General features: G+C 49.7%; 198 protein-coding genes and 2 riboswitches (1 of these 200 running past the window's edge). Of the genes, 80 read left to right on the top strand and 118 right to left on the bottom strand.

The features are described 5' to 3' along the window. Positions 1-61: 61 nt before the first annotated feature. Positions 62-967 (bottom strand): MerR family transcriptional regulator, encoded by a 906-nt coding sequence (locus tag EBA_RS07955; RefSeq protein WP_192374151.1) that lies wholly within the window; start codon positions 965-967, stop codon positions 62-64. Positions 968-1,057: 90 nt separating this feature from the next. Here EBA_RS07955 and EBA_RS07950 point away from each other — a divergent pair, with 90 nt between their 5' ends. The 15 genes from EBA_RS07950 to EBA_RS07880 all read left to right on the top strand — a co-directional run bounded on the left by EBA_RS07950 (position 1,058) and on the right by EBA_RS07880 (position 14,958). Beyond that, positions 1,058-2,314, top strand: coding sequence for a sigma-70 family RNA polymerase sigma factor (locus EBA_RS07950; RefSeq protein WP_192374150.1), 1,257 nt, complete (start codon positions 1,058-1,060; stop codon positions 2,312-2,314). 50 nt (positions 2,315-2,364) lie between these two features. Continuing rightward, positions 2,365-3,528, top strand: coding sequence for an FtsH protease activity modulator HflK (hflK, locus tag EBA_RS07945; protein ID WP_192374149.1), 1,164 nt, complete (start codon positions 2,365-2,367; stop codon positions 3,526-3,528). Beyond that, positions 3,525-4,391, top strand: a complete 867-nt coding sequence (hflC, locus tag EBA_RS07940) for a protease modulator HflC (RefSeq protein ID WP_192374148.1) — start codon at positions 3,525-3,527, stop codon at positions 4,389-4,391. The genes hflK and hflC overlap by 4 nt, the downstream gene beginning before the upstream one ends. A gap of 17 nt (positions 4,392-4,408) precedes the next feature. Then, on the top strand, positions 4,409-6,313 hold the full coding sequence (gene ftsH, locus EBA_RS07935; protein ID WP_192374147.1) for an ATP-dependent zinc metalloprotease FtsH: 1,905 nt from the start codon (positions 4,409-4,411) through the stop codon (positions 6,311-6,313). A 66-nt stretch (positions 6,314-6,379) separates the two neighbouring features. Further along, positions 6,380-6,799, top strand: coding sequence for a hypothetical protein (locus EBA_RS07930; RefSeq protein WP_225616019.1), 420 nt, complete (start codon positions 6,380-6,382; stop codon positions 6,797-6,799). Positions 6,800-7,099: 300 nt separating this feature from the next. Further along, positions 7,100-7,585, top strand: coding sequence for an SRPBCC family protein (locus EBA_RS07925; RefSeq protein WP_192374146.1), 486 nt, complete (start codon positions 7,100-7,102; stop codon positions 7,583-7,585). Between the two features lie 42 nt (positions 7,586-7,627). After that, positions 7,628-8,083 carry a PAS domain-containing protein gene (locus tag EBA_RS07920; RefSeq protein WP_192374145.1) on the top strand — a complete coding sequence of 152 codons (456 nt, stop codon included), beginning with the start codon at positions 7,628-7,630 and terminating at the stop codon, positions 8,081-8,083. A gap of 36 nt (positions 8,084-8,119) precedes the next feature. Further along, positions 8,120-8,944, top strand: coding sequence for a sterol desaturase family protein (locus tag EBA_RS07915; protein WP_192374144.1), 825 nt, complete (start codon positions 8,120-8,122; stop codon positions 8,942-8,944). A 35-nt stretch (positions 8,945-8,979) separates the two neighbouring features. Then, positions 8,980-9,936: a protein-methionine-sulfoxide reductase catalytic subunit MsrP gene (msrP, locus tag EBA_RS07910; RefSeq protein WP_192374143.1), complete on the top strand. Its 957-nt coding sequence runs from the start codon at positions 8,980-8,982 to the stop codon at positions 9,934-9,936. A gap of 5 nt (positions 9,937-9,941) precedes the next feature. Beyond that, positions 9,942-10,577 carry a protein-methionine-sulfoxide reductase heme-binding subunit MsrQ gene (locus EBA_RS07905; protein WP_225616017.1) on the top strand — a complete coding sequence of 212 codons (636 nt, stop codon included), beginning with the start codon at positions 9,942-9,944 and terminating at the stop codon, positions 10,575-10,577. A 61-nt stretch (positions 10,578-10,638) separates the two neighbouring features. Next, on the top strand, positions 10,639-11,550 hold the full coding sequence (locus EBA_RS07900) for a TIGR01777 family oxidoreductase (protein ID WP_192374141.1): 912 nt from the start codon (positions 10,639-10,641) through the stop codon (positions 11,548-11,550). 19 nt (positions 11,551-11,569) lie between these two features. Further along, positions 11,570-12,079 (top strand): hypothetical protein, encoded by a 510-nt coding sequence (locus EBA_RS07895; protein ID WP_192374140.1) that lies wholly within the window; start codon positions 11,570-11,572, stop codon positions 12,077-12,079. A 7-nt stretch (positions 12,080-12,086) separates the two neighbouring features. Beyond that, positions 12,087-13,478, top strand: coding sequence for a cryptochrome/photolyase family protein (locus tag EBA_RS07890; protein ID WP_192374139.1), 1,392 nt, complete (start codon positions 12,087-12,089; stop codon positions 13,476-13,478). Positions 13,479-13,481: 3 nt separating this feature from the next. Then, the gene (locus EBA_RS07885) at positions 13,482-14,000 is read left to right on the top strand and encodes a lipocalin family protein (RefSeq protein WP_192374138.1); all 519 of its coding nucleotides are present in this window, start codon (positions 13,482-13,484) and stop codon (positions 13,998-14,000) included. Between the two features lie 13 nt (positions 14,001-14,013). Beyond that, on the top strand, positions 14,014-14,958 hold the full coding sequence (locus EBA_RS07880; protein WP_192374137.1) for a YbgA family protein: 945 nt from the start codon (positions 14,014-14,016) through the stop codon (positions 14,956-14,958). Positions 14,959-14,962: 4 nt separating this feature from the next. Here EBA_RS07880 and EBA_RS07875 read toward each other — a convergent pair whose 3' ends face one another. Both EBA_RS07875 and EBA_RS07870 read right to left on the bottom strand, forming a co-directional pair. Continuing rightward, positions 14,963-15,163, bottom strand: coding sequence for a hypothetical protein (locus tag EBA_RS07875; protein ID WP_192374136.1), 201 nt, complete (start codon positions 15,161-15,163; stop codon positions 14,963-14,965). 247 nt (positions 15,164-15,410) lie between these two features. Then, positions 15,411-15,794, bottom strand: coding sequence for an SLOG family protein (locus EBA_RS07870; RefSeq protein WP_223146654.1), 384 nt, complete (start codon positions 15,792-15,794; stop codon positions 15,411-15,413). A gap of 388 nt (positions 15,795-16,182) precedes the next feature. Between EBA_RS07870 and EBA_RS07865 the strand changes: the two genes are divergently transcribed. Beyond that, the gene (locus tag EBA_RS07865) at positions 16,183-17,412 is read left to right on the top strand and encodes an IS256 family transposase (protein ID WP_192374135.1); all 1,230 of its coding nucleotides are present in this window, start codon (positions 16,183-16,185) and stop codon (positions 17,410-17,412) included. 694 nt (positions 17,413-18,106) lie between these two features. On the opposite strand, the gene EBA_RS07860 is transcribed toward EBA_RS07865, so the two are convergent. Continuing rightward, a complete protein-coding gene (locus tag EBA_RS07860; protein ID WP_192374134.1) occupies positions 18,107-18,697 on the bottom strand; it encodes a hypothetical protein in 591 nt (196 codons plus the stop codon). A gap of 663 nt (positions 18,698-19,360) precedes the next feature. Next, on the bottom strand, positions 19,361-19,891 hold the full coding sequence (locus EBA_RS07855) for an REP-associated tyrosine transposase (RefSeq protein WP_192374133.1): 531 nt from the start codon (positions 19,889-19,891) through the stop codon (positions 19,361-19,363). Positions 19,892-20,289: 398 nt separating this feature from the next. Between EBA_RS07855 and gspE (EBA_RS07850) the strand changes: the two genes are divergently transcribed. The 13 genes from gspE (EBA_RS07850) (at position 20,290) to EBA_RS07790 (ending at position 37,144) form a co-directional block, all read left to right on the top strand. Next, complete coding sequence (gene gspE / locus EBA_RS07850; RefSeq protein WP_192374132.1) at positions 20,290-21,996, top strand: type II secretion system ATPase GspE; 1,707 nt, start codon at positions 20,290-20,292, stop codon at positions 21,994-21,996. 138 nt (positions 21,997-22,134) lie between these two features. Further along, positions 22,135-27,234 carry an autotransporter domain-containing protein gene (locus tag EBA_RS07845; protein ID WP_192374131.1) on the top strand — a complete coding sequence of 1,700 codons (5,100 nt, stop codon included), beginning with the start codon at positions 22,135-22,137 and terminating at the stop codon, positions 27,232-27,234. Positions 27,235-27,478: 244 nt separating this feature from the next. Continuing rightward, positions 27,479-28,696, top strand: a complete 1,218-nt coding sequence (locus EBA_RS07840) for a type II secretion system F family protein (protein ID WP_192374130.1) — start codon at positions 27,479-27,481, stop codon at positions 28,694-28,696. 18 nt (positions 28,697-28,714) lie between these two features. After that, complete coding sequence (gspG, locus tag EBA_RS07835) at positions 28,715-29,140, top strand: type II secretion system major pseudopilin GspG (RefSeq protein ID WP_192374129.1); 426 nt, start codon at positions 28,715-28,717, stop codon at positions 29,138-29,140. Then, positions 29,141-29,653 (top strand): GspH/FimT family protein, encoded by a 513-nt coding sequence (locus EBA_RS07830; protein ID WP_192374128.1) that lies wholly within the window; start codon positions 29,141-29,143, stop codon positions 29,651-29,653. Beyond that, positions 29,640-30,059 carry a type IV pilus modification PilV family protein gene (locus EBA_RS07825; protein ID WP_192374127.1) on the top strand — a complete coding sequence of 140 codons (420 nt, stop codon included), beginning with the start codon at positions 29,640-29,642 and terminating at the stop codon, positions 30,057-30,059. The genes EBA_RS07830 and EBA_RS07825 overlap by 14 nt, the downstream gene beginning before the upstream one ends. Further along, positions 30,059-30,766 (top strand): prepilin-type N-terminal cleavage/methylation domain-containing protein, encoded by a 708-nt coding sequence (locus EBA_RS07820; protein ID WP_192374126.1) that lies wholly within the window; start codon positions 30,059-30,061, stop codon positions 30,764-30,766. Before EBA_RS07825 ends, EBA_RS07820 begins: the two co-directional genes overlap by 1 nt. A 1-nt stretch (position 30,767) precedes the next feature. Beyond that, entirely contained in the window at positions 30,768-31,739 is a 972-nt protein-coding gene (locus EBA_RS07815) for a type II secretion system minor pseudopilin (protein WP_192374125.1), read from the top strand. Then, on the top strand, positions 31,717-32,889 hold the full coding sequence (locus tag EBA_RS07810; protein WP_192374124.1) for a PilN domain-containing protein: 1,173 nt from the start codon (positions 31,717-31,719) through the stop codon (positions 32,887-32,889). Before EBA_RS07815 ends, EBA_RS07810 begins: the two co-directional genes overlap by 23 nt. After that, a complete protein-coding gene (gene gspM, locus EBA_RS07805; protein ID WP_192374123.1) occupies positions 32,886-33,464 on the top strand; it encodes a type II secretion system protein GspM in 579 nt (192 codons plus the stop codon). Before EBA_RS07810 ends, gspM (EBA_RS07805) begins: the two co-directional genes overlap by 4 nt. Beyond that, positions 33,461-34,078 (top strand): hypothetical protein, encoded by a 618-nt coding sequence (locus tag EBA_RS07800; protein ID WP_192374122.1) that lies wholly within the window; start codon positions 33,461-33,463, stop codon positions 34,076-34,078. The genes gspM (EBA_RS07805) and EBA_RS07800 overlap by 4 nt, the downstream gene beginning before the upstream one ends. Beyond that, complete coding sequence (gspD, locus tag EBA_RS07795; protein WP_192374121.1) at positions 34,068-36,371, top strand: type II secretion system secretin GspD; 2,304 nt, start codon at positions 34,068-34,070, stop codon at positions 36,369-36,371. Before EBA_RS07800 ends, gspD (EBA_RS07795) begins: the two co-directional genes overlap by 11 nt. 26 nt (positions 36,372-36,397) lie before the next feature. Next, positions 36,398-37,144, top strand: coding sequence for an MgtC/SapB family protein (locus EBA_RS07790; RefSeq protein ID WP_192374120.1), 747 nt, complete (start codon positions 36,398-36,400; stop codon positions 37,142-37,144). A gap of 90 nt (positions 37,145-37,234) precedes the next feature. Here the strand turns inward: EBA_RS07790 and EBA_RS07785 are convergent, their stop codons facing one another. The 3 genes from EBA_RS07785 to EBA_RS07775 form a co-directional block, all read right to left on the bottom strand. Beyond that, entirely contained in the window at positions 37,235-37,447 is a 213-nt protein-coding gene (locus EBA_RS07785) for a hypothetical protein (RefSeq protein WP_192374119.1), read from the bottom strand. A gap of 322 nt (positions 37,448-37,769) precedes the next feature. Then, complete coding sequence (locus tag EBA_RS07780; RefSeq protein ID WP_192374118.1) at positions 37,770-38,990, bottom strand: M20 aminoacylase family protein; 1,221 nt, start codon at positions 38,988-38,990, stop codon at positions 37,770-37,772. Between the two features lie 35 nt (positions 38,991-39,025). Continuing rightward, on the bottom strand, positions 39,026-40,441 hold the full coding sequence (locus EBA_RS07775; RefSeq protein ID WP_192374117.1) for a sigma-54 dependent transcriptional regulator: 1,416 nt from the start codon (positions 40,439-40,441) through the stop codon (positions 39,026-39,028). A gap of 228 nt (positions 40,442-40,669) precedes the next feature. On the opposite strand from EBA_RS07775, the gene EBA_RS07770 reads away from it, so the two are divergent. Further along, a complete protein-coding gene (locus tag EBA_RS07770; RefSeq protein ID WP_192374116.1) occupies positions 40,670-41,914 on the top strand; it encodes an HlyC/CorC family transporter in 1,245 nt (414 codons plus the stop codon). A 206-nt stretch (positions 41,915-42,120) separates the two neighbouring features. Here EBA_RS07770 and corA read toward each other — a convergent pair whose 3' ends face one another. The 3 genes from corA to xrtA all read right to left on the bottom strand — a co-directional run bounded on the left by corA (position 42,121) and on the right by xrtA (position 46,827). After that, positions 42,121-43,398 carry a magnesium/cobalt transporter CorA gene (gene corA, locus EBA_RS07765; RefSeq protein ID WP_192374115.1) on the bottom strand — a complete coding sequence of 426 codons (1,278 nt, stop codon included), beginning with the start codon at positions 43,396-43,398 and terminating at the stop codon, positions 42,121-42,123. 275 nt (positions 43,399-43,673) lie between these two features. Continuing rightward, positions 43,674-45,074 carry a mannose-1-phosphate guanylyltransferase/mannose-6-phosphate isomerase gene (locus tag EBA_RS07760; RefSeq protein WP_192374114.1) on the bottom strand — a complete coding sequence of 467 codons (1,401 nt, stop codon included), beginning with the start codon at positions 45,072-45,074 and terminating at the stop codon, positions 43,674-43,676. A gap of 229 nt (positions 45,075-45,303) precedes the next feature. Further along, complete coding sequence (xrtA, locus tag EBA_RS07755) at positions 45,304-46,827, bottom strand: exosortase A (protein ID WP_192374113.1); 1,524 nt, start codon at positions 46,825-46,827, stop codon at positions 45,304-45,306. Positions 46,828-47,086: 259 nt separating this feature from the next. Here xrtA and EBA_RS07750 point away from each other — a divergent pair, with 259 nt between their 5' ends. The 12 genes from EBA_RS07750 (at position 47,087) to EBA_RS24715 (ending at position 60,386) form a co-directional block, all read left to right on the top strand. After that, a complete protein-coding gene (locus EBA_RS07750) occupies positions 47,087-48,325 on the top strand; it encodes a hypothetical protein (protein WP_192374112.1) in 1,239 nt (412 codons plus the stop codon). 36 nt (positions 48,326-48,361) lie between these two features. Further along, a complete protein-coding gene (locus tag EBA_RS07745) occupies positions 48,362-49,315 on the top strand; it encodes a glycosyltransferase family 2 protein (protein ID WP_192374111.1) in 954 nt (317 codons plus the stop codon). Between the two features lie 56 nt (positions 49,316-49,371). Next, positions 49,372-50,622, top strand: coding sequence for a glycosyltransferase family 4 protein (locus tag EBA_RS07740; RefSeq protein ID WP_192374110.1), 1,251 nt, complete (start codon positions 49,372-49,374; stop codon positions 50,620-50,622). 13 nt (positions 50,623-50,635) lie between these two features. After that, positions 50,636-51,229 (top strand): tetratricopeptide repeat protein, encoded by a 594-nt coding sequence (locus tag EBA_RS07735; protein ID WP_192374109.1) that lies wholly within the window; start codon positions 50,636-50,638, stop codon positions 51,227-51,229. A gap of 60 nt (positions 51,230-51,289) precedes the next feature. Continuing rightward, positions 51,290-52,108: an ABC transporter permease gene (locus EBA_RS07730; RefSeq protein ID WP_192374108.1), complete on the top strand. Its 819-nt coding sequence runs from the start codon at positions 51,290-51,292 to the stop codon at positions 52,106-52,108. Then, complete coding sequence (locus tag EBA_RS07725; RefSeq protein WP_225616015.1) at positions 52,098-53,423, top strand: ABC transporter ATP-binding protein; 1,326 nt, start codon at positions 52,098-52,100, stop codon at positions 53,421-53,423. The genes EBA_RS07730 and EBA_RS07725 overlap by 11 nt, the downstream gene beginning before the upstream one ends. A gap of 13 nt (positions 53,424-53,436) precedes the next feature. After that, positions 53,437-55,176, top strand: a complete 1,740-nt coding sequence (locus EBA_RS07720; protein ID WP_192374107.1) for a methyltransferase domain-containing protein — start codon at positions 53,437-53,439, stop codon at positions 55,174-55,176. Positions 55,177-55,214: 38 nt separating this feature from the next. After that, positions 55,215-56,546 carry a glycosyltransferase gene (locus EBA_RS07715; protein WP_192374106.1) on the top strand — a complete coding sequence of 444 codons (1,332 nt, stop codon included), beginning with the start codon at positions 55,215-55,217 and terminating at the stop codon, positions 56,544-56,546. A 131-nt stretch (positions 56,547-56,677) separates the two neighbouring features. Beyond that, positions 56,678-57,727: a glycosyltransferase gene (locus EBA_RS07710; protein WP_192374105.1), complete on the top strand. Its 1,050-nt coding sequence runs from the start codon at positions 56,678-56,680 to the stop codon at positions 57,725-57,727. Between the two features lie 6 nt (positions 57,728-57,733). Continuing rightward, on the top strand, positions 57,734-58,834 hold the full coding sequence (locus EBA_RS07705) for a glycosyltransferase WbsX family protein (RefSeq protein WP_192374104.1): 1,101 nt from the start codon (positions 57,734-57,736) through the stop codon (positions 58,832-58,834). Between the two features lie 104 nt (positions 58,835-58,938). Next, positions 58,939-59,898, top strand: coding sequence for a glycosyltransferase family 2 protein (locus EBA_RS07700; protein ID WP_225616012.1), 960 nt, complete (start codon positions 58,939-58,941; stop codon positions 59,896-59,898). 74 nt (positions 59,899-59,972) lie between these two features. Then, a complete protein-coding gene (locus tag EBA_RS24715) occupies positions 59,973-60,386 on the top strand; it encodes a hypothetical protein (protein ID WP_324615344.1) in 414 nt (137 codons plus the stop codon). Positions 60,387-61,145: 759 nt separating this feature from the next. Here the strand turns inward: EBA_RS24715 and EBA_RS07690 are convergent. Then, positions 61,146-62,123 carry a malate dehydrogenase gene (locus EBA_RS07690; protein ID WP_192374103.1) on the bottom strand — a complete coding sequence of 326 codons (978 nt, stop codon included), beginning with the start codon at positions 62,121-62,123 and terminating at the stop codon, positions 61,146-61,148. Positions 62,124-62,331: 208 nt separating this feature from the next. Here EBA_RS07690 and EBA_RS07685 point away from each other — a divergent pair, with 208 nt between their 5' ends. Genes EBA_RS07685 through glyA form a run of 3 tightly spaced genes read left to right on the top strand, consistent with a single transcriptional unit; the run spans position 62,332 to position 65,831 of the window. After that, a complete protein-coding gene (locus EBA_RS07685) occupies positions 62,332-63,189 on the top strand; it encodes an NADP-dependent methylenetetrahydromethanopterin/methylenetetrahydrofolate dehydrogenase (RefSeq protein ID WP_192374102.1) in 858 nt (285 codons plus the stop codon). 17 nt (positions 63,190-63,206) lie between these two features. Beyond that, entirely contained in the window at positions 63,207-64,562 is a 1,356-nt protein-coding gene (locus tag EBA_RS07680) for a glycerate kinase type-2 family protein (RefSeq protein ID WP_192374101.1), read from the top strand. 9 nt (positions 64,563-64,571) lie between these two features. Continuing rightward, positions 64,572-65,831: a serine hydroxymethyltransferase gene (gene glyA / locus EBA_RS07675; protein ID WP_192374100.1), complete on the top strand. Its 1,260-nt coding sequence runs from the start codon at positions 64,572-64,574 to the stop codon at positions 65,829-65,831. 1,370 nt (positions 65,832-67,201) lie between these two features. Here the strand turns inward: glyA and lolD are convergent. From lolD to fur, 3 genes are read right to left on the bottom strand one after another with little or no spacing between them, the layout of a single operon-like run. Next, complete coding sequence (gene lolD / locus EBA_RS07670) at positions 67,202-67,900, bottom strand: lipoprotein-releasing ABC transporter ATP-binding protein LolD (protein ID WP_192374099.1); 699 nt, start codon at positions 67,898-67,900, stop codon at positions 67,202-67,204. After that, positions 67,893-69,140, bottom strand: coding sequence for a lipoprotein-releasing ABC transporter permease subunit (locus EBA_RS07665; protein WP_192374098.1), 1,248 nt, complete (start codon positions 69,138-69,140; stop codon positions 67,893-67,895). Before EBA_RS07665 ends, lolD begins: the two co-directional genes overlap by 8 nt. 10 nt (positions 69,141-69,150) lie before the next feature. Further along, on the bottom strand, positions 69,151-69,567 hold the full coding sequence (gene fur / locus EBA_RS07660; protein WP_192374097.1) for a ferric iron uptake transcriptional regulator: 417 nt from the start codon (positions 69,565-69,567) through the stop codon (positions 69,151-69,153). A gap of 116 nt (positions 69,568-69,683) precedes the next feature. On the opposite strand from fur, the gene EBA_RS07655 reads away from it, so the two are divergent. Beyond that, positions 69,684-70,238 carry an outer membrane protein assembly factor BamE gene (locus EBA_RS07655; protein WP_192374096.1) on the top strand — a complete coding sequence of 185 codons (555 nt, stop codon included), beginning with the start codon at positions 69,684-69,686 and terminating at the stop codon, positions 70,236-70,238. A 19-nt stretch (positions 70,239-70,257) separates the two neighbouring features. On the opposite strand, the gene EBA_RS07650 is transcribed toward EBA_RS07655, so the two are convergent. From EBA_RS07650 to EBA_RS07630, 5 genes are read right to left on the bottom strand one after another with little or no spacing between them, the layout of a single operon-like run. After that, positions 70,258-70,731 (bottom strand): LabA-like NYN domain-containing protein, encoded by a 474-nt coding sequence (locus EBA_RS07650; protein WP_192374095.1) that lies wholly within the window; start codon positions 70,729-70,731, stop codon positions 70,258-70,260. A gap of 7 nt (positions 70,732-70,738) precedes the next feature. Then, complete coding sequence (ppnP, locus tag EBA_RS07645) at positions 70,739-71,053, bottom strand: pyrimidine/purine nucleoside phosphorylase (RefSeq protein ID WP_192374094.1); 315 nt, start codon at positions 71,051-71,053, stop codon at positions 70,739-70,741. Between the two features lie 36 nt (positions 71,054-71,089). Continuing rightward, entirely contained in the window at positions 71,090-71,677 is a 588-nt protein-coding gene (locus tag EBA_RS07640; RefSeq protein ID WP_192374093.1) for a tRNA (mnm(5)s(2)U34)-methyltransferase, read from the bottom strand. Beyond that, complete coding sequence (locus EBA_RS07635; RefSeq protein ID WP_324615343.1) at positions 71,652-72,707, bottom strand: NAD(P)/FAD-dependent oxidoreductase; 1,056 nt, start codon at positions 72,705-72,707, stop codon at positions 71,652-71,654. The genes EBA_RS07640 and EBA_RS07635 overlap by 26 nt, the downstream gene beginning before the upstream one ends. 5 nt (positions 72,708-72,712) lie before the next feature. After that, on the bottom strand, positions 72,713-73,063 hold the full coding sequence (locus tag EBA_RS07630) for a HopJ type III effector protein (protein ID WP_192374092.1): 351 nt from the start codon (positions 73,061-73,063) through the stop codon (positions 72,713-72,715). 231 nt (positions 73,064-73,294) lie between these two features. Between EBA_RS07630 and EBA_RS07625 the strand changes: the two genes are divergently transcribed. Genes EBA_RS07625 through EBA_RS07610 form a run of 4 tightly spaced genes read left to right on the top strand, consistent with a single transcriptional unit; the run spans position 73,295 to position 77,808 of the window. Next, positions 73,295-73,939: a polysaccharide biosynthesis/export family protein gene (locus EBA_RS07625; RefSeq protein WP_225616010.1), complete on the top strand. Its 645-nt coding sequence runs from the start codon at positions 73,295-73,297 to the stop codon at positions 73,937-73,939. A gap of 25 nt (positions 73,940-73,964) precedes the next feature. Beyond that, a complete protein-coding gene (locus EBA_RS07620; RefSeq protein WP_192374091.1) occupies positions 73,965-75,266 on the top strand; it encodes a porin family protein in 1,302 nt (433 codons plus the stop codon). A gap of 1 nt (position 75,267) precedes the next feature. After that, positions 75,268-77,010, top strand: coding sequence for a lipopolysaccharide biosynthesis protein (locus tag EBA_RS07615; protein ID WP_192374090.1), 1,743 nt, complete (start codon positions 75,268-75,270; stop codon positions 77,008-77,010). Between the two features lie 18 nt (positions 77,011-77,028). After that, on the top strand, positions 77,029-77,808 hold the full coding sequence (locus EBA_RS07610) for a CpsD/CapB family tyrosine-protein kinase (protein ID WP_192374089.1): 780 nt from the start codon (positions 77,029-77,031) through the stop codon (positions 77,806-77,808). Between the two features lie 47 nt (positions 77,809-77,855). On the opposite strand, the gene EBA_RS07605 is transcribed toward EBA_RS07610, so the two are convergent. From EBA_RS07605 to EBA_RS07560, 10 genes are all read right to left on the bottom strand, one after another. Next, a complete protein-coding gene (locus tag EBA_RS07605) occupies positions 77,856-80,243 on the bottom strand; it encodes a tetratricopeptide repeat protein (protein WP_192374088.1) in 2,388 nt (795 codons plus the stop codon). Between the two features lie 154 nt (positions 80,244-80,397). Beyond that, positions 80,398-81,063, bottom strand: a complete 666-nt coding sequence (locus EBA_RS07600) for a hypothetical protein (RefSeq protein WP_192374087.1) — start codon at positions 81,061-81,063, stop codon at positions 80,398-80,400. 8 nt (positions 81,064-81,071) lie between these two features. Further along, positions 81,072-82,793 (bottom strand): putative porin, encoded by a 1,722-nt coding sequence (locus EBA_RS07595; protein ID WP_192374086.1) that lies wholly within the window; start codon positions 82,791-82,793, stop codon positions 81,072-81,074. A 17-nt stretch (positions 82,794-82,810) separates the two neighbouring features. Continuing rightward, positions 82,811-83,473 carry a TonB C-terminal domain-containing protein gene (locus tag EBA_RS07590; RefSeq protein WP_192374085.1) on the bottom strand — a complete coding sequence of 221 codons (663 nt, stop codon included), beginning with the start codon at positions 83,471-83,473 and terminating at the stop codon, positions 82,811-82,813. 12 nt (positions 83,474-83,485) lie between these two features. Beyond that, complete coding sequence (locus EBA_RS07585) at positions 83,486-83,890, bottom strand: ExbD/TolR family protein (protein ID WP_192374084.1); 405 nt, start codon at positions 83,888-83,890, stop codon at positions 83,486-83,488. A gap of 26 nt (positions 83,891-83,916) precedes the next feature. Then, complete coding sequence (locus tag EBA_RS07580; protein WP_192374083.1) at positions 83,917-85,704, bottom strand: DUF2341 domain-containing protein; 1,788 nt, start codon at positions 85,702-85,704, stop codon at positions 83,917-83,919. A gap of 220 nt (positions 85,705-85,924) precedes the next feature. Further along, positions 85,925-96,046, bottom strand: a complete 10,122-nt coding sequence (locus tag EBA_RS07575) for a filamentous haemagglutinin family protein (protein ID WP_192374082.1) — start codon at positions 96,044-96,046, stop codon at positions 85,925-85,927. Positions 96,047-96,086: 40 nt separating this feature from the next. Continuing rightward, positions 96,087-96,163: riboswitch (cyclic di-GMP riboswitch) on the bottom strand. A 513-nt stretch (positions 96,164-96,676) separates the two neighbouring features. Further along, positions 96,677-98,317 (bottom strand): ShlB/FhaC/HecB family hemolysin secretion/activation protein, encoded by a 1,641-nt coding sequence (locus EBA_RS07570; protein ID WP_225616007.1) that lies wholly within the window; start codon positions 98,315-98,317, stop codon positions 96,677-96,679. A gap of 250 nt (positions 98,318-98,567) precedes the next feature. Beyond that, the gene (locus EBA_RS07565) at positions 98,568-100,151 is read right to left on the bottom strand and encodes a type 2 periplasmic-binding domain-containing protein (RefSeq protein ID WP_192374081.1); all 1,584 of its coding nucleotides are present in this window, start codon (positions 100,149-100,151) and stop codon (positions 98,568-98,570) included. A 64-nt stretch (positions 100,152-100,215) separates the two neighbouring features. After that, entirely contained in the window at positions 100,216-100,974 is a 759-nt protein-coding gene (locus EBA_RS07560) for a hypothetical protein (RefSeq protein ID WP_192374080.1), read from the bottom strand. A gap of 44 nt (positions 100,975-101,018) precedes the next feature. Beyond that, positions 101,019-101,108: riboswitch (cyclic di-GMP riboswitch) on the bottom strand. A gap of 444 nt (positions 101,109-101,552) precedes the next feature. Between EBA_RS07560 and EBA_RS07555 the strand changes: the two genes are divergently transcribed. Further along, a complete protein-coding gene (locus tag EBA_RS07555) occupies positions 101,553-101,702 on the top strand; it encodes a hypothetical protein (protein WP_192374079.1) in 150 nt (49 codons plus the stop codon). 108 nt (positions 101,703-101,810) lie between these two features. On the opposite strand, the gene gspM (EBA_RS07550) is transcribed toward EBA_RS07555, so the two are convergent. The 12 genes from gspM (EBA_RS07550) to EBA_RS07495 form a co-directional block, all read right to left on the bottom strand. After that, on the bottom strand, positions 101,811-102,248 hold the full coding sequence (gene gspM, locus EBA_RS07550) for a type II secretion system protein GspM (RefSeq protein WP_229427438.1): 438 nt from the start codon (positions 102,246-102,248) through the stop codon (positions 101,811-101,813). After that, entirely contained in the window at positions 102,142-102,753 is a 612-nt protein-coding gene (locus EBA_RS07545; protein WP_225616658.1) for a hypothetical protein, read from the bottom strand. Before EBA_RS07545 ends, gspM (EBA_RS07550) begins: the two co-directional genes overlap by 107 nt. A 65-nt stretch (positions 102,754-102,818) precedes the next feature. Further along, positions 102,819-104,012: a type II secretion system protein GspL gene (gene gspL, locus EBA_RS07540; RefSeq protein ID WP_192374076.1), complete on the bottom strand. Its 1,194-nt coding sequence runs from the start codon at positions 104,010-104,012 to the stop codon at positions 102,819-102,821. Then, on the bottom strand, positions 104,005-104,973 hold the full coding sequence (gene gspK, locus EBA_RS07535) for a type II secretion system minor pseudopilin GspK (RefSeq protein WP_192374075.1): 969 nt from the start codon (positions 104,971-104,973) through the stop codon (positions 104,005-104,007). The genes gspL and gspK overlap by 8 nt, the downstream gene beginning before the upstream one ends. After that, complete coding sequence (gene gspJ, locus EBA_RS07530; protein ID WP_192374074.1) at positions 104,970-105,557, bottom strand: type II secretion system minor pseudopilin GspJ; 588 nt, start codon at positions 105,555-105,557, stop codon at positions 104,970-104,972. The genes gspK and gspJ overlap by 4 nt, the downstream gene beginning before the upstream one ends. Next, positions 105,547-105,936, bottom strand: a complete 390-nt coding sequence (gene gspI, locus EBA_RS07525) for a type II secretion system minor pseudopilin GspI (protein ID WP_229427833.1) — start codon at positions 105,934-105,936, stop codon at positions 105,547-105,549. The genes gspJ and gspI overlap by 11 nt, the downstream gene beginning before the upstream one ends. Further along, positions 105,933-106,475 carry a type II secretion system minor pseudopilin GspH gene (gspH, locus tag EBA_RS07520; protein ID WP_192374073.1) on the bottom strand — a complete coding sequence of 181 codons (543 nt, stop codon included), beginning with the start codon at positions 106,473-106,475 and terminating at the stop codon, positions 105,933-105,935. The genes gspI and gspH overlap by 4 nt, the downstream gene beginning before the upstream one ends. Next, complete coding sequence (gene gspG, locus EBA_RS07515) at positions 106,460-106,891, bottom strand: type II secretion system major pseudopilin GspG (protein ID WP_192374072.1); 432 nt, start codon at positions 106,889-106,891, stop codon at positions 106,460-106,462. The genes gspH and gspG (EBA_RS07515) overlap by 16 nt, the downstream gene beginning before the upstream one ends. Positions 106,892-106,989: 98 nt before the next feature. Further along, a complete protein-coding gene (gene gspF, locus EBA_RS07510; protein ID WP_192374071.1) occupies positions 106,990-108,201 on the bottom strand; it encodes a type II secretion system inner membrane protein GspF in 1,212 nt (403 codons plus the stop codon). Positions 108,202-108,209: 8 nt separating this feature from the next. Then, positions 108,210-109,721 (bottom strand): type II secretion system ATPase GspE, encoded by a 1,512-nt coding sequence (gspE, locus tag EBA_RS07505; RefSeq protein WP_192374070.1) that lies wholly within the window; start codon positions 109,719-109,721, stop codon positions 108,210-108,212. Beyond that, positions 109,708-111,615, bottom strand: coding sequence for a type II secretion system secretin GspD (gene gspD, locus EBA_RS07500; RefSeq protein ID WP_192374069.1), 1,908 nt, complete (start codon positions 111,613-111,615; stop codon positions 109,708-109,710). Before gspD (EBA_RS07500) ends, gspE (EBA_RS07505) begins: the two co-directional genes overlap by 14 nt. A gap of 24 nt (positions 111,616-111,639) precedes the next feature. Then, a complete protein-coding gene (locus EBA_RS07495) occupies positions 111,640-112,182 on the bottom strand; it encodes a type II secretion system protein N (protein ID WP_192374068.1) in 543 nt (180 codons plus the stop codon). A 159-nt stretch (positions 112,183-112,341) separates the two neighbouring features. Here EBA_RS07495 and EBA_RS07490 point away from each other — a divergent pair, with 159 nt between their 5' ends. Continuing rightward, positions 112,342-113,481 (top strand): hypothetical protein, encoded by a 1,140-nt coding sequence (locus EBA_RS07490; RefSeq protein WP_192374067.1) that lies wholly within the window; start codon positions 112,342-112,344, stop codon positions 113,479-113,481. Positions 113,482-113,537: 56 nt separating this feature from the next. After that, positions 113,538-115,784, top strand: coding sequence for a hypothetical protein (locus EBA_RS07485; protein ID WP_192374066.1), 2,247 nt, complete (start codon positions 113,538-113,540; stop codon positions 115,782-115,784). 102 nt (positions 115,785-115,886) lie between these two features. Here the strand turns inward: EBA_RS07485 and EBA_RS07480 are convergent, their stop codons facing one another. The 5 genes from EBA_RS07480 to EBA_RS07460 form a co-directional block, all read right to left on the bottom strand. Next, positions 115,887-116,651, bottom strand: coding sequence for a PEP-CTERM sorting domain-containing protein (locus tag EBA_RS07480; protein WP_192374065.1), 765 nt, complete (start codon positions 116,649-116,651; stop codon positions 115,887-115,889). A gap of 624 nt (positions 116,652-117,275) precedes the next feature. Further along, the gene (locus EBA_RS07475; protein ID WP_192374064.1) at positions 117,276-118,358 is read right to left on the bottom strand and encodes a hypothetical protein; all 1,083 of its coding nucleotides are present in this window, start codon (positions 118,356-118,358) and stop codon (positions 117,276-117,278) included. A 172-nt stretch (positions 118,359-118,530) separates the two neighbouring features. Further along, entirely contained in the window at positions 118,531-119,313 is a 783-nt protein-coding gene (gene ppk2 / locus EBA_RS07470; RefSeq protein WP_192374063.1) for a polyphosphate kinase 2, read from the bottom strand. A 43-nt stretch (positions 119,314-119,356) separates the two neighbouring features. Further along, positions 119,357-120,676, bottom strand: a complete 1,320-nt coding sequence (locus EBA_RS07465; RefSeq protein ID WP_192374062.1) for an HD domain-containing phosphohydrolase — start codon at positions 120,674-120,676, stop codon at positions 119,357-119,359. A gap of 17 nt (positions 120,677-120,693) precedes the next feature. Then, positions 120,694-122,481 (bottom strand): bacteriohemerythrin, encoded by a 1,788-nt coding sequence (locus EBA_RS07460; RefSeq protein ID WP_192374061.1) that lies wholly within the window; start codon positions 122,479-122,481, stop codon positions 120,694-120,696. A gap of 101 nt (positions 122,482-122,582) precedes the next feature. Between EBA_RS07460 and EBA_RS07455 the strand changes: the two genes are divergently transcribed. After that, positions 122,583-122,984 (top strand): oxidoreductase, encoded by a 402-nt coding sequence (locus EBA_RS07455; RefSeq protein WP_192374060.1) that lies wholly within the window; start codon positions 122,583-122,585, stop codon positions 122,982-122,984. Between the two features lie 20 nt (positions 122,985-123,004). On the opposite strand, the gene EBA_RS07450 is transcribed toward EBA_RS07455, so the two are convergent. The 6 genes from EBA_RS07450 to EBA_RS07425 all read right to left on the bottom strand — a co-directional run bounded on the left by EBA_RS07450 (position 123,005) and on the right by EBA_RS07425 (position 131,862). Then, positions 123,005-124,891 (bottom strand): ATP-binding cassette domain-containing protein, encoded by a 1,887-nt coding sequence (locus EBA_RS07450; protein ID WP_192374059.1) that lies wholly within the window; start codon positions 124,889-124,891, stop codon positions 123,005-123,007. After that, a complete protein-coding gene (locus EBA_RS07445) occupies positions 124,882-126,108 on the bottom strand; it encodes a competence/damage-inducible protein A (protein WP_192374058.1) in 1,227 nt (408 codons plus the stop codon). The genes EBA_RS07450 and EBA_RS07445 overlap by 10 nt, the downstream gene beginning before the upstream one ends. Then, positions 126,105-127,019 carry an AEC family transporter gene (locus EBA_RS07440; protein ID WP_192374057.1) on the bottom strand — a complete coding sequence of 305 codons (915 nt, stop codon included), beginning with the start codon at positions 127,017-127,019 and terminating at the stop codon, positions 126,105-126,107. The genes EBA_RS07445 and EBA_RS07440 overlap by 4 nt, the downstream gene beginning before the upstream one ends. Before the next feature lie 173 nt (positions 127,020-127,192). Continuing rightward, positions 127,193-130,375, bottom strand: coding sequence for a bifunctional diguanylate cyclase/phosphodiesterase (locus tag EBA_RS07435; protein ID WP_192374056.1), 3,183 nt, complete (start codon positions 130,373-130,375; stop codon positions 127,193-127,195). A 240-nt stretch (positions 130,376-130,615) separates the two neighbouring features. Continuing rightward, the gene (locus tag EBA_RS07430; protein WP_192374055.1) at positions 130,616-131,302 is read right to left on the bottom strand and encodes a (5-formylfuran-3-yl)methyl phosphate synthase; all 687 of its coding nucleotides are present in this window, start codon (positions 131,300-131,302) and stop codon (positions 130,616-130,618) included. Next, positions 131,299-131,862, bottom strand: a complete 564-nt coding sequence (locus EBA_RS07425; protein ID WP_192374054.1) for a DUF447 domain-containing protein — start codon at positions 131,860-131,862, stop codon at positions 131,299-131,301. The genes EBA_RS07430 and EBA_RS07425 overlap by 4 nt, the downstream gene beginning before the upstream one ends. A 154-nt stretch (positions 131,863-132,016) precedes the next feature. Here EBA_RS07425 and EBA_RS07420 point away from each other — a divergent pair, with 154 nt between their 5' ends. Next, complete coding sequence (locus tag EBA_RS07420; protein WP_192374053.1) at positions 132,017-132,823, top strand: response regulator; 807 nt, start codon at positions 132,017-132,019, stop codon at positions 132,821-132,823. A 32-nt stretch (positions 132,824-132,855) separates the two neighbouring features. Here the strand turns inward: EBA_RS07420 and EBA_RS07415 are convergent, their stop codons facing one another. The 3 genes from EBA_RS07415 to EBA_RS07405 are packed head-to-tail and all read right to left on the bottom strand — an operon-like array spanning position 132,856 to position 136,697. Continuing rightward, positions 132,856-133,881 (bottom strand): alpha/beta hydrolase family protein, encoded by a 1,026-nt coding sequence (locus tag EBA_RS07415; RefSeq protein WP_192374052.1) that lies wholly within the window; start codon positions 133,879-133,881, stop codon positions 132,856-132,858. A 5-nt stretch (positions 133,882-133,886) separates the two neighbouring features. After that, a complete protein-coding gene (locus EBA_RS07410) occupies positions 133,887-135,131 on the bottom strand; it encodes a hypothetical protein (RefSeq protein WP_192374051.1) in 1,245 nt (414 codons plus the stop codon). A gap of 15 nt (positions 135,132-135,146) precedes the next feature. Continuing rightward, positions 135,147-136,697, bottom strand: a complete 1,551-nt coding sequence (locus EBA_RS07405) for an MBOAT family O-acyltransferase (protein ID WP_192374050.1) — start codon at positions 136,695-136,697, stop codon at positions 135,147-135,149. A 350-nt stretch (positions 136,698-137,047) separates the two neighbouring features. Here EBA_RS07405 and lexA point away from each other — a divergent pair, with 350 nt between their 5' ends. From lexA to EBA_RS07385, 4 genes are read left to right on the top strand one after another with little or no spacing between them, the layout of a single operon-like run. Beyond that, the gene (lexA, locus tag EBA_RS07400; RefSeq protein WP_192374049.1) at positions 137,048-137,659 is read left to right on the top strand and encodes a transcriptional repressor LexA; all 612 of its coding nucleotides are present in this window, start codon (positions 137,048-137,050) and stop codon (positions 137,657-137,659) included. Beyond that, complete coding sequence (gene imuA / locus EBA_RS07395; RefSeq protein WP_192374048.1) at positions 137,656-138,270, top strand: translesion DNA synthesis-associated protein ImuA; 615 nt, start codon at positions 137,656-137,658, stop codon at positions 138,268-138,270. Before lexA ends, imuA begins: the two co-directional genes overlap by 4 nt. Positions 138,271-138,276: 6 nt before the next feature. Continuing rightward, complete coding sequence (locus EBA_RS07390) at positions 138,277-139,767, top strand: Y-family DNA polymerase (RefSeq protein WP_192374047.1); 1,491 nt, start codon at positions 138,277-138,279, stop codon at positions 139,765-139,767. Further along, positions 139,751-142,855: an error-prone DNA polymerase gene (locus tag EBA_RS07385; RefSeq protein WP_192374046.1), complete on the top strand. Its 3,105-nt coding sequence runs from the start codon at positions 139,751-139,753 to the stop codon at positions 142,853-142,855. The genes EBA_RS07390 and EBA_RS07385 overlap by 17 nt, the downstream gene beginning before the upstream one ends. A 169-nt stretch (positions 142,856-143,024) precedes the next feature. Here the strand turns inward: EBA_RS07385 and EBA_RS07380 are convergent, their stop codons facing one another. Further along, positions 143,025-144,587 (bottom strand): amidohydrolase family protein, encoded by a 1,563-nt coding sequence (locus EBA_RS07380; protein WP_192374045.1) that lies wholly within the window; start codon positions 144,585-144,587, stop codon positions 143,025-143,027. Positions 144,588-145,255: 668 nt separating this feature from the next. Between EBA_RS07380 and EBA_RS07375 the strand changes: the two genes are divergently transcribed. After that, complete coding sequence (locus EBA_RS07375) at positions 145,256-145,567, top strand: hypothetical protein (protein ID WP_192374044.1); 312 nt, start codon at positions 145,256-145,258, stop codon at positions 145,565-145,567. Between the two features lie 94 nt (positions 145,568-145,661). Here the strand turns inward: EBA_RS07375 and rluB are convergent, their stop codons facing one another. From rluB to EBA_RS07330, 9 genes are all read right to left on the bottom strand, one after another. Continuing rightward, entirely contained in the window at positions 145,662-146,501 is an 840-nt protein-coding gene (gene rluB, locus EBA_RS07370) for a 23S rRNA pseudouridine(2605) synthase RluB (protein ID WP_192377203.1), read from the bottom strand. Continuing rightward, on the bottom strand, positions 146,407-147,204 hold the full coding sequence (scpB, locus tag EBA_RS07365; protein ID WP_324615342.1) for an SMC-Scp complex subunit ScpB: 798 nt from the start codon (positions 147,202-147,204) through the stop codon (positions 146,407-146,409). The genes rluB and scpB overlap by 95 nt, the downstream gene beginning before the upstream one ends. 310 nt (positions 147,205-147,514) lie before the next feature. Beyond that, positions 147,515-148,339: a segregation and condensation protein A gene (locus EBA_RS07360; protein ID WP_192374043.1), complete on the bottom strand. Its 825-nt coding sequence runs from the start codon at positions 148,337-148,339 to the stop codon at positions 147,515-147,517. 2 nt (positions 148,340-148,341) lie between these two features. After that, positions 148,342-148,995, bottom strand: a complete 654-nt coding sequence (locus EBA_RS07355) for a site-2 protease family protein (RefSeq protein ID WP_192374042.1) — start codon at positions 148,993-148,995, stop codon at positions 148,342-148,344. 7 nt (positions 148,996-149,002) lie between these two features. Next, entirely contained in the window at positions 149,003-149,623 is a 621-nt protein-coding gene (locus EBA_RS07350; protein WP_192374041.1) for an L-threonylcarbamoyladenylate synthase, read from the bottom strand. Positions 149,624-149,723: 100 nt separating this feature from the next. Further along, complete coding sequence (gene tsaB, locus EBA_RS07345) at positions 149,724-150,410, bottom strand: tRNA (adenosine(37)-N6)-threonylcarbamoyltransferase complex dimerization subunit type 1 TsaB (protein WP_192374040.1); 687 nt, start codon at positions 150,408-150,410, stop codon at positions 149,724-149,726. After that, on the bottom strand, positions 150,407-152,365 hold the full coding sequence (locus EBA_RS07340) for an ATP-dependent DNA helicase (RefSeq protein WP_267874688.1): 1,959 nt from the start codon (positions 152,363-152,365) through the stop codon (positions 150,407-150,409). The genes tsaB and EBA_RS07340 overlap by 4 nt, the downstream gene beginning before the upstream one ends. Further along, on the bottom strand, positions 152,365-153,087 hold the full coding sequence (locus tag EBA_RS07335) for a tetratricopeptide repeat protein (protein ID WP_192374039.1): 723 nt from the start codon (positions 153,085-153,087) through the stop codon (positions 152,365-152,367). Before EBA_RS07335 ends, EBA_RS07340 begins: the two co-directional genes overlap by 1 nt. 26 nt (positions 153,088-153,113) lie before the next feature. After that, positions 153,114-153,653 carry a hypothetical protein gene (locus EBA_RS07330; RefSeq protein WP_192374038.1) on the bottom strand — a complete coding sequence of 180 codons (540 nt, stop codon included), beginning with the start codon at positions 153,651-153,653 and terminating at the stop codon, positions 153,114-153,116. A 323-nt stretch (positions 153,654-153,976) separates the two neighbouring features. Between EBA_RS07330 and EBA_RS07325 the strand changes: the two genes are divergently transcribed. Beyond that, on the top strand, positions 153,977-155,389 hold the full coding sequence (locus EBA_RS07325; protein WP_192374037.1) for a PhoH family protein: 1,413 nt from the start codon (positions 153,977-153,979) through the stop codon (positions 155,387-155,389). A gap of 5 nt (positions 155,390-155,394) precedes the next feature. On the opposite strand, the gene EBA_RS07320 is transcribed toward EBA_RS07325, so the two are convergent. The 13 genes from EBA_RS07320 to EBA_RS07260 form a co-directional block, all read right to left on the bottom strand. Next, complete coding sequence (locus EBA_RS07320; protein ID WP_192374036.1) at positions 155,395-156,492, bottom strand: AI-2E family transporter; 1,098 nt, start codon at positions 156,490-156,492, stop codon at positions 155,395-155,397. A gap of 74 nt (positions 156,493-156,566) precedes the next feature. Further along, positions 156,567-156,866 (bottom strand): STAS domain-containing protein, encoded by a 300-nt coding sequence (locus EBA_RS07315; protein WP_192374035.1) that lies wholly within the window; start codon positions 156,864-156,866, stop codon positions 156,567-156,569. Positions 156,867-156,909: 43 nt separating this feature from the next. Further along, a complete protein-coding gene (locus EBA_RS07310) occupies positions 156,910-157,887 on the bottom strand; it encodes a methyl-accepting chemotaxis protein (protein WP_225616003.1) in 978 nt (325 codons plus the stop codon). A gap of 229 nt (positions 157,888-158,116) precedes the next feature. Further along, a complete protein-coding gene (locus EBA_RS07305) occupies positions 158,117-159,178 on the bottom strand; it encodes a protein-glutamate methylesterase/protein-glutamine glutaminase (protein WP_192374033.1) in 1,062 nt (353 codons plus the stop codon). 9 nt (positions 159,179-159,187) lie between these two features. After that, a complete protein-coding gene (cheD, locus tag EBA_RS07300; RefSeq protein WP_192374032.1) occupies positions 159,188-159,826 on the bottom strand; it encodes a chemoreceptor glutamine deamidase CheD in 639 nt (212 codons plus the stop codon). Then, positions 159,823-160,659 carry a CheR family methyltransferase gene (locus EBA_RS07295; RefSeq protein WP_192374031.1) on the bottom strand — a complete coding sequence of 279 codons (837 nt, stop codon included), beginning with the start codon at positions 160,657-160,659 and terminating at the stop codon, positions 159,823-159,825. The genes cheD and EBA_RS07295 overlap by 4 nt, the downstream gene beginning before the upstream one ends. A 22-nt stretch (positions 160,660-160,681) precedes the next feature. Further along, positions 160,682-161,191 (bottom strand): STAS domain-containing protein, encoded by a 510-nt coding sequence (locus EBA_RS07290; RefSeq protein ID WP_192374030.1) that lies wholly within the window; start codon positions 161,189-161,191, stop codon positions 160,682-160,684. After that, entirely contained in the window at positions 161,191-161,952 is a 762-nt protein-coding gene (locus EBA_RS07285) for a ParA family protein (RefSeq protein WP_192374029.1), read from the bottom strand. Before EBA_RS07285 ends, EBA_RS07290 begins: the two co-directional genes overlap by 1 nt. After that, a complete protein-coding gene (locus tag EBA_RS07280) occupies positions 161,949-162,455 on the bottom strand; it encodes a chemotaxis protein CheW (protein WP_192374028.1) in 507 nt (168 codons plus the stop codon). Before EBA_RS07280 ends, EBA_RS07285 begins: the two co-directional genes overlap by 4 nt. A 45-nt stretch (positions 162,456-162,500) precedes the next feature. Next, positions 162,501-164,846 carry a methyl-accepting chemotaxis protein gene (locus EBA_RS07275; RefSeq protein ID WP_192374027.1) on the bottom strand — a complete coding sequence of 782 codons (2,346 nt, stop codon included), beginning with the start codon at positions 164,844-164,846 and terminating at the stop codon, positions 162,501-162,503. Between the two features lie 42 nt (positions 164,847-164,888). Then, entirely contained in the window at positions 164,889-165,404 is a 516-nt protein-coding gene (locus EBA_RS07270) for a chemotaxis protein CheW (protein WP_192374026.1), read from the bottom strand. A 19-nt stretch (positions 165,405-165,423) separates the two neighbouring features. Beyond that, complete coding sequence (locus EBA_RS07265) at positions 165,424-167,496, bottom strand: chemotaxis protein CheA (RefSeq protein ID WP_192374025.1); 2,073 nt, start codon at positions 167,494-167,496, stop codon at positions 165,424-165,426. A gap of 40 nt (positions 167,497-167,536) precedes the next feature. Then, on the bottom strand, positions 167,537-167,899 hold the full coding sequence (locus EBA_RS07260) for a response regulator (RefSeq protein ID WP_192377201.1): 363 nt from the start codon (positions 167,897-167,899) through the stop codon (positions 167,537-167,539). Positions 167,900-168,238: 339 nt separating this feature from the next. Between EBA_RS07260 and EBA_RS07250 the strand changes: the two genes are divergently transcribed. From EBA_RS07250 to EBA_RS07220, 6 genes are read left to right on the top strand one after another with little or no spacing between them, the layout of a single operon-like run. Then, a complete protein-coding gene (locus tag EBA_RS07250; protein ID WP_192374024.1) occupies positions 168,239-168,838 on the top strand; it encodes a GspH/FimT family pseudopilin in 600 nt (199 codons plus the stop codon). A 2-nt stretch (positions 168,839-168,840) separates the two neighbouring features. After that, positions 168,841-169,326, top strand: a complete 486-nt coding sequence (pilV, locus tag EBA_RS07245; RefSeq protein WP_225615998.1) for a type IV pilus modification protein PilV — start codon at positions 168,841-168,843, stop codon at positions 169,324-169,326. After that, positions 169,323-170,462: a PilW family protein gene (locus tag EBA_RS07240; protein WP_192377199.1), complete on the top strand. Its 1,140-nt coding sequence runs from the start codon at positions 169,323-169,325 to the stop codon at positions 170,460-170,462. Before pilV ends, EBA_RS07240 begins: the two co-directional genes overlap by 4 nt. Continuing rightward, positions 170,459-171,079, top strand: a complete 621-nt coding sequence (locus EBA_RS07235; protein ID WP_192374023.1) for a pilus assembly PilX family protein — start codon at positions 170,459-170,461, stop codon at positions 171,077-171,079. Before EBA_RS07240 ends, EBA_RS07235 begins: the two co-directional genes overlap by 4 nt. Before the next feature lie 28 nt (positions 171,080-171,107). Further along, positions 171,108-176,090: a pilus assembly protein gene (locus tag EBA_RS07230; RefSeq protein WP_192374022.1), complete on the top strand. Its 4,983-nt coding sequence runs from the start codon at positions 171,108-171,110 to the stop codon at positions 176,088-176,090. 25 nt (positions 176,091-176,115) lie between these two features. Next, the gene (locus EBA_RS07220; RefSeq protein WP_324615341.1) at positions 176,116-176,550 is read left to right on the top strand and encodes a type IV pilin protein; all 435 of its coding nucleotides are present in this window, start codon (positions 176,116-176,118) and stop codon (positions 176,548-176,550) included. Positions 176,551-176,572: 22 nt separating this feature from the next. Here EBA_RS07220 and queA read toward each other — a convergent pair whose 3' ends face one another. The 9 genes from queA to EBA_RS07175 all read right to left on the bottom strand — a co-directional run bounded on the left by queA (position 176,573) and on the right by EBA_RS07175 (position 183,736). Next, on the bottom strand, positions 176,573-177,592 hold the full coding sequence (queA, locus tag EBA_RS07215) for a tRNA preQ1(34) S-adenosylmethionine ribosyltransferase-isomerase QueA (protein ID WP_192374021.1): 1,020 nt from the start codon (positions 177,590-177,592) through the stop codon (positions 176,573-176,575). 91 nt (positions 177,593-177,683) lie between these two features. Further along, entirely contained in the window at positions 177,684-178,433 is a 750-nt protein-coding gene (locus EBA_RS07210; RefSeq protein WP_192374020.1) for an IS5 family transposase, read from the bottom strand. Between the two features lie 186 nt (positions 178,434-178,619). After that, positions 178,620-178,862: an FAD assembly factor SdhE gene (locus EBA_RS07205; protein WP_192374019.1), complete on the bottom strand. Its 243-nt coding sequence runs from the start codon at positions 178,860-178,862 to the stop codon at positions 178,620-178,622. After that, positions 178,859-179,641, bottom strand: a complete 783-nt coding sequence (locus EBA_RS07200; protein WP_225615995.1) for a succinate dehydrogenase iron-sulfur subunit — start codon at positions 179,639-179,641, stop codon at positions 178,859-178,861. Before EBA_RS07200 ends, EBA_RS07205 begins: the two co-directional genes overlap by 4 nt. Continuing rightward, the gene (gene sdhA / locus EBA_RS07195) at positions 179,641-181,425 is read right to left on the bottom strand and encodes a succinate dehydrogenase flavoprotein subunit (RefSeq protein WP_192374018.1); all 1,785 of its coding nucleotides are present in this window, start codon (positions 181,423-181,425) and stop codon (positions 179,641-179,643) included. Before sdhA ends, EBA_RS07200 begins: the two co-directional genes overlap by 1 nt. A gap of 3 nt (positions 181,426-181,428) precedes the next feature. Further along, positions 181,429-181,809, bottom strand: coding sequence for a succinate dehydrogenase, hydrophobic membrane anchor protein (gene sdhD, locus EBA_RS07190; RefSeq protein WP_192374017.1), 381 nt, complete (start codon positions 181,807-181,809; stop codon positions 181,429-181,431). Between the two features lie 13 nt (positions 181,810-181,822). Next, positions 181,823-182,194 carry a succinate dehydrogenase, cytochrome b556 subunit gene (sdhC, locus tag EBA_RS07185; protein ID WP_036277633.1) on the bottom strand — a complete coding sequence of 124 codons (372 nt, stop codon included), beginning with the start codon at positions 182,192-182,194 and terminating at the stop codon, positions 181,823-181,825. A 39-nt stretch (positions 182,195-182,233) separates the two neighbouring features. After that, positions 182,234-182,425, bottom strand: a complete 192-nt coding sequence (locus EBA_RS07180) for a DUF1674 domain-containing protein (protein ID WP_192374016.1) — start codon at positions 182,423-182,425, stop codon at positions 182,234-182,236. A 3-nt stretch (positions 182,426-182,428) separates the two neighbouring features. Then, positions 182,429-183,736 carry a citrate synthase gene (locus EBA_RS07175; RefSeq protein WP_192374015.1) on the bottom strand — a complete coding sequence of 436 codons (1,308 nt, stop codon included), beginning with the start codon at positions 183,734-183,736 and terminating at the stop codon, positions 182,429-182,431. A 465-nt stretch (positions 183,737-184,201) separates the two neighbouring features. Between EBA_RS07175 and EBA_RS07170 the strand changes: the two genes are divergently transcribed. Next, positions 184,202-184,747, top strand: a complete 546-nt coding sequence (locus tag EBA_RS07170) for a flavodoxin (protein ID WP_192374014.1) — start codon at positions 184,202-184,204, stop codon at positions 184,745-184,747. A gap of 241 nt (positions 184,748-184,988) precedes the next feature. Here the strand turns inward: EBA_RS07170 and EBA_RS07165 are convergent, their stop codons facing one another. After that, positions 184,989-186,170: a BaiN/RdsA family NAD(P)/FAD-dependent oxidoreductase gene (locus EBA_RS07165; RefSeq protein WP_192374013.1), complete on the bottom strand. Its 1,182-nt coding sequence runs from the start codon at positions 186,168-186,170 to the stop codon at positions 184,989-184,991. Positions 186,171-186,313: 143 nt separating this feature from the next. On the opposite strand from EBA_RS07165, the gene ppdK reads away from it, so the two are divergent. Further along, positions 186,314-189,052 (top strand): pyruvate, phosphate dikinase, encoded by a 2,739-nt coding sequence (gene ppdK / locus EBA_RS07160; RefSeq protein ID WP_192374012.1) that lies wholly within the window; start codon positions 186,314-186,316, stop codon positions 189,050-189,052. A 41-nt stretch (positions 189,053-189,093) separates the two neighbouring features. Here ppdK and EBA_RS07155 read toward each other — a convergent pair whose 3' ends face one another. Then, a complete protein-coding gene (locus EBA_RS07155; protein WP_225615993.1) occupies positions 189,094-190,329 on the bottom strand; it encodes a diguanylate cyclase domain-containing protein in 1,236 nt (411 codons plus the stop codon). Positions 190,330-190,527: 198 nt separating this feature from the next. On the opposite strand from EBA_RS07155, the gene EBA_RS07150 reads away from it, so the two are divergent. From EBA_RS07150 to EBA_RS07130, 5 genes are all read left to right on the top strand, one after another. Next, positions 190,528-191,040 carry a transcriptional repressor gene (locus EBA_RS07150; RefSeq protein WP_225615991.1) on the top strand — a complete coding sequence of 171 codons (513 nt, stop codon included), beginning with the start codon at positions 190,528-190,530 and terminating at the stop codon, positions 191,038-191,040. A 192-nt stretch (positions 191,041-191,232) separates the two neighbouring features. Further along, a complete protein-coding gene (locus EBA_RS07145; RefSeq protein ID WP_192374010.1) occupies positions 191,233-193,188 on the top strand; it encodes a BRCT domain-containing protein in 1,956 nt (651 codons plus the stop codon). Next, positions 193,185-193,970 (top strand): bifunctional hydroxymethylpyrimidine kinase/phosphomethylpyrimidine kinase, encoded by a 786-nt coding sequence (gene thiD / locus EBA_RS07140; RefSeq protein ID WP_192374009.1) that lies wholly within the window; start codon positions 193,185-193,187, stop codon positions 193,968-193,970. Before EBA_RS07145 ends, thiD begins: the two co-directional genes overlap by 4 nt. Further along, positions 193,967-194,593 (top strand): thiamine phosphate synthase, encoded by a 627-nt coding sequence (thiE, locus tag EBA_RS07135; RefSeq protein WP_192374008.1) that lies wholly within the window; start codon positions 193,967-193,969, stop codon positions 194,591-194,593. The genes thiD and thiE overlap by 4 nt, the downstream gene beginning before the upstream one ends. A gap of 5 nt (positions 194,594-194,598) precedes the next feature. Beyond that, positions 194,599-194,808, top strand: coding sequence for a dodecin (locus EBA_RS07130; RefSeq protein WP_192374007.1), 210 nt, complete (start codon positions 194,599-194,601; stop codon positions 194,806-194,808). 4 nt (positions 194,809-194,812) lie between these two features. On the opposite strand, the gene EBA_RS07125 is transcribed toward EBA_RS07130, so the two are convergent. The 12 genes from EBA_RS07125 to EBA_RS07070 form a co-directional block, all read right to left on the bottom strand. Further along, positions 194,813-195,862 carry a hypothetical protein gene (locus EBA_RS07125; protein ID WP_192374006.1) on the bottom strand — a complete coding sequence of 350 codons (1,050 nt, stop codon included), beginning with the start codon at positions 195,860-195,862 and terminating at the stop codon, positions 194,813-194,815. Between the two features lie 101 nt (positions 195,863-195,963). After that, positions 195,964-196,878, bottom strand: coding sequence for a 1-aminocyclopropane-1-carboxylate deaminase/D-cysteine desulfhydrase (locus EBA_RS07120; RefSeq protein WP_324615339.1), 915 nt, complete (start codon positions 196,876-196,878; stop codon positions 195,964-195,966). Next, positions 196,875-197,693 (bottom strand): dihydropteroate synthase, encoded by an 819-nt coding sequence (gene folP, locus EBA_RS07115; protein ID WP_192374004.1) that lies wholly within the window; start codon positions 197,691-197,693, stop codon positions 196,875-196,877. The genes EBA_RS07120 and folP overlap by 4 nt, the downstream gene beginning before the upstream one ends. Positions 197,694-197,830: 137 nt before the next feature. Next, positions 197,831-198,049, bottom strand: coding sequence for a Nif11-like leader peptide family natural product precursor (locus tag EBA_RS07110; protein ID WP_020482391.1), 219 nt, complete (start codon positions 198,047-198,049; stop codon positions 197,831-197,833). A gap of 217 nt (positions 198,050-198,266) precedes the next feature. Continuing rightward, a complete protein-coding gene (locus EBA_RS07105; protein ID WP_192374003.1) occupies positions 198,267-198,755 on the bottom strand; it encodes a flavin reductase family protein in 489 nt (162 codons plus the stop codon). 55 nt (positions 198,756-198,810) lie between these two features. Continuing rightward, positions 198,811-200,307 carry a lysine--tRNA ligase gene (lysS, locus tag EBA_RS07100; RefSeq protein ID WP_192374002.1) on the bottom strand — a complete coding sequence of 499 codons (1,497 nt, stop codon included), beginning with the start codon at positions 200,305-200,307 and terminating at the stop codon, positions 198,811-198,813. 90 nt (positions 200,308-200,397) lie between these two features. Then, positions 200,398-201,495 carry a peptide chain release factor 2 gene (prfB, locus tag EBA_RS07095; RefSeq protein ID WP_192374001.1) on the bottom strand — a complete coding sequence of 366 codons (1,098 nt, stop codon included), beginning with the start codon at positions 201,493-201,495 and terminating at the stop codon, positions 200,398-200,400. Between the two features lie 89 nt (positions 201,496-201,584). Next, on the bottom strand, positions 201,585-202,373 hold the full coding sequence (gene lgt / locus EBA_RS07090) for a prolipoprotein diacylglyceryl transferase (RefSeq protein WP_192374000.1): 789 nt from the start codon (positions 202,371-202,373) through the stop codon (positions 201,585-201,587). A 95-nt stretch (positions 202,374-202,468) separates the two neighbouring features. Continuing rightward, positions 202,469-202,783, bottom strand: a complete 315-nt coding sequence (locus EBA_RS07085; protein ID WP_192373999.1) for a non-heme iron oxygenase ferredoxin subunit — start codon at positions 202,781-202,783, stop codon at positions 202,469-202,471. A 35-nt stretch (positions 202,784-202,818) separates the two neighbouring features. Beyond that, entirely contained in the window at positions 202,819-203,580 is a 762-nt protein-coding gene (locus tag EBA_RS07080; protein WP_225615989.1) for a class I SAM-dependent methyltransferase, read from the bottom strand. 19 nt (positions 203,581-203,599) lie between these two features. After that, entirely contained in the window at positions 203,600-204,052 is a 453-nt protein-coding gene (gene sufU / locus EBA_RS07075) for a Fe-S cluster assembly sulfur transfer protein SufU (protein ID WP_192373998.1), read from the bottom strand. After that, complete coding sequence (locus tag EBA_RS07070) at positions 204,052-205,275, bottom strand: cysteine desulfurase (protein WP_192373997.1); 1,224 nt, start codon at positions 205,273-205,275, stop codon at positions 204,052-204,054. The genes sufU and EBA_RS07070 overlap by 1 nt, the downstream gene beginning before the upstream one ends. Positions 205,276-205,355: 80 nt before the next feature. Between EBA_RS07070 and EBA_RS07065 the strand changes: the two genes are divergently transcribed. Beyond that, a complete protein-coding gene (locus tag EBA_RS07065) occupies positions 205,356-205,916 on the top strand; it encodes a Uma2 family endonuclease (protein WP_192373996.1) in 561 nt (186 codons plus the stop codon). Here the strand turns inward: EBA_RS07065 and sufD are convergent. The 5 genes from sufD to EBA_RS07040 all read right to left on the bottom strand — a co-directional run bounded on the left by sufD (position 205,911) and on the right by EBA_RS07040 (position 211,519). After that, positions 205,911-207,200, bottom strand: coding sequence for a Fe-S cluster assembly protein SufD (gene sufD, locus EBA_RS07060; protein ID WP_192373995.1), 1,290 nt, complete (start codon positions 207,198-207,200; stop codon positions 205,911-205,913). The genes EBA_RS07065 and sufD overlap by 6 nt on opposite strands. Then, entirely contained in the window at positions 207,197-207,946 is a 750-nt protein-coding gene (sufC, locus tag EBA_RS07055; protein ID WP_192373994.1) for a Fe-S cluster assembly ATPase SufC, read from the bottom strand. Before sufC ends, sufD begins: the two co-directional genes overlap by 4 nt. A 314-nt stretch (positions 207,947-208,260) precedes the next feature. Continuing rightward, entirely contained in the window at positions 208,261-208,839 is a 579-nt protein-coding gene (locus tag EBA_RS07050; RefSeq protein WP_192373993.1) for a hypothetical protein, read from the bottom strand. Between the two features lie 766 nt (positions 208,840-209,605). Further along, positions 209,606-211,054 (bottom strand): Fe-S cluster assembly protein SufB, encoded by a 1,449-nt coding sequence (sufB, locus tag EBA_RS07045; protein ID WP_192373992.1) that lies wholly within the window; start codon positions 211,052-211,054, stop codon positions 209,606-209,608. Between the two features lie 15 nt (positions 211,055-211,069). Next, positions 211,070-211,519, bottom strand: coding sequence for an SUF system Fe-S cluster assembly regulator (locus EBA_RS07040; protein WP_192373991.1), 450 nt, complete (start codon positions 211,517-211,519; stop codon positions 211,070-211,072). Positions 211,520-211,767: 248 nt separating this feature from the next. Here EBA_RS07040 and EBA_RS07035 point away from each other — a divergent pair, with 248 nt between their 5' ends. From EBA_RS07035 to EBA_RS07020, 4 genes are all read left to right on the top strand, one after another. Then, positions 211,768-212,535, top strand: a complete 768-nt coding sequence (locus EBA_RS07035) for a polysaccharide deacetylase family protein (protein WP_192373990.1) — start codon at positions 211,768-211,770, stop codon at positions 212,533-212,535. A gap of 180 nt (positions 212,536-212,715) precedes the next feature. Next, on the top strand, positions 212,716-213,672 hold the full coding sequence (locus tag EBA_RS07030) for a glycosyltransferase (protein ID WP_192373989.1): 957 nt from the start codon (positions 212,716-212,718) through the stop codon (positions 213,670-213,672). A 59-nt stretch (positions 213,673-213,731) separates the two neighbouring features. Next, entirely contained in the window at positions 213,732-214,994 is a 1,263-nt protein-coding gene (locus EBA_RS07025; protein WP_192373988.1) for a putative O-glycosylation ligase, exosortase A system-associated, read from the top strand. Between the two features lie 28 nt (positions 214,995-215,022). Beyond that, on the top strand, positions 215,023-217,122 hold the full coding sequence (locus tag EBA_RS07020) for a sulfatase (protein ID WP_192373987.1): 2,100 nt from the start codon (positions 215,023-215,025) through the stop codon (positions 217,120-217,122). Positions 217,123-217,140: 18 nt separating this feature from the next. Here EBA_RS07020 and EBA_RS07015 read toward each other — a convergent pair whose 3' ends face one another. The 6 genes from EBA_RS07015 to EBA_RS06990 all read right to left on the bottom strand — a co-directional run bounded on the left by EBA_RS07015 (position 217,141) and on the right by EBA_RS06990 (position 223,163). Continuing rightward, on the bottom strand, positions 217,141-218,145 hold the full coding sequence (locus EBA_RS07015; RefSeq protein WP_192373986.1) for an NAD-dependent epimerase: 1,005 nt from the start codon (positions 218,143-218,145) through the stop codon (positions 217,141-217,143). A 2-nt stretch (positions 218,146-218,147) separates the two neighbouring features. Continuing rightward, the gene (gene tviB, locus EBA_RS07010; protein ID WP_192373985.1) at positions 218,148-219,419 is read right to left on the bottom strand and encodes a Vi polysaccharide biosynthesis UDP-N-acetylglucosamine C-6 dehydrogenase TviB; all 1,272 of its coding nucleotides are present in this window, start codon (positions 219,417-219,419) and stop codon (positions 218,148-218,150) included. A 46-nt stretch (positions 219,420-219,465) separates the two neighbouring features. Beyond that, entirely contained in the window at positions 219,466-220,071 is a 606-nt protein-coding gene (locus EBA_RS07005) for a TetR/AcrR family transcriptional regulator (protein ID WP_192373984.1), read from the bottom strand. A 63-nt stretch (positions 220,072-220,134) separates the two neighbouring features. Beyond that, entirely contained in the window at positions 220,135-220,695 is a 561-nt protein-coding gene (pgsA, locus tag EBA_RS07000; protein ID WP_033157381.1) for a CDP-diacylglycerol--glycerol-3-phosphate 3-phosphatidyltransferase, read from the bottom strand. Beyond that, positions 220,685-222,523 carry an excinuclease ABC subunit UvrC gene (gene uvrC, locus EBA_RS06995; protein WP_192373983.1) on the bottom strand — a complete coding sequence of 613 codons (1,839 nt, stop codon included), beginning with the start codon at positions 222,521-222,523 and terminating at the stop codon, positions 220,685-220,687. Before uvrC ends, pgsA begins: the two co-directional genes overlap by 11 nt. Then, positions 222,516-223,163, bottom strand: a complete 648-nt coding sequence (locus EBA_RS06990) for a uracil-DNA glycosylase (protein ID WP_192373982.1) — start codon at positions 223,161-223,163, stop codon at positions 222,516-222,518. Before EBA_RS06990 ends, uvrC begins: the two co-directional genes overlap by 8 nt. Before the next feature lie 571 nt (positions 223,164-223,734). Between EBA_RS06990 and EBA_RS06985 the strand changes: the two genes are divergently transcribed. Further along, the gene (locus tag EBA_RS06985) at positions 223,735-224,802 is read left to right on the top strand and encodes an OmpA family protein (RefSeq protein WP_192373981.1); all 1,068 of its coding nucleotides are present in this window, start codon (positions 223,735-223,737) and stop codon (positions 224,800-224,802) included. A 106-nt stretch (positions 224,803-224,908) separates the two neighbouring features. Here EBA_RS06985 and EBA_RS06980 read toward each other — a convergent pair whose 3' ends face one another. From EBA_RS06980 to truB, 5 genes are all read right to left on the bottom strand, one after another. After that, a complete protein-coding gene (locus EBA_RS06980; RefSeq protein ID WP_192373980.1) occupies positions 224,909-225,868 on the bottom strand; it encodes a GNAT family N-acetyltransferase in 960 nt (319 codons plus the stop codon). 108 nt (positions 225,869-225,976) lie between these two features. Continuing rightward, the gene (locus EBA_RS06975; RefSeq protein ID WP_192373979.1) at positions 225,977-227,632 is read right to left on the bottom strand and encodes an alpha-keto acid decarboxylase family protein; all 1,656 of its coding nucleotides are present in this window, start codon (positions 227,630-227,632) and stop codon (positions 225,977-225,979) included. 208 nt (positions 227,633-227,840) lie between these two features. Then, positions 227,841-229,919: a polyribonucleotide nucleotidyltransferase gene (gene pnp / locus EBA_RS06970; protein ID WP_192373978.1), complete on the bottom strand. Its 2,079-nt coding sequence runs from the start codon at positions 229,917-229,919 to the stop codon at positions 227,841-227,843. A gap of 83 nt (positions 229,920-230,002) precedes the next feature. Further along, positions 230,003-230,272: a 30S ribosomal protein S15 gene (gene rpsO, locus EBA_RS06965; RefSeq protein WP_192373977.1), complete on the bottom strand. Its 270-nt coding sequence runs from the start codon at positions 230,270-230,272 to the stop codon at positions 230,003-230,005. A gap of 109 nt (positions 230,273-230,381) precedes the next feature. Beyond that, positions 230,382-230,686: the final stretch of a tRNA pseudouridine(55) synthase TruB gene (gene truB, locus EBA_RS06960; protein ID WP_192373976.1), read on the bottom strand. It continues 613 nt past the right edge of the window; the window shows 305 of its 918 coding nt (coding positions 614-918); the start codon falls outside the window, past its right edge; it ends in the stop codon at positions 230,382-230,384.

Below are 230,686 nucleotides of genomic sequence, written 5' to 3'. Positions count from 1 at the left end.
ACGCTACCAGCCGGGTAAGCAGCAGCTAGCACTGCGTCGAGTTTAAGGACTTAATACACAATCAGTTGGATAATTGCTGTTGCTGGGCCTTGGCATTGAAATGATCGATATCGGTGATCAATTCGCAATTGCTTATTAAACCCTTTTGTAATTGCTGGTAATAAAAATAGGCCCCGCTGCCGCCCAACCAAACCTTGGTTGCTTCGCCGTTGACCGCGTCGACTATCAGCTGTAATTCGTCGATGGTGACCTGCTCCGGCGGAGTCTTGACCAAACCCATCACAATTACGTCCGGCTTCAAGTGTTGGCAGGCCTCGACTATATCCTTGGCAGGCAGGTCCGCGCCCAGATAGTAACAGTTATAGCCCTGATTGGCGGCAATCAAGCAGCTCACCAAAATCCCAAACTCATGCGGATCGCCACTCGGCGTGGCGAACAACATGCCCGGATTATTTTTAGAATGATGATGCAGGTTGTTGACCATGCTCAACACAATCCGCTTGATACAGCTGGAAAACATGTGTTCCTGAGCGATATTCAATTTGCCGTCATGCCAAAGTTCACCCACTGATTGCAAGGCAGGCAACAAAATGTCTCTGGCGTAGTCCAACGGCTCGGCAGCAATCAGCGCCTTCTTCAACAATTGTTCGCAGCGTTCGATTCGGTAATGCTTTAAAGAATCGATGATCTGCGCCAGCAACGGCGAGGATTCTGTTGCCGGTTGTACAGCGACTTGTTTCTGAAAATCCTGCAGTTGCTGGCTGTCCAAGGCGGCCAGCTTGCCGATGGGATGGCCCTTGCGGGTGAGATTGACCAACAGCGTCAACTTTTCCAAATCCTGTTGTGAATAGAAACGCCGCCCCGTACTGTTTCGCTCCGGCATGATGCAGGCGTAGCGACGTTCCCAGGCTCTTAGTGTTTCCGCTGTTAATCCGGTTAAGGAGGTAATCGCTTTAATTGAGTACATGTTCAACTTTTGTATAGAAAATACTTTGACAAACATTCTACATTCTAGTAAGTTATTTGCCAACAACTTAAATAACCAAGTGAATTGATTATGTCCAACTTAGCCGCATTGCCAATTGATAGCGAGATGGATTCGGTAACAGAATCCCAACCTAACTCACTTGCCGTTCAAGTTGAACAGGCCAGGCAAAGTCTCTTAGCGTTATTGCTGGAGAACAAACAAACTAACGCTTTGATAATTAATAGATTCTTACACGATCTCAATTCGGGTGCGGACTGCTCGGATCTGATCGTCGCCAAGAGCTCCGAAGACTACAAACGACTGCTGCAATTTCTAGTTAATAACCAAGCCGCGGCCAGACAGAATCAGGGCATCTCCGGTGAGAATAACGGACAGGACAAAGTTGTACAAGCTGAGAATGTTGTACAACTTATGGGTTCGGAATTTGCGCAGCAATCCTTAGTCGCTCGCTCGGTCAATCGCTTGTTGTACAGCTTACATTTATTACCGGTATTTTTACTGGACAGCGCGGCACAAGCAGACGGCATATTGACCGCAGACACCGAGGACAGCGCAGACTTCAAAAAACGCCTGGGCAAAGCCAAGCGCGATTTAAAAACCTTGCGTCAGCAAATGATTTCCGCCAACACCGGCTTGGTGGCTTTCGTCGCTCACAAGTACAAAACCAGTAACTTGAGCTTTGAGGATTTGATGCAGGAAGGCTTGGTAGGCTTAATTAAAGCGGTGGATAGATTCGATCCGGATCGCGGCATCTGTTTTTCCACTTATGCCATTTATTGGATCAGACAAGCCATCTCGCGACTGATAGTCAAACAAGAAAAAATTGTGCGTTTACCGGTCGCTCTGGCCGAAAAAGCCGCCACCGTATTCGAGGCCATGCGCAGTTGTTACCTTAAATACGAGCGCTGGCCGAGCTTAGCCGAATTAAAACTGGCCTGCGATTTATCCGAGCAAGAGATTAAAACCATCAGCAGTTACTATCAGGCCACCCATTCCCTGGACGCGGCGATAGGTGACGACGATAACCTGGAATTGATGGCAAAAATGCAGCAGCATCAATTCAGCCTGCCACTCGATGAACTAATTGATCAGGACCTCGCTCAATATGTCGACAAAGCAGTTGCTTCGCTACCTGAAAAACAGGCGGCGATTTTGACCATGCGTTTCGGTTTGCGCGATCACACGGAGATGACGTTGCAGGCAGTAGCGGATCAGCTGCATGTTACTCGGGAGAGAGTTAGGCAAATTCAAAATGAAGCTTTAAAAAAATTGAAACAACAATTCGGCTTTGACCTTATGCTATTTCTCGAACCCAAGGATGGCTAACAATAACAATCATTGACCCAGGTCAGGCTAACACTACAAGAGGAGTGATTATGTCATCAGAAAAACAAAACACCAGCAAGCAAACGCCGCAGCCCGACTGGAAGTTGGAAATGGATAAGCAGTGGAAGCACGTCTCATCTAAAGCAGGCGACTTCTTTAACGATCATAAAAGCATGTTTTCTTTAACCAATATAGCGGCGGCCGTGGGCGGCACCTTGACCGTAGTCTGGCTGGCCAGCGGTGTTTACATCGTGGACCAGGGTAACCGAGGCGTGGTCAGCCGCTTCGGTGCGTATTCGGAAACCACTTTGCCAGGCCCGCATTGGCATATTCCGGCACCTATCGAAAGCGTCGCCAATGTCAACGTCGAGCAACAACGGTTTATCGAAGTCGGTTACACCGACACCAGCCGGGTTAACAAATCGTCAGTTATTCCGCAGGAATCGCTGATGCTGACCGCCGACGAAAACATCATTACCGTGCGTCTGGCCGTGCAGTATCAGATCAATAATGCTCGCGACTATTTGTTTAACGTCAAAAACAATGAAAACACGCTGAAGCAACTGACTGAAAGCGTGGAACGCGCGGTAATCGGCCGCAATAGCATGGATTTCGTGTTAACCGAAGGCCGCAGCCAAATCGTCGCGGAGATAAAAGAGCAAACCCAGGAAGCGATGGACGGCTACAAAGCCGGCATCAGCATTGCCAGTGTCAACTTGCAAGACGCGCAGCCACCGGAAGAAGTACAAGGCGCTTTCGAGGATGCGATTCGGGCTAGAGAAGACAAGCAACGCTTGATCAACGAAGCCGAAGCCTACAGCAACGAAGTCATTCCTAAAGCGCGCGGTGCGGCATCGCGAATTATTCAAGAAGCGGAAGCTTACGAAGCCGAGAAGGTCGCCAAAGCCAAAGGTGAAACCGAGCGTTTCGATCAGCTGCTGGTGGAATACGAAAAAAACCCTGCCATTACCCGTAAACGTTTATACCTGGAAGCCAAGGAAAAACTGTACAGCAGCACTAATAAAATCATGCTGAACGACGATCAGTCCAACCCCATGATGTACATGCCTTTGCCGCAAACCGTTACGCAACATACGCAACCTGCAACCGGCAACTCGGAACCGGAACTTAGTGCCGAGCAACACAGCAGCGACAAAAACGGCGCTCGCAAAACCGCCGGTAATGAATTACGTCCTAGCAGGAGCAAACCATGAGCAGCAAAACCACCCAAGTTTTAATTCCGGCCGGTTTGACTCTGTGCGTACTGGCCTATATGTCGGTTTTTTACGTGAAAGAAAACGAAAAAGCCATTCTGTTTCGTCTCGGAGAGATGGTGACATCCGATTACACTCCCGGACTACATTTCAAGACCCCTATCATCAATAACGTCAGCACATTTGATGCGCGTGTGCTGACCTTGGATGCCAAATCCGAGCGTTTTCTTACCTCCGAGAAGAAGAACGTAATTGTTGACTCATTCGTCAAATGGCGAATCGGTGATGTGGGTCTCTTTTACACCACGGTCGGCGGCGACGAGTTTCAAGCCAATCTACGCCTCGACCAAATCATGAAAGACGCGATGCGTAGCGAATTCGGCGTGCGGACCATCAAACAATTGATCTCCGAAGATCGTAACGAACTGAGACAAACCTTGTTGGCTAAATTGGCGCCCACCGCGGAAAAATTCGGTATAGAGCTAATCGATATTCGCGTGAAACGTATCGACTTGCCGCCGGAAGTAAGCAGCTCGGTTTATCAACGGATGCGCGCCGAACGGGAGCGTGTAGCCCGCGAGTTTCGTTCGCAAGGCGCGGAAAGTGCTGAGCAAATCAGTGCGGAAGCCGACAAGCAAAAACACGTGATAGTGGCCAATGCCCAACGCGACTCAGAGAACATACGCGGTCGCGGCGATGCGCAATCGGCGGAGATTTACGCGAAAAGCTACGGTAAAAATCCGGAGTTCTATGCGTTCTACCGCAGCTTACAGGCATACCAAACGTCATTTGAAAAAACTCAGGATACTTTGGTGTTAAAACCAAACTCCGATTTTTTCAAATACTTCTCCAGCGAAAAGTGAGTTAGGAGATAGCTATCATGAAAAAAATGTTCATTTTTCTCACCATCCTTATCGCGGCAGGCTTAGTGGTGTCGGCGGTGATGAACCGCAACATGCCGGAATACGATCCGCATTATGAGATTTCGTACTCCGACTTTATCGAAGATGTCCGTAATAAAGTGGTTACGGAAGTGGTAATCGACGGCAATAACGTCGACGGCCACCGCCAAAACGGCACCCGATTCGCCACTTACAATCCTAACGACTCGCGGATGATCGACGAGTTGCTGGAATACGGCGTGAAAATCAAAGTCGAGAAGCCACAACAACCGTCCACCCTGATGAATATCCTCATCTCCTGGGCCCCTACTCTGTTACTGATCATGGTACTGGTGTACTTCATGCGGAAGCAGGCTGCAATGGGCGGACGCGATGGCCAAATGGGTTTTGGCAAAAGCCGAGCCAAGTTAATGGCTGAAGACCAAATCAAAGTCCGCTTCACCGACGTAGCCGGCGTAGAGGAAGCTAAGGAAGACGTCGTGGAAATGGTCGACTTCCTCAGAGAACCCAGCAAATACGAAGCCTTAGGTGGCAAAATTCCGCGCGGGGTGCTGATGGTGGGACCTCCCGGTACCGGTAAAACCTTGTTAGCCAGAGCGATTGCCGGCGAAGCGGGCGTGCCCTTCTTCTCCATCTCCGGCTCGGACTTCGTGGAAATGTTCGTCGGTGTCGGTGCCTCCCGGGTTAGAGACATGTTCGAACAAGCCAAAAAACGCGCGCCTTGCATCATATTCATCGACGAGATCGACGCAGTCGGTCGGCAACGTGGCGGCAGCGGTATCGGCGGAGGTAACGACGAACGCGAACAAACGCTCAACCAATTATTGGTGGAAATGGACGGCTTCAGCGGCAACGAAGGCATTATCGTCATCGCCGCCACCAACCGCGCCGACGTGCTGGACAAAGCACTGCTAAGACCAGGCCGTTTCGACCGTCAAGTCCAAGTCGGCTTGCCGGACATCAAAGGCCGCGAGCAAATCCTGAAAGTGCATGGCGCCAAAGTACCGCTGGCGGAAGACGTGAATATCAATGATCTGGCCCGCGGCACACCCGGTTTCTCCGGTGCGGAACTGGCCAACTTGATTAACGAAGGCGCTTTGTTCGCTGCCCGTAATAAAAAGCGCGTAGTGACCATGAACGACTTGGACAAAGCCCGCGACAAGATGATCATGGGCGTGGAAAAACGCACCATGGTGATGACCAGAGAAGACTTGTTGATGACCGCTTATCACGAAGCCGGACACGCCATCGTCGGCCGCAATGTCCCTGAACACGATCCTGTCTACAAAGTCAGCATCATGCCTCGCGGCGGCGCTTTGGGCATCACCATGTTTTTACCGGAGCGTGATCAATACAGCGCATCCAAAGATAAATTGGAAAGCCAAATCGCCAGTTTGTTCGGTGGCCGGGTTGCAGAGGCATTAATCTACGGCAAAAACAAGGTGACGACTGGGGCGTCCAACGACATCATGCGCGCCACTCAGCTCGCTAGAAACATGGTCACCAAATGGGGTTTGTCTGATCGTCTGGGCCCGATGGATTATGGCGATAGCGAAGGCGGCTACATGGGCCCGCAATCCAAACCCATGTCCGAAAAAATGGCACAGACTATCGATGAAGAAATTCGGCTGGTAATAGACGCCAATTACAATCGCGCTGAAACCATACTGAAAGAGCACATCGAAGTGTTACACAACATGGCTCAAGCCTTAATGGATTGGGAAACCATCGACAAATTCCAGATCGATGAACTGTTACAAGGCAAAACGCTTGCTCCGCCGGAACCGGAAGTAGAAGAACCAAAATCGTTTGAAGAGATAGAAGACTCGATAAGCAACGAAACCGGCGATCACCTGGATCAAGGACAAGTACTCGCGTCCTAAAAGTCCTCCTCTATATACCCTCCAAACGCAGTACTCTTGGAGGGTATCTTTTTTAGCGGTAGCAATATGCATACTCAATCGATAACTACAAAAACCCTGAACTTACTGCAATTGTTGTTGCAGATTAATTTGAATGTGGCGGTGATTCTATTATTGATCAGCGGTGCTGCCACTATATTCGGCAATACCCTGTTTTTTGAAGATAATAGCGACTTGTACGGCCCATTAGCAAATAACATGCGTTTAATGATGTTTTATTTATGCTTGATACAAATCGCGGCTTACAGTTTTTATAAATTAAGTAACAGTCCTGAAGCATTGGCCGCATTAGGCATTTTTCTTTTGCTATTAATCGGTTCGTTAGAGTTTTACTGCTCGATCAATCAAATTGAAATCGACGAGAACTATAGCAAGTTATTTATATACTCCGGATTATCACATCTACTATATGGCGGCTGCGCGGCCATGCGGCACCAGGAAAACTAGTGTTTTACAGTTCTTAGACACAAACAGTCTACAATTTGACTGTTAGCTATTTTGTTTTTCCTCAAACGGCCTTGCTTACAGCCCTAATAAAGCAAGTTTATATTCCTTTTGCAAGCCAGTATTCAATAAAATTATCTCTACACCAAAATCGTCGAGGTATACTGAGCAACACATTACAAGGCCTATCTCGGCCGAATAACGATTTGTTTCTGTTAATTTAAATACGGTTTTATACGCTTCACGTATCCAGAAAAATTATAATTACGCTGAGCAGCAAGCTCGGCGAGGGGAAAGGATAAAATGCAAATCAAATTTCCATTCGACTCACACAAACCCATTGCCGGCGAGGCATGCATCGATATTGATAAACGGGTTGACGATGTTTTCCATTATATTGGTGAAAATTTTTTTGAAAACTACCCGAAATGGGCAGTAGAAGTAATCGATTTTGAACCGCTCGACGGCAAAAAAGTTTTTGTCGGCGCCAAAGCCAAGCAAATTCGTAAAGACAATAACGGCGAAATAGAGTCCGTTTTTGAAATTACCGACTATCACCCCCAATCAAAACTTATCTTTCAAGGAGTCACCGCACCTTATAAGCACAGTTATTTTCTTGAAGCCACTCAAGCAGAAAGTCAGCCCACACGCTTGATTTTTCGTTTTGAATTTTTAGAGCTTGAAGTATTTATGCGGCCTTTTGAGAAATTAATTCGTTGCGCCATCGAAGACGGCGCAGAAAACACCGTCGAAAACATCAAGAATTTAGTTCTCGTAGAATGCAACTAGCATATACAAACTCATAATTATTATAAAACCCGGAGTTTAACCATGGCTTTTATTGTTGAAAAAGATAGCGGTCTTATTCCGCAAGTACTTTCCGCTATTTTGGATGAATGCGTAAACGGCGTCACGCTGGCTGACCCTGACCTTGAAGACGCACCTATTATATACGCCAATAAAGCATTCGAACGTTTAACCGGATATGCTCATGACGAGATAATTGGTCATAACTGCCGTTTTTTACAAGGCGAAGATAGAGAACAAGAGGCACGTTTTAAAATTATCGAAGCCATGAAGAAACATGAATCGGTTGAAGTAACATTAAGAAATTATAAAAAAGACGGCACATTGTTTCATAATCGTTTAAAGATAACCCCATTATTAGATAAAAAGAATAGAGTAATTTATTATCTAGGTGTGCAATATGACATTACGGAACAGGTAAATGCCAACAATGAAATTAAGGAGTTAACCAGCCTATTAGATGCGATTCAAGGAAGTTAAATTACGTGCGATAAATACATACCTTAGAGGATATCCATGAATACAACTGCAAACGCCAACGATGGCCTGTTTTTTAACGAAGCCTTATTCGGTCTGGCGATATTAGCTTTCGTGCTGTTGCTAATCATCGAGAAAACTAAACCCTATCGGCAATTTCCGGCCAAGACTTACAAAGAGTCTTTCGTTACCAACACCACCGCATTTTTAGTCAATAACTTAATTTTAACCGTGCTTAGGGCCTCTTCCCTATTTCTGGTTGCCCAGCAATTCGCCAGCTTCGGTTTATTAAGCGGCCTGAATAATGGTCCGCTTAAATGGTTATTGGCTTTCGCTTTTTTCGACTTGGCTATTTTTGTTTGGCATTACGCCAGTCACAAGTCTGAATATTTATGGCGATTCCATAAAGTTCACCACAGCGATAAATGTTTTAACGTTTCCACTGGCTTTCGCTTTCATGTTTTCGATTTACTCCTGGAAATAATTTATAAATGTGTATTCGTAGTAGTCATTGGCGTAAATGCTTATTTAGTGCTTTCCATAGAAATTATCGAGTTATTTTTTATATTTTTCCATCACAGCAATATTCGCATCCCCAACGAAGCCGCTATTTCCCAAGTGATTATTACCCCTTCCCTGCATCGCACCCATCATTCCACTTTGCGTTCGGAACATGACAGTAATTACGGAATTGTCTTAGCTGTTTGGGATCGGATATTTGGTACGCGAAAAGAACTGGTACCCGCTCAGATAGGATTAGATTTGATTGAGGCCGATAATTTTATTCAACTATTTTCTTTGGCATTTATTACCGAGCGTAAGATTCGACAATTATTCGGCTGGATTCCAAAAGGTAAAAAGTGATGAAACTCTTTGCATAAGTTGCCGGTAATTAAGCCATGATTATAAAAACAATAAAAAATATTCCCGGCAGTGAAATTACCGATCCTTTGGTTTTCCAGCAGCGTCGCACCATCATTAAAGCACTGGCCGCCATGATGCTGAACGGGACCAGCATTCGTAACAGTTGGGCCGAACCCGCAAAACCCATTTGGAGCGCCGTGCCCCAAAACCGGTTCTCGGCGAATGCCTTGGACATCACCCCGGCCGACCAAGTAAAAAATTACAATAATTACTACGAATTTGCCTTTAACAAGGAAGACCCAAGCAGCCTGGCTCAAAACCTGCGCATCGATCCCTGGTCTGTCGAGATAGCCGGCGAAGTGGAAAAACCCGGCATTTATCAGCTGGAAGATATTCTGCGCCAGCAAACAATACAGGAATATATCTATCGTTTCCGGTGCGTCGAAGCGTGGTCCATGGTGGTACCCTGGGTGGGCTTCTCGCTAGGCGATTGGCTGAAAACCGCTCAACCTTTGTCGACCGCCAAGTTCGTAAAACTGACTTCTGTTTATCAACCCGACACCATGCCCAAACAAGGCAATAACGCGATGCTGGAATGGCCCTATGTCGAGGGCTTGCGCATCGACGAAGCCATGCATCCTTTGACGATACTGGCGACCGGTATGTACGGCGATATTTTGCCGAAGCAAAACGGCGCTCCTCTGCGTTTGGTGGTGCCCTGGAAATACGGTTTTAAAAGCATCAAAGCCGTGGTCAAAATAGAACTCTTAAAAAGGCCGCCGATTAGCAGTTGGAACAAGTTTGCCCCCAACGAATACGGCTTTTACGCCAACGTCAACCCGAATGTGCCGCATCCGCGTTGGAGCCAAAATAGCGAGCGACAATTGGGCAGCGGCTTTTTCACCCCACGCCGGCAAACCGAATTATTTAACGGTTATGCCGAACAAGTCGCGCACATGTATCGTGATATGGATTTGAGGCATTTTTTCTAATGATTATGCAAATTAATAATTTGCGGTCCTTAACCATCGCGGTTTGTCTTATACCGCTGCTTTGGATATTTTTCGATATTGCCTTCGATAACCTGGGCTCGAATCAAATGCAAGCCTTACATATTCGTTTAGGCGATTGGGCCCTGCGATTTTTATGGCTAACCCTGGCTATCACCCCGGTACAGACCGTTACAAAATGGCGCGGCATGACCGACTATCGACAATTATTCGGCTTATATGCTTTTTTTTACGCCAGCCTGCATGTACTGGCCTATCTTTTGGTTGATCAGGTTTTTGCCTGGCGCATGATAGCCATCGATATTATCGAAAGCTCGTATATCTGGTTTGGACTACTTGCCTTTATTATCATTTTTTCATTAGGTATTACTTCCTCTAAAGCGGCGAAGAAGCGCTTGGGCAAAAGCTGGAAAAAACTGCACCGTTTTATTTATATAGCTGCCGGTTCGGCAATGATTCATTATTTCTGGCAGCTTAAAGGCAATCTGGCAGAACCTTTGTTCTACTTGCTTATCATATTTATGCTATTGGGTTTTCGGGCTGTGATCTGGTTTAAAAATAGGCAGTTACGCCAAATGATGATTCCCAAAGGCCGAGCCGCCATCGATACAGAATCCGATTAACACCCGCCAAGCACTGAATTGATGGTTGGATTTAGCCTTTTAATTCCACGAGCACAATCTCATGAATACAAATTCGATTTTAATTAGCGGTGGCACCGGCTTTCTAGGTAGCGCACTTGCCAAACAATTAATACAAAAAAATTATTCTGTGACGGTGCTGAGCCGTAGCGCCGAAAAAGTAGTTGCTACTTTCGGCAACAGCGTACAAGCGATAAGTTCAGTTGCCGATTTACCCGATGCCGGCACTTTCAAAGCGGTAGTCAATCTGGCTGGCGCAGGCATTTTCGATCAACGCTGGACCGAGGCACGCAAGCAGTTGTTGCGTGATAGCCGGATTAAACTGACCGAACAATTGGTGGCCTGGATAGCCTCCTCCTCGCAGCCAGCCCCCGTCCTGGTAAGCGGCTCGGCTATCGGCGTTTACGGCGATCAAGGCGACAAGTTCCTGACTGAAAATAGCGCGAGCGTTGCCGACTTTTCTCAACAGCTTTGCGCCGATTGGGAATCCGCAGCCTTGCAAGCGGAAAAATTCGGCAGTCGGGTCTGCCTGATACGCACCGGCTTGGTGCTGGGTGATAATGGTGGCATACTGAAACGCATGTTGCTGCCGTTTCGTTTAGGATTGGGCGGACGCTTGGGTAAGGGGTCGCAATGGATGTCCTGGGTACATTTGCACGACTGGCTGGCTATTGTCGAAGCGATGCTAGAACAGCCGGAAATGCGCGGCCCATACAACGCCACAGCACCCAACCCGGCCAGCAACCAACAATTCAGCGCCAGCTTGGCCAGCGTACTAAATAGACCGCTGTTGCTGCCCATGCCGGAAGTGGTTCTTAAATTATTGCTGGGCGAAATGGCGGCGCTGGTCTTGGGTAGCCAACGCGTGCTGCCGGAACGTTTACTGGCACAAGGCTTTGCATTTAAATACTCACTGTTGGATACCGCCTTGCGCGATATTCTGGATAAACCTTAGATAAACAACGGGCACATTTATGTTGATCGACAGTCTTTCCTTACTATTTGCCTTTACTTCGTTTATCACCTGGTACGAAGCGCTGTTGGTCGCCCTTGCCCTGGGCATCCTGATATTTTATTTAACCCCTTCACCGGCCCAGGAATGGGAAGAACGCACACCGGCCACGCTGTATTTTTATCTGCAATGGAGCTGGCTAGGTTATCTGCGCTTAAAAGACGCCTTCTATCCATTTTTTATCCTCTACAACGCGGTATTGTTTTTCATCGACTACCGGATTAACGAAGGTAACTTCACGGTCGCTAGCTGGGTTACCATCCATATCATCATGGCAATGCCGCTGATTTATTGGACCGGCGCCGTGTGGCGCTGTTCGGATAAAGGCGCTAGCAGAATTTGGGCTGCAGTGGCGCGCATGATGACAGTAGCGGCGTATTTCGACTTGCTGTTGCGCTGGGTGATTTATCAGTATTACCCCAACATCCTGTTTAATTGCCAGCAAATGATTATTCATTGGGGCGACTGCTAACTAGCTGATGGCAAAAAAACGCTACAAAACTTCGCTGTTTATTTTCCGCCGTGATTTACGTCTGGAGGACAACAGCGGCCTGAACGCGGCCTTACGTGAATCAACTCAGGTTTTGGCTTGCTTTATTTTCGATCCGCGACAAATACAATCTCATCCTTATCAAAGCACACCCGGCTTGCAATTCATGCTGGAATCACTGGCTGATTTGCAGCAGCAGCTGCAACAACAAGGTGCCCTGCTGTATATTTTCAACGGTCAGTCTGCACATCTTGTCGAGCCACTGAAACAGGATTTCGGTATCGAAGCGGTGTTTGTCAATCGCGATTACAGCCCGTTCAGCCGGCAGCGCGACGCCGAGCTACGAAAACAGTGCGAAACACTGCATCTGGCTTTTCACAGCCAAGCCGATTTACTGCTGACCGAACCGGAACAAGGTTTAAAAAGTAACGGCAAACCTTATCAAGTGTTCACCGCGTTTCATCGGCAAGCCCAACTCCTGCCGGTGCCAGCACCGCAACGGCTGGCGGCCGGTAAACTATTGGCAACAGCCTATGTCGGCCACAAACCCGAGCTGCTACAGCAACTCCAACAGCCGCACCAAAACGCGTTGCCCGGTGGCCGACAAGCAGCCTTGGCGCGATTAGCCATCATTGGCAACTGCAAAAACTACCTCGCGGTCCGCGATTTTCCGGCCATGGCTGCCACCAGCCAACTGTCGGCCTATTTGAAATTTGGCTGCTGCTCGGTACGAGAAGTTTTTCATAGCATCCAAGCTGAACTCGATCCCGACCATCCCTTGCTGCGCCAGTTATATTGGCGAGACTTTTTCACCCATATCGGCTTTCATTTTCCGCATGTGTTCGGTCACGCTTTTGATAGACGTTACGACGGCATGCTCTGGCGCAACGGCCAAACCGATTTCTGGGCCTGGACCAACGGCCAAACCGGCTTCCCGATTGTGGACGCAGCCATGCGCGAATTGAATCAAACCGGCTGGATGCATAATCGTTTACGCATGATCGTTGCCTCGTTTTTGGTCAAGGATTTACATGTGTCCTGGCGCTGGGGCGAACGTTATTTCGCGCAACGTTTGCTGGATTACGACCCTTGCGTCAACAACGGCAACTGGCAATGGGCAGCCTCCACCGGCTGCGACGCGCAACCGTATTTCCGGATCTTCAATCCCTGGCTACAGCAGAAAAAATTCGATCCGCAATGCCTGTATATCAAGACCTGGATTCCGGAGTTGCAACGCTTCCCGGCAGCGGTGATTCATAAATGGGAAAAGTATCCGCAAGCCGGCGACTATCCCGCACCGTGCGTCGACCATGCGGTACAAAGCCAATCGATCAAAGCCCAATTCAAGGCCTTAGGCAATACCGCGGCTACAGCGGAGTAAACCATGCGTTATCTACCGATACTGCTATTAAGCTTGCTATGCGCCTGCACAGGCATCCCGGAAGGTGTAAAAGTGATAGACGGCTTCGAATTGGAACGCTATCTGGGCACCTGGTACGAAATCGCCCACCTGGATCACAGCTTCGAGCGTGGCCTGACCGACATCAGCGCCGAATACAGCCTGCGCGATGACGGCGGCGTTAAGGTATTAAACAGCGGCTACGACGCCGAGCAAGGCCAACGAAAAATCGCCGAAGGCAAAGCTTATTCTATCGACAAACCGGACATCGGCCGCCTGAAAGTCTCTTTCTTCGGGCCGTTTTACGGCGCCTATAACATCATCGCGCTGGATAAAATCGCTTACCGGTATGTGATGATCGCCGGCCCGGATCGCGATTATTTATGGATACTGGCCCGCAGCCCGGAGCTGGCACCGAGCATCCAACAAGATCTGATTCAACAAGCCAAAGCGCTCGGCTTTGCCACCGAAAAACTGATTTTCGACCAACACCCCAAGCAATAACCAAGGATTAAGCATGCAGAAAATTGCGGTCGGCATCAGCGCCTGCCTGTTAGGCCACGAAGTGCGCTACGACGGTGCGCACAAGTATCACAGCTACATTGAGCGCACGCTGGGCCAGTATTTCGACTTTAAACCTTTCTGCCCGGAAGTCGAGGCCGGCTTGGGCGTACCGCGTCCTTGCGTGCAATTGCGGGAAACCGCCGACGGCACCATCCGTTGCGTCGGCGTGAAGGATCACAGCCTGGACGTGACGGAACGATTGGAACAGGCCTCGGCCCGGCAACACGATTGGCTGGGTGGCTTGTGTGGATATATTCTGAAAAAAGACTCACCCAGCTGCGGCATGACCCGCGTCAAAATCTACAAGAACGACATCCCCGCGCGGCAAGGCATCGGTATTTTTGCGGACTATTTACAGCGCACTTTCCCCAGCCTGCCGGTGGAAGAAGAGGGCCGATTGGGCGATCCCGGCCTGCGCGAAAACTTTATCCAGCGCGTGTTTGTGATGCGCCGCTGGCAGGATTTATGCGGACAAGGTTTGACCCCGCATGGTTTGATCAGCTTTCACAGCCGGCATAAATTGATCGCGATGAGTCACGAACAAAACCAGGCGCGTGAGCTGGGGCGGATTATTGCCGGCGTCACCAACGCTGATATTGAAAATACCGGCGCTGCCTATATTGGCGCCTTGATGACTTGTCTGAAAATCGTCGCCACTCGCGGCAACCATGTCAATGTCTTGCAACACATCCAGGGCTATTTAAAGCACAAACTGGACAGCGACGACAAACAGGAACTGGTAGAAACCATCGAAAATTATCGGATCGGTTTGTTGCCGCTGATCGTGCCGCTGACCCTACTCCGCCATCATTTCCGCAGAGAACCTGACGCCTTTATCGACAACTCCTATTACATGCAGCCGCATCCGGCAGAGTTGTCCTTGTTGAACGGCATTTGAACCGCTATTGCATCCGTTCCCGCTCGCGCTGGTACTCGTCGTAACTCTGCCGCCGTTCGCAATCGTTGGCCATGGCTTTTTGGCACTGCAATTGACCGGCGTTCTGCACCGCATGATAGCCAAGGCGTTGCGGCCAGTCAGCGCTGCAAGCGCCGCACATGACCAATACCAAAGACCAACATGTTAAGGCCTTAATTCTTCCCATATTCTCTCCTCTTACATTCAGTACCGGAAAAAGCCCCGGTTTAAAGCTTGCGGAAAAAACGGTAGAGGCCGGTCAGCCTCTGGTTATACCGCGCACCTCTGCCCAACCGACAAATGTTTCATTGGTATCGATTGGGCGGCAAGAGCCGGCAGCAAATCGCTGCCGAGCTTGGGGTTTAAACGCCACGTTGAACAAATATTGAGGCAAACTAGGCCGATCTTGTGGATGGTATTGCTCATAAAAATAGTTAGCATGTGAACACTTTTACCTCCACACCGGATTGCATGGCTAATTCTACCGCGTGGATTGTTCCTCGAGCTTTGCCTTGCACATTATACTCAGCGTGAAATGCAAGTACTAAGTCGATTCCCGAGGCCAGCATTCGCTCGTTTAACCCTTTCCAAGCCTCCTTGGGGTAACGTTCATAATCCTCTTGATTCTTCTTCATTGCTTCAAATTTCAATCCGTCATCCGAGGCAATAGAAATTGCTACCGCATCAACACCGGGAGTGTCGCCTGTGACTATGACAAGCTCCCGGCCCAATTTTCTCAACTCTCTTTTTATTGCATCTTCATCGTTCCAAACTGTAGACCCTGTTACTAAAACTCTTATCATTTTTTGTTCTCTCATTAATGAATGAGGATGTCGGCTGCGAACCCTCGATTCCGTCCGGACTAATTGCTTATTGCTTTGTGGCGAAATTCGCAGCCGACGGCGGAAGACGGCTCGGCAAAATGCCTGAGCCGCTTGGCTGCAAAGCTATCGAGATTAGACTTTTACTGCTCCCGCATACCTTTTATCCTTAACCGCCAAGCATTTCGGCATACCTGCAAGCCGAAATACCATTCGCGCCCAGCCAATCTCTGCCATCGCAAACCTGCATAAGCCAACGCGCAAGCCAAAACGGTGCTCGTCAATGGCAAATCGCTTTAATCACCAGCCAGGATAAGAGGGTGTAAGAATTTTTGTGTAAACGGCCATGAGGTAGGAAACTACTGATCCTGATGAGGATGAAAAAATGACCGTATCACCCAAAGCCATTCCTGATGAATTACTCGATGCCTTAATGTCGAACTATCAAACACCCGAAGACCTGATCGGTGCCAATGGACTGTTAAAGCAGTTGACCAAAGCCATTGTCGAACGCGCCCTGGAAGCGGAAATGACCGCGCATTTGGGCCACGGCAAGCATGAGGCGGTGACCAACGCCAATAGCAATGCCCGTAACGGCAAGAGCCGGAAAACGCTCAAAGGCGACTTCGGCGACTTACCCATCGAGATTCCCCGTGACCGTCATGGCGAATTCGAACCCCAGATTATCGCCAAGCATCAACGGCGCTGGACGGGCTTCGACGACAAGATCATCTCGTTGTACGCCCGCGGCCTGACGGTACGGGAAATCCAGGCCCATCTATTGGAGTTCTATCACACGGAGGTGTCACCCACCTTGATTTCCTCGGTGACCGACGCGGTCCTTGAGGAGGTGAGCGCCTGGCAAACCCGTCCGCTGGATCCGATTTACCCCATCGTCTACCTCGACTGCCTACACACCAAAGTGCGGGACAGTGGCAGTGTGCGGATCAAGGCGGTCTATCTGGCTATTGGTGTCAATCTGGACGGCCACAAAGAGGTGCTGGGGCTGTGGATTGCCCAAAGCGAAGGCGCCAAATTTTGGCTGCAAGTGGTCACCGAGCTCAAGAACCGTGGCGTCAACGACGTTTTTATCGCCTGTGTCGACGGTCTAAAGGGGTTTCCGGAAGCGATCGAAACCGTGTTTCCCAAAGCCACTGTGCAGTTGTGCATCGTGCACTTGGTCCGTAACAGCCTTAACTACGTCAGCTACAAAAGGCGCCAGTCGGTCGCCGACGACCTCAAGCGTATCTATCAAGCCGCTACCGTCAGGGAAGCCGAACAAAAACTGGCCGAATTCGAGGCCAACTGGCACGAAGCCTATCCCACCATTGCCCCGATCTGGCGACGAAACTGGGACCGTATCATCCCGTTTTTCGACTATCCGCCCGAGATTCGCAAGGTGATCTACACCACTAATACCATCGAATCGGTGAACCGAAGCCTGAGAAAAATCATAAAAAATCGCGCGATCTTCCCCAGCGATGACGCATTATCCAAGTTGCTCTATCTGGCATTGAAGAATATCAGCCAAAAGTGGACCATGCCCGTCTATGACTGGAAAGCCGCATTAAACCGGTTTAGTATTCAGTTCGAAGACCGAATCCCTAACCGATAACTTAAACCCGTTTACACAAAATTCGGGATGCCCCCCAGGATAAGCTTGCGCGCAATGTAAAAAGCTATTCACACCAGCCAAATCGCTACAAACGCAAAGCGACACAAGCTTGTGTGCAAGCCAAAACCGTGCTCGCCCACGGCAAATCGCTTTAATCGCCAGCCAGGATAAGCTTGTGCGCAAGGTAAAAAGCTATTCGCGCCAGCCAAATCGCTCAAAACGCAAAGCAACTCAAGCTTGCGCGCAAGCCGACTAGCCTTTCGCGACTGGCAAAATACCTTGCAAGATCCCAATTAGGAACGATCAATACCAAGACTGGGTAGAAAATATTAGCTCGTCGGTTCACGACAGGAACCCCAACACGACAAGCCCCCCGTCTACCCAACAAACTCCGACAGCTAAACATCGATCCAGCAAACAGCTATCGATACTGGGAGGTTGTGCCGGTCGAGATGTTGGGGGGAGGCGCTGCCTCACCCAAACCTATAGGTTCGTTAAAAGAATTATGATTGGTAACTCCCGGCCATTAGCAGCCGGTTGGACAGTCGAATATCAAGCCAATGAAGGACTGGTTTGATCGGAGTTGCTGACATGCAAACGTAGGGTGGGCAAATTTGCCCACCATTTCGATCCGCGTGGGCACAAACAGGGGTGCCCACCCCCACACTAAGGATCAACCAGAATCAGACTCCCATCAGAAGATGAATGGCGTTTTGGAAGCACAATAAACGTGGCGATTGCTTTGGTAGATCACATTGCGGTTAAATCCTCCAAGTAGTTCCATATTGTTAAAACAATAATTTAGCTGAATTTGACGTGGCAGTTTCTTACGTTCAGCCTTAAAGGCACTGAGGATCTCTGGTGGTTTACAAGACGACACAATCTCATCAATATTGGCGAACATGTAACGAATAAATGCCTTCGACGATAAGTTGAAGTCGAAGCCGTCCATCCCAGGTTTTTCAATATTGCTACTGAATGAACGGTCAGACAACAAACATTGAGGAGAAGAATAAAGGCTTACTAACACACCAATTTCAAACCTAGGATCGGTGAAGCCGGTTTTCACAATGCTCTCTAGCATATTCAAGTCACCTTCTCCTGAAGGAATAAACAACATAAATAACATGCGTAGCCATTGTTCATATTCCGTTTCGCTAATACCGAAGTCATGACATAATCGCTTCTGATGGGGCTTGCTTCCATTTAGAATTCGATTAAATGGCGTTTGTTGTTCGGGAGATGTAGGTAAATAATCCGTCAATGCACCAAAAGTGTTGAGCATTTTATGAATCGAAAAAGGATTACGGGCGCAATTGAGTAACTTTGTGGTGAAGAGGTTTACGACCTCATCATTTACGTTTATGTCTATTCGCCTAGAAATGAGTTTCTGAAGTAGGTTTTCTGTGTGTGTCTTGATGTCTTTCTCGTAGCGATAGAAAGCATTCTCGAAGTTGTTTCGAATTTGTTTGTCCTGTTCCAACTCGAAACTGTATAAATCTGAGTATGCGAGAGTCCTGGAAATGTTCTGTCCATTGTGGCTTAACAATCGGAGTTCTGGAGTCTCTCGATTGATGATCTCAAAGTCGTATATCCTTTGATTCTTCGTAGCCGCGTTTGGATTGAGTGCATTAAAGCGCTGCTCTACCTGTGAAACAAAGTGCTGCGATTTTGTATTATTCTCCCACGTCATAGCTGGCTGTCACCCTGCTGTGAGAAAACTCTAGCTACTTTCATTGATGCATTTTCCTGCATTGAATACATGCTGGGCTTATTGTCACTAAATAAGCTGTCTGACGTACGGAAGTGCATCATTGCCTGATACGCGATGTTTTTACTACACTTGGATAAAAAAATGAAATTGCGACAGACAAGATCTCTTACCTTCCGCAGATCATCGAAAATCAGGACCGTAGGCTGGGTTGAACAGCGTGAAACCCAGCATTGCCTATTCCCAGTGGCGTTCGATCACTTTTGGTGGAGCGGCCCAGTCTTCAGGATAAGCGCCTAGATTGATCCAGCGATGGATCGATGAATAAGGCCAATCCGTTGCTTTCTTCACATGTCCATGTTTTACCGGATTGTAATGAATATAATCCATATGTTGTTGAAAATCCGCATCGTCACGAATTTGGTGCTCCCAATACCGGCGTTGCCATACCCCACGTTCGTTTTTCCGTCTTCGACTATCGGAAACGAATTCCTTCTTTTGAATCTGTCTGGAAAAATGTGATTTAAGCAAGCGCCAACGCATCGGATAATCATCGTTGCCTTCAGGTAATCGCCAAATGCAATGTAAATGTTCTGGTAACACTACCATCGCCTCAATGATTAAGGGATGACGTTGTTGGGTATAACGGCATGCACTACGTAATTCATCAATATGCCGAATCAACAAGTCGTTTTGTTTTCTCTGGGCGAGATTTACGGTAAAAAAATATGTGCCGCCTTTGGAATAGCTACGAATATAAGTGCGCATGATCTTTTCCGCTTCATGAGCTGGGTTTCACGTCATTCAACCCAGCCTACCTATCACCCAATGCAATTAAATGGAATCCGGGAAATGACAGCTACCAAATCTCGGATTGCGCCGCGCTTCATCCAGGCTACGCATGTTGACCAATATAGGTCAACTTGCCGTCATTGAAGCAGATGGATCAATCGACTGCAACGGCACGATCTGACAAAAGAGGGAACCCAAGTAAGTCCAAAACCCCGACACTCACTATCCCAAAAATTAAGATCTGTTCGAGCGGCTCGAGATTCCCTCTCAAGCGCGCGGCAGGAGTCACTGCCCTCTAAACAATTACTGCCGGCCTGTGTGGAAAATCGCTACAATGTGATCGAGTTCTAAAAGTTTAGGCTGATAAAGTGAACATGGAAACCGTCGAAAAATCCGAAAAATACGCTGCCTTTCTCAGCTTGTTAAAAAGCAAGGGTAAACTCTCAGACAGCGATTTGGGCAAAGTCCGTCGCATGCAAAAATCGGCATTGGACGACTCCGTGCCGCAACTGTTGATCAAACTGGGCTTGTGTTCGGACAGCGACATCGCCGGCAGCTTCGCCGAAGCCAGCGGTATCGCCCGTGTGACGCCGGAACACTACCCACCGCAAACGCCACTGCCCGATAGCGTTTCCCAGCGTTTTTTAAAGCAATACCACGCGGTGGGACTGGCAGCGGACGACGAGCACATCCAAATTGCGGTGATGGACCCGGAAGACGATTACGTCACCCAAGCCTTGCAACTGGCTACCGGTAAACCCATTAAATTGCAAATAGGCCAACTTTCGGAAATCGACGCCGCGCTGGAATTGCAATACGGTGAAGGCAAGTCGCAAATGGACAAGCTGATGGACAACCTCAATGTCGAGGAAGAAGGCAGCGAAGATCTGGAGCATTTGAAAGACCTGGCTAGCGAAGCACCCATCATCAAAATGGTGAACTTCATCCTGCAAAAAGCCGTGGAAAGCCGTGCCTCCGACGTACATATCGAACCCTTCGAACAAAGCCTGAAAGTGCGTCTGCGTATCGACGGCGTGTTACAGGACATCGATTCGCCGCCAGTAGCCTCGACCGCCGCTGTGCTTTCACGGATCAAAATCATGGCCAAGCTCAACATCGCCGAACGGCGCTTGCCGCAAGACGGCCGTATCAAATTGCAAATGATCGGCAAGGAGCTGGATTTGCGGGTTTCCACCATCCCTACCCTGCACGGCGAAAGCGTGGTGATCCGTTTGCTGGACAAGGAAAACGCGGTGCTGGATTTCGAAACCCTGGGCTTCGTCGGCAAACAGGCCGAGCGCTTCATGGAAGTATTGGCCCAACCACACGGCATTCTGTTGATTACGGGCCCGACCGGTAGCGGTAAATCCACCTCGCTTTACGCGGCGTTAAAAACCCTGAACACCTCGGAACGTAAGATCATCACCGTCGAAGATCCGGTGGAATATCAACTGGAAGGCATCAACCAAATTCAAGCCAAACCGCAAATCGGCCTGACCTTTGCGTCGGCCTTGCGCTCCATCGTCCGCCAAGACCCGGACGTGATCATGATCGGCGAGATGCGCGACCTGGAAACCGCGAAAATCGCCGTGCAATCCGCGCTGACCGGCCACTTGGTACTATCCACGCTACACACCAACGATGCCGCCGCCGGCGTTACCCGCTTGCAAGACATGGGTTTGGAAGAATACCTGCTTAGCTCCACCATCAACGGCATCCTGGCACAACGCTTGGTGCGCCGCCTCTGTCCGCATTGCAAGCTAGCCCATCCGGCCTCAGAGACACTGATCGAGGAAATGAAATTACGGCACTGGCAACCGTCCGGCGAAATCCTGCTGCACAAACCGGTCGGCTGCCCGACCTGCAACGGTATCGGCTACAAAGGTCGGTTTGCGATCATCGAGTTTTTGACCATGACCGACACGATACGTAAACAGATCATGAAACACGAAGAAGCCTTTGTGATCCAGCAAACCGCTATCCAGGAAGGCATGCAAACCATGTACGAAGACGGCGTCGGCAAAGCGTTGCAGGGCGTTACGACATTGGAGGAAGTGTTGCGGGTGACGACAGAGGCTTGAGTTGGCCCTGGACAAATAGGCTTTCCTTGATCTGAATCTAGAAAGGTGCTGAATGCCCAGGCTAAGATCCCTCACTGCGAATCGTAACAAGCGGAATATGACTAACCCCCGCTTTCCAACCAATATCACTGATTAAAGATGTGTCAATCGCCAGCCGAGCCCACAAATAATCCCCTGACAGGCGAACGGCATTCACGCGACGCCGGCACAAGCCTCACTTATGCTTTCTCGGCATTGCTGCTCGGATTTTTTTCAACAGCCGACGCCACCACTTGTAACTGGCTGGTTATAGACTCCACTTGGTCTACTCCCGCTAATTGGTCGTGCGCCGCGAGCCCTGGAGCCGCCGATGACGCGGTTATCGACGTCGGCCAAACTGTGGATCTTGATATTTCGCCCACGGTGACGAAATTCACGTTAGCAAATTCAGCCGCGATATTGAGCGGCACTGAAACATTAACCTCAACCACCGACTTTGATATGCAAGCCGGTACGGTCAATGCCAATTTAGCCGGCAGTGTCGGATTGACCAAAACTACCGCCGGCACCGTCACGCTCAGCGGCACCAATACTTACACCGGCAACACGCAAGTCAGCGCCGGCACCTTAGCCTTGGGCGCCAGCGATGTGCTCGCCAATGCCTCCAGCCTGCTCGTCAACGGCGGCATCTTCGATCTGGGCGTAAACAACGACACGGTAGCCTTGGTGCAATTGTTGTCCGGGTCTATTACCGGCACCGGCACCTTGACCTCGACCAGCACGTTTGATGTGCAATCCGGCACGGTCAGTGCCGCGCTGGGCGGCAGCGTGGGCTTGACCAAAACTACCACCGGCACCGTCACGCTGAGCGGCACCAATACTTACACCGGCAACACGCAAGTCAGCGCCGGCACCTTAGCCTTGGGCGCCAGCGATGTGCTCGCCAATGCCTCCAGCCTGATTGTCAATGGCGGCACTTTCGATCTGGGCAGTAATAACGACACGGTGACCGGCGTGCAATTGTTGTCCGGGTCTATTACCGGCACCGGCACCTTGACCTCGACCAGCACGTTTGATGTGCAATCCGGCACGGTCAGCGCCGCGCTGGGCGGCAGCGTGGGCTTGACCAAAACTACCGCAGGCACCGTCACGCTCAGCGGCACCAACGCTTACACCGGCAATACGCAAGTCAGTGCCGGCACGTTGGCTTTGGGGGCCAGCGATGTGCTCGCCAATGCCTCCAGCCTGATTGTCAATGGCGGCACTTTCGATCTGGGCAGTAATAACGACACGGTGACCGGCGTGCAATTGTTGTCCGGGTCTATTACCGGCACCGGCACCTTGACCTCGACCAGCACGTTTGATGTGCAAGCCGGCACGGTCAGTGCCGCGCTGGGCGGCAGCGTGGGCTTGACCAAAACTACCGCAGGCACCGTCACGCTCAGCGGCATCAACGCTTACACCGGCAACACGCAAGTCAGCGCCGGCACCTTAGCCTTGGGCGCCAGCGATGTGCTCGCCAATGCCTCCAGCCTGATCGTCAACGGCGGCATCTTCGCTCTGGGCGCAAACAGCGACACGGTGGCCGGCGTGCAATTGTTGTCCGGGTCTATTACCGGCACCGGCACCTTGACCTCGACCAGCACGTTTGATGTGCAATCCGGCACGGTCAGTGCCGCGCTAGGCGGCAGCGTGGGCTTGACCAAAACTACCGCAGGCACCGTCACGCTCAGCGGCACCAACGCTTACACCGGCAACACGCAAGTCAGCGCCGGCACCTTAGCCTTGGGCGCCAGCGATGTGCTCGCCAATGCCTCCAGCCTGATTGTCAATGGCGGCACTTTCGATCTGGGCAGTAATAACGACACGGTGACCGGCGTGCAATTGTTGTCCGGGTCTATTACCGGCACCGGCACCTTGACCTCGACCAGCACGTTTGATGTGCAATCCGGCACGGTCAGCGCCGCGCTGGGCGGCAGCGTGGGCTTGACCAAAACTACCGCAGGCACCGTCACGCTCAGCGGCACCAACGCTTACACCGGCAATACGCAAGTCAGTGCCGGCACGTTGGCTTTGGGGGCCAGCGATGTGCTCGCCAATGCCTCCAGCCTGATTGTCAATGGCGGCACTTTCGATCTGGGCAGTAATAACGACACGGTGACCGGCGTGCAATTGTTGTCCGGGTCTATTACCGGCACCGGCACCTTGACCTCGACCAGCACGTTTGATGTGCAAGCCGGCACGGTCAGTGCCGCGCTGGGCGGCAGCGTGGGCTTGACCAAAACTACCGCAGGCACCGTCACGCTCAGCGGCATCAACGCTTACACCGGCAACACGCAAGTCAGCGCCGGCACCTTAGCCTTGGGCGCCAGCGATGTGCTCGCCAATGCCTCCAGCCTGATCGTCAACGGCGGCATCTTCGCTCTGGGCGCAAACAGCGACACGGTGGCCGGCGTGCAATTACTGTCGGGTTCGATTACCGGCACCGGCACGTTAACGTCGAACAGTGCGTTCGATCTGCAAGCCGGCACGGTCAGTGCCAATTTAGCCGGCAGCGTGGGCTTGAATAAAACCACTTCGGGTACGGTGACCTTGGGCGGCACTAACAGCTACACCGGTAACACACTTGTAGATGCCGGCAAATTGAATTTTACCGGCAGCAATACCCACTCCGGCAATTTCACCGGTAACGGTACCTTGGAATTTGGCGCAGGCACCCACCAATTCAATGCGGGCACCAATCTTGGCACAGCTAATATTACCTTTAGCGGCGGGACCAATCTAGTCAACGCCGACGTTGCGCTAACGGCCACCGATGCGGTGTTCAGCGGCGGAACAACCACTATCGCCGGCGATTATTCGGTAAGCAATTCCACCGAGGTATCCGGCGGCATCGTTAATTTTTCGTCCGCGGCGACCAAGCTGCTCAACCTGGGCAGCACCTTTACCATAAAAGGCGGCACCGTCAATTTACAGCACACCAGCACGGAGGTCAGTCGTTACGAGCAGACTGGCGGCATATTGTCGGGTCCGGGCGAATTAAGAGTGCAATCGGCAGTGCTTTCCGGCGGTGAGATGCAAGGCCCCGGCAGTTTGATTATCAGCGGCTCGGGAGGCTCTGCCAGCGATTTATTGCTAAACGGCAATTTCATCCTCAACAATCAATCGACCGTCATCAATTCAGGCAATGTGCGAGTGACCGGCAACGCGACCTTTACCGGCACGGGCACTTACCGGCAAACCGCCGGCACTACCCAGGTGGACGGCGTTTGGAGCCAAGCTTTGACCGAGATACAAGCAGGTACCTTCGGCGGCAACGGCAACATCAGCGGTCCGGTCATCAACAATGGTACGGTGGGCATCGCAGGTTCACATTTAACCTTAAACGGCCCGGTATCCGGCAGCGGTTCTTACGCCGGCAGTGTAGACATAAACAACAGCTTCTCGCCAGGGCCAGGTGCCAATGGTCAGGGGATAGCGGCCATCGATGCCACATCAGCTGATTTGATCTTCCGCCAATCCAGTAGCTTGAATTTGGAATTGGGTGGAGTAAACGGACAATTGGTGACCGATTCGATTACCGCGCGCAGCATCGATATTCAAGGGGCAAAGCTTAACTTACAACGCCTAGCCAGCCAGCCTAATTTCTCGCCACAACAGGCTTTTTCGCAGTCTGTGCTGTTGCAAACCACCAGCGGCAGCATCACCGGAAATTTTAATCAGAGCATTACTTGTCCTGAAGGCTCCAGCGATATGTTTATATTTTCCAAGCAAGAAAAACAGTTTTTGCTGACCATGGTGCCCCGATTGCCCAATCTGGTCCCCGCCGACGTGCAATCCCTAGCCAGTGCCTTACAACAGATAGATTGCAGTGCCTCGACCTCGGCCAATCTGCAGAATCTATTGAACGGCTTGAAACCCTTTTTAGCAAACGGTACCGCCGATGCCAGCAAAGTGGATCAATTCATCAGCGCCTTACGACAAATCAGCCCGGGCCAAATCGCGGCGGAACAAAACGTATCCAACCAAATAGCTAAACTGCAAACCAGCAACATCACCCAGCGACTCATCACTCTGAGATCCCCAAACGTCGGCGCCGGCACTCTTTCCAGTTTCAATGCGCCCGCCAACCTCAATAGCACTGTAACGAGCTCATTTAATGCCGGCGGTGCAAGTAGTTTAGGTACACCCAGCGCAACGAACAGTGTCAGCACGCCGAATGCGTCAAGCAGCATAAACACGCCCAGTAGTGCACCCAGTTCGCCCAGTTCTAACGCTATCAGCATTCAGGCTTCCACGCCGGAAAAAGAAGGTCAACCCTCATCAAATACCCCCTCCTCGGTCAGTATTTCCTTGAGCACAGATAACGACAACGACGGCACCGATCTTTTCTCCGGTTTCAATAATTTGGGCCTATTCATTAACGGCCAGTTTGAATGGGCGGATAGAACCGCGACGGTTGTTCAACGCGGTTACGCGTCAACCATGTCCGCCGTCACTGCCGGTGCCGACTATCGCTTGAGCAAACGACTACTGATGGGTTTGTCTGCCGGCTACGGCAGCAGTACTGCACTGATTTCCCAACAGGGCGGCAGCCAAAGCATAGACGGATATACCCTATCAGCCTTTGGCTCGTTAAATCTAACCGATAACTGGTATGTTGATCTAGTGAACAACCTGACTTACAACCAATACGATTCCAAGCGGGTCACGCTTTATAACGATGCCATCGGCACAGCGATCAATGAAACGGCATCCAGCCAAACCGACGGCTGGCAAAATCGCACCAGCCTCAGCAGCGGTTACGACATAGCGCTAAAAGAATGGACGTTTGGCCTTAGAGGCCGCACCGAATACGGTTACAACTTTGTCAACGGCCGCAAAGAACAAGGCGCCGGTTTAGGCATGAACATGATAGTCGGCGATTTGAACAACGAGTCGTTAAGCAGCAGTATTGGGGCGATGATCTCGCATGCGCTGAGCACGCCGATGGGCGTTCTGGTTTCGCAAGTGAATGTCGAATGGGAGCACCAGTGGTTCAATAAAAACTCCTTGATTACCACCCGCTTCGTCGACGCGCCTAACAACGCCTTTACCACCAACAGTTTTAGTGTCGACAAGGATTACATCAATTTGCGCGCCGGTTTATCGGCCCAACTGCCGTTTGGCGGCTCGGCTTTCATTCAATACGACACCACCATCGGCCAGGAATATGTCTCCCGCCACGCCTTCAACGTCGGTATACGGATGGAGTTTTGAGATACGCTTCCAACTACTTTATAGTGGCGGCCATGTTTTGCCTGCGGAAATAAATGCCGCCCATCCAGACCCCGGCGACTAATGGTAACCCCGGTTAAATCAGATGCTCTATCTTAAGGCTCAATAGTTTAATCTATGGCAATACATCAGCAGATTGAAACTCCGCAGCGCTTACCGCGGGTCTATTTATTTGCAGCACTAAACCATAGCCGTAAACCCAGCTGAACGCCAACTGAACAATTCAATGCCATTATTCTCTTACAAAGTCGTCAACAACCAAGGTATCGCCGAGGAAGGTTTGCGTAACGCCGCCGACGAGCAGGCTTTACTGTTAGAGTTGCAAAACCAGGGCTTGATTCCAATCCGCATCGAGCTGGCTAAAGACAAGACCTTCCTTGGTTTCAAGCTGAAGTCAGCCGCCGTTAAACTGTCGCAAAAAGAAATCGGGATGCTGACCGGCGAATTGGCCACTTTGCTTGAATCAGGTCTGCCGCTGGATCGGTCGTTAACGATTCTGATGCAGTTGACCGAAGAAAATCCGAAACTGAATAAATTGACCGGCGAGGTGTTGGAAAAGGTCAAGGCCGGCAAGGCGCTGGCCGATTCGCTGGAAAGCCAGAGCGGGGTGTTTTCCAAGTTTTATCTAAACATGATCCGCGCCGGGGAAATGGGCGGCAATCTGGGCGGGGTGTTGCTGCGCTTATCTGAATACATGGAGCGTTCGCAGGAGCTAAAAGACACGGTCAGCACCGCGTTGATTTATCCGGCCATTTTGTTGGTGATGTCGTTGGCATCCTTATTTGTAATGCTGACCTTTGTAGTTCCTCAATTCAAGGAAATGTTCGACAGCGCCGGCCAAGCTTTGCCGGTGCCGACCCAGATTGTGGTGGGTCTGGCGGAATTTCTGCAAAGTTACTGGTGGGTAATGCTGATTGTTATTCTTGGCAGCGTACAGACCATGAAGTCGCAACTGGCCGACCCTGTCGGTAAAAAAACCTGGGATGGCCGATTTTTGAAGCTACCCCTGTTTGGCGAGATTATCCTGACCATGGAGGTAGCGAATTTCAGCCGCACCTTCGGCACTTTATTGGGTAACGGCGTGTCCATCCTGAAATCGTTGGGCATCGTCCGGGAAACGGTTGGCAATATGGTCTTGGCCGATATGTTGGAGAATGCAGAAGCGCAGCTTAAACAAGGCCGTACCATGTCGGATGCCTTGGCTCAGCAAAACCTGTTTCCCAAACTGGCCGTGCAAATGATTAAAATGGGCGAGGAAACCGGCCGCCTGGAGGAAATGCTGATGCGGGTGGCGGTGATTTACGACAAGCAGCTGAAAACCACCATCCAACGGATGTTGGCCTTGCTGGAGCCGGCCTTGATCATCTCGCTGGGCTTGATGATAGGCGGCATTATCGTCTCGATTTTGTTGGCGATCTTGAGCGTGAACGATCTTGCTTTTTAAATGAAAGGAGTTAATCAAATGAAACACATGCTTCCCCGCCACGGCGGTTTTACCTTGCTGGAACTGTTGGTGGTGTTGGGCATTATCGCCATGCTGGCCGGGATTGTCGGCCCGCAGGTGATGAAACATATGGGCGCCTCCAAAACCAAGGCCGCCAGGGTGCAAATCGAGGATCTGGCGGCATCGCTGGATATGTATAAGCTCGACGAAGGCCGTTACCCCACCGCCCAACAAGGTTTGGCTGCACTGGTGGAACGACCCGCCGACGCCAAACGCTGGAACGGCCCTTACTTACGCAAGGACAAAATCCCGCAAGATCCCTGGAATCAAGATTACCACTATGTCTTTCCCGGCCAGCACGGCAAGTTCGATTTGTTTAGCTTTGGCGCCGATGAAAAAGAAGGCGGCGAAGGCGAAGATCAGGACATCAACAGTTGGGAATAAATGAACGCGCTACCCGCCATTAAGCTGCTAGAAACGCAAGATTTTGCGTCTCGGCGGCTGCGCCCTAATCGCAATGGCGGTTTCACCTTGATCGAGTTGATTATCGTACTGCTGATCAGCGTGCTGGGTTTTGCGGTACTGGGCAGCAATATTGGTTCCGGCAACCGCAGCACCAAACTCCAAGCGGTAGCCAGGGATATGGCCTCGGCGCTGCGTTATGCGCACGGCCAAGCCGTGATGACGCAAAAACCGGTGAGTGTGGCAATAGATCTGCAAGACAATAGCTATTCAATCAGCAACCGTGACAAGAACTATCCGTTTGCCGAAGATATCGACGTTTCCCTCGTCGTTGCGGAAGAAGAGTTTAGCGAAGGAGAACAAGGCAATATTCGTTTCTTCGGCGACGGCTCGTCCACCGGTGGTCGCATCACGCTAGAATGGGGCAATCAATTGCGCCGTATCGACGTCAACTGGATTACCGGCGAGGTCAGTATTTCCGATGCTGCGGCATAAAGGCTTTTCCCTGCTGGAAATACTGGTGGCCTTTTCCATCATGGCGATTGCGCTGACCGTGCTGCTGCGCATCTTCGGCACCGGCGTTAACAATGCCGTGATTTCCGAGGAATACACTATCGCGGTGCAAATCGCCGAATCGCTGATGGCTCGTACCGGCGTGGAAACCGCGCTGACAGCCGGCGAGACTCAGGGTACGGAAGGTGATAAATACGACTGGCAAATCACTGTCAGGCCTTCGGTACCAGCACTATCACGTCCCAGCCTTAGAGACACGAATTCGGATCAACAAAGAGCCACGCCGGAACTGATGTCCGTGCGAGTAGTCGTTGCTTGGGGCGAGGAAAAACAACCGCGCTCCGTGGAATTACACACTTTAAAACTGCAGCATCAAGGCCCTGGCTAGTGCTGAACCGCTCATCCGCAAAAGGCTTTACGCTGATTGAAATGCTGATTGCCCTCAGCCTGCTGAGCATCATGGTGGCATTGCTATTTGCCAGTTTGCGAATTGCTGCGGAAAGCTGGAACAGCGGCGAAGCCAAAATCAGCGAAGTGAATAAAAAAGCCGTGGTTTACCAATTCTTCAAGCGGCATTTGAGCAATACCAAACCATTCCCGGTCATCCCAGACCAACAGCAAAACAATCAACAACAGGATTTGCAAGACGTGCCGAAACTGGCTTTTACCGGCTTGCCGCAAAGCATCAGTTTTGTCTCTGCCCTGCCAGCCGCCTCGGCACGTAAGGGCTTGCAAGTGTTTCATGTCGGGCTGGACCCGCAAAAGCCATCGACACTCAAAGTAGCGTTGACGCCTTACCGGCAAACCGAATCCATACCGACCGACGCCGAACCGGTAGTGATTTTGGAAAATTTACGGCATTTCAAAATCAGCTATTTCGGCGCCGACACGGGCAATGGCGACGGCACCAGCGGCTGGGTGGACGAATGGCAAGGGCAAACGACCGGTCAGTTACCCAAGTTGGTGAAAATCAGCATCGCGCTGAGCGACGACAGTTTTTGGCCGGACATGATATTTGCGTTGAAAATCACCGGTCAGCCGAATACGGAAGGCCTGGTCGGCGAGCAAAATCAGTCCGGTGCGAGTTTTCACTAACATGCATAGTGTACATAGACTCAATCGGCAAGGCGGACTGGCGTTGGTGATCGTGATTTGGATCTTAACGTTGCTGAGTCTGATGGCCGGCAGTTTTGCGTTAAGCATGCGTCGGGAAAGCAGCGTTGCCGGCGCCTTGAAAAACAATGCCCAAGCGCAGGCCCTGGCGGAAACCGGTCTGAGTATTGCCCAATTCATGCTGCAACATCCCGATCCCAAACAACGCTGGCATGTAGACGGCAGCATCTATCGGATACCGACCAACGATGCTGAAATCCGCATCAGAATTCTCGCGGAATCCGGCAAAGTCGATATTAACGCAGCCGAAGAACCCTTGCTAAAGGCCTTGCTTAACTCGGTGAGCGACGACGAAAAACTGCAACAACACTTGCTCGACGCGCTTCTGGATTGGCGCGATGCCGACGACGAGCCGCGCCCGCAAGGTGCAGAGAAAAAGCAATATCGGCAAGCCGGCCTGGCTTATCAGCCCAGCAATCAGCCGTTTCAATCCTTGGAAGAACTACAATTGGTGCTGGGTTTCAACGCCGATATTTTTGAACGCCTGCTACCATGGATCACCATCTATTCCGGTCAAGCCGAATTAAATTCGCGACTCGCGTCACCCGAGCTACTGCAAATCGTCGGTGATAGCCTCAAGGAACAAAATATTCATGATGTAAACCTAGAAAATCGGCTGGCTGAATCGGCTTCCAACGATGATGACAATGCCGAGCAAACCGATCCGGCATTGGCAGATGAAGCGCAAACGTATACTATTGTGGTGCAAACCCTGCTGACGGATCAGGCAACAGCAGCTATTGAAGCAGTGTTAAGAATCCAGAATCAAGACCCCAGCCAAGCGCCCTATCAAATCCTGGATTGGAAACAAGGTCAGCAAGTTTTGGCCTTATTCGACTCGGCAAAGGAATCCCAGCTAATAACCGTTCAAGATGAGTTTACAAACGACCATTGATTTTGATCTGAAACGTTTCTTCCATTGGTGGGGGCGGGAATTGGCATTTTTAGTGCCGAACCGTCTTAAATCATCGCTTAGCGACAGTAGCGGCGCAATCGTATTCAGCGCTGCAGACGCGGATTTTCAAATCAACTTTTACCGACAAGCCGAACAGCAAACGCCAATGACATGGCGGCTGGACAGCAATATCGCGGACAGCTATCAAACCTTAAAAGCCCAAAACCCGGACTTTGAAAAAGCCGAGTCTATCTTGCGCCTAGACAATACGCAGGCGTTAAAAAAAACCATCTATTTACCCGCGGCCGCGCAAGAGAATCTGCAACAAGTTGTCGGGTTTGAATTAGACCGCTATACACCATTCAAGGCCGAACAGGTCTATTTCGCCGCCATACCACTCGGCAAAACCGAACACGGCCAAATTGAAGTATTGCTGGTATTTACCCCCAAAACATTGCTGGACGAACAACTTGGTAAACTGCAGACCTTAGGCATACAGCCGGTTTTGGTAGATTTTTGCCAAGCCTGTACCGCCTGCCCGGCCAATGCACCTGCCTACAATTTACTCCCTGAACGCTACCGGCCACGTGGTGATGCATTAGGCCAAGCCGTGCACTGGTTGCTGAATGGCATACTGTTGCTGTTAACTCTCGCGGTATTGATTTGGCCGGTTTGGCAGGAAGGCCGAGCCGTCGATGTATTGAAAAACCAAATCAAAACGCTGGAAAAAGAAACCCGCGTGATAGAAGAGCAACAACATGAAACCGATGCCTTACGCCAGCAAACACAGCGTTTGATAGACATCAAAGCCCAATCTCCTGCCCTGGTTGCAGTCTTGAACGAACTTAGCATTCTATTAAAAGACGACAGCTGGCTAACGCATTTTCAGTTTGCGGACAAGCGCTTGCAAATTCAGGGGCAATCGCCGGCCGCGTCTTCCTTGATCGGTTTGTTGGAAAGCTCCGGATTTTTTAGTAATGTCAGTTTCGTTTCGCCATTGACCCAGGATAAAGCGACCGGACGGGAGCGCTTCCAAATTAGTATGGATGTTAGCCCGCCGCCGGCCGAGCCCAAGTCAGACACCGAAGCGACTACGAGTAACCATCCCAGCGTAACTGAGCCGGCGGAAAATGGAGACTCTACGCAATGAATGATGCCCGCTATCAGCGCTGGCTGGCGCTGGCATTACTGGGATTGGTGTTATCGACTGTAATATTTCTGGTGATGCTGCCTTTATTCAGCAGTTGGCTCGATTATCGCGAGCAAAAAAACGACTTGCTGTTTCGTTTACAACGCCAACAAACCATCGTCGCCCGCCGCGATAGCGTTGCGCAAAATCTGACATCATTAAATCAGCAATATCAGCAGCAAAGCTATCTGAGCGATAGCGATACCGAAGCGCTAGCTTCGGCCGAGCTGCAAAACATCGTCAAAACCGCCGTAACGGAAGCCGGCGGCCAGCTGACCAGTACTCAAGGCTTGCCAGGTAAGGCCGAAGAAGATTTTGTCCGCATCGCGGTCAAAGTGCGCATGAGCGGCAGCATCGAAGCGTTGCGCGCGGTATTGCACAGCCTGGATACCAACGCGCCCTTGTTACTAGTCGATCAATTGGATATTTCGCCGGTGCGCGGTGCGCGCAACCGCAGCACCAACAAAATGGACCCCAGTTCTCAGTTAAACGTCAGCTTTGAAGTGATCAGTTTTATGCGAGCCAAAACCCCATGAACCAAAAGCTGATCAGATTGCAATTACTGGGTTGTGGTGCCTTGAGCCTGCTGTTGGTTGCGGAATGGACTTATAGTCAATTTACGCTGACTCAATTGCAAACGTTACTTGAGCCGCGCGCCCAAACCGACTCGCCAGCCGAACAACTGCCCAACCTTGCCGATAGCAAAGGCTCTGCAGAAAGTTACAGCGATATTGTCGATAGACCTTTATTTGTCGAAGGCAGAAAACCATTCGCCGATGCCAGTCCAACCGATAATTTACAAACTCAAGAGTCCGGGCAAATTGACGATTGGGAGTTAATCGGCGTTTACGACAAAGCCAACAAGCCGACAGCCTTATTTAGAAAACGCAACGAAGCCAAAAAGTTTTTAAAAGTTACCGAGGAACAAAGCATTTCCGGTTGGCTGCTGAAACAAATACAAGCCGATCATGTATTGCTGCAGCAGGCCGGCCAGGAAAAGTCGGTCGTATTAAGAAAGCCGCGCGTACAAGTCAAGCCCCCCATGCCCGGCAAACCAGCCGTGCCACCTAGGCCCCCGCAGCCCAATGCCGTTGCCAAACCTATAGAACCAGTACCTAATGAAAATCCCGAGAACAACAATGACAACTAAAAAAATCAACATTTCTCCTATGTTGGCGTTGGCGCTGTCCATGACCGGCTGTGAATTTATCGGTCCGCAATTGCATGAAAAACTGGCTATCGCCGATAACAAACCGATTCAAGAGGAGACATTGTTGATTCCGGAATTGGCTAACGACGCCTCTAAAAATGCCGAAAACAGAACCACAAAAGTAGAGTTATTTCCCAGCGGAGAAGTGAGTATCGCGCCGCAAACCAGCCATGCCGGCGGTGGAAAAAGCAGCGGCAAGGGCGAATACAGTCTAAATTTCGACGACGCTGATCTTGGCGAAGTGGCTAAAGTAATCCTCAGCGACATTCTGGGCCGGAACTACACCATCAGTCCCCAAGTGGTCGGCAAGGTAACCTTGCAAACCTCCAAACCCTTGAGCAAGGACGAGCTGATCCCAACCCTGGATATGCTGCTGAGTTTGAACAACGCCGCGCTGACCGAACAGGCCGGCATGTATTTGATCAAACCCTCCAACGAAGCCCTGTACAGCAGTTCGATCAGTTCGCTATCCAGCGCCAAAATGCCCAACGGTTATCAAGTCAGAGTGATTCCGGTGAAAAACGTTGCAGCCTCTGAACTGGCGGAAATCTTAAAACCGCTGCTACCGGAAAAATCATTGCTGCATGTTGATCCGAACCGAAACCTGATATTGATCGCCGGTTCAGGCTTGGAAATCTCTAGGGCGCTGGATGTAGTCAATACCTTTGATGTTGATATATTAAAGGGCCGTTCGTTTGCATTATTTACCCCGTCCAACGTCAGCGCCGGCAAAATCATTGAAGAGTTGGAACAAATTTTCAATGCTAAAAATGGCAAGGACGATGAAGCTAGCTTTTTCCGCTTTATTGAGATAGAACGGCTGAATGCGGTGTTGGCGATTACTCATCAAGCCAATTATTTGAAGGATATAGAAAACTGGGTGTTGCGGCTGGACCGGATCAACACCGCAGCAGCCGGCGGCGTGAATGTCTATAGGGCTCAACATGTTAGTGCCACGGATTTAGCCGATACCTTAAGCAATATTTTCGGCAGTGGTGGTTCAGGCAGAAGCAGCAAAGCGTCGATTGCATCCGGTCGCAAATCGATGTCAGCGAGCAATAAAAGCAGCCGAGGCAATTCCAGCAGCAATAATAGTAGTACTGGTGGCTCTAGTAGCAATAGCGGCACTAGTGGCAGTACCGGCAGCTCAGGTAGCGAAAGAACCTTAAGCGACAGAACGCAAGACAAGAGCAACACCCGCGGCAGCGGTGCCCTCGGCGGCAGCTTGAGTAGTAGCGGTGGCACCAGCGGCAGCAATAGCAACGATATGCCTAACGTGAAAATCATCGCCGATGAAGGCAACAATGCGTTAATCATCGTGGCGACCGCGCAGGAATACGCGGTGATCGAGCGCGTGTTAAAGCAATTGGATGTATTACCCTTACAGGTGATGATCGATGCGACGATAGTGGAAGTTACTCTAAACGACGATTTGAAATACGGACTGCAATGGTATTTCAGTCACAATAATGGTGGCGCTAATCACATAAATGGGGGATCAGCGCAGGGAATAGATTTGATCAACTTGACAACAGAGACTGCAAAAACGTTTTCAACAGGCGGTTTTTCTTACGCGTTTTCCAGCGGTTCCAAGGACATTCAAGCTGTATTGAATGCCAGCGCAAAAAACAATAATGTCAATGTCATTTCATCGCCCTCGTTGATGGTACTCAACAACCAGGAAGCTACCATTAAGGTCGGCGATTCGGTACCAATACGCTCCTCAGTCTCCAGCAATTTAAGCAGCACTAACACCAATAACGGTATCGTGCAGACCAGCTCGATACAAATGATCGATACCGGTGTTAATTTGTCGGTTAGACCCAGGGTCAATGCCGGTGGACTGGTTCTGATGGACATATTACAAAGCGTGAATCAGGCCATTAAAACCACAACCAGCGACACAATCGATTCACCTACCATTCAAAAAAGAGAGATAGAGAGTAGTGTCGCGGTGCAAAGCGGTGAAACCATCGTCCTGGGCGGGTTAATCAAGGAAAACAATGACTATCTGCGCGACGGTGTGCCGCTATTGCATGAAATCCCGTTAATCGGCCCATTATTTGGCGGTACCACCAGAAACAAAGACAAAACCGAACTGGTGGTATTGATCACTCCTCGTGTCGTGAAAAGCCGTTCGGATGCCCAAGATGTGACCGAGGAGTTCAAACGGAAATTGTCCGGCATCTATTATCAGCAACCCTTGCAAATTGATGTCGAAACCATCCAATAATGCGACCTAACCTTACAGACTAAATCATGAACCCAATCTCACCAGACCGGCTAATTTCCTACTGGTCCACCGCCCAATTAGAGGCTAGCCTGGTGATTTTGATGAACATCGTCGGCGCCCTGTTTTTAGGCATGGTAGTCGGCTACGAACGCTCCTACCATGGCCGCGCCGCCGGCATGCGTACCTATGGGCTGGTGTGCATGGCATCGGCTGCGGTAACGGTAATCGTTGGTTACCCGCAGTTCTGGTTTGGCGGCTTATTGCCGCTCACCGCTACTGCCGACCCCACCCGAGTCATTCAGGGTATCGTGACAGGCATTGGCTTCTTGGGTGCAGGCGTGATCATGAAGGAAGGTCTGAATATCAGTGGGCTGACTACCGCCGCATCGATTTGGGCATCTTCTGCTATTGGCATTCTGTGCGGCGCCGGGTTTTATTTTGCGGCAATTGTGCTGTCTTTGATAGCCTCGGCGACCATGATATGGGGCGGACAAATCGAAGCGGCGCTACCGTCCCGCCACGCCGTTGCGGTAATTTTACGCTTTCAAACGGGTTATAGATCCAGTCAAACCGAGATAGATAACTTGGCAAAAGCCTTAGGTTATCGTCTGGCCGAAGGTTCGATTACCGTGATCAGCAATAATAAACACGAAGAATGGCATCTGGTTTTTATAGCGAGCGGCAATCATAAAATATCGATAACTGCCATAGCTGAAAGCTTGGATCGCTGCGATTTTATCAGCGGTTACCAAGTCGCCTTTGCGCGAAATTAGATTTATGAGGATTTCAAGGAAAATCAGGAAGCAGGGAATCACTATCACGCCCTACTTCCAAAGCCCATTTGCTTAATTCAATTATCGGAGCTATTCCATTACGTTTTTGACACACTGTCTGGCGAAAGTATCAATCGACAGGGTATCGCTTAAGTATTGGTTGAATAAACCGTTAATATCAACCGGATTGAGATAGACATAAACTCCGCAGCCGGTTAGGGCAATAAATTGCTGGCTCAGTGTTTCAACGAACAGGGTGCGTGTGCTGCTGAGTTGTGTAATTTCGCTGCTTGACGTGTTCATGACCCTCACCTATTTTCTGGTTAAACCCGACTAGTAAGCAGCATGATCCAAGCCAACTCATTCGGCGATTAAGATTCAATATTTTGAATACAAAAGGGCAATCGCCAAGAACCTCTGGAGTCCATCAACCCCGCGCAAAGGGGATCCGGACTTTTGCTTTTCCTGGGTTACCGCTTTCAATAGAAAAGACGAAACAACTTTTTCTCGAGTGACCCTACTCTCTCAAATAGGTTGCTGACATGACAACTGTGTCACAAAAACTGCCAGATTTGTGACAAAACCGGCAGTTTTAGCCGGCCCTGTAAGAATCGTATGACAGCAATTACTCAGCTGCCAGACAAGCTTCCACCAATCTCACCCAATAAGTGGCTCCCAAGGGCAAAATATCGTCGTTAAAATCGTAACTGGTGTTATGGAGAGTGCAAGGGCCCGCACCATGGCCTTGAATGCGGTGATCGCCGACGCCGTTGCCGATAAAGCAATAGCTGCCGGGTAATTTTTGCAGCATAAACGCAAAATCTTCAGCGCCCATCGTAGCTTTTTGCTCTAGCACATGCTGCTCGCCGACGATACCGCTCATTACCCATCGGGAAACGGCAACTGCCTGATCATGATTAACCGTCGCTGGATAACTACGGCTAAATTCAAAATCACATTCCATGCCGTGTGCCAGACAAATATGCCGGGCGATTTCCCTCATGCGGGTTTCAATCAAATCCAACAACTGATTGGAAAATGTACGCACGGTACCCGCCAACTCACAGGTATCAGCGATGATATTAGTTGCCTCGCCCGCGTGCACCATGGTCACTGAAATCAAGCCGTTATCCAAGGGGTTGGCGTTGCGAGTCAAGATTGTTTGAAACGCCATAATCATTTGCGCAGCCACCGGCACGGGGTCTAATCCCAAATGCGGCAATGCTGCATGACAGCCTTTGCCGCGAATCAAGATGCGAAAGGTGTTCAAAGAGGCCATTACCGGCCCTGGGCTGACCGCAAATTGGCCGGCCGGCAACTCCGGCCAATTGTGCATACCATACACCGATTGCATCGGAAACAAGTCGAACAGACCGTCCTTGATCATTTCATCGGCACCGCCCCCGCCCTCTTCGGCCGGTTGAAATATCAGATAGACGGTGCCGTCAAAATGACGCTGGGTTGCCAGATATTGCGCGGCAGCCAACAGCATGGCAGTGTGGCCGTCATGCCCGCATCCGTGCATTTTACCGGGGTATAGTGAAGCATGCGCAAAGCTGTTTTGCTCATGCATGGGCAAGGCGTCCATATCGGCGCGTAGCCCAATAGCCCTATCGGCACTACCCGCTTTAACAATCCCGACTACCCCGGTTTTACCCAAGCCGCGATGAACCGGAATCCCCCATTCGGTTAATTTAGCTGCAACCAACTCAGCGGTACGGCGCTCTTGGAAGCACAACTCCGGGTGAGCATGCATATCGCGGCGCAACTCACGAATTCCGGCAATATTGGCGACAATTTCCGGTATTAGATCGGCTGACGACGATTCAGCCTCGGATTTATTCATGGAACCATCAGTGAAACGTTGGGGATAAAAACCGGCTAAGCCACATCGGATTTGCGAAGTTTTTCCACCAGAGTGGTTCTGCGCATATTCAACAACTTAGCCGCATGCGCGACCACGCCGTTACATTCCTCCAGTGCCTGGCGAATCAGTTCGTTCTCAAGATCGGTCAGGTATTCCTTTAGGTCGATACCTTGTTCCGGCAAGTGTACCGCAGCAACTGCGCCGGGAGCGGGCATCGCCAGCGCTTCTCTCTCTGCCGGCCGTACGATATGAATGTCTTGCTCCGGCAGGGAAATCTGTACACCTTCCGGCACTTCGTAGGCCTGAAATTTTTCCGGCAAATCGCCGACATCGACGCTAGCATCCGGACTAATGATAGCCAAGCGTTCGATCAAATTGGACAACTCTCGAACGTTACCGGGCCAGCTATGTTGCATCAAGGTCGCGATAGCCCTGGGCAATAAGCTGACGGTTCCCCTATTGGCGGTTTCCATGCGGGCGACCAAATCATTGATTAAATAAGGAATGTCTTCTGCCCTTTCCCGCAAGGCCGGCACTTCGATCGGAAACACATTAAGGCGGTAAAATAAATCTTCGCGAAAGCGCTTTTCGGCGATTTCCTGTTCCAAGTAACGATGCGTCGCCGCGATAATACGCACATCGCAATGGATGGTTTTGTTGCTACCGACACGCTCGAAAGTGCGTTCCTGCAATACCCTTAGCAGCTTAACCTGCATCGGCATCGGCATATCGCCGATTTCATCCAAAAATAGCGTACCGCCTTCCGCCATCTCGAAACGACCTTGTCGCGAGGTCAAAGCGCCGGTAAATGCCCCCTTCTCATGCCCAAACAATTCGCTTTCCAACAATTCGCCCGGGATAGCGCCGCAATTGACCGGCACGAACGGCCTGTCTCTGCGCGAGGAGGCACGATGCAACGCTTGGGCCACTACTTCCTTACCCGTACCGGATTCGCCCAAAATAAGCACTGTGGCGTCGGATTTTGCAACTTGATCGATTTGCGAACGGGTTTTTTGAATGGCTTTACTTTTACCGGCCAAGCCCTTGTCCGGTAGAGATTTTTTAGTAGATTGAACAGGCTGAGGCAAACTGTCCAGCAATTGAATCAATTGCGGGTAAACAGTCGGCCACTCCAAAGTTTTGTTGACCATTTGTTGAATAGCGCTGACGACTTGCGGTCCGCCGGCCTCCACCAGCAGCACAACGGGAATATCACCGACGTTTTCTGCGACCATTTTGATCAAGCTGGCTTGTTTGTCCCCACCGCAGCCGACAAACACTGCATCGAAATTATCATGCTGGCGAAGCACTGCTTCGAAATCGCTACTGGCAACCGTCTCCACCCGGTATTCCAAAAATCGGAGTATACCTTCCACCTGCTGTATGCGGTTAGTGTTGTCATCAATGAGCAAAATTTCTGGCAAAGCCATGCGTATAATCTCTGCGAACTACGTTGTTTTAAGGCGGAATGGTGTTGCTGGTTTTAAGTTAAGCATCGAATCCGGTTATTGTCAAAATGGCCTCATTTCAAGCTATTGCATAGTTTAGTTCATGTTGTTTACATCGATTGACTAATAGGCGATCCAATTTTGCAGCTTGACAAATTTTCCACAACATAGAAACTAGCCCCATGTTTAACAGCCAAGAGCCCCGTTGCCTTGAACGACATATCTTTGAGTATACTGTTCGGTATACTGGCAGCCCTACTGATAATTTCAGCTTTTTTTTCCGGCTCTGAAACCGCGTTGATGACGCTGAACCGTTATCGGTTACAGCATTTGGTGAAGAAAAATCATAAGGGTGCGATTAAAGCCCATCAACTCCTGAAAAGGCCGGATCGCTTGATAGGCCTGATTCTGCTGGGCAACAATTTCGTCAATATCCTGGCAGCGTCCCTAACCACCTTGATGGCGATCCGTCTCAGCGGCGACAACGCTGTAGCACCTGCTATCGGCCTTTTAACGTTTGGAATGTTGGTGTTTTCCGAAGTCACCCCAAAAACCTTAGGCGCCCTCAAGCCTGAGCTTTTAGCGTTACTATCTTCCTGGATTTACATCCCATTATTGAAAGTCTTTTACCCGTTAGTTTGGGTTATTAACTCTATATCCAACCTGCTATTGTGGCCGTTCGGCATTAAAAGCACGAGCATTACAGCTGTCGAATCACTTAATAAAGACGAGTTAAAAAGCATCGTGTCGGAAGCCAATCACTTGCCGGCACGTTATCAAAACATGCTGTTGAGTATTTTGGATCTGGAATCGGCTAGCGTTACCGATATCATGACGCATCGCAATGAAATTATTGGTATCGATTTGGAGGAATCGGTAGAAGATATTATCAAACAACTACAAAATAGTCCGCATACTCGCCTACCGGTGTACAAAAAAAATATCGACCGGGTGATAGGCTTTCTACATTTAAGAACAATTTTGTCGCAAATTAGTCATCCCGGTTTCGACAAACACAATATCACCAACAGCCTGTCCAAGCCTTTCTTCATTCCGGCCAGCACCTCTATTCATAAACAAATGCAAGTCTTTAAGGCCGAAAAATTACGTATTGGCCTGGTGGTAGACGAATATGGGGATGTACAGGGATTGGTGACACTCGATGACTTATTGCAGGAGATTGTCGGCGAATTGGTTTCGGAAGAACCCGATATAAAAATGCAAAAAGACGGCAGCTATCTAGTGGATGCCGGCGTAACCATCCGCGAACTCAATCGCATCACGCATTGGGATTTACCCACCGAAGGCCCAAAAACTTTGAATGGCCTGGTAATCGAATACATGGAGACCATTCCGGAACCCGGTACCAGCGTGAAGTTACATGGACACGTCATCGAAATAATTAAGCGTGATGAAAACGCCATCAAGCTGATTAAATTCAATCCCAAACACTAATCACACTTTATTTTAGCCCAAAAAAAAGGCGGCTATTTTTAGTAACCACCTTGGAAGCAATAGGAAGAAATATAACGCAACTTTTAACTATCAAACCGAACGAAAAAGTTAGGCTAATAATAGTTACGTAAATTTCAAATTTAAATGTGACATATTGTCGCAGGCTGCATCCAATCTTAAAATGAGCATGAACCCATGCCCATCCTTCACCTCAACCACCCCTTGCGTTTAAAGAAAATAAACGGCAACAAGACCGAGACCGTCATTAATCCAAGCGCGAAAGGGTAGCCAAGCATCCACTGCAATTCCGGCATATTTTCAAAATTCATTCCGTAAATACTGGCTATCAAAGTGGGTGGCAACATCGCCACCGAAGCCACAGAGAAAATTTTGATTACCTTGTTCTGATTGATATTGATAAAACCGACTGTGGCATCCATCAGAAAATTAATCTTGTCGAACAAAAACGCAGTGTGGCTATTAAGCGACTCTATATCCCGCAGAATTTGCTGAGCATCTTCCAGCTGGGTGGTATTCAGCAATTTGCGGCGAATCAGAAAAGAAACCGCACGCTGAGTATCAAGCATATTTCGGCGGATTCGGCCATTCAAATCCTCCTCTTCGGCAATATCGGTCAAAATATCCGCGGCTTCTTCGTCGCTAATATCCTGACTCAATACTTTTTTGCTGACAATTTCCAACTGTTCGTAAATATTCTCCAGCGCATCGGCAGAATATTCGGCTTCGGCACCATATAAATCCAGCAACATATCCTTGCAATCCGAAACGAAACCCGGTTGGGTACGAGCCCGTAAACGCTGTAAACGAAACACGGGCAACTCTTCACTACGCACCGAAAACAGCATGTCGCCACGCAATATAAATGCGACCGGCACACTGCGCGATTTGCCTTCGCGATCCAGTAAAAAATCCGAGTGAATATGAATCTCGTGCTGATCCTCGACATAGAACCGGGCACTGGCTTCCAAATCGGTCAAATCCAAAGGATCGGGTAACTCCAGGCCATAATGTTGTCCGACGAGCAGCCGCTGCGCCTTGCTCGGTGCCAATAAATCGACCCAGATCGGCTTGATGGCATACAAATCGTGGCGGCAAGTGATCGCCACTTTAGCGAGCCGACCTTCCAACAACTCGAACGCACTCATTTGCCCAACGCCACAATGCGGTTCCCGGTCGCCAACCAATTCCTCGCGTAAGGTATCGGACAACTCCCAAAGCACATCGTCCTGCCTGTTCTCCTCGACCTGCTGCCAGACCAAACGCGCATCCTCCAGATCCAGCGCATGCAGAATTTGGCCAATTTCGATAGCAGAAAGCCGCGCCAATAAACTACGCAGCTCCACCATATGCTGCTTTTGTACCAGGGCAGTAATCAGCTTGCGACGCGGCATGGGCTGATTATTCAGCATGCCTTCGACAAGCTTATGTTTTTTCAACAGATCGTTGACTGTTTGTAGTGACAAGAGCAACTCCGGAATAAAGCAAGCACCAAATTTTTTATTCGGCGGGTATAAAACGGCTAACTTTAAACCAAAACGCTGACAAAAAATCGGTCGCCGATCTTCTTCAAATGGCGAACTTTAGTAAATTTAGACAACTCTACTTAATGTTAACGACACATCAATCAATTGTTCCGTGTAAATCATCTACTTAACAGTGATAAAGACATACCAGATGAATTACACAAAAAACATGTCGCCAAGCCACGCATAGACGCAGCTATAACAAACAGGCCTGATTAAATACGACCGTATTGATCTTCGTAACGGACAATGTCGTCTTCGCCGAGATAACTGCCCGATTGGACTTCCACCATTTCCAGCGGAATCACGCCCGGATTTTCCAAACTGTGAATAACGCCCAAGGGGATATAAATCGATTCGTTTTCGGTGACCAAAATTTTCTCACCGCTTTTATCGACCCAAGCCGTGCCTTTGACAACAACCCAGTGCTCGGCGCGGTGATGATGTTTTTGTACCGATAATTTTGCACCCGGTTTCACCACAATCCGCTTGGTTTGATGGCGTTCACCGCTATCGACTAAATCGTAATGCCCCCATGGTCTGTATACTTTACGATGCACACTGGCTTCGCTACGTTTCAATTTTTTCAGTTGCTCGACCACTTCCTTGACATCTTGGACACGGTCTTTCGCGGCTATCATCACGGCATCATCGGTTTCGACTACAACCAAATTGTCGACACCGATCACCGCAACCAATTTATTGGCCGAGTGGATATAGGAATTGTGAGTATCCACGGTTAGCACATCGCCTTTGATGGCGTTGCCGGCGACGTCTTTCTCAGTTACATCCCAAAGAGCGGACCAAGAACCGACATCGTTCCATTCTGCATCCAACGGGATCACCACCGCCTTATCGGTTTTCTCCATCACGGCGTAATCAATGGAATCAGACGGGCATGTCGAAAAAATCTGCTTATCCAAACGGACAAAATCCAAGTCCGGTTTCGCCACCCGTAAGGCTTCTCTACAAACTTCCAACATTTCCGGATTGAATTTTTCCAATTCACGTAAAAAACAACCGGCTTTAAAGGCAAACATACCGCTGTTCCAGAAATATTCACCACTTTCCAGATAACGTTGCGCGGTTTGCGAATCGGGCTTTTCAACAAAAGCGCCAACCTTATACGCCTCGCCATAACGAGTATCTCCCCGCTTGATGTAGCCATAGCCGGTTTCCGGCTCAGTGGCGACTATTCCAAACGTTACCAGCAGATCCTGTTTCGCCAACAGTTCGGCTTGTAGCACCGCTCGATGGAAAGCCGGACGATTGCCAACCACATGATCGGCCGGCAAAATCAATAACACATCATTTTCGGAACGCGCGCTCAATGCGGCCATCGCCACGGCAGGCGCGGTATTTTTGCCGACCGGCTCCAAAATAATAGCGGCAGGTTTGATGCCGATTTCCCGCATTTGCTCTGCGAGCATAAATCGATGATCTTCATTACAAACCGCAATTGGCGCTTGTAAGCCGGCAACGCCATCAAGCCTTAAAATGGTTTCTTGAAGCATGGTGTTGCCGGACACCAAGGGTAAAAATTGCTTGGGATACTGACCGCGAGACAATGGCCATAGCCGAGTCCCTGAACCACCTGATAAAACTACCGGTATCATAATGTCGTTTTCCTTACGGGCTGAATGAAAATGTGTTGAGCTAGTCTAACATCTCGATAACTGTTGAGGTCAAGCCTTGGTTTGAGCGGCTTAAGCGGGTCATTTGCGCTATGGCTTTCATCAGATTGACTCAATACATTGCCCCCCGTTTAATTAAAGCTTAACCGTTCGCCCTGAGACTGTCGAAGGGCAGCCCCGCTCGACTTGAATTTATCGCAACGCGTCTGAATTAATTACAACACGCCACGGCGAGCTGTTTCAATTTTTGCCGGGCCAAACCGTAATCGCCATTTGGCGTATCAGTAAACAACACCACAAGCAATTCCGGGGATGCATCGCCCGACAAACGTTTAAGCAATTGCCACCATTTAGCCTGATAGGCATTGGCGGTATTTTTGTCACCAACCCGATACCAACGTTCCACCAACAGGCTCCGTTGCGTACTGTTCAATACCAGTTCTTCGATGCCTCCGATTTTATCATCCGCCCACTGCATGGGAATCATATCGTCATGCAGTATTCGCCATACCGGATGTTTTTGCGGCACCAGATAATTTTGCGAGTTGACCAATTCACCACCTTGGGTTTCATCGCCGAAATTGGCAAAATACATACCGACTACCGATTGACCGTCGCTTAGATAAACTTTGGCATCCGCCACCACGCCTTTAAAACTGGGTTCCCAACCCCAATCCGGCCCTACAACCGACTGCCAATTAGGCATAGCAGGTCGACTAAATCGCGCAGGCACTTCTATATGTGCTGCTTGCAGTGCCGATAACCTTTGCAAGGCAATTGGCCAAATTGAAACGCATAAAGCTGTTACGGTTAGCGCGGACCAGTAATGCCTATAACTCGTCGCTGAACCCCCAGCGGTACCATCCAGTGGCGATTCAAGGACGGAAGAGGCCGGCCCACCTGCATCTTTATCGTGCCAAAAAGAGCCGAAATAAAACAAGGCAAACATGACAAGCCCAAAAAACACCCAGCCGTAAACGATATGATCAACGCCCGCAGCAAGTTTCATATTGCTGAAATGCCCTATCATCACGATCAAATATGCACGCAAACCGTTTGCTAGAATCGGGATGAAAAACGAGAGCGCAATGAAGATAGTACGCTTCTTATAGCTGCTGTAATTGAGATAAGCGTATACCGACCCTAGCGTTAGCGACGAGATCAAATAACGTAAGCCGCTGCATCCTTCTACTACCGACCAGTTACCCGATGTTAGAGTGAAGAACAACCCTTCCCGATAAACACTCATTCCCGATAGCCTGATCAAGGTAACGACAAAAGTGGCGGTATATTCCATTAATGGAGGAATAAATGCTTCCCCAAATGGCACCATCAAAAATAAGAATGCCATCGGAAACAACATTTGCGCGATGACATGGCCGCCAAGCACCGCCCAAAAACCACCGACCAAAACCCCAACTACGGCCCATTGCTGGATCACCGCCACATGCACCAAATCGGCAATTAACCAACCAAATCCGCTGGCGACAATAAACAGCAAACCCAATTTACTAAAAGCCGGCTGTAAATCTCGATAGTGATCCCGACGTAACCAAATCAACCATAGACTGACCGGGGCCACTAAAAAACCATGCGTGAAAGTTTCCGACCGCGACCAAATGGCTACAATTGAATCCCATGTCTCAAAAAAAACAGCTACCGAAACCAATGTAACCAATCCGACACCCAGTAGCGGTTTACGCCAATGCTCTGGCAGTCCTAACGCTTTTAACATTCTATTTCCTCTGCTATTTAGAGTCTTATGCAGGTATCCCAGCATGAACACCCGTGTAGTCTGTATGCTGTTGAGCCTAGACTCATTCCAAATTTTAGCGAATTGTAATTTCCCGCGGCTATCATTAGTTCGCTGAAAGATCGACGGCGTTTAAAATTTGCCGATTGGTTTTAAGCTACTTCGCTAATCTCTGCTACGATGAAAGCTCAGTGCGTTGGTCGATACGATAATCAAGCTTTTTAATTATTAAACAAAATCTATGGTAGTTCTGTTTTTTTTAGGTTTCTGGCTGACGTGCATAGCCGCGTTATGGCTATGGAAGAAATCCTTATTTATCGCCACGTGGCGTGAACCGTATTTTGCCGATACACCGGTTTTAATCGAAAGCGACGATTGGGGGCCCGGCGGCGACTTTCACGCAGAACGCTTAAAGCAACTGCTCGGCATGCTATCCCAACATAAAGATTCGGTGAATCGCTCCGCAATACTGACCGCCGATATGGTCTTAGCCGTACCCGATGTTGCGAAAATCGACGCCACGGGCCAATACCACAGACGCATGCTGGACAAAGACTTCCCAACTATTTATGCAGCCCTGCAGCTAGGCATACAGCAAGACACCTTGGTGCCGCAACTGCATGGCATGGAACATCTAAACGGCAAGGCTTTTGCTGAATTATGCCAACAACAAGACCCGCGTCTCTCCACAGCCCGTTCAAGTATCGATTGGTGGGACTGGGAGAAACTAGATTCGCCTCTGCAAGGCCATTATGTAGACGGCCGTCATTTACCTACCCAAGCAATCAGCGCTGAAGACGCCCAATCATTAGTCGCAAACGCGATGAACTACTTCACCGGCATGTTCGGTTATCCCAGCCTCAGCACCGTCGCTCCATGCTATCTATGGAACGATGACATCGAGCAAAGTTGGCAACAGCAAAATATCATTGCCATTCAAACCGCCGGCTACCGTTGTACCGGGCGTGATCAAACCGGTCATTATTTTCAGGACCCGCCTCTAATTCGGGTAGGAAATACCAATCGTTTCGAACAGACCTATCTGGTTCGCAACGTAATGTACGAGCCAGTCGACGGCAAAAACACCCCGAATAGCGCGTTTGCCGAAGCCGAAATAGCGTATCGCCAAGCCCTGCCTGTCAGTATTTCCACGCACCGTTACAATTACACGCGCTCGGCGGAAGAATGCCAACAGGCTATAGCCGGGCTCGATCAGCTTTTAACGCAAATTAGCGTAGACTTGCCCAATATCCGCTTCTTGGCATCCCCCGAACTTGGTGAGTTTTTGCAACACCAAACCGACAATATCCGTAATCGTTTCAACCAGCGCCTATGGCCGACACTAAAACTAGCCCGTATCTACCGTAAAATCGGCGCCTTTCTATATCGGCTATACTATCGGCATAAAAAATTAGCACTGATCGGTTATTTCACGGGTTTATTTATTCCAGCCTGGCTAATTTGCAAAACCAGTTCATAAAATCTCTAAAGTATTGAAAACTTTACTCAGCCACACATGAAAATCAGCGCCGTCATCCCTGCGTATAACAGTGCGAAATTTATTCGCGCCGCCATCAGCAGCATTCAGGCTCAAACCAGTAAAGTAGACGAAATTATTGTGGTGGACGATGGTTCAATGGACGACACTGAACAGATCGTTAAGGATATTTCCCATGCCATCATTTATCACAAACAACTCAATCAAGGCCCCTCCGCTGCTCGTAATAAAGGCATAGAACTAGCAAGTGGCGACTGGATTGCATTCCTGGACGCCGACGATCAATGGACACCGGATAAAATCGCCAAGCAGATCCAAACACTGCAAGCCCATCCGGAACTCCACCTGATTGCGGGAGACATGACCGAAATTGACAACGACGACCTGCTGATAACAAACTCTGTATTAGCCAAACATCAGATGTTGGCAAGCTTCCAGCATCTAGCCGGCAAACCGGTTCCGAACGCCCTCGCGGCGTTGGTAATGAAAAATTTTATACCTACGGGCACGGTTTTGGTGAAACGCCATACGCTGATTGAGACAGGGATGTTCAATGCTGAAATTCGCTTCGGCGAGGATTTGGAATTATGGGCAAAAATTGCCGCGTGCCACCCGATTACCTGTCTTCCCGACATTTTGATGTTGCGCCGCCAGCACGGCAATAATGCCACCCAAGCCAGCGAGGCCATGCTAATCAATTTGACCAAAGTCATGGACTCGATTTGTGACTTTGCCGCGCCTCAGTTGATTAATCAAGGCGTATCACCAGATAATCTAGTGGCTGAGGCACAATGGACGCTCGGCTACTGGTACTTTAATGGCGGTGACAATGCCAAAGCCAGACAGGCTTTTAGCAAAAGCTTATCGCAGAAATTTAAGCTCGGCACCCTACTCTATTTTATCTCCAGTAGCTTGCCAGCCCCGTTGATCGATACACTACGCGTCATCAAACAAAAATTCGCAAAACCCTGAGTATATGAGAATATTCATTAATGTTTTCTCCGATGATATCGCCAATTTCTGATTCCATGCCAACCAATAACACCCCAAAAAGAATTGTGTACGTGGAAAACGGCATTGGTTATGGCGGTGCCATTATTTGCCTAAGGCATCTGGTTAAAAATCTTGATCGTGATCGTTTCCTCCCACTGGTGGTAACGGGACGCAACGGTCCGCAATACCAAGAAATCGCCGATGAAGCTTTATGGGAGCATATCCCAGATCGCCATATCGACATCGTGGCATGGCGGGCAAAAACCGAATCCATACATTGGTTAACAAAGGTGCCACTGCTACGGTTTTGCCTCAATCAACTGATAGCCAGAAGCGATGACTTATTTAATTTTTTACCTTTTTTTCTTCACTTACTTTGGAGCACATGGCGGTTCAAAGCCGATCTGATCCATGCCAATAACGAGCCGCTTTGTAACAGAGCAGCGCTATTAGTTGCCAAGATTCTGCGCATCCCCAGCATTTGCCATGTCCGCGGCAACCCTGATGGACCTCACTCAGCACGCTGGGCTTACTCCTTGCCCAATCATTTCATCTCGGTCTCGCATTGGGTTGCCAACAGCATGCGCGAAAGACTAACAATACCGGATGAAAAAATTAGCGTGGTATATGACGGCATCGCTCTGAACAATCTAAACTTACTAGCAGATGGTCATGCATTCAGACAAAAATTCAACATTACTGATGACGCATTTGCTGTCGGCTTAGTCGGATTGCTGATTCCTTGGAAAGGTCAGGAGTTATTTATTGATGCCGCTAAAAGTCTAAAAGATAAAATACCGAAACTAAAAATGATTATTATCGGTGGCACTCCAGATGATTGTGTGGCATATGGAGAAATGCTTAGGCAGCGAGTGATCAAAGAAGAACTAACGAACACTATAATATTTACTGGCCATATTGCAGAAATGGAACCACTTTATAATGGGCTAAATATTGTCATATCAGCTTCGACAAGCCCAGAACCCTTGGGAACTGTTGTCATAGAGGCAATGGCCATGGGACGGCCATTAATTGGCCCTGATCACGGCGGTGCAGCTGAAATGCTAAATCATGAAGAAACAGGCATATTGTTTCGAGCCAAGGACGCCGAAGACTTGTCAGCATCGATTCTTAAACTTTATCAAAACGCAAATTTTGCCACACAACTGGGCAAAAAAGCACAAATAAAAGCTTTCGAAGTATTTTCGATACATACTCATACTCAAAAAATCCAAGATATTTATAATAGATTATTTGCTTTTTCAAAAAATATTATTGATATTTGAATTAAATACTGCCATGAAAAAACTCCTATCAAATACTATAAAAGTTTTTATATTAATAAGTTATTTTATGCTAATTCCAAAAGCTAAAGCAGATTTCCCAGCAACCGATTTAGATTACCTAGGCCTACCAACGTATTGTAAGGAAATGCATCAAAAAGGTAATCAAGGCACGGCACGAGCTTTACAGTGGGAAAAACGACTAGCAGGCAATGGAGGAATTCATCATTATTGTGCAGGTCTCTTTACATACAACATAGCATGGAAGATTAGCAATAAAGACGAACGAATCTATAAACTAAAACAAGCCGCCGGAGAAATGAGCTATCCGCTTGAACATGGCATAGCTCCTAATTTTGTACTACTGCCCAAAATGTATTATGACATAGCTAAAGCTCTTGAAGGAGCGGAAGACTATAAAAGCGCTATAGAATTGTACAAAAAAAGCATTGAAATCAATCCAAAGATTTGGCTCAGTTACGCTGCCTTAAGTGATCTGCAGGTCAAACTAAATCGACCAAAAGAAGCAATAGACACCTTGCAAAAAGGCCTTGAAAAAAAACCCGACTCCAAGCCACTTTTAAAACGTTTGGCAAAATTAAAAAAATAGAACTTAAATACAAAATACTGTAAAAACAGCCTGAATAAACCTTACACCTAGAAGCAGAGCATGATTGGAATCGTAAAGAATGTATATATTTATCGGGAATTAATTGGGGCGCTGACTTGGAAAAATATCGTTATCCGTTACAAGCAGGCTTATCTCGGTATTTTATGGGCAGTGTTAAAGCCAATAATGCTGATGCTAGTATTTACTCTAGTCAAAAGTTTTGTTGGTATTGAAACTGGCGACCTTCCTTATCCGCTGATTACTTTTGCCGCCTTAATCCCTTGGGTGTTCTTTCAGGAGTCGGTTTCGGAAGGCGTGAATAGCGTCACGTCCAACGCCGCGCTGATCAAAAAAATCTATTTTCCTCGTGAAGTGTTTCCATTAACGGCTATGGTGACTAAAACAGTTGAGTTACTGATCAGCTTTGTCATACTCGCAGCCATGATGGCGTATTACCAAATCGTTCCCAGTGTTTATGCATTATGGATACCGGCATTTATCCTTTACACCATGATTGTTGCGTTAACCATAAGTTTTTTCGGCGCGGCCATGAATGTTTATTACCGGGATGTCGGGCAAGCAATACCTATCGCACTATCCTTATTGATGTACGGTTCTCCTGTAATCTACCCTTTAAGTTTGGTACAAAAAAAACTACTGGAAGAACAAGCAGCTGGCGAATGGTCTGACAAACTTTATACCCTTTATACCCTCAACCCATTGGTAGGGATTATTGACGGTTTTCAAAACGTTTTACTCAAAGCCAGCGAGCCTGATTTGCATGCTCTTTATCCAGGCTTAATCTTGACACTGATGATACTGCCATTTAGCTACTGGTTCTTCAAACGGGCCGAGAGCTGGTTTGCGGATGTCATCTAACGCTATCACTTTCAATCATCCAGCGATTAATCAAACAGTATTTTTTATCTATATGGCCATTATAGAAGTCAACCACCTCACCAAAGAATATCATCTAGGCAGCCTGACCAGTCTGAAAGAAACCGCACTAAACACGCTGAGACGGCTAAGTTTTCAATCTATAAAAGAACGTGAAAGATTTAAAGCACTGAATGATGTCAATTTTCATATTGAGGAAGGTGAAGTCGTCGGCATCATAGGTCATAACGGGGCTGGAAAAAGCACACTACTCAAACACTTGGCCAATATAAGCAAGCCTACGAAAGGAGAAGTCATTGTTCGAGGTAGTGTGGCCCCCTTAATTGAAGTTGGCGCCGGCGTAAACCCAGAACTGACTGGGCGAGAAAACATTTTTTTAAATGGCGCTATCTTAGGTATCCCTAAAAGGATCATTCAACAAAAGCTCGACGAGATCATAGACTTTTCAGAGCTTGAACAATTTATAGATACCCCGGTTAAGCGATACAGTTCAGGCATGACTGTTAAGCTTGGATTTTCCATAGCGACCAGCATGGATGCGGATATTTTGATTATCGACGAGGTATTAGCAGTAGGCGACTTAGCTTTTCAGCGTAAATGTTTTGATCGTATGGAGGATATGATTAATCGTCAGGGAAGAACCGTATTGCTTGTTTCCCATAATATCCGACAAGTAGAGCGTATATGTTCTCGTACAATACTTCTGGACCACGGCAAAATTATTATTGATGGCTCACCAAAAGATGTCTGCAATGCTTTTTATGAACTCAGCGATAAACAAATTCATGAGGCAAAAATATCCTCAAAACAAGCTCGTATAGAGACTAGTGGCGACATCGAATTAGACTCAATAGAAATACTAGACATTAACGAACAACCAATTTCGAGTATCAAGTATCTCCAAGATATAGAGTTTAAAATAACATACCGAATAAATAAAACCCTACCAGAGCCCATATTTGGCGTAGGAGTTCATACTACTGATTTTTTCTATTTAACGACAAGCCAAAGCCTTGACCAACTTCAATTAGGAAAATTAGTTCCTGGAAAATATATATTAAGTTATAAGGTTAGTAGCTTCCCATTTTTGCCCGGGATTTATTCCTTAAGATTAGGCGTAGCACTTGCCGGCTCATACCAACCTGTATTTTATAGTGAAAATACTTTGCCCTTACAGGTTGTCGCGAACGATATCAATCGTGCGATTCTATCTCCCCAAGACGAGGGATTTATTGCTCTAAGTGGTCAGTGGGACTTGACTCCTCATGACCAGAATACCCTAAACTTTCAAACATGATATTGGTTAAATTATGCCTTTCCAAAACACTCTTTCCGAAATAAAAGAAAATAAATTGATGCTAGATAAGGCAACATGCAGTTCTTTAGAATCAAATTTGGAGAATTACTACCTACATGCCCGCCCGGAGGTACTTGAATTGGTACCTATCTCTGCGCGCAGAGTTCTCGATGTCGGGTGCGGTGCAGGAGGATTTAGCGCTACATTAAAATCACGACAGAGTGTAGAAATACACGGAGTCGAACTTTCCCCCCGAGCGGCTGAAACTGCTAAATTGCATCTTGATCACGTTTGGAACTACTCGATTGAAGACGCCCTTCATGAAATTCCAGAAGAGTATTATGACTGTATCGTCATCGCAGACATACTTGAACACCTCGTTGACCCAGGGACGGTTTTAGCCAGTCTCAAGCGCAAATTAGCTCAAGATGGAAAAATAGTTGCTAGTATCCCCAACATTCAAAACTGGGGTATAGTTTCTGAGCTTATTCAAGGTCGTTGGGACTACTGTAATGAGGGTATTCTCGATCGCACACACCTCAGGTTTTTTACCAGAAAAAGTGTTGAAGAACTTTTTTGGTCTGCAGGTTTTAATATCAACAAAATCTCTAGGACCATCCATGGCCCCCTGCCTCCTCGCAGACTTACTAAGGTTTTAGAAGCGGAAGGGCTATCGTATGAAGCACTTGAACAGGATGGACAAACCTTTCAATTCCTTGTCGAGGCGAAAAGAGCAAAAAATCTTGTTGCAACCCCAAAAGTCGCAGTGATCATACTAAACTGGAATGGCAAAGACGACACAATTGAATGCCTCAATTCGGTTAAAGAAATCGATTATTTAAACTACAATATTTTAGTTGTTGATAACGGTTCAAACGATGATTCGCTGACATCGATTAAAAAACTGTTCCCAGATGTTATTTTAATCGAAACTGGACATAACAAAGGCTATGCGGGTGGCAATAATGCTGGTATTAGGCACGCTCTCGAAATTGGAGCAGAATATATTATATTATTGAACAATGATACGATTGTGGATAAACTAGTAATAAAATCGTTTATTGAGGCGAGTGCAATTATAGATAATCCAAGCATTATGGGGGGTAAAATATACTATTATTCGCATCCAGATAGACTTTGGTACGCTGGTGCTCGTTGGCTACCTAGTAAACTTGATTTTGAACATATAGGATTAGGTCAAAAAGACGATCCTGCTTTCGACCGATTCTCTAGGGTAGACTATGTTACTGGTTGTTTGATGTTTATTCCTGCCGAAATATTTCACCAAGTCGGCCTATTAGACGAAGATTTTTTTCTTACTTACGAAGAAACTGATTGGTGCTATAGGGCCAAAAAGCTTGGATACGAAAGCTACTATATACCGGCCGCAAAGATATGGCATAAGGTATCAGTGTCTTTCGGCGGCCCAGAATCCCCGATATTCGAATATTTTATGGCCAGAAACCGTCTACTCTGGGCTAGGAAGCATCTTAGCCTATTTTCACGAATAAAGTTATATCGCGAATACTTCTGGATCGTAAAATCCCGCATGATACCTAGTTTTGTAGTTGCAGATGCATCTGTGCCTTTTCTGAAACGCTATGTTTGGTCTCTGGCGAGTTGGTTAAACGCATCCAAGCGATATTACCAAATCCCTGCTAATCAAGCCATACTTAGAGGCATTTTTGATTATTTGTTCGGCCGTTTTGGCAATTGCCCGGACAGTATAAGATCATTACCCAGATCTAGTTGAGTTAACAATTCCAGACTATTAACCCTGATAATATTTAAATGCCATCACGCAGGAATAATTCTTTCGGCATCAATCTAATCGGTTATGTCAGTAGCAATGTCAGTCTTGGCATTACCGCCAGGCACTTTATTAAACTGTTTTTGAATAAAGGCATACCGGTTTCGGTGTTCGACATCGATTATAAGCGCGCCCCCAATGCCCGAGCTGGAGAATATGACGCTCTCGCAGTCACATCAGCTGCTGATTTACCCTATTCGATCAATCTATTTTTTTTATCGATGGGACAATTACCGGATTTTTTTCTGAACCCGCCAGCTGGCTTATTTGACTCGGCAAAGTTGAATGCGGGTTTGATCTGGTGTGAGGAGACCGTACTACCTAAGCGATATTGCGAAGCGCTGCGTTTGTTCGATGTTGTGTTAGCCGGCTCCCATTTTGTTCGCCACGTGTTCGATACTAATCTTTCCGACGTTTTGACACTGGATTGCATCCATCCTTTATTTTTGCCATCTGGGATAGTGGCCAACCGCTCTTATTTCGGTCTACCAAGCGACCGACTTTTATTTGTATCCAGCTTTGATCCTCATCACGACCCCGCCCGGAAAAACCCTTTTGGCGCCGTGGATGCCTTTCTGACCGCGTTTCCCGCCCCCACTGACTCCGACGATTTACCTCACTTAGTCGTCAAACTGAACAACGCGGAAATCAGGAGTAACGATTGCGATCCTATGGCGTTGGTTGAACAGTTAAAAGCCCGTTGCGCTGGAAACCCACGTGTGCATTTCATCGCTAAATCGCTTTCTTACTCTGACGTGTTAAGCTTGTACGACAGTTGCGATGTTTTTGTCTCCATGCACCGCGCCGAGGGCTTGGGGCTTGGACCATTAGAATGTATGGCACTAGGTAAGCCGGTCATCGCAACGGCTTGGTCGGGTAATATGTCGTTCATGAAGCATACCAACTCCTGCCTGGTAGGATATGATCTGGTACCTTACACAGGCATGGCCGCCAAAGGCCCAGATCAATTGGGTAGGAAAGCACGATGGGCGGAACCTCACATCGACGAAGCGGCCGACTGGATGAAACAATTGGCTATAGATTCAGATTTGAGAACACGGATTGGTTCACAAGCAATGCTGGATGCAAAAGCCTATCACCAATCCTCAGAACGCCTGGACTTTATCGACGAATTTAAAGCGCTTCTTGCGGAAAAGAGTTTTTTGACGCGCCGAAGTTGTACTAAGACAGCCGACCTTACCGAGCTCCGCCAAGCACGACGGGCGTTCAACTATTTCGGCTGGGCAGGCGCAAAGCGACGGGTTGATGATTTGTTGAACAGACATGTCTATTGGCGTTTTAATAAAAACTAATAACTATTAAAAGCCTTGGTACTGACTTAGTTTAGAAAAAACTAACCTAGAATACTCTTCGTATCCTACTGTGTTTGCTAAAAAACAGTATCGCCAACGACTAATACGTTTGTTCTTATTGAGAACCTTGAATGACAATTTATTATCTTTGCCCAGAGATTAAAACCCCAGTTGGTGGCATTCGCGTTATTTATCAGCATGTCGACCTGCTGAACCGAAATGGAATCCCTGCTTATGTTGTACATAAAAACAAGGGGTTTAGAGTCGATTGGTTTGAAAATACTACACCGATTGTGTATTGCCGCGATACATTACTAGATCGCTACTTGGCAAAATTTAAACGTCGATCAGACCCAAACCGGGCAATCGAATTAGCTATTAGCGGCGGTAATAGTAGCGTAATAGGTACCGAGGATATTTTGGTCGTGCCGGAAATGTACGGTCCAGATTTAGCAGCAGCATATGGCCGCGGCATCAAAAAAATCATTTTAAACCAAAACTGCTATATGACTTTCGATGGGTATTCTTTCATCAAAGATCGCCTGATATCGCCGTATCGAAGTCCGGATATATTGGCAACTCTAGTCAATTCGTTTGACGGGGAAGACTATCTCCATCATGCGTTTCCGAATATGCCACTCTACCGTTTTAGGTTATCTATCGATCCGCAACGTTTCCCGTTTCAAGCCCAGAAAAAAAAGCAGTTGTGTTTTTCGCGTATAAAAAACCAGCGGGACGCCATGCAAGTCATCAATATCCTTAAATTTAGGGGCACGCTGGACGACTTTGAAATTGTACCTTTCATCAATCTCCCACAAAGCGAAGTAGCCCGTATCTATCAAGAATCCTTATTGTTTCTTAGTTTTGGATACCCTGAAGGATTTGGCCTACCAGCTGCGGAGGCTATGGCGTCAGGTTGCGTGGTAATTGGTTTTCATGGCGGCGGCGGCCGAGAGTTTTTTAAACCTGAGTTTTCTTATCCAATAGAACAAGGCGACATTGTTGGATTTGCCAAGACTGTTGAGTCCGTGATAAAGGCCTATCATGCCGATCCACAATCTATTTTGGAAAAAGGCCAATTAGCGGCCGAATTTATCCGCGAAAACTACTCGCCGGAATTGGAAGAACAAGAAATCATTTCCGCTTGGCGTTCAATACTCGAAACATTTAAACCTAGCTAACAATCTATGAACAGAAGTGCGCGCATCATCGCCTTTCATCTCCCCCAATTTCATCCAACACCCGAAAACGATGAATGGTGGGGTAAAGGATTTACGGAGTGGACCAACGTAGCTAAAGCCAAACCTCTCTATCCAGGACACTATCAGCCTCATATTCCTGCCGACCTAGGTTTCTACGACTTACGCCTGCCCGAAGCGCGGCATGCCCAATCCGAGATGGCCAAAGAATACGGTATCGAAGGTTTCTGTTATTACCATTACTGGTTTGGAAACGGGCGCCGTCTATTAGAAAGGCCTGTTAACGAAATACTATCTAGCGGGGAACCGGATTTTCCATTTTGTCTATGCTGGGCCAACCATAGCTGGAATAATATCTGGCAAGGCGTAGCAGACCGTATGCTGATGGAGCAAACCTATCCCGGCATGGAAGACCATAAAGAGCATTTTGAATGGTTACTCAAAGCATTTAAAGATCAACGCTATATTACTGTCGAAAATATGCCTTTGTTTTTGATCTTTAATCCGGGAGAAATCCCCGACTTACCTAATGTACTTAGCTATTGGCGCAGATTAGCCGTTGAGGCCGGTCTGAAAGGGCTCTATCTAGTGGGCGTAAACTACCGATTCAGGGCGGATTGGGACCCTCGTAGCGTCGGTCTGGATGCATCGACTTGGCAACCCCTACCGCCTAAAGACGGTCACATTCCAAGCAATTTCTTTGGTGATAGAATTAAACGTTTTTTTTCAAAAGCAAAGCCGCACGTCACCGTGCATCATTATGCAGCGGTAATCGACCGATTGATCCGTAAGTCCTCTCCTCCTTTTCCAGATTATCCCACAATATTACCGAACTGGGATAATACACCTCGCTCTGGAGAAAATGGACTAGTTTTTCATGAGTCAACTCCGGAACTGTTCAGAACCTTATTACGCCGAGCATTTTCGCTTATCAAACATTATGAGCCGGAAAAGCGCATTATCTTTATCAAGGCTTGGAATGAATGGGCCGAAGGTAATTACTTAGAGCCGGACCAGAAGTATGGACATGGTTATCTTCAAGCGGTTAAAGAAGAACTGCAATCATCTTTCTTTGAAGATAATAAGTAGCTTATTAAATAGGCCGATCAGATATTGTTATCGATAGATCGATCACACAAAATTGGCTTTATACTCAGCTTTATCGACTTGAACCACTCAATATCGACTTACCTATGGTGCAATTCAATCAGAATTTAATATCGCAACGACCAACAATTTCGATAGTGATGCCTTGCTATAATTCGGCGCATTTCATTGGAAAAACCATCGCCGATCTGTATCAGCAAACTTTCAAAAACTTTGAATTGATAGTAGTTGATGACGGTTCGTCGGATAACTCGCTAGAGATTTTGCAAGAAATAGCAAAGCAATACCCAAACCTACAAATTGTTTCCCAACAAAATAAAGGCCCTGGCCCGGCCCGAAATCGCGGATTAAAAGCTGCAACGGGGGAATTTATCGCCTTTCTGGATTCCGATGATAGCTGGCATCCAGCGTTTTTAGCAAAACTTCATCAAAAACTCTCCGAAAATCCCGATTGTGTGCTGGCATACTGCGGTTGGCAAAACCTTGGTTTGAGCACTGAACAATGTCAGCCTTATATTCCACCCGATTATCAGGAAAATGATAAATTTGCCGTTCTATTGCGAAGTTGCCCGTGGCCGATTCACGCCGCATTGACACGTAAACTTGCCATAGATAAGGTCAAGGGTTTTAACGAAAACTGGTTAACGGCAGAGGATTTCGACATGTGGGTTAGGATTGCGATATTCGCGAAAATTGTCCGCGTTCCTGAAGTGTTGGCGTATTACCATCACCAACAAGGTGAACAAATTTCTAGTAACAAGCTTAGGGCAATACTCAATCATTGGGGCGTGCAAATAGGCTTGCTGCAAGACTTTCCCGAAATATCGAAAACCCTGGGTAAATCTAAAACCGATCTTTTGACAAAAGGCCAGTTGTTGCAACGGGCTTATGAGCTTTATTGGAAAAACGATTTACAGAGCGCCCATTCTTTATTTAGAAAGTCTCTAGTTATGGGTTACTTTAGCGTGAGAGATTTAAAATATATTCTACCCAGTTTACTGCCGCTAATGATTTACCAGACTCTCGTCAAAAATATGCGCGACTAAGGCCTCCTCTCGGCCCATTTATTACTTCCCAGCCGACAAAGCCAGCCACAAAAACCATCGTGAGCCAGAGCCCAATGTCCTTATTTCGCTCCCCATTCCAGGCCATGGGCACCCAATGCGAAATCCAGTTATTTTTCGCAGAACACCGGCAGGTCAAGCCCATTGCCGACATAGTAATCGCTGACGTAAACCGCTTGGAAAGCTTATATTCTCGGTATAAATCCACAGTTTGTTATCAAGGATTAATAAGGTCGCAGCAACTGGAGGTAGTATTACAGTCGATGCGGAAACGGCTGGGTTGCGGCATTTTGCGGCAGGCTTGGCGTTTCGAAACCGGCCAACTGCCAGACGAACCCCTTACTAAGAAATTGTTGGAAAAAGTCGGTTGGCTCAAGCTGCGCTGGCAGGCAGGCATCCATCATCCCCGCCAAAAACAGGCATTGGCAACCACGCTAGCACTGCATAACGGCGCCGGCGGTGGCGACTAAGAGCGCTGTATTATCGTCAATGGTCAGCGCTACTGACACATCCTTAATCCTAAAACAGGTTGGCCAGTTCGGCATCTGTCAGCGTCGTTAGGCAATTCTGCGTGGTAGCTGGCAGTGCTTCAACAACAGCCATGCTCAAGGAAGAGCAAGGCCATGCTGACTAAAGCAGTTGGAATTACCGCATCTGTGGATAGACGTGAACGGCAATTCCGGTGGCTCGCTGGTCAGCCAAGGCTCGATAAGCCCACGCTAAATTTTATCCATTCCCAATACGACGCAAACTTAATCCGCTAAACATACCTATCCACAAAAATCTTATAAAGAAATGCGGCATATCACCTACCGCTGCGGCATAAACCCTAAAACAAGCCATTTGGCACTATTCAGATCTTCTGTAGAGCCCGCCGAACAGGAGCTAACAACTGGCACACTTATTGCTTTAGGTAATCAAAATAATAAAACGCTATTTTTCCCGCCTGCCGCCCCAAGCATTCGCTGCCGCGTCACCGACAGGCCCCAATCGTTTTAAGAATTAAAGCTTAAGCCTACTTACCGGCTAAATAGCGTTTACCAGTCGTTAACAGCTGCCAAGGATGGCGGCACCTTATTAGTCCACTAACCGCACTGTTCGCGGGCAATTCAAATGTGAGTAAATATGACAACCAGCCACTGAAACAGTAGCTGGTTACGTCGAATCAAAAGACGGGGGGTGAATAAAATAACGCTCTGAATAGCCGGTGAGCCCTGCCATTCCAATAACTAAAGCAAATGCTTGATCGCTTGCCGCTCTTCTTTTAACTCAACTTCGTTTTGACGCAATCTTGCCAAACTGAATTCGTTAAGATCCAGGCCCTTAACAATAGCGATCTGCCCATCGGCCACCATAACCGGGAAGGAATAGACCAATCCTTCCTCCACACCATAGCTACCATCTGAAGCCACCGCCATACTCACCCAGTCGCCAGAGTCAGTACCGAACACCCACACCCGCATATGTTCGATCGCCGCATGCGCTGCGGACGCTGCGCTGGACTGGCCGCGTACCTTGATAATTTCTGTGCCGCGATATTGAACGGTAGGAATAAATTCGTCGACAAACCAAGATTTCTCAACCAAGGACAACACATCCATGCCCTTGACTTTGGCATGATGCAAATCAGGATATTGAGTGCAGGAATGGTTACCCCAAACCGCCACGTTTTTTACGTCCCTGCTCAGCACCCCGCATTTCTCGGCTACTTGGCTTATCGCGCGTTTATGATCGAGCATGGTCATGGCCGTAAAACACTCTGGCGCTAAATCCGGTGCATTATTAATAGCGATTAGAGCATTGGTATTGGCGGGATTACCTGTCACCAACACTTTCACCTTGCGGCTGGCCACCTCATTTAGCGCGCGGCCTTGGGTGATAAAAATCTGCGCGTTATCTAATAACAAATCGCTGCGCAACATCCCCGGTCCGCGCGGCTTTGCCCCCACCAAAAAGGCATAATCGACGTTATCGAATGCCACTTTCGGATCGTCGGTAATGATGATTTTGTTGATCAACGGAAAAGCGCAGTCGTTCAATTCCATCACTACGCCTTGCAGCTGCTTCATGGCGGGCGGGATTTCCAAAAGACGCAGCACGATAGGCTGATCGGGGCCCAACAGTTCGCCGGACGCTAAATGAAATAACAAGGAATAACTAATCTGGCCAGCTGCACCTGTTACAGCAATATCGACGGGCGTTTTCATCTGCGTTCCTCTTTGATTATTGGATTCATCCACGCCCACGCTAACAAGCAGGCTTTTCCAATATGACATAAAGTTTTTGAGCAAACAATCACTAATTCCGGCTTTCCGAAACCGGTTTGGATTCTGCAGCGAGGCAAATATTATTCTGTATAATGCCGGCGGCTAACCTTCTCCCCCGGGCCACCATTTTTTTATATCAGGTAGCTTAATGAAAAAATTGTTATTCCAATTTGACACCGACACCCACCCCTCGGTTTTCGATACCGTTGTCGCTTACGATGGCGGGGCGGATCATGTAATCGGCCACGGCAACATATCCCCAGACAACGTCGGCGCCTTGGTTGAAGGCACCATCTTCACCCGAGCGCCCAAGGACAAAAAAAATACCGCAATTTTTATCGGCGGCAGCAATATCGAAGCCGGCCAAAACTTACTGGCAGCGGTACAGGGGTATTTTTTCCCCGGTTTTCAAGTCTCTGTGATGCTGGATAGTAATGGCAGCAATACCACCGCAGCCGCAGCCGTCGCCAAACTGGGCAGCAGCGCTAGCCTGGCCGGTAAAAAAGCCGTGGTACTGGCCGGCACAGGCCCAGTCGGTCAACGCGCGGCGGCGATGATGGCGCTGGAAGGCGCGCATGTTAGCATCACTTCCCGGCATATATTTAACGCGGAAAAGGCCTGTTTCGCGATGAAAGAACGGTTCGGCGTGGACTTAACACCATTAGAAGCTGCGGATTACGACAGCCGTGCCGCCGCCATTCAAGACGCCAATATTGTGTTGGCAACCGGGGCCGCCGGCGTCGAGCTGTTAAAGCCCGAACATTGGCAACATAATCCGCATCTGCAATTACTGGCGGACGCCAACGCCACCCCGCCGGTCGGAATCGGCGGCACCGATGTACTGGATCGCGGTGAAGAGCGCCACGGCAAAATTGTCTGGGGTGCCATCGGCTTTGGCGCGTTAAAGTTAGCCTTGCACCGCGCCTGCATCGCCAAATTATTTGAAAGCAACAAACAGGTGTTCGACGCGGAAATCATCTTCGCACTCGCCAAAGCCATGGCCTAAGGTCCTGCCGGATCCTTATGTCGGTCGTCAAGCCCCGCTCACGCGAACATGCCGCCGCCATTTTTCGCGCCGGCGTCGCGGCGGCCGATCCCTATCTGGCCGTAAAACGCTTTCTGAAGGCCGATAGCCAGCTTTTACGTATCGGCTCCCGCAACGGCGACTGGAGGCGCATTCATTTGCTCGCGTTTGGCAAAGCCGCTTGCGCCATGGCCGATGCCGCGCAAACCATCATCCCCGAAGCTTGGCTTGCCGGTAAAGGCATGGTGGTGACTAACTACGACAACATTGATGTAGTGGAGAATTGTCATGTATTCGGCGCTGGTCATCCGTTACCGGATGCCGCCGGCTTGCACGCGGCAAAAACCCTCGCTACCCGCCTGAACGACACAAAAGCCGGCGAGCTGGTTTTAGTGCTGATTTCCGGCGGCGGCTCGGCACTACTGCCCTCCCCCTCCGCAGGCATCACGCTGGCGGAGAAAATCGTCACTACCCAGTTATTGTTAGCCTCGGGCGCAACCATCAACCAGATCAATTGCGTCCGCAAACACCTGTCGCAATTGAAAGGTGGCGGCCTTGCCAGACTTGCCGCGCCGGCTGATTTGCACGCACTGATTCTATCCGACGTCCTCGATAACGATTTAAGCGCCATCGCCAGCGGCCCCACCGTCGCCGACGATACCAGCTTTGCAGACGCCATATCCGTGCTGGAATCGTTTGATATTTGGCAGCAAATACCGCCCGGAGTGCAAAACCATTTGCAACAAGGCGCCCGAGGTTTACGAATCGAAACACCAAAAAGCGGTGACGCTATATTCGAACACGCCGGCCACACCTTAATCGGCAGCAATGCGACCAGCGTTGATACCGTCATGCATGCCGCAAGTAAGTTGGGATACCAAACCCTGCTCTACAGCAAACAACTGAGTGGCGAAGCTCGCTTGGTAGCCGAACAACTAGTACGACATGCGCTGACCGTATCAGCCAACATTACGCAAGCGACAGCCCTTATTGCCGGAGGCGAAACCACTGTCACCCTAAATGGCACCGGCAAAGGCGGCCGCAATCAGGAAATGGCCCTCGCCTTTGCGCTGGCCGCCGAAAAACAGGGTTTGCAATTCGCGTGGACCTTTTTGAGTGGCGGCACTGACGGCCGCGACGGCCCCACCGATGCAGCCGGCGGCATCGTCGATAACCACACTTTGCAACGCATACGCGACGCGGCTCTCGACCCGGAAGCCATGCTGAACGATAATAACGCCTATCCGGCCCTAAAAGCCGCCAACGATCTACTACTATGCGGCGCGACCGGCACCAATGTCGCCGATTTACAAATTCTGCTGCTGCATCCCAACGCATCACCCGACCCCCTATGAGGAGACCACATGTTTAGCAAATCGATGACCATTGAAGGTTTTGATAACGAGCTCTTTCAGGCTATAGAAAAGGAACGCCAACGCCAGGAAGATCATATAGAACTGATCGCTTCCGAAAACTACGCCAGCCCACGCGTTCTGGAAGCGCAGGGCACCTTGCTGACCAACAAATACGCCGAAGGCTATCCGGAAAAACGTTATTACGGCGGTTGTGAATACGTCGACATCGTCGAGCAACTGGCTATCGACCGCGCCAAGGAATTGTTCGGCGCCGATTACGCCAACGTCCAGCCGCATTCCGGTTCGCAAGCCAATATGGCGGTATTCATGTCGCTGATTCAACCCGGCGACACCATCCTCGGCTTGAGCCTGGCCGACGGCGGCCATTTAACCCACGGCGCCAAACCCAACTTCTCCGGCAAAATCTACAACGCCATCCAGTACGGCCTGAACAAGGACACCGGCGAAATCGATTACGAACAAGTCGAAGCACTGGCTCTGGAACACAAACCGAAATTGATCATCGCCGGCTTCTCAGCCTATTCAAGAATCTGGGACTGGCAACGTTTTCGCGACATCGCCGATAAAGTTGGCGCTTATTTGGTGGTGGACATGGCCCATGTGGCCGGTCTGGTAGCGGCGGGTTTGTACCCCAACCCGGTGCCGATTGCCGACGTGGTCACCAGTACCACCCACAAATCTCTGCGCGGCCCGCGCGGCGGCTTGATATTGTGCAAGAGCAATCCTGATTTGGAAAAGAAGATCAACTCCAACATCTTCCCCGGCATCCAAGGCGGGCCGTTGATGCACGTAATTGCCGCCAAAGCCGTGGCGTTTAAAGAAGCCATGACCCCGGAATTTAAAACCTACCAACAACAAGTCGTCAAAAACGCTCAAACCATGGCGGAAGTGTTTATCCAACGCGGCTTTGACGTAGTTTCCGGCGGCACCGACAACCATTTGATGCTGGTGTCTTTAATCCCGAAAGGCATCACAGGCAAAGCTGCCGACGCCGCGCTGGGCCGCGCGCACATCACCGTCAACAAAAACGCCGTACCCAACGACCCGCAGTCGCCGTTCGTCACCAGCGGCATCCGCGTCGGCACGCCTGCCCCTACTTCGCGCGGTTTCAAGGAAGACGAAGTCCGTCAAGTCGCGGCTTGGATGTGCGATGTGATGGACAACCTCGAAGACGAGAGTGTGATTGATGCGGTTAGGGAGAAGGTACATTTGCTGTGTGCTAGATTTCCGGTTTATTCGGTGGCATAAGATTTGGCCCGGGTAGCCTGCCCCTCAATAGCTTAAGTTAGCTATTGTGTCGCTATCGCGACGGGTATTTTTAATGTCGGGTCTCGGCCCGACAGCCGAGATACTTTTCTTTGCTTGTCCAAAGAAAAGTATCCAAAAGAAAAGACACCCGGATGCCGCTTATTCCCTGCGCTCCAAAGCTTTTGACCGGGGTTGCCGAAAGGGGCTTCCTGCCCCTTCGGCAACGCGCCGCATCCCTGCGGCGCCCCTAACGGGCTAATCCGTTCAAAAGCTCCGGTGCTCGGCGCGGCATACGGGAAGAAAACCAACCACGTGTAGGGTGGGCAAATTTTGCCCACCATTGGCTTTCACCCCGCGTGGGCACTAATTCGTGCCCACCTGCTGCTTGCGCCTTATGCCCGAAAAAAAGCCAGAAAACAGCCGTTTAGCACTTGAATCGACAAATTAATTACTTGGTTTTCTTGGAGATGTAGCGAGCAGCGACCAAAACAACAATTACGACTATCGCTGAAGCTAGTCCAGCAAACAGAAATGACTTTTGTGGACTGGTGTCAAATTCAGAAATAGATAGCACAATAAGAGTCGTTGCCACTCCGAGCGCCATGATGGATACAGCAATGCTAGACCATAATTCATGCCGATCCGCACATTGCTCACAGTAAATATACCTTCCACCTCGGTGATGACTGATGATTCGATATTCAGTCATCGAGACGGGGCGTCCGCATGAATAACATTTCTGTCGAATATTTCTGGCCTTTCCACGTAAGTCGCGGAATATATGTATAAGCAATGCCAATATAATTGGCGAGATCAGAATGAAAAAAAAGATAAAAAATCCCATAAAGCAAGTAGCCTGAATGAAGCAAAGCGGAATCCGTGAAATCGAAGCCATCAAAACCTCGATTTCGTTTCACTCCATCGAGGCTACATCATTTGTTCACTAACCGACTTTTAATGCCGGAACGGTTTGCTCCCGTATGCCGCGCCGAGCACCGGAGCTTTTGGCGAGAATAGCCCGAAGGGGTGCGGCAGGCATGCCGCACGTTGGCGGAGGGACAGGAATCCCCTTCTGCCGACCCTCGTCAAAAGCGAGGAGCGCAGGGAATAAGCGGCATCCGGGTGGCCTTTTCTTTGGATACTTTCTTTTGGCCAAGCACAAATTCGTCTGGAACGAATTTGAACAGCCAACAGGCTGACCCGAAAGGCGAAAACCAAGGAGGGTTTTCGTAGCGAAAGTATCTCGGCTGTCGGGCCGAGACCCGACTTCAAAACACTCGTCGCGACAGCGACACATTATCCCGACGACTCGCATCCATGCGGTCTGGATTCCGGCAATCCATGCCGGAATGACGCATTTTCAAGATTTGTCAGCCGTGATGAGTCCTATCCGGCACTATCAACCCATCTTCCATATAAAGCACATGATCCATCCGCCCGGCCAATTCCGGATCATGCGTCACCACCAAAAAACTCACCTGTAATTCCTGATTCAATTCCAGCATCAGCTGATAAATCTGCTCGGCGGTTTTGCTGTCCAGGTTGCCGGTCGGCTCGTCGGCGAGCACGCATTTAGGCTTGTTGATCAAGGCGCGCGCCACGGCGGCACGCTGCCTTTCCCCGCCGGAAAGTTCGCCAGGTTTGTGTAACATTCTATGCCCTAACCCGACCCGCTTCAGCAACTCGGCCGCTTGTTGTTGCGCCTGTTTGATCGATTGCTTACCAATCAACAGCGGCATCGCCACATTTTCCAGGATGGTAAATTCGCCCAGCAAGTGATGAAACTGGTAGATAAACCCCAGTGAACGATTACGAAGCTGACTAAGTTTGCCGGCGCTAATCTTGTTCAAATCGGCGCCATCCAGCATCACCGAGCCGGAGCTGGGTTTTTCCAGACCGCCCAGCAAATGCAACAAAGTACTTTTGCCGGAACCGGACGCGCCCATGATAGCGACGCGTTGACCGGCATGAATCGCCAGATCGACGCCGCGCAACACTTCGACGTTCAAGTCGCCCTGCTCGTAACGCTTGGTCAACCGCTGGCATTGCAACACGATGGCATTATTCATAACGCAACACCTCGGCAGGATTGATACGCGCCGCCTGCCAAGCAGGATAAAGCGTCGCCAGCAAGGATAGTAAAAACGCCACACAAGCTATCCAGTACACATCGGTCCAAATCAATTTTGACGGCACTTCGCTAATGTAATACACGTCGGCCGCCATGAATTGCACACCAAAGGCTTTTTCGATGGCCGGGACTATCGTTTCCACATTCAGCGCCAATAACACGCCGCCTACGGTTCCCAATAAAGTACCTATACTACCGATGATGCAGCCCAAGACAATAAAAATACCCATCACCGAACCGTTGGATAAACCCTGAGTTTTCAGAATCGCGATGTCGCCGCGCTTGTCGGTGACCACCATCACCAGCGTAGAGACAATGTTAAACGCCGCCACTGCGACGATCAGCAGCAAGATAATAAACATGGCTCGCTTTTCGGTTTGCACCGCGCGGAAAAAATTGCTGTGCGCCTTGGTCCAGTCGCTGACTCGAAACTCGTCGCCTAGCGTATCGGCCAAACCTTGGGTGATGCGCGGCGCGTTAAACAAGTCGTCCAGCTTCAAACGCAAACCGGACACGGCTTGCTCGAGCCTGAACAATTTGCCGGCATCGTCGAGATGCATCAGCGCCATGTTGCGGTCGTATTCATACATGCCGACTTTGAACACACCCACCACGGTGAAGCGCTTCATGCGCGGCAGAATGCCGGCTGGTGTAGAGTTGATTTGCGGTGTGATCACGGTGACTTTATCGCCCATCGTGACGCCCAAATAATTAGCCAACTCGACACCCAGTACGATGCCGAATTCACCGGGTACCAAATCGTTAAGACTACCGAACATCATTTTGCTGGCCACTTCCGACACTTTGGTTTCATATTCGGGCAGCACGCCTTGCAGCAAAGTGCCGCTGACTTGGCGATCAGCATTAACCATCACCTGACCATGAATAAACGGCGCCGCGCCCTCGACATGCGGCATGTTGCGCGTGCGTTGTTCCAAGGCTTGCCAATCGTCCAGTTGACCGAAGCGACCGGTAATCGTACTGTGCGCGGTCATACCCAGGATACGTTCACGCAACTCGGCTTCAAAACCGTTCATCACCGACAACACGGTAATCAAGGCAGTCACGCCCAACGCGATACCGAGCACGGATGTTAAGGTTATAAATGAAATAAATTGTGTACGCTTTTTAGCACGGGTATAGCGTAACCCGATATACAGGATGAGTGGTTTGAACATGCTTTTTAGCTTAGGGGTTTTTACAGGCGGCGCAGTAGCCGTACAGATAGAGGCTGTGATCGGTCAGGGTGTAACCTAATTTCTGGGCGATTTCGGACTGCCGCTTTTCGATGATCTCATCGGTGAACTCCGCGACTTTACCGCACTTCATACACACCACATGATCGTGATGGTTGCCTTTGTTCAGCTCGAAAATAGAGTTTCCACCCTCGAAATGATGCCGCTCCACCAGACCAGCCGCCTCAAATTGTGTCAGTACTCGATAGACTGTAGCTAAGCCTATTTCCTCGCCTTCGGACAGCAATATCTTGTAAACCTTTTCGGCCGACAAATGTCGATCATCTTGCTGTTTTTCCAAAATTTCCAGAATTTTGATTCTGGGCAAGGTCACCTTTAAGCCCGCATTACGCAAATCCTGAGTTTCCACAAGCCCGCCTCCTTTAAACCGATAATCAGCGACATTGTATCGTTTTTTGCGCCAAGCCGCTGACAGAATTATGGGATAATGCCTTATCGTTTGTCGTCGGACCTCACTCACTCCCCATGAAAAAATCGTCTTTTTTGCTAGCGGCCGTCACCAGTTTATCCCTTGGCGCTTGCAGCACCATCCTCAATAATTTACCCGGCGTATACACCTTGGATATTGAGCAAGGCAACATCATCGATCAGAGCATGATCAACCAGCTTCGACCTAATATGACCAAGCGCCAAGTGTTATATATCATGGGTTCACCGATGCTGGCCGATGCCTTTCACGAAAAACGCTGGGATTATCTGTATTCCGAACAAGCTAGCGGCGAAGACCGAGTGCAAAAGCGGGTGTCATTATTTTTTAATGGCGACAATTTGATGGGCGTGCAAGGCGACTTCAGACCCAGTTCGTTGCCGGTCGTCAAAGAATCCGCAGAAACCAGCGTAGATGTGCCAAAGCGCGACATCGAACGTTCGATGTGGGAAAAAATCAGTGGCTTGTTCGGCAGCGACGAACCCGATACCTTTGCCCGCAGAAACAATCAAAACGCCACCGAGCCCAAAGAAGCCAGCAGCTCCGCCGAGAAGGGCAAAGAACTGGTTGAAGAAGACCCCGGTAAAAAATAGGCTATTCGACCAAGAGGCTTTATAGCAAAAGGGCACCGGCGATGGCGATAAAATTGTCGGCCGATTGAATCAGGGCCGGCGCTGTTAAGCTATGCACACCGTACACATCGCTAGCAGTAGCAAAATCGTTGCGGACCTTTTGTAACAGCAATTCGAAATCGCCGTCGCCGGACAATAATACAATTCGGTCGGCCTGCGCGGCATAATCCATGACATCCAGCGTTATCCCCACATCCCAATCGCCTTTGCTGGTGCCATCGCGGCGCTGGATATAAGGCTTTAGCTTGACGGTAAAACCGATATTTTTCAGAATTTGCTGAAAACCCAGCTGCTTGCTGTCGCCACGATCGGTCGCATAAGCAATGGCAGCGACAACCTGCTTACCCGCGGTTGCCTGCTGCCAAAATGCGCTGTAATTGAAATGTTTCTGGTAGCATTGCCGGGTGGTGTAGTAAATATTTTGGACATCGACAAAAATCGCTACTTTTTCCATTTAGCGCTTACTTCAAAAAAGAACAGCAATAATCGCTGGCAATACTGACCTTCAGCGAAAACTTCGCATTGCCGGGCACGTTAAACGACTCACCGCCCTTCACTGCTTGCCAGGCATCGCTGCCGGGCAACAGCACTTCCAGTTCGCCCGCTAGAATTTCCATCAACTCGGGATCGGCCGTGTTAAAAGTGTATTCGCCGGGCTGCATGAAACCCAAGGTTTTCGAAGAACCGTCGGCAAAACGTATCGTGCGGCTATTCACTTTGCCGTCGAAATAGACATTGGCTTGTTTGACGATGGTGACATTGTTAAATTCTGACATGATGCAAATCTATTACGAGTAAAAAAAGGAGCGCAATCATAGCAGATCAACTTGTTTGCGAATAACAAAAAGCCGGGGCGCGGTGGGCTTGTCGTAACGACTATGAATGACTTCTGACGTAAAACAAGCCCTATCCAATTGCTGGGACCATGCCGCCAATTGCTCCGCTTCCAGATCGCCACCAGCGTGTCCCGGATAAGCCAATACGGTCATCACAGCGCGCGGCGCCAACAGACCACAAGCCGCATTCAAGGCAGCCAGCGTCGAATCGATTTGGGTAATCACAGTTTTATCGGCACCGGGCAAATAACCCAGATTAAACATCACCGCCCTCACCCGTCCATGCCATTGCTCGGGAACATGCGCCAGCATATCGGCATGACTGGCGAGACGAAGCGTCACCCGGCGCTGTAAATCATGCTGAAGTAAACGTTGAAAACTATTGATCAGCGCTTGTTGTTGTATATCGAAACCAAACACATGCCCGCCCCCTCCAACGCTCCGCGCCAGAAACAAGGCATCGTGACCATTGCCCAGCGTCGCGTCCAGCGCAATGTCGTCCAGTTCAAGATATGAACTGACGATGTCATGAGCCAGCTCAAGCAGGGAAATACGTTTCATCATAGCGACGTATATCGCAGACCGGCGGTAAACCGGCTTGCTGTTGCAGATAATCCGCAAACCGGGCGGCATACCAGGGAATCGCCACACTGCCCTTGGCACCAAATCCGTTGAAAATATGCAGCTGCGGATACCGAGGATGCGTGCCGATAAACGGCTGTTTATCCAGCGTGGCCGGCCGAATTCCGGCCCGATGTTGATAGATATCAGGCGCTTGCTGTAGCGGACAAACCGAGCGTAAGCTCTCTAATAATGCGGTTTGCGCTTGTCGGGTCGGTAAGGTGTCGAGTTGACGGGTATCGAAAGTGGCGCCGGTTTTAAACCGGCTCGCCTCAAGTGGAATCAGCCAATGTCCGTAATTCAAAATGTGTTGCGGAATATCTTGTCTGCTTTCACAGCCCAGTATTTCGCCTTTTGCCAATTGAAACGGCAAATACCTGAACCATGGGTTGGCAATCGCCTGATAGCCTTCGCAGAATACGATATGCCGGGGATAGATGCCTCGCCATTGCAAAGCCGGTTCCAGGCTAATATCGTTATATTGCAGGCTATTGTGCCGATAACAGTTTTTGTTGCTCAAAAAATCACGCAATTGACTCAAGAGTGCTTCAGTCCGCAAATAGCCGGTTTGCCGTTGCTGCAACACCCCGTATGGCGCGTTGATTCCTGTGGGAGCGGGTGCCAATCCTACTAAATAGTCGCGATAATCCGGCTGTGCTAATCGGCGCTCGGCCATGCTAAGCTCGTTAGCAGTGCGCAGGATTTTCAGCATCGGTATTTGCATATAAAACGTTTGCCGAAACTGCATGCCGAGTTGCTGATAAGCATGCACCGCGGCCGGCAGCAATGTTTCGATACCCCCCTGCTTTACCAGGCGCTGACCGGTAACCGGATTGATCAAGCCGGCCGCGACTTGCGAGGCGTTTTCCGCGCCGTCATCCACCACCAATATTCGCAATTGCCGCTGCATCAACTCCCAGGCCAATAGACTACCGGCCAAGCCCTGACCGATCAGCAACACATCGATTTGCACGGTAATTATTTGGCTTGCAAGGCCTCGCCTTTGAACACAATACCTTCCCAGCCATCGCGCATGAAATTTCTGATATTTTGATGATCGTTTCCATCCGGGTTCCCCAGCACATCCTGACGATAATAATCACCGAAAAGCGCCAAAGTTTGCTCAACGGTTAGTTGCTGCAATTTGGCGAATGCAAAAATCTTGCAGGAGCCCTCATTACGACCCGCTTCGTTAACTAGAGGCTGTTGCAAGCCGTTACTGAATTCAGTAGCCTGATAGTGATAGTGGTCGGCAATAATTGCCATGGTTTCCTGAAAATCGATAGCTTGTCCGGACTTAACACATTGTAGAAAATCGTTAACCATCATTGGCTTACTCCCAAAGCTTCATTAATATTTGGTTAAATTACAGTCAGATTTGAACAAAACACAGTCATTCCCGGTTATAATTGCATGAAATGTCTAGGTGTTTCTCAGCCAAGACTGCGATTGGGAACGTCTTATTATTGTTATATTCCGTCATTAAAATCCGGCGCTGCGTTGTCGGTTGGCTCGGAGCGTACGGATTGCAACCTCAATAACATCATAAAGGAATACATTTTGAAACAGATAATTACTCTTTTCTCGTTTTGTCTGCTTTGCTCCACCACCGCCTTAGCAGAACCGGAAATCCAGATCCCGCCCACGCCACCAATAGAGCCCCTCAACGGTACAGCAATCAGCCCGTCACCTACGGTGACTATCGAGCAGACCAATTATGCGGCTTACCAGCTATCACCGGGCGATGCACTGGAAGTTACGGTCTGGAAAGAAGAAGGCTTGCAACAATTGCAAATTTTGATCTCCCCGGACGGCACGATTATTTTCCCTTTGATCGGTACCGTCGGTGCCGCCGGCAAAACCATTACCGAGCTGAAAGATAATCTGACTAGCCGGCTGGCCGACTATATCTCCGATCCATCGATTACCGTTAAGTTACTCAACAACCAAGGCAACTCCATCTTCGTGATTGGTAAGGTCAACAAACCCGGACAAGTATTTTCCGGCAGACGTCTGGACGTGCTGCAAGCACTCAGTCTGGCCGGCGGCCTAACGGTGTTTGCCAAGGAAGGTTCGATCAATATTATTCGCCGCACCGGCGATCAAGTTAAAGTGTTTCCCTTCGACTATAGCGATGTGATTGATGGCGACAGCTTGGAACAGAACATCCTGCTGGAACCGGGAGACACGGTCACTGTACCCTAAGCGGAACTAGATAGAACTACTATCTATGAAGATAAAAACGGAATTTTTGCTCCCCGCATTGGTTTTATTCAGCACCGACGGCTATGCGCTGGATTTGTTGTTCAAACCGGAATTCAGCTTTAAGGAGCGCTACGACGACAACGTGCGCATGCAGGTCCATCCAACACATAGCAATCTGATCAGCACCATTTCCCCTGGAGTAATGTTCGGATATCTTGCCGACGATAATGAGCTGAATACTCGCTTCAAATGGAATGAGTTGATTTACAGTAGCGACTCAGCACTGGATTTTTCCGAAAAGCTCGTCAACCTTAGCCACAAATATCAAAGCGAACTTTTCAAAACCGATCTGGTTGCAAGCTACGCCGAAGAGTCCTCGATCAATACTCAACAAGATCCCACTCAAATCGATCCCACTCAGATCAATGAAAGCGGTGGTGTGCAGAGACTAATACCAAGAAACACCAAGTCAGTTGCCCCAACGCTCACCTATTACCTGAGCGAAAAAAACTCAATACAATTGGGTTACAGTTACACAGACGTGGCGTATGACAAGAAGCCCAGCTTAACAAGTAGCCTAAATTACTCGGATTATAGCTATCAGCAATTTTCCACAACGGGTACCCACGCCTACACCGAGCGCCTTTCGTTCAATTTGACGGGCGCTTATTCGGTTTACGAATCGGCTAATCAGAACCCAGGCTTAGCCTTTGGCTTTATCCCCATAACATCGGGTTTTAGTCAGAAATCTACAACTTTCACCTACCAGGCTGGTCTGCAATATCTATTTGACGAACAAACTCAATTAGCACTGTCAGCAGGTATCCGCGACACAACAACCGAAAGCACCCAATTCACAAGTTCGTCAAACCCTTCGCCACTGCTTAATACTCAGTCTTCGTTATCTAAAAACACCATGGGCAACGTGTTTTCGGCAAGCTTGGCTCGCAAAAGCGAATGGGGCAATTTTAGCTTGAGTGCCGGACAACAGCTCAATCCGGCCAGCACCGGCCAGCAGCAAACCTCAACCACCTTTTCTGGGCAGGGCCGTTACAATCTCACCGAACGCTTATCCACGGGTATCAACGCCAATTACTTATTATCCGAATCGGTATCCACTTTAAGCAACAATACCAGCACTAGTAACAACCGAACTTACATCACCCTATCACCGAATATTCAGTGGCGCTGGACGCCGGAAATCAATTTGGATCTGTCCTATAGCTATCGCCAGCAAGTGTATGAATCAAACAAGCAGACCATAATTGGCGATAGTGTACAACTACAATTCTCTTATCAACCGCAAATCAATCGTCAGGTGAAATAGCGTGGAAAATCAAGCCATCGACATCAAGGACTATCTAAAAATCATCAAACGACGTAGAAGGTTTTTGATTGTCCCCTTTCTAATAATCGCGCTAATCAGCATCGTTTTGGCAGTGCTGTTACCGGCTGTGTACCGTTCCACTTCTACCATCCTGATCGAAGCGCAAGAAATCCCCGCCGAACTGGTGCATTCCACCGTCACCACTTTCGCGGAGCAACGGATTCAGATGATCAGCCAGCGAATCATGACCCGACCTAACTTGACCGAGATCATCAAGAAATACGATCTTTACGCCGACCAACGTCAAAAAAAGCCGGAAGAAGTGATTCTGGAGAAAATGCGTAAAAGCATAAAAGTGGAAACGATCAGTGCCGACGTTGCCAACAACAAAAGCGGCCCCTCCCAACAAGCCACCATCGCGTTCACGCTGACATTCGACGACAGATCGCCAACGCTTGCGCAAAAAGTCGCAAACGAATTAACCTCTCTGTTTCTGAAGGAAAACATTAAATCGCGCACCGAATCAGCCGAGAATGCAGCATTGTTTTTAAGCGAAGAATCAAAACGTCTGAAAGTCAAAATCCAAGAAATCCAGCAAAGCTTGGCCACGTTCAAGGAAAAAAACCTGAACCAACTGCCGCAAATCAGTGCCTTGAATCAGCAAGAACTGACCTCTTTGAGCAACCAGTTGTTGCAATTGGATACCCAAGAACGGACACTGCAAGATAGGCGTTACTATCTCGAAGGTGAGTTAGCGCAAATCGACCCGAATGCCATGGCTACCAATGCCGTAGGTAATCGGGTGTTCGATATGAAAGACCGTTTGAAAGAACTGCAATCGCAATATCCATCGGTCTTATCCAGCCACTCCGCCAGCCATCCGGATGTCATCAAAATCAAACGCGAGATCGATTCTTTACAGAAAGAAATTGGCTCCAACACCGATCTAAACGCAATGAACGGTGAGCTGACAGATAGAAAGGCGGAGCTGGCCTTGCTATTGAAACAGTATTCCGACAAACATCCGGACGTTGTGAAACTGCAAAAACAAATCTCCGCTTTGCAACAAAGCTTGAATGATGCCAAACAAAGCGATTACAGCAACACCAATATGCAACCCGATAATCCAGCCTATATCACCTTAAAATCCCAGCTGGCTTCGGTAAATACTGAAATCGAGTCTTTGAATTTCACCCGCGGCCGCGTGCAAAATAAAATGGAAGAGTTGCGCCAAAGCTTGCGTCAATCGCCATTAGTTGAAAAAGAATATATGGATTTGATTCAGGATCTGGATAATACCAATATACGCTACCGGGAAGTGAGTACCCGCGAGATGGAAGCGCAAATCTCGCAACAATTGGAGATGGAAAGAAAAGGCGAGCGTTTTACCTTAATTGATCCGCCGCAAGAGCCGCTTGAACCGGTTAGCCCCAATCGAATTGCTATTATGGTACTGGGTATGGTTTTGGCCTTAGCCAGCGGCTTTGGCGCAGTGGCATTGACCGAAATGCTCGATTCCACCATCAACAGCCCCAAAGCGGTCGCCGCAATTCTAGGCGTGGAACCTTTAGCTTCGATACCCTATTTTGAAAGCAAGAAAGAACAACAAGACCATAAAAACGAACGACGTATGCTGTTGATAGGTGCTGGAATAACCGGCATTCTGGCTATCGTTGCATTTCATTTTATTGTCATGCCGCTTGATGTATTTTGGTACAAATTACTACGTGTCGTGGGCAATTAATCATTTAAGGGAAAACTCATGAACCCCATTGAAAACCTGGTGGAAAAAAACAATCCGGCCGCCGCCTTAGCTAACCAACCGGGCGACAAAGTCAGTATCGCTTACACCAAAACTCGGGTGCATAGTCCGGATCAAAACTTACTAAAGCAAAACCGGATAATTTCGGCGGCCTTGCCCGGTAAATGGCTGGAATCCTACAGAATGCTGCGCACCCGCTGCTTACAGCAAATGGACGCGATGGAATGGAAGACCATGGCTATCACCAGCACCGGTGAAGGCACCGGCAATAGCTTAACCGCGGTGAATTTAGCCATCAGCATGGCGATGGAGCTTGACCGCACTGCCTTGCTGGTCGATGCCAACTTCCAGAACCCCAGCGTCAACAAATTATTCGGTATTCAACCCAGTGCGGGACTGAGCGACTATTTGCTGAACGATACCGAATTAAGCTCGATGCTGATTAATCCCGGCATAGAACGCTTGGTAGTCCTGCCGGCCGGCAAACCTTTGTTTAATTCAACCGAGATGCTGCGCTCGCCCAAGATGGTAAGGCTGGTTAACGAACTAAAAAGCCGTTACCCATCGCGCATCATTATTTTCGATATGCCGCCGATTCTATCGCACGACGATACGCTAGGCTTTTCGCCTTATGTGGATTGTGTGTTGCTAGTGATCGACGAAGGTCATACCAAGACCGATCAATTAAAGCACGCGGCCTCTTTGTTGAAAGATACCAACGTACTGGGGACGGTATTCAATAAAGCTACCGACAATAAAATCAGCTATACCGAAGTTTAAACAGGCTTGACGTGGCTACCGAAGGTAGCCACGTCCTTGCTTTTCTATCAGAGTTTACTCAAAACATCCTTCGCTTCATTCAAGCCGTCGAATTCGACTTTTTTATCGACCGCTTTTTGCAAATACTCGCGAGCTTTGACTGGGTCATTTTGCTTGAAATAGACCATACCCAAATGATAATTGCTGATCGGAGATTGCGGATCGCGCTCGATCACCTTCAACATAATCTCTTTGGCCTTGTCGTAATTGCCTTGTTTGTACGCAACCCAAGCAGCTGTATCCATCATGTTAGGATTATTGGTCTGCAATAAAGGCTCAGCCAGCTTGGCCGCGCGCTCCAAACTTTCGGGAGTGGATGAAAAGTCCGATAAGTAACTGGCCAGGTTATTAACTGCAACCACCGAATTCGGATGCAACTTGTAAGACTCCTCGTAAAGCGCCAGAACTTGCTCATGTTGACCATCACGATGATACAAACGTGCCAAGTCATCGACCAACTCCAACGCGCCGTTAGTTTTCTCGATACCCTTTTTATAAATATTGATCGCTTCAGCTTGGTTTTTTTGCGCCAGTTCGATCAATGCCAAATTTCGGTAAGGGCTATACCAGTCCGGTTTAATGCTGGTAGCTTTGGTATAAGCTGTTTTGGCTTCCCCAAACTTTTGCTCGTTCAGGTAAGCACCACCCATCAGGTTATAAGCAATAAAATGATCCGGTTGCTGTTTGATGACTTGCTGTAATTTACCGATAGCCTTGTCCGATTGCTTCAATACCAGATAACTTTTTACCATTTCGGTCAAAGGCTCTATCGCATCGGGCTTACGCGTCAGAGCCTGTTGAAACGCTTCTGTGCTGGCTTCCAACTTACCTTCCGCCTGATAACCCAAACCGGACATATAAAACCCGGTGGCATCTTTATCGGATAGCTGCTGTACCTGTTTGGCGATGTCCTGCGCCTTATCCCAATGCTTTTGCGACAACTCAATCTTAAACATCGCTTCCAAGCCTTTTAGGCTTTTCGGATTAGCTTTCATCAGCGCTTCAATCTGTTGTTTTGCCTGATCCTGATGCCCTGCTTTCAGATGTAAGCTCACCAAATCCAGCCGAGCGGTCTCGTCGCCCGGCGCGGCAGCGACCACTTTTTCCATGTTCTCTCTAGCCAGTTCGTCTTCGTTGTTACGAAGATGAGCCGCAGCCAGCATTTTCAACACTCCAATATTATTGGGTTGATCAACCAATACCGAGCGAAAATCGGCAATCGCATCGGGAATTTTATTTTCACCCAAGGCAAATTGGCCGCGCAGAGTCAAAGCCTCGGCATCACGCGGATTGTTAGCCAATACTTCCTTAATTAAACCTTTAGCCTCGTCGCCGCGTTTGGTCATCGCATACAACGCAGCCAACTTATTTCGCGCGGTAATACCGTTTGGTCCCAACTTATCCTGTTCTACCACTTCTTTCATAGTCGCTTCAGCTTTATCGACTTCCTTTTGGGAAAGCTGGATATTGGCTAGCTTGAATTTCAACTCATACGCTTGCGGCTTTTGCTCTATCATTGGCAGCAGCTCGGCAATAGCCACTTCCGGACTGCGTTTTTCCAACAGGAAATCGACTAAATAAGTCTTGGCGGTATCGTTATCCGGCAACTTGCTTACCGCATCGCGTAAAGTTGCTTCGGCTTTATCGACTTGTTTGGTACCGACCTGGAACAAGGCTAAAGTGCGGTAATGCTGTAACTGCTGGGGTTCCAGCTTGACAATTTCCGCCAACATCGCTTCCGCGTCAGCGATCTGGTTGTTTTTAGCGTATAAGCCGGCCAACATACTGCGCAACGCAACATTATCGGTTTTCTTTTCAATAGCTTGCTTCAATAATGCAATCGCTTCGTCGACTTTATCCAAGCGAGCCTTAATGGAAGCCATCATCAAGGTAGCCGGTACATCGTCCGGACTGTTTTTCAAGGCGCGCTCCACCGTCATAATCGCGCCGTCGCTGTTATTTTTGGCTGCTTGTACGCCGGCGAACAATACCAACGCCTCGACATTATCCGGTTCCTTGGCCAGCGCTTCGCCGACCATTTTTTCCGCATCGTCTACCGCTCGATTCAACAATAACAACTGACCAACCCGAACCCGCGCCATCACATGATTTTCATTGCCGGCAACGACGGTACTGTATTCCTTAAAAGCATTTTCGATTTTGCCTTGTTTACTTAGCGCTTCCGCAATTTGGAAGTGAGTTTCCCAATCCTTGGGATCGATTTGCAGCACGTTTTTATAGGCAAGCAACGCTTTGTCATAATCACCCGCTTGATAGAGCTGTTTGCCTTCTTCCATGTATTTCGCTTTCCGTTCATCGGCGCCGTTACAGGCCACCAAGCCGGTCGATAACACAACAATGCCTAGATTTTTTAAAAAATTTTGTTTCGTTGTCATTAGTCTCTCGATAATTCTTGCGTTTGATTATTTAGCTGCCTTGGGGGAGCGCCGCTTTTGGGGATTTTAACGTATTTACGCCGGCAAACCTTAAGGCTTTGGATAAATTGACTGATGGCAAGGTGCGGCATGTTGCCGCACCTGAGTAGAAAGGCTATTGGACGCCAGCCGGCGCTACGGCGGAATCCGCAGCGGATTGTTTTTGAAGTTTACCGGCACTCAACTTGTCCTCATAGTCTTGAACTATGGTTTCCATCTCGACGCTATTGAATTGTAATAGGGCTTCATTCTGCAGCACACTCGCCAACGCACCCTTGTGTTCATAGCGTTCCAGCAACTCCTTTGCGGACTCATAAAGCTTGACATTGTGCGTATCGCAAACAGCCAACTGCTGCTCGGTTGCTTGCTGCTTACTGTTTAATGCGCCTAATTGCGCAGTTAAATCTGCCTTGGCCTGGCTGACCTCCTTATGCTTTTCGATTACTTCCAGCAATCTGGCATTGGTTTTCTCCAAACGCTCACGCACCTCGCCGTTGGAACTTCTCTGCGCCGATAATTCACTGCTGATTTGCTCCTTAGCCGCGACCGCCGCCGAATGGGCTTTTTTCAAAGACTCAAGCTGCTGCAATTCCTCGGCTAACTTGGCCGATTCCGCTTTCGCCGCGTCGCGCTCAGCAGTTAAACTTTTCACCATGGCTTGCAGCTTTAATACAGCAGCGTCATTCTTCCCGGATTCGCGGGGAGCAGCGTGTAAATTTGCAGAGGCGATAGCGAGCGTAACTAAGACCATTAAAGCCTTTAGTTTTATAGCTTGTCTCATGTAACCACCTAGAAACGTGTATTCACATCGATTTGCAGCATATCGACGCCATAACGTGGACCGTTAATCACATCGCCGCTCAACCAACGACCAGTCAACCAGACGTTTTTCATCAACCCGTAGTTACCGCCAATCACCCAACCCTTGACATTGGTTCCCCCAAGATGGAAATCGGAATCGGTATAAGCATCCAGAACAGCATCGCGCTCCAGATGTTTGTACATAGTGAACACGCTCCAGTTACCAGGCACATCAACTTTTGTCCAACCCAAATCGGCACGTACCTGCCAAGCAGTGGTTTGGGCTTTGTTCGGATCACCGTAACCATTCGAAAACCAACTTAAGTAACCAGGGTTTCCGTAGCGACTTTTAATATCCCGCAAGCTAAAGCCGATATTCTTGGCAAAATCAGCACTCAGTTTAAGATGAACTGGGGAAAATATAGCCATATCGTATAAGGCATTAATGTTGACTATATTGTAGTCGGAAGCAAGTCCCACCAATCCTTTGAGAGTAGTGTCGGCAGTGTCTCTACAGACAGTAGTCAACGTATTACCTAACTGCATATAGTCAGGTCTGGAGAAGTTATTGTCGGCATTATTCAGATTACACGCATAATTACCGGCAACATTAGTATTCGGCCTTGCTTGAGTATTACGATAATCAAAATAACCCACGCCGATTTTTAAATTATCCTGATTAGCGAAACCCCAGTCGACACCTGCTTGACCACCAAATAACCATTTATCCTTGGTGCTCAAAGCGGTTTCTTGCAGAGGGAAAGCGCCCACTGTAGCAAACATCGTAGGCCCACTATTGCCTATATCGCCAAGACTGCCCGAGCCACCAAAACGGTGGCGCACTGTAGCTGCCGCCCCCTCAAAGGACAAGTCCTCATCCCACACCAACTCGCTACCGCCGGTAAAGAAAGGATTTGCAATCCGGCCACCCGCCAAAGTCAACCAGTTGAATTTGCTGTCATCTTTTAAATCGTATTTAAGAAACGCACGATCAAGTCTGAATTCGTAGCGATCACCGTAATTCCCCAATGTTTGGTTTGTTGATGTCGGGTTTCTGATATTCCCGGTCGCCAAACGAACTCCAGCGTCCAAACCCTCGGCCACATTGGCATCAATGCCCAATCGTAATCTTTCGCGAAGTCGGTGCCTGTCTTTGTTAACATCGACAAACTGCTCCGAGTTTGCGGCGGCAGCAGTGGTACCTCCCCTATCGTTGATTGCCTGAAAGTTTTCATAAACAAACTGTGTGTTGTCCGCGGGATAATATTCAGATTGCTCGCGCAAGCGTAAATCACCCGACAATTTAAACTTACGTGTCCACTCCGGCAATGCATTCGGCATACCCCATTGCTCGCTCTTAGCCTTTTGCATCACGTCGCCGACCACCTCTTCGCGAAGCTCTGTCCGCACCTGCTGACGAATCTCGTCCTTCACAAAATCCGGCACATACGCCACCCGCACTTCATCCGCCGGCACCGCTTCCTTAACACCGGCAGCTTTGGCTTCAGCCACTTGCTGGCCGGCTTCGACTTCGGCTTGCTTGATCATCTCGTTCGCCGCTTTATCGGTAATCACGCCCTGTTTGACCAATTGTTTGATCAAATTGGTGGTGGTGTTGCGCAGTTTCAGTAATTCTTCCTTTTCACCGGCTTGCACTGTGCCGATCAGCCCGGATAGCGCCAAGGCTATCAGCTGTTTTTTGTTCGCCATTTTCATACCTGTAATAATTAAATGCGTGATGATATTTTTAACTTGATCGGTTGCTGCATACCGGGTGGTGGCGCCTCGGCCACTCTGTCGAATTTGTTCAGCAAGCGACTCAATAAATCGTCGATATCGGCATCGTTACTGCCCTTGGTTAATTCAACCCGTTCCACAGAACCGTCGGCTTTCAGCCAGACTTTGACAATAGCGGTATAGCCTTTACGACGAAGTTCTTCATGGCTGCTCAATATGTTGAGAATGCCGTTTTTCACCAAGCCGCCGTACCAGGCGTAGGGATTACCGGCACCGCCGCCAAACAAGCCGGTACCGCCTTTGCGCGCGGCAAGACCAAAACCGTCGGAACCCGCGGTGCCCTCGGCATCCAGGCCAAGGTCGCGCGGCGGCGCTTCATCCGGTGGCGTTTCCGGCATAGGTTCCGGATCGGGTTCAGGTTCTTCGATTTTTTCCTTGATTTCCGGCTCGGGCGGCTTTTCCACTTTTGGCGGAGGCGGAGGCGGGGGGGGCGGTTTCAATAAGGTAATCGGTTGAATCTTTTTCTCGTTCTTTGCCGGCTTTTTATCGACGAAATCCACGATGACTTTGACAACGTAAAAAACGGCTAACACCGCCAGCAAACCACCGATAATCCTGGGGATATACACCCGTAAGGGTTTTTTCTGAGACATGGTTGACAGGCACTATTTGACAAGGCTTTGCGTGACCAAACCCACCTGGGTGATCTCCAGCTTGCCCAACAAGGCCAGAATATCCACCACGCTTTGATACTGCACAGTGGCGTCGCCTTTCACGACCACCGGCAGTTCGGGATTGGCGGCTTTGTATTGCAACAGGGTTGACTCCAGTTGTTCCATCGTCACCGGAAACGTATCCAGAAACACCGTGCCATCGGCGGTGACGGTAATCGCCTTGGTTTGCGGCTTGGCCAAACTGGGTGTGTTGCTGGCCTTGGGTAAATTGACTTGCACGCCCTGCACCGCTGCGGTGGTCATTAAGATAAACACCACCAGTAATACGTACGCCAGGTCCAGCATCGGCGTGACATTGATTTCGTCGTACGCTGCATTTTCTTCTTGAACTTTCATTTCGCTTTTCTCTGGATGACGGCGCGTTAGCTATGCTGTTCGGCGAGTTTGGCGACAAATTCGTCGACAAACACATGCATATCAGCCGTCACCGCTTTGATCTGGCTACCCAGATAGTTGTAAGCAAACAAAGCCGGAATCGCCACGCCTAATCCGGCTACCGTGGCCGCCAAAGCCGCGGCGATACCCGGCGCAATCGCATTGACGTTGACTTCGCCGCTGGCCGCAATCGCGGCAAAGGTAATCATGACCCCCACCACCGTACCCAAAAGACCCAAAAACGGTCCGCCAGAAATGGCGATGGTCAGCAACACCATTTGCGAATTGAGTTTCTGTAATTCCCGTACCAGTACGCCATCCATGGAGGCCTTGACAGCATTGAGGCCTTGCGCCGACAAAATAGCATTCGCCGCATCGGCACCCACACCTTTAGGCAAACGCTTGTTCATTTCTTGAACACCGACGTGATAGATGCGGTAAGTCGACGAACCGGCATAGGCGGCATGATGACCGGTCAAGGACAGCAATAATGGTGATTCGTCGAAATCGGCTTGGCCTTCTTCGTCTTGATGATCCAGATTACTGATGCTGGTCGCGCCTAGCTGACTGAACGCTTCTTCAAACTTCTTGTTTTCGCTGCGTATCCGGCCCAACACAATCGCCTTGCTGACAATCACCAGCGTACTGATCACGAACATCACCCCTAGGATGCCGATGATTACCCAGCCGTCGATGGTGACGTTATTCAGGGTCGACACCAAGTAAGATTCACCGCCTTCTTCGCTGTCCGGCGTACTATCTTCCCCGTAACTCAATAAGGCTGAAGACTGCCCTTGCAGCATCGCCGCAAATTGCAGGTAATTTTGATCGCGAGCCACTTTGGCAATACCAAATTCGTCAATGGCACCGCTAAAACCACGCGTACCGTCGACTGCCGCTCCGATACTGATATCCCCCAACAAGGCCGGCACGCTGGCAGGCAAGATACCGACCGCTTTGCCATCGACATACAAGGTAAAGCCATCCTTATTGCCGCTTATCGCCAGGTGCTGCCAAGCAGACAAATTCAGATCCACCGGGCTAACCAATTCCTTGCGATTAACTTCCAAAATCGGCGTTTGCCCTCTAACAGATAAAGTCAGGCCATCGCGTTGAAACACCACCCCATTCGTTTGTGCCTGATCGATTTTGACCCAACTGGAAACCGTCCAACCAAACTCGACTGCCATTTGAATCGCAGGCGTTGCGGTGATGCGTATCGATTGGCTACCGTCAAATCCGCCGGCCGCGCCAGCGGCACCGCCTTCAACTACGGTCTGGGTAGCCGTGGCGGGTTGATTGGCATAAGCCGTGGCATCTTTAACCGGACCGGCTTCGAAATGATAGGCAACGGCCTGTGCCACATCAAATATGCCCGCACCTTCCTGAGCATCTACCGCTTTAGGATTACCGTAATACATCCAGAACATCGGCTCGTCGGCCGTGGCAATGTCCTTAGGCAGCTTCACCCAAATCAAAGCCATTTCATTGAGCGGATCGATTTTTTCGATATAAAACTTCAGCGGCGTCTTGTCATCGCCAGCCATAAAGCGCAAATCCTTGCCGTTCTCGCCCAAATCAGCAAAGAAACTAAAATTGCCGGTATGCAAACGCACCAGCACCAGACCTTCGCTCACCGGCTTAACCCCGGCTTGCTGCAACTGCTGGGTATCGATAGTTATTTTCTTTCTATAGCCCCAGTCGTCGTTCCACCAGGCTTGCGCCAGGCCGGGCGTCATCAACAGGGTGATCACTAAAAAACCGATTCGTCTCATGCTTACTCTCAGATCAAAATTTATACAGCAATTATCACAAGGGTTTTTGACATGATTATGACGATAGGGAGTTATCGGCCTAAAAGGACCGTAACGGCGGATCAAGGAAGGGAATAGCACAGTGTCGAGCTTATAACGCCAACTAGATTTGCTTTTTAGTTAGGAGAAGAATATCCCGTCAATCCTTACTAAAATGATTGACGGGATATTGTGCCTGGGCTTATTCGCCGAAACCAAGAATCTCAACGCTCAACATGCCCAACACGGCATTTTTTATAGCGTCTTTGCCAGTGTCGTTGCTGTTTGCCGACACGGAGCTTTCCGCCATCTGACTGACACCTGCCGTCATATTGCTGGTTCCCGTCAAACCTGCCGCCACGCTACCGGTCGCCGCGACCGGCACGCCCGTACCGACACCGCCCACATCAATATTGGGTCCGCCAAGTATGGCCGTGCCCACAACAGTTACGTTATTCCCGCCTATACCGGCCTCGCCGGCGTCAATGACACCTTTTGGCGCGAATAAATACACGTCGCCACGTATGAAACTTGACGAACTTGCGGCAGTACGGATACCGCTACCGGACACGATGGGCGGAAATTTGTACTTCAGATTTCCTTTAGGATAACTAATCTCCGCCGGTGGCACCGCAAGCACAGACTTGGCACCACTTCCGGCGTCGATATTGCCCTTAGAGGACCAAACCGTAATATCGCCACCGCCCAATGCAAATACCCGTGACTGGTTCACCAGAAAGTCGCCATCGATTACTGCATTAACCGCACCATCGCCCTGGGCAACAATACCCAATTCCGAAGACTTTTTAGACCCGTTAAAAGATACAGCCAAGCCGGCATTGATTTTTCCACCAGGTACCAACAAATTGATATCGCCACCATCTTGGGTTTGGATTTTACTGAAGAATAAACTCAAATCGCCATCCCAGGCCTTCCCTGGAAACAAGGTTTCTACAGCAGCGAAACCACTCTCATTACCCAACTTACCCGATCTCGCTGAGGCTTTCCCAGATTCCCTTATTTCGCTCATGTACACAGGGACAATCAAGGCATTGAGTTCCGGTTCAATTGCCAGATATTCATCAACCGGCAAGGTTTTAAACTCGGCTAAAGCCTCATCTGCGGCCAAGCCGAAATTTCCGGAGCGCTTTTGCATAAACCCGGTGATCAAATTAGCAACCTTGGCAAGGTCGTCCACGTAAAGTGGGTTACCTTCCAGGTATTTACCGATAAATGCCGCATAATCAGGATTGCCGCCATTCAAGCCACTCATTACGGTAATACTTGCCCCGACCACAGATGGACCAGTGTCGAGAATAGCACTCGACAATCCATTGGAAGCACCTAAATCAAAATCCCGATTAACTTTTACCAGCACATCACCGGCGCCCAATACCTTAATTTGCCCCAGATTGCCGTTCAATACCCCATCCAAACTTCTATCGCTGGTGTAAAACAAGTCGCGTCCGACATCAAGCAGGGAGGTATCTTCCAAATTCGGATGTTCGATATTCAACATTACGTTGGTAAAATCACGACCAGTCTTAACCAGCGCTTTTTTTGCCAGACTAATCTGAATATTTTTGATGTCGCCCTGCTTTGTTATCAACCTTGCCGGCTCTGTATCGCCGGAATGAACCGGCGTAACCGCGCGCGCTTTCGCGGCAAGTCCGAACGGACTGATACGCTCCACCACCTCACTTAACACATTACTGGCAACAGGCGACAAAGCCGTTGGCAATAATGCCCTGTCGGCGTCAGACATGCCCAAGCGGGTCGCATTGGCTTTCGAGGTAATGTTTTGTTCCGCCAATAAATTCAGTTCCGCCTGTGCCGAAGGAAACAGAATAATCTCATTATCCAAGATGACGCTGCCGCCGAATGCCGTAGCCTGCAAACTGGACGGATAGACGACAGACAATGTTTTGGGATCGGTTTCAAGATGGAGAATTTCGTCAACTTTGCTGACATCGGCGCCCAAATGCACATCCCCGGATAACGATCTAGCCACTACTTTGCTGGCATCGCCATAGCTAAAAAAGAAACTGCTACTGCCCGAATGCAGCATCATCGGATCGGAAACCGCACCCAAATTCAAATCGCTCTTGGCCAGTAGTTCTATCTGCGCGTCGCCCATCACTAATTGCGGTCCGGCCGTAAACTGGCTACCGCCCTTAATGGCGCCATCGGCAATGATGCTGCCCTGCCCCTGGCCGAGATAAAAAGCCCCGCCGGCTACATCGCCACCAGCTCTAACCCACATTTGACCGCCGCCATTGACTTCCACCTGATTTGTCAGATATGGAAACGATATAGACACCGAGTCCGGATAATTGGCGTCAAACCCGGGTTGCCCGACCTGCTTACCGGTAGTCGGCATCATCACCGATAAATCGGTAATATTACCGGCCGCGCTAATTTCCACCTTGCCCCCACCAAACGAGCCGACGTTTTGCTGGAACGAGTCGTCATTCAGCACTATGCCCCAAGTCGTAGGTGCTTGATAAGCAGCAGTATCGATATGAACATTGTCATAAATCAGCGCCTTAACCGGATTTGGCAAGGTATCTTTAAAGGCTGACAGCGCCGTCGCATCGTCTTTGAAAGCTTCCAAATTAGACGCCACATAGCTCAGATAATCATCCTTGGAGCGGCCCGCATCGCCTTGTCTGATCAACCAAGCATCAATAAACTGGTCCATATTGACCGCACCCTTAATATCCTTACCGGCTTTCATCGATAGCAAACCACCTTCGATCGGATACTCAGCATAGGGGTAACGGGGATCGCCAATCGCCGTCAAAACGCCAACCGTGCCTTGTGCATTGGTATCTGTGGCTCTACCGGCGTTGTAGACAGTGGAGGTTTGATCCGTAAAGACGATGTTGCCGCCGGCCACTAACTGCATATCGCCGGTACCGGTGCGAACTTTGACGTTGGAACCGATGACCAAATCTTTCGCAGCCGCAGTTGCCGTTGGATCCGCACTACTTAAATCAGCACCCGCCGTTAAACCGTATGACCACGACTCGCCCGCTTGAAGCATACCGCTGACAGGCGTCTCAAAGATGCCGGCGGCGCCAATCAACACGCCGTCCTTAAAACCGTCGGACAGCGATTGGTTAAGCGTGAATTTGCCATCCGCCCGCATGATCAAATGCCCCGGTATATCGCTTAAGCCCGTACCCTCGTTATAACGCCAATCGACAAAATCCCATTGCTCAGCCAAGACTAAGTCGCCATGGTAGTTAAGCTCTACTCCAGCCTGCAAGCGAACGCCGCTACCCAGCGTTGCCGTAACCGCCTGCATATTTGCGGCGGTCATATAGGCGTCCGTATCGGCCTTAATCGTGTCAATATCGGTACTTGTTATAAAGCCGTTGGCATCCGTATATTTCCTGACCCCTTCCGCATAAAACTCTTTAGCCCCGATTACCGATCCGGCAATAGGCTGTATTTGAATGCTGTTACCCTGACGCAAAGCGCGGAGCGTTACGTTGCCGCCGTTTGCCGCTGAATTGCCGCTGACATCGATCAGCGCCCCCGCCTTAAGATCGATACCGCTCACACTATCGCTATCGGCATCGACCGAAGACAGCAACACTTTACCGCCCTTGCCGCCCATTGCAGTCAATGTGCCGCCGCTCTCCAGGGTAATGCCATCGCCTGCATATAACTGGATAAGCCCACCCTCTGCCACGGCGTCGGCGTGGATTGCGCCGGCCAAGCTCATTGCACCACGGTCCGCCACCCAAGTGATCGATTGCGCGTTAATCGTCGAATTAACAGACTGCACAATGTCCGCTTGTCGTGTGCGGAAATAAATCGACTGGTTGATACCCGCATCGCTCAAGGCCTTTATTACGGCATCGAAACTGGTGGTCGTATCAAAGCCAGCTACATCGATATGGGCACTACCCGCGGCAGCCTGTATCCGGCCTTGCAGGACGACAGATTGCTCGGGTGCTTCCAACGTTAATTGTCCACCCGCCGCGTCACCACCACCGCTATTCATGTTGATACTGGAGCCTGCGGCTAATATGACTTTGCCATGATCCGCCACAGCCTTGAAATTACCGCCCGGCGTGTAATCGACCTTGTCGGCAAAGCTTACTGCGCGACCTGCTAAATCCAGGCTGGCTTGCTCACCAAAAATCACATCCCCCACTAGTGCATGCAAACTGAAATCGCCCGACGGTAAAAAGGCTTTAGTATCAAACCCTATCGCATTGGCAATTAGATTAATGGTCGCGCCAAAACCACTGCTTATAGCAGCGGTAGAGACTAGATTCTGGAATTGGGCATTGTAGCCGGAAACATTCAGCGTAAGATCCGCGCCAACATCAGCCGTCATAGCTGCGGTCCGCACGTTTAAATTGGCCGCCGTATTCAGGCTACCCTCGCCAACAGCCCTAAATTCCCGGCTTGCGGCAACATTGACAGTGTTAAACCCTTGCAGCGCGAAGTTACCGTTACCAATTTCGACGCTATTTGCTTGCAAATCCAACTGTCCATGACCATTGATAGCTTGCAGATTGTTAACCGCACCTGGATTTTGCAAACGCAGATTGCCGGCTTGAATTCTGGCCCTATCGCTGGCCAAGCCGTGACCGGTGAAACCCGCGGCATTGATCACCAATTGATCGAACTGCACGGCTTTTTGCAAGCCGTCATCCCCAATCAACGCTTGTCCATTATTATCCACTTGGCCAAGATTGCCGTAAATACCGATGCTGTCTCGAGCGGTTAACACTAACTCATCCACCGAGAAGTTTTGCAGCTTGCGATTGGACAAGTTCAAGGCCGAAGTACCCAGATTGTCTACCTCGCCCAAATTTATAGTCTTGGCCCCAAAATAGAGTGAGCCACCGTTCATATCGATGTTACCCTGCAATTGCGTAGATTTGCTGGCTTCCAGCAACATCGATTCGGAGGCACTCAACTTGGCACCGTCGGCAACCCGTAATTCACCTTTAGATCCTGGCGTATTAGTTCTATTCAAAGCAACCTGCTTATCGCTGGAAACCCTTAACAAAGCCCCGTCGCCGTTAATATTCAATAGGCTGTCGCCACTGTTTGCCGCCCCCTTGGCGGTCAGTTCAGCGCCGCTTTTCACGTCCACTAACTCAGTCGCCACCGCAATCAAGTCGGAGACAATGAGTTTACTATCCGCCGAAAAAATCACTTGCTGCGCCGTCACATCAACATCAGTTGCGCCGCTAGTCTGATTACGTGTACGCGCACCACCCAGCAGCAAACTGTCGATGTGTAAGTCACTTAAATCGTTGGCCAGAATTTCCAAAGTACCGCTTGCTGGTGCGGCACTAAGTTGATTTACCACTTGGATTTTATTGGCGGCGATATCCATCCTTGCCCCTCTACCACCCGTAGCGGCATCGACCAAGAATGTGCTGTCCAAGATCAGTTTATTCTGAGCGCTGATGGAAATATGGCCACCGTCACTCGGCAGCACAGGCTCCACCGTGCCATTTTTCAGGGATTTTGCCGCATAAAACGCATTGCTCAAATTGCTCTCATATTTAGAATGCAATCTCACATCCGCGCCGCTTTCAATCCGAAACCCGCTCCAACGGGCGTCGCCAGTTCCACTACCCGCCAGGGTTCGGTAACCCGCCACCACGGCCAAACCACTCTTGGTGCTTGTTGTGATAGTTTGATCCTGGGTTTTAGCTTGTGGTGTGACCAAAAATGCACCGGGCAACAAAGCATAGTGAGCAGGCAATACTGTGTATTCACCGGCAGGCAAATCCGCACTACCGCTTAAATACACCTTGCTACCCAACTCAATACCGGAGCCAACCGATTCGTAATAATCGTAGGGCGCTATATCCGATCCCAAATTAGGGATCACCGCAAAACCGCCTTCATACGTGGCACTACCGGGTTTCAAATAGTCGTCGGATCCGCCCGAACCGGCCTGAAATTCATACCCATATAGATCGCCGCCACCGGAAATATCCACGGTGCTGCCCTGGCTGAGTATTACCTCGGGCGCTTGCAGAACCAGTTTTTTCTCGGGCGGCGTGTTAAACACCAAGTTACGAACGGTATCCAACGGGTACAACCAATCCAGACCGCCCACCGTCACGCCAAACGGAATAATTTGGCCCTTGGCGGATACGGAGGTCAGACTGTCTTCGGCTAGTGTCAGCTTACTACCCGCTATCAAGTTAATCTTACCCAACGGCGCCTTAAGCACACCGGCTTGATTGATCACCGGCGCTTCGAAACTCAGCTCGCCGGCAGCCGATAAGGGCGAAATATCGGTGTTCGTACCGCTAATATTTATCTGCCCTGTCGGATTGTTTTTTACCGCGAAGGTAAATTTACTTAGGGTTGTCGGATAAATTTGGCTCGCATGTAAATTCAAATTAGCCGCCGCTACCATCGCACCTAAAAACTCGCGTTGCGCACCGGAGCGGACACCTACCGTACGCAAATCGTGAACACTGTTAAGATCGATTTGATTAAAACGGTTCCATTGCGTCGCCCCGAACAACTCTATCCATTGTGCGTTGGCAGTCAGCTGCCCGCCGCCGCTTACCGGCAAACCGCTGACTTGTTGTTGCAGAGACGAACCCATACGCAACAGTGGCGTAGTCAAATTGACCGACCCTGTCGTTATACCATTCAACCCCACCCAACCGATCCTGGACGCATCCAGGTCCAAACGTGCCTGAGTCGTCAGACTGACATTACCTTCAAAACGAATTTCGTCCGGGGTAGAAAAGCTTATATCGCCAAAGCCGGCCGCTTGCAACGCTGCCGCCGACACCACGCTTTGACCGTTGGCGCTGGCCGGAATGTTATCGCCAAAGCCAACTCCGGCCGGCATGAACAGATCGTGGTTTTCCCTGATACGAATCAACAAATTGTTGTGGGGAAATGCCACTTTAGGTTCTTCGGGCGGTTGGCGGCGAGTATTGTCGAAAGTCAAGCTAAAACTGCCTGCACGCATCGATTCGGAACCGGCATTTGCGCGCATAGCACCGTCCAACACAGCACCTTCGGCAACCGTAATACTGATGCCACCGGCATTAGACGCGACATCGACAGGTGTGATGGCCGTCAAACCGGTATCCGCGCTAGTCTTGGGCAAATCTAAAATATTGTGAGTACCGGAAACGTCGATCAATGAACCGTTTTCAGCGAGAAAGTAGCCACGTTTTAGATCGAAAGTCACTTGACCGCCATCTAACACACTGCCTGTCCGAAGACCGCTAACATCCACGGGCATCATTCGGCTGGTGCCTTGCGCCAACAAGCGTGCATGCGCGCCCAAACGTATGCTTTGCGAAGGATCGTATTCCGCGCCAAACTTGGGATTAATGGAAAGATTAATCTTACCGGCGGGCGTATCAATCAAGCCGTCGACATAAACGCCACCTATGGCCGATGCCAAACTGACGGTAGACTCCTTATCGGCGACGATGGAACTGCCGGTTTCGAGAATGACATCGGTATTGCCGGCAAGACTCAATTGAAAAGGTTGCCGCAGATGCTCTGGTAATAATTCCAGTTTGGCGAAATCGCGAATTGAACTGCCGGTAATTTTCCCTCTAAAATCACCTTCCAGAACCAGATTTTTTGATTTCAAATCCAGATCGACATCGGAAGCGACCGTTACTCCGGCAAAATTGCCGATCACATTCAACGCCCCAAAGCCCGACTCCGGATCGAAGGCAAGATGGCCGTTGATCTGGGCCAATCGCAACGGATCGGCGGTTTTCGCCGGCCCATTTCCGAAAATAATTTCACCGCTATTGAGCGTTAAGCTCCCTCCATTGCTGAGAGAGGCCGCAGAAACTTCACCGTCCAAATGTATAGCCGAGGCAACACCATTCCCCACCGCCGCCAGCTCTATTTTGCCACCCTTCCCGGCGGTAAGCTTACCGTTTTGCGCCAGAACGGCACCACCGTCGGCAAGTATCTTGGATCCGGCTTGTAAGAACAAATCCTTCGTCGCGTGTATATTGACCGAACCACCCGTCACGTATAAAGGATCGAGCGGCACAGCCGCCAAACCCCGCTGTAAATCATTAATCCAGCGGCCGGACACATCGACAATGGCAGACGGTCCCAGATTAACCTGCCCCGCTAATTTCTCGGGCACGGTCAGATTAATCTCGCCGCCGGCCGCGTGTATTTGACCCTGCATATCTATGCCGACTGCTTGCAGTGAAAATTCGGCACCAGGATCCATCCGGATATCGGCATCCGCGGCTACCGTAGCTTGACCATTGGTTTTGACAACCACGTGCTGTACGCCGGACTTATTAGTCAGATCGGTGGATAACACCAAGGTCTGCGGTTTATTCTTGGCTAAATCCGGAATTGGCTGCTCTAACGAAACAGCAAGGCTGCTCTTGTCGGTCTGGAAGCGCACATTTTGAAAAATCGACACGAATGCAGTTGAATCAAACACAAAGCTGCCGCCGTCGGGCCTATCGCCGGGCAAACGTTGATAACGTCCGGTGTTCGTTCCGGCGGTTAAGGCACCATTCCAAAACAAACGCGGTGAGTTAACGTTTATGGAGCCGGCCGATTTACCTTCTCTATACCCTTGTTCAAACTGGCCTTGGCTGTATTGACCCAGAATATCCCAAACCCGTTCTATGCCCCATTTTTTGTGAACTTCCCTTACCACACCATATATGGCGGCGTAATGCTCGTTAGGATCGGCGTTGCTGATATCGACGATCCGTCCATAGTCGGTCAATAATTTCGTGCTGGTGATGTAACCGTCTTGATAATCGATAGAACCGCCGGAAATATCGACCATCGCTCCATCATTGATAATCACATCGCCACTAGAAGTCAGGTTGATTTGGCCGCCCTTGCTCAAGCGCTCGTCTATGCTGCGAACCACCCGCGCTAGGGCACCGCTGGTATCGACAATCTTGGTGTCCTTACGTAAATCGACCCGAATGGTTTCGCCTTTCAGCACCCCTGTTTTCTGCAAAGGCGCATCGCGCAATTCATAACTTTGCACGGAAATTTCGCCGACATTGCGCTCCATCGGCACCGGCACGCCGTCGTAGCCGGACACATCGATCAACGCATCTTTGTCTACGTATATTCGCCCTGACTTGCCTTGAGACGGCGTAGTCAGATTATCGGTTGCGGTAATATCAACCCTACCCCCAGGCGCAACGATAGCGGAGTTAGCTTTCAGCTCAACGGTATGGGCTTTCCCCTCAATGTAGGACTGCGGCTGTAATTTGTCGTCAATAGCGGTAATGCCGTCATCGTCAGCGACAATTTGCGTGACACTACCGGAATCGAATGTCAGCTTTGCCGTTGTGCCCATGCCGTCATTATCCACAGCACGGGTGGTGTTGGTCGCTTGCAACTTGCCCTTGTTTGGATCTTTACCTGCCCCTAAGGCGAGTTCCTGGGCCACCAAGCGAATCGATCCGTTGACATTCACCGAGGTTGTCGCGCTAACCCGCCCTTGCTGGTTAACCGCGAAACCCGCCATCGTGACGTTGCCCTGTCTGGCAAAAATATCGCCCACATTGGATACTTTGCCGCCGGTGTTTACCTCTACGACCAATCCGGCAAATGGGCTGTCCTTATCGGCTTCTTGCAGATAAACCCTGTCCTGACTGGCAGCGAGTATTATTTGGCCGTGTTCTTCTGTGGAAAGCGATCCTTTATTCTCAATGGTGGGCGCCGCGATAATAATCCGCCCGCCTTTGTCGACATGGATCTTGGCGCCGGCTTCAATCAATATTTGCACCGTCTTCGGATCCAGCTTGGTGCCATCGTTAATGCCTAACGCGGCTGTGCCGTTTTCATCGAACACCCGGGTGATGCCGCGATTAAAAGCCTCATCAGTAATTTCCAGGGTGCTAGCCAAGAAGCTATTGGCATTGACTACCGAGTCTTTGCCAAACACAAATCCGTTTTTGTTGTACAGATACACTTGGCCGTTGGCGATGATTTGCCCAAGAATCCGGCTGGCGTCTTGTTGGCCAATCCGATTCAGCGCTATAGACGAACTATCGGGCTGCACAAATTGCACGGTATTTTCGCGACCGACATTAAAACTTTGCCAGTTAAGCGTGGCACGATCAGTCTGCTGATCGATGCGCATGGTGTTGCCGATAATCTGGCTGGTGGCGCTACCCGAACTGACCCAACCTTGACCCGCCACCGGAATCGGCAACTCCGCATATACAGGCACAATCGAACCTACCAACAATCCGCCCGCCATCACGATCCGTACACTAGCAGCGAGCGGTTTTAGCCTGAATAAATGATCGGATGAGGATGTGCTTGTCTGCGGTTTGATGGACATGGTTGTCGCCTTTGTCAAAAACAATTAACAAAATTAGATACGTGGCAACCCGGCTGTCTTCAAACAAGACCCGTGGTTTTCTGTCCCCGCCTCACAACGGGTTTAGCCTTTACACATTAAATTACAATGACCTTAATATTTATTAAGGATAAAATCACCTGCGCCACTTTCGAACAAAGCGCTTTTCGACTTATTGGAAAGCTTGGACATATATTAGTAACCAAGCTTTTATTTAATACTGTACCTAAGTATCAGTAAAATAATTTTTAGATTAAAAAACACTCACAGACGAACGCATTCTATAAATATTTTCTTTTAATTTCATAATGATATGAAAAACAAGACAAGCCTAACACCCATCAAAATCCGTCGGCGTAACCCAATAAATTAATATTCATTAGGAAATAAAATCACAAACATTCAACAAGTCTTAAAATATTACAGTTATATTACATACATAACCAGATAACACTAAGAACCCCACACAAACCTTATCGGTTAAAATGGATTTTTTATACTAAATTCTTAATTAAATTATTATTGAATAACCTAACAAAACATATTAACCATACAGCTCGCGCCAAAACCTTAAGTAAAACGATTTCCTCGCACTATGCATTAAGGAAACCCTTAAAATTCGGTCGCAAGGTTAAAGTGCAGCCGCGGATCACCGCTTTGAACCGGTGCCAGCGAAGTAAACGGAATACCGACATCGAACACACCGCTCAACTGTTTCCATAACTGAAAATGCACACCCACGCCGGCACCGCTCAAGGTGTAGCTCTTGACGTTGCCGGGTAAAGTGTTCTTAATCCAGCCTCTGCCACCATCTAAAAAGGCCAGCACCTTTAACTTATTGACGAACTCCCAATCCGATAAGCCCAAATGCGGCGAATGAATTTCCAAAGAGCCAAATACACCGTCATCGGCTAAAGCCTGAGTCTCGAAATACCCGCGCACGCTCTGCGCGCCACCCAGCGAAAACTGTTCGTTACTAATTAATGGCGAATCGGCGGCCTGGCCGGAAAAGTGGCTGACCAGCTCCATGCCCAAGGGCAGATCCCGCTGGTATTTCAAATCACCGGTCAGATACATATAATCGGCCCTGGCAAAAACCCGTTTGTCTTCAAATTGCTGCTGCTTGTTGCCCAAGCCGCGCACCGAGAAGTGCAGTCCTAAATCGAAAGTTGTGCTTGATTCTTTACCGCGCAAATTGCCGCTGTACTGCGCTAAAAACGGCGCGTAGCTGATCGGAGTGGCGATACTGTCGGCACCCAGCAGCTTTAAATCCTCTTGAAAATCCTTGTAATCGACGCCCAAGGTTGCACTGTGATAATAGTCATCCAACGCCTTCAAAGGCTTGACCAGTCTGGCTCCATAAATATTACCGATACCGATTACCGATAGGGCCCCGGCACTGGCGATCTGCGAATTCGACGACGAACTGACGGCGTAAAACGCAAAACGGGTGCCGTCGTCCAATAAGGGCATCGCATAAGTACCGGCCCAGACATCCACTTCTTTATTATCTTCCGGCGACACCTGATACATCAGCGAAGCGCTATGCATGGCCTGCCACAGATTCTCGTACCTTAACGACGACACCAAACGTAACCTTGAGGTACTTGATGTATTGCGGCCGTTTAGCTCGATGCGTCCGTGCAAAGGCAATTCGTCCTTCACTTTTAAATCGACTTCCAAAGTGCCCGGCGTTTCACCAGCCCGCAGGATGGGCGTGATTTGCCGATCCGGGCTTTCGCCAGCCAGTTCCGCCAACTGCTTTTGCATTTTCGGCAAATTGGGCACATTGCCTTCCGCCAGCTCAGGCACAGCGGCCTTAATTTTACCCAACGAAAAATACCGGGAATCCTTAACCCGCAAGCGCGACACCTTACCTTCCACTACCTGCAAATAAACGATACCGTTTTTCACATCTTGCTCGGGAATATCCACCGCCACGGTCTGATAACCATGGGTTCGATATAATTCTTCCAGCGCCGCGCGCGCCGACTCGACGTTATCGATACTCTTTTTAGGCCCCAAAAACGGATATATCGTGCGTTCCAACTGTTTTTTATCGATGAGACTATTACCCTTGACTCGTAATTCCAGTAAATCGAAACTGGCGGTCGGCTGCGCCGCCTGTTGCTGAGTTTCCGTTGCAACGGCTGGTCCGTTCTGCTGAGCATCCTGAGCCAATACCTCGAAAGCCACCATCAAGACGCAGCCCGACAAGCACATCAGAACCGGCTTTATTCTATTTACCCGCATGAAATCTGTTTTATCCGTGTTATGCCCGGCTTTCCGTATGAAAGCCGCTAGCCCCGGTATTCTAAGGCGCTTGCGTTAAGCTTTTGTGACAACACCACCGGGGATTTAGCCACAAACGTATAAGTCGCAAAAAGCATCATTCACATCCGCCCACTGCTACAAACAAAAAAACCAGCCGTCCGAAAACGGCTGGTTCTCCTGTTACTCGCGACAATCCTTTATCGCATCAACCTAATTAATGCATTGCGCATTATTGAAGTTGAATGCCTGCATTTGTTGCGTTAGGCAAGTCATATGCTGCGGGGATGCGGCAGTTGTTTACACCTTGAGAAGTTGTAGCATGGCTGTAAGGGTTTACCGGATAGCTAGATGCAAAAGTACCGTTGGCGGTTGGCGTAAAGTTTTTAGGTGAAGCCAAGAAACCGCTATCACCAAACGGATGAATGTTAGTTTGGTTCAAAGAAACGATGACGTTAGGATTGCTGGCCGCTTTGATGAATTCTTTAACGATCAAGTCTTCACTCAAATCCCAAACGTGAGTTTTGGAATATTGGAAAGTCAGCTCAGCCCAGTCATGGTATTTGCCTTTCGCAACGTTTTCCAGAGTTGGAGCAATGCCATCGATTTTGATAAAACGCCAGTCTTCAGCCTGGTTGGCATTTTTTTCCAAACCTTGGAGACCGATCGCCCAACGTGCGCCGCCTGTTGTGTATGTATTGTTGAAACCAGTACCGATGGTGTTAACACCTGCATCCAATTCTCTTAAACATTCAGACAAGTTGCCAGCTGATGACATTGCATGTACTTGAGCAGAGGCAATGACTTCACCCAAAGTACCAGTATCGGCTTTCGGAGCTGTAGCAGCTGTAGCACAAGGATAGTTCAGGAAATTAATCCCCATTTGCGCTTTAGTACCAGAACCATCAGTACGGGTACAGATGTGTACGCGTGCGTTAGCATTTCCTGGCTTGTAGGCAGCACTAGCCAAAGTATACAAATCGCTCGCCCCCACTTTCAGGTCTTTCCAGCTATCCAGTTTGCCGGTCATGATGCTGGCGACTTGATCACGAGTCAAACTAGGCATACAAGCTTCGCTTTCGGCGCCAACGCAAGCATTACCCACGCCAAATTGTGCTTCTTGCAGCGCATTGCGCAATTTCAAAGTAGCACCGATACCAAATACTTGACCGCCTGCTGATTCAACATTCAACAAACCAACATCGGACGGATTAACCGCTGTACCTGATGTATTAACACCACGAAATTGCTCAGGATCAACGTCAGAAATACCGAAATCAGGAATTTCGCTTTTGAATTGACCTGCGGTAGTTGGCGAATACGTGCAAGTAGAAGTCAATAGACCAGTGCCTGTAGGCGCTGTACAAACGCTAGGATCGACGTTCAAAAATTCGACATGAGCAGCTGCGTTATTCCCTTTCGCGTCATCAATGAGTGGAGCAACACCTTTAGCAGAACCACCTACGCTACGTTTGTAAATCAGCAGGTTGGCTTTACCGCCAGCCAAACCGACTAATTGTGGGTTCAGCGGGTTCAATGTGCAGTAATATGCGTTTTGATCTTTACCACCGCCATTATCTTTAAATTTATAGATAGGCTGGGTTGAATCACACATACGATCTGCAGCAATTACAGACGTGCTGGTCGCCAAATGCTCAATATAGTCCAGCGCAGCAGAAGCACCTGACAAATAAATTTCATAAGTATCGGCAGGCGTTACTACGACTTTGCCGGCACCATCCAATGTGATAGCCGCTTGCGCTGTGCCAGCTAATAAGGCAGCAGAAACTGCTGCACCTAAGATTAATTTTTTCATTTTGTCTCTCGCTTGTTAAAAATTAGAGAGCCACTCCCGGATAAAGCCGGAAGTGGCCAAAAGCTTATACAGCCAGTGATTTACGACGGTTTAAGCGCAATACGCCCATCAGACCGGCGCCGAACATCCATACAGCAGCTGGTAGCGGCACGGAAGCAACAGGAGGCGCAGTAAAAGTCAGACTGTTGCCAGCCAATTTCCATTGACCAACAAATGTGCTTGCAATATTGTCACCAGTGTTTTGGTCCAATACGCCCAACTGAAAACCAACCGCATCACCATAGTTTGCTTGCGGGTCTTGAATCCAAGTACCCCAAACGCTAGCGGCATTAGCGTGCTGGCCAGTACCAGCGGAGTCACTATCCAAAGCCAATGTGCTCAGATTTTGTGAAGTAACGTTAGCAACTCTGCTATTGATATCGATTGCGTGGTTTTCTATACCTGAAGACACGTCAATTCCGAACAGAATACTTTGGGTAACAGCCAATGGCGCGTTACCTGTGATAGCGGCACCAAAATCAACAGAATTGCCGACAGCAACTGCGTATTTGATTTTGCTGGTGTTTGCACCGGTAATAAACGATGTCCAGTTGGTCAGAGCAGACAGGTCAAAATTCAAGCTGTAATTTGTGTTACTGACGTTGGCAACCAAGTCGTTGTAGGTCACGCCGGTATCCAGGGTAAAAGTTTTACCGGTAGTGATGTCGTAAGCAGACAAATAAGCTTCGTTTAAACCACCGCCGTTTTTCTCGATAGCAGCGTTAGCTGAACCAGCGCCTACCAACAGAGCCGCTGCAACCATAGTTTTTGCAAAATGTTTCATTGTTTATGCCTTATGTTTAAAAAATAAAAGTCTTAAATACACAAGGTGACAACCCAGCTATCTTGAAGTCTATCGCAGACATAAGACCTGAAGCTTTCCGTCCCCGCTTCGCAACGGGTTTGGCTTTTACACGCTTTCCTAAACTCAACACCATCTAACAGATAAACAGTGTCGCCTTTCCCCCGCTACCATTTTTTTCCACCTAACCTCCTCCCTATCCTCTTCCTTCGCCTGCTCCCTTTGCGTGCCATCCCTGTTCCTTAGTTACTCCAGAACTTCTGCTGAGCACCAAGCCCCTTGGTGCTTCAACTTGGGGTGGATTATTCCAGAGCAATAGCGGCGTTTCGGTTACAGCATTGTTAAATTCACGTGACATGTAATACATCTGTATTACGAATAAGCTGGCTAACGCGGGTAATCGGGAGCTGGGTTGCGGGTGTATCTCTTAATGACAGTGTCCCGGCGGGCGGGGGTTCTGATGCGAAGTCTTTTACAGCCTCAATAGCTATTTGACACTAAGGCGATTTATGCCAATAAAGTCCCCAAAGCAAGCAACTTTCCGTTGACTGAGCAGACTGGTGCTGAGCGAAGCCAAAGTAACCGAAGTCAGCCGTTCGCTGAGCGAAGCCGAAGTCAGCCGTTCGCTGAGCGGAGTCGAAGCGAACGACATATTTGGCATTGCTAATGGGTACAAACTTTCTCAAAAACCACCTAAAGAGAAGCTCTAAAAATCATCCGTTCATGCTTCCACGGGCTCAGCACGAACGGATAGGCGGTTGCTGTACCAAAGCCGCCGTTCGCGCCAAGCGGTTCGAATGGCAATTTTTAGCGCTTCCCTAAACACCCAGCAAAACTTTGCCATTGACAACGCCCTCTCCGGCATCGCTTGGTTTCTCGACATCGATTTGCAGCACCTGCAAGCGGTGCTTGGTTTCCAGAATCGCCAGCCACGACATCAATTTATCGAAAGGCAGATGCTCCAGCCAGACGCTGACTTTATCTTCGCCTTCCGGTGACAGGTGTTTGATCGCCGGCTTTATCTCCAGTTGTTGACTGCTGAAATCAACTATCGCCATCGGCGATTGATTTGCGCTACCTTCTGCCGGTGCGTCAACCACAGCCTGCTGCCGCAAGGCCGCTGCTTGATTGCCGACTTGTTGTAAATAGTTATAGATTTGCCCTTGCGCCTGGATTTTTTGCCTCAACGAGCGGCTCTGTTCGGCAAACGGTTGATAAAACGCCAAGTAAGCGCCATACACCAGCACGATCAGCAAACCGCCAACGGCCAACCACCGCTCTCTGGGCGTTAAATCGGCAAAACGCTGGCTTAGGTGATTTTTGAGAAAAGTTATACCCATTGGCAATGCCAAATATGTCGTTCGCTTCGACTCCGCTCAGCGAACGGTTGACTTCGACTTCGCTCGGCGAACGGTTGACTTCGACTTCGCTCGGCGAACGGTTGACTTCGACTTCGCTCGGCGAACAGTTGACTTCGGCTTCGGTCAGCGAACGGTTGACTTCGACTTCGCTCGGCGAACAGTTGACTTCGGCTTCGGTCAGCGAACAGTTGACTTCGACTTCGCTCATCGAACAGTTGACTTCGACTTCGCTCATCGAACAGTTGACTTCCACTTCGCTCATCGAACAGTTGACTTCCACTTCGCTCATCGAACAGTTGACTTCCACTTCGCTCATCGAACAGTTGACTTCCACTTCGCTCATCGAACAGTTGACTTCCACTTCGCTCATCGAACAGTTGACTTCCACTTCGCTCAGCACAAGTCTGCTCAGTCAACGGAAAATTGCTTGCTTTGGGTACATTTATTGCCGTAAATCGCCTTATGTCATTTTTCGCGAATCTCAAGTTGCGCCTCCACGCCTTTTGCGCCGCTATCGGCCGATTGAATTTTGACTTGCACAGTGATTTGCAACTGTTGTTTGAATTGCTCCAGCTGGCCGATGTCGTTGGCAACCACATGCAATTGCAAATTGCCGTTCAGATAATTGAATTTTTTCAAACGCACGGCCGGCGTGTCTTTCAACAGCAATCCGGAACGATAAATCAATCGCATAAAGCCGCTACCGACGAAATCGTGTTGCTTTCTGAGCTGCACCAATTGTTGATCGGCTTGGGCTTTGACATTGACGATGCGTTTCACATCCGGAAAGGTTTGCTTGAACAGCTCTTGGGTTTTAAGCTCCAACTCACTCAACTCGGCTTGTTGTTGCCAATAGGTATGCAATAGCGCATAGCTCTGCAGCACCAGCGCTACGCACAAAATCATGCCGGCCGGCAGCCACTGTTGCCAGCGGCCTACTTGTCGGTTGCTGACGGCATAAACCCCATTCAATAAATTCAACTCGGCGGGCAATAACTCGGCAGTGCTGGCCATAAACCGCAAGGGCTTACAAACAGAAATTTCCAATTCCGCAAGCGGTAAATTGTCCGGCAGACTCGTTTCGTCGTGGGCTTTGCAGATTGTTAAAGTGCTGAAATCAGCGCCTTCAGCACGGGCTTTTTCCAGCAGTTGCGGCAAAAATAACGCATCCACACCGCCGCCAAGATAGGCGGCGCTGCGCAGAATCACATTAGCGTCGTCGATCAGCAAGGTGCATTGTCCCTGGCTATACGGCAAGCATAAAGCTTCCGAATACGCCGCTTCCAGCGCCAAACCGGCTTCCCGAAACGGCGCAAGCCACGCCGACAATCTTTCGTGCGCGACCGCCGCCACCGCAAGTTTATCTTGGTCTTGCTTTAACCAAACCAGATGATAGTTTTCCACGTCCTCGGCCAGTAAGTCTTCCAACGCAAACGGCAAGGCCTTTTTCAGTTGAGCGGTGCTTTTAATCGCCAGCTCGATTTCCAGCAATAACACCGAAGCGGCCGGCAACAGCAACAGCACGGACTTACCCTGCGCAGCCGCCGTCAACTCGGCCATGGTACCGGACGCCGGCTGACTATCCGGCTCGGCAAGACTCAACCATTCCAGCTTGTCTGCAGACCCTGCCCCGAATCTGACCAATAGTTTGTCAGCCATGCGCCAAGCCTACACGCTGTCGTTTCACTATCCGCGTCCCGCCGCCGCGCTGCAATTGCGACTCAAACTGCAGATGGGTTTTGCCCATATCGATTTGCCCTCTCAATAAAAAATTTTGCGAACTGACGGCCAAGCCGTATTTACCGATGCCGGCATCGGCAACCGCTTCGTCCTTTAAAAATTCGGCGACTTTTTCGAACGGTTTACCTCTGGCTCTGAACATGGATTCCGCCTGATCGGCGCTGATGTCGTCCGCCAAACAGCGCAATACGATGGCGCTGGCGGTATTGACGTTCAGCGGCGCGTAACCATCCACGGCATACAGATACGGCAGCAATGCCCGATAAGTCTCCCGCGTCATACCCTGCACCAGCAGCAACTCGCTGACATCGGCAAATTGCCGGTTAGCCGCGCGATAGGCCGGGTTTAGCCGGGTATAGGTTTCGTCTTCCGCGCCGTGTGGATAACTGATCTGCATATCCGCATCGATCCAATCCGTGATTGCCTGAGCCAACTCGGTTTTCAGCTTTAGCTGCGCCAGCAAGCGTTCCAAGCGCTTTACATCCGGCGCGGAAACCTTACCCTCGACCAATAAATTGTTCAGATTAATCCGGCCTTGCAAATCCGCAATGCCGGCCTGCATCCTGCCACCCGCCACACCTGTGCTTGCCAGCGGTTTAGACCAAGCATCATCCAGGCTATCAACTTCATCAGCCTCGGCTTTTTCATCAACCTTGGTTTTGGCCGCGGCATCGGAATCGGCATCTAACCGGCCGATAGCCCAACTTTCCAAGCCGTACGCGTATTCCCAAGCTTGCATGCTACGCAGTTGATTTTCGGTACGACGAATATCCATCTGCCGCGCACTGGACATCGACACTACCGCGACCGTCGCGATAGCCAGCACCAGCATGACCGTAATCAACGCGATCCCGCGCTGCCTCTGCTTTAGCGAGCTCATTCCCGCACCAAAAACAGCCGTCGGATGTCGCCCAAGCCGGCCAAACTAAAGTTCGCTTCCACCGCGCCGGGCATCCCGGCGCCCTCAGCCGACCAGTGCGGGTGCCATTCGTCGCCGCCGTAAAAGCGCAATTCAAGCGCGGTAACGTTCAACAATTTTTTGCGGTGAAACTGCGTCTGTTGAGTGCGATCCAACACCGTCCAAACTTGCCGGTACAAGACACCGTTTTCCAGGCGATAACTGATGCGTTGCAATTGGCTGTGCATCGACAACTGCGACCAGTCCGGCACGCTGCGGGTTAAAGTCAACAATTCCTCGCCATTGCCGCCGGAAAATGCCGACTGTTCGCTGCCGAATTCGTCCCTAATCGAGCGCGGCAAAGCCTGGGCTAAATCTTCGTTCAGTAAGTACATCGTTTGCTGTAACTCGGCGATGCTGTCCGAGCGTTTTTCGGTGCCCGCTCTGGCGTCCAGCACCGCGCTCAAACCGGCGTAAGCCATCGCCGCCATGATCGCAAACACGGCCATCGCGATCAGGATTTCCAGCAAAGTGAAGCCGCGACTGCTGCCGGCTTTACTGTTCATGCTCGACCGGAACATAACTTAGCAAACCGGCGTAAGGCGATTTATCCCCTTCCAAAAACACTTCGATCCGATAATCCCAGACCGCACCGCCGAAAGCCGGCGTCACACCGCGCTTAGCCTGCCAATACCAACGCCGACCGGCCATCGTCTCCCAACCGTCCTGGTTCTCCGGCTTGTCCTTATCCAAGCGCAATTGCACCGCATGATTAGCGGCAATTGTCGCCGCCAGGGTTTTGTTTTCCAGATACCAAAGATTCTGGGTATTATCCGCGGTAATTTTGATCAGGCCGGCCATCAGAATTGCCAGCAAAGCCAGTGCAATCAACACTTCCAGCAAGGTAAAGCCTTCGGCCGGTTTGGCTTGTCCCGCGCCAATCACGGCTTGACAGCCAGACTGGAAACCGCCAAGCCAGCCTCGGAAGTATTGGCTACCAAAAACAGGCTATCGCTTTTTTGCAAGGCAATCCCAATTTGGAAGGATTCCGCCGCACCGTCCGGAGTAAAGACAATCTGCGGTTCAGGATGGACTTTGTCAGCAAAACGCTTCGTTAGAAACACCGCCTTTTCATCCAGTGTTAGCGTCAAGCTCATCCCGGCCGGCAAATCCCGCTGCCTGAATAAAGCATCGCTCAGCTCCGGCCGCCATTCGCCTTGCGCCAGGGTCAAAAATCGATAGCTTTGGCCAATCAGCTCTAAACCGATACTGTCGCCGCGTATCATCGCTTCCTGCTCGGTGAGTGCCAATAGTTTGGATAAGCGTTCCGCTTCCAACTGTTGCTGCTTGCTGTGATCGGCGTTACCCATCGCCAGCATGGCCATACTGCTCATCAGACCGATCAACACCATCGCAATCAGCAGCTCGATCAGCGTGAAGCCGCGTATGTTCAAACCTTGAATCGGGCTTACTTTTGCGCCCAATTGGTGATGTCCGCGCCGGCTTCGCTGCCGCCTTCCACACCGTCCGCGCCGAAGGAATACAAATCAAACTCGCTGTGTGCGCCAGGCTGCATGTAAAAATACGGTTTACCCCAGGCGTCGGCCGGCAGTTGATCCAGATAGCCGCCCTGCTTCCAATGCGCGCCTTGCGGCAGATTGGCCGGCTTATGCACTAAAGCTTCCAGGCCTTGGTCGGTGGTGGGATAGCTGAAATTATCCAAGCGGTACAGATCCAACGCGGCGCTGATGGCTCTAATGTCTTGCAAAGTGCGCGTGGCACGGGCTTCGTCCGGTCTGCCCATAATTTTAGGGACGACGATGGACGCCAGAATTCCCAAAATCACCACCACGATCATCACTTCGATCAGGGTAAAGCCTTGCTGTTTTTTGTTGCTCATAACGGTGTAAAGTCGGTAGAGTTAATGCACGCCCCGCCCAGTGTGGGGCAACGCAGAGAAGATTAGAAAGCCAAGGTGACAGGCGTATGACAAAGGCGCTATCTAATCAATTGGTTCATTTCAAAAATCGGTAACAAAATCGCCAGCACGATGGTCAGCACCACCAAACCCATGAATAAAATTAAGGCCGGCTCGAATAAACCCATGGTCAATTCGGTAAGCGCCTGAATATCGCGCTCCTGATCGTCGGCGGCGCTTTCCAGCATGCGCGGCAACTGGCCGCTGGCTTCGCCGCTGGCGACCAAATGAATCGTCACCGGCGGGAAGAAGCCGCTGGCTTCCAGCGCCTTGTTCAAACTCTGACCTTCCCGCACACGAATCGCGGTGTGGGCAACCGCCTGTTGCATCGCGTTATTGGACAAAACCTGACTGGAGATTTTTAAGGCTTCCAGCAACTCGACGCCGCTATTGGTCAAAATCGCCAGCGTGCGGGTAAAACGGGCCGTGTTTAAACCCTTGGAGAACCTAGCGGTAATCGGCATCGTCAACAACCAACGGTGAAACAGCATGCGCGGCCGCTCCCGGCGCAAAATCAGCTTTGCCGCGGCAGACAAGATCACCGCGATGACCAGCAACAACAAGCCATTGCTCTGCAAGAAATCACTACAGCTAATTAAGGCCTGGGTAATAGCCGGCAGCTCGTGGCCCATTTTGTCGAACACGCCGGTGATTTCCGGCACCACATACGCCAGCAGGCCGATGACCACCAATATGGACACCGACGACAGCAACACCGGGTAAATCATGGCCATCTGCAATTTGCGATGCAACTGGCCTTTGTCGCTTAGATAGTCAGCCAGCTTTTCCAAGACCTGATCCAGCTTGCCGGAAGATTCGCCGGCTTCGATGGTGGCGCGGTAAAGTGGCGGAAAGGTGCTGGGAAAGGCCTGGCAAGCCACGGCCAGACTTTGCCCTTCCAGAATTCGGCTTCTGATCGCCAGCAAAATCCGTCTGGCCCGCGCCGACTCCAGTTGCCTGGCGATAATGCCCAAGGCTTCATCGATAGCCAAGCCGGACTTCAGCAGAGCGGCTAACTGCCGGGTGATGTGCGCCAGCGCGCGCATGCCGATGTTCTGCGCCAATAGCGGCGACTGTCCGCTGCGTTCTTTTTTATGAACTTCCTGAATGTCCAACAGAGTTAAATCATTAGCCTTCAATTGTTGGCGCGCAGTTTTGATGGTGTCGCTTTCAAGCGTGCCTTTTACCGACTTGCCCTTGCCGTTCAGCGCTTGATATTCGAATACCGCCATATCGCCCCTTAATCCTTTAAGGTAATACGGATGGCTTCGTCGATACTGGTATCGCCGTTCAGCACTTTTTCCAGCGCACTTTGCTGGATGCTGCGCGATGAAAGTCGGGCATGCCGTTCCAGTTCCAAATCGCCCGCGCCGTCGTGGATTAGTTGTTGCATCGTGCTATCCAGCATGATCATTTCAAAGATGCCGGCCCGGCCTTTGTACCCGTGGTTATGGCATTGCGGGCAGCCTTGGGCTTGATAAACCGTAACCGGCCCGCCGGCTGGGTTGCCATAGCCCAGCTTGGCTAAATCCTGTACCGGCACCTGCTCAGGCTTTTTACAATGCGGACAGAGCTTGCGTACCAGCCGTTGCGCGATCACGCCGACCAAACTGGATGCCAACAGAAAAGGTTCTATGCCCATGTCGCGCAGCCGGGTGATGGCGCCCACGGCGGTATTGGTATGCAATGTCGATAGCACCAAGTGGCCGGTCAAGCTGGCCTGCACGGCAATCTCGGCGGTTTCCCGGTCGCGAATCTCGCCGACCATGACAATATCCGGGTCCTGCCGCAAAATCGCCCGCAAGCCCTTGGCAAAGGTCATATCAACCTTGGCATTGACTTGAGTTTGGCCGACACCGTCCAGGTAATATTCGATAGGGTCTTCGACGGTGAGAATATTGCGGCTGCGTTGATTCAATTGATTGACCACCGCGTACAAACTGGTGGTTTTCCCTGAACCAGTCGGCCCGGTCACCAGAATAATGCCGTGCGGGCGGGCGATCATTTGCTGAATGCTGTTCAGCTCGTAATCCGACATGCCGACTTGCTTCAGGCTCAATTGGTTGGCTTGCTTGTCCAGCAAACGCAGCACCACGCGCTCGCCGTGGCCGGAAGGCAAAGTCGATACCCGCACATCCACGGTGCGGCCGCCGATATTCAAAGAAATACGGCCATCTTGCGGCAAGCGCTTTTCGGCTATGTCCAGCTTGGCCATGACTTTCAGGCGGGAAATCACCATGGGCGCAAATTCGCGTTGCGGCTCGATAATCTCCCGTAAGGTGCCGTCCACCCGAAACCGCACCACCATGCGTTTTTCGTAGGATTCGATATGAATGTCCGAGGCATTTTCCTTGATGGCTTCGGTGAGCAAGGCGTTGATCAAGCGGATGATCGGTGCTTCGTCTTCGCTTTCCAGTAAGTCTTCCGGCTTGGGCAGATGCTGGGCCATCTCGGACAAATCCAGATTGTCATGCATGTCGTCGACCATTTGCTGGGCATGGCCGGTTTTGTGTTCGTAAACCGCCTGCAACAGACGCTCGAACTCTTCCGCGCCGACCGCTTCGTAACTGGCCGGCCTATCCACGAAGCGGCGGGTTTCCAGTAAAGCCGTTACCGAGGCTTTGGGCTGATAGACGATACGCGCCTGCTGCGCGGAACATTCTGCAACGATCACGCCGTGGCGTTTGGCAAAACCGTAAGACGGCAGTTTTACGGTTTCCATGTCGCTGCCTGACGCGCTATTGCTTGCCATTGCGGCCGGCTGGTTCATCGTTGTCGATGACCGCATCGGCGCTCGGCAAATTTTCCATCAACGGCTGCTGTTGATCTTGCATCAAAAACACACCGTCCTTATTAAAATCCATTTGCTTTTCGCGCATCTGCCCGTATTTATCGTTGGTCAGAACGGCCGACTTGTTGGTGTCCCTGATAATTTGCGGTCGCAAAAACACCATTAGATTTTTCTTAGTCGAGGTAGACGAGTTGGTCTCGAATAAATGGCCGATGTATGGGATGTCGCCTAATATGGGGATGGATGTAGCCGATTCCGTCACATCGTCCTTGATCAAGCCGCCGATCACCAGGACCCGACCGTCATCCACCAATACCGAAGTCTCAAACTGCCGTTTATCAAAGCTTTGCAGGCCGCTGGCACCACTATTATCGATCACACTCGAAACTTCCTGGGTAACCTTTAGCTTAACCGCATCGCCTTCGCTGATCTGTGGCAACACTTTAAGTTTGATACCGACATCCTGCCGTTGCGTCGTCTGAAACGGCGTACTGACACCGGTACCGGCACTGGGGGTGTATTGCCCGGTGGTTAGCGGAATATTTTGACCGACCAACATACTGGCTTCTTCATTATCCAGCGTGACGATGGATGGCGTAGACAAGATATTGAAATCGGATTCGGTCGCTAAAGCGGTGATCATGGCTTTTAACTCGTTACCGGCAAGATAGCCTATGCTCAGGCCTTTACCGACGCCGGATATAAATTGTGATAAATCCAAGGAATTATCCGCACCGCTTCTATTGGCGCCGAACACATTACCTTTTTCCTTGGTTTGCCACTCAACGCCTAATTTTCGCGATTTGTCGTAGCTGACTTCGGCTATGATCGCTTCGATATGCACTTGCGCGCGGCGTACATCCAATTGTCTGACTACCGATTTCAGGGTCTTCATCAAATCGTGCGGTGCGGTGATTATTAGGGCATTGGCGGCTTCGTCGGCGCGTATATCGAATGCCTTTTCAGTAGTCGCCACCGTTTTGGGCTTATCGGCTTTCTCGTCCTTATGCGAGCCCACTCCCGTCAATGTTTCGACCAGCTCCTTGGCCACTGCGTAGCGCATATAAATGACTTCGGTATTGCCGTCCTTTTCAATCGGCGTATCCAGATTGGCAATCAAGGCTCGCATTTGCAGCCGCATTTCCTGATCGCCGCCGAGGATAATGGAATTGGAGCGTTCATCCGCCACCATCGGCGGCGCGACAGCCGTGGTTTTCCCCGCGCTATTATTGGTAATCAGCGTATTCAACGGGAGAATCAAATCGGCGGCATTGGCATGCCGTAAATTGATGATTTCAATGTTTTGTATCTCGCTTTTATCGATTTGCCTGATCATCAAGGCCAGGCGGTTCACGTTGGCAGCGGTATCGGACAAAATAATCGAATTACTTTCAGGCACCGCGCCAATGAACGCATACTGAGGCATTAACGGCAGCAAGGTTTGTACAACCTGGGTGGCATCGACATGATGCACCTGCAAAACCCTGGTCAGTTGCTCATCGCCATTCTGCGGATTGCCGAGCAACTCGCTTTCCTCGCCGTCCTGTTTGGCAGTGACATTAGGAATAATTTTGACAATATTGCCGTTCGGAATGGCCGAGTAGCCGTGTACCTTTAGTATGGACAGGAATACATCGTAAACCTGGGTGGACTTCATCGGGGTAGAGGTCACCACCGATATATTGCCGGTGATGCGCGGATCGATAATAAAGTTTTTGCCGGTGACATCGGCTACCGTTTCGATCAGCGCGCGTATATCGACATCTTTGAGATTCAGCGAAAATTCGTCTTTTTCCGCCAGTAATATCGGGCAGAAAATGGCCAGAAGAAAGCCGATCAACAAGCGTGTTTTCATTTGCAGTGTTTACAAGGGAGGGGGTTATTCGGTGACAGTGGGTACGCGGACGCTATCTTTCTTCAATAATAAGGATTCCTGGCGTTCGCCATGTTTCAGCAGCACCCGGTCTTGCTCGACCGCCTGCAGCACCGCACCACCGGGCAATTCGTCACCTAATCTGTATTTCTTCTGTTGGCCGTCGTCGGCTTGAATGATGCCGCTGGCATTTCCGGTATCCTTGGACAAAAACAAAACACCCAGCAACTTGAGCTGCAATTGCGTCTCCGAAATAGATCCCGTACCGGCAGCGCTATGCAGGCTTTGACCAAATAAATGCCAGGTGCCGATTTCCAGTAAATCCACAGCATTTTGTGCAACCGTTTCCGTTCGAGCGGGTGCCGCAGCCTCTGCGGCACTCTGGTCGGCATTCAACGCTACGGCGGACAAGCTAAAGTACAACGCGACAAGCAAATAGGCCGTAGCCAGGGCTGTCGCAAACCATGGAAGATAGGCACCGCCGGACACCCTCCACTCTGCCGCTTTCCAATCGAAAGCAAATCTTGAAACACCCGCAAATTTCATCATGCTTCGATTATGCTGGAAAAACATGACTGTTTTATGACAAACCCGGCCGCGCCGCGCCCTCCCTAATCGGTGGCACGAAAGTCACTCTAGTTGGCGGCAGCGCTCAAGCACTGTTAGAGTTGGTCGGCAAACCTGCATCCATCAGCATCAAATAACGCTATGAACGAAATATCCACCCTGCTACAGGCCTTTGGCGGCGCGACCAGCCGGATCGAGGGAATCGAGAAATTAGCCGGCGATTTAAATAGCTGGTATTTACAACAGCCGGTAGAACGCAACTTTCTGCATCCCTGCTTAATCGTCGGCAAACCGGCGCTAGTGTGCCAAGCCGGTTTGAGTCGCAACGCCGGCACCGCTTTTACCGAGTTAGAAGCAATCGCCCGGCGCTATGGCCTCTATCTAAAAGAAGACAGCCGGCAGCGCGACGATGCCTCTATCCTGCATAACCGCCGCCGTAATATCGGTTTAGTGCTGAGTTTTTGTATAGGCATGATGGCTTCTTCACGCGCGGTAACCGCCAACGATTTACAGCCCGTCAATGCTGTACATTCTATTGCCAGCCAACTGGCCGAGCCAGTCAACCAAATGCAGGCCAAGCTGTCCGTCGACAAGGATGGTGTATCGACAATTCACTTGCGGCAACGCCTACCTCCCAACGCTGCGCAGGTGATGGCCGCTTACAGCCAAAAGCAGAGCACGCTGAACAGCGATCCGCAGGCGAAAACCGAAATATCCAATTTTCTCAGCACTATCTATCAGGCCGAGTCCGCCGATCCAGGCAACATCAGGGCTGACTTTGCAGTGATGGCCGACTATTTTTCACACTACCCGCAAGCCGTAAGCTTGATAAATGAACTGCGTGGTCAAAAACTCGTACTCAAATACCGGCAAAACACCTGGCAAACCCAGGCCTTTGGCAATCAATTTGGTGTGGATAGCGTGACGATTTATTTCGACACCCGCTTTGGTGCGCAATTGCTGAACGATCCGGGCTGCGACACCACGCCCGCCTGCAGTATCTCCCCGGCAGACGCCTTATTGCATGAATTGCTGCATGCCAAATTGATGTTGCTGGACAGCCAGCATTTTATCGACGGCGGCGGCATGGCCCCCACCCTGTACCCCTTCGAGCACGAACACGAAGTACTCAACCAGGAAAACCGTTTGTACCAAGAGATGAACCAATTGGACGGCCGCGCCCGTCCTTTAAGACACAGACATAGCGGCGAGTTATTGCAAGTTTCCTGCCCCGCCTGCACTCCGACAAAGCAAGTTGCGTCAAGCGACCTAAGTCTGTAAAACTAGCGCAATTCCGTGATAAACCTAACAAAAACACTCAACACAGGAGAGAGACAATGACGCCCATATCCAGCCGTAACCTTGCCGAAAAATGGCGGTTTGCCAGACTCGGCGGCTTCGATCAGGTTGAATTGAAACGCGGTAGCGATTTAATCGCACTGCCGGAACTGGATCAGAAATTGTGGGCGGCACTGAGTTGCCCGACGCACGGATTGTTCTTCGATGCCCAAACCCTAGCGCTGCTGGATACCGATAATGACGGCCGTATCAGAGCCAATGAAGTAATCGAAGCGGTACGCTGGGTCAGTAAGGTACTAAAAAATCCGGCCGATTTAATCCAACAAAAAGCCACCTTACCGCTGGCGGCGATCAACGATCAAGATCCTGAAGGCCAACAATTATTGGCCTCGGCCATCGAGATTTTGAAAAATCTGGGCAAAGGCGATGCCACCGAAATTACCGCCGACGATCTGGCCGATATGACCCTGATTTTCGCCAACACCCAATTCAACGGCGACGGCATTATTCCGGTTAAAGCCGCAAGCGACGAGGCCGACCAACAAGTCATCGCGGACGTCATCACCTGCTTGGGCGATGTTCAGGATCGTTGCGGTGAGCCGGGCATTAATCTGGAAAAAATCGAGCAGTTTTTTAAAGACGCCGGCGCTTACTTCGATTGGTGGCAACAGAGCGACGCCGAAGCCGTGCGGATTCGCAATCAAATCGCCGACACCGAAGCGGCAGCGGCGTTGCTGGCCCAGTTAAAGCCCAAAATCGACGACTTTTTTACCCGCTGCCAACTAGCCGAGTTTGACGATGGCGCCGCTAATTTACTGAATCCGGCCGACAGCCGCTACGAAGCGCTAGCCGGCATTGACCTGTCGGCAAGCAATGACGAACTTGCCAAATTACCGCTGGCCTCTATCGTGGCCGGCGGCAACTTACCCCTGAGCGCCGGCTTAAATCCGGCTTGGCGGGCTGCGGTCGAGCAGTTAAAAATCCTGGTACTGCAACCGTTGCTTGGCGAAGCGGACAGCCTAGCCTACGCGCAATGGCAATCCGTAGTCGGTCAATTCGCCGATTACCAAGCCTGGTTACAGAAAAAGCCGGTCAATGCCGTGGAAGACCTGGGGCTGGAACGCATCAAAATCCTGTTGCAAAGCGATGCGCAAGCCAAATTGACCGGCTTGATCGAACAGGACCTGGCTTTAGAACCGCACGCCAAAGCCATAGCCTCGGTCGTCCGCTTGCTGCATTACTATCGCGACCTTTACACCTTGTTGAATAACTTCGTGTCATTCCGCGATTTTTACAGCGCCGAGCCGCACGGCATTTTCCAAGCCGGCACGCTGTATCTGGACGGCAGGAGTTGCCAATTGTGCGTAAAGGTAGAGGACGTAGACAGCCATAGCAAACTGGCCGAACTCAGCAAGATTTTTCTGGCCTATTGCGAATGCCGCCGCCAAGGCAGTAACGAAACACTCACCATTGCCGCAGCCTTTACCGGCGGCGACAGCGACAATCTGCGCGTCGGCCGCAACGGCGTGTTTTACGACCGCAACGGCCTGGACTGGGATGCGACTATCGTTAAAATCATCGAAAACCCGATCAGTATCAAGGAAGCATTTTGGGCGCCGTACAAACGCGTCGCGCGCATGATTAACGAGCAAGTGGAAAAAAGCGCGTCGGCCCGCGACAAAGCCGCTCACGAAAATACCTTCAAAGGTATTTCGGATGCCGGCAGCCATGCCGGGCAAGGCAAGGAACCACCGGTCCCGTTTGATGTGGGTAAATTTGCCGGGATTTTCGCCGCCATCGGTTTGGCGATAGGCGCGATCGGCACCGCACTGGCTACCGTCATGAGCAGTTTCATGGGCTTGCAATGGTGGCAAATGCCACTGGCCATCATCGGCTTAATGCTGGCGATTTCCGGTCCGTCCATGTTCATCGCCTATCTAAAACTACGCCAACGCAATCTGGCGCCGGTACTGGACGCCTGCGGCTGGGCGGTGAATGCCAAGGCCTTTATCAACATCCCTTTCGGTCGCTTATTAACCGGCGTCGCCAAACTGCCGAAAGACGCGGAAATGCAAATGGTCGACCCGTTCGGCGAAAAGAAAAGCCATTGGAAAAGCTATGTATTTCTGCTGATCTTGCTGGCCGGCGCGGCCTGTGCTTGGCATAAAGGTTATATCGGACCTAAGCAAGAACCGGAAAAAGCAGCTCAGGTAGAGGAAAAAGCCGCTCCAGCCAAAGCCAAAGCACCGGCTGCCGCAGCCAAACCTGCGGAACCGGCTAAATAAGTTTCAACTATCAAACCGGTAGGGACGAATTCATTCGTCCCTACCCTCGCAACGCACTTCTGAACCTAAGCTTAGGGTTGCCGGTTCAGATTTGGCTAGATTTCAAATAGGCCGGCGGCGAGCGTAACCTGCAACACCCAGCATAGCCGAACCAAACAACCAAAAAGTCGCCGGCAAAGGCACCGCACTAACGGTGCGAGTAAATGCCGCCGCGCAAACTTGGTTGTTTTGGTTATTGCAGCCGGTCGTGGCTATGTCATAATCGCCGGAAGCATTACTAAACTCCTGCAAAATCGGATCGCCATTCTGATCCAGAATGGGATCACCGTTGTCATCCAATTTAGGCGCTCTTACCGTACCGCTAAAGCCTATGATCAGACTGGACCAGTAAAACTCGTAATTTCCAGCAGACACCGGGCCATTGGGCGTAAAAGTACCGAACAGATAGTCCCGGCTATCGCCAGGATTTAAAGCAATTTGACTCATCGAGTTGATGCTGTCCGCGCCGGCATTGAAATTAAAGTTGTACGCGCCCGTAGACGTTGACGGGCATCCGCCATCCGTAAATGTGCCGCTACATCCGAAAGACGTATTCAAACTAATATTGTCCACCGAAATGAGCACGCCGTTACTGATGGAAATATCTTGGTTAGTCGCCGAGTCGAAAGCGAAAAAACTGCTGGGGTAATTGCTCGGACTTACGCCGAAAGGCGGGGTATCACTACTATTACCGCTTAGTACGAGCGGATCGGATGCCGGATCCAAGGTTAACCTGAGCCAAACCGGAATATCCTCGCTAGAAGAGACGGTGCCCGTCGCTTGTACAAATGTCAGGCTACCAATATAAGCGGCCTGCGCATTTGGCAAACACGTTAATGCTAAAGCGGAAACAACAAGTCTAAGCTTGAACATAATGATATTTCTCCAGATTTGCTAAATGGTTAAAAATTATTGGTGAATTGGCTATTCCCTAAGCTGAGGCAATTGTATGTGTTTTCACCAACATAGTTAAGCTGTAATGCCCAGCCATGTTTGACCGAATTTAATGAATGTAATCCCTGTAGCATGGCGTAATCGCCACACGCCTTATATCCGGTTCGTGTTCATCGCCCCGCAGCTGTGGGTTCGGCGTCTTCCAGACACTGCTTCTCGACAACGCCCTTGCCGTTTCCCTAGCTTTCGGCTCTACGAAAACATAAGGTCGTAAGGCACAATCGTAGGCCGTCAATAGGCGTAGCCGTATTGCGCTGCATATTGGCCTTAATCATTCGGCGCATTACGCTAACGCTAATTCGCCCTACGCGGGCTGATAGTAAAAAACGGTTCCGCCAGGGCGCCAAATCTGCCGGTAATCCATTTGTTAGGTATCAGAGGCAGGTTTATCAAATTCGGAGCAATGCCCGTTGGTTATTGCGCCTTACGGCCTTAATGCGCCCTACGCTGGCTTGCATAGAATGGTTTACACGGTATCTATTAGCGCACCTTATCGGGTTAATTTTCTCCTGATTTGGAATGGAGTATTTTGAAAATAAAACCAGTTTTATTATTAGCAGGTGAGTACCAGCTTGGGCATGACCAGCCAACTCCCCGCATGGCATGAGCCCACGGTTGCCGGCCGGCGCCATTACCGCCACCGCCTTGGTCATGCAGATAGCCGACGCGCTGGCCCAGCAATTCGCCGGTTTCAAGATCGATCACTTTCAAGGCGCTACCGGCGATCCACATCTTCCGCTCTTCCGGGGTTTCCAGGTCGTCGTAGGTCACACCGTATCGCGGCGGCGGGTTACCGGCCGGTTCGCGGGTCAATACGAATTCGACGCGGACGCCGTCAATCCAATTAACCGGCTCCAGCATCTCTCGGGGGATGTATCCCTGTTTATCGATTAGCTGGCCCCATTTATCCCAGTCGTTGGTATCGACTGGTTGCCAACTGCCGGTGTAGCGATAGCGCTTGTGATCGATGGGGTCCTTGGCCTCGACAAAGCGGAATGCCGGCAATGGCTTGATGTTTTTGACCTCTTTTATGGGCGACCTGTCGGAAATGGCTTTGTCATGCAGGAAAGATGCAATATAGCCATCGAATCTCATATATCGAATAGAGTGGAAATTTTTATACAAAACTCTGTCGAATTCTCCCAGACTTTCATAAGGACTCTTAGCATCGTTGCTGTACTGGCTGATGCCGGTGTTTTCATCGAACTCCAGCTTCATCAAAAACACGCCGTCGACATTGTCGACGGTACGGTAAATCTTCTCGCCCGCGTCTTTGCAGAGTTCCTGATAGCGCGCTAGCGCTTTCGCCATCGTGGCGTGTTTGGCGGCGCGCTGGGCGTCGATAATCTGCTGCTTTTGGTAATGTTGATGAAGTTTGTAAGCCACAGGCACCAGGAATATCGCCAGAACCAAACCCATCGTCAGGTATCGGAGTTTAGGATTATCGATATTGCGCCGGGCGGCGGAAACGCTAAACCACAGCACCACCAGAAAAGTAGCGACAGCGCCTATCGCCACTGCGCAGACGATTAAGCGCAAGGTCCCCGGAGCGATAAACAAATTTAAAAGATCCCAACCCATGTTTTAGTCATGTAGTCAAGGGTGGGCACGGTTTTTGTGCCCACGCGGAATTAAAGCAATCACGTGAAATGGTGGGCAGAAAAGCGTTGCCCACCCTACGTTTGAATATGGCTTGCTCAGTTTGGTGCATATAGGTATTTATCACCAACCCGACTCTTTTCCCGACCACGCCTCAAGGCGCAATCATGCCATTATGCAAATAGCTTTCCTCGTAATTAAACACTATATTCGCATCCGGCAAGACCAGCGCTTCGTCCTTACCCTTGTAATCCAAACGAAACAATAAATCCTTGATGATATTGATCCGCGCGGCTTGTTTATCGTCGGATCTAACGACCGTCCAGGGCGCGGATAAATGGTGGGTTCTGGCAAACATAATGTTGCGGGCTTCGCTGTATTGCTGCCAGTGTTTCTGTGCTTCCTTGTCGATGGGGCTGATTTTCCATTGTTTCAGCGGATCTTTTTGGCGTTGTTTTAAGCGTTCTTTTTGTTCGGCTTTGCTGATGTCCAGATAGTATTTCAGCAGCTTGATGCCGGAGCGCACCAGTAGCTGTTCGTAATGCGAGACGGTTTCGATAAACTCGTGGTATTCGTCATCGTTGCAAAACCCCATCACCCGCTCCACGCCGGCCCGGTTGTACCAACTGCGGTTGAACAACACCATTTCCTGTGCGGCCGGCAAATGGTGGGTATAGCGTTGGAAATACCAGGTGCTGAGGTCGCGGTCGGACGGTTTGCCCAGTGCCACCACCCGAATTTCCCTCGGGCTGAGATGCTGAATGATACGCTTGATGGTGCCATCCTTGCCCCCGGCATCGCGGCCTTCCAGGATAATCAGGATTTTGTCGCCATGCTTGATGATATGGTTCTGCAACTTGACCAGCTCCACCTGCAGTAGCTGTAAAGTGTCTTTATAAACTTGCTTGTCGGCTTTGGGTGGGTGCTTTTTGCTCATAGTTACCTGCCTATCTAAAATGGTTTCCGCCGTTCCGGCCAATTCAACCGCGTTGTCGCTCACTGCCCATTCTTACCCGCAAAATCAGGTTTTTCTTGTGCTTCCTGAGTTCAAGAATGTCTTCGACGTTTTTTTCGTTGAGAATCTGATTTTTTAAATACAAGACGTCGTTACAAATAATCTCGGCGGCTTCCATGCCTGCTTGCAACTGGGTCCAGGAAATTTCGATAATCGGCCGTTCGTCGCTGGTTTCGGACTCGGCAAGCAAGGCCAAAAACGTATCAACCACCAGCGGATCGTAGTCTTTGGCTTTTTTACCCAGCAAACGCTCTTTCACCTGCTCGGTGGTCATAGCGGTACCGGTAATCGAGCCGTCCAGGCAATTAATATAGTCGCGCACCAGGGTCAATATCCTCGCACCCAAGGGTATCCCCGAACCAGCCCAACCCAAAGGTTGGCCGGAACCGTCGAAATGTTCGTATTGGGCGGCGATCAGTTCCCCGGCGTGATGCAATGGCTCCAGGCCTTTTAATAAGGATTGCCCTTCCAAAGCATGATTTAAATAGCGTTTGCGTTGCTGGCTATTCATGCTCAATAAGGGCAGCGTCAGCAGACTGTCGGGCAGGCTCATTTTGCCGATTTGCAGTAGCAGGCCGGCGTAGACCAAATCCTTCAGCGCCGCGGCGTCCATCCCCAACCGCCGCCCGACTTCCCTGGCGTTTTCCGCCACATATTTGGCGTGACCACTTTTGATACCTGGCCGCATTTCGATGGTTTTTGCGAACACCTTAACCGAATCGGCATACTGTTTTTTCAAGGCATCGTGAGCTTGATCGATCATCTGCAAAGACTTTCTCAACTGTTCGGTGCGTTTTTCCACCTTTTCTTCCAAACCGGCATTCAGCTCTTTCAGCTCAAGATTTTGCCGGTTGATAATTTCGAACAGTTGCCGGCGTTCGTCGCGCAAGCGCTTTTGTTCCAGCGCGTTGTTTACCAGAATTTTTAGCTCGTTGTCTTCCCACGGCTTGCTGCAATAGCTGTATATCTTGCCCTTGTTTACTGCCGCGATGGTCGATTCAATATCGGCATAACCGGTCAATAAGATCCGCACGCAATCCGGCCAGCGTTCGGCGGCTCGGGTCAAAAACTCCGCGCCATCCATATGCGGCATGCGCATGTCGGAGATAATCAGATCGATAGGATGTTGCTGCAGAATTTCCAGGCCATCGGCACCGCCTTCCGCCAGTTGCACATTGTATTCGGCACTGCGAAACAAGCGGCGCAAAGCCTTTAACACGTTGGGCTCGTCATCGACAAATAACAGATTGGCGACTGTGTTGGTATGTTGGGAAAGCTCAGTCATAGGCGCGGCTTGGATAATTACTTATTGGCGAGTGCACTGGTCGGCAAATAAATGCGGAATCGAGTCCCTTGACCGACGACCGACTCTACCTCGATGCGACCGTGATGGTCCTGGATGATTTTATACGACAGCGACAAACCCAAACCGGTGCCTTTACCCACCGGTTTGGTGGTAAAAAACGGATCGAATATTCGGGCTCTGGTAGCTTCGCTCATGCCTTGCCCGGTATCCTCTATCTCCACCCATACCCAGTCGGCATCCTGATAACCGGTGCGTACGGTAATTTTGCCGAAATCGGGTATAGCTTGAGCGGCATTCACCAATAGATTCATGAATACCTGATTAAGCTGTGCGCCGACACATTCAAAGGGTTTGATGCCGCCGTATTCTTTTATCACTGCGGCCTTGAATTTCAGCTCGTTGTTGACGATATTCAAAGTGGCGTCTATGCCGGCTTCCAGATCGAACATCCCCCTGTCCTGTTTATCGATCCGGGAAAAATCGCGGAGATCCTGGACGATTTTCTTGGCACGATTCGCGCCTTCCAAAGACTCCTCCACCAAATCGGCGGCATCGCTTTTTACAAACGCTAAATCGACTGTTTGTTTAAATTGCTTAAAGGCTAGCGCGTCCGGATGGTTATCGGGCAATTGCCCGGCCAGACGTTCCGCCAATTCAGCAACATCGGTTAATTCTTGTATGTACTGCTTTAGACTGTTCAGGTTGGAATAAATATACCCGAGCGGATTATTGATCTCGTGCGCCACGCCGGCCGCCAACTGGCCGATCGACGCCATTTTCTCGGCTTGCACCAAATGCGCCTGAGTTTCCTGGAGCTGCTGATTTAGCAAAGTTTGCTGGTTTTTCTCCAGCTCGAGGGTCCGATTGGCTTCGGTCAGTGCTTGGGTGCGTTCCGCGACCCGCTCTTCCAGTTGCTGATTGATTTTCAGCAAAGTCGCTTCCGCCTGCTTTTGGGTGCTGATGTCCATGCCGCAGCCCATCAAACCGGCAAATTCGCCATTCTTGCGGACCCTGGGCACGGCAGTTTCCAAAATCCAGATTTCCTTGGCATCCGCAGTACACAGACGATACTGTATCTTGAACTTGGTCAATTCCGCCGCCGCCTGCTGATAGGCCTCCACCACTTTATCCCTGTCGTCGGGGTGTATGGTATTCAACCATTGCCGGCGATCAACAAACCCGCGTTCGATGTTAAAAGTTTTAAACCAGAAACGGTTACAAAAAATCGGCAGGTTTTTCGGGTTGGTCACCCAGATCAAGGCCGGCAGATGGTCGGCCAATTCCTTAAAGCGTTCTTCGCTTTCCCGCAAAGCCGAATATAAGTTACTGTGCAGAATATCGACATGCTCATCCCTATCGATACTGACTTGAGCGGCATCGACACCCTGTTTAAGGCTAATCGCCATCAGTTTGTCGGTTTTTAAAATATGGTGGCAAAGCCAGTCAACCAAAAAATCCAGTAAATCCTTGGAAATAACCGAAATATCGGATTGGGCCTGGATATGCACCTGCCGGACTTTATCGATAAAATCTTGATGTTGCTGGCAGTGCTCGGCCTGCATGCGCGGATTAAAACCCACATCCGTCATCAGTTGCTCTTCGTCCTGGAAATGATAAACGGTGTAATCAACCAGCTGTTTCACGGTATCGACGACAGTTTGCAGATCGGCGCCCACCGCATTTAGTTCGTCCAGACGATTAATCAGCTCCACCAAATGCCGGTGCTGACTATCCACATTCTCTATACCGACCAATAATTGGTCGTTCCACGTTAAAATACTCATCCGCGATCCGTTATCAGAAGGGTCCTGGCTGACTACCTACGTCAGTCATTATGGCACAACGTTTTTACTCTGCCGGGCTTTTCCAAACTCAGGTATTGGTTATGGATATTCAAGATTTCGAAGGCTTACGCGCCTTGCTAGACTCAACATTTCCGAAAACCTGCGCCAGTTGCGGTTACGTGTATATCTCGGCTGAGCAGTTTTTTATCGACACCCAAGACATGCCCCGCGGCCGTTCATCGTTACGCTCGGCCATCGAGGACGACGGCTTAATTCTAGTGGAAGTATTCAGAAACTGCCGCTGCGGCTCTACTCTAATGGACGAGTTCGGCTGTCGGCGTGACCATTCTGAACGCGGCGAACGACAGCGCCAGGCCTTCGACACTATATTAAAGGTCCTGCAAAGCAAGGGCATCGCAGTTGCTGTCGCACGGGTCGAAATTATCAAGTTTCTGCAAGGTCAACCCACCACACTGATCGCGATGCTGAATATCGAACTATAGACCGGAAACAGCCGAAAGCCTCAGCCCTGCATGGCTTCCAGTTCATCCCAACGCTGATAGGCCCGACTTAACTCAGCTTCGGCATTTTGCAATTGCGCCAGCTTGGTCGCCACCGCATCCGCGCTTTGTTTATAAAAATTGGCTCCGTTCATTTCCGCCGTCAGCTGGCTTTGCAGGGTTTCCAGTTGTTCGATCAGCACCGGTAATTGCTCCAACTCCCGCTGTTCTTTAAAACTAAGCTTCTTGGTCGGGCTGGTTTTGGGCTTTTCCTTTTTAACCGCTTGTTCGGCGGCTTTTACTGCTTCGGTTTTTTTGTTCTGTTCCATCAGGGCAAACCAGTCGGCATAACCGCCGATATATTCTTCTACCCTGCCCTCGCCTTCAAACACCAGGACGCTGGTGACGACGTTATCCAGAAACGCCCGATCATGGCTGACCAATAACAGCGTGCCTTGGTAATCGACCAGTTTTTCTTCCAAAATTTCCAGGGTTTCCAAATCCAGGTCGTTGGTGGGTTCGTCCATCACTATCAGGTTGGCGGTCTTGGTAAACAGACGTGCCAGCAACAAGCGATTTTTCTCGCCGCCGGACAGGCTTTTCACCGGCGAACGGGCCCTGGCTGGGGCGAACAGAAAGTCGGCCAGATACGACATCACGTGGCGTTTGCCGTTCGGCGTGTCCACAAACTCGCCGCCATCCAGCACGCTATCAGCCACCGAAATTTCCGGATCTAGCTGCTCGCGCAATTGGTCGAAATACGCAATTTGTAAATTGGTACCCAACTCGATCGTGCCGGTGGTGGGCTGCAATTGACCCAGCAGCAATTTTAATAAGGTGGATTTGCCGGCACCGTTATTGCCGATCAAACCGATCTTGTCACCGCGTTCGATGCGCAGCGAAAAATCATTGATGATGGGTTTATCCTGATATTGAAAATTGACGTCGATGGCTTCGACCACTTTTTTGCCGGAGGCCTCGCCTTTGTTCAAACTCAATTTGGCGGTGCCTTGGGTGTTGCGGCGCTCGGAGCGTTCGTCGCGCAGCCGTTTCAAGGCTCTGACCCGGCCTTCGTTACGGGTGCGACGCGCTTTTACACCTTGTCTAATCCAGACTTCTTCCTTGGCCAGCTTTTTGTCAAACTCAGCGTTCTGATTGGCTTCGTCTTCCAAAGCCGCCGCCTTGCGCGTTAAATAATCTTGGTAATTACCGGCCCAGGAAGTCAGCTGACCACGATCCAGGTCAATGATGCGTGTCGCCAATTTTTGGAGAAATGCCCGGTCATGAGTGACGAACATCACCGCGCCCTGGAAGGCCAGAATTTGCTCTTCCAGCCAGGCGATACTTTCGAAATCCAAATGGTTGGTCGGCTCGTCCAGCAGCAAGACTTCCGGGTCGATCACCAAGGCCCGCGCCAGCGCCACCCGCCGCTTCCAGCCACCGGACAAACTGCCGACCAGCACATCCGCCGGCAATTGCAATTTGCTCAACACCGCTTCGACGCGGGTTTGAAACTCCCAACCGTTCTCAGCTTCCAGTTTATGCTGCACATCACCCAAGGCTTGTAGCGACTGCTCGCTGCCGTCCATGTGGTGTAACAATTCGTGATAGCGGGCGATCACCCGACCCAACTCACCTAGTCCGCCAGCTACCGCCTCGTAAATGGTTTCATTTTCATCCAGATTGGGCGATTGCTCCAGCCAGGCCAGCCGCAATTCCGGCTGTTTCCAGATTTCGCCGTGATCGGCATAAATATCGCCGGCGATGATTTTCATCAAGGTCGATTTACCCTCGCCGTTGCGGCCTAGCAGGCCGACCCGCTCGCCGGCATCAAGTTGAAAGGCAGAGTTATCGAGCAGCGCATGGGTGCCGAAGGCGATGGAAACATTGGTTAAGCGGATTAAAGGCATTTGTTTTGTAGGTGACGTCTAAGTAAGTCCAGCGCCAGTAAGGCGGCCTGGTTTTGTTTGTGTTTAAGGGCGCCGTGGGCATTCAGCTGAGTCGAGATCACCCCGCTGGGTGTGGCTAAAGCATTATAAAGGACGATGGATTTATCTTTATGCAGATAGTCTTCGGCACTGCCGCTGTAGAGTTGCACCAGGGCAAAGTCGGTTTGCTCGCGGGCTTTGAGCTGTTCGGCCCAGATACCGGCAATTTGTTGCAAATCGCCGGCACTCGGATCGACCGGCAATGATCCCGTGTTGCGTCCCCAATCGAGATTGATTTCTACCCGAGCGAGCCAGTCGCGGCCCAAGCATTTGGCGGCTAACAGACCTTGGCTAGCAGTTTCCATCAGTGCCAGGGAATAGCGGCTTTTGCTCATCGCCGCCGCCACAACCTCCAACAGATCGCCTTGCGATTCGTGTAAGCCGTCGATAGCAAACACATAAGCGCCGATCCGTTCTGCAACTTCGGCCACGCAGGTTTGTTTGTCCGTCTCTGGAAAATCGCCGGGAAATAACAGCTTGGTTTGCACTTCGTCCGGCGCGGCGCGAAAACCCAGCTGTACGCCTGCCGGTAGCTGGATGCCGTCCAGACTTTGCTGAATCGCCGACTCGCCTATGCCTATGCTGCGCAAGCTCACCAGACAATCGGGCTGCAAGGGAAAGCTTTGCAACAATTGCCGGCGTACCAAGGCGGTGAACATGTGCTTCATTTCCGACGGCACACCCGGCAGACACACAAACCAGCAGCGTTTGAATTGCAAAGCAAAACCAGGCGCGGTGCCGTAGGCGTTATCTATGCGTACTGCTGACTGCGGCAACAGGGCTTGTTTACGGTTAGCTTCCGGCATGACCCGGTTGCGACGGGCGTAATAGTGTTGAATTTCGGCAAAGGCCTCTGCGTCAAATTGCAAGGGCTGAGCGCTGGCAGCGCTGAGCGCCTCGGCGGTTAGATCGTCGATGGTCGGCCCCAAACCGCCGGTGCAAATACAGCAATCGGCGCGCTCGGCAATTTCCGTGAACAAGGCAATCAAGTCCTGCAGATTATCGCCTACCGCTGTATGCCGTTTTAGAGTAAAGCCCAGCTCGACCAGTTGTTGGGATAGCCAGGCCGCGTTGCTGTCCACGGTCTGTCCGCAGACGATTTCTTCTCCTTGCGAGAATATTTCGGCGATTTGTTTCATAACACTCGATACCAGAGCGGCAAGCTCACTAAACTCAAGGCCGTCGTCACTGTCACAGCCATCGCGTATAAACCGCTGTCCAGTTTATAGCGATCACACAACACGATACCCATCACCATGCTGGGCATGGCTATATCCATCACGGCTGCGGCTTTGGGCTGGCCGGTCAAATTGAGCAAGTTTGCCAACCACAACGCTATTAGTGGCATCATCCATAATTTAATTAATGCGGTGGGTGCGATGAACGGTAAGTTGCGTAAGCGTATATCCCGCCAACTCAGCGCCAAACCTAAAGAAAAAATCATCAACGGCGCGACCGCTCCGGAACATTTTTGCAGTAAGCCGGCCAACCATTCAGGTATCGGCACTTGATTCAGATTTAACACTACAGCTACAAAAGCCGCCCAGAACGGCGGCGCATTGAAAAACGCGAAGATCGATTTCGGTTTCGGCTCACCGCTTGCACCATAATGTCGGGCCAGCGCTATCCCCAAGGTGTAAACCAAGGGCGCTTCGGCAAACAAATCGATTTGGATGACCAAAGATCGGCTCCAGTCGCCGAAGATCTGCTCCAATACCGGCAATCCCAAATACGTGACATTCGGAAAGGCGGCCGCCAAAATCACCGCCCCGGTTTGTTGATTTTTGAATTTAAATACCTTGGCAAACATCCAGCTCGCCACAATCGACAACAAGATGCTGATAGAACCCAGGGCGGAATATTGTAGCGATTGCCAGCCAATATCGGCTCGCCACAGCACATCCAGCACCATAACCGGCATGAAAAAGTAATAAACCACACTGGTTAACACCAAGCGCGTCTGATCGGCCGACAGACGATTAGGCGTCAATACCCGCCAACCGGCTCCGCAGAGCATCAGCACAGTCATTTGCATCAGGGTTGTATTCATGCCGCGCATTTTATCAGGCTGGCGGCCTGGGCAGTTGGCTAAAGCGGCCGAATCGCGGCTTAAGCCAACTATCTTGCCTGCTAAGACTTTCAGCGGATAGGCTAGTCCTAGCAGTTCTTAACAAAAATAGGCCATTGTATTCCTAGCTGGCAATTCGACTATTTCGACTAAATTCACTCATCGCCGGCAGGCGTTTGGGCTAAGGCCTTGTCGAGTAGCCGTTCGAATTGGTCAGCAGGGACCGGTTTGGAAATTAAATAGCCTTGACCGTATTCGCAGCCCATTCGCTTCAAAAGATCGTATTGTTCCTGGGTCTCTATGCCTTCGGCGACGACTTTAATACCCAGCTTGTGCGCCATCACCACAATGGCTTCGCATAAGGCCATATCGCTGGAGCCGGCTACCAGGCTCCTGACAAAAGCTTGGTCTATTTTGATGTAATCAATGTCGAATTTCTTCAAATAGGCCAAGGACGAATATCCGGTGCCGAAATCGTCCAAAGCCACCTGCATACCCCCCTCACGAAACGCCAACAACTGCTCGCGAGTGCTGTTGCTGGCATCCAATATCAAACCTTCGGTAATTTCAACGATTATGCTCTGGCCTGCTAAGTCCAGCTCTTGCAATACGGCAAGCCATTGATTGGCTTCCATGGCTTGTCTGCGGAACTGCACTGGCGATTTATTGACGCTGATCTGGAAATCCGGGCGATAGTTTTGTCGCCACTGCTTGGCCTGACGCGCGGCGGTGTCAAAAACCCAATCGCCAATATCGACGATAACCCCGGTATCTTCAGCAACCGGAATAAATTCGGCCGGACTCACCATGCCCAAGGTTGGATGCTGCCAACGCAGCAATGCTTCCGCTTTGGCAATAGTGCCGCTGGCAAATTCGATGATCGGTTGGTAATACAATAAAAACTGCCGATGGGCCAGCGCACCGTGCAAATCGTTGGCCAGACGCATGCGCATCTGAGCATTCTTCTGCATCAAGGCAGTGAAATAATGGTAACGATCCCGACCCTGATTTTTGGCGGCGTACATTGCCTGATCGGCATTTTTTAATAAGGCATCGGTATCCAGCGCATCGTCCGGATACAGTGCAATGCCTATACTCCCGGATATATAGGCGGTCTCGTTGCCCAAATGAAACGGCTCCGCCAACCGTTGTAAAATTTTCCTGGCGATCCGGTTCACACCATCGACCTGATCCAGCTCACCCAGAATCACGGTAAATTCATCGCCGCCCAGTCTGGCGATGCTATCGGAATCGCGTACGCAGCCGCTGATGCGCCGCGCGGCTTCCTTCAACAGTATGTCGCCCATAAAGTGGCCCATGCTGTCGTTGACATCCTTGAAGCGATCCAAGTCCAGAAACATCAACGCTACGTGCTGACCATGCCTAAATGCCTTTTTGATCTCCTGATTGAGCCGATCTAAAAACATATTCCGATTCGGCAAGCCGGTCAGCGGATCGAAATTGGCTTGCTGCCAAATTAGCTCCTCGGATTTTTTGCGGTCGGTGATGTCTGCAATCAACGCTACGCGTCTATGTACACCGCCATTTTCATTCAAAATGGAATTAATGGTTACCCACTGTATGCAATCTTCACCATTCTTGCGGCGACCGCTGATTTCGCCGGCCCAATGCCCATTGGTATTGATAACTCGCAACACGGTTTTATAGAAAGCCTGATCGTGATGCTCCGTGGCACCGCCGACAAAGACGCGGCCTATCACTTCCTCGGCCGAATAACCGGTTACTGTGGTAAATGCCGGGTTAACCGTAATAATGCTGCCCGTGGCATCGGTAACCATCATCGCCTCGCTGCTATGCAAATACACCAAGGCGGCCAATTGCATTTCCGCTTCGGCACTTTTCCGCGCGGTAATGTCCTCATACACACCCAACACGCCAATCACCTGTTGCTGCGTATTACGCAATGGCACTTTCGAGGTTCGCAAGCATAGGGTTTTACCTTGCGGCCCCATTTGGGTCTCTTCGTAACCCAATTTTGCGGTATTGCTGTCGATTACCTGTTTGTCGTCCGTACGGTATATTGGCGCCAAATCCCGCCAAATCAATTGGTCATCCGATTTACCGATCAGCTCGGCCGGGCTATCGAAACCGGCATCGTTACTGAATGCCAAATTGGCGCCCAGATAACGATAATTCAAGTCTTTCCAGAACACACGATTGGGGATGGTGTTGATGACGGTTTGCAGCATGTTCACCGAGTCGGCCAGCTTGCGCATGGTTTCCAGGAGATCAGTAACATCGCGCAAAATCAGTAATTGATTACCCGCCAAACTATCGCCCAGCAAAACGATATTGATCAAAACCATCCGGCATCTGGCATCCTTGCAATACACCTTTAATTCTGCAGCCTGATTGGACTCGTCCGTGGAATTGGGGTCGCGCTGATAGCTATGCCAGCTTTCTATGACTTGTTGCCTATAGTCGGCCTCGGGATGGGCATGCCACCACCATTCCGCCAAGGTCGGAATATCGGTCAAGGTATAGCCAAAGGTTTTGACGAAAGCCGAATTCAAGTAACTGATATTGCCCTGACTGTCATGCAGCGCATAGGCAATCGGCGACTCTTCGATAATCGCGTGAAATTTGGCTTCGCTGCCGGACAACGCCTGATGCGCTTGATAGAGCCTTTGGTAAGGCAGTTGGATACTATTGAGGAAAACCGAACGGTAAATCAAGGCATAGGCGACTACCTTATAGACATGCCCCAACAGAATATACAAATCAGTCACGCTGGCATAAAAGGTCACGAATAACTCGCTCATGGCCATGATGGCCGCAGCAGCAGCCAAGCCAGCTGGATCGTAGGCATGTTGGCAGCGAGTTTGGCGTAAATAGCCTATGCCGCTTAAGGCATAAACGCTCGCCAATATGTATTCGCAGACTTTTTTAAATGCGCTTAATCCTTGGGTTTCATCAAAGGTACGCGGTAACCAGGCTTGATGGAAAAACACCAGCCAGCAACCCAAGATAATATAAAGCACCACACCGCTCAACATCAAAGAGCGAGATACCGGCGTTATTTGCTTGCTCGGCACCAACAATCCCATCACCAAACCTATCGCCGCAAACCCGCGAGCCATTAGCCAAAAAGCGATGGCTTTTTCCATATCGCTCTCGGTAATAAAGGCCGGCATGCCTTTGAAAGACAAGGTATGCATCAAATCAAAGATGGCCACGCCTAAAAAGCAGCAGGCCAGCACCATGAATCCGGCGGAGTTCTCCTTTTGATAAACGCTCCAACCCACCGCGAACACCAACGCGGAAATCACGATGGAAAAACCTTCCATCAACATATGCACGCCCAAAGATTGACTCACAAATGGCTGCAAATATTCTGATACCGGAAAATACAAGCTAAACAACTGCGCAAGTAAAAGCAGTAGCACCGTCCAAAGCAGACGCTGTGCCTGATTTTGTTTGCTATATTGCTCCACAGTGTTCCCTTGCTGTTTGCCAGTCTGCCAACATTATGTAGACTTAAGTCTGTTAGCGGCAAATATTATTGTTATTGTTCTGTCGATGAGGCGATGGGTACTGCCATTCATCAGCCGGGGCATTCAATACGCCAAAGCCTGCCAATGTTCTCTAAGTATAGAGATTTGCATGACATCCAGTTGCGCGGTGCGGGAATGCTGTAGGCATAAGGCCCCACGAAACCCCAAATAATCCGCACCTAACGGCAACAAACGCGCGACATCCTCAGCGCGCAAAGACCCCGCCAAGCCACTCAGCAAGCCCAGACTCGCTACCCTATCAACAAAAGTTTGCAATTCATCGAGAGCCATCAACTGTGTCAATGAGCCGAGCTGTTTATCAGCAGTATCCAACATCACACCGCGAAACCCAGCCTTGTATAAGGCATCGATAATCGCCATATCCGGGTGTGTATCAGCAAACAATACGGCTACCAAGGCCACGCCCTGCGCAGCAAGCACTTGTAAACCATCGATGCAGGCCAGCCAGTCGCCACCCGGAAAAAAACCGATCTTCACATAATTGACACCGGTAGCCGCCATGGCTTGCACGGCCGGCAGTATCAACTCGGGCTGCATCGGTAAATCGCCGATAGTAGCGCTAACACAGCTAGCCGGTTGCAAGTGGCGGACAATCTCGGCAACCACGGCAATATCCAACGCCCCCAACGCTCCCCGAGCCGGTTGCTTTAGGTCGATAATATCCACGGCGGCAGCTTCAACCAACAAAGCTTCGGCCAAACTATTCACGCTAGCCAACATCCCGGTCATGCTTGCACTCCCTGGCGATGTTGCTCGATAGCCGTCATTAACCAATCCCAGGCCTCCCGTTCGCGTTCGCCGGCGGTTTTATCCAGGCCGATACGCAAATAATCCAGTTCGGCTTGAATCTTCTCCCACGGCAATCTACCCAGCCGGCTAATTAATATTGCCGCTTCCAGCACCGAATACTGGGCCCGATTAAAACCTTGAAACGGCCTATGGTTGACAGTATACACAGCCTGGCAAAACAATTTCGGCCGGGTGTCGTCGTCTTCGATCCGGATTAGTTTCAGCTCGGTATGCGCCAAGGTATCGGCTAAATAATAACCGGCGATTTGTTGGGTCGGCGATAAGGGCCAATCCCTACGCCCAGTCAGACAACCGGCAAAAATCCGCACATCGTCGCAAAAATTGATGACGGCGGTTTTGGTAGTCAACAGGTTATCCAGTGTGGTCGAGGGCCGAAACGGCAAGATAATGTATTGATCTTTATCAACATGCACCCCCATCGGCGCGATGTGCGTATCGCCTTGCAGATTGACGGTGGTGATGAGGATTTCTTGAATCATGTTTGTTTAGGTCTATCCTGAAACGTGAAATGTTGCCGGTTTACCGGCAAACCAACGCTCAATTTTAATCTCGCCGGCTAGACTGTGGGATTTTTTTTTCTCGCTGGCGAATGCAGGATGCTATTCCAACCAACATTAACCAGGCCACACGCTTATGCACGCCATAGATATTGCCGACTTGTCGATCTTGCTGATTGAACCTTCGACCACGCAGTTAAAAGTCATCATGCAGCATTTACGCAACGAAGGTATTGCCAACATTGAAGGCGTTGCCAATGCCGCAGCCGCACTGGAAAGTTTGCACAATCATCGACCGGATTTGATTATCAGCAGCCTGTATCTACCGGATATGATGGCCACCGCACTAGTCGAGCATCTACGTGGCGACGAAGCCCTGAACCATGTCCCCTTCATGTTGATATCCAGCGAATCCAGCTTCGAGGTGCTGGACACCATCCGCCAGGCCGGCGTAGTAGCCATTTTGCCCAAACCGTTCGCCCATGAGGATTTAAAAAACGCCTTGCGTGCAACCATCGAATTTATCGATCCGCAAGAAATCAGTTTGGAACATTACGACATCGAAAACGTGAGAGTTTTGGTGGTAGACGATAGTCCCCTGGCCCGCAAGCACATTAGCCGGGTATTGAACAATATGGGGATCGTCAAGATTACCCAAGCCAATGACGGTAAGGAAGGCGTGGATATATTTAGCAGGGACCAGAATGCGTTCGAGCTGATCGTCACCGATTACAATATGCCGATCATGGACGGCCAACAATTGATCAAAACCATTCGCCAGGAATTGGGCAATTCTATCGTGCCGATCTTGATGGTCACCAGCGAAGAAAACGAAACCCGCCTCAGCAATGTGCATAAAGCCGGCGTCTCGGCGATTTGCGACAAACCCTTCGACCCGCAGACCGTGAAGGAAATGTTGTTTCGGGTGCTGGAACCGGATTGAAGACTTTTGATAGGCATAACTGGACTTTGCTCTTACGGACTACCGTGCTGTTTGCCCCAATCCTTGTCATCTTTAAGCTCTAGCAAGTGTTCGAAGCAATAGCTTGGCAGCATTTCGTGCCCTCCGTTGAACACGGTCAACGACGCGAAACCGACGTCGCGCCTCAAAAATACTTTTCTATCCCCGATGAGCAGCGGAGTTGCAACACTCCCCTGAGTCAATAGCGGCATTGCTTCTTTAACATCGACAACGGCATCGAACTTATTGTATCGGCTCGTAAGATAATTGAAATAAGCTATTGAATGCGAAATGGCGACTGTTCCGGTTCCTTTGTGTCCATCCTTGATACCCGCATATAACTCTATCCGCCCGCGCGGGACATTGGGTAAAGCCCAAAACAAAGGGGAACGACGCTTTGCCGCTTCAGTATCGATTTGCGAGCCGCTGCCAGTGCAACGTAGCACGTCGTCACTCAATTCAATATTTCCATGAGCAGCTGTTTCCCGCTGCCAAGCCTCCAAGTCGGAGATGGCGGCCCAGGCCAGCCATGCCTTGACCGAGTGACGAGTTTTTGCATACAGCCCTAATGTTGCGTAAGCGCCACCTGAAAAACCAACTACAAAAATATTTTGCGCGTCAACGCTGCCATTTTGTAAAGCAAATTCAATTGCATCATCTAAATCAGCGATGACCTTATCGCTCAGGCAATTATCAGTCCCTATATTAGGTCCGCGAAAATCAGGATGGATATAATTCCAACCATACGTTTTTGCATACGCCGCAAGAGGGTCAGGTGTGGCATAGATTCCCGCCCAGAAATGCAAACTAATCAACAACGGCCGTTTTGTTTTTCCAGGTGCAGAATAAAAATAGGCTTTTTGCAGGTTGCCATCTATGGAGCTAGGGATATCCCAAACGGTAAAACCATCGGGCCAATTGAAATACTCGGGAGTATTTGTCGGATGTAACCAGTTGTATAGCGTCGGGTAAGTCTTAGCTCCGGCGATATATGCGCAAGACGCGATCAAAACAACTGCTAACAAAATCCGAGTAGTCATATCGACTAAAATCCCGTTACCGTGTTGGCGTTATTTGCACTATTTTGTGTTTCGTTAACTATCGATTGGATTTTCGCCATGTCTATCGGATGACCCGCCGCATAGATATCCTGTAACCCGCGTAGCTTAGTCAGATGAATTTCTAGTCCGCCATTATCCAACCTTGCACCGAAGTCTGCGAACGCCGCGTCGGTAGGCGGTTTCTCTCCGAGCACTCTATCCAAAATCAAGTCTCCAAGGACTTGCTTGTAATGGGCTGGCTCCCAAAACCAATGCATTAACTCACCTTGCTTGGTCGGTACTGGTTCTAACGACGGACCGTAGCTACCGCTGAAATCCCATATAGGGTAAGGCTGCTGATTTGCCCAACTTGCTTCTTGGGCGTTAATCTCAACCATTTGATATTTCATGGTTTCAAAACGCGACCATAAATCCGATAGCAAAAGTGTTTGCCATTGCCAGGCATGTGCCGGATGAATGATTAGCTTTAGTTCCACATTTTGTGTATGCGCCTCTCTCAATAACAGCCGGAATTCGTCCAGACTTTTCTGAAAACCCGTCGAGTTTTGGCGCATTTCCTTAAACTGTCCCACATAGGTACGCGTGTAGAAATCGAAGGTTTTGACATGGTCAAATTCGTCCGTCAAGGGTAGCCAAAAGCCGTTTGTCGCCAGAGTATCTTTGACCCAGGATTGCTTGCGAATTGTAGTCAAACTGGCTTGCAATGCCGATACCGAAATCAGAGACGAAGCCATATCGGGTAGCCGTGCAGAAAATAAGTTGAATTGTTTTTCCCCATTCTCGTCGACCGCCAGACGCATATCGGAAAAAGCACCACTGGTGTCGGTTTCCGGATGAAATACCCGAAGATCCAAGGTCAGGATAACAAGCTTTTGCGGATTGATGGCTTGCGCATGTTGAAAGCCACGGCGTAGCTGATACATGCTTGCCGATGGCAGGGCCATGTTGTAACAATTTAAATTTGCCAGCAGGGGATGATTTGGAGACAAACCGCGTCCGGCTCGGGATGTACCAAGAAAGACACAATTCGGTCTCAGATTTTCGACGCGGTAGACATGCGTTAAGCGCAAGTGGCTGGCGTAATCTGGTTTATTGGCATTGAAATGGGGAATGGCAGGCGCATTAAAAATACTGAATGGATTCACAAACCAGTTAAAGCCGGCGACCAGCAATAGCAAGCCGATCACACAACTGCTCCAGCACCGTAAATAATTGTTTGCCTGTTTCATAATGGCTATCCCGCTTTAGAACTGGAAGTACAAAAACTCGCTGATTTGCGTCAGGCCAAGCAAAGACCAAACCGTCGCCACGCTGATCAAGCAGGCCCAACGTAAAGTAGGTAACCAGATGCCGGAGGGATACGATGCGGTATTTTCCTTGCAACCACATGGGGCAAAGTAGAAGCGCCCCATGATTTCCTGGGTGTTGGGGGAGCAAAAAGTAATGCCGGCTATAACGGTTAGCGTTGACAGCAATACCATTTCCGCACTAACGGTAATACCTGTGATGCCAACCCAACGTCCCAGCGATGACTGCATCACTAAATCCGCATAAAATGGTGACAGTCGAAAATTCGACGGGGAAAACAAGCTATCCAGGATGCGATGGGCGGACGCAACATCGTTGGAGCGAAAATAGACCCAGCCTACTAACACCGCCAAGAATGTCAGTATATTGGAGAGGCTACGACCCAGTCGACTGGATGAGTTTAGATCGTGCCCTAACTGCTGGCGTAGAGCACGCCATCCGTGATTGATGATTAAAAACAAACCATGCAGCGCGCCCCAGATGATGAAGGTCCAACCTGCACCATGCCAGAGGCCGCCAAGCAACATTGTAATCAATAAATTTGAGTATCTGCGGATGGAGCCTTTTTTATTGCCGCCGAGCGAAATGTATAAATAGTCACGTAAAAAGCGAGAAAGCGTCATGTGCCAGCGGCGCCAGAAATCAATGATATTGACGGCTTTGTAGGGTGAGTTGAAATTCAATGGTAAGCGTACGCCCATCATCAAAGCCAAACCAATCGCCATGTCCGAGTAGCCGGAAAAGTCGAAATACAATTGAAATGTATATGACAAAGCCCCACCCCAGGCATCCAATGCCAAAATCGGTTGGCCTTTGGCTGCGGCCGCAAATATCGGTGAACCAAGACTGGCGATGCTGTCGGCAATGATGACTTTTTTGAACAAGCCCAGCACGAAGTAACTCAATCCTGAGGAGAAATTCAGGGCATCAAAATGAAAAATGCTCTTTTGTCCAAACTGCGGCATCATTTCCTTGTGATGTAATACGGGACCAGCAATCAAGTGCGGGAAATAAGTAACAAACAAGGCGTAATGCAAAAAATTGTATTCTCGCGCCTCGCCTCGATAGGCATCTACCAGGAAGGCAATTTGAGTAAATGTAAAAAAGGAAATACCCAAGGGCAGAATTATGTCGGCATGGACATAACCGACTCCCAATACGACATTGAGATTCTCCAGAAAGAAATTCGCGTACTTGTAATAACCCAATACCGCCAAATTCACCACCACGGCAAACACGAACGTGCGATAGCGAGTGCTAGTTTGGCGGCGTTCATCGCCAAGTATGGTTCCTATTGAGTAGTTAAACAAAATTGACGCAACAATCAGCCCAAGGTAGGCAGGGTTCCACCACCCGTAAAAAAACAGCGAGGCCGCCACCATCCAACTGATGGCCACTCGGCGCCCTGCATACCGCCCTAGGATAAAAAATATCAGTAGCGTTACCGGCAAAAAAGCCAGGATAAACGTGTAAGAGTTGAAAAGCATAAAATCGGCCTGTAGTTTGCTGCTGACGCTAGTTTACTGGATACATCGTTACCTATAAAACCATACTAAAGAGTGCAAGGCATACATCACTAACGCTTCGAAGTACTCTGGCATAAAAATACGCCTGACCATTTTTCTATCTCATATAACAACTCATTGTTTTAGCAAGGAATACTCGTAACCCCTAAAACGTAGTTTGCTATATCCTCGCGCAATCGATAAATACAGGCTGTCGCCAATTTATGATGTGGCCGCTATGTTTAAGGCTGCTTTTAATCTCTTTTTCATTTCTTGCACATCTTCAGCAGTCAAATTATACTGCTAATAAAAGCAGTAATCATAAAAACAGCATGAAACCACTTACCGACCGCCAACAAGACATTCTGAACTTCATCGAGCGCAGCCTGGTGCAGGACGGCTTTCCGCCGACTATCGCCGAAATTGCCGCGGCCTTTGGTGTGCGCTCCACCAACAGTATTCGTGGCCATTTGCAGGCCCTGGCGCGCAAAGGTGCCATCGAGCTGGTACCGGCCGCATCGCGCGGCATTCGTTTACTGAAACCCACGCCCAATCCGGATCAAGGCCTGCCGCTGATTGGTCGAGTGGCGGCGGGCCAGCCGATTCTGGCCGAAGAACATATCGAAGGCTATTGCCGCCTGGGCCCGGAATTGTTCGATCACCGCGCCGATTACCTACTCAGGGTACAAGGCTTGAGCATGCGCAACGCCGGCATTCTGGATGGCGATTTACTAGCCGTGCAACGCACCCCGGAAGCACGTAACGGCCAGATCGTGGTCGCCCGGATACACGACGAAGCCACCGTGAAGCGCTTACGACTGGAGGGAAGCAAAGCCTTTCTGGAACCCGCCAACCCGGATTTCGCAGCAATAGAAGTAGACTTGCAACGCGAAGCTTTGGTCATCGAGGGCGTGGTGGTCGGCGTCATTCGTAGCGGATTATGAGCACCGGCGCCCTGGAGCACATCCTGCGTTCCCAAGCCGGGGTCTGGCGCGGATTACATGCGGATAACCAAAGCTGGCCGGTCATCGCCACCGGCTTTCCCGCACTGGATGCCTTGCTACCCGGTGGCGGCTGGCCGCTGGGCGGCGTGCTGGAAATCTTATCGACTTGTCTGGGTGTTGGTGAATTAAAGCTGTTGCTGCCGGCCATGGCCTACCTGACCCAAGCCAAACGCTGGATAGCCTGGGTCGCGCCGCCACAGCAAGTTTATGCCCCGGCCTTGGCGCAGGCTGGCATCGATTTAGCCTATGTGCTGATTGTGGACTGCCCACATGAGGCCGACATACCCTGGAGTCTGGAAAAATTATTGCGTAGCGGCCGCTGCGGTATGACGCTGACTTGGCCGCGCCGACTCAGCGATCATCAGATCCGCCGTTTACAACTGGCCGCCGAGGCCGGCTCCGCGTTGGCGGTATTATTTCCAAAACAACGCAACGGCGCCGGTTACACGGCATTGCGTTTGGAAGTCCGGCCGACGGAGACTGGTCTGGCCTTACACATCCTCAAAGCGCGCGGCAGTTTGCAACGCGCATCTATAATCCTGCCGTTATAAACCCGCATGGCCGCAACCGCCAGGGCACTATCGCCAACACTAACCAACCGAGTCGACGCTACCAGCAAACTCAAGCCGGCCAATAGCCAACTGTGGATCTGCGTCTACTTTCCTGATTTAGCGTTGGCAGCCCTGCAGTTGGATTTATCTCAGGCCGTCGCCTGCTCGACACTGAACAAAGGCCAGCTTCGCTTACATGCCGTTTCTAAAACCGCGCAACAAGCTGGCGTCGAACCAGGCATGCCGCCCGCCGCCGCACTGGCTTTATGCCCCGGCTTGATCATTGATAAGCGCGAGCCGCTGGCCGAACGTCAGGCATTAGATGAATTAGCCGATATTGCCTTAAATTTCAGCCCGTGGGTCAGTCTGGGTCAGCAGGATTGCTTGTTACTGGAAGTCCGCGCCTGCCTGAGCTTGTTTGGCGGCGTGGAAAACTTGCGAGATAAACTCAGAACAGCATTACAAACCGATAGGCATCGTCCAATAATGGTCATCAGCCCATCACCGACAGCCAGTGTGTTGTTGGCAAGACTTGGCCTGGAAATCATCGTCACCGAGCGCTCGGCTTTACGCTCGGTGCTGGGCCCCTTACCCATCGCCGCCCTGGCGCTGGACGATAAAAGCTTACGCCGCCTAGCACGCACCGGCCTGCGCCAGCTGATCGACCTGTGGCGTTTGCCGCGCGACGGCCTAGCCAAGCGGTATGGCGCTGGCTTACTACAACAGCTGGACAGACTTGTCGGCCAGCAAACTCAAGTGTTACAAGCCTGTCATCGGCCGCCACGCTTCCACGCCAGCCGGGAAATGCCCATCGAACTAGAGCGTATCGAACACTTCTTTCCAGCCATCACCCAACTGGCCGCCGAGTTTGCGGTATTTTTAAAAGTACGTGACGCCACCGCCTTAGGTATCACACTGGAGCTGCACCATCACAGCAGTCCGGCCACGCGACTGGCAGTGGAATTTCGTGCCGGCAGCCGCGACCCCAAACACTGGTGCAGCTTGCTGCACGAAAAACTGGAACGCTCGCCATTATCGGCGCCGGTGCTGGCCGTCAGCCTGCTTAGTCAAGCCATCATCCCGTTTCAACCGGAAGGCTTCAGCTTATTCGCGGATAACGCGTCAGCGGACAGCGCCAGCGAATGGCAAGCTGTTTTGGATCAATTGCAAGCTCGCTTGGGACATCAGGCCTTGCAGTTTCCGGGAACCCGAGCCGATCATCGCCCGGAAAGAGCCGTGACCAACGCCCCTGCCCCTTTGCACTCTACCGCTGGCTTAGCGCCGCGACCATTGTGGCTGCTGCCGGTTCCGGATCCGCTGCGGCTAGTGGATATTCGTCTGCTATCGGCAGCGGAACGCGTCGAATCCGGCTGGTGGGACAACCAACCGATGCGCCGCGACTACCACATTGCCCAGGATAGGCTTGGCCGCAAACTCTGGGTTTATCGCAACTTAAACGCCAAACAACAGTGGTTTGTGCATGGCTTGTTCGGCTGATACCAAGGCGCTGCACCTCGACTTTGCCGAGCTGCATTGTCTGTCCAACTTTAGCTTTTTACGGGGTGCGTCGCACCCGGAAGAGCTGGTCGAAGAAGCTGCCCGCCTGGGTTATCTAGCCCTGGCGTTGACCGACGAATGCTCGCTGGCCGGGGTGGTGCGGGCGCATCTGGCCGCTCGCAAACATGCTATCAAACTGATCATCGGCAGCGAATTGGTGTTGCAAGACGGCCTGAAACTGGTGCTACTGGCAACCGAGCGTAACAGCTACGGCAACCTGTCCGCACTGATCACCCTGGCCCGCCGCCAAGCTGACAAAGGGAGCTACCGGTTAAGCAGAGCCGATCTGGCTGCGCACTTTCCGCAGGCTTGCTTAGCCATTTGGTTAGCAAGCTATCCGCCTTGCGAAGCCGACGGCCGCTGGTTAAAACAATTATTTGCCAATGATCTGTGGCTGGGTTGCGGCCGGTTTTTATCGGGGCAAGACCAGATGCTGATGGCACATGTCGAAAGCATCGGCCAAAGCCTGGGCATTCCCGTCGTTGCCTGCAATGACGTACACATGCATCGCCGCTCCCGCCAGGCCTTGCAAGATACCTTAACCGCGATTCGCCTCGGGCAGCCGCTGGCGCAACTGGGTTACAGCTTGTTCGCCAATGGCGAGCGGCATTTACGTCCCCTGCCCCGCTTGGCAGAACTTTATCCGCCGGAATGGTTACAACAATCGCAGCTTATCGCCGAACGCTGCCGTTTCTCCCTGGACGAATTACGCTACGAATATCCGCGTGAACTGACCCCAAGCGGGCATACGCCAAGCAGTTGGCTGCGACACTTGACCGAAGCCGGCGCGCTTCGGCGCTGGCCGCAAGGTGTACCGGATAAAGTCCATCGGCAAATCGAGCATGAACTGGCGTTGATTGCCGAATTAATCTACGAACCTTACTTTCTGACTGTGCACGACATCGTCAGATACGCTCGCGAGCAAGGCATACTGTGTCAAGGCCGCGGTTCGGCGGCCAATTCGGCAGTCTGTTATTGCCTGGGGATTACCGAGGTCGACCCCAGTCGAATGAATCTATTGTTTGAACGTTTCCTGTCGCGCGAGCGTAACGAGGCGCCGGATATTGATGTGGATTTCGAACACGAACGCCGCGAGCAAGTGATTCAATACATTTATCAAAAATACGGCCGGCATCGTGCGGCACTGGCCGCGACAGTCATTACCTACCGCACCCGCAGCGCGGTACGCGACGTCGGCAAAGCCCTGGGTTTAAATCTGGCGCAAATCGAACGCTTGGCCGATACGGTGGATCGTTGGGACGGCTATAAACTGATGCCGCAAGCGCTAAGGGACTGCGGTTTCGACCCGGACAGCCCAACGCTGCAACGCCTGACCGTGTTGGTCGAGCAAATCCAAGGCTTTCCGCGCCATCTATCGCAGCATGTCGGCGGTTTTGTGATTGCGCGCGACGAATTATCCCGGCTGGTACCGGTGGAAAACGCCGCGATGGTCGACCGCACCGTGATTCAATGGGAAAAAGACGATCTGGAAGCCATGGGCTTGCTGAAGGTCGATGTGTTGGCGCTGGGCATGCTCAGTGCGATTCGTAAAACATTCGCATATCTTGGTCAATACACTGGCCGTTCCTGGGCTCTGGCCGACATTCCCGCCGAAGACCCAGCGGTTTACGCCATGTTGCAACAAGCCGATAGCATAGGCGTGTTTCAAGTCGAATCGCGGGCGCAAATGACCATGTTGCCGCGCCTGAAACCGGCCAATTATTACGACTTGGTGATCGAAATCGCCATCGTCCGCCCCGGCCCGATCCAGGGCGAAATGGTGCATCCCTATCTGGCCCGGCGCAAGGGCTTGGAGCCGGTTGATTACCCGAGCCCGGAAGTTAAAACTGTATTGGAACGCACCTTGGGCATTCCGATTTTTCAGGAACAAGTGATGCAACTGGCTATGGTGGCGGCCGGTTTCACTGCCGGCGAGGCAGATGAGTTGCGCCGTGCCATGGCGGCCTGGAAGCGCAAGGGCGGGCTGGAGCCATTTGAACGGAAACTGCTGGACGGCATGCGGGCGCGCGGCTACAGCGCCGAATTTGCCCAGCGGATATTTCAGCAAATCAAAGGCTTTGGCGATTACGGTTTTCCGGAATCGCATTCCGCCAGCTTTGCCTTGCTGGCTTATGTCTCGGCCTGGTTGAAACGTCATCATCCGGCGGCATTTTGCTGTGCCTTATTAAACAGTCAGCCGATGGGCTTTTACGGCCCATCGCAACTGGTACAGGATGCGCGTCGGCATGGGGTTGAGGTGCGTCCGGTGGATGTGCAGAGCAGTTTGTGTCAATGCTCGTTGGAGTTTCCGGCAAACACCGCGCCAGCCTTGCGCTTGGGTTTTAATCAAATCAAGGGTTTATCGGCAACAGCCGCGACCAAAATTGTCCAAGCTCGTGGTAAACAAGCCTTTGCCAATGTAAGCGATCTGTCTATGCGCGCTGATCTGTCCAGGCAGGATTTGGAACACTTGGCGACAGCGGATGCCTTGAGAAGCCTGGCCGGCAACCGGCATCGCGCCTTTTGGGCGGCAGGCGGTGTGGAAGCAGCCACGCCAGTATTTGGGGTGGCGGAGATCGCCGAAGCCACCCCACTACTAAAAGCACCCAAACCGGGCCAGGAGGTATTAGCGGATTATGCCAGCACCCGGCTCAGCTTGCGCGAGCATCCGCTGGGCCTGCTAAGGGAACGCTTGCGCCGCCGCGGCGTTACGACTGCAGCATCCTTATGGCAACGCCGTAATGGCAGCATCGCCCAGGTCGCCGGTCTGGTGATCTGCCGGCAACGGCCGATGACGGCTGCCGGCGTGACTTTTGTGACACTGGAAGATGAAACCGGCCAAGTCAATCTGGTGGTCTGGCCGGCTACAGCGTTAGCGCAGCGTAAACCGCTATTAAAAGCCCGATTGTTGTCTGTCACCGGCACCATTCAACAGGAAGATGGCGTACTGCATCTGGTCGCTGGCAAGCTGGAGGACTGGAGTAACTGGATCGGCGATTTGGAGAGTCAATCCAGGGATTTTCATTGAAATGTTGACGCCCCCAAGACCGCACAGCTGTTAAGTTAAGCCGTTCGTGGTGAGCCTGTCGAACCATGAACGGCTTAACCATCCGCCCTTCGACAAGTTCAAAACGAACGGTTAAACCTTAACTTAACGGCATTGCCCAAGACCGTAACGCCAATTGCGCGCCTCAGGGCTATTCTTCAAGTTCAAGCTGTTTGGCTATTTGTGCTTCGAAGCCGGCAAAGCGCTTATCCAATTCCCGCCGTGCATCAGCTTTTTCCTGGTCATGCAAAAAAGCGTAATCGATACTGTTATAAACCACAGCCTTCAATTCCTCGTAAGTAGGCTTGTAACGACTGGTAAATAACAGATATTCGTTGCTTAGATTGTTACGCGACACGCCGGCATCATCGGTGGAAATCACATAAGGCACGTTATAGCGCCGATATAACTGCAAGGGATGAGCCTCGTATTCCACTCCCAAAATAAAAGCATTGCTGGTCAGATTGATCTCGACCGCCACGCCGCCGGTTTTCATCTGCTCCAGCAATTGGTAGGCATCGGCTTCATGCACAATGTCCACCGCGTGCCCAATACGCCGCGCCCCGGCAATATTTAGCGCTTCGTTGATATGGCTCTTCAAGCCTTCCGGCGGCACCATGCCCAACACCAACTCACCGGCATGCAAAGACAGCTTGGTTTCGGGAAAGCGCTGCCGCAAAAACCTTAGCATTTTCATATGTAGGCTATAGTCGCGCATCGCGATATAACCGTTTTCCGGCCCCACCAAATTAACGCCAACAATCAACGCCGATTGCTGCGCGGCGGCGAAAGCGGCGTACAAACCGGAAAACACCTTGGCCGGAGCGCTGTTGCGCGACACATAGGTCTGAAAGCGCAGCGTAAAATGGCTGTCGTTGATACCGGCCGCCGCCTGTGCATGGGAGCGGGCATACTCCTCGACGACGGCTTTGGCTGCCGGATCGCTTGCAAGAAAATCGAAATAAGCCTGAAAAGCCGCCTCCATGTCCCGGTCGGAGCTGTCGGCATTTAGGGCGTTGAGTGTTTTTGCCAGCGACGGGTTATCGACGGCCGGCGCGCTTTTCAGCATGGTCTCCAAATACAACACGTTTTCGGCTATGGCCCGTTCTTTAAGCGCCTGCAAACCTGCTTGATAGGAATAGTCGGACACCGAACCGAAGAAACCGAAGGTGTCGAAAAACTGTTGATCCGGCGGGGATTGTTCGTGAAAGTGGTTGGCAAAATCTTTATCCGACCAGCGTTTCAGCAGATCGCGGTAGAAAGCCGAATATTTTTTTTGGGTCCGCAGATCGCCCGCACTAATACACCCGCCTGACTTCCAATTTTTGACAACCTCGTATTTCGCCGCCGACTCCAGGCCACCTTTGGTGCCGCCTTGGCAGGCATTGTCCAAGCAAATACAAAAATGGCTTTTATCCACCCAATCCAGATAAGTCTCGACATACAGCGCACCCGAATAGTGGTGGTGAAGATCGCCGCCCTTGGGCAGTTGATTGGTAAACAGGGTCAATTCGGCGATGCTGGGCATGGCGCCGGAAATCAGCTCGTGATAGTAATTTTGCGTTGCCAGATAATTCAAATCCGGCTCAGATTGGACAACAAGGCCTTCGCCGGGCGCCTGCGCCAAATCGGCATGATTGGCACACCCGGAAACCAGGAAAGCAGCCGCCAGAAAGGTAAACCTTAGGGTTGAGCTAATCCGCCAAATTGCCATTATTCTATCCGCCCCGGTATAAAACCCTGATTGAATTGGAACAAACATCGAAAGTCGGCCCATGGTAAGCCATCTATATTTCCGAAGGCTAGCTAATTGCTTTGATGGGAGTTTTATTGGCGAGGGAAGCGCGCAGGCTGAGCATAAACCTCACACTCGTTTATTCAGCTGCTAATTGCCGCGTGGGCACAAAAATCGTGCCCACCCTACGCCCGATATAAATTTGGTGACCGTTTTTGCCCCGTTTGCCGCGCCGAGCACCGAAGCTTTCGCCGGGACTAGCCCGTTAGGGGCGATGCAAGGATGCATCGCGTTGCCGAAGGGCAGGAAGCCCCTTCGGCAACCCCCGGCGAAAGCTTCGGAGCGCAGGATAAAAGCGGCATTCGGGTGTCTTTTCTTTTGGTTACTTTTCTTTGGACAAGTAAAGAAAAGTAACCCGCCCGCCGGTGCGGGAACCGGCATTCAATTGAGTTTCGCGGTAGCGAGTCGTTGTATATGCAATCGAAATTCCGCGTGAGCGCGAAATCGTGCCCACCCTAAGTCTGTCATTTAAAATGTAGGTGCGATTAGCTTGCGTAATCGCACATTTCGTAGTCAACATTCCTCCGATTACGCTATCGCCAATCGGAGCTACACTGAATACCCAATGATTTTTTTAGGAGTTGATGATGGAAGAAATAGACCTTGTTTCAGAAATATTCTCAGAAATGGATAAATGGGGAGGAGTACCTTCAGTAGATACTTTCGCTGAAAAAATGATTATGAAACTTCCTGACTTATCACCGGCTGATATTAAAAACGCGACTGCAACCGCAACACAGCTTCAGATGCTTGTACGTAAAAGCAATGCTTTCTACAGCGAACCATATGCCACGATTCACGAGAAAATAAGCAATTATTTGCGGGAAAATTTACCGGGTTTGTCCGAGCATGCTTACTTTCTGGCCAAAAACCGAATTATGTACATGTATATAAAGTAGACCTGTCTGCTATGACAACTTCTAGTCGGCAGAACCTTGGTTCCCCGATGATCGGCAGCTTGCTACGGTGGGCAATTTGCCCACCCAACAAAAACTACAACCCCACAAATTCCATCAAAGTCGCCAATTCCTTAGCCTCCAACTCATAAAACGAATGCGCCCTGACCCGCTCCGGCAAGGTCACATCGCCGTAACGCACCCGAATCAGGCGGCTGACTTTGACGCCTTGCGATTCCCACAAACGCCGCACCAATCGGTTACGCCCCTGCTTCACCGTGGCATAAAACCATTTATTTGCCCCTTCCCCGGCGTAGAAGCTAACATCTTCGAAATGCGCCGGGCCGTCTTCCAGTTCCACACCCTGCTTCAGGCGTGCCAGCATCGCGTCGTCGACTTCGCCCAAGATCCGCACGGCATATTCGCGCTCGACTTCCTGGGACGGGTGCATCAAGCGGTTGGCCAATTCACCGTTATTGGTGACTAAAATCATACCGGAGGTATTGATATCCAGGCGACCTACCGCAATCCAGCGGCCCACTTGCAGGCGCGGCAGTTGGGTAAAGATCACCGGGCGGCCTTCGGGGTCGCGGCGGGTCACCAGTTCACCGACCGGCTTGTGATAGACCAGTACTCTAGTCGGTTGCTCGGCATATTTTTCCCATTTCACCACCCGGCCGTTGATCTGCAAATGATCGTCGGGTTTTAAGTGGTAACCCGGCTGCACCGGATTGCCGTTAACTGTGAGTTTGCCTTCCTCGATCCAGCGCTCGATTTCCCGCCGGGAACCCACACCGGCCCGCGCCAGCAATTTCTGGATGCGTTCGCCGCCGGCTGGCGCGTTAGTGGAGGGTGAGGTTTTCGGCGCCGGGGCCGGCTTCGGTCTGGGTGTCGAACTCGGTTTCCGAGACTGCGGTTTCTGGGTCCGTTTGTCCAGTGGGGCTGATGGGTTGTTCGGTCTCGGCGGTTTGCGGTCTTTCACTGTGGTCCTGCTCAGGTTGCGGTTGAGGCGAATTGCCGAAATCGAAATTGACGATTTCTTCCAGCGTCGGTAATTCGCTCAATGAAGTTAAATTGAAATAATCCAGAAATTGTTTGGTGGTGCCGAACAAGGCCGGCCGGCCGGGCACTTCCTTATGGGCGATAACGCGAATCCACTCGCGCTCCAGCATGGTTTGAATGATGGAACTGCTGACGCCGACCCCGCGAATATCCTCGATTTCGCCGCGCGTCACCGGTTGACGATAGGCGATGATAGCCAGGGTTTCTAAAAGCGCGCGCGAATAACGAGCCGGTTTTTCCTCAAACAAGCGCGTCACCCAGGGCGACAAGCCTTCTCTTACCTGAAACCGGTAACCGCTAGCTAATTGCCTGAGTCCGATTGGACGGTCAGCGTAGTCGCGGGCAATATCTTCCAAGGCCATCTGCACGGTCAAGGTATCGGGCTGCTCCAGTTCCGGAAAGACTTCCTGAATCTGTTTAATAGTCATCGGGCGATTGGCGGCAAATAGTATGGCTTCTACGATGCGCTTGGTGTTCATATCGCACTCTTTAATTATGTCAGGCAGTAGCCGATGGCGCTCGACCACGATGGGTTCGTAAGTGCTGGCCCGAATAATGTCGGCCCAACGCTGAGGCAAGCGAGCGGCGCCTCTACACCGGCTAACGGCCATAGCCCTGGGCGCGACTGGCTGCCAGCTACTGCGCCAAACCGGCAACAAACGCGCTGTTCGTCGACGTGGTTTTGGCAAAATAACGGCTTCACGTCGTTCAGGGATCTGAAAAACCGGAACACGCGGTTCGCTAGCCCAGACAGCCGGCAAACGCACGGCTCGCCGCTTGACTGGCACAAATATCGTAACCGGCTCGGGTTTAATGCGCAGCTTGCGCGGCGCCCTGGGTTTGGCTGCGGGAATAACAACATCGGCGACGGTTTCGGCTAGCGCTGACTCAGTCCCCAGTGCCGCTATCGACGCGGACTCTAACTTCGATTCCGGCGTAGGGTTCGGACTGGAAGATGTCGATGATGCGTTCCTTGGAGAGCTCAAGGATGGCAAGAAACGCGACAACCACTCCGTTTTTTCCTTCACTTCGGGCAAAACATGCTGGGAAAGGGAGGTGGTTATCCGATTGGTTAAGTTTTTCCAAAATGGCTGCCATTCGTTCACGGACTGATAGGGGTTCTTTGGTTATTTGATGGTGAGAAAGCCTCTCGGCACGCTTCAATATGTCCTGAAAAGCCAGCAAGAGCTCCTTAAGCTCCACATCCGGCAGAATTTGCTGTACATCCACGCTCGAGGTGTCGACGCCGAATTCAAAGGTATCGCGCTCGTTTCTGGGCAGCAGATCGATTTCTTCCGCCACTTTTTTGATCGCTTCGTATTCCTGCAATTTGCGAATCAAAAAAGCTCTGGGGTCCTCTTCTTCCTCTTCGCTTTCCGGTTGTCTGGGTAGCAGCATCCGCGATTTGATCTCGGCCAGCAGCGCGGCCATCACCAGATATTCGGCGGCCAGTTCCAGACGCATATTTTCCATCATGTCGATGTAGGCAATATATTGCCGGGTGATCTGGGCGATGGGGATATCGAGAATATCCAGATTCTGCCGGCGAATCAAATACAACAACAAATCCAGCGGCCCTTCGAACGCATCCAGAAACACTTCCAGCGCATCCGGCGGAATGTAGAGATCGTCCGGTAAGTCTTGATACGGCTGGCCCTGCACCAACGCCAATGGCGGCAACGCGGCTTCGACCGGCAATGCTACTTCGCTCAAAACTACATGCCCGCCAAGCTAAAAAACCACTGTTGAGCGTAGTACATCGGATAGGCCAGGATATATTGCAACACGTCGGTCGCCAACAAAATCAGCAGAAAAATAAAGCCAAAACGTTCCAAACGATTGTATTGCCAAGCCCAGTAATCCGGTAATACACCCGACAAAATCCGGCTACCGTCCAGAGGCGGTATCGGCAACAGATTGATCAAAGCCAATACCAAATTGATGCTGATCCCCGCTACCCCACTGTATATCAACGGAAAGGAGATATACTCGATTTCCAGCATCACGCCGATTCTAGCCAGCAAAGCCCAGGCCGTAGCCATCAACAAGTTGGAGACTGGGCCAGCCAGCGCCACCATCGCCATGGCTTGACGCGGTTTCTTAAACGCTCTGGGATCGACCGGCACCGGCTTGGCCCAACCGAACACAAAGCCGGTAAAGGTCAGCAATAACAAGCCGGGAATGATGAGCGTACCAAGAATATCAATATGTTTCAGTGGGTTAAGCGTCAAACGACCTTGATCGGCGGCGGTGTTATCGCCTAACTTCTTGGCCACCCAACCGTGCGCTACTTCGTGACCGGTAATTGCGAAAACCACCGGCAAAATCCACACTACGATCCTTTGTATCAGGCTTAATTCGTCCATCATGGCTTTTTCACTCCAACATCGGCGCAATACCGATACCTTGTCGGACAATTTCAATCGACTTATCGCCGCAAGCGATGACGGTAGTAGGTTGGTACTCGATAACCCCAGCATCAATGACCAAGGCCAGTTCTTTTTCCAGCCGTTTTCTGATTTCGTAAGGATCGGCCAACGGCTCGCTATCGCCGGGCATCATCAACGTAGATGTCAACAAAGGTTCACCGAGCTGTTCGACCAAGGCCTGGGCAACCGGATGTTCGGTAATCCTCACCCCTATGGTTTTCTTTTTCGGATGCTGCAAACGCCGCGGCACTTCCCGCGTGGCGTCCAGTAAAAAAGTAAACGGGCCGGGCGTGAGTTTTTTAATCAAGCGATGCGCTTCGTTGCCCATTTTGGTAAAGGTGGAGACCTGCGAAAGATCAGTACACAACAAGGTAAAGTTATGATTATCGTCGAGCCGGCGGAGGCTGCGGATTTGATCCATCGCCGCTTTATCGCCTATTTGGCAACCCAGCGCGTAGGAAGCTTCCGTTGGGTAGACGATTACGCCGCCTTCGCGCAGGATATTGACCGCTTGTTGAATCAAGCGCGGCTGCGGGTTCTTCGGATGAATTTCGAAATATTGCGCCATTGGCTAAGAATATCGGCTTAGGTAAAACGGCATTGTACCTTAGAAGGGCTCAAAAACGTCGCGAGGCAGTTTCAGCAGCGGGTTAACGCCACAAATCTTGCTATCTTTCCGATTGCTTTTTCGCGACTTTATCGCGTAGATAAACCGGCATGGCCTGCTCGACCGCCACGGCCAAGCCGTTGGCAAATCCATAAGCGCCCAACTGGGCAATACAAGCGGCACGCGGCCAAACATCTACCTCGACACCCTGCACGCGCGCACCTAAACGTTGGCTCAACTGGTCCGCATAAACACCCCAACCGGACCCGACACCGAAACCGGCGAGATCGGGAAAGATCACTTCGCCGGCGGGCGTAACGGCTTCCGCACCGATCAGCTCCGCCAAGCCCAATGCATCACGTTGATACGCACCCCAAAAAATCTCATTCATCCGCGCATCCATTGCCGTAAAGCTCAGCTCGGCTTCGGCGTGCTGGTTAAAAAAGTCTTGCGCGATTGCCGCCAAGGTCGAAACCGGCACCACCGGCAAATCCGCTCCATAGGCAATACCTTGTACCACGCCGCCGGCAATTCGTACCCCGGTAAACGAACCGGGGCCGCGGCTCAAACCAATCGCATCGAGTTGTTGCGGTTTAAGCTGAGCTTCGGCCATCAATTCATCGATCATCGGCAAAATCAGCTTGGTGTGTTCGCGCGGCGCAACCGCAAATTTTTCGGCAATCTCGCCATTAATGAATAAAGCCGCCGAGCAGGCATCGGTGGAAGTTTCTACTGCCAATAATTTCAACGGTTTTCCTCTATTGCAAAAAACTGTCGCACGTCCTCGATCTCACGACTGCGTTTCATCGCCGGCACGCTATCCAAAAACATCTGACCGTATGAGCGCTTTAACAAGCGGGGATCACAAACCATCAGTACGCCGCGGTCGTTAACATCGCGGATTAAGCGGCCCACACCTTGCCGCAGCATAATGATGGCGCTGGGTAATTGATGCTCGAAAAACGGATTGCGACCCTGCTTTTCCATCGCATTCATGCGTGCTTTCAACACCGGGTCGCCCGGCGAGGCAAACGGCAGTTTATCGATGATGACGCAGGACAAGGCGTCGCCGCGCACGTCCACACCTTCCCAGAAACTGGCGGTTGCCAACAATACCGCGTTGCCCAGTTCCTTGAACTGATCCAACAACACGCCCTTGGAACGCGTACCCTGCACCAATAGCGGATGATCGAGCTTGCCTTCCAGCAATTGCGCCGCGCGTTGTAGGGCGCGGTGACTGGTAAACAGGAAAAATGCCCGGCCCCGGCTGGCTTCCAGCACCGGCAACGCGAAATCGACAATTTTATCGGTAAAATCGGGATCGCTGGGCTGCGGCAAACCTTTGGGATGGTAAAACAAGGCTTGATTCGGATAATCGAACGGGCTATCCCAACTCTGGCTGAGTGCGCCGCTTAAACCCAGATTCTTGGAAAAATGCACAAAGTTATTAGCCACGCTCAGAGTCGCCGAGGTGAAAATCCAGGCAGCTTTGTGCCGGGCCATGAAACCGCGAAATTCCTTGGCAATATCCAGCGGCGTGCGACTGAGCGTGAAAGACTTGCTATAGGTTTCGTACCATTTGATCCACTGTCCATCCTGGTCGTTGATCAGCGTTTCCAGTTGGGCGTCCAGCGCTTCGGCGCGGTCGAAGCAGGATTCCAGGCCTTTACTGCGCACCGAGGCGCGTTCCAATTGGTCGGTTAATCGCGCCAATTGCTTTTGCAAAGATTCCAACGCGCCGGCGATTTTTGGATTGGTCTCGATGTCTACCCAGTCACCGCGCCGCAGTTCCAAGCCAAAAGCCAACCGTAAATCCTTGACTTCGTGTTGCAGGTCTTCGCAGGCCGTGCGCAAGTCCGGCATGTCCTTAGCGTCGGTAAAATATTCGGCCAGACTGTCGTCAGCCAGATCGACCAACTGCTTGCCGCTGATCGTTACGCCCAAAAAATTGGATGCGGTATCGGCCAGTTGATGCGCTTCGTCGATGACCACGACTTCGGCATCAGGCAATAATTCACCGAAGCCGGTTTCGCGGATCGACCAGTCGGCACACAGCAGATGATGATTGACGACGACGATCTCGGCTTCCTGGGCCTGTTTGCGAGCTTTGGTCAAAAAGCAATCTGCGTAATCAGGGCAGTTCTGCCCCAGGCAATTATCGGTGGTGGAGGTAGCGTGAAACCAGACCGGATCGCCGTCATGTACATCGGCCACTTCTGAAACGTCGCCGGCCTTGGTGCGTTTAGACCAAGCCTTGATTTGCGCCAAGGCCGCAGCATCTTCCTGGCTGTAGCCGAACGCGGAATTCAAGGCCTGATCCAGCCGATAAGTGCATAAATAATTCGCGCGGCCCTTTAACAAGCTGGCTTTGAACGGCCGCCTGCTCAGGGCTTTGCGTATCACCGGCAGATCCTTGTTGAACAATTGGTCTTGCAGATTTTTGGTCCCGGTGGAGACGATGACTTTTTTGCCGGACAGAATGGCGGGAATCAGATAGGCAAAGGTTTTGCCGGTGCCGGTGCCGGCCTCGGCAATCAGGTTTTGCTGCGACTCTATGGCATGGGCGATTTTTTCGGCCATCTCGATCTGCGCAGCGCGCGGCGAATAGCCATGGATAACCTCGGCTAAGGTGCCGCCTTCACCAAAAATATCGGCCAATTTCGCGGCGGTGCCGGAAAGCGCCGGTTTGGAACTCTCTGCCACTAGCGACCGAAAAAGCTGTCCGCCTTGGCTTTAGCTTCTTTGGCACCTTGAGAATTTTGCTGCATTTGCCGAGCTTCGGCAATCAGCAACCAACTTTTGCGTTTTAGATCCAGATCGCCACCCGCCAGCAAAGCGGCCTTGCCGGCCAACTCTTCCGCCAATTGCGGTTTATTTTGTTTGATTCTGAGCTGCGCCAACTTATAAGTCAGGGTTGGATTACGTGAATCGATACGCAAGGCCCGCTCCATCACTACCACCGCGGCATCGAGATCGCCGCCATTGCGACTGCGATCAGACTCACTAATTAGAGCAACCACGGCCGGCGGTGTGCCGCTGGGGATGCGTGCGTCTTCAATTACAAACTTTGGTACAGGTGCAGGTGTCGTTGCCACGGCCGCTGGCGCAAGTGCTGCGGGACTGGCTGGCGCAGCTGGCGGTGGAATATCGGCCGGCGGCATCAACGGCTCGGCGCGAAATGTCGGCAAATTAGGTTCATCTTTAAAATTATTGCTAACACCTTCGATCGCATAAGTCGCCGTATCGGGGGTAGATGCCGGTTTTTTTGCGGTGGGCGCAGCTGGCGCTTTATTCGCCGCCGTTCTTTTGGCTGGGGCTTTTTTGGTCGGTACGCTACCGGCAACCGGCGGTTCCGAGCCAGGGTTGCCACACGCCGTTAATATCAGTAACAGAGGGCACAAAATTAACAGAGATTTATTATTCATTTACGATTTAAGTAGCCAAGTAAAAATTAAAACAGTTCGATTTCATCTTCATCGCTATGTTGATTTGCTTGCTGAAACAAGGCCAATGCCTCATCGACACTCTTGCCTTGATGAATGGCATCAAACATAACTTTTTCAGACTCCATAGTGTAATGGTTGCGAATGCTTTCCTGAAACTTATACCATTCGGCGGGATTATATAACTTATGCGGCGTATCGATGATGGTCGACAAGCCCTTCAGATTGTCGGACACGTGTTGCAAACACTGCTGCAAGCGATCATAAAACTGAAACGCCACTATCGCCGAATTAATCCGATGCTGGGCGGCCTCACAATGCTGCAAGGCATTATCACGGCTTCCACTCTGCTGTAAACCGCTTAATATTTCATGAATATTCTTCATATCGTCAACCATACCAGTAAACGAGCAGGCCAAGGCACTGACCGATTCGTCGCCTGCTCGCATGCTACCCTCAACCTGTGCGACCGACACAGTCAATAGCTTGATGGTTTCTCGAATCTGGCTCCAATCCAAGTCGGGCTGATGTGATGGTGAAAATGTCATAAATAGCTATCCTAAAAAAATACCGATACAAAATAAGTTGTCGCGACATATTTGTTCTATTGTAACCGACTATACAAAACGCATGACGACGGGTTAAGTATAGAGAACCTGGAGGGTACTCGATTATTTGGGCAAGTATTTTTAAAAAATACCGGAATTGAAGAAAATATCGTATTGCTCTGCATGAAAACACCAACACTAAGCAGGACACGCTATAAGCTATAGCTCTGTTGACGTTAACTCTGCAGATAGAGTAGAAATACCATCCGCGCAACACCGGATTTCTGTTGAATCCGCCTTTCCACGCTTGTTTTAAGGAACATATGAACATTCAATCCGCCGGCAAAAAATTGTTCGTGTTGGACACCAACGTATTGATGCACGACCCAACGTCCATCTTTCGCTTTCAAGAGCACAATGTTTTCATTCCGATGGTCGTACTGGAAGAGCTAGACCACGCCAAAAAAGGCCTATCCGATGTATCGCGTAACGTCCGCCAAGTCAGCCGTTTCCTTGACGAATTAATCCGCGATGCCGATCAGCAAACCATCAATGCCGGCTTGCCGCTTTCCCGCATCGAGCATGCACCGAATGGTGAACGCGAATTCGACGGCCGTCTGTATTTTCAAACCCGACAGCTGTCGCATCTATTGCCCGCAGACCTGCCCGGACAAATTGCCGATAATTCCATCCTGAGCATAGTGCTGGCCTTGGGCAAGGAATACCCGGATGTGAACGTAATCCTGGTCTCCAAAGACATCAATATGCGCATTAAAGCGGCGGCGCTGCAAATCAGTGCCGAGGATTACCATAACGATCAAACCATTGAAGACATAGACCTGCTCTACAACGGCACGATGGCGCTGGACAGCGACTTTTGGGAAGAGCACGGCGGCAAGATGGAGTCCTGGCAGGAAAACAACAATACCTATTACAGAGTCAACGGCCCTTTGGTGGCGGAATGGTATCCGAACCAATATTTGTATATGGAAGGTGACGACAATTTCGAAGCCATTGTAAAAAGCCGAGTAGGTGAAACGGCGGTACTGCAATTGGCTCGTGATTACCGCACCAAGCACAACAGTATCTGGGGTATTTCCGCAAAAAACCGCGAGCAAAACTTTGCCTTGAATGCCCTGCTCGATCCAAACGTGGATTTTGTCACGCTGATAGGCTCGGCTGGCACCGGCAAAACCCTGTTGGCACTGGCCGCCGGCCTGTCATTAACACTGGAAAGCAAACTCTATCTGGAAATCATCATGACACGGGAGACCATGCCGGTTGGCGAAGACATTGGTTTTTTACCTGGCACAGAAGAAGAAAAAATGGCGCCGTGGATGGGGGCATTGATGGACAACCTGGAATTGTTAGGCAGCCGCTCAGGGACTACCGAATGGGAGCAAGGCGCTTCGCAAAACATGATGATGAATCGGGTAAAAATTCGTTCACTGAACTTTATGCGTGGACGGACTTTTCTAAACCGTTATTTGATTATCGACGAAGCCCAGAATCTGACGCCAAAACAGATGAAGACTTTAATTACCCGTGCGGGACCGGGCACAAAAATCATCTGTATCGGCAACTTGGCACAAATCGATACTCCGTATCTAACCGCCACTAGCTCCGGTTTGACCTATGTGGTTGATCGTTTCAAGTCTTGGCCAAATAGCGCGCATATTACCCTGCGCCGTGGTGAACGTTCGCGCTTGGCGGATTTTGCCTCCGACAACTTATAACCCGCTCAAGCTGATATTCGTTCAATATCCAACTTCGGCCACGCAGTTAATACCGCTTTAACCAGCGTGGCCAGAGGTATCGCAAAAAACACCCCCCAAAAACCCCACAGGCCGCCAAAAAACAGGATAGCCACGATAATGGCTATCGGGTGCAAATTCACCGCTTCCGAAAACAATAGCGGCACAAGAATCACCCCATCCAAAGCCTGGATAACCGAATAGGCTATAAAAACGTACATAAACTGATCCCCGCCACCGACGCCCCATTGCACGTAGGCCACAGCCAAAACCGGGAATGTCACCAGCGTTGCGCCAACATAAGGAATGACAACGGACAAGCCCATCAACACGGCGAGCAGCATCGCGTAATTCAAACCGAGCCACCAAAAAACTGTAAAACTGATGGCCCAAAGGATAAATACCTCAAGAAATTTACCTCTGACATAATTGGCTATTTGTCGGTCAACTTCATGCCATACTCGCAAACTAAGACTGGTGTCCTTCGGCAAAAACTGCACAAACCAACCTAACAGTACCTGTTTGTCTTTCAGGAAAAAAAATACCATCAGCGGGACCAGAAACAAATAGACGATCACTGCAACCAATCCCACGAACGATTGAGCAGAACCGGAAATCAGATCCTGCCCGTACTTAAGCAAATCTTTCTGGATGGAGTACATGATCTCGCGGACGCGAGCGTCTGAGATCAACTCGGGGTGACGCTCAGGAAAACGCATGATTTCCAATTGGGCGCGGGAAACAATCTCGGGAATATGCTGAACGAGTTGCACTGTTTGCTCGGACACCATGGGCACCAACACAAACAACACAAAACCCAGCACTGCCATAAACGCAAAGAACACCAGATGCACCGAAATCAAGCGGCCCATTTGGCGTTGTTCGGCTTTAACCACCAGCCCTTCCAGTAAGTAAGCCAACACAATCGCCACAAAAACCGGCATCAACAAGTCCAGCAAACCATATATCAGTAAAAAGCCACCCAGCAAGACGATGGCAAGGGAAACCACTTGGGAATTGGGCAGAAATCGCTGGAAAAAATTCCGAATGAAATCGGAACCGGAAAAATCAGTCTGTTGATTCATAGAGTTTTGGCGGCAACATGACACGAGGCTGGTTCAATTGCGCCATTAGATAAATTAAAAAAAAGCGGGATTGCTCAGGACAGTGTAAACAATTTATCGAAATTAGCGATTTCCAGAATTTTTTTCACTTCGGTACGCGAATTTTTAATCCGTATTGCCGACTTATCGCCAGCCACTTTGTCTCGCAGCACCAATAACATGCCTAAGGCGGAGCTATCTAAATAGTCTGTACCGTTCAAATCGACTTCTACCAGTTTTATGCCACTGTCGACAAACTTAGTCGCTTCGCGAAATTCATTGTGTACACCAAAGTCGAACCGACCGTTTATTCTAATGGACAGCACCCCAGCATCCACTTTTGCCTCAATTCCCATGCCTGTTATCCTCAAAACTTATCATGTTACCCCCTGGCCTTTACTAAAACAGATCCACATCACCTTCATCCATGGAAGACTGGGAAACAATATTCGATTTTCTGACTTGCCACTGCTGCTTCATGATTTTCAAGCGATTAGTACCTTGCAACAATTGGTCACGCCAACTTGAGTCGCTCCCCGTTTTAAACGCACCCAAACCTATACTTACCTCGTCGGAGAGCGAATCAAAATGCTGTAAATTGAATTGCAAATATTCAATCAATTGCCGGGCCATATCCTCAAATTGCAAACCTCTCACTGCGTTGCCCACACTGGCCTCAATTTTGTTAGTCAATTGTGAGATCTCGCCAACATTGCTGGTGATATTGGCATTAATGACAGCAATATCAGCCATCATCTTGTTGATACTGGCCTTAGAGCTAATCGCCACATTCATATCTTTGGAGGCCATGCTTTCAATCATAGCCTGCGCATTTCGAATATTATCCTTGGAGGCTTTTACCACTAGCTTGATTTCTTCGCTAAACTTATCGGAGTTTTTCGACAAATTCCGTACTTCTCCCGCAACCACAGCGAAGCCTCGACCGGCCTCACCCGCTCTGGCCGCTTCTATAGCAGCGTTCAGTGCCAACAAATTGGTCTGATCGGCAATCCTTTGCACATCGCCCAACAATTTTTCAACATGAGCCATATGCCCACCCACATCGTTAATCACACCAACCATTTCCATGCTTTGCTTACTGATTTGCAAAATATGGTCGATGAAAAACTGCAGCACATCATCGGTTTCCTGCGCAAAGCTAGAGAAATTAAGACTGCCGCGCCCCTTGTCTGTGCTTCCTTCCAAGTCAGTCACCAATGAGCAGACTATCGACGACTGTCCGGATGTCAAACCAACTAAACTATTGAAACTATTGGACATCGTATTGACCGCATCCGCGAGCATGGATTTCAGCTGCTCTAACTCTGCGCGAAAGTAAGATGCTTCCTGATCAATACAATCATGCAGATGCAACAAATAAGCATCAATCGCGCCCGCTAGTTCGGCTTCGCTTTGCTCGCTACTATTTGCCGAAGCCGATACTCCCGCCCGTTGCGCACGAAATGTTTTAACCATCCACAATATGATCAAAACTGGCGTCGTTAACCAATAAACCAACGTAATGGGGAAAAACAACGGCAAGAACAAAACGACCAGTGTTAACGACACAAGTAGCGCGTTGTTTTTGAGGAACTGCAGCATAAATTCAATCTACCAGGGCCAGGATTTTTTCAGCTATCTTCTCCAAGGATAACACATGATGCGCGGCCCCCAACTTGTAGGCTTCGCCAGGCATCCCCCAGACTATACTGGAGGCTTCATCCTGCACTATGTTAGTTGCCCCGGCTTCACGCATCTCCAGCATAGCTTTTGCACCATCCGCCCCCATCCCGGTCAGCATCACGCCGATCGCATTGCTACCGACATTCTCGGCAACTGATCGGAACATTACATCCACGGAAGGTTTATGCCGGTTTACAGGTGGACCATCGTTAAGGCGACAAGCATAGCGTGCGCCATCCCTCACTACTATTAGGTGTTGATCACCGGGCGCTATATAGATATGTCCGGGCAATATCAGTTGTCCGTCGCTCGCCACACAAGCAGTCATCTCGGACGCCTCGTCCACATGTTTGGCAAACGACGCACTGAAGGCAAGCGGCAAATGTTGTGAAATCACAATAGCGGGAGCCGTTCTGGGCAGATTTTTTATCACTTGCTTAACAGCCTCCGTGCCCCCTGTTGACGAACCCAACGCCACAATTTTATGAGTTGTTTTGAAATGTCTTTTCATTCCAATATTCGCAGTCTCATTCACCGAGCTCACAGCTGAGACATTAGCTCTATTGGTTTCCAATGCTTTAACTTTAGCCTGCGCGGCCATTCTGATTTTGCCGACAATCTCATCGGCATAGGCTCGCAAGCCTTGGGATACATCGACCTTTGGCTTGGCCACAAAATCAACGGCTCCTAGGGCCAATGCGTCCAGCGTCACCTCAGCGCCTTTCTCGGTCAAGGTCGAAATCATGACCACCGGCATAGGCCGTAGTCGCATCAGATTTCTTAAAAAAGTAAGCCCGTCCATTCGCGGCATTTCTACATCAAGCGTCAAAACATCCGGGTTCAATGCCTTAATTTTTTCCCGGGCAATAATCGGATCACTTGCCGTGCCGACGACTTCAATATCACCCGCCTCATTGAAAATCTGGGTTAGCATTTGCCGAATCAATGCCGAGTCGTCAACTATTAATAGCTTAATCTTTGTCATCCTGGCTTCCTAAAATAGCTCTATGCTACCTTCAACCGGTGCATCCTTGATACTCGAACTGTATTGTTTCTCGCGTATGAAGATAGTTTGATTATGCAGGTCTTTAATTTTTTTCATTCTGACCCGTCCGGTTTGCGGAAAGAAATTCACCTTACGCGGATAAATATCGCCCAAATCCTGTGAAACCAGATTCAATGCCTCGGCATCCACATAATCCAAAACAAATTGAATGTTTCTGGCCCCAACGTCACCCAAGGTAGCAACAATTTTGCCGCCGCCAAACAACTTTACTTCCAAGTTTTTACGCTTCCCACCATTTTGCAAAATAGAGTTAATCAAATGCTCCATCGCGTAATTGCCATAACGCAAGGCGTTGCCAACCACGCCTTCATCCCAGTCGGTCAACCGGCTTTTACTGGTCTCCGGCAACATAAAATGGTTCATGCCGCCCACGCCGGCAACCACATCCCGTATACATGCAGCCACACAGGAACCCAGCACGGTGGTAATCATTTCATCCTGTTTGGTGACGTAGTAATCGCCGGGCATCAATTTTGCCGCCACAATCTGATTTTCTTGATCCCAATAACGGTTGACATTTTCAAAGCCGGGAATATGCGCTTTTTCGACATCCCGTATATAACTCACTTAGTCGACTTCCTATAGATGGTGTTACCTATCAAACTGAATCCGGTATCAAGCTGGTGCAAAGATTCGGAATGCCCGATAAACAAATACGAACCCTCCTCCAATAAACCACAGTACCGATTCGCTAACATTACCTTGGTTTCCCGATCAAAATAGATCAAGACATTGCGACAAAAAATAAAATCAAAATACCCCTTTAACGGCCATTCCTGCATCAAATTCAGTTGTTTAAACTCTATTAACTCTTTCAAATCAGGCTTAACTCGTACCTTGTTCGCTTGCCCGCCCGTACCTTTTTGAAACCAGTCTTTGAGACGTTGCTCGGTTATTCCTGTTACGCGATCAGCCGGATAAACGCCTGCCGCGGCAGAGGCCAAAACATTGGTATCAAGATCCGTAGCAAGAATACTTATAGTCCAATCAGCCGGGACGCTTTCCTTCAAGGTCATAGCCAAAGAATAAGGCTCTTCTCCCGTTGAGCAGCCCGCAGACCAAACTTTAATTTTTTTATGGGCGGCGTTTTTTTTAAGCAATCCCGGCACAACTGTCTTACTTAAATATTCAAAATGATGGTTTTCGCGAAAAAACGAAGTAAGGTTAGTGGTAACGGCATTAATAAATTCGGTAAATTCACTATCCGGATTATTTTTCAAATAGTGACAATACTGTTTGAAACTGGTGAGCCCCAACATACGGACCCGTTTCGACAATCTCGAATAAAACATATCGAATTTATCGTCCGGTACCAAGATCCCGGAATGTTGGTTGGATATTTTTCTTAGAACGTCAAAATCCGCTTGGGTATATTCAAACTCGCGCGCTTTTTCTTTCATTGTGTTTTGGGTTGTCGCCCCATTAAAAGAAGCCGGATGCAGCTTGATCGACTTCCAACATTTCGGCAATTCCCAACAGCTCTGCCGCGGCAATAAACTTATCGGAAGGGAAATCGATCGATATGGATTTCTCTAAGCCAATTGCCGTTTGCTTTAAAATCAATAACAGTTGCAAGGTCGCGGTATCTATCATTGTCACGGTAGAGGCATCGATATCAATAGCATCAAAATTACTGAGCATCTGCATCAGGCTTTGGTGCAGAGCCGCGACATTCTGGATATTCAGCACCGGCTCCAACACCAAAAGCGCTCTCTCGCTTTCGGACGTGGATGACTCAGAGACAATGGCCGGCGTTTGAGCCTGGTCAATTTCTGGATTTAGGACTTCGTCTATCGAGCTGACAAATTCTGTTGAGCTATCTGATTCCAATTTTTCAACTTCGAGTTTTTGTGCGTCATGATTGAAATCGGAGCCATGCATCCAGGCCAAAGGATCGTAACCGATCAAACTATCGTCATCTTTTTCCGCCATTACATCATTCTCCCTTCCAAAAAGTCTTTAGCAAGTGCCGTAAAATCTCTTGCGGAACGACACCCGGGGCGATACTCAAAAATGGTTTTGCCAAAACTAGGGCATTCGGCAAGTAAGGCTGTTTCCCGAATTGTCGTAGCCAAAATTTGGCCGGGGAAATATTTTTGTATCACACTCAACACGTCTTTTGAAATGCGTCTGGTCGGTATATATCGGGACATGACCAGAGAAAATTTATAAGGTCTTTTCAAGGCGTTTTCAAACTTTTTGATGGTTCCCATCAAATGCGACAGACCTTGTAGGGCCAAATAGTCACTAGTCATCGGCACCAATATTTCGTCGGCGGCAAACAAGGCATTCGCCACCAACACGCCGGATGAAGGAGGGCAATCTATAAAGATAAAATCTTCATCACGATTACCCTCATGCAAAGCCTTGCGCAGAAGATCGCTGCGCCTAGCGCCTCCATCCACTAATTGTTCGATTTCCTGCAAGCGCGGGCCGGCAATTACCAAATTGAGATTTTTTCTTACCGGCATTAATTGCCTCGCGAGACTGCACCCCTCCAGCAACACCTCATCAATCCCGCCTTTTTGCCGGTCAACCACACCTAGCGACACAGCCAAATGGCTCTGCGGATCAAAGTCTATCACCGTAATTTTTTTACCCAATTTTGCTAGCGCATGGGTCAAATTTACTGAGGTTGTGGTTTTTCCGACCCCGCCCTTCTGGTTAAGGACCGCTACAATCCTTGTTCTCATTTACCCTCTGAAATAGCAGCAAGCCCGGCAATATCGACAAACTCTTCCGGATTCAAAAGCTTGTCCACATCTAGTAACATCACCATATTCTTTTTGCCGACAAACATTCCGCGCATATATTGAGTATTGATTTTCGAACCCAAATTCGGCGTTTCTTTGATATCGGACAGGTTAATATCCAACACATCGGATACCGCATCGGCGACGATCCCCATCACCGAGACTCCTGAAGGAGTATTAACACTCATGACAATAACCACCGTAACGGGCGTATATTCGACTTTTTCCATCTGAAAACGCTCGCGCAGGTCGACAATCGGCACGATGGAACCGCGTAAATTTAATGCGCCTTTAACAAAATTGGGCGTATTGGGGATTTTTCTGATCGGCTCCCATCCTCTGATCTCCTGGACTTTCAAAATTTCGATGCCATATGCTTCGCCTTCTAACTCAAAAGTCAGAAATTGCTCAACTTGCTGATCGGACACTAAATCGGCTGTCATCGCGGTTATTCCCTATCTAAATTATTGGTCAATCAAGCCACTCCGTTAAAAATCCTGCCATTCGTCATCGGATTGAGAGGTGTGTTTGAATCCACTAGGCTGACGAACCGACTGTGACGCAACAGTTCTAGTGGCTTCTGCCCGAACGACGCTGGAACGCTCCACATGCCGTGCAACTTGATGCTCAGCCGCTTTTTTTTCTGTTTTGAAAAACGCCAACATCTCCACCATATTGGTCGACAAGTCACTCATGGATACGCTGGCAGCCGATGCTTGTTCGGCTAACGCCGCGTTTTGCTGGGTAATTTCATCCATCTGCGCAACGGCCTGATTCACCTGACCAATACCTGCCGACTGCTCGACACTTGCGTCGGCGATTTGAGCAACGATCTCACCAACTTTTTGCACGCCTGCAACAATTTCGGTTAGAGATTTACCGGTTTCATTCACAAACTCCGTGCCCGCTCTCACCTTTTGTACACTGGTTTGAATAAGCTCTTTACTTTCCTTCGCAGCAGTAGCACTACGTTGCGCTAGATTTCTAACCTCTGTGGCAACGACGGAAAAGCCCCGGCCTTGCTCCCCTGCTCTGGCGGCTTCCACGGAAGCATTTAACGCCAGCAAATTAGTTTGGAAGGCAATTTCATCGATTACGCTAATAATGTCGGCAATTTTATTACTGCTTTCATTGATCTCCTGCATAGCGGAAACAGCCGCCTTCACAACATTCCCACCTTTTTCAGCCAACTCTTTGGCGTTGCTGGCTACTGCATTTGCCTGTTGAGCGTTATCGGCATTATTTTTCACAGTGCTGGTCAGCTCTTCCATGCTGGCAGCGGTTTGCTGCAAATTCGCAGCTTGTTGTTCGGCGCGTTGCGATAAATTGTTATTACCGCTGGCAATTTCTTGGGATGAGTTGTTAATAAAGTGAGCCGACTCACTAACTTGACTGAAAATCTCATCCAGCTTATCGATAGTGGTATTAATATCGTTCTTGCAGTTTAAATAAACGCCTTGGTAATCGCTAGTGATTCGATTGGTCAAATCCCCAGAAGCCATGCTTTGCATCGTACTGCCAACGTCTCTGAATACATTCTCGATCACATCGGTCAGTTCATTGATGCCTTCGCTAAGCGTTTCAAAAAAGCCTTGTTTATCGGCCATCTCAATTCGGCTGGATAATTCACCGGCCTTCACAGCTTCCACTATACTGGCGATTTCTTGCTCAATTTTCACTTCATGCGTTCTATCCAGCCACTCGACCACGATACCGATTCGCTCGTTTTCATCGCTTCTAACTGGATTGGCAACGATATTCATGTGTCTGCCGCCAATCACCAACGCAGAGCTGAACGTGCTCGATAAATTTGCTAACAGACCACGTTGATGGGCAGGCTTTTTATGGAATTGATCGATATTTGCACCCAGCAACTTACTAGCATTGAATTCAGGTAATTGCTTCCGAATGTCCGCTTCGGCATTTTGAAACATATCAGCTACTGTCTTGTTCATATAAATGATGTCTAGATCATTGTTAGCCACCATGACACAGGACTGCACATTATCGAGCGCTTGTTTGATGCGCATCGCCTCTGAAGCTACTTGTTTTGAATAAGCCAGATCAGAATTCAATTTAACTTGCATACCGTATAACGCCCGATAGAAGTCACCGATTTCATCGCCGCGATCCAGATCTATCGTATTCCGAAATTGTTCATCCGCCATCCGATAACAAATGCTTATCGATTTCTCTAAAGCTTTGCTCACACTACGAATCACCGAATATCCCAATAGAGAGGCAAACCCCGCCAAGCCCAAAAACAGAAACATCTCCGGGTATTTCTGTTCAAGATAATGATCGTAAATTGAATTGATGGTTGGCAACAAAAAGATCAGATAAATAATCCCGACCTTTTTCCACAGGCCTAACTCCCACACCTTTTTTATTGCCGCATTAATCCCTATCGGGCGTATCGTAGTTTTATTGGCATTCAGTTTTTCGTATAAGGATTCAGCGTGTTGGATTTGTTCTCGGGATGGCGCATAACGAACGGATAGATATTCATGTACCTTGCCATTCTTAAAAACCGGCGTAACGTTAGCCTCCACCCAATAATAGTCTCCGGATTTGGTCCTATTTTTGACCGGTGCGGACCATGGGCGCCCTGCCTTCAAACAATTCCATAAATCTTCGAATGCTGCTGGCGGCATGTCCGGATGCCGAACCATATTGTGATTAGCCCCGACAAGCTCATCTTTGCTAAAGCCGCTAATTTCGATAAAAGCATCGTTTGCGTAGGTAATGATGCCTTTCAAATTGGTGCGCGTGACCAAGATGGTGCCAGGCTTCATCAAAACTTCGTGATCGGTCACAGGGTGATTGAGTTTCATTGCATATCCTCCGTTACAAGCCAGCCATAAACAGCTCTTTTTTCAACTTTCATCTTCACCATCCAGGCCATCAAGTTTTAATAATTTATCTACATCCAATAGCATTACCATACGACCATTTACCGAAACCAATCCGTTTATAAATTCAGTACTGACTTTTGCACCAAAATTCGGTGAGCTTTGGATACTTTTTTTATTGACATCAACAACATCGGAAACGGAATCCACCACTACGCCAATGATCCTGGTTTTATCGGCCATACGCGCTTGCAAGACCACAACTACCGTCAAAGGCGAATAATCCTTATGTCCCAGTTGAAAACGTTCGCGTAAATCGATGATAGGCACAATCGCACCTCGCAGGTTAACTACACCTTTTTCGTAATTTGGCACATTAGGAATTCGCGATACAGGTTCCCAGCTGCGAATTTCCTGAACTCGCAGGATATCCACACCATATTCTTCCTGGCCCAAGGTAAAACTTAAAAACTGCAAACTTGTGTCTAACCTTTTTGCATCTTGCTGGTCTGCACTGCTAAGTTCGATTATTTCCGACATGGCACGCTTAGAATTAGGTTTATTGATTGGCCAAACGCACCAGACCGGGGATGTCAAGGATCAGAGCCACCGATCCGTCGCCCAGAATAGTCGCTCCGGATACGCCTTCGATACGCCGATAATTAGCTTCCAAAGACTTGATTACCACTTGCTGCTGCCCAAGCAGATCATCCACGAATAATCCGCAACGCAAACCTTGCCCTTCGACAACCACTATCAAACCTTCGGTTAGCTTGGAGGTTTTCGCGGAGGGCACGTCAAAAATTTGATGCATCCTGATAATCGGTAGATATTGACCGCGTAACAGAAAGGTTTCCCCTTTGCCAACCACCCGATTGAGCCTATCCTCCTTAACATGGAGTGACTCGATAATAGAACCCAAGGGTAAAATATAGGTTTCGTCGCCTACCGCGATCGACTGACCATCCAGGATAGCTAAAGTAAGTGGCAGATGAATGGCAATGGTGGATCCCTTGCCCAACTCGGAAAGGATTTCTATGTTGCCGCCCAAAGCCTGGATATTACGGCGGACGACATCCATCCCCACACCGCGACCGGAAATATCAGTAAGCTTTTCCGCAGTCGAAAACCCAGGCATAAAAATCAGCTCATAAATTTGCTTATCGCTCAAGATTGCATCAGCATCGATCAACCCTTTTTCAATCGCTTTGGCACGCAATTTATCTTTGTCGAGGCCTTTACCATCGTCAACCACTTCAATCACGATATTGCCGCCGCGATGGTACGCTTCAAGGGTAACCGTACCCGTTTCGGGTTTGCCGGCCGCGAGCCTGACATCAGGCATTTCAATGCCATGATCCAAGCTGTTTCTAACTAAATGAACCAAAGGATCGCTCAGCAGTTCGACGACTGTCTTATCGACTTCGGTGTTTTCGCCCACCAGTTTAAGTTCGATTTTTTTGCCGAGTTTACTGCTGATATCATGCGCCAATCGCGGGAAACGGCTAAACACGAAACTGATAGGCAGCATGCGAATATTCATCACGCTTTCCTGCAACTCGCGGGTATGTCGCTCTAATTGAGAAAGACCATTTTTTAATTGGTCCAGTTTATTAAGTTCGAAATGTTCTCCTAATAAACTGAGCATGGATTGCGTAATGACCAACTCCCCCACCATGTTAATCAAGGTATCGATTTTACTGGTATCAACACGAATGGAGCTTGAACCTTTTGGTGCGGCTTTTGCCTCTTCTTTTTTGCTGGATTTACGGTCTAATTCGGATTCTTCGCTGTTTGTACGCTCCGAGCTCACGCTCCTGGCAGCGTGATTTATCGCGACCTCTGGTGAACTATGAAAGTGCGTCGATTCAGTTGGCGTTTGGAAGATCGGCTGTTTAGCCAGATCACAATCGTCCTCGACCCAAGCGAAAATTTCGTCCACTTCGGTTTCCGGAATATCGCCAGACACCTCTAATTTCCAGGACAAATGACACTCTTCAGGATCCAAATCGTAAAGGCTTGGCACACCTTGCAAATCCAAGGTTGTCGTCAAATGTCCCAAGGAAGCTAATTCCCTAAACATCCTCACCGGTTCGTTGCCGGTCTTCAGTAAATGCAAGTGCGGACTAAAGGCAATAACCCAACCCGCTATTTGCTTAACCTCGTCAGCAGGCAAAACTGCAGCGCCAATTGCCGCAGAGTCTTTTGGTGAATGTTTTCCCGCAGAGGCACTATTCGAAACAGCATTATTCAGTTCGTTATCCAAGGCCAATTTGTGTTCAGCCACGTCGGATTGGTCAACTTCGCTGCCATTTTGTATCGATTGCAGCATATCCCTAAGACAATCGACCGACCCCAACAAAACATCGACTGCCGGCTGCGTGATTTTTCTACGTCCATCCCGCATTTCATCAAGCAAGGTCTCCATGACGTGGGTAAAGTCCGAGACTGCGGTAAAACCGAAAGTACCGCTACCACCTTTTATGGAGTGTGCGGCGCGAAAAATAGTATTGATGTCTTCCGCATTAACATCTCCCAAATCAAGATTCAGCAATCCTGATTCCATTGCATCAAGTCCTTCGAAGCTTTCTTCGAAAAACACCTGATGAAATTGCGCCATATCGATTGACATAGAATTATCCGATTGCCCATGTCTCAGAAAAAGAAGACATTTAACCCATCACTTTCTTAATCGTCTTTAGTAATTGATCGGGATTAAACGGCTTTACTATCCAGCCGGTTGCGCCGGCATCCTTGCCCTGCTGTTTTTTATCCGTTCCGGCCTCAGTGGTCAACATCAACATCGGTATGAACTTGTAATTGGGCAAGGCGCGCAAATCTCTGATCAACTCGATCCCATCCTTATTGGGCATGTTTACATCCGTAACAACACAGTCAAAAGCTTGCGCCTTGGCTTTATTTAGCGCATCCGCACCATCCACAGCCTCCACAACGTTATAGCCGGCGCCTTTTAGGGTAAACGCCACCATCTGTCTCATTGACGCGGAATCGTCTACAGCAAGAATTGTTGCCACAATTTTTTCCTCCAAATTTATCGAACATAAGTTAAAACTGTTAAATCATTGCAAACTGCGATTGTCAGTTCGCCTTAGAAATTTACATTGCTGAGATTGTAGCTAAGCTCAGCTAAGATTGTAGTTAGAGAAAGCTGATCTTGCCGAAAAACACTCATTTTAAAAATCTAGACCTTCCATTGCCGAGATCGCCATATTGGCGAAAACCTCTAAACACTCACACTCCGATTGTGGTTTAACTCGCATAACTTTGTTGAATCTTGTGCTATCTTCAAATTCGATTTTGAAATATTCGACTGGGTATCTTCAATCGGATTTCTAGCGGAGCGTAAATCCATTATGAGCATCAAAGTGGCATCCATCAAAGGAGTTACACTAATAGAATTGATGATTGTCGTAGTAATTGTCGGCATCCTTTCAGCAATAGCTATTCCAAGTTTCATTACGGCAATCAGAGCTAGCCGCTTGACCGCGTCTGCCAACCAATTTATTGCGTCGTTGAGCTTCGCTCGCAGTGAGGCAGTCAAGCGTGGACAAATTGTAGTTGCAAGAATTAATGGGGCCAATTGGGAGAACGGCTGGGAGGTTTTTGTTGACATTGACAGATCAACAGCGGCTAGGACTAATGTATTTAACGATGACAACGACAACAATTTGTGTGAAGCGGCAGAAGACTGCAAGCTCCGCATTTACGAACCTTTGCCAAATAACTTCACCTTGAGATCCAATAATTTCCCTAACTACATTAGTTACTTCCCTAGCGGAGAAAGTAACACAAATGGCTCTTTTGCTATCTGCGACAACACCGATGGCAATAACATCCCGGAAAGCCGTACAGCCAAGCATATTGTTGTGAACAGTACAGGACGATTGAGACAAAACCCGGATAATAACAACGACGGCATACCCGATGGCCTAACATCATGTAACAATCCATGACCATGACGAAGTCTATTTCCATGTCCACCAAGTCCTTTGGACTCCCTAATTTACAAGTTGGCAGCACCTTGATTGAGGTCTTGGTTACTATGATCATAGTTTCGCTAGGCTTACTGGGACAAGCCGGGGTCATAGCCCTATCGTCAAAAGCCAACCACTCAGCATATATGCGCAGCCAAGCAACTTTATTAATTTACGACATTTTAGAGCGAGTGCGTCTGAACCGATCCTTAGCTGTCGCAGGTAGCTTTAACATTAATTTCGCTACGAGTGGGGATGATCCCAGCGATAGCGTTCCTAGTGGGACCTCAATACAACACGTTGAACTGCGAGATTGGAAAAGTAATTTGGAAAGTGCTCTTCCAAATGGTGACGGCCAAGTAACGGTGGACGGCGGCGGGAATGTTACGATAACCATACGCTGGAGCGAAGTCGTTAATGGTCCTAATTCGGCCTTAACAACCTTTACAACCCAAAGCGTCATATGAGCATTCTCAAAAACTCAAGAAGCCAGAACTCTCATCCCAAAATTCAAACAGGGGTTACACTTATAGAGTTAATGGTATCCCTTACAATCGGCCTTGTCATCATTGCTGCGATTGGATATGTTTTCTTAGGCTCCAAACAAAACTACCGATCTCAAGACGTACTATCCAGGATGCAGGAAGGTGCTAGAGCAGCTTTTCAACTGATGAATAAAGACATTAGGATGACTGGCTTCCGAGGTTGCCCGGTAAACTCCGCTAGTGGTGGAGACATTAACGTGCTTGTCAGCGCTGCGGATTGGGATAAAAACTTGTTTGGCCAGCCACTTATTGGTTATGAAAAGGCTAGTGCAACGGCTTGGAGCGCCTTTCCTGCAGGCGTAACAGGTGTAGTGGGAAATGTGGTAAGTGGCGATGTACTCACTGTTTTACATGCCGACAACACGAAGGAATACATAGTATCAGCTCATGCCCCGCCACAGTTCACCCTGACAGCAAATCATGACATTAATCAAGGTCAAATTCTAATTGCAGCCAAACCTGATTGCTCTCGGACAGCGATATTCCAAAACACGCACGATTGTAGCCCCAGTCCTTGCAACATTATCAAACACAATGCCACCGGCACCTGCAGCAGCGGCAACCGAGCGATAGGCCTAGGTAACCCGATCGGTGCGTGTCCAGCAGGCACCGCTGATACATTTGACTTAGGCTCACGGCTATTTCGCTTAAGCGCAACGACTTACTATATTAGAAACAATCCGAGCAACGAACCTTCATTATATCGACAAGTATTAAGTACTAGTGCGGGCTCACCTTCGACTACGGCAGAGGAACTGATCGAAGGAGTACAAGACATGCAACTATCGTACGCTGTTGACAACGGCACTGACAGAGGAGTTGATGCTTATGTAACAGCTGACAGTGTAACCGACTGGTCAAAAGTGCTGGGAATTCGCGTTAGCTTACTTATGGTTTCGCGTCAAGACGAACGAGGTATTACCACTTCGGCGCAACAATACGCTATCGACATGAATGGTGATGGCGATGTGCTGGATGCAGGAGAAAAGATTACGCCTACTGACCGGCTATTTCGTAAAGTTTTTTCTACCACCATCGCTATTAAAAACCGGTTATGAAAATGACAAACGTGCCGATTTCGGCATTAAGCATCACCCATTCAGTTAACTTTTACGATCTTAATGCACTGAACTATAAGATAAATCGCCAAACCGGAGCGACACTTTTCACTGCCTTAATATTCTTAATCATCCTTGCTTTACTGGGCGCTAACCTAGCACAGATGAGTGCATTGGAAGAACGCATGGCAGGGAATAATCGCAACCAAGATCTGGCCCTGCAAGCAGCGGAAGCAGCATTGAAACACGTCGAAGCAAACCTTACTACCGGACAAAATATTCGTACTCTGATCCCAGCTCCTGCAAACAACACCAGCGGTACAGTGGCCGCAGCGGGCTTAAGAGCAATCAATGTTTGCTTGCCTAACAACGCCAGTTATTGGAACGGCAGCGGTTCGGCTGATTGCAATGGTACGCCCCGACAATTCACTTGGACCAGCGCAAATGCCCGGACCGTTGCTCTCAGTCTTAATCAAATAACAGCTCAACCCATGTATCTAGTAGAACGGTTAGCCAACAGTGGAACAACTGAGAAATACCGCGTGACAACCCGTGCGGTTGGCGGTGACAGTTCTGCCGTTGTGATTTTACAAGCAATGTTTAGCGTTACACCTTAGTCAGATGAACAGACACAGGACAGCCGCAATGAAAAAAACTACTTCGGTAAAAAGCAACATACTCCCTTGGCATTTGTTTCTGGGCATCATGCTGTCTGTTTTTCTTACTACTGGTAATACAGCCCAACTAAGCCTGTCTGACAACCCTTTGTTCCTTACGTCATCAACTACGCCGATTGCTATGCTGAATATCTCCAAGGATCATCAATTGTCCTTCAAGGCGTTCGATGATTATTCAGATATTGACGAAGATGGTTCGCCTGAAACGACATACAAACACTCTATTGATTACTACGGCTATTTCGACAGTTATAAATGTTACAGCTACAACACCACCAATAGCCGTTTCGAGCCGAGTGCCAACACTACCACAAAGTATTGCAATAGCGGCTGGAGCGGCAACTTTTTGAACTGGGCCAGCATGACGCGTATGGATACCATTCGGAAGATTTTATACGGTGGCTTACGCTCGATCGATACTGGCAACACGACCGCAACCTCAACAAGCACGACGCCCCCAGTTACGTCTGCGCCGGTTACCACCGGCGCAAGCTCGCCAGCTACAGCTTATACGCTTACCGATACTGTTCTGACCAACACTAACTCTGGATCGAGAACTGATGGACCCAATACGCTTTGTTCATTATTGCCGATCACTAGCGCCGAGTCGTCACCGAGCTCGGATTCTGCAGCGAGCGCGACCCAAACTGGTCCGAGCACAGACAGTACCCCAACTAACAGTACGCCTAGCAACAGCACACCTATCACCGCGACCTCTGAATCAGCGCTAGGTATCACTACAACCACTAGTTTTAATACCAGTTATAACAGCACGTTCACCAGAACGACTTCCACTTACTACACAAAGACTTACAGTACTACTTATACAATAACCAGAAAAAAAGATACAACCAGCGGAGGCATGTGTACTACAAGAATCACTCCTTACACTAACAACTATACTAAAACATTTACCTCGACAAGCAGTACCCCGTATCAAACCACTACCACTACCACGACCACCACCACAGACGGTCCAATTGAAGGTACAACAGTTTTGCAACGCAGCTACCTACCGAACGATGCGCACAGCTTCGCGAAGTTTTATAACGGCTCTGATTTAACCCAACTCACACCATTTACATCAACAGAGGTCGCCAATGGCATCAGCTTATGCAATACGACAGTCTCAAGTACCGTGTTATCACAAAACGTAACCGACAATCCATTAATCCGAGTGGCGAAAGGTAATTACTCTCTGTGGGCGGCCAACGAACGTTGGCAATGCCGCTGGTCCGAAGAAAAATCAGCGTCAAACGCCAATTCGTCGACCACCTCCGGCATTAGTGCTCAAAGCAGTAATCCATCTAAAACAACTAATGGCCTTGGCTCGCAAGATTACGTTGCCAGAATCAAGGTCTGCGACTCAAATTATATAGGAACCGAAAACTGCAAAATCTATACCGATGGCACCAGAAAACCGATTGGATTATTACAAACCTATGGCGACAACGATAAGCTACGCTTTGGCTTGCTTACTGGTTCTTACGGTAAGAATAAATCAGGCGGCGTGTTGCGTAAAAACGTGTCATCTATTTCAGACGAGATCAATATAGCCACCAACGGCACCTTTAAATCCACACCGTCAACCGGTGGTATCATCAACACGCTTAATTCGATGAGAATCTACGGTTATCGCCATGATGACGGCACCTATTTCGGTGTAACTAACAGCGCTGATTGTAGCTGGGGTTTAAATACCTTCAGCAATGGCGATTGCAATAACTGGGGTAACCCCCAATCGGAAATTTTGCTGGAATCGTTGCGCTACTTAGCAGGAAAGTCGGCTTCAAGTACATATAGCGTAGACGACAGCGGCTATATTTCCGGCCTTACGACAGCCACACACACCGACCCAGTAATACCGACCCAGTGGTGTGCGACGCAAAGTGTCATCCAATTTAATGCGAGTACCAGCTCTTACGACGGCGACGAGTTAAGCAGCGTGACAGATATTAGTTCCAGCTCAATGAACACACTAACCGATGTGGTTGGCGTTGGCGAAAACATTCCAAGCAACAGCTATTTTGTCGGGGAAAACGGGACAGACAATAACCAACTTTGCACAGCTAAAACCGTTAGTAATCTCAGTGACGTTCGGGGCACATGCCCGGACGCTCCGAGACTTTCCGGTTCTTACCATGTTAGTGGGCTAGCTCATTACGCTCACACTAATGACATTCGTTCCGACGTGCAAGGCAACCAATTAGTGACTATCTATGGCGTTGCTTTATCGCCGCAAGTCCCTAAATTAGTAGTTCCGGTTCCCGGAAGCTCAACTAAAAAAATTACCATTTTGCCGGCCTGTCAGAACACCGACATTGGCGGTAACTGCAATATCGTCGACTTTAAAATCGTCAGCCAATCAAGCACATCCACGCTCAACACCGGCAAGCTATATGTAAATTGGGAGGATAGCGAACAAGGTGGAGATTTCGACCAGGACGAATGGGGAGTTTTAAACTATTCAATTTCCTCCACGGAAGTTACTATCACTACTGACGTTATCGCTGAATCTACCATATATAACATGGGCTTTGGTTACATTATCAGTGGCACGACTAAGGATGGCTATCATGCTCATTCCGGCATTGAAGGTTACGCTTATACCGACCCCCAGGGCGTCACAGGTTGTTCCAATTGTAATGTCGGAGACGCAGCCACATCAGTAACCTATTCGATAGGCTCCAGTTCAGCACTGAGTTTGGAACAACCGCTATTTTATGCGGCAAAATGGGGTGGATTTATCGATACTAATAACGATAAAAAGCCGAATGTAAATTCCGAATGGGACAGTAATTCAGACGGCAAACCGGACCGCTATTTTTTTGCAACAGACCCTAGACAGCTTGAAGTTTCGCTAAAACAAGCCTTAGACGATGTATTGAAGCGCACTGCAGCGGCATCTTCAGCTGCAGCCAATTCCACAGGCATTCAGACCGGTACCATGCTGTATCAAGCTCAATTCAATTCCACGGACTGGAGCGGGCATCTTTTTGATTATCCCGTGAGCAGTACAGGTAAAGTCGTAGATATAAACCAAGACGGTAAGTTAGACGGAGCTGATGCAAATTGGGATGCCGGCACACTGATTCCAACATCCTCGCGAAATATTTATACTTACAGCAATAACGTAGGCGCTACTTTTGTCTGGGATAACTTGAGTGCTTCTCAGCAAACGACATTGCAAACTAGCTCAGTTGGCTTGGTTGGATCGGTCACGCGCGGTCAAAACAGATTAAATTGGATAAGAGGAGACACCACCCAAGAACAACGCAATGGCGGTATTTTTCGTAACCGTGAAAGCACGCTACTTGGTGACATTATCAATTCAGATCCGGTATATACCAAAAGTGAAGATTACGGTTTTAGCAGCTTGCCAACCGGCACTCCTGGGCAATCAACCTATGCGCAGTACGTTACAGACAAGGCCAGTGGCACAACACCGCGTGTAGCAATGATTTACGCTGGTGCGAACGATGGCATGCTACATGGTTTTCGTGCTGACATTGGCAACTCTAGCTCAGGGAAAGAGATATTGGCCTATATACCGGCTGGTGTTTATACCAATCTGAGTAAACTGACAGAATTCAGTTACTCCCACACCTTTTATGTCGATGGTTCACCTACTATAAGCGATGCTTACTTAGGAGGTAACTGGAAAACTGTTCTATTGGGGGGATTGAATAAGGGTGGCAAATCCATATATGCGTTAAACATTTCAAACCCAAGTGCCTTCACCCCAAGTACCGACGTATTATGGGAATACCAAGGATCCAGTACCGATACTGGCTCCGTCGGAACTACAGACGCGGATGGTATGGGGCTGACCTACAGCCAACCTCAGATTGCTCTACTCAAGGACGGCACCTGGGCCGCTATTTTTGGTAACGGCTACAACAGTACTTCGGAAAAAGCATTTCTTTACATCGTTAATTTAAGTAACGGCGCTTTGATAAAAAAAATACCGACCAACTCCAGTACCAGTAACGGGCTATCCACTCCCAAATTATTTGATAGTGACGGCGATAAATTTGTAGATACTGTTTATGCTGGCGATTTACAAGGTAATTTATGGAAATTCGATTTGAGTTCAAATTCGCAGACTAGTTGGGGTTTGGGTAACGATGGGGCTCCACTTTTTTCAACAAGCAGAACATTTGGTTCCGTCACATATACTCAACCGATCACAACGCAACCCACTCTTGGCGCTCACTCGGATGGTGGTGTTTTAGTATTTTTTGGTACAGGACGCTACCTAACCACAACCGACGTGGCCAATTTAGAAGTACAAAGTTTTTACGGAATATGGGATAAACCATCAACCTCAGGCACAGTAGCGCTTAGCAGTCTAGTACAGCAAACCATAAATTTAGACGTAGCCGCGGGTAGTACCAAAACTATCAGCAGCTGTACCGACGATCCAGCCACGCCAGCGAATGAATGCTTAGTCACTTTCCAATATCCGGTTAGAGGTACATCATCTGGTACAGTAGACTATACATCTAAGCGAGGTTGGTATATGGATTTACTACCAAACTCAGGTACTGCTGCAGGAGAACGCGTTATATCTTCAGCAGTATTAATGTTTGATCGAATTATATTTGTGACCTCAATCCCATCAACCGACCCCTGCAGTCCTGGCGGCTCAAGTTGGTTAATGGAGTTAGATTTCAAAACCGGCAGCGCAACCGCTGTTTCGTCCTTCGACTTCAATAGTGACGATAAGTTTGATAGCAATGATACGTTATCTAACGGCGGTACCGGATCAGGCATAGGGATCACTGGCGGTATGGCTGATTCAGCGCTTATGCTAGATAGAGCAGGTACTAATAAATTTGTGAAAGAACTGTCGATAACTAGCACTATGATCATGGATGTAGACAATAACAAACCGGTGATCACCCCAACAGGCACATCCAATCGCCTATATTGGCTACAAATTCAATAAACTTCGTCTAGCATACGGAAAGTCAATGAAGATAAAATTACAAATAGGCGTCACTTTGATTGAACTGATGGTAACAGTGGGAATAGTCGGGATCCTAGCCGCCATCGCCATCCCGTCTTACTCTGAATATATTGCCAGGGGAAATAGAACTGATGCGAAAGCTGTACTTCTGGAAAATGCACAATTTTTGGAGCGAAACTTTACCGAGGCAAATAGTTACAATAAAAGATCTGATCTTACAACTGACGTAACCCTGCCATATTCGACATCGCCTAAAACAGGCACGGCCTTATACAATATTACAGCAACATTAACAGCCACAACGTATACGTTAACGGCAACTCCTATCACCGGGGGAAGAATGGCTACCGACAAATGCGGCATTCTCTCGATAGACCAGCTAGGGCAAAAATCCGTGACCTCGGCCAGTTTGAGTGCAGATGCCTGTTGGAAAAAATAATTTATTTTCTTCAAACTGAATCTCAAATAACCAGCATCGCATCGCCATAGCTGAAAAACCGATACCGTTGATCAATAGCATGCCTATAAGCATTCATTACGGCATCATAGCTGGCGAATGCAGAAACCAACATTAACAAAGTCGACTCCGGCAAATGAAAATTGGTTAGCAGTGCATCCACCGATTTAAACGAATAACCTGGCGTAATAAACAAATCGGTATCACCAAATCCAGCCTGCAACACACCACTAAGTGAAGCAGACTCCAAAGCTCTTACTGCCGTGGTGCCTACAGCCACAACCCGGCCACCTCTGGCCCTAGCCTGGTTTACGGCGTCTACACAATGCTGAGATACGCTATAAGATTCTTTATGCATGACATGTTCTGATAAGTCTTCGACACGTACCGGGCGAAATGTGCCGCTGCCGACATGCAAAGTCACGAAACTGCGCGCTATGCCTTTTTGATCTAACCGATCCAACATTGCTTGATCGAAATGTAAACCGGCTGTGGGCGCCGCCACCGCACCAAGCTGATCCGCAAAGACGGTTTGATAACGATCCAGATCGCTCGCTTCGTCAGTGCGGCTGATATAAGGCGGCAACGGAATATGACCTACCTCATCCAGTAACGCCAGTAAACCGGCCTTAGTTTCAAACTGCAGCCGAAACAAATCGTCATTTCTGCCAATAACCTTGCAAACCACACCATTCTCCAAGGTTAACAAGGCATCAGTCTTTGGAGATTTACTCGCTTTCACATGGGCAAGCGCGGTATGAGTATCTTCTATACGTTCGATCAACATTTCGACTTTTCCACCACTCGACTTATGCGCGAACAAGCGAGCAGGCATCACTTTGGTATTGTTAAAAACCAATAAGTCGTCAGTTCTTAACATGTCGATAAAATCAGCAAACTGACAGTCTGCAATCGCCGCACTTTGCTTATCCAAACGTAGCAACCTACTGGCGCTCCGTTCGGGTAGCGGATACTGAGCAATAAGTTGCTCGGGCAACTGGTAATTGAAGTCGCTCTTTTTCATTACTAATATTATTTAAATGACTTTTGAACACTCTTGGGACCTTATCGCCCGCAAGAAAAATAAAGGAGAAGTTTTAGGGGCTGTTGCCGTTTTACATGGGTAACCAAATGAAAGCGCAGGCCAAAGCGACGACACTTTCAAAATTGCGTTTCAATTTGTCATATCGCGTCGCGATGGCTCTGAAATGTTTCAGTCGTGCAAATACATTTTCAACGAGGTGGCGATATTGGTAGAGGCACCAGTCCATTTCGTCATTCCCGATGGTTGAGTTCTGTTTTCTAGGAATGATAGGCACACTCCCTTTGTCTCGAATTTGAATCCGTAAAGACTCACTGTCATAGCCTTTGTCAGCAATCATGTGGGTAGCCAAAGGGAGTTTAGCCACCAATTCCGGCGCTTCTTTACAGTCGTGCACCTCGCCCCCCGTCACCGAGAAATGAATGGGCAGCCCGCAAGCATCAACTGCCATATGGATTTTGGTGGTGTTACCCGCTACGGATTTTCCGATGGCTGTTTCCTGCTCATGGGCCGCGCCACTACTATGTTGATGAGCTTTCACAATACTGCCGTCGATAAATGCCCATTCCAAATCCGGTTCCACCACCAGCCCCCGAAAGATACCCATCAATTTTTCCTGAAGCGACCAAGCGTTGAATCGCTTATACACGGCATTCCATTTGCCAAACGTTATAGGCAAGTCTCGCCAGGGACAGCCTACTCGCAAGCGATAAAAAATCCCCTCTACCGTTTGTCGTAGCGAAGGCTTGTCATAAATCCCCAGGCTCAACATGATGGCTTTGAATTTATTCCAGTATTCATCCGTAAACAACTGTCGTGGCATCGCTTGAGTATAGGTTGATTGAAAAACTCAAGCATTTGGGCTATTCAGTTCGATTTCAAGGCTATCATCCCAAAACGGCAACAGCCCCTAGTACTTAAGATCTATTTGTATGATTGGAAGCATCGATACTGAAGCGAGAGTACGTCTTCGACCTTCCATCGCTATGGGCGAATTTTTTAGCCAAATTTAAACGGGCAAAGCTCTTATTGCTAAGACCAGCTTTGTCAGGCTTTCGAATTCCGGCAATTGTTCGCCCATTAAATATCGCATCAATTCGGTATCTTCAAGCTCCAGCAATAGCAAAAACTCCTGCTGTTCCGTAGGCTCCGCCGCGAGATAACGATTCTCCAAATACCTGAGCAGCATCAAATCAAGCTCAAGGGTACCGCGCCGGCAGCGCCAGCGCAGTTTATTGATGTTTTCGCTCACAGATGGTCGCGTTCCACCAACAGCTTCTTGATTTCCGCAATAGCCTTGGCTGGGTTGAGTCCTTTCGGACAAGTATCCGTGCAGTTCATGATGGTGTGGCAACGATACAATTTAAACGACTCGTCGAGTTCGTCCAGGCGTTCTTTATCGTTTTCGTCGCGGCTGTCGGCCAACCAGCGATAGGCTTGTAATAGGATCGCCGGCCCGAGATATTTATCGCTGTTCCACCAATAGCTGGGACAACTGGTTGAACAACATGCGCAGAGTACGCATTCGTAAAGACCGTCGAGTTTGGCACGCTCATCCCTGCTTTGCAGACGTTCGGTTTCGGTGGGGGCTTCCGATTCGGTGGTTAACCAGGGTTTTATCGATGTGTATTGCTCAAAGAAATGTGTCATATCCGCGACCAAATCCTTGACCACGGACATATGCGGCAACGGGAATATTTTCACGGTACCTTTATAGTCGCTAATCGCTTTGGTACACGCCAGCGTGTTTTTGCCGTTGATATTCATCGCGCACGATCCACAAACACCTTCGCGACAGGAGCGGCGAAACGTCAGACTGCTGTCGATTTCATTTTTAATTTTGAGAATCGCGTCCAGCACCATAGGCCCACATTGATCCATATCGATCTCATAGGTATCAATGCGCGGATTTTCACCGGAATCAGGATCCCAGCGATAAACTTCAAAAAGGCGAATATTGGTAGCGCCTTCGGCTTTAAAGGTTTTACCCTTTTTAATGACCGAGTTTTTGGGTAGCGTAAATTCAACCATTAGTAAACCCTCTCTTTAGGCGCAACGACTTCGACTTCGTCGGTGAGCGTATACAGGTGGACGGGGCGGTAGTCGATTTTGACTTTGTTGCCTTCCCGCCAGGTCAGAGTGTGCTTCATCCAATTCTTGTCATCACGTTTCGGGAAGTCCTCGCGCGCATGACCACCGCGACTTTCCTGACGATTACCGGCGGCAGTAATAGTAACCTGAGCCTGACCTAGCAAATTGTCCAGTTCCAGGGTTTCCACCAGATCGGTATTCCAGATCAGCGATTTATCACCCACTTTGACATCATCAAACGACGCAGCAATCTCGCCCATCGCCTTGATACCTTCGTTTAGTGTGGCCTCAGTTCTGAATACCGCTGCCTTAGACTGCATAGTCGTTTGCATATCCATGCGAATTTCCGCGGTTGTGCGACTACCGTTGGCATTGCGGATTCTATCGAAACGGGACAGCGCTTGATCTGTGGCATCTTTCGCCAACGGCTTATGCGGCATGCCCGGTTTAATCAGCTCTGTGCAGCGAATCGCAGCCGCTCGGCCAAACACCACCAAATCCAACAAAGAGTTAGAACCTAAACGATTGGCGCCATGCACCGAAACGCAGGCGGTTTCGCCGATGGCCATCAAACCGGGAACCACATAATCGGGATCACCGTCTTTCAGTGTAACCACTTCGGCCTTGTAGTTGGTGGGAATACCACCCATGTTGTAATGCACGGTCGGCAAAACCGGAATCGGCTGCTTCGTCGCATCGACACCGGCAAAAATTCGGGCTGTTTCGGTGATGCCGGGCAATCGCTCATGGATGATGGCCGGATCCAGGTGCTCCAAATGCAAATGCACATGATCTTTCTTAGGGCCGATACCGCGTCCTTCGTTAACTTCGACCGTAATCGCCCTGCTAACCACGTCGCGAGAGGCCAAGTCTTTGGCATGCGGCGCGTAACGTTCCATAAAGCGCTCGCCTTCGGAATTGGTCAAATACCCGCCCTCCCCGCGCGCACCTTCGGACATCAAACAGCCGGAACCATAAATACCCGTCGGATGAAATTGCACGAACTCCATGTCTTGCAAAGGCAAACCAGCTCTCAAGATCATGCCGTTGCCGTCGCCGGTAACAGTGTGCGCCGAGGTGCAGGACAAAAAGGTACGGCCGTATCCGCCTGTAGCCATTACCGTTTGATGGCCGCGAAACAGATGAATAGAACCGTCGTCTAGGCACCAGGCCAGGACACCGCGGCACTCGCCCTCATCCATGATCAAGTCCAGCGCGATGTACTCGACGAAGAATTCGGCATTGTGCTTCAAAGCCTGTTGATACAAAGTATGCAAAATTGCGTGCCCGGTTACGTCAGCGGCTGCACAGGTTCTTTGCGCCTGGCCTTTACCGTAATGTGTAGACATACCGCCAAAAGCCCGCTGGTAAATTTTACCTTCTGCGGTCCGTGAGAACGGCACGCCGTAGTGTTCTAATTCAATGATGGCCGGAATCGCCTCCCGACACATATACTCAATGGCATCTTGATCGCCCAACCAGTCAGAACCCTTTACCGTGTCGTACATGTGAAAACGCCAGTCATCTTCGCCCATATTGCCCAGTGCGGCACTAATACCGCCTTGTGCCGCCACAGTATGACTACGGGTAGGAAACACTTTACTGATACAAGCGGTTTTTAGACCTTTTTCCACCATGCCAAAGGTCGCTCGCAAACCGGCCCCGCCGGCGCCAACCACGACGACGTCATGTTGGTGTTCGATGATGTTATATGCTGAGGCCATGAGTTACCTTGCCAAGAGAATAATGATAATCGCGAGCAATGCCGCAACACCCAAAACTAAAAAAGTCAGATTAGTTGCACGTATCGCCAAGTTTCTTACCGGGATGGTGGACACATAATCTTCGATCACCACCTGCACACCCAACGCGGCGTGATAAACCACCGCCACGGTCCAGGCGATAATCGCCAGGGTGTTGAATGGTGAAGACAACCAATCCACGGTATCCGCATACGGCGCATTTAAGGCCTTGTTTAGTAGCACAATCAACCAAATCGACAATGGCACCAAGGCCACGGCGGTTACGCGCTGATACCAAAAATGACCTGAGCCGCTATGTACCGAAAAAAAATCGGCGGCTTTTTCCAATAATGCTTTGTAATCCATAACCAGCCCTCTTTTAAGAAACGACAAAGGTAATCAATGTCAACGATGCGGAAGCAATCAGTTCGTAGACCGCATATTTATCCAATGTCATGCGTTCGAACGTTTTGCAAAAATCCCAAATCAAATGCCGAATGCCGTGCACCAGATGAAAAAACAGCGCGTAGATAAAGCCCCAATAGACCAATTTAAACAGCCAAAACGACATGAATGCCTGCATAGCACCGTAAGCACCTTCGCCGGCAGCGATGGCAAACAGTACATAGACAAACAACACCAAGCCCATGGAAAGAAACACTCCGGTCATGCGGTGAGTGATTGAAACCAGGCCGGTTAAGGGCAATCGATAGACTTGCAGATGGGGCGAAAGCGGTCTGTTTGCTGACATGATTTACCCTGTATTTAAAGTTGAAAAAATAATGTGTTATCAAAAATCGACGCAACGGCCTTTCCGTTCCCAATCGCCGAAGCGCGTTGGCTCCGGCCCTTTTGGGCCGTTAATTTCAGTCGGAATGGCTGGATCTTTTTCCCCGGACGGCGTCTTCTCAGCTTCGGGCTGAGCGTTTTCACGCGTTTCTCGATTGGTAGTATGCTCTGACTTCATATCGGTTTTCTGCATAATTTAGCGATTATTGATAGCCACATAATCACGACGCGGCGGCCCCACATACAACTGTCTTGGCCTGCTGATCGGCGTCGAGGGCTCTTCCATCATCTCCAGCCAATGCGAAATCCAGCCGGCGGTTCTGGCTATTGCGAACATCACGGTAAACATTTCGACAGGGATGTGCAGAGCTTTATAGATGATGCCTGAGTAAAAATCGACATTGGGATAAAGTTTTTTCTCGATAAAATATTCGTCTTTCAACGCATACTCCTCCAATGCCAGAGCTAATTCAAACAAGGGATCGCTGGTGTTGGTTCGACTCAATACTTCGTAGCAGGTTTTGCGGATGATGGTGGCGCGCGGATCGAAGTTTTTATAAACCCGATGCCCAAAGCCCATCAAACGGAACGGGTCGTCGTGGTCCTTGGCCTTGGCTATATATTTGGGTACGTTTTCGACGCTACCGATTTGCGCCAGCATATTCAAAACCGCTTCGTTGGCACCTCCGTGCGCGGGCCCCCACAACGCCGCTATCCCGGCCGCAACGCAGGCATATGGATTGGCACCGGTACTGCCCGCCATCCGCACAGTAGAAGTGCTGGCGTTTTGCTCGTGATCAGCATGCAGAATAAACAACAGATTCAGTGCCTGAACCAGGTTGGGATCGATGTAATGTTCCTGGTCGATATAATTTTGCGAAGATCGCGAGAACATCATGTTCAGAAAATTTTCGCAATAACTCAAATCCATACGCGGATAAACGAAGGGCCTACCGATCGAGTGCCTGTAAGAAGCGGCGGCGATGGTCGGCATCTTGCCGATCAGCCGTGTCGCGCAGATTATGCGGCTAGCGGGATCTTTAATATTCAGATCACTGTGATAAAACGCCGATAAAGAGCCCACCACACCGACCAACATCGCCATTGGATGCGCATCGTAATGAAAGCCGTCGAAGAATTTGCGCAAGGCTTCGTGAATGATGGCCCGGTCGCTGATTTCCTCGTTAAAGTCGCGCAACTGCATGGCATCCGGCAGCTCGCCGTTCATCAGCAAATAGGCAACTTCAGTAAATTCGCAGTTCTCCGCCAATTGCTCGATGGGATAACCGCGATACAACAAAATGCCGTTATCGCCATCAATATATGTAATTTTGCTTTTGCAAGCAGCCGTGGCAATAAAGCCCGGATCATAAGTAAAACACCCAAGATCTTTGTTTAAAGAGCGAATGTCGACAGTATCTGCACCCAAAGACCCCTTCAACAACGGATATTCAACTTCTTTTCCGGTAGCGCTATGCCTGACCAGTAAAGTATCGTTTGACATGGTTTCCTCAGTTTTCTGTTAGCAAAAGCTTAGCAGTTGAATTTGATTATCACACAGGCAATGTGAATAGGCCAAACCCTTATGGCATGATCCGCCTGAAGATTAAGCCAGTATTCATTAACGCGGAATACCCGCAAATGCACTCCCTACTTCTTCGCCTGTTTTATAAAAGCACCACCGGATACTGGAATAGTTTTGGCGCAAACCAAACGCCGTAGCTTTTCTGTTAGGTTTTTGTGGCCAATTACCCATCCTCTCGGTTTTATTGTTACAAAGATAACCAAACACCTTGCTTATTTTTCTGTACCGTTTCCTCGTCGACTAAGCGCTTAAATTTGTCGCAAAGCACTTATCTTGGGGATTTAGCTCATCCCCCAACGTCAATTAGCAACTAACCCAAGCCGCATATTCATGATGGTTTAAATTTTGCTTGGCTATTTGTAGACAAATCACTGGGGTTTCAGAATGAATAAGATTGGCATTTTCTACGGCACCGAGAAAGGTATGACAGAGATGATGGCCCAGGTGATGTATCGGGTGTTAGGCGACGAGATTGCCAGTGAGCCGGTGAACGTAAATCGGGCGACAGTAGCTGAACTGCTTGGCTACAAAGCCTTGATTTTAGGCATGCCCAGCTATGGCGTAGGCGAAATTCCAGGTAGGACCACCGGCAGCGAGGAAGGCAACTGGGAAGAGTTTTTATTCCGCCTGGACCAAACCGATTTATCCGGTAAGCGTGTAGCCCTGTTTGGTTTGGGTAACCAGCAAAAATACTACGCGCGCTTTGCCAGTTCCTTGATTCATTTGTATCACCATGTTGCCAGCTATGGTGCAGAGGTGGTCGGCGCCTGGAGCACGGAAGGTTATCACTTCACCCATTCCAGTTCGGTAGTCGATGGCAAGTTTGTTGGATTGGTATTGGATCATCACAACCAACCCGAAATGACCAAAACCCGGATTTTTGATTGGCTTGATCAGGTAAAACCGGCTTTGTTAGAGAAGCTGAATTAGCCGCGGTTTACGCTTAGCTCACATTAGGTGTCGCCGACGGCGAATGTTTAAAGTCGGTTAGTCTCGTTCCCATACCTCTGGGGGGAACGAGACTACGTACCCACCACTACATAAAGCCTACCAATCCAAACCAGGTTAACACTATCGGCCTCAGCCGCTACCGAGTTCTCCAAGCCGAACATCTCCGTTAGCCTGTAACGCGCTCAATTGGATACCGTTATGCAATTATGATTTTCCACCCTCAAACATACTGCCCCGCACACCACCCCGAGGCCCAAGCCCACTGAAAGTTAAATCCCCCCAGCCACCCCGTAACATCCAACACTTCCCCAACAAAATAGAGCCCCGGCACTTGCAAGCTCTCCATGGTTTTCGAGGAAACAGCATCGCAATCGACGCCGCCAACGGTTACCTCGGCAGTGCGATAGCCTTCGGTGGCATTGGGTTTAATCGTCCAGTTGTGCAGACTTTCCGCTATAGCATGCAGGTCTTTGTCGGCGCAATTAGCAACCGTTATATCCAACTGCCGCTCGTCAAGCAAAGCTTGCAACAAACGTTTCGGCAAGTATTCAGTCAACAGATTCTGCAGTTTTAACTTACTGCCTTGCCGGCGTTTTTCTTTAAATTCCGTCGACAAATCCATGTCCGGTAACAAGTCCACATTCAGAGCCTCACCTGGATGCCAATACGAGGAAATTTGCAGGATGGCCGGACCACTCAAACCGCGATGGGTAAATAAAATATTTTCTTTGAAAGACTGTTGTTGATTGCTAACGCGACACGGCACCGCGATGCCGGTCAGCGGGGTAAAGCGTTTTGTGTCGTCCGGTTGCAGCGTTAAAGGGACCAAGCCGGCGCGCGTCGGCCAGACTTTGATGCCAAATTGTTCCGCGACTTTATACCCAAACGGCGTTGCGCCCATTTTCGGTATCGATAGGCCGCCACTGGCAATTACCAAGGCCGATGCAGAAATCAGACCGTTGCTGGTGTGCAGTAAAAAATCGCCGTCGCTGTGCTTCTCTAATCGGTCCACCCGACAATTTAACGCCAGCGTCACGCCAGCTTGACCACATTCTTTTAGCAGCGCATCCAAAATATCTTTGGCGCTGTTATCGCAAAACAATTGCCCATGCAAGCGTTCGTGAAACGGGATTTGGTGGCGCTGTACAAAGCCTAAAAAATCCCATTGCGTGAAGCGGCTAAGCGCCGACTTGCAGAAATGTGGGTTATTGGAAATGTAATTTTCCGGCGCTATGCTGTAGTTGGTGAAATTGCAACGCCCGCCACCGGACATCAGAATTTTCTTACCCGGCTTGTTGGCGTGTTCCACTATTTTCACCCGCCGGCCGCGTTTGGCGGCTTCGATGGCGCACATTAACCCAGACGCGCCGGCTCCGACGATGATGACATCAAATTTATCCATGGCGCATAACTTGTAATGACTCGGAAAAATAGGTAAAAAGTGGGGTATTCTAACCGCAATACCCGGCATCCCGAGACGCCAACGAGGCACTCAAGGCGTTTCCAGCAGCCATCATCCAACTTCAACACTTCGACAAGGCCATAATGACTCCAAAATACAGCTATTCATTCAATTCGGGCGACGGCAAAAATAAGGCATTACTGGGCGGCAAAGGCGCAAACCTTTGCGAAATGACGCAAATGGGATTCAACGTGCCGCCGGGATTTGTCATCACCACGCAAACCTGCGTGACCTACCTGGAAAACAAACAATTACCCAGTGATTTAATGGACGAAGTTCGTCAGCAAATAGCCGACATCGAACGCCTGAGCGGTAAATCGTTTGGCGGCGCCAGCGACCCGCTACTGGTTTCGGTACGTTCCGGCTCGGCCATCTCAATGCCGGGCATGATGGACACCATTCTTAACTTGGGTTTGAACAAGCAAACCCTGGCCGGCTTGATCGAAATGACCGACGACCCTCGCTTTGCTTACGATGCGTATCGGCGTTTCATTCAATTATTCGGTAAGGTCGCACTGGGCATCGAAGACGAGAAGTTCGATGTGCATTTTAACAACGTCAAGCGCGCTGCCGGCATCAAGGCCGATGTCGCCTTGACCGCCGACCAACTCCAGGAAATTAGCGAGCTGTTCCTGACCGTGGTCCACGAAGAAACCGGCCGGCCGTTTCCTGAAGACGTTTATCAGCAACTGGAAATTGCCATTCGGGCGGTATTCAACTCCTGGTTAGGTAGACGTGCGGTGGATTACCGCCGCGAATTTCACATCACACCGGACATAGCCAACGGCACAGCGGTCAATATCGTCACGATGGTGTTCGGCAATATGGGCGACGACTGCGCCACTGGCGTCGGTTTCACCCGTAACCCAGGCACCGGCATCAACGAAATGTACGGTGAATACCTGGTCAATGCCCAAGGTGAGGACGTAGTAGCCGGGATCCGCACCCCCAAACCCGTGCAGGAAATGGCACGTGAAATGCCAGATCAATACCGACAACTGGTCGAGCTGCGCAATAAGCTGGAAGCCCATTATCACGAGGTACAGGACTACGAATACACCATAGAACGCGGCGTTTTGTATTGCCTACAAACCCGTAACGGCAAAATGAATGCGACCGCGATGGTCAAAACTTCCATCGACATGGTGGCGGAAGGCCTGATTACCAAGGAACAAGCACTGCTGCGGATCAACCCGGACATGCTGGAACAACTGTTACATCCGCAATTGGCCCCCAATCACGAAGTCAAAGCCATTGCTCAAGGCCTACCGGCTTCCCCTGGCGCTGCTTGCGGACATTGCGTGTTCGATGCCGACACAGCGGTCCGCTTAGGCAAAACCGGCCAAGACTTGATCCTGCTGCGCGAGGAAACCAAACCGGAAGACATCCACGGCTTTTTCGCCGCGCAAGGTATATTGACCAGCCGCGGCGGCAAAACCTCACACGCTGCCGTGGTGGCTCGCGGCATGGGCAAAGCCTGCGTGGCCGGCGCGGAAGATATTAAAGTCGATGTGCGCGCCCGCTTGGCCATTGTTGGCGACATTCACATTAAAGAAGGCGATTTAATCACCATCGACGGCAGTAACGGCAATATCTACTTGGGCCGCATTCCCACGATTCCGCCCTCCTTCTCCGAGGAACTTAAAACCTTGCTGGGCTGGGCTGACAGTATTGCTCGTTTGCGTGTGCATGCCAATGTCGATACGCCGGAAACCGCGCGACTGGCGGTCAGCTACGGCGCCAAAGGCATAGGCCTGTGTCGTACCGAACGCATGTTCAATGCCGCCGACCGCTTGCCGCTAGTGGTGGACATGATACTGGCGCACAACACCGAAGAGCGTGAAGCCGCATTGGCCAAGTTGTTCCCGATTCAGCGCGACGATTTCCAACAGTTGTTCGAAGCCATGTCGCCGCACCCGGTTACCGTGCGTTTGCTCGATCCGCCAATGCATGAATTTCTGCCCAACGAGCATCAATTGCTCGAAGAACTGGATGCTCTAAAACACTACCTGACTATCGTCAAGGGCCAACGCGTCACGCTGGATACGCTAGCACATCCGGCGGAAATGCCGGCGCCGTTCAACATGTTGAACGAAGACGTAATTTTGGAAGCGATCAGCAAAAAACAGATGATGCTGGATAAAGTGCTGGAGCTTTACGAAGTCAATCCGATGCTGGGTCATCGCGGCGTTCGTCTGGGTATGAGCTATCCGGAAATTTACAAAATGCAGATCCGTTCAATTCTGGAAGCGGCAGCATTGTGCGTCAAACAGCGGATTGCGGTCGAACCGGAAATCATGGTGCCGCAAGTGATCACCGCGCAGGAATTGAAAACCGTCAAAACCTATGTCAACGAAATTCAAGCCGAAGTAGAGGCCCAATACAAACTTAAGCTTAACTTCAAATTCGGCACGATGATCGAAACTGTGCGGGCTTGCACCCGTGCCGACCGACTGGCCGTGACGGCTGCTTTCTTCTCGTTCGGCACCAACGATTTAACCCAGGCCACCTTCTCGTTCTCCCGCGAGGATGCCGAAAACAAATTCTTACCACTGTACGAAGAATCCGGACTGCTGGAGGACAATCCGTTCGAAACGCTGGACATTGAGGGTTTGGGCAAGCTGATGAAAATGGCCGTGGAGCTGGGTCGTCAGCAACGGCCGGATTTGAAAATCGGTATTTGCGGGGAGCACGGCGGACATCCGCGTTCTATTCGCTTCGTGCATGATCTAGGCTTGAACTATGTATCGTGTTCGGCACCGCGAATTCCGGTCGCTCGTTTGGCGGCAGCTCACGCCAAACTTCTGGAAAAACAGTCTTAAATACACAGCAAACAAGGGCCGGTTAACGCCGGCCCATCGGTTCAATTCCGGTACTTTCCAACCCGATTTCTGCCGGTGGCCTTGGCGTCGTAAAGCGCCTGATCTGCGGAATGCAGCAAACTTTCGAAAGACTCATCGTCACTTGGCACGATAGAAGCCGCGCCAAGGCTAATAGTGACGAATGGAGAAACTTTAGAAGCTGGATGCGGTAAGCGCATATTTTCCACCGCTTTTCTGAGAATCTCCGCCAGCACCATGATTTGCTCCGCGTCGCAAGCCGCGACTACGCAAAACTCTTCTCCGCCATAGCGGGCGATCAAATCCCCCGGCCGCCTAAAAAAACGCTTCATGGTTTTAGCCACTTGCCGCAAACAGTGATCGCCCTCGATATGTCCAAGGTTATCGTTGTATAACTTAAAAAAATCGATGTCGATCATGATCATCGAGATTGGGTACTGATGACGCAAGGCGCGCTTCCATTCCCTTTTTACAAAGGCATCGTAGTAACGACGATTGGGGAGTAAGGTCAGGGAATCCAGATAAGCCAATTGCATACGGCTTTTGGCTTTATCCAGCCGCTGACTGAGTCTGGCTTGCGCCAAATAAGACAATAACAATACGATCAGACCGATACAAGCCACGATGGCATGGGTGATTGTCAAATGCTCCAGACGCTCATTCACAAAGGCATCTATACTGGCACTCGGAATGCTAACGCTAATACCGCCGCGAATATCGCCCTCTTTGTAACCTTGCTGCTGATGACAAACGATGCAACTTTGCACAACATGTAGCGGCGCCATGTAGCGATAAAAAGATTGACCATTGATAGTGCCGATACCACTGACGCTTTTTTGACCACGTTGAAAAGCCAGCAAGGCTTCGGCCTCCCATTGATCCGGCCGACTTTCCACTCGAACCGGATGGAAGTCGGTTAGGTGAAAGGCAATATTCGATTCACCGCTCATTTCAGCTAATTGCCGAGTCATATGGGCAGGGTTGATCAACGTAAGCTGTTTACCATCCGTGGTTTCAATATCCCGATCAGGAATACTTAAATAAGGGTTAGGCTGAGTCGTTTCGGTAATGGGAACGTAAACACCGCCATGCGAAGCATTCCATTTGTTGATCAACACAATATGGTCAAAAAACATCTCCGCCTGCCGCGTGGCAATTTTTTCCGCGTACTGCTTGGTGTCCGTTAATTGCTGGTAAAGACTCAGGCTAATCAACAATATCCATAGCACTGTATAAACCAGGAATGTAATCCTTCTCATCTATAGCCTCAAAAATTACTGATAGCCGCTTCGCAAAAATCCGCCGAAAACCGCCAAACAACCATACTATGGCGTTCAAGTAAACACCATGAAAGCACGCAAACTCTATTTAGTAATCCGATTTGAAATGGGTTGTTTATGCTGGCACTATAACTTACCGCGTTCGCAAAATGAATGAACCTAATCACCCTTTGTAAAATGACCGACAACGCAACCTTCCCGACACCAGAGCATGACCACAGCATATGCATCCGCAAGGCGATAAGTGTAGCCGAACAACTTTGCTTAACGCGCGGAGTCCAACTGACCCCCATACGCCATAAGATTCTGGAACTAATCTGGAACAGCCATAAGGCGGTAAAAGCATACGACTTACTGGATCAAATCAGACCGGTAAACGATGCAGCAAAACCGTCGACAGTCTACCGGGCTTTGGACTTTCTACTTGAACAGGGCCTGATTCATCGCGTGGAAAGTTTAAACGCTTTCGTCGGTTGCCATTGCTCCGACACTCAGCACGACCAATTGTTATTGATCTGTACCGCCTGCAATACTGTGGAAGAACGTTCTGCGCCGCTGGTGTTAGGCGCGCTTGCCGGCGAATTGGGCGAAGCCGGCTTTATTTCGCAACGTAAAACCATCGAAATTCATGGTTTATGCAAATCCTGCCACGCGACATCAAATACTCTCGAAGAAAACGCCACTCAATAACTCGATAAACATTGACCTAGATCAACCCTTATTCGGCGGAAAACTTTATATTAGACCCATGTCACGCGCATTCCTACCGTTGACATGATCCTCTTGAAAGATAGATGCTTCGGCGGGCGAGTTTTCTCTCCCGCCTTTTTTTTTGCGGTATTATCCTATAATCGCCGCCCTAGCCGACTTATCTATCCTCGTATGCTCACCGACAGTCAAAAAGCTATTCTTTTGCAAACTACCCTAGATCCCAACGATATTGGTGAGAAACGCTTTTGCGAATTGTGCAAACACCCGGATTTGCTGAATACCGTAAGGGACAGCGAACTGGTCGCATTCCTGGAAATTACCAATGCCTTGTATCGTGGCGGCGAGCCGATTATCAGCGATGCCGATTACGATTTTGTGTATTTGGCGGAATTGAAAAAACGTCAGCCCGATCATCCGCTGCTACATAGCGTCGAGCCGGAACCAATCTTCGCCGGCAAAACAGTCGATCTGCCAACCATCATGCTGTCCACCGATAAAGCCTATAGCCGCGAAGAAGTGGAACGCTGGGCCGGCCGCATCGAAAAAGCCGCTGGCGATCTGGACAAAAACTTTGCCGAACTGATTTTTAAAGTCACGCCCAAGCTGGATGGTTACGCCGCCTATGACGACGGCCAGATGCTGTATACCCGCGGTGACGGCCGCAAAGGCACCGACATTACCCGTGTGTTCGAGCGCGGCTTGCAAGTCGCCGATCAAGGCCAACGCGGGCTGGGTGCCGGCGAAATCGTGGTCAGCCGCAGTTATTTCGACACCAATCTAGCCGATTTTTTTGACAATGCTCGTAACTTCCAAGCCAGCGTGATCAAGGAAAAGGAGTTGGACGAGCACGCTGAACGCGCCATCGCCGATCACGCGGCGGTGTTTTATCCGTTTGCGATACTGCCTTGCTGGACGGGCTTATGGCAGGAGCTGATCGACAATTTCGAAACCATCGTCAAAGACATCTGGCATAAGCTGGATTACGACGTCGATGGGGTGATTCTGGAAATCGTCGACGAGCCACTCAAACAAGCGATGGGCGCCACCCGCCATCATCACCGCTGGCAACTGGCATACAAAGAAAACCTGGAAACCGCCGAAGTCACCGTCATTGGCGTCACCCCGCAAACTTCGCGCTCCGGCCGCATCACCCCGGTTGCCGAGTTGGAACCGGTGCGACTCAGCGGCGCCCTACTATCCAGAGCCACCGCCCACCATTACAAAATGGTCTTAGACAAAGGCATAGGCCCTGGCGCACTGATTCGCTTGGCGCGCTCCGGCGAAGTGATCCCCAAAATCGAGGAGGTTTTGCGTCCTGCCGAACCACAGGTCCCTGATGCCTGCCCCAGCTGCGATCACGAGTTGGTCTGGGACAACGACTATCTGATCTGCCCGAATAACCTGGAATGCCCGGCGCAAATCAGCAACAGCATGGAACATTTCTTCCGGGTGCTGAAAAACAACGACGGTTTCGGGGCTGCGACGATTAAAAAGCTTTACGAATACGGTATTCGCCGTGTCGATGAAATTTATGCACTGTCCGCCGAACAATTCGAAAGCATGGGCTTCGGACCCAAGCAATCGCAAAACCTGGTCGATCAATTAGTGCGCAGCCGCAACGAAGCCATCGAAGACTGGCGTTTTCTGTCCGCGTTCGGCGTGTTTCGGATGGGCTTGGGCAACTGCGAACGGCTATTGGCGCATTACGCGTTACCGGATATTTTCAATCTCAGCGAAGCGGACATCGTCGCTATCGAAGGTTTTGCGGAAAAAACCGCAGCGGTGATCACGGAAGGCTTTGCCAAGATCAAACCCTTGTTCGATAGCCTGATGTCACTGGGTTTTACTCTCACGCCAACTCAGAACCAGGTGACCGACAGCGCCCATCCGCTGGCCGGCAAAACCTTGGTATTCACCGGCACGCTGCACAGCGGTAGCCGCGACGACTTGAGCAAACTAGCCAAAGGCAAAGGCGCTAAAGTCGGTAGCTCGGTATCGGCGAAAACCGACTATCTGGTCGCTGGCGACAATGTCGGCGCCAATAAAACCAATGCCGCTCGCGAAAAAGGCGTCAGCGTTATTACTGAGCAGGAATTTCTGAAATTACTGACTGGAGAAGAGGCATGAGCCGCAACCGCCCGGTGGTGCTGTGCTTTTCCGGCCACGATCCCAGCGGTGGAGCCGGTGTGCAAGCCGACATTGAGGCTATCATCGGCCACCAATGCCACGCGGCTAGCGTCATCACCGCGTTAACGGAGCAGGATAGCCGCAACGTCAAGAAGCTGATTCCGCAACAGCCCGCAGACATTTTCAGCCAAGCGCAAACGCTGTTGGCAGACTTTAAAGTCGCCGCGTTCAAAATCGGCCTGATCGGCGATGCCGGCGTAGCCGAAGCGATTGCGCAAATTCTGCGGCAATACCCAGCTATACCGGTAGTACTGGACCCGGTTCTAGCAGCCGGCGGCGGCACAGAACTGGCTGGTCAGCAATTAATTGATGTCATCGTCGAGCAACTCCTGCCGTTGACCACCTTATTGACACCCAACAGCGAGGAAGCCCGCCGCCTGTCCGGGCATGAGGATTTGGGCGACTGCGGCCGTTTCTTGCAAAGCAAAGGCGCCGAATACGTGTTAATAACCGGCACCCACGAAAGCTCGGAGTTGGTGCATAACCGTTTATACATGCCCGACGATCTGGATGAAACCTTCAATTGGCAGCGTCTGCCGCACAGTTATCACGGTTCGGGCTGCACGCTGGCCAGCGCCAGCGCCGCCCTACTCGCTCAAGGTCTTGATGTGTTTACCGCCGTCAGCGAGGCCCAGGAATTTACTTGGCAGTCGCTGGCCGCCGCCTACCGCCCCGGACAAGGCCAATACAACCCGGACCGGCTATTTTGGGTAGCGGAATGAAACTTCCGCGCCGAGGCCTTTACGCCATCACCCAACCCGAAAACAGAACGGTTACCCAAGTGGTAAAAGACGTGGAAGCGGCCCTGCGCGGCGGCGCAACGATGATTCAATACCGCGATAAAAATCCGTTGGATGCTCAGTATCTGGCTAGCCATTTAGTGGAAATCTGCCATGTCTACGATGCCCCCCTGTTGATTAACGATAGCGTCGAGTTGGCATTGGCGGTCGGAGCGGACGGTGTGCATTTAGGTCGCGACGATGGCGAAATCGCCGAAGCGCGGCGCCTGTTAGGTGCGGACGCCATCATTGGCGTATCGTGTTATAACGATGTGGAAAAAGCGCAGGCCATGGCCGCGGCCGGCGCGGATTACGTAGCATTCGGCCGCTTTTTTCCATCCGGTTCGAAACCGCTGGCGGCGCCAGCCGAGATTGTCAGCCTGCAACTAGCCAAACAATCGATAACCATTCCCATAGTCGCCATCGGCGGTATTCTGCCGGAAAACGGTGGAACTTTACTGGCAGCGGGCGCAGACTTATTAGCCGTGATAGGCGGTATTTTTGACCATGAACCGGAAGCGGCAGCGCGCGCCTACCAAGTCTTATTCAACCATCAAGCGGAGTAAAACTCATGCCCGAACATGTCTATCAAAAAATCGAACTAACCGGCTCATCCAGCCTTGGCATTCAACAAGCCATCGAAAACGCCATCGCCAAAGCCGGTGAGACTACTCAGAATATGCGCTGGTTTGAAGTGGTGGAAACCCGCGGCCATATTGATAACGGCAAGGTCGCACATTGGCAGGTAACCATTAAAGTGGGATACACGCTGCAGCATTAGGCCATTAGATGCCGCTAAAGCGAATATAGCGCCTTAGCGGCGAACCGGAGGCCCAGACGAAGGCCTCGGTGTAGTAATGCATCAGGGCCAAATAACCTAGAAGACCAAGCGTCACCGCTTTATAGATCTGAGTGGAAAACAAGGTTTGCAACAGCAAATTGACCAGATCATCGCCGTAAGCCTGCAATAGATAAGTCAAAACAAAAGATAGCAGGGGCAACACCAGCCAAATCGGCAATCGAACTGCCGCTGCGGCTTTGAACAAGTTATTCTGCGCCTGTTCGCCGTGGCGATTCACATCGTGAGTCACGTAAAAACTGTAAGCGGTGATGTCATGCACCAGACGCGGCATCAGGATGGCCAGAAAATAATACTGTTGGCTGTAAACATACCAACTGCTGACAACCAGCAGGGTGTTAGCCCACAAAAAATACAGCCCAAACCGACTGGGCACATAGCGTAGACATACCAAGGTACTAATCATCAAACCCGCAGTCAGCACGCTGGCGATCTCTAATACCAGCGCTGCTTGCCCCGGCTCCAGGCTATTTTTTAGAAATATCCCCATATAGATAAAAATCCCGGCACTGACGCTGACCCACAATTGCAAATAAAACGCCCAATTCGGCAAGCGACACACGGCTTTGGCGATACCATGTTGTTGCTTCAAGACGTGATACACCGTCCAGCAAGCGGTGATGATGTAAAGCCCGCGATAAGGAATAAACAGACTACCGATACCGAAAAAAACCATGATGAATAAAGTCATCGCCATTAATTTACGTTTAAAAGCATTTAGATACTCATCGTGACTAAGCAACAATAGATTGCTGGCGATGATATGCGGAGTACCGAACAGAATCTGAAATAGCAAAAAATGACTGGGGCTGCTGGGCAGCATATCCCGAATGGCATGATCCAAACCAAAACTATCCAGCCATAGCACCAATAGACACAGCGGCACAATGGCGTACAAACTGAGTAAAAAGCGGAAAGACACCGCCAGTTTATTGCTGCTTTTTTGTTCGGGGAATGAAATGATCTGCGCAACCATGATGCCACCTTTTTTATTATTTTAGGCAGCGGCTATTATCACCATTTTCGGTAATGACTCAATATCTATCTGATTTTTCAACGCTAAAACGGCTGGGAATATTAATTCCGCTTACCTTGTAAACCGCCGGTATGGATTGCCACTATCCTCTGTCCGGCGGGAAAATAGCCCTGCCGAATTAAATCGTAGATCGCAAACAACAGCTTTCCGGTGTAGATCGGCTCTAGTTCGATGCCGTGCCGATGCTGAAAATCCTGCATAAACGCCAGCAAAGCCGGCGTCGTTTTGGCGAAACCACCGAAATGGTAATCCAACAGAATTCGCCGGTCTGCATGACTGGTGATTCCCTGTTTATTCAGCAATTGCTCGACATCGTCGATTAGAAAGTCTCCACCCTTCAGCGCGGCCACGCCGATAGCCTGTTGAGTTAGCGGCGAGGCCAGCAAACCAGCCAGAGTGGTGCCAGTGCCGCAGGCCACGGCCAGCGTGTCGAAACCGATTTCGATTTCATCGACCAGTTCGGCAACGCCTTGCAAAGCCAAGTCTGTGGCTCCGCCTTCCGGCAACCAATATTGGCCGGACTGAAGTTCGGGTAAGCTATCGTGGTTTTTGTAATCCCGCAAATGCCGGTAGTCGCTACGTGATACAAAGCGCAATTCCATGCCCCAGTCAAGCAGATCTTGCAACGTCGCGTTGAGCTGCGGCGGCCTCTCGCCGCGAATGTAGCCTATGGTTTTCAGCCCCAATACTTTACTGCTAAAAGCCAGGGCATGCAGATGATTGGAATAGGCCCCGCCCATGCTGACGATGCAATCGGCGCCAGCGTATAAGGCATGATTGAGGATATATTTGAGCTTACGCCATTTATTGCCGGAGATAATCGGATGTAGCAAGTCGTCGCGCTTGATCCACAATTCCAACTGCCGCTTGCTTAACTCCGGATCCTTAATCCTAGTCAGTGGTGATTCAACCAATTCCGACTGCAACAGCTGCAGACGGGGATGTAAACCTGTCACTGCGCTTGTTTGATGGCCCAAGCCACGTCTACCGCCTGACGGTTGGCCTTTACATCGTGTACTCGAAACAGTTGCACACCCGCCATTACCCCTAACGCCGTGGTCACGGCTGTCGCGGTAACCAGCTCGGCGGGTTCGCTGACATTGCAGATACTACCCATAAAACGCTTGCGGCTGGTTCCCAATAAGACCGGATAGCCTAAGTCAACAAAGCGGGATAAATGCGCCAATAGATCGATGTTATCTTGCTTACCTTTGCCAAAACCAATGCCGGGATCTATTGCGATATTTTCCGCCAACACGCCGACCACCAACGCTTCCGCAATACGTTGTTGCAAAGCGGCGATCACATCGACAAGCACATTGTCGTAACCCGGCTGGTCCTGCATGGTTTTGGGAGTGCCCTGCATATGCATCAGGATAATGGGAACTTGGGCTGTCGCTGCAAAAGGCAACATCTCAGGATCGCCCTGGCCGGCCGAGACATCGTTGATAATACTCGCCCCCGCCGCCACAGCGGCTGAAGCAACTTGGCTTAAAGTGGTATCTATACTGATTTGAATTTGGGGATCAAGCGCTCGGATTGCGGTTATCACCGGCACCACCCTGCGAATTTGCTTGTCTGCGGAAACAGGATCGGAGCCAGGCCGGGTCGACTCGCCGCCGACATCGATAATATCGGCACCCTCAGCAATCATTTTTTCGGCTTGAGCGATCGCTGCTGCTACGCCGGTAAATTTACCGCCATCGGAAAAACTATCGGGGGTGACATTGAGTATCCCCATCAATTGGGGCTTGTCGATCGCATTGAACATATTTGAAAACTCCTCGATAACAGCAAACGCGTAGTTTACCGTTGTCGAGTCGTTTTTTAGAATTTACCGGTTACCGTTTTACACTGTACCGATAACTGGCTGGCCATCCCGCCGGGAGGCAGGATGGCACTCAGTCGTTAAACTCTTAGTAGCGCTTTAGCCAGTTTTTCTGAAAGCTGCTCTTCAACGAATTGAGGTTCGTTGGGTGGATACAGTTCGTCTTCTTCAATTTCAAACCCGCTTTCCTTAGCCAATAACAGCATTTCCTTGATTTTGACGCAGGCTTTCAGTTTTTCTTTCAGCCCCTCATCGCCTTTGGCTTTTTCAGAAAACTCTTTGATGACCTTAATTGACATTGATAACTCCGTGATAACTCAGAAGGTTGGATAAAACTCAAAGTTATATAAGCAAAATAAGGGCCATTTTTTAGAAGCCGTTATTTCATTTGTAGTTCAAGGCATTACAAAAAAGGTGTTGCCAAAAATAGCAGCTATTCACCTACAATTCATGCGGCATTTGTAGCAAACACAACAATTGTCGGAGCATATAGACATAGCAAACGACAGTAAATCTTTAGCTTTGTGTAGCAACCGTGCGATACGCAGAATGGTAATACAGCAATGGACCACCTTCCCGACAAGCCACGCTATCGACTTCACCAATAATCACCCAGTGACTACCTGCCTGTACTTGTTGCACCACTCGACACTCCAGTACCGCCAAGGCTTCAGACAAAATCGGCGCACCGTTTTCACCCTCTTGCCAGGCAATGCTGGCAAAGCGCTGTTCTTGAGTGGTACTGCCGGCAAATTGATTAGAAACATCTTCTTGCGCACTATTCAGAATATTGACTGCAAAGCGGCGGCTTTCCAGCAAAGCCGCACCGGTATCCGTCGCTTGATTCAAACACACCAGAATTTGCGGTGGATCCAGGGACACGCTGCTAAATGCGGTTGCAGTCATGCCTCTGGGCTGATTGTCTCGCCCCTGGGTGGTCACCACCGTCACGCCGCTGGCCCATAATTTAAGGGCATTTTTAAATTGTGTAGCTTCAACGCTCATAATTTTCTCTTAGGTCCAATAGCACTATCACCGATAGTGACGTCTGATTACGCCATCAATTTTTGGGGCGCATATGCGGAAACAACAACACGTCGCGAATGCTGGGTGAATTGGTAAACAGCATCACCAAGCGGTCGATACCGATGCCCTCGCCGGCTGTCGGCGGCATACCGTGTTCCAACGCCGTGATGTAATCGGCATCGAAATGCATGGCTTCGTTGTCGCCAGCTTCTTTTTCTTCCACTTGTTTCTGGAAACGTTCGGCTTGATCCTCGGCGTCGTTCAACTCGGTAAAGCCGTTGGCAATCTCCCGGCCGCCGACGAAAAACTCGAAGCGGTCAGTCACATGCGGATCGTTGTCATTGCGACGCGCCAAGGGCGAAACTTCCACCGGATAAGCAGTGATGAAAGTAGGATTCATCAAGCGGTGTTCGACGGTCTTCTCGAAGATCTCGATTTGTACCTTACCTAAACCGTAGCTGTCTTTAACCGGAATTTTCAGGCTCTCAGCGACTTTAACGGCCGCGTCGCGCGTCGACAGATCGGCCAGGGTCAAATCAGGATTGAAGTGCAGAATCGATTCCAGCACCGTCATGCGGTCAAATGGTTTGCCGAAATCGAATTGCTCGCCCTGATATTCGATAACAGCAGAACCGACCACATCTTCGGCAATGCCTTTCAGCATGGCTTCGGTCAGGTCCATCAGATCGCCGTATTCGGCATAGGCTTGATAGAACTCCATCATCGTGAATTCAGGGTTGTGCCGAGTCGACAAGCCTTCATTACGGAAATTGCGGTTGATCTCGAAAACCCGCTCGAAGCCACCCACCACCAGCCGTTTCAAATACAGTTCCGGCGCGATACGCAGATACAGTTCCATATCCAGCGCATTGTGGAAAGTGGTGAACGGCCGAGCGGTGGCGCCGCCGGGGATGACTTGCATCATCGGCGTTTCCACTTCCAAAAAGTCGCGGGCGATCAAAAATTCGCGGATGTAATTGACGATTTTGGAACGCATCAGGAAGGTCTTGCGCGTCTCGTCGCTCATGATCAAATCCAGATAGCGCTGGCGATATTTGATCTCCTGATCGGCGATGCCGTGGAATTTTTCCGGCAAGGGTCGCAAGGCTTTGGTCAGCAAACGAATATCGTCAAGCCTGACGCTCAGTTCGCCCACCTTGGTTTTGAACAACGTGCCCTCGGCACCGACGATGTCGCCAATATCCCACTTTTTGAACTGGTCGTTGTAAACGCCTTCGGCCAGATTATCTCGCGCCACATAGACCTGAATCTGCCCGGACATGTCCTGCAAATGGCAGAAACTCGCTTTACCCATGATGCGCCGTGTCATCATCCGCCCGGCGATCTTCACCCGAATCGGCTCGGCCAACAGTTCTTCTTCGGTTTTTTCACCGTATTCAGCCAGCAATTCGCCGGCCACCACATTACGTCGAAAATCGGTAGGGAATGCGATGCCTTCTTCACGCAGAGCGTTAAGTTTTTCGCGGCGTTGTTTGATCTGTTCTTGTTCGTCGTGTTCGAGTTCTGACATGTGTATGCAAATATATGGTTTTATTCAAGCTGCCGCAGCTAACAATAGTGCAGCTTCGAGATAGCTCGGCCGTCTAGCAAATAGAAAAAGTTACAACCCGCTCTTCAAACTAGCCTCAATAAACTGATCCAGCGCCCCATCCAATACCGCTTGAGTATTGCCGGTTTCAACGTTGGTACGTAGGTCCTTGATGCGGGATTGATCCAGTACGTAGGAACGAATCTGGCTGCCCCAGCCGATGTCGGATTTGGAATCTTCAATCGCCTGCAAGCCTTCGCTACGTTTCAACATTTCCATCTCGTAAAGCTTGGCTTTGAGCTGTTTCATCGCGGTGTCTTTGTTTTTATGCTGCGACCTATCGCTTTGGCATTGGGTCACAATACCGCTGGGGCCATGGGTAATCCGCACCGCGGATTCGGTTCTGTTAACGTGCTGACCACCAGCACCACTGGCCCGATACACGTCGATACGCAAATCGGCCGGGTTGATGTCGACTTCAATATCGTCATCAATTTCCGGCGACACAAACACCGAGGCAAACGAGGTATGCCGGCGGTTACCGGAATCGAACGGCGACTTTCTCACCAAGCGATGCACACCGGTTTCGGTACGTAACCAGCCAAACGCATACGGCCCTTCAAATTTGATGGTGGCGCTCTTGATGCCGGCCACGTCGCCCGGCGATTCTTCGATTAATTCGGTTTTGAAACCTTTGGCTTCACCCCAACGCAAATACATGCGTTCGATCATCGATGCCCAATCCTGGGCTTCAGTGCCGCCGGAACCGGACTGCACATCCAAAAATGCATTATTAGCATCCATTTCCCCGGCGAACATGCGTTGAAACTCCAAGCCGGCCACTTGTTTTTCGTATTGTTCCAGATCGGCGGCGACGGTATCGACGGTTTCTTCGTCATCTTCTTCCACCGCCATCAACAGCAATTCTTCGGCGTCAGATAGGCCTTGCTCCAGTTCCAGGATAGTGTTGACGATGCCTTCCAGCATCGCCCGTTCCTTACCCATGGCTTGCGCTTGTTCCGGCTTATTCCAGATTGCCGGATCTTCCAGCTCGCGCAGCACTTCCACCAAGCGCTCGCTTTTGTTGTCGAAATCCAGATAGGTTTTCAATCCGACGCTACGTGCGCGCAGATCGGCTATCTTGTATTTAATCGGATTAATTTCTTGCATGAACTCTCAAAACCCAAGCGAATACCCCCAAAACGGGGCACTAGACGCCGAGTAGCCCCGGCGATTAAAAAGCTGGTGATTATAAACGATTAAGCCGCCGGCTTGGGCTGATGGTTTTTCAAGGCCCAAACGATACAGCCAATACCGGCCAGCACGAACGGTATGCTGAGCAATTGACCGGTAGTAAACATGACGCCGGTATCGTACATGGCTTGCTCGGTTTTAAAGTATTCCAGGACAAACCGCACGCTAAACAGCATGCTGATGAAACAGCCAAACACCAAGCCTGGCTTATCAGCTTGCTTTTTATAGATCGCCAGCGAGACCAGGTAAATCACCAAGTAGCATGCCGCTTCGTAAAGTTGCACCGGATGGCGCGGCAGCGGGTCGACACGGGCAAACACCACACCCCAAGACAATTCAGTAGGCGTTCCTAAAATCTCGGAGTTAAAAAAGTTGCCGATGCGGATCAGCGCGCCGGCCAACGCGGTCGGAATACTGACGCGATCCAACAACCAGAAATAGCTGTCACCGTATTTACGCCGGTACAAATATAAAGCCAGGATAATCCCCAGGGTCGCGCCATGACTGGCTAGACCACCCTCCCATATCGCCAGGATTTTCAAGGGGTGCGACAAATAATAAGCAGGATCGTAAAGCATGGTATGACCCAGACGCGCGCCGAGGATGGTAGCAATCACCATATACCAAAGCAGCGTATCCAGCTCTTCGATGTTCTTACCTTCGCGCTGATAAATCCATTGCATGGTTAAAAAGCTGCCGACAAAGCCGGATGCGAACATCAAGCCGTACCAGCGAATTTTCAGGAGACCGAAGTCGACGAGAATGGGGTCTATATTCCAGATGAAGTGTTCCATGATGATGCGGGAGTGGTTACCGTTGAATCGGGAAAGAGCGGGAATTCTAACGCCGACTGGTTTTTTTCGCCGTTTATCTTTTGCCTAGCGCCGTTTTAGTCCGGATTCTCGACTTGTATCCTGCCGTCCACTATCCGCACCGCAAAGGTGGTCACATCTTCATAGGCCGGCGCGCATTTTACCGCGCCGGTTTTCACGCAAAACCGGGCGCCGTGGCGTGGACAGATGATTTCATCGCCGTCCAACTCGCCACTGGCGATTTCAGCACCATCGTGGGTGCAGACATCTTCGATCGCGTAACATTGATCGTCGATTTTAAAAATCGCCACATCGATGCCATCGACATCGACCACGACATGCTCACCGTTTGCCAGCGCCGCTTCGGCTACCACATCAATCCAATCACTCATGCTTGCCTCGTTTCGCTTGGGCTGCGTCTGCCCATTTATTTTAGATATACGTCGTATCGGAGCAATTTGCCCTGGTAACTTTCACTAGGCTTGCCTCCCAGCGGCTCAGCGTAGTCGGGACTTTTAACCACCACCCGCTTGCCGGTCGCCTGCCAGGCCGCCGCGAACAAATCGGCCCTATCCAGGTCATCACCCAAAATATCGCGCAGTATGGCCATGGATTTACGCGTTGCCGCGGTTTGCTTGCGCTTGGCTGGAAACATCGGGTCCAGGTAAATACAATCCGGCTTGTCCGATAAACCTGCTAATAATTCGATAGCATTTCCAACCCTTAACTTTGGGGTTTGCAACTGCCGGTTTAGCACCCAATCCTTCTGTGCCAGACGCTGAAAACCATCGGCAATCAGCTCGGCCATCACCGGCGAGCGCTCAATGCAGCTCACCTCATACCCCATACGAAACAAGGCCAAGCTATCTTGGGCCCAGCCCGTGGTGGCATCGATGACGGTTTTGGTTTTCTTGCCGATGGCCTGCGCTAACAAGTCTTTTTTGGGGGCAGGGTAGGAATGCTGTTCGCCGGGACGTGGATCGACATCGACTGCCAGCCCGCCCTTCTTCAAGGTTTGCTTATCCAATAATTTCAGGCATCCGTCCCGAAAACTTAAAAAGAATAATGCTGGTGAGTCGGTCGACAGATCAGGCAAAGCCAGGAAGGGCCAGCCCAAACGCTCGGCGAGCGCCTGACTGGCGGGCAACGCCGAGTCCTCGGCATAGACCACCGCACCTTGTTCTGACAAACTTCTCACCCGCGCTGAATTACTCGGTGGAAATAGACTGGGCTTCGTTTTTCAAAGCAGCATCTAAAGTATGCCAAGCCAGTGTCGCGCATTTGACCCGGGCCGGGTATTCGCGCACGCCGGCCAACACCGCCAGCTTGCCGATGGCTTCCAGATTAATGTCCTCGGTTTTGCCGGTGGTCATTTCGTGAAATTGCTTGAACAAGGTTTCCGCTTCGTCCTCGGTTTTACCCTTGACGATTTCAGTCATCAAGGACACTGAAGCCGTGGAAATCGCGCAGCCGGAGCCTTGAAAACTGGCATCGCTGATCAAGTGATCGTCAATTTTCAGAAACAACGTCAGCCTGTCACCGCAGAGCGGATTAAAGCCTTCCACCTGGCGATTGGCATCCGCCATTACCCGGAAATTGCGCGGATTACGATTATGGTCGAATATGACCTCTTGGTATAGATCGCGTAAATCTTCAAACATTAGCCAAACACCTCTATTAGGGACTTGATGCCTTGCATCAACACATCGATTTCTTGGCGAGTATTGTACATGGCAAATGAGGCGCGCGCCGTGGCGGGTACGCCGTAAAAGTCCATCACCGGCATCGCGCAATGGTGACCGGCGCGGATGGCAATACCCAAACTGTCCAGCATGGTGCCGATGTCGTGTGGATGAATCCGATCCAGCGTGAACGACAAGATGCCGCCCTTGTGCGCCGCCTGGCCGATGATGTTCATGCCCTTGATCTGCTCGGCTTGCTGCGTGGCGTAATCCAGCAACTCGGCTTCGTAAGCGGCGATTTTATCCATACCAATCGCGGTGACGTAATCGATTGCCGCACCCAAACCGATAATTTCAGCAATGGCCGGCGTGCCGGCTTCGAATTTATGCGGCAGACCGGCGTACTCGGTTTTTTCGAACGTCACCTGCCGGATCATATCGCCGCCGCCCTGATACGGCGGCATGGCTTCCAGCAAAGCTTGCTTACCATAAAGCACACCCGTACCGGACGGTCCATAAAGCTTGTGGCCGGAAAACACATAAAAGTCGCAATCCAAGGCTTGTACATCCACCGCCATATGCGGAATCGCTTGCGCGCCGTCCAGCAGCACCGGAATGCCTCTAGCGTGGGCAGCGGCGATAATTTTTTCCACCGGATTTATCGTACCCAGAGCATTAGACATTTGGGTGATAGCGACCAGCTTGGTTTTGGCGTTCAACAATTGCGCAAACTCATCGAACAGCAACTCCCCTTGCTGATTCATCGCCGCCACCTTCAAAACCGCCCCCATTTGCTGGCAAAGCATTTGCCAAGGTACGATGTTGGCGTGATGTTCCATCGCGCTAATGACAATTTCATCGCCGACTTTGAGTTGCGATTTGCCGTAACTTTGCGCCACCAAATTGATTGCTTCGGTGGCGCCGCGCACGAAGATAATTTCCTTGGCTCTGGCAGCATTGATAAACGCTCTGACCTTTTCCCGAGCGCCTTCAAACTTGTCAGTAGCCCGCACGCTTAAGGTATGCACGCCGCGATGAATATTGGCGTATTCGTGGCTGTAGGTGTGCACGATGCTGTCGATTACGGCTTGCGGCTTCTGGCAGCTGGCGGCGTTATCCAAATAAACCAAGGGCTTGTTACGGATGGTTTCACCGAGAATGGGGAAATCGGCGCGGATTTGTTCGATTGGAAATATGCTCATCGCTAACTATTTGGTTTAATTGATTTGGTCTGTACTAAACATTAGAATCGAACAAGTCGATTCGTTAATTGGATAAAACTATGGTTGCCGTCTTTCCGCAGAAACACCTCACCGACATCGCCGAGTGGCATCGCATGGGCGAGGCCGGAATTTTCCCACCCGAAGCTCGTATGGAACTCATTGAAGGAGAAATCTTGCATATGGCCCCGATAGGATTTAATCATGCAGGACATGTTACCCGGTTAACTCGTTACTTCTTCCGTTTGTTGGATGACACTGTTTCGATTCGATCCCAAAACCCCATCCAACTTGGCGACCTATCCGAACCCGAACCTGATTTGGTTTTGGTAAAGCCGGATGCCGACGACTACACGAGTCGCCATCCCGCAGCCTCGGACGTGCTGCTGTTAGTAGAAGTCTCCGACAGCACCCTGCGCTTCGACCGCTCCCAAAAACTGCGCTTGTATGCTACCCACGGTATTAGCGAATACTGGATAGTCAACCTCATCGACGACTGCCTGGAAGTTTACCGGCAACCGCAAGACGGCGATTACCTGGATAAATCAGTACTGACAAAAGCCGATAGTATCAATCTAGTAGCCTTACCGGCGCTTCAAGTCTCTGTCGGATCGATCTTATAAACTGATCGCCGGAAACCGCTCCAACAACTCGTTCAACAGCAAGGCTTTCAATTCGACGTTATCGACCTTATCCACCATCTCATTGGCAAACGCAAAGGTCAGAATATTGCGTGCCGTGGCTTCATCAACGCCGCGCGCTTGCAGATAAAACACCGACTTTTCTTCCAACTGCCCGACGGTCACCCCGTGCGAACATTTCACATCGTCGGCGTAAATCTCCAATTGTGGTTTAGTGTCTACTTCGGCATCTGCGGATAACAACAAATTGCGGTTGTTCATTTCTGAATCGGTCTGCTGTGCATCTTCGGCGACGATCACCCGGCCCTGAAATACCCCGCGCGCTTTATTATCCAGCACCCCTTTATAAAACTCGCGGCTGATGCCGTGTGGTTTTAAGTGATTGATACGGGTATGGTTGTCGATGTGCTGGCGTTTGCCAGCCACGAACAGACCATTCAAGGAACATTCCGCGGCGGTATCCAGATCGCTATGAATATCGCTGCGCGCCAGACCACTGCCCAGCGCAAAATTATGATGCATAAAACGGCTGTCTCGCGCTTGCTTAACGTAAGTACCGCCAAAATGCTGGGCTTTTTCAGCTTCGAGTTGCACTTTATACAGTGTCAACGCGGCATTGCCAGCCAGCAAGCATTCGTTAACCGAGGCGGTGAAATAGCTATCCACGCTACCAACATAGGTTTCGATGATTTCCGCTTCAGCTTGCTCGTTGATCACCAGCAAATTACGGGTTGCCGCCAGCGCATCGGCTTGGGTCACCACATGCAGAATCTGCAGCGGCTTAGCCAATTGCTGCTTGGCGGCCACTTCGATAACCACACCGTCAGCAAACCAGGCATTATTGAACGCCACCAAATTATGTTCTGCGCTAGTAACAGCTTGGCCCAAGCGACCTTCCAGCCAAGCCGGATCGGCTTGCAAAACCTGCTTCAAACTGGACACAGAGACGTTGCCAGCCAGGTCTTGCAGACGTGACAAGGACTCAGAAAACTGGCCATTCACCAATACCACACTCGCCGCATCGTCCAAGCGATAGGGCTGCAACCACTCTTCATCGACATTCAGACTGTCACTGGCCGCAAACAAGGTTTTATTCAGCGCGGACAAATTGGTATAGCGCCATTCTTCTTCACGATTACCCGGAAAGCCACTGACGCCAAAAGCCTGCAAGGCCTGGTTTCTAAAGCCTTGTAGCCAAGGCACGTCCAAGCCCGGCAAACTGGCTGCCAGGGCCGGATATGCAGTCAAATACGCTTCGCCACTCATGCCGCTTGCCCTTCCAGCCAGCTATAGCCTCTTTCTTCCAGCTCCAGCGCCAACTCCGGCCCGCCGGATTTAACGATTTTGCCGTCCGCCAATACATGCACCACATCGGGTTTGATGTAATCCAACAGCCGTTGGTAATGGGTAATCATCAGGAACGAGCGCTCGGCATTGCGCAAGGAGTTGACGCCTTCGGAGACTATACGCAAGGCATCGATGTCCAAGCCGGAATCGGTCTCGTCCAAAATGCACAATTTGGGTTCCAATATGGCCGCTTGCAAGATTTCATTACGCTTCTTTTCGCCACCGGAAAAACCTTCGTTCACCGCGCGGTACAAAAACTTTTCGTCCATCTGCAACAGCTTGACCTTGCTTTTGACTATGGTCAGAAAATCCATCGCATCGACTTCCGGCAGGCCATGATGTCTGCGCATCGCGTTCAGCGCGGCTTTTAGCAGATAAATATTACTGACGCCGGGAATTTCCACCGGATATTGAAAAGCCAAAAACACACCTTCGCGGGCGCGGATTTCCGGGGCTAGTTCCAATAAGTCTTTGCCTTGGTAAGTCACGCTGCCTTCAGTGACGGTGTAGCCGGCTTTACCGGACAACACATGCGACAAGGTGCTTTTGCCGGCACCGTTCGGGCCCATGATGGCATGGACTTCGCCTGGGTTTATGTCCAGGGTTAGGCCTTTTAATATGGGCTTGTCGTTGATGGATACGTGGAGATTTTTGATGCTGAGCATACGTTTAGTCACCTAAGTTTTTTAAATAATTCCGAACCTTATCGTTCCCACGCTCCGGCGTGGGAACGCAGTTGTCGACGCTCCAGCGTCACCATTTGGCCTGGCTAGGCTTTTAAACCTAGCACTTTAACCTCTGTTTTTCTGTCGCTATCGCGACGGTGTTTTAAAGTCGGGTCTCGGCCCGACAGCCGAGATACTTTTCTTTGCTTATCCAAACAAAAGTATCCAAAAGAAAAGGCCCTACAAATACTTAACAGAAAGCCACAATTTCTAAGTCAATTAGCTAGGTTCATTCCATTTAACCAATTGGCTAGCTACACCTTTCCTAATAATTTATTTAATTCAAAAATCACATTGCAACATTCAATAATTGAAACAATTAACAAAAACCTCGTAAAGCCTGGAGAATCAAAATCGATTCTATTGATTATAGATTCCAATTCGAATCTCTTGGTTTTATCATTATGAAAAAACTCAGCATTTAACCAAATATCAATTAGCTTCTCTGAAGTCAACTGGACGTCATCAATTATTATATGCGTTGAATGAAACAACCCCTGCTTCCATAGGCTTTTAAGTGATTTGGTATGATTCCTAGCATCAGGCACATAACGATCGATAATTTTTAAAATTTTAAAAAAATTGCAAGGTTCGTCTTGAAGCCAGAAATGTCTAAACGTCATTAATAATGAATCGAAAGCTTCCTCAGATGGTAATTGAAAACGATGCGATACTCCTTGATGATTAATATGTAAGTCAGCAATTGGCATATACTCACGCCTTACAATGCTATTACAATATAATTTATCCGCTCTTTCTTTGAATATTCTTATGCTATCCAAATCCTTTTGTTCTGCTTGGTTAATTAACAAAGCAATTTTGGAATCTATCACATCAACATCTCTTTGCTTTAATTAGCTCAACAGATCAAAAACCGTATTTAAGTTTCGCTAACGCGAAGCCAATTTAATGTCGGTTCTCGCACCGACAGGCGAGATACTTTTCTTTGCTTGTCCAAAGAAAAGTATCCAAAAGAAAATACACCCGGATGCCGCTTGCTCCCTGCGCTCCTCGCTTTTGAACGGGGTTGCCGAAAGGGGCTTCCTGCCCCTTCGGCAACGCGCCGCATCCCTGCGGCGCCCCTACGGGCTCATCCGTTCAAAAGCTCCGGTGCTCGGCGCGGCATACGGGGCAAGACCATCCGCCGCCGAAGCTATCCATCCTAAAAAATCAAAATCTTAGGATTTGCTGAGCGGAGTGAAGCGCATCTGTCGCGAACGATGCGCCTCCTAAATCCAACACAAACAAAATAATCTAACCACTATCAATCCCGCGACGAGGTTCTTCCCGTTATTCCTCCCCGAGCATCGCAGCTTTTGGCGAGATCGGCCCGCAGGGGAGCGGCAGGGATGCCGCTCGTTTTCGGAGGGCCAGGGATGGCCCTTCCGAAAACCCTCGCCAAAAGCGAGACGCGCAGGAAATTGGCGGAATTCCGGGTGGCCTTTTCTTTGGATACTTTCTTTTGGCCAAACAAAAGAAAGTATCTCGGCTGTCGGGCCGAGACCCGACTTAAAAACAACCCGTCGCGGCAGCGACACCTTAAAAGCAAAAGCCCCTCACCCTAGCCCTCTCCCTGAGGGAGATGGAACGAAAAACCTTTTAACCAACGGCCCCTTCCAAACTAATCCCCAACAACGCCTGCGCCTCAACCGCAAACTCCATCGGCAATTCCTTAAACACTTCCTTACAAAAGCCATTCACAATCATCGACACAGCATCTTCCGCAGACAAACCGCGCTGCTGGCAGAAGAACAATTGGTCTTCGCTAATTTTGGATGTGGTCGCCTCATGTTCGATCTGGGCAGTCGGTTGCTTCACTTCCACGTAAGGAAAAGTATGCGCACCGCATTTGTCACCGACTAACAGCGAATCGCACTGGGTGTGATTGCGCGCGTTTTCGGCGGATTTGGCGACTTTGACCAAACCGCGATAGGTGTTCTGCGCCCGGCCGGCGGAAATGCCTTTCGACACGATAGTGCTGCGGGTGTTCTTGCCGATGTGGATCATCTTGGTGCCGGTGTCGGCTTGTTGCAGGTTGTTGGTCAAAGCCACTGAATAAAATTCGCCGACCGAGTCGTCGCCCAACAACACGCAACTGGGGTATTTCCAGGTGATGGCCGAGCCGGTTTCGACTTGGGTCCAGGACACTTTGGAGTTATGCCCACGGCATTCGGCGCGTTTGGTCACAAAGTTATAGATACCGCCCTTGCCGTCTTTGTCGCCCGGATACCAGTTCTGTACGGTGGAGTATTTGATTTGCGCATTGTCCAAAGCCACCAGCTCTACTACTGCCGCATGCAGTTGGTTTTCGTCGCGCATCGGCGCTGTGCAACCTTCCAAGTAGGAAACGTGCGAGCCTGCGTCGGCAATAATCAGGGTCCGTTCGAACTGACCGGTGTTGGCGGCGTTGATCCTGAAATAAGTGGACAATTCCATCGGGCAACGTACGCCTTTAGGGATGTAAACGAAGGAACCGTCGGTAAACACTGCCGCATTCAGCGCGGCGAAAAAATTATCGCCGGTCGGCACTACGCTGCCTAGATACTGTTTTACCAGCTCGGGATGCTCGTGCAAGGCTTCGGAGATCGGGCAGAAAATCACGCCTGCATCTTTGAGCTTGCCTTTAAAAGTGGTGGCGACAGAGACGCTATCGAACACCGCATCGACCGCAATACCCGCCAGCCGCTCTTGCTCATCCAGCGGAATGCCTAATTTTTTGTAGGTATCCAACAATTCCGGATCGACTTCGTCCAAGCTTTTCGGACCGGCCTTTTTCGACTTAGGGGCCGAGTAATAGCTGATGGCTTGATAGTCGATAGGATCGATTTTGAGTTGCGCCCAGTCCGGCGACGGCATGGTTTGCCAATGCCGAAAGGCTTTCAGGCGATATTCCAGCATGAACTCCGGCTCGTTTTTGACTTTGGACAGCCGGCGAATCACGTCTTCGTCCAAGCCGGGCGGAAAAGTATCGACTTCCAGTTCGGTCACAAAGCCTTGTTTGTATTCCTGGCTAATTAACTGTTCAATTTCTTGGGCGCTAGTAGACATAATCGTTTTCAATAATTAGCGAAACAACTGGTTAACCGGAATGAAGACTTCTTCCGGCTGCTTAAATGGCAAAATCAGATCGGCTAAAGTCACCGATTCGAGTGCATTGGCAATTTTTTGGTTGATTAAGTGCCAATTGCCTTGAATCCGGCAACCGCTGGCTTGATCACAACCTTTGTGGGAAGCGGTACACTCGGTCAACGCAATCGGCCCTTCCAGCGCACCGATCACGGTAGCCACCGTAATCCGGCTAGGCTCTCTGGCCAATGCATAACCGCCCTTGGCACCCCGCATGGAATTCAACACGCCAGCCTTGAGCAATATTTTCAATATTTTACTGACAGTGGGCTGAGCAATGCCGGTGGCATCGGCAATTTCCAGAGCGCCGTGTACGCGGCTCCTATCTTTGGCCATATAGCTCAAGATCACCGTTGCATAGTCGGTCAGCTTACTTAGCCTTAACATTACACTCTCTTTTCATTTAGGACTATTTTAGTCTTATTTAAATCCTGAGTAAATAGCTTGGTTATTAAATTTTATGCTTCCCTGCCACTCATATCTTTTTAGCACAGCTACACTGTCACGCACTTCTACAAAATTATCGATCACACACACCAAAAAATGTCGTCGCAAAACTTTTCCCTGAAATTCTTGGTTTTTTGCAATACACTTCTTTGGCAATACAAAATACCCCGTTTCTTCAAGTTAAAGCCATGACCCAATATCGCCGACCCATCGTGTTGATGTATCACGGTACACCCGATGCTCAGCCAGAGTCACATTACTCGATTCACGCCGGCTTATTTGCCAAACATTTGCGATATTTGCAGCAAGAAGGCTGGACAACGGTTTTGTTCAAAGACCTGCAAGATGTCGACGCACTGCCTGAAAAAAGCGTTGTGATCACGTTTGATGATGGCTACGAAGACAATTATCACGGGGCCTTTTTGCCGCTTATGTCACATGGCATGAAGGCAACTTGGTTTATCGCCACCGACTGTATAGGCGGTCATGCTCATTGGCTGGGCAAACCATCGACACAAACTCAAATGTTAAATTCGGAACACCTGCTTGAAATGCACGTAGCCGGAATGGAAATTGCTTCGCACACTTGTTCGCATCCCGACCTTTCCGTACTCAGCCTTGATCAACAACAATTAGAACTTACAAAAGCCAAAGCGGTATTGGAAGAGCTACTATCCACCCAAGTAAGCAGCTTGGCTTACCCATTTGGCAGATTTAATGCCGATTCGGTTACCGTAGCCGAACAAACCGGTTATAGCATGGCCTGCACCACCCGCCCCGGCTGGTTTGACAGCGAACCGAACCCGTATATGGTCAGACGTATTGCCATATTTTCCGGCGACAGCGTTAGTACTCTGGCTCGCAAACTAAACTTCGCAGATAACGACGTATCCTGGAAAAAAATGACTCGCTACTATGCCGACCGTGTTTGGGATAAACTAATTCACAGCTTCTGATTGCAAATATCGATGCGTACTTCTGGCAAAACCTGTATGAGCAGTGATGAAACTACCTAAAGAGGTTTTTCCAGGAGCAACCCTAGCAAAATCTTTTGCACCGAGTTCCAACATCCCAAATCTTATGCACATGACTTTGCCCGGCAATTCATCACTAAACCCTGCGTTTTGATATAGAAAATGAGCCCGGAAAACGCCCCCAAAAAACTCACCTTCGCTTTTTGCACATACAACCGCGCAAACAGATTGGAGAATCTGGTTTCGGCCATGCGCGCTCAATCTTGCCCGATTCCATTTGAAATTCTTGCGGTTGACAACAATAGTAGTGATTCGACAGGCGACATATTAAAACAACTTACGCAATTACCCGGCCCGGTGCTACGTTACGTTCATGAGCCAAATCAAGGCATAGTGGCCGCGCGTAACAGAGCAATACTAGAAGCGATGGATTCCGACATTCTAGTTTTTATGGATGATGACGAATTACCAAGAGCAGGGCTACTAGAAGCAGTTGCAGATGCCATTATAAATGAAGGCGCCCAATGTGCCGGGGGCAAGGTTTACATTGATTTCTCCCAATACTCTCGCCCGGCTTGGCTTGAAGATGAGATGCTTGGTTTTTTAGCGGCCGTCGATTATGGCAGCTCCCCATTTTGGATTGAAGACCCAGCCACACCGATTTGGACAGCCAATATTGCATACGATATGCGACTATTCCGCAGCGATCCTTCATTACGTTTTGACGAACGATATGATCGAAAAGGTAAAGCCATTGGAGGAGGGGAAGACTTAGCAATGTTTAAGAGTTTATTCAAACAAAAAGCTCGTATGCGCTATCAACCGAAAATGGCTGTCATCCACTCTATAGAACCTTGGAGATTAACTCGTCGTTATTTCCTAAAGTTGCATTTTCTCGCCGGACAAAAGTCCGCGTTTTATGAGCTACCGATTTATGAAAAAAGTTATTTAGGCATTCCACCTTTTCTAATTTCTCAAGCCGTTAGACAGCTTTTCAAATGGATTAATCTAATAAGATCCTCAAAACGCGCTAATATTCGACAGTTAATGAATGTTACCTATTCACTTGGCCAAATTTATGGTTGTTTCTTACGCCAAAAATATCAACATGATGCGTAAAAAATGACGATGACAACCTGCAATATTTCACACACCTAAAAAATACACTCTCACACAAAGTGCGCGATATAGTTGTCCTTATATTTTTAGTAATCTGCATAGTCGCCGCGTTGAAAAAACCGTGGTGGGGCGTGCTGTCTTTAGCAATATTCAGCTATTTGAATCCACACGCCTATGCGTGGGGAGCCGTGCGCTCACTTCCGGTATATTATGTACTGTTTCTGGTCGTTGTAGTCAGTACACTTAATACAAAAGATAAACAGCCCATACCCAAGGACTGGCGGATTTATACTTTCATAACACTGTGGTTCTATTTCATATTTACCACAACTCAATCTCCATTACCGGAGGTGGCTTGGGGAAAATTTTGGTTTGTCACTAAAATATTTATACCGTTCTATTTCACATGGGTCCTGATCAATACCAGAGAAAAACTATATTATTTGATTTCCACCATAGGCATATCTATTGGCATAGTTGCAGTTAAAGGCGGTATATTCGCCATACTGACCGGCTTTAGCCATCGAGTATATGGGCCACCCAATACGCAATTCGAAGACAATAATTTATTTGCTGTAGCGATGCTTATTTCAGTTCCTCTCCTATTGGTTTGGGAAAAAGAATTACAGAAAAACTGGCTTAAAAAGGGAATATTACTCTCTATTCCGATTATCTATGCAGCATCCTTATCATCATGGTCTCGAGGCGCCTTACTTACCATGATCGCCTTGACATTTACGTTGATTTCAAACAGCAAACGTAAATATTTGATGATTCCACTGGTAATTGGCGGCGCATTTTTCGTCATCCCCTATTTACCTGAAGAATGGTTTGGACGCATGCACACCATGGAGACCTATGAGGAGGACCTTTCTGCCATGTCGCGAATTGAGGCATGGACAGATGGCTGGAATCATGCGCTGAGCCACCCATTCACTGGCGCGGGATTCGATGGCTGGTTACATGTGACCATGCGCGACTGGCACAGTTCTTATGTCGAAATGCTTGCGGAACATGGCTTCATTGCATTTGGATTGTGGATTTCATTGATAGTGGGCAGCGTATTCGGCTTAACCAGCTTGTCCAGACAAGCGAAGAGTATAGAAGGCATGGAATGGGTCCGCCACTATAGCCTTATGGTCAGAACATCGATCATTTGCTATATGGTTGGTACCGCCTTCCTCGGCTTATCATACTGGGATTTAATATATCATTTAGTCTTCATAGCCATGTTAATTAAGAAATTTGCATTGCAAGAGCTTTCGGAAAAAGCACAAGCAACTGAACAGCAATACAAAAAAAATCGAAAAATAATAATCTGACCACCAAAATCCAATCGAATAAATAGAGATGGAAAAAATATTGCTACCCCTCTACTGCTCTTCCGTCGCCGCCCTGCTTTGTACTATTACATTAACCTTTCTAACATTACACAATTATTCTCGAACCGGACCCGGCATCCAAAAAGAAATAGAAAAAAAATTTGGATATTATGTAGTTTTCGCTCTATCGAGATTAGCCTTATGGTTATTTACTATATTTTTTCTAACATCCTTTCCGGGTTCCATTGCAGCTTATTCGTTATCAAAGCTTACGGTATTGATTCAATTTGACTTTACCACCAACCTAATCGGCTGCCTTATATCAACCACATTAGTTACAACTTATTTTTTTTTACATCAACTACTATATACTCCCGGCACCATTCAATTATCTTTCCAGTATAGATTTTCCAGGCTGTTTGTTATATGGAAGGTGCTGTCCCCCGCATTAATAACTGGCATAAAATATTCATTACTTTTATTTCTGTCTATAACATCCGCAATCGCCCTATTTTTTGCTATCGAAGAAAATAATACGCCACTAATAGCCTACATATTAGCCTTGGCTTGTTTATATGCTTATATTTATTCCGCAACAATCAGTAACGAACCTACGATCGGCAAAGCCACAACCCAGGTAAAGCCTAACGTAGTAATGATAGGATCGGATACGTTACGACATGACAGATTAGGCGGCAGTAACTATCATAGAAATCTTACCCCCAATATCGATAAATTAAGCGCAAACGGATTACGACTCTATAAATGCATTACCCCTGTAGCTAGGACGGCGCCAAGCATTGCATCTCTATTCACTGGTCTATGGCCTCATAACCATAAAATTCGCGATAATTATCCATCACAGGCCGACTGTAAGTTACCGCAACCTTCGTTGATTGATATTCTGAATGAGCATGGTTACCTGACTGCATCCATCTCCGATTGGTGCGGAGCGGATTTCGCAAAGTTAAGTTTTAACTTTAAGGAACTCTCTGTCGCTGAAGATCAATGGAATATAAAACTGCTACTAAGACAAGGCCCGTCTTTAATTAGAAACGTCCTGTCGCTGTTCACAAATAATGCATTAGGAAAACGCTTCTTACCCGAGTTCTATTATCTGGCTGGCGTACCTTTAACCAGGAACTTGGGCCGCGAATGCCGCCAGCTAATTGCCCGTTCTGCTAAAAACTCACAACCATTTTTTATTAACTTGTTCACTTCGACCACCCACGTCCCGTTCAATTCAGAATATCCTTATTACAATTTATTTACCCCAAAAGACTATAAAGGTGAATCACGGTTTATTATGACGCGCCTGGCATCGGCGGAAGAAATCATCAAAAAACAGGAAAAAAGTTCCGAGTTTTTTGATGTACCGCAAATCATTAATTTATATGACAGCTGCGTCAAACAATTCGACGATGAAGTCGGAAAAATAATTGATTATATTGAAAAATCGAGTTTATCTGATAACACCATCATAATCATATACAGCGATCATGGGGCGGATTTTTTTGAAACCGGATGCTGGGGACAAGGCAATACCTTGGTCGGCGATGATCCTAGCGGGAGAATTCCGTTAGTGATAAAAGGCCCCGGCGTACCTATTGGTATCAATTTTGAGCCAACTACCCGATCTATAGATGTAATGCCAACTTTATTGGACTTGTTGAATATTCCTATTCCAACAAACCTGGATGGTATTAACTTGATTCCGTATGTAAATACACAGAAATCGCCAGAGCTTTTTGCCTTTCAAGAAACAGGAATTTGGTTAGGTAAAATACCTGGCTTACACCCCGAACAAATTTCATATCCGAACATTGTTGAATTACTGGATATTCCGGACAAAAAATCTGGCACACTGGTAGTCAATGAAAAGCATTATCCTACTGTTATCCGTGCGAAAAGCCGTTCCATACAAAATGAAAAGTGGAAGCTAATATATATAGCAACTTATACCAAGCCTGTTTATCAGCTTTACGACTTAGAAAACGACCCGTATCTAGATGTAATAGCGTCTTATCCCGACATATTTACGGCACTTAAAAAGCAATTAAATCGCCACATTGAAAGCGACCCATTGTTTAAAGCAGTAGATAAAACGCAAGAATTATTCCTGTGCTAACGGACTAACTGGAATTATTCAGCGATAATACTCAAGATACCAAGCAACAAACCGCTCTATACCCTGCTCGATAGTTGTATTTGGTTTATACCCAACATCTGCGGCTAACGCTTCTACATCGGCAAAAGTATCTGGAACGTCACCAGGCTGCAATGGCAACAAGATTTTCTCGGCTGTTTTGCCGAGAAAACGTTCCAAGGTTTCGATATAAGACATCAATTCCACTGGATTCTGATTACCAATATTGTAAACCCGCCAAGGCGCTTTGCTTGTACCGGGATCGGGGGTTGCTCCGCTCCAATACGGATTGGGCGAAGCATTATGATCCATGGTGCGAATCACGCCCTCAACAATGTCGTCTATATAAGTGAAATCACGCCTATGCTTGCCATAGTTAAATACATTGATTTTTTCGCCATTTAAAATAGCCTTGGTGAACAAAAACAATGCCATGTCCGGACGACCCCAAGGACCATATACAGTAAAAAAGCGCAAACCCGTGGTAGGTAACTGATACAGATTACTATAGGTATGCGCCATCAACTCATTGGCTTTTTTTGACGCCGCATACAAGCTCAAAGGATGATCGACATTGTCATGCACAGAGAACGGCATGGATTCATTCGCGCCATATACCGAGCTGCTAGACGCATAGACCAAATGCTCCACCCGATTATGCCGGCAGCCTTCCAGGATATTGATAAAACCGACAATATTACTATCGATATAGGCATGCGGATTCTCGATGGAATAACGTACACCCGCTTGAGCCGCTAGATTAACTACTTTTTGCGGTTGGTATTTTTTGAATAGTGCTTCCATACCGGCTCTATCGGCAATATCCAACCTGACATCGGTAAAGCCAGCAAAATCCTTGATTCGATCTAAACGACTTAACTTCAGGTTAACATCGTAATAGTCGTTAAGATTATCGACGCCGATAACTTCGTCACCGCGCTCCAACAGCCTTAGCGCCAAATGATTCCCTATAAAACCGGCAGTACCGGTCACCATAATCTTCATTTTTAGAGCCTTGCGTCTGTTTGATCTGTAGGAAACAAGTATTTGAGATCATAAATAATGGCCTGCGAAGTGCCCAACGCCCTAATGTCCGAAATTGCCATTTTTTTGAATTGATCATGAGCCACGGCGAGAATGACTGCGTCGTATTTTCCGGTCGCCGGTTTATCGACCGGAGTAATACCATATTCATGATTCGCTTCCTCAGAATTAACCCAGGGATCGTAAACTTCGACATTTACACCATAAGTTTCCAATTCAGCAACGATGTCCACCACCCGTGTATTACGAATATCAGGACAGTTTTCCTTGAAGGTCAACCCCATAATCAGCACATTAGCTTCCTGCACATGCACACGTTTCTTCAGCATCAGTTTTACCAATTGCGAAACGACGTAGACACCCATGCCGTCATTGATACGGCGCCCAGAAAGAATCACTTCGGGGTTGTAACCAATCGCTTGGGCTTTGTGGGTTAAATAGTAAGGATCCACACCGATACAGTGTCCGCCGACCAAACCGGGCCGAAACGGCAGAAAATTCCATTTAGTGCCTGCGGCGAGCAAAACTTCCTCGGTATTTATACCCAATTTATTGAAGATCAAGGCCAGTTCGTTGATCAAAGCGATATTCACGTCGCGCTGAGTATTTTCAATGACCTTAGCAGCCTCGGCAACTTTGATACTACTGGCTTTGTGCGTGCCGGCAGTAATGATGCTTTTATACAAAGCATCGACTTTTTCGGCTATTTCCGGGGTAGATCCCGAGGTAACCTTTAGAATATTGGTCACGCGGTGTTGTTTATCACCTGGATTGATACGCTCCGGGCTATAACCCACGTAAAAATCCTGATTAAACCTTAGACCGGATACTTTTTCCAGAATCGGCACGCAGACCTCTTCGGTTGCACCGGGATATACAGTCGATTCGTAAATAACAATATCACCGACTTTAATAACCTTCCCCAGCAAGTCGCTGGCCTTTTGCAAAGGCGTTAAATCCGGTTGTTTATGTTCGTTGATTGGCGTAGGGACCGTGACTATATACACCGAACAATCGGCTATATCTTGTAAATCGGCACTGTATATCAGCAGTTTGGCTTCGGCAAGTTCTTCTTCGCTCACCTCCAATGTATGATCGCGACCAGATCGTAACTCTTGGATTCGATGCTGGTTAATATCAAAACCAACGGTTGGATATTTGCGGCCAAATTCCACAGCTAGCGGTAATCCCACGTAGCCAAGCCCAATCATGCCGATTTTAATGTTATCTAACATCTAGTAAATCCTCCTCCGCCCCACTTTGAGTATTAATGGCACTAAATTATTTTTTGACTACACAGCCCCAAGCCATCAGCCAGGCCTGAGCCTGATAATTCTCCGCTGTTTTAGGCAAGTTGCCGCTCAACACCATCGCCAAGGTATGATTGATAATGCCGAAGAAATAAGTGTAGGCCAATAACGGATCTATCGCCTTCATTTCGCCGTCTTTAACGCCGTTCTGAAAAATTCGATTTATTTTGGTAAATGCCGCAGTTTCCAGCAAAGGCTTAGGTTCCGCCAAAAACTCCTCGCTCTTTACAAACAACAAAAACTCGACAATCTCCGGTGCGTCGTCAGTCAATTTGAATAGTAAATCGACTATTTCTCGCAATTGCTCGGCAGCCTTACGATTCCTGCGGCGAATATCGTCAATCGAGATACTCAGACTATCCAGTATATTTTCGTGTAAGGCTTGCGCTATGGCTTGCTTGGTTTTGAAATGTTGACTTATGCCGCTACTGGTTGTTATGCCGGCTGCATCTTTTATATCGGTTAATGAGGTATTGAAATATCCCTTCTTGGCAAACAACTTTAAAGCGGCCTGCAACACTTCATCCTGACTAATAGTTTTATTCGGTTTATTTTCTAGTTCTAATTCTTGTTCCATGCTCTTATATACAGCTTTACCTGCTGTTTACTCTCTGTTGTGGGCAGTATGGATACTGCTTTATTATTCGTTGATGGTCGAGAACGCCGCGACAAGGTAATTAACCATCGACCATAAGGTTAAAATTGCCGACAAGTATAACAACCAGTAACCCATGGTGTTGATAGGCAGACCTAATAAATCATCCCGATAAAGCAACAAACTGACTGCCGTCATTTGCGCCGTGGTTTTCCATTTTCCCAACTGCGAAACCTTAACTTTGGCACGCTGACCGATCTCGGCCATCCATTCTCTCAGCGAAGCGATCGCAATTTCCCTGCCGATAATAATAGCTGCGGGTACCGCAAGATAGGGATTCCCCTGAGCCTGAACGACCAATACCAACACAAACGCCACCATCAATTTATCAGCCACCGGATCCAGAAATGCCCCGAACGCGGTTTGCATATTCATTTTTCTGGCCAAGTAACCATCCAACCAATCGGTAAAGCCCGCAACCAAAAAAATTGCAGTGCAGGCCAGATTCGAATATTGCCACGGCAAATAAAACACAATGGCCAATAACGGAATCAGGGCAATCCGTAACAGGGTTAAATAGGTCGGAATGGTGAATCTAATGGCCATCTTGATGGTGAAATGTGTCGTAAATTCGCTGCGCTAATTGTCGGCTAATGCCATCTATACTGGCTAAAGCATCCACACCCGCGCTGGACACACCCTGTAACCCGCCAAACTGTTTCAGCAACACCTGTCTTCTTTTCGGCCCCAGTCCGGCAATATCTTCCAATACCGATTGTTTGTTAACCTTAGCTCGTCGCTGTCTGTGTCCGGTTATCGCAAAACGATGCGCTTCGTCGCGAATCTGTTGAATCAATAACAAGGCGGAAGCACCCGGTGTCACGTCCAAGGGCTGCCGATTACCCACCAAAATGATCTTCTCCATTCCGGCTTTGCGATCAGGGCCTTTGGCAACGCCGACTATCATAACATCGTTTATCTCCAATTCAGCCAAAGCCTTTTCCGCCTCGGCGACTTGGCCTTTGCCGCCATCGATTAAAAGAATATCCGGCGCCGGATGCTCGCCATTCTTCAAGCGATTGAAACGTCTGAAAACGGCCTGATGAATTGCGGCATAGTCATCGCCCGCTGTAATACCTTCTATATTAAAGCGTCGATAATCGGATTTCACCGGCCCGTCTCTATCGAACACCACGCACGACGCAACAGTCAGTTCGCCTTGGGTATGACTAATATCGAAGCACTCCAAGCGGCTTGGCGTTGTATCACAGCCCAATTCTTGCTGCAAACTGATAAAGCGTCCTTGCAAGCCCTGCCTGTCGGCCAGCTTGGCACTTAAGGCATTTTCGGCATTAGTCGCCGCCATTTGCAGCCATTTACTTCTTTCGCCGCGCACATTGCAGGCAATCGCTACCGCATGTTTAGCCTGTTCGCTCAATACCTCAGCTACTAAAGCCGATTCGGGCAACGCATGACTGACGATCAATTCATGAGGTACTGTTTTGTCCAAATAATATTGGGCGATAAACGCCTGCAAGATTTCCTCGGGCTGATTTTCATCGCCGATTTTTGGAAAAAACTGCCGGTTACCCAGATGCTGGCCGTTGCGGATAAAAAACACCTGCACACAAGCCGCACCGTTTTTAGCCGCGCAAGCCACGATGTCCACATCGCCTTTTTCGCCTTCCACCCAATGTTTTTCCAACACCGCGCGCAAGCGGGCGATTTGATCGCGATAAGCGGCGGCTTGCTCAAACTCCAATTGCGCGGCAGCGGCTTCCATTTTGCCGACCAAGCGATCTATCAGTAAGCCCCCCTGCCCCTCTAAAAACAAAATCGTATTTTCCACATCGTTGGCATACTGTTCCTTGCTGACCAACCCCACGCAAGGCGCGGTGCAACGCTCAATTTGATGTTGTAGACAAGGCCGGGAACGGGCGCTGTAATAAGAATCCTCGCATTGCCGCACCGGGAAAATTTTTTGCAATAACTTCAAGGTTTCCTTCACCGCGCTGGCACTGGGATACGGCCCGAAATACTTACCGCGCCGCTTCTTGGCGCCGCGATGAAAAGTCAGTTGTGGAAAGTCGTGAAAGCTGGAAATAAACACATACGGATAAGATTTATCGTCGCGCAAACTGATGTTATAGCGCGGCTTGTGACGCTTGATTTGCTGGCTTTCCAGCAGCAAGGCCTCGCCTTCGGTATGCGTAACGGTGACTTCTATCCCCGCCACTTTGGCAACCATCGCCTGTTGTTTCGGCGACGCGGCATTGCTTCTAAAGTAACTGGACACCCGGTTCTTCAGATTCTTGGCCTTGCCGATATAAATAATCTCCCCCTTGTCGTCCAGCATCTTGTAAATGCCGGGCCGCTGGGTCAATGTCTTAATAAAGGCTTTAGCGTCAAAATCGACGGGCTGATTTTCAGTCACGAGCAGACAGCAAGGTTTGAATGGTTACGAACACAGCTGCCAGCATCGCCATACTCAAGCGTTTGGTTTGCACGTTATAGCGGCTGCAATGATAAGAACTAACTAGCATATTGCCGTCCGGCAGTTCAAAGCTGACATGATGGGCAAATTTAGCCGCACTGCTTTTCAGGTCATAGGCACGCAACACCGCTTGATGGGCGATATTGCCCAAGGCCAATATCACCGCACGTTCCGGCAACGTATTAATTTCTGCAGCCAGATAAGGATTGCATTGTTTAATCTCGTCGCCGGTCGGTTTGTTTTGCGGTGGCAAACATTTCACTGCATTGGTAATCCGGCAGTTACTCAGCTGTAAACCATCAGCCAAATTGGTCGATTCCAATTGATTGCTGTAACCGAAATCGTACAAAGCCTGATACAGCAACAAACCGGCGTAGTCGCCGGTAAAAGGTCTGCCGGTAGCGTTCGCGCCGTGCATGCCCGGCGCCAAGCCGACGATCAGCAACCGCGCTTGCGGATCGCCGAACGGCGCCACGGGCAAGGCGTGATAGGCCGGATATTTCTCCTTCACCTCGCAAAGGAATTCGCTTAACCGCAGGCATGCCTGACAGTCTTGATTAAAATAGGATGAATAAGACATAAAACGATAGACGCTCAAATTGTCGGAATTTTACCTGAGCCCGAGATTTCTTGCGCCTCTCGCGTTGGTTAATTGCTCTATTTGACCTTACAACAACACTAAACACAGGCCACAACAAATAGTGCAACGCCCATTATTCGTCACCAAACATCAATAGCGGTGATGCTCGTAACACTCCTGATCGCCTATTTGGATTAAATTACATGGGAATAACGAACGCCATCTTCATTTCATACCCTCATCGACCACTAACAACGGCGTACTGAATTCCAGTCAAAAATGACAAGTATCGGATAACCGGGCTGAAAATAAATCAGCGCTCTTGGCCCGGATGTTGCCATTATCAATAGCCAAACCTAAGGAACAAAAGGGGTGGGAATCAATAAATATCAGCGCAGGATTACGCTAAATGTTTGTTATCGCAGAAAACCGTGGTATTTTTACAACAAGCGTAGCAAAAATCGCACTTCCTCCTTTGGTTTTTAATGCCTGTTTTTTTAAACCCCGGCCTTAACCATCCCTTTCAAAAGCAACGAATTATCAATTTTTTACACCTCATAACGGAGTCTTTATGTTTAAGAAGAGTTTACTGACATTAGCCACAATAACAACGCTCGGTTCGCTGCCGGCAGCACAGGCCGACGAGTTCCTTGACGACAGATGGTACGCGGCACCATTCGGCACCTTCGTGCAACCTGGTGGTGATCGTAACGCTCATAGTGGTTGGGGCGGTGGTCTCGGCCTAGGCAAAATCATCAACGAACATTTTAACGTTGAGATCAGAGGTTTATACCAAAACCTGGAAGGTGCGAAAGCTAACGGCAACTGGGATTTGACTGGCGGCACGGTCGATGCGCAATACTACTTTTTCAGAGATAAATTCTCACCTTATGCAGTAATTGGCGTAGGCGGCATAAACTCTACGCACAATGGCGACAGCGGCGCGGGTTTCATCGGCGAAGCGGGAGCGGGTTTTACCTACGAACTGCACGATAACTTCCTGATTCGCAGCGACGTACGCTACCGTTACAACAACAACTTCAATGCCAAGCTACAACCTGGCACCGAAGAATTTCATGACATGACGGTTAATCTGGGTTTCGTGATTCCGTTCGGCGAAAAACCTAAAGCCGCTGTGGTTGCTAAAGCCGAGCCGACTCCGCCTCCAGCGCCTATGCCGGCTAAACTGGATTGCTCGAAAATGGATGACGACAAAGACGGCGTGAACAACTGCCTGGATAAATGTCCTAGTACTTTGCCGGGCGTTGAGGTCAGTATCTACGGCTGCTGGATCGTTGATGTTAAGTTCGACAATGACAAAGATGTTATCAAACCGCAGTATTTCCCAAAACTGGATAAAGTAGTTGATCGTATCAAACAGTACCCTGGCACAGCGTTTGAAGTGCAAGGCCACACCAGCAATACCGGTTCGTACAAACACAATTTGAAGTTGTCAGAGCGCCGCGCGTTGGCTGTTAAAAAATACCTGACAAAGGGTAGCGAGTCACCAAATATATCTTCTAAAGGGTATAGCTGGGATCAACCTATCGACACCAACGAAACTGAAGAAGGGCGCGCCAACAACCGCCGTGTGCAATTGGAAGTGGACAACAAAACGCAACAGCCTTTGAAAAAGTAAGAAAACCTGATCAATCCAATTAATTCAGAGCAAAGCAAACCCGCCGCAAGGCGGGTTTTTTGAATCGTGCACGCAACGAAGACCTAAATGCTTCACGCCGAATAAACTACAAACTCAAGGCCCTAAATTCCGCGCAAGCGCTTGAGCGTTGCCAAACGCGCTCAAACTCCTCGCGCAATGGCCGATTGCGGGCCGGTAAATTTGGACTCCAATGTCCCTCGTAGCAATTGCCAAGCAAGCGAAATAAATAACCGTCGCTATCATTCACCACGAAAGCAGAGGCATATTGCAAATCCTCGGCCTCATCGGGCACACGAATCAGCACATACGATGGCAAACGCTGAGCCAATTCCACTACAGGATGCACCTGATGGCGCAAGCTAGTCGAGTCCTGCACAATGATCTGCACGCTAGCATTACGATTTCCGAGTGCAAACTGTTTCAGCGCCTCGACAAGGTCTTTTTGCCCATACAAGGCATGTTCCAGATCTCGGCTATAGATATAAATCTGTCTGCGCGCCGCCATCACCAATTGCCGGGTAGCGGTTAAGGTCGATTCCACTGTTTCCAGTCGAACCGCCTCAATAGCCGCCTCTCCGGTCTGAGGTGTCGATCGCACTGCTTGCTCGCGCGGCGGCAATATGAGTCGGATAGCCTGATGCGGAATACCGGCTTCAGCAAACACATCGCCTTCAATTGTAAACCCGAATTTTTGGTAGAAACCCAATGCGGTGAGTTGTGCGCTGGCGGTGACGCCAGTCAGGCTCAGTTTGTGCGCTTTGTCGATCACGGCACGCAGCAAAGACGCGCCGACACCTTGCCCCCGCCATTCGCTCAGAACGGCCATCCGCCCGATTTTGCCCTCCGGCGAGAGCCGACAGGTAGCGATTGGCCGGAAATCCGCATCCCGCACCAGAAAGTGCTGGCAATCCTGATCCAGTTCGTCGAATTCCACCTCAATCGGTATTTGCTGTTCGACTACGAACACCAAATTTCGCACATACCGTATATCCTCAAAATCAACGGCATAACTGGCGGGTTCGAGATAACAGTTGGCGATTTGCATAACGCGACGAATGTGTATTAAGTGAAATGATTAGTGTAGATACACTCTGCCGAAAATTCGACTCGGCAGGCTAATTGTTCACGTCGGTCGCGCAAACCGACCGCCCGCTCAATCCTCCCTTTTTATCTTCGACTGCAAATGCTCGGCAAGCCGTTTCATTGCTTCGGACGAGTCGTCGGCCGCCAGATGGACATTGATGATACTGGGCATTTCATGGTTTGCTAGGGCATTTAGCAGAGCGACTTCGAACTCGCTTTCCGTAGCCGCCTCGTAGCCCGCCAACGGACCGAAGACTTCTCCCAAACGGTCGAAGCGCCATGGATTAATATCGTTGAACGGGCCTTCCAGAATACAGCGTTCCGTACTGTAACCGCCGTTGTTAAACACCACCACGATGGGATTCAAACCAAGACGCGCATGGGTGGACAGCTCAGTCCCGGTCATTTGAAAAGCGCCGTCTCCAACCAAAATTAACGCACGCCGATCAGGACGCGCAATTTGCGCACCGAGCGCGGCGGGTACGGCAAAGCCCATCGTGGTATAAAAAGCCGAAGCCAGAAATTCGCTCTGCTCGTGCACGCGTAAATCGATAGCCGCAAACAGGCAATCGCCGACATCGCAAACCACGATCATGTCGTTGCTCAGCGCACCATTTAGCCTCTCAACCAATCGAGCTGTAGTAATTGGCCGGTCGGGCTCGGGAAACGCAATGCTTGCTGATGGCTCAGAGCTGGATACCACACTTCCTCCGCTGAATGTGCCAACCGAGCCGGCCAAGGCATCGAGAAAATCTTCCAAGGCGATGCCAGGATAACGATGCGCACTGATCACCACCTCGTTCAACGCCGCGCGGATGGTGGAATGGGAGTTTAATTTGGCGGTGTAGATGCCGGTATCGATTTCATTCAAAGTCACCCCAAACATCAGCAGCAAATCGGATTGTTCGACTCTGTCGCGCACGGCCTCCGAACTCATCGCCCCTTCGTAAATCCCCAGATAAGCCGGATGCCGCTCAGACATCACTGATTTACCGGTTAGCGTAGCAACCACCGGCAAGCCGGTACGCTCGACAAACTCGGCCAAAGCCGCTTGCAGCCCGCGCCGATGCAATTCAACGCCCGCGACGATCATAGGCGACTTGGCGTGTGCTAACAGCGCCATAGTCTCCGCAATCGCTTCGGATAAAGCCGCTTGGTCACTGGTAAATACTTCCGCCGTCTCGGTCGGCATTGGATAGCCTTCCGCCATCACCAAATCACGGGGAAGCTCAATGTACACCGGTTTACAAAAACGGCGCGCAGCTTCGATGGCATGGTCGATTTGCCGAAAGGCGATTACCGGGTCGTTTAGTACCACCGACGCACAGCTAATCCGTTCAAAAATTTCCCTCTGGAAGGTGAACGGCCCGAAGCGATGGTGAATTAACGGATCGTCTTTTTGCTCGCTGACGCCGGGTGCCCCGCTGATAAGTACCACCGGGGACGACTCCGCGTAAGCGCCGGCAATCGCATTCACCGTGTTTAAGGCGCCGACGCCGTATGTCACTGCCAGCGCACCCATACCTACGCAACGCGCATAGCCGTCGGCCGCAAAGGCTGCCGAATCTTCCCGGGTGGTGCCGATATGCCGAACCTGACTTTTTATCATCAGATCATAAAATCCCAGCACGTAGTCGCCGGGCACACCAAAGATGTCTTTTACGCCGGCCTGATAGAGGCGTTTGAGGAGGTATTGTCCAATCGTGTCGAATTTGGCAGTACTCATGCGCTTTGGAACCTCCGAATAGATTTAAACCCTGAGCACTGACACGTAGTTGATCAATGCCGCTCAACCGTTTTAACAGGACGATTAGGGGTCAATACTGCTAAGCCACATCTAAAAAGTCAACATACATTCATAGCTCAACAAAATTTCAGCCACAAAAAAAGGGCCTTGCGGCCCTTTCTGTTGCAGTGTCAAACGAACTTAAAACCTATTCGCTATCGACTTCTTTCATGCTCAAGCGCACTCGGCCTTGACGGTCGATTTCCAGCACTTTTACTTTTACGACATCGCCTTCCGACAGTTTGTCGCTGACTTTTTCCACGCGCTCGTCGGAGATTTGTGAAATATGCACCAAACCGTCTTTACCCGGCAGGATGGTCACAAACGCACCGAAGTCCATCAAGCGTACGACTTTACCTTCGTAGACTTTGCCTACTTCGACTTCCGCAGTGATTTCTTCGATCATGCGTCTGGCTTCTTCACCAGCCGCTCTGTCGACAGAAGCAACATTCACGACGCCATCGTCGGTCAAATCGATGCTGGCACCGGTTTGTTCGGTAATGGCGCGAATGGTGACGCCGCCTTTACCAATAACTTCACGGATTTTAGCCGGATCAATTTTAAAGGTGATGATGCGCGGCGCGAAGTCTGACATTTCAGAACGGGTGCTGGACAAGGCTTTGTTCATCTCACCCAAAATGTGCAGACGGCCTTGTTTGGCTTGTTCCAGCGCGACTTTCATGATTTCAGCGGTAATGCCGTCGATCTTGATGTCCATTTGCAGCGCGGTGACACCGCTTTCGGAACCGGCCACTTTAAAGTCCATGTCGCCCAAGTGATCTTCGTCACCCAGGATGTCTGACAAGACTGCAAATTGATCACCTTCTTTGATCAGACCCATCGCAATACCGGCGACGGGCGCTTTGATCGGCACACCGGCATCCATCAACGCCAAGCTGCTACCGCAGACTGACGCCATGGAGCTGGAGCCGTTGGATTCGGTAATTTCTGAAACCACCCGAATCACGTAAGGGAATTCCGCCATATTCGGCAATACTGCCGCCACACCGCGTTTTGCCAAGCGGCCGTGACCGATTTCCCGACGTTTTGGCGAGCCGACAAAACCGGTTTCGCCTACGCTATACGGCGGGAAGTTGTAATGCAGCATGAACGGGTCTTTATACTCGCCGGACAACGCATCGATGATTTGCGCATCGCGTTCGGTACCTAGGGTTGCTACGACCAAAGCTTGAGTTTCGCCACGTGTAAACAACGCAGAACCATGAGTTCTAGGCAGTACGCCGGTTCTGACGCTAATCGGTCTGACGGTGGTCAAATCACGGCCGTCGATACGTTTGCGGTCGTTCAGAATCGCACCGCGCACCACGTCGTATTCCAGATGTTCGATGACGTCACGAATGTCTTTTTCGTTATACAGGCCATCGGCAGTCAGCTTTTCAACTACCGCGCTCCTGATTGCGCTGAGCGTGTCTTGTCTAAGCAGTTTTTCCGCGACTTGGTAAGCCGCCTTGATGCTTTGCTCCGCTTCGGCAGCCACTGCGGCTTTCAATGCGGTATTAGTTTCCGCTGGTGTCCAGCCGACAGCTGGCGTACCAACGGCAGCGGCGAATTCGTTAATGGCATTGATCGCTACTTGCATTTGTTCGTGACCGAACAATACCGCGCCCAGCATCACTTCTTCGGATAACAGATCGGCTTCGGATTCGACCATTAATACCGCATGTTGAGTACCGGCAACTACCAATTGCAGTTGCGATTCTTTCAACGCTGGTTTGGCTGGATTCAGCAAATATGCGCCGTCTTTATACCCGACACAAGCGGCGCCCAACGGACCGTTGAAAGGCAAGCCCGATACAGCCAAGGCTGCGGAAGCGCCTAACAGGGCTGGAATTTCGGTATCCACTTCAGGGTTCAGTGATACGACAGTAGCAATAATCTGCACTTCGTTAGTGAAGCCTTCCGGAAACAGCGGACGAATCGGTCTGTCGATCAGGCGGGAAATCAGGGTTTCTGTTTCGCTAGGACGGCCTTCACGTTTGAAAAAGCCGCCGGGGATTTTACCGGCCGCAAAGGCTTTTTCCTGATAGTTAACGGTAAGCGGGAAAAAATCGCCGCCGCTAGCTTCTTTTTTACCCACTACTGTCACCAGCAGCGAGGTGCCTTCGACATCGATCATTACCGCACCATTGGCTTGGCGGGCAATTTCACCGGTGGATAAGGTGACGAGACGATCGCCGTACTGAAATTCTTTCCTGATAGGATTCACTATAAGGTTCCTTTGTTTAAAGGTTATGCTGAAATGTGCTTTAAAGCAGAAACGGCGCCCGATGCGCCGTTTCCATTTTTGTGCTACTTACGAATGCCCAAACGTTCGATCAACGAACGGTAACGCGCAACTTCTGTGTTTTTCAGGTAATCCAACAATTTGCGGCGTTGGTTTACCATGCGCAGCAAGCCGCGGCGCGAGTGATTGTCTTTTTTATGTGCTGCAAAATGCGGAGTCAGTTGATTGATGTTGGCGGTCAACAAGGCAACTTGGACTTCCGTTGAACCTGTATCGGTGTCTGACAAACGATATTCTTCAACGATTGCTTTTTTTTGTTCTGCGGTTAATGACATTCTTAATCCCTATCGATTAATTTTGATTAAATAAAGGCCATCGTTTGATGACCGTGTAGCCGCGTTTCCACAATAGGGTGTAGAAACTTTGCGGTTTTTTCCTGAATAATCAAGCTGTTTGATCATCCAAATGAAATAGTTTTCTTGGTGCTAGTTTACCATCCAATAGGATTTCCCCCAACCCTAAAAAAGTCTGTTGCGAGTATATTCTGACCTGACCGGCCATACCGCCGTTAAAGGCTATGCGCTGACCCTGCTTGATTTTTTCGGCCTGCTCTAAGGACAAGGACACGTCCGGTATGCTTTTCAAGGGCACATCCAGTGCTATCAGTGTATTCTGCAATTGCGCGAAGCCCATAGCCTGCAACTGCTGCAAGGTATAAGCTCGATCCAGATCGAACATACCAGCTTTAG

This window comes from Methylomonas albis (assembly GCF_014850955.1).
Taxonomy (GTDB): Bacteria; Pseudomonadota; Gammaproteobacteria; order Methylococcales; family Methylomonadaceae; genus Methylomonas; species Methylomonas albis.
Note: the sequence above shows the minus strand (reverse complement) of the source record. Positions and strands in the feature narration are given on the sequence as shown.

Excerpts from the sequence above, each read along its gene's own strand:
- EBA_RS07955 (WP_192374151.1), bottom strand. The coding sequence starts at position 967 with ATGTACTCAATTAAAGCGATTACCTCCTTAACCGGATTAACAGCGGAA.
- EBA_RS07950 (WP_192374150.1), top strand. The coding sequence starts at position 1,058 with ATGTCCAACTTAGCCGCATTGCCAATTGATAGCGAGATGGATTCGGTA.
- hflK (WP_192374149.1), top strand. The coding sequence starts at position 2,365 with ATGTCATCAGAAAAACAAAACACCAGCAAGCAAACGCCGCAGCCCGAC.
- hflC (WP_192374148.1), top strand. The coding sequence starts at position 3,525 with ATGAGCAGCAAAACCACCCAAGTTTTAATTCCGGCCGGTTTGACTCTG.
- ftsH (WP_192374147.1), top strand. The coding sequence starts at position 4,409 with ATGAAAAAAATGTTCATTTTTCTCACCATCCTTATCGCGGCAGGCTTA.
- EBA_RS07930 (WP_225616019.1), top strand. The coding sequence starts at position 6,380 with ATGCATACTCAATCGATAACTACAAAAACCCTGAACTTACTGCAATTG.
- EBA_RS07925 (WP_192374146.1), top strand. The coding sequence starts at position 7,100 with ATGCAAATCAAATTTCCATTCGACTCACACAAACCCATTGCCGGCGAG.
- EBA_RS07920 (WP_192374145.1), top strand. The coding sequence starts at position 7,628 with ATGGCTTTTATTGTTGAAAAAGATAGCGGTCTTATTCCGCAAGTACTT.
- EBA_RS07915 (WP_192374144.1), top strand. The coding sequence starts at position 8,120 with ATGAATACAACTGCAAACGCCAACGATGGCCTGTTTTTTAACGAAGCC.
- msrP (WP_192374143.1), top strand. The coding sequence starts at position 8,980 with ATGATTATAAAAACAATAAAAAATATTCCCGGCAGTGAAATTACCGAT.
- EBA_RS07905 (WP_225616017.1), top strand. The coding sequence starts at position 9,942 with ATGCAAATTAATAATTTGCGGTCCTTAACCATCGCGGTTTGTCTTATA.
- EBA_RS07900 (WP_192374141.1), top strand. The coding sequence starts at position 10,639 with ATGAATACAAATTCGATTTTAATTAGCGGTGGCACCGGCTTTCTAGGT.
- EBA_RS07895 (WP_192374140.1), top strand. The coding sequence starts at position 11,570 with ATGTTGATCGACAGTCTTTCCTTACTATTTGCCTTTACTTCGTTTATC.
- EBA_RS07890 (WP_192374139.1), top strand. The coding sequence starts at position 12,087 with ATGGCAAAAAAACGCTACAAAACTTCGCTGTTTATTTTCCGCCGTGAT.
- EBA_RS07885 (WP_192374138.1), top strand. The coding sequence starts at position 13,482 with ATGCGTTATCTACCGATACTGCTATTAAGCTTGCTATGCGCCTGCACA.
- EBA_RS07880 (WP_192374137.1), top strand. The coding sequence starts at position 14,014 with ATGCAGAAAATTGCGGTCGGCATCAGCGCCTGCCTGTTAGGCCACGAA.
- EBA_RS07875 (WP_192374136.1), bottom strand. The coding sequence starts at position 15,163 with ATGGGAAGAATTAAGGCCTTAACATGTTGGTCTTTGGTATTGGTCATG.
- EBA_RS07870 (WP_223146654.1), bottom strand. The coding sequence starts at position 15,794 with ATGAGAGAACAAAAAATGATAAGAGTTTTAGTAACAGGGTCTACAGTT.
- EBA_RS07865 (WP_192374135.1), top strand. The coding sequence starts at position 16,183 with ATGACCGTATCACCCAAAGCCATTCCTGATGAATTACTCGATGCCTTA.
- EBA_RS07860 (WP_192374134.1), bottom strand. The coding sequence starts at position 18,697 with ATGCTCAACACTTTTGGTGCATTGACGGATTATTTACCTACATCTCCC.
- EBA_RS07855 (WP_192374133.1), bottom strand. The coding sequence starts at position 19,891 with ATGCGCACTTATATTCGTAGCTATTCCAAAGGCGGCACATATTTTTTT.
- gspE (WP_192374132.1), top strand. The coding sequence starts at position 20,290 with ATGGAAACCGTCGAAAAATCCGAAAAATACGCTGCCTTTCTCAGCTTG.
- EBA_RS07845 (WP_192374131.1), top strand. The coding sequence starts at position 22,135 with ATGTGTCAATCGCCAGCCGAGCCCACAAATAATCCCCTGACAGGCGAA.
- EBA_RS07840 (WP_192374130.1), top strand. The coding sequence starts at position 27,479 with ATGCCATTATTCTCTTACAAAGTCGTCAACAACCAAGGTATCGCCGAG.
- gspG (WP_192374129.1), top strand. The coding sequence starts at position 28,715 with ATGAAACACATGCTTCCCCGCCACGGCGGTTTTACCTTGCTGGAACTG.
- EBA_RS07830 (WP_192374128.1), top strand. The coding sequence starts at position 29,141 with ATGAACGCGCTACCCGCCATTAAGCTGCTAGAAACGCAAGATTTTGCG.
- EBA_RS07825 (WP_192374127.1), top strand. The coding sequence starts at position 29,640 with ATGCTGCGGCATAAAGGCTTTTCCCTGCTGGAAATACTGGTGGCCTTT.
- EBA_RS07815 (WP_192374125.1), top strand. The coding sequence starts at position 30,768 with ATGCATAGTGTACATAGACTCAATCGGCAAGGCGGACTGGCGTTGGTG.
- EBA_RS07810 (WP_192374124.1), top strand. The coding sequence starts at position 31,717 with ATGAGTTTACAAACGACCATTGATTTTGATCTGAAACGTTTCTTCCAT.
- gspM (WP_192374123.1), top strand. The coding sequence starts at position 32,886 with ATGAATGATGCCCGCTATCAGCGCTGGCTGGCGCTGGCATTACTGGGA.
- EBA_RS07800 (WP_192374122.1), top strand. The coding sequence starts at position 33,461 with ATGAACCAAAAGCTGATCAGATTGCAATTACTGGGTTGTGGTGCCTTG.
- gspD (WP_192374121.1), top strand. The coding sequence starts at position 34,068 with ATGACAACTAAAAAAATCAACATTTCTCCTATGTTGGCGTTGGCGCTG.
- EBA_RS07790 (WP_192374120.1), top strand. The coding sequence starts at position 36,398 with ATGAACCCAATCTCACCAGACCGGCTAATTTCCTACTGGTCCACCGCC.
- EBA_RS07785 (WP_192374119.1), bottom strand. The coding sequence starts at position 37,447 with ATGAACACGTCAAGCAGCGAAATTACACAACTCAGCAGCACACGCACC.
- EBA_RS07780 (WP_192374118.1), bottom strand. The coding sequence starts at position 38,990 with ATGAATAAATCCGAGGCTGAATCGTCGTCAGCCGATCTAATACCGGAA.
- EBA_RS07775 (WP_192374117.1), bottom strand. The coding sequence starts at position 40,441 with ATGGCTTTGCCAGAAATTTTGCTCATTGATGACAACACTAACCGCATA.
- EBA_RS07760 (WP_192374114.1), bottom strand. The coding sequence starts at position 45,074 with ATGATACCGGTAGTTTTATCAGGTGGTTCAGGGACTCGGCTATGGCCA.
- xrtA (WP_192374113.1), bottom strand. The coding sequence starts at position 46,827 with ATGTTAAAAGCGTTAGGACTGCCAGAGCATTGGCGTAAACCGCTACTG.
- EBA_RS07750 (WP_192374112.1), top strand. The coding sequence starts at position 47,087 with ATGGTAGTTCTGTTTTTTTTAGGTTTCTGGCTGACGTGCATAGCCGCG.
- EBA_RS07745 (WP_192374111.1), top strand. The coding sequence starts at position 48,362 with ATGAAAATCAGCGCCGTCATCCCTGCGTATAACAGTGCGAAATTTATT.
- EBA_RS07740 (WP_192374110.1), top strand. The coding sequence starts at position 49,372 with ATGCCAACCAATAACACCCCAAAAAGAATTGTGTACGTGGAAAACGGC.
- EBA_RS07735 (WP_192374109.1), top strand. The coding sequence starts at position 50,636 with ATGAAAAAACTCCTATCAAATACTATAAAAGTTTTTATATTAATAAGT.
- EBA_RS07730 (WP_192374108.1), top strand. The coding sequence starts at position 51,290 with ATGATTGGAATCGTAAAGAATGTATATATTTATCGGGAATTAATTGGG.
- EBA_RS07725 (WP_225616015.1), top strand. The coding sequence starts at position 52,098 with ATGTCATCTAACGCTATCACTTTCAATCATCCAGCGATTAATCAAACA.
- EBA_RS07720 (WP_192374107.1), top strand. The coding sequence starts at position 53,437 with ATGCCTTTCCAAAACACTCTTTCCGAAATAAAAGAAAATAAATTGATG.
- EBA_RS07715 (WP_192374106.1), top strand. The coding sequence starts at position 55,215 with ATGCCATCACGCAGGAATAATTCTTTCGGCATCAATCTAATCGGTTAT.
- EBA_RS07710 (WP_192374105.1), top strand. The coding sequence starts at position 56,678 with ATGACAATTTATTATCTTTGCCCAGAGATTAAAACCCCAGTTGGTGGC.
- EBA_RS07705 (WP_192374104.1), top strand. The coding sequence starts at position 57,734 with ATGAACAGAAGTGCGCGCATCATCGCCTTTCATCTCCCCCAATTTCAT.
- EBA_RS07700 (WP_225616012.1), top strand. The coding sequence starts at position 58,939 with ATGGTGCAATTCAATCAGAATTTAATATCGCAACGACCAACAATTTCG.
- EBA_RS24715 (WP_324615344.1), top strand. The coding sequence starts at position 59,973 with ATGTCCTTATTTCGCTCCCCATTCCAGGCCATGGGCACCCAATGCGAA.
- EBA_RS07690 (WP_192374103.1), bottom strand. The coding sequence starts at position 62,123 with ATGAAAACGCCCGTCGATATTGCTGTAACAGGTGCAGCTGGCCAGATT.
- EBA_RS07685 (WP_192374102.1), top strand. The coding sequence starts at position 62,332 with ATGAAAAAATTGTTATTCCAATTTGACACCGACACCCACCCCTCGGTT.
- EBA_RS07680 (WP_192374101.1), top strand. The coding sequence starts at position 63,207 with ATGTCGGTCGTCAAGCCCCGCTCACGCGAACATGCCGCCGCCATTTTT.
- glyA (WP_192374100.1), top strand. The coding sequence starts at position 64,572 with ATGTTTAGCAAATCGATGACCATTGAAGGTTTTGATAACGAGCTCTTT.
- lolD (WP_192374099.1), bottom strand. The coding sequence starts at position 67,900 with ATGAATAATGCCATCGTGTTGCAATGCCAGCGGTTGACCAAGCGTTAC.
- EBA_RS07665 (WP_192374098.1), bottom strand. The coding sequence starts at position 69,140 with ATGTTCAAACCACTCATCCTGTATATCGGGTTACGCTATACCCGTGCT.
- EBA_RS07655 (WP_192374096.1), top strand. The coding sequence starts at position 69,684 with ATGAAAAAATCGTCTTTTTTGCTAGCGGCCGTCACCAGTTTATCCCTT.
- EBA_RS07650 (WP_192374095.1), bottom strand. The coding sequence starts at position 70,731 with ATGGAAAAAGTAGCGATTTTTGTCGATGTCCAAAATATTTACTACACC.
- ppnP (WP_192374094.1), bottom strand. The coding sequence starts at position 71,053 with ATGTCAGAATTTAACAATGTCACCATCGTCAAACAAGCCAATGTCTAT.
- EBA_RS07640 (WP_192374093.1), bottom strand. The coding sequence starts at position 71,677 with ATGATGAAACGTATTTCCCTGCTTGAGCTGGCTCATGACATCGTCAGT.
- EBA_RS07630 (WP_192374092.1), bottom strand. The coding sequence starts at position 73,063 with ATGATGGTTAACGATTTTCTACAATGTGTTAAGTCCGGACAAGCTATC.
- EBA_RS07620 (WP_192374091.1), top strand. The coding sequence starts at position 73,965 with ATGAAGATAAAAACGGAATTTTTGCTCCCCGCATTGGTTTTATTCAGC.
- EBA_RS07610 (WP_192374089.1), top strand. The coding sequence starts at position 77,029 with ATGAACCCCATTGAAAACCTGGTGGAAAAAAACAATCCGGCCGCCGCC.
- EBA_RS07605 (WP_192374088.1), bottom strand. The coding sequence starts at position 80,243 with ATGACAACGAAACAAAATTTTTTAAAAAATCTAGGCATTGTTGTGTTA.
- EBA_RS07600 (WP_192374087.1), bottom strand. The coding sequence starts at position 81,063 with ATGAGACAAGCTATAAAACTAAAGGCTTTAATGGTCTTAGTTACGCTC.
- EBA_RS07595 (WP_192374086.1), bottom strand. The coding sequence starts at position 82,793 with ATGGCGAACAAAAAACAGCTGATAGCCTTGGCGCTATCCGGGCTGATC.
- EBA_RS07590 (WP_192374085.1), bottom strand. The coding sequence starts at position 83,473 with ATGTCTCAGAAAAAACCCTTACGGGTGTATATCCCCAGGATTATCGGT.
- EBA_RS07585 (WP_192374084.1), bottom strand. The coding sequence starts at position 83,890 with ATGAAAGTTCAAGAAGAAAATGCAGCGTACGACGAAATCAATGTCACG.
- EBA_RS07580 (WP_192374083.1), bottom strand. The coding sequence starts at position 85,704 with ATGAGACGAATCGGTTTTTTAGTGATCACCCTGTTGATGACGCCCGGC.
- EBA_RS07575 (WP_192374082.1), bottom strand. The coding sequence starts at position 96,046 with ATGTCCATCAAACCGCAGACAAGCACATCCTCATCCGATCATTTATTC.
- EBA_RS07570 (WP_225616007.1), bottom strand. The coding sequence starts at position 98,317 with ATGCGGGTAAATAGAATAAAGCCGGTTCTGATGTGCTTGTCGGGCTGC.
- EBA_RS07565 (WP_192374081.1), bottom strand. The coding sequence starts at position 100,151 with ATGAAAAAATTAATCTTAGGTGCAGCAGTTTCTGCTGCCTTATTAGCT.
- EBA_RS07560 (WP_192374080.1), bottom strand. The coding sequence starts at position 100,974 with ATGAAACATTTTGCAAAAACTATGGTTGCAGCGGCTCTGTTGGTAGGC.
- gspL (WP_192374076.1), bottom strand. The coding sequence starts at position 104,012 with ATGGCTGACAAACTATTGGTCAGATTCGGGGCAGGGTCTGCAGACAAG.
- gspK (WP_192374075.1), bottom strand. The coding sequence starts at position 104,973 with ATGAGCTCGCTAAAGCAGAGGCAGCGCGGGATCGCGTTGATTACGGTC.
- gspJ (WP_192374074.1), bottom strand. The coding sequence starts at position 105,557 with ATGAACAGTAAAGCCGGCAGCAGTCGCGGCTTCACTTTGCTGGAAATC.
- gspG (WP_192374072.1), bottom strand. The coding sequence starts at position 106,891 with ATGAGCAACAAAAAACAGCAAGGCTTTACCCTGATCGAAGTGATGATC.
- gspF (WP_192374071.1), bottom strand. The coding sequence starts at position 108,201 with ATGGCGGTATTCGAATATCAAGCGCTGAACGGCAAGGGCAAGTCGGTA.
- gspE (WP_192374070.1), bottom strand. The coding sequence starts at position 109,721 with ATGGCAAGCAATAGCGCGTCAGGCAGCGACATGGAAACCGTAAAACTG.
- gspD (WP_192374069.1), bottom strand. The coding sequence starts at position 111,615 with ATGAAAACACGCTTGTTGATCGGCTTTCTTCTGGCCATTTTCTGCCCG.
- EBA_RS07495 (WP_192374068.1), bottom strand. The coding sequence starts at position 112,182 with ATGATGAAATTTGCGGGTGTTTCAAGATTTGCTTTCGATTGGAAAGCG.
- EBA_RS07490 (WP_192374067.1), top strand. The coding sequence starts at position 112,342 with ATGAACGAAATATCCACCCTGCTACAGGCCTTTGGCGGCGCGACCAGC.
- EBA_RS07485 (WP_192374066.1), top strand. The coding sequence starts at position 113,538 with ATGACGCCCATATCCAGCCGTAACCTTGCCGAAAAATGGCGGTTTGCC.
- EBA_RS07475 (WP_192374064.1), bottom strand. The coding sequence starts at position 118,358 with ATGGGTTGGGATCTTTTAAATTTGTTTATCGCTCCGGGGACCTTGCGC.
- ppk2 (WP_192374063.1), bottom strand. The coding sequence starts at position 119,313 with ATGAGCAAAAAGCACCCACCCAAAGCCGACAAGCAAGTTTATAAAGAC.
- EBA_RS07465 (WP_192374062.1), bottom strand. The coding sequence starts at position 120,676 with ATGACTGAGCTTTCCCAACATACCAACACAGTCGCCAATCTGTTATTT.
- EBA_RS07460 (WP_192374061.1), bottom strand. The coding sequence starts at position 122,481 with ATGAGTATTTTAACGTGGAACGACCAATTATTGGTCGGTATAGAGAAT.
- EBA_RS07455 (WP_192374060.1), top strand. The coding sequence starts at position 122,583 with ATGGATATTCAAGATTTCGAAGGCTTACGCGCCTTGCTAGACTCAACA.
- EBA_RS07450 (WP_192374059.1), bottom strand. The coding sequence starts at position 124,891 with ATGCCTTTAATCCGCTTAACCAATGTTTCCATCGCCTTCGGCACCCAT.
- EBA_RS07445 (WP_192374058.1), bottom strand. The coding sequence starts at position 126,108 with ATGAAACAAATCGCCGAAATATTCTCGCAAGGAGAAGAAATCGTCTGC.
- EBA_RS07440 (WP_192374057.1), bottom strand. The coding sequence starts at position 127,019 with ATGAATACAACCCTGATGCAAATGACTGTGCTGATGCTCTGCGGAGCC.
- EBA_RS07430 (WP_192374055.1), bottom strand. The coding sequence starts at position 131,302 with ATGACCGGGATGTTGGCTAGCGTGAATAGTTTGGCCGAAGCTTTGTTG.
- EBA_RS07425 (WP_192374054.1), bottom strand. The coding sequence starts at position 131,862 with ATGATTCAAGAAATCCTCATCACCACCGTCAATCTGCAAGGCGATACG.
- EBA_RS07420 (WP_192374053.1), top strand. The coding sequence starts at position 132,017 with ATGCACGCCATAGATATTGCCGACTTGTCGATCTTGCTGATTGAACCT.
- EBA_RS07415 (WP_192374052.1), bottom strand. The coding sequence starts at position 133,881 with ATGACTACTCGGATTTTGTTAGCAGTTGTTTTGATCGCGTCTTGCGCA.
- EBA_RS07410 (WP_192374051.1), bottom strand. The coding sequence starts at position 135,131 with ATGAAACAGGCAAACAATTATTTACGGTGCTGGAGCAGTTGTGTGATC.
- EBA_RS07405 (WP_192374050.1), bottom strand. The coding sequence starts at position 136,697 with ATGCTTTTCAACTCTTACACGTTTATCCTGGCTTTTTTGCCGGTAACG.
- lexA (WP_192374049.1), top strand. The coding sequence starts at position 137,048 with ATGAAACCACTTACCGACCGCCAACAAGACATTCTGAACTTCATCGAG.
- imuA (WP_192374048.1), top strand. The coding sequence starts at position 137,656 with ATGAGCACCGGCGCCCTGGAGCACATCCTGCGTTCCCAAGCCGGGGTC.
- EBA_RS07390 (WP_192374047.1), top strand. The coding sequence starts at position 138,277 with ATGGCCGCAACCGCCAGGGCACTATCGCCAACACTAACCAACCGAGTC.
- EBA_RS07385 (WP_192374046.1), top strand. The coding sequence starts at position 139,751 with ATGGCTTGTTCGGCTGATACCAAGGCGCTGCACCTCGACTTTGCCGAG.
- EBA_RS07380 (WP_192374045.1), bottom strand. The coding sequence starts at position 144,587 with ATGGCAATTTGGCGGATTAGCTCAACCCTAAGGTTTACCTTTCTGGCG.
- EBA_RS07375 (WP_192374044.1), top strand. The coding sequence starts at position 145,256 with ATGGAAGAAATAGACCTTGTTTCAGAAATATTCTCAGAAATGGATAAA.
- EBA_RS07355 (WP_192374042.1), bottom strand. The coding sequence starts at position 148,995 with ATGATGGACGAATTAAGCCTGATACAAAGGATCGTAGTGTGGATTTTG.
- EBA_RS07350 (WP_192374041.1), bottom strand. The coding sequence starts at position 149,623 with ATGGCGCAATATTTCGAAATTCATCCGAAGAACCCGCAGCCGCGCTTG.
- EBA_RS07335 (WP_192374039.1), bottom strand. The coding sequence starts at position 153,087 with ATGAATAATAAATCTCTGTTAATTTTGTGCCCTCTGTTACTGATATTA.
- EBA_RS07330 (WP_192374038.1), bottom strand. The coding sequence starts at position 153,653 with ATGACATTTTCACCATCACATCAGCCCGACTTGGATTGGAGCCAGATT.
- EBA_RS07325 (WP_192374037.1), top strand. The coding sequence starts at position 153,977 with ATGAACATTCAATCCGCCGGCAAAAAATTGTTCGTGTTGGACACCAAC.
- EBA_RS07320 (WP_192374036.1), bottom strand. The coding sequence starts at position 156,492 with ATGAATCAACAGACTGATTTTTCCGGTTCCGATTTCATTCGGAATTTT.
- EBA_RS07315 (WP_192374035.1), bottom strand. The coding sequence starts at position 156,866 with ATGGGAATTGAGGCAAAAGTGGATGCTGGGGTGCTGTCCATTAGAATA.
- EBA_RS07305 (WP_192374033.1), bottom strand. The coding sequence starts at position 159,178 with ATGACAAAGATTAAGCTATTAATAGTTGACGACTCGGCATTGATTCGG.
- EBA_RS07295 (WP_192374031.1), bottom strand. The coding sequence starts at position 160,659 with ATGAAAGAAAAAGCGCGCGAGTTTGAATATACCCAAGCGGATTTTGAC.
- EBA_RS07290 (WP_192374030.1), bottom strand. The coding sequence starts at position 161,191 with ATGGCGGAAAAAGATGACGATAGTTTGATCGGTTACGATCCTTTGGCC.
- EBA_RS07285 (WP_192374029.1), bottom strand. The coding sequence starts at position 161,952 with ATGAGAACAAGGATTGTAGCGGTCCTTAACCAGAAGGGCGGGGTCGGA.
- EBA_RS07280 (WP_192374028.1), bottom strand. The coding sequence starts at position 162,455 with ATGACAGCCGATTTAGTGTCCGATCAGCAAGTTGAGCAATTTCTGACT.
- EBA_RS07275 (WP_192374027.1), bottom strand. The coding sequence starts at position 164,846 with ATGAAACTCAATCACCCTGTGACCGATCACGAAGTTTTGATGAAGCCT.
- EBA_RS07270 (WP_192374026.1), bottom strand. The coding sequence starts at position 165,404 with ATGTCGGAAATAATCGAACTTAGCAGTGCAGACCAGCAAGATGCAAAA.
- EBA_RS07265 (WP_192374025.1), bottom strand. The coding sequence starts at position 167,496 with ATGTCAATCGATATGGCGCAATTTCATCAGGTGTTTTTCGAAGAAAGC.
- EBA_RS07250 (WP_192374024.1), top strand. The coding sequence starts at position 168,239 with ATGAGCATCAAAGTGGCATCCATCAAAGGAGTTACACTAATAGAATTG.
- pilV (WP_225615998.1), top strand. The coding sequence starts at position 168,841 with ATGACGAAGTCTATTTCCATGTCCACCAAGTCCTTTGGACTCCCTAAT.
- EBA_RS07240 (WP_192377199.1), top strand. The coding sequence starts at position 169,323 with ATGAGCATTCTCAAAAACTCAAGAAGCCAGAACTCTCATCCCAAAATT.
- EBA_RS07235 (WP_192374023.1), top strand. The coding sequence starts at position 170,459 with ATGAAAATGACAAACGTGCCGATTTCGGCATTAAGCATCACCCATTCA.
- EBA_RS07230 (WP_192374022.1), top strand. The coding sequence starts at position 171,108 with ATGAAAAAAACTACTTCGGTAAAAAGCAACATACTCCCTTGGCATTTG.
- EBA_RS07220 (WP_324615341.1), top strand. The coding sequence starts at position 176,116 with ATGAAGATAAAATTACAAATAGGCGTCACTTTGATTGAACTGATGGTA.
- queA (WP_192374021.1), bottom strand. The coding sequence starts at position 177,592 with ATGAAAAAGAGCGACTTCAATTACCAGTTGCCCGAGCAACTTATTGCT.
- EBA_RS07210 (WP_192374020.1), bottom strand. The coding sequence starts at position 178,433 with ATGCCACGACAGTTGTTTACGGATGAATACTGGAATAAATTCAAAGCC.
- EBA_RS07200 (WP_225615995.1), bottom strand. The coding sequence starts at position 179,641 with ATGGTTGAATTTACGCTACCCAAAAACTCGGTCATTAAAAAGGGTAAA.
- sdhA (WP_192374018.1), bottom strand. The coding sequence starts at position 181,425 with ATGGCCTCAGCATATAACATCATCGAACACCAACATGACGTCGTCGTG.
- sdhD (WP_192374017.1), bottom strand. The coding sequence starts at position 181,809 with ATGGATTACAAAGCATTATTGGAAAAAGCCGCCGATTTTTTTTCGGTA.
- sdhC (WP_036277633.1), bottom strand. The coding sequence starts at position 182,194 with ATGTCAGCAAACAGACCGCTTTCGCCCCATCTGCAAGTCTATCGATTG.
- EBA_RS07180 (WP_192374016.1), bottom strand. The coding sequence starts at position 182,425 with ATGCAGAAAACCGATATGAAGTCAGAGCATACTACCAATCGAGAAACG.
- EBA_RS07175 (WP_192374015.1), bottom strand. The coding sequence starts at position 183,736 with ATGTCAAACGATACTTTACTGGTCAGGCATAGCGCTACCGGAAAAGAA.
- EBA_RS07170 (WP_192374014.1), top strand. The coding sequence starts at position 184,202 with ATGAATAAGATTGGCATTTTCTACGGCACCGAGAAAGGTATGACAGAG.
- EBA_RS07165 (WP_192374013.1), bottom strand. The coding sequence starts at position 186,170 with ATGGATAAATTTGATGTCATCATCGTCGGAGCCGGCGCGTCTGGGTTA.
- ppdK (WP_192374012.1), top strand. The coding sequence starts at position 186,314 with ATGACTCCAAAATACAGCTATTCATTCAATTCGGGCGACGGCAAAAAT.
- EBA_RS07155 (WP_225615993.1), bottom strand. The coding sequence starts at position 190,329 with ATGAGAAGGATTACATTCCTGGTTTATACAGTGCTATGGATATTGTTG.
- EBA_RS07150 (WP_225615991.1), top strand. The coding sequence starts at position 190,528 with ATGACCGACAACGCAACCTTCCCGACACCAGAGCATGACCACAGCATA.
- EBA_RS07145 (WP_192374010.1), top strand. The coding sequence starts at position 191,233 with ATGCTCACCGACAGTCAAAAAGCTATTCTTTTGCAAACTACCCTAGAT.
- thiD (WP_192374009.1), top strand. The coding sequence starts at position 193,185 with ATGAGCCGCAACCGCCCGGTGGTGCTGTGCTTTTCCGGCCACGATCCC.
- thiE (WP_192374008.1), top strand. The coding sequence starts at position 193,967 with ATGAAACTTCCGCGCCGAGGCCTTTACGCCATCACCCAACCCGAAAAC.
- EBA_RS07130 (WP_192374007.1), top strand. The coding sequence starts at position 194,599 with ATGCCCGAACATGTCTATCAAAAAATCGAACTAACCGGCTCATCCAGC.
- EBA_RS07125 (WP_192374006.1), bottom strand. The coding sequence starts at position 195,862 with ATGGTTGCGCAGATCATTTCATTCCCCGAACAAAAAAGCAGCAATAAA.
- folP (WP_192374004.1), bottom strand. The coding sequence starts at position 197,693 with ATGTTCAATGCGATCGACAAGCCCCAATTGATGGGGATACTCAATGTC.
- EBA_RS07110 (WP_020482391.1), bottom strand. The coding sequence starts at position 198,049 with ATGTCAATTAAGGTCATCAAAGAGTTTTCTGAAAAAGCCAAAGGCGAT.
- EBA_RS07105 (WP_192374003.1), bottom strand. The coding sequence starts at position 198,755 with ATGAGCGTTGAAGCTACACAATTTAAAAATGCCCTTAAATTATGGGCC.
- lysS (WP_192374002.1), bottom strand. The coding sequence starts at position 200,307 with ATGTCAGAACTCGAACACGACGAACAAGAACAGATCAAACAACGCCGC.
- prfB (WP_192374001.1), bottom strand. The coding sequence starts at position 201,495 with ATGCAAGAAATTAATCCGATTAAATACAAGATAGCCGATCTGCGCGCA.
- lgt (WP_192374000.1), bottom strand. The coding sequence starts at position 202,373 with ATGGAACACTTCATCTGGAATATAGACCCCATTCTCGTCGACTTCGGT.
- EBA_RS07085 (WP_192373999.1), bottom strand. The coding sequence starts at position 202,783 with ATGAGTGATTGGATTGATGTGGTAGCCGAAGCGGCGCTGGCAAACGGT.
- sufU (WP_192373998.1), bottom strand. The coding sequence starts at position 204,052 with ATGTTTGAAGATTTACGCGATCTATACCAAGAGGTCATATTCGACCAT.
- EBA_RS07070 (WP_192373997.1), bottom strand. The coding sequence starts at position 205,275 with ATGAGCATATTTCCAATCGAACAAATCCGCGCCGATTTCCCCATTCTC.
- EBA_RS07065 (WP_192373996.1), top strand. The coding sequence starts at position 205,356 with ATGGTTGCCGTCTTTCCGCAGAAACACCTCACCGACATCGCCGAGTGG.
- sufD (WP_192373995.1), bottom strand. The coding sequence starts at position 207,200 with ATGAGTGGCGAAGCGTATTTGACTGCATATCCGGCCCTGGCAGCCAGT.
- sufC (WP_192373994.1), bottom strand. The coding sequence starts at position 207,946 with ATGCTCAGCATCAAAAATCTCCACGTATCCATCAACGACAAGCCCATA.
- sufB (WP_192373992.1), bottom strand. The coding sequence starts at position 211,054 with ATGTCTACTAGCGCCCAAGAAATTGAACAGTTAATTAGCCAGGAATAC.
- EBA_RS07040 (WP_192373991.1), bottom strand. The coding sequence starts at position 211,519 with ATGTTAAGGCTAAGTAAGCTGACCGACTATGCAACGGTGATCTTGAGC.
- EBA_RS07035 (WP_192373990.1), top strand. The coding sequence starts at position 211,768 with ATGACCCAATATCGCCGACCCATCGTGTTGATGTATCACGGTACACCC.
- EBA_RS07030 (WP_192373989.1), top strand. The coding sequence starts at position 212,716 with ATGAGCCCGGAAAACGCCCCCAAAAAACTCACCTTCGCTTTTTGCACA.
- EBA_RS07020 (WP_192373987.1), top strand. The coding sequence starts at position 215,023 with ATGGAAAAAATATTGCTACCCCTCTACTGCTCTTCCGTCGCCGCCCTG.
- EBA_RS07015 (WP_192373986.1), bottom strand. The coding sequence starts at position 218,145 with ATGAAGATTATGGTGACCGGTACTGCCGGTTTTATAGGGAATCATTTG.
- tviB (WP_192373985.1), bottom strand. The coding sequence starts at position 219,419 with ATGTTAGATAACATTAAAATCGGCATGATTGGGCTTGGCTACGTGGGA.
- EBA_RS07005 (WP_192373984.1), bottom strand. The coding sequence starts at position 220,071 with ATGGAACAAGAATTAGAACTAGAAAATAAACCGAATAAAACTATTAGT.
- pgsA (WP_033157381.1), bottom strand. The coding sequence starts at position 220,695 with ATGGCCATTAGATTCACCATTCCGACCTATTTAACCCTGTTACGGATT.
- EBA_RS06990 (WP_192373982.1), bottom strand. The coding sequence starts at position 223,163 with ATGTCTTATTCATCCTATTTTAATCAAGACTGTCAGGCATGCCTGCGG.
- EBA_RS06985 (WP_192373981.1), top strand. The coding sequence starts at position 223,735 with ATGTTTAAGAAGAGTTTACTGACATTAGCCACAATAACAACGCTCGGT.
- EBA_RS06980 (WP_192373980.1), bottom strand. The coding sequence starts at position 225,868 with ATGCAAATCGCCAACTGTTATCTCGAACCCGCCAGTTATGCCGTTGAT.
- EBA_RS06975 (WP_192373979.1), bottom strand. The coding sequence starts at position 227,632 with ATGAGTACTGCCAAATTCGACACGATTGGACAATACCTCCTCAAACGC.
- rpsO (WP_192373977.1), bottom strand. The coding sequence starts at position 230,272 with ATGTCATTAACCGCAGAACAAAAAAAAGCAATCGTTGAAGAATATCGT.